188 protein-coding genes, 1 tRNA gene, 1 pseudogene and 1 riboswitch (1 of these 191 running past the window's edge) are annotated in these 191,648 nt (G+C 69.0%); of the genes and pseudogenes, 98 read left to right on the top strand and 92 right to left on the bottom strand.

The window, feature by feature from the left end:
- The 5 genes from LOK44_RS13690 to LOK44_RS13675 form a co-directional block, all read left to right on the top strand.
- On the top strand, window positions 1-220 hold a 220-nt coding region (locus tag LOK44_RS13690; RefSeq protein ID WP_237570559.1), incomplete at its 5' end, for an integrase core domain-containing protein.
- A gap of 42 nt (window positions 221-262) precedes the next feature.
- Window positions 263-991 (top strand): DUF222 domain-containing protein, encoded by a 729-nt coding sequence (locus LOK44_RS13685; protein WP_237570558.1) that lies wholly within the window; start codon window positions 263-265, stop codon window positions 989-991.
- A gap of 8 nt (window positions 992-999) precedes the next feature.
- On the top strand, window positions 1,000-1,134 hold the full coding sequence (locus LOK44_RS29750; protein WP_283817807.1) for a hypothetical protein: 135 nt from the start codon (window positions 1,000-1,002) through the stop codon (window positions 1,132-1,134).
- Window positions 1,135-1,202: 68 nt separating this feature from the next.
- Window positions 1,203-1,646, top strand: coding sequence for an HNH endonuclease signature motif containing protein (locus LOK44_RS13680; protein ID WP_237570557.1), 444 nt, complete (start codon window positions 1,203-1,205; stop codon window positions 1,644-1,646).
- 13 nt (window positions 1,647-1,659) lie between these two features.
- Window positions 1,660-2,052, top strand: a complete 393-nt coding sequence (locus tag LOK44_RS13675; RefSeq protein ID WP_237570556.1) for a YchJ family protein — start codon at window positions 1,660-1,662, stop codon at window positions 2,050-2,052.
- Here the strand turns inward: LOK44_RS13675 and LOK44_RS13670 are convergent.
- Window positions 2,049-2,531 carry a hypothetical protein gene (locus tag LOK44_RS13670; RefSeq protein ID WP_237570555.1) on the bottom strand — a complete coding sequence of 161 codons (483 nt, stop codon included), beginning with the start codon at window positions 2,529-2,531 and terminating at the stop codon, window positions 2,049-2,051. The genes LOK44_RS13675 and LOK44_RS13670 overlap by 4 nt on opposite strands.
- Before the next feature lie 52 nt (window positions 2,532-2,583).
- Entirely contained in the window at window positions 2,584-4,185 is a 1,602-nt protein-coding gene (locus LOK44_RS13665) for a purine-cytosine permease family protein (RefSeq protein WP_237570628.1), read from the bottom strand.
- Between the two features lie 108 nt (window positions 4,186-4,293).
- Between LOK44_RS13665 and LOK44_RS13660 the strand changes: the two genes are divergently transcribed.
- Window positions 4,294-4,968 carry a phosphatase PAP2 family protein gene (locus LOK44_RS13660; protein ID WP_237570554.1) on the top strand — a complete coding sequence of 225 codons (675 nt, stop codon included), beginning with the start codon at window positions 4,294-4,296 and terminating at the stop codon, window positions 4,966-4,968.
- On the opposite strand, the gene LOK44_RS13655 is transcribed toward LOK44_RS13660, so the two are convergent.
- Window positions 4,922-6,409 carry a bifunctional phosphatase PAP2/diacylglycerol kinase family protein gene (locus tag LOK44_RS13655; RefSeq protein ID WP_237570553.1) on the bottom strand — a complete coding sequence of 496 codons (1,488 nt, stop codon included), beginning with the start codon at window positions 6,407-6,409 and terminating at the stop codon, window positions 4,922-4,924. The two genes, LOK44_RS13660 and LOK44_RS13655, sit on opposite strands and share 47 nt — an antisense overlap.
- Window positions 6,410-6,467: 58 nt before the next feature.
- Here LOK44_RS13655 and LOK44_RS13650 point away from each other — a divergent pair, with 58 nt between their 5' ends.
- Genes LOK44_RS13650 through LOK44_RS13640 form a run of 3 tightly spaced genes read left to right on the top strand, consistent with a single transcriptional unit; the run spans window position 6,468 to window position 8,557 of the window.
- Window positions 6,468-7,052, top strand: a complete 585-nt coding sequence (locus tag LOK44_RS13650) for an ArsR/SmtB family transcription factor (RefSeq protein WP_237570552.1) — start codon at window positions 6,468-6,470, stop codon at window positions 7,050-7,052.
- A gap of 11 nt (window positions 7,053-7,063) precedes the next feature.
- Complete coding sequence (locus tag LOK44_RS13645) at window positions 7,064-7,870, top strand: SRPBCC family protein (protein ID WP_237570551.1); 807 nt, start codon at window positions 7,064-7,066, stop codon at window positions 7,868-7,870.
- A 33-nt stretch (window positions 7,871-7,903) separates the two neighbouring features.
- Window positions 7,904-8,557 (top strand): L,D-transpeptidase family protein, encoded by a 654-nt coding sequence (locus LOK44_RS13640; protein WP_237570627.1) that lies wholly within the window; start codon window positions 7,904-7,906, stop codon window positions 8,555-8,557.
- Window positions 8,558-8,575: 18 nt separating this feature from the next.
- Here the strand turns inward: LOK44_RS13640 and LOK44_RS13635 are convergent, their stop codons facing one another.
- Window positions 8,576-9,037, bottom strand: a complete 462-nt coding sequence (locus LOK44_RS13635; RefSeq protein WP_237570550.1) for a nuclear transport factor 2 family protein — start codon at window positions 9,035-9,037, stop codon at window positions 8,576-8,578.
- Between the two features lie 45 nt (window positions 9,038-9,082).
- Between LOK44_RS13635 and LOK44_RS13630 the strand changes: the two genes are divergently transcribed.
- Complete coding sequence (locus tag LOK44_RS13630) at window positions 9,083-9,829, top strand: DUF3159 domain-containing protein (RefSeq protein WP_308192740.1); 747 nt, start codon at window positions 9,083-9,085, stop codon at window positions 9,827-9,829.
- 91 nt (window positions 9,830-9,920) lie between these two features.
- Complete coding sequence (locus LOK44_RS13625) at window positions 9,921-11,624, top strand: Hsp70 family protein (RefSeq protein ID WP_237570549.1); 1,704 nt, start codon at window positions 9,921-9,923, stop codon at window positions 11,622-11,624.
- A 3-nt stretch (window positions 11,625-11,627) separates the two neighbouring features.
- Here the strand turns inward: LOK44_RS13625 and LOK44_RS13620 are convergent, their stop codons facing one another.
- The 9 genes from LOK44_RS13620 to LOK44_RS13580 all read right to left on the bottom strand — a co-directional run bounded on the left by LOK44_RS13620 (window position 11,628) and on the right by LOK44_RS13580 (window position 20,275).
- Window positions 11,628-12,608: an ABC transporter ATP-binding protein gene (locus LOK44_RS13620; protein WP_237570548.1), complete on the bottom strand. Its 981-nt coding sequence runs from the start codon at window positions 12,606-12,608 to the stop codon at window positions 11,628-11,630.
- A complete protein-coding gene (locus LOK44_RS13615) occupies window positions 12,605-13,606 on the bottom strand; it encodes an ABC transporter ATP-binding protein (RefSeq protein WP_237570547.1) in 1,002 nt (333 codons plus the stop codon). Before LOK44_RS13615 ends, LOK44_RS13620 begins: the two co-directional genes overlap by 4 nt.
- Window positions 13,603-14,565, bottom strand: coding sequence for an ABC transporter permease (locus LOK44_RS13610; protein ID WP_237570546.1), 963 nt, complete (start codon window positions 14,563-14,565; stop codon window positions 13,603-13,605). The genes LOK44_RS13615 and LOK44_RS13610 overlap by 4 nt, the downstream gene beginning before the upstream one ends.
- 1 nt (window position 14,566) lies before the next feature.
- On the bottom strand, window positions 14,567-15,604 hold the full coding sequence (locus LOK44_RS13605) for an ABC transporter permease (protein WP_237570545.1): 1,038 nt from the start codon (window positions 15,602-15,604) through the stop codon (window positions 14,567-14,569).
- Window positions 15,605-17,251: an ABC transporter substrate-binding protein gene (locus tag LOK44_RS13600; protein ID WP_237570544.1), complete on the bottom strand. Its 1,647-nt coding sequence runs from the start codon at window positions 17,249-17,251 to the stop codon at window positions 15,605-15,607.
- Between the two features lie 141 nt (window positions 17,252-17,392).
- Window positions 17,393-18,472: a DNA cytosine methyltransferase gene (locus LOK44_RS13595; protein ID WP_237570543.1), complete on the bottom strand. Its 1,080-nt coding sequence runs from the start codon at window positions 18,470-18,472 to the stop codon at window positions 17,393-17,395.
- A 46-nt stretch (window positions 18,473-18,518) separates the two neighbouring features.
- The gene (locus tag LOK44_RS13590; RefSeq protein ID WP_237570542.1) at window positions 18,519-19,277 is read right to left on the bottom strand and encodes a type II restriction endonuclease; all 759 of its coding nucleotides are present in this window, start codon (window positions 19,275-19,277) and stop codon (window positions 18,519-18,521) included.
- A gap of 3 nt (window positions 19,278-19,280) precedes the next feature.
- On the bottom strand, window positions 19,281-19,724 hold the full coding sequence (locus LOK44_RS13585) for a hypothetical protein (protein WP_237570541.1): 444 nt from the start codon (window positions 19,722-19,724) through the stop codon (window positions 19,281-19,283).
- Window positions 19,715-20,275, bottom strand: a complete 561-nt coding sequence (locus LOK44_RS13580; protein WP_237570540.1) for an RNA polymerase sigma factor — start codon at window positions 20,273-20,275, stop codon at window positions 19,715-19,717. Before LOK44_RS13580 ends, LOK44_RS13585 begins: the two co-directional genes overlap by 10 nt.
- Window positions 20,276-20,448: 173 nt before the next feature.
- On the opposite strand from LOK44_RS13580, the gene LOK44_RS13575 reads away from it, so the two are divergent.
- From LOK44_RS13575 to LOK44_RS13545, 7 genes are read left to right on the top strand one after another with little or no spacing between them, the layout of a single operon-like run.
- Entirely contained in the window at window positions 20,449-20,922 is a 474-nt protein-coding gene (locus tag LOK44_RS13575) for an Asp23/Gls24 family envelope stress response protein (protein ID WP_237570539.1), read from the top strand.
- A gap of 5 nt (window positions 20,923-20,927) precedes the next feature.
- Window positions 20,928-21,215 carry an Asp23/Gls24 family envelope stress response protein gene (locus tag LOK44_RS13570; protein ID WP_237570538.1) on the top strand — a complete coding sequence of 96 codons (288 nt, stop codon included), beginning with the start codon at window positions 20,928-20,930 and terminating at the stop codon, window positions 21,213-21,215.
- Window positions 21,212-21,475 carry a hypothetical protein gene (locus LOK44_RS13565; RefSeq protein WP_237570537.1) on the top strand — a complete coding sequence of 88 codons (264 nt, stop codon included), beginning with the start codon at window positions 21,212-21,214 and terminating at the stop codon, window positions 21,473-21,475. Before LOK44_RS13570 ends, LOK44_RS13565 begins: the two co-directional genes overlap by 4 nt.
- Window positions 21,472-21,651 (top strand): hypothetical protein, encoded by a 180-nt coding sequence (locus tag LOK44_RS13560; RefSeq protein WP_163919472.1) that lies wholly within the window; start codon window positions 21,472-21,474, stop codon window positions 21,649-21,651. The genes LOK44_RS13565 and LOK44_RS13560 overlap by 4 nt, the downstream gene beginning before the upstream one ends.
- Window positions 21,644-22,018, top strand: coding sequence for an Asp23/Gls24 family envelope stress response protein (locus LOK44_RS13555; protein ID WP_237570536.1), 375 nt, complete (start codon window positions 21,644-21,646; stop codon window positions 22,016-22,018). The genes LOK44_RS13560 and LOK44_RS13555 overlap by 8 nt, the downstream gene beginning before the upstream one ends.
- Window positions 22,015-22,539 carry a DUF6286 domain-containing protein gene (locus LOK44_RS13550; protein ID WP_237570535.1) on the top strand — a complete coding sequence of 175 codons (525 nt, stop codon included), beginning with the start codon at window positions 22,015-22,017 and terminating at the stop codon, window positions 22,537-22,539. The genes LOK44_RS13555 and LOK44_RS13550 overlap by 4 nt, the downstream gene beginning before the upstream one ends.
- Window positions 22,536-23,102, top strand: coding sequence for a hypothetical protein (locus LOK44_RS13545; RefSeq protein ID WP_237570534.1), 567 nt, complete (start codon window positions 22,536-22,538; stop codon window positions 23,100-23,102). The genes LOK44_RS13550 and LOK44_RS13545 overlap by 4 nt, the downstream gene beginning before the upstream one ends.
- Window positions 23,103-23,110: 8 nt before the next feature.
- On the opposite strand, the gene LOK44_RS13540 is transcribed toward LOK44_RS13545, so the two are convergent.
- Window positions 23,111-24,916 (bottom strand): diguanylate cyclase, encoded by a 1,806-nt coding sequence (locus tag LOK44_RS13540; RefSeq protein WP_237570533.1) that lies wholly within the window; start codon window positions 24,914-24,916, stop codon window positions 23,111-23,113.
- Between the two features lie 714 nt (window positions 24,917-25,630).
- On the opposite strand from LOK44_RS13540, the gene LOK44_RS13535 reads away from it, so the two are divergent.
- Both LOK44_RS13535 and LOK44_RS13530 read left to right on the top strand, forming a co-directional pair.
- Window positions 25,631-26,434: a hypothetical protein gene (locus LOK44_RS13535; protein WP_237570532.1), complete on the top strand. Its 804-nt coding sequence runs from the start codon at window positions 25,631-25,633 to the stop codon at window positions 26,432-26,434.
- Between the two features lie 143 nt (window positions 26,435-26,577).
- Window positions 26,578-27,261 (top strand): VldE C-terminal domain-containing protein, encoded by a 684-nt coding sequence (locus LOK44_RS13530; RefSeq protein WP_237570531.1) that lies wholly within the window; start codon window positions 26,578-26,580, stop codon window positions 27,259-27,261.
- A gap of 13 nt (window positions 27,262-27,274) precedes the next feature.
- Here LOK44_RS13530 and purU read toward each other — a convergent pair whose 3' ends face one another.
- Together purU and LOK44_RS13520 are read right to left on the bottom strand one after the other, a co-directional pair.
- Window positions 27,275-28,210 (bottom strand): formyltetrahydrofolate deformylase, encoded by a 936-nt coding sequence (gene purU, locus LOK44_RS13525; protein ID WP_237570530.1) that lies wholly within the window; start codon window positions 28,208-28,210, stop codon window positions 27,275-27,277.
- Window positions 28,211-28,334: 124 nt separating this feature from the next.
- The gene (locus LOK44_RS13520) at window positions 28,335-30,068 is read right to left on the bottom strand and encodes a PGRS repeat-containing protein (protein WP_283817806.1); all 1,734 of its coding nucleotides are present in this window, start codon (window positions 30,066-30,068) and stop codon (window positions 28,335-28,337) included.
- Between the two features lie 289 nt (window positions 30,069-30,357).
- Here LOK44_RS13520 and LOK44_RS13515 point away from each other — a divergent pair, with 289 nt between their 5' ends.
- Together LOK44_RS13515 and LOK44_RS13510 are read left to right on the top strand one after the other, a co-directional pair.
- Window positions 30,358-30,795, top strand: a complete 438-nt coding sequence (locus LOK44_RS13515) for a helix-turn-helix domain-containing protein (protein ID WP_237570529.1) — start codon at window positions 30,358-30,360, stop codon at window positions 30,793-30,795.
- A 685-nt stretch (window positions 30,796-31,480) separates the two neighbouring features.
- Window positions 31,481-31,849, top strand: a complete 369-nt coding sequence (locus tag LOK44_RS13510) for a hypothetical protein (RefSeq protein ID WP_237570528.1) — start codon at window positions 31,481-31,483, stop codon at window positions 31,847-31,849.
- A gap of 102 nt (window positions 31,850-31,951) precedes the next feature.
- On the opposite strand, the gene LOK44_RS13505 is transcribed toward LOK44_RS13510, so the two are convergent.
- Window positions 31,952-33,046, bottom strand: coding sequence for a zinc-dependent alcohol dehydrogenase (locus LOK44_RS13505; protein ID WP_237570527.1), 1,095 nt, complete (start codon window positions 33,044-33,046; stop codon window positions 31,952-31,954).
- Window positions 33,039-33,989: a Gfo/Idh/MocA family protein gene (locus LOK44_RS13500; RefSeq protein ID WP_237570526.1), complete on the bottom strand. Its 951-nt coding sequence runs from the start codon at window positions 33,987-33,989 to the stop codon at window positions 33,039-33,041. The genes LOK44_RS13505 and LOK44_RS13500 overlap by 8 nt, the downstream gene beginning before the upstream one ends.
- Window positions 33,990-34,120: 131 nt before the next feature.
- Here LOK44_RS13500 and LOK44_RS13495 point away from each other — a divergent pair, with 131 nt between their 5' ends.
- Window positions 34,121-35,143, top strand: coding sequence for a glucosyl-3-phosphoglycerate synthase (locus LOK44_RS13495; protein WP_237570525.1), 1,023 nt, complete (start codon window positions 34,121-34,123; stop codon window positions 35,141-35,143).
- Window positions 35,140-36,321, top strand: coding sequence for a glycosyltransferase (locus tag LOK44_RS13490; protein WP_237570524.1), 1,182 nt, complete (start codon window positions 35,140-35,142; stop codon window positions 36,319-36,321). Before LOK44_RS13495 ends, LOK44_RS13490 begins: the two co-directional genes overlap by 4 nt.
- Before the next feature lie 55 nt (window positions 36,322-36,376).
- Here LOK44_RS13490 and LOK44_RS13485 read toward each other — a convergent pair whose 3' ends face one another.
- The 3 genes from LOK44_RS13485 to LOK44_RS13475 form a co-directional block, all read right to left on the bottom strand.
- Window positions 36,377-37,747 carry a wax ester/triacylglycerol synthase domain-containing protein gene (locus LOK44_RS13485; protein ID WP_237570523.1) on the bottom strand — a complete coding sequence of 457 codons (1,371 nt, stop codon included), beginning with the start codon at window positions 37,745-37,747 and terminating at the stop codon, window positions 36,377-36,379.
- Window positions 37,744-39,642: an AMP-dependent synthetase/ligase gene (locus tag LOK44_RS13480; protein ID WP_237570521.1), complete on the bottom strand. Its 1,899-nt coding sequence runs from the start codon at window positions 39,640-39,642 to the stop codon at window positions 37,744-37,746. Before LOK44_RS13480 ends, LOK44_RS13485 begins: the two co-directional genes overlap by 4 nt.
- 449 nt (window positions 39,643-40,091) lie before the next feature.
- A tRNA-Gly gene (locus LOK44_RS13475) sits at window positions 40,092-40,165 on the bottom strand.
- 107 nt (window positions 40,166-40,272) lie between these two features.
- Between LOK44_RS13475 and LOK44_RS13470 the strand changes: the two genes are divergently transcribed.
- From LOK44_RS13470 to LOK44_RS13450, 5 genes are all read left to right on the top strand, one after another.
- On the top strand, window positions 40,273-41,040 hold the full coding sequence (locus tag LOK44_RS13470) for a DUF2127 domain-containing protein (RefSeq protein ID WP_237570519.1): 768 nt from the start codon (window positions 40,273-40,275) through the stop codon (window positions 41,038-41,040).
- Window positions 41,041-41,078: 38 nt separating this feature from the next.
- Entirely contained in the window at window positions 41,079-41,648 is a 570-nt protein-coding gene (gene dcd / locus LOK44_RS13465; RefSeq protein WP_237570517.1) for a dCTP deaminase, read from the top strand.
- A gap of 85 nt (window positions 41,649-41,733) precedes the next feature.
- Window positions 41,734-43,041, top strand: a complete 1,308-nt coding sequence (locus LOK44_RS13460) for an ammonium transporter (protein WP_237570515.1) — start codon at window positions 41,734-41,736, stop codon at window positions 43,039-43,041.
- 179 nt (window positions 43,042-43,220) lie between these two features.
- Complete coding sequence (locus LOK44_RS13455) at window positions 43,221-44,864, top strand: DUF7159 family protein (protein ID WP_237570513.1); 1,644 nt, start codon at window positions 43,221-43,223, stop codon at window positions 44,862-44,864.
- A gap of 101 nt (window positions 44,865-44,965) precedes the next feature.
- Window positions 44,966-46,309: a UDP-glucose dehydrogenase family protein gene (locus LOK44_RS13450; protein ID WP_237570512.1), complete on the top strand. Its 1,344-nt coding sequence runs from the start codon at window positions 44,966-44,968 to the stop codon at window positions 46,307-46,309.
- Here LOK44_RS13450 and LOK44_RS13445 read toward each other — a convergent pair.
- Window positions 46,306-47,412, bottom strand: a complete 1,107-nt coding sequence (locus LOK44_RS13445) for an FAD-dependent monooxygenase (RefSeq protein ID WP_237570510.1) — start codon at window positions 47,410-47,412, stop codon at window positions 46,306-46,308. The two genes, LOK44_RS13450 and LOK44_RS13445, sit on opposite strands and share 4 nt — an antisense overlap.
- 73 nt (window positions 47,413-47,485) lie before the next feature.
- Between LOK44_RS13445 and LOK44_RS13440 the strand changes: the two genes are divergently transcribed.
- The 4 genes from LOK44_RS13440 to LOK44_RS13425 are packed head-to-tail and all read left to right on the top strand — an operon-like array spanning window position 47,486 to window position 50,530.
- The gene (locus LOK44_RS13440) at window positions 47,486-48,091 is read left to right on the top strand and encodes a TetR/AcrR family transcriptional regulator (RefSeq protein ID WP_237570508.1); all 606 of its coding nucleotides are present in this window, start codon (window positions 47,486-47,488) and stop codon (window positions 48,089-48,091) included.
- Between the two features lie 16 nt (window positions 48,092-48,107).
- Complete coding sequence (locus LOK44_RS13435) at window positions 48,108-48,437, top strand: DUF1330 domain-containing protein (RefSeq protein ID WP_237570506.1); 330 nt, start codon at window positions 48,108-48,110, stop codon at window positions 48,435-48,437.
- A gap of 13 nt (window positions 48,438-48,450) precedes the next feature.
- Window positions 48,451-49,770, top strand: coding sequence for a cytochrome P450 (locus LOK44_RS13430; RefSeq protein WP_237570505.1), 1,320 nt, complete (start codon window positions 48,451-48,453; stop codon window positions 49,768-49,770).
- Between the two features lies 1 nt (window position 49,771).
- Window positions 49,772-50,530 (top strand): maleylpyruvate isomerase family mycothiol-dependent enzyme, encoded by a 759-nt coding sequence (locus LOK44_RS13425; RefSeq protein WP_237570504.1) that lies wholly within the window; start codon window positions 49,772-49,774, stop codon window positions 50,528-50,530.
- A gap of 12 nt (window positions 50,531-50,542) precedes the next feature.
- Here LOK44_RS13425 and LOK44_RS13420 read toward each other — a convergent pair whose 3' ends face one another.
- Window positions 50,543-51,763 carry a YibE/F family protein gene (locus tag LOK44_RS13420; RefSeq protein WP_237570502.1) on the bottom strand — a complete coding sequence of 407 codons (1,221 nt, stop codon included), beginning with the start codon at window positions 51,761-51,763 and terminating at the stop codon, window positions 50,543-50,545.
- Between the two features lie 43 nt (window positions 51,764-51,806).
- Entirely contained in the window at window positions 51,807-53,204 is a 1,398-nt protein-coding gene (locus LOK44_RS13415) for an HNH endonuclease signature motif containing protein (RefSeq protein ID WP_237570500.1), read from the bottom strand.
- 156 nt (window positions 53,205-53,360) lie between these two features.
- On the opposite strand from LOK44_RS13415, the gene LOK44_RS13410 reads away from it, so the two are divergent.
- Window positions 53,361-54,020 (top strand): DUF4304 domain-containing protein, encoded by a 660-nt coding sequence (locus tag LOK44_RS13410; RefSeq protein ID WP_237570499.1) that lies wholly within the window; start codon window positions 53,361-53,363, stop codon window positions 54,018-54,020.
- Here the strand turns inward: LOK44_RS13410 and LOK44_RS13405 are convergent, their stop codons facing one another.
- The 4 genes from LOK44_RS13405 to LOK44_RS13390 form a co-directional block, all read right to left on the bottom strand.
- Window positions 54,021-55,292, bottom strand: a complete 1,272-nt coding sequence (locus LOK44_RS13405; RefSeq protein ID WP_237570497.1) for a pyridoxal phosphate-dependent aminotransferase — start codon at window positions 55,290-55,292, stop codon at window positions 54,021-54,023. It lies immediately after the preceding gene.
- Window positions 55,293-55,345: 53 nt separating this feature from the next.
- Entirely contained in the window at window positions 55,346-58,537 is a 3,192-nt protein-coding gene (locus LOK44_RS13400; protein ID WP_237570495.1) for a (Fe-S)-binding protein, read from the bottom strand.
- A gap of 246 nt (window positions 58,538-58,783) precedes the next feature.
- Window positions 58,784-61,300 carry an isoniazid response ATPase/transcriptional regulator IniR gene (iniR, locus tag LOK44_RS13395; protein ID WP_237570493.1) on the bottom strand — a complete coding sequence of 839 codons (2,517 nt, stop codon included), beginning with the start codon at window positions 61,298-61,300 and terminating at the stop codon, window positions 58,784-58,786.
- Window positions 61,297-63,210 (bottom strand): Hsp70 family protein, encoded by a 1,914-nt coding sequence (locus LOK44_RS13390; RefSeq protein ID WP_237570491.1) that lies wholly within the window; start codon window positions 63,208-63,210, stop codon window positions 61,297-61,299. Before LOK44_RS13390 ends, iniR begins: the two co-directional genes overlap by 4 nt.
- Before the next feature lie 286 nt (window positions 63,211-63,496).
- Between LOK44_RS13390 and LOK44_RS13385 the strand changes: the two genes are divergently transcribed.
- The 4 genes from LOK44_RS13385 to LOK44_RS13370 all read left to right on the top strand — a co-directional run bounded on the left by LOK44_RS13385 (window position 63,497) and on the right by LOK44_RS13370 (window position 68,869).
- Window positions 63,497-64,045: an Rv0340 family IniB-related protein gene (locus tag LOK44_RS13385; RefSeq protein ID WP_237570489.1), complete on the top strand. Its 549-nt coding sequence runs from the start codon at window positions 63,497-63,499 to the stop codon at window positions 64,043-64,045.
- Between the two features lie 271 nt (window positions 64,046-64,316).
- Entirely contained in the window at window positions 64,317-65,369 is a 1,053-nt protein-coding gene (locus tag LOK44_RS13380; RefSeq protein WP_237570487.1) for an IniB N-terminal domain-containing protein, read from the top strand.
- Between the two features lie 98 nt (window positions 65,370-65,467).
- Window positions 65,468-67,327, top strand: coding sequence for a dynamin family protein (locus LOK44_RS13375; protein ID WP_237570485.1), 1,860 nt, complete (start codon window positions 65,468-65,470; stop codon window positions 67,325-67,327).
- A gap of 48 nt (window positions 67,328-67,375) precedes the next feature.
- Window positions 67,376-68,869: a dynamin family protein gene (locus LOK44_RS13370; RefSeq protein ID WP_237570483.1), complete on the top strand. Its 1,494-nt coding sequence runs from the start codon at window positions 67,376-67,378 to the stop codon at window positions 68,867-68,869.
- 6 nt (window positions 68,870-68,875) lie between these two features.
- On the opposite strand, the gene LOK44_RS13365 is transcribed toward LOK44_RS13370, so the two are convergent.
- The 8 genes from LOK44_RS13365 to LOK44_RS13330 are packed head-to-tail and all read right to left on the bottom strand — an operon-like array spanning window position 68,876 to window position 76,799.
- Window positions 68,876-69,466, bottom strand: coding sequence for a hypothetical protein (locus LOK44_RS13365; RefSeq protein WP_237570481.1), 591 nt, complete (start codon window positions 69,464-69,466; stop codon window positions 68,876-68,878).
- Between the two features lie 30 nt (window positions 69,467-69,496).
- Window positions 69,497-69,925: a hypothetical protein gene (locus LOK44_RS13360; RefSeq protein ID WP_237570479.1), complete on the bottom strand. Its 429-nt coding sequence runs from the start codon at window positions 69,923-69,925 to the stop codon at window positions 69,497-69,499.
- A 40-nt stretch (window positions 69,926-69,965) separates the two neighbouring features.
- Window positions 69,966-70,898 carry an LLM class F420-dependent oxidoreductase gene (locus LOK44_RS13355; RefSeq protein WP_237570477.1) on the bottom strand — a complete coding sequence of 311 codons (933 nt, stop codon included), beginning with the start codon at window positions 70,896-70,898 and terminating at the stop codon, window positions 69,966-69,968.
- Window positions 70,899-70,954: 56 nt separating this feature from the next.
- The gene (locus tag LOK44_RS13350; protein WP_237570475.1) at window positions 70,955-71,581 is read right to left on the bottom strand and encodes a TIGR03085 family metal-binding protein; all 627 of its coding nucleotides are present in this window, start codon (window positions 71,579-71,581) and stop codon (window positions 70,955-70,957) included.
- Entirely contained in the window at window positions 71,578-73,419 is a 1,842-nt protein-coding gene (locus LOK44_RS13345; protein WP_237570473.1) for a glycoside hydrolase family 15 protein, read from the bottom strand. The genes LOK44_RS13350 and LOK44_RS13345 overlap by 4 nt, the downstream gene beginning before the upstream one ends.
- Window positions 73,409-74,812 (bottom strand): glucose-6-phosphate dehydrogenase, encoded by a 1,404-nt coding sequence (zwf, locus tag LOK44_RS13340; protein ID WP_237570471.1) that lies wholly within the window; start codon window positions 74,810-74,812, stop codon window positions 73,409-73,411. Before zwf ends, LOK44_RS13345 begins: the two co-directional genes overlap by 11 nt.
- Window positions 74,809-76,185 (bottom strand): mycothione reductase, encoded by a 1,377-nt coding sequence (locus tag LOK44_RS13335; protein ID WP_237570469.1) that lies wholly within the window; start codon window positions 76,183-76,185, stop codon window positions 74,809-74,811. The genes zwf and LOK44_RS13335 overlap by 4 nt, the downstream gene beginning before the upstream one ends.
- 53 nt (window positions 76,186-76,238) lie before the next feature.
- Entirely contained in the window at window positions 76,239-76,799 is a 561-nt protein-coding gene (locus tag LOK44_RS13330; RefSeq protein WP_237570468.1) for a hypothetical protein, read from the bottom strand.
- 346 nt (window positions 76,800-77,145) lie between these two features.
- On the opposite strand from LOK44_RS13330, the gene dnaK reads away from it, so the two are divergent.
- The 4 genes from dnaK to LOK44_RS13310 are packed head-to-tail and all read left to right on the top strand — an operon-like array spanning window position 77,146 to window position 81,313.
- The gene (gene dnaK / locus LOK44_RS13325) at window positions 77,146-79,005 is read left to right on the top strand and encodes a molecular chaperone DnaK (RefSeq protein ID WP_163919412.1); all 1,860 of its coding nucleotides are present in this window, start codon (window positions 77,146-77,148) and stop codon (window positions 79,003-79,005) included.
- A gap of 44 nt (window positions 79,006-79,049) precedes the next feature.
- Window positions 79,050-79,676, top strand: coding sequence for a nucleotide exchange factor GrpE (gene grpE / locus LOK44_RS13320; RefSeq protein ID WP_237570467.1), 627 nt, complete (start codon window positions 79,050-79,052; stop codon window positions 79,674-79,676).
- Window positions 79,677-79,716: 40 nt separating this feature from the next.
- Window positions 79,717-80,904: a molecular chaperone DnaJ gene (gene dnaJ, locus LOK44_RS13315; RefSeq protein ID WP_237570465.1), complete on the top strand. Its 1,188-nt coding sequence runs from the start codon at window positions 79,717-79,719 to the stop codon at window positions 80,902-80,904.
- A 31-nt stretch (window positions 80,905-80,935) separates the two neighbouring features.
- Window positions 80,936-81,313, top strand: coding sequence for a heat shock protein transcriptional repressor HspR (locus tag LOK44_RS13310; protein WP_163919409.1), 378 nt, complete (start codon window positions 80,936-80,938; stop codon window positions 81,311-81,313).
- Here the strand turns inward: LOK44_RS13310 and LOK44_RS13305 are convergent.
- Genes LOK44_RS13305 through LOK44_RS13295 form a run of 3 tightly spaced genes read right to left on the bottom strand, consistent with a single transcriptional unit; the run spans window position 81,310 to window position 84,425 of the window.
- Window positions 81,310-82,212 (bottom strand): aldose 1-epimerase, encoded by a 903-nt coding sequence (locus LOK44_RS13305; protein WP_237570464.1) that lies wholly within the window; start codon window positions 82,210-82,212, stop codon window positions 81,310-81,312. The genes LOK44_RS13310 and LOK44_RS13305 overlap by 4 nt on opposite strands.
- Before the next feature lie 18 nt (window positions 82,213-82,230).
- Window positions 82,231-83,397, bottom strand: coding sequence for an FAD-binding oxidoreductase (locus LOK44_RS13300; RefSeq protein WP_237570462.1), 1,167 nt, complete (start codon window positions 83,395-83,397; stop codon window positions 82,231-82,233).
- 11 nt (window positions 83,398-83,408) lie between these two features.
- Entirely contained in the window at window positions 83,409-84,425 is a 1,017-nt protein-coding gene (locus LOK44_RS13295; protein WP_237570460.1) for an ABC transporter permease, read from the bottom strand.
- A 94-nt stretch (window positions 84,426-84,519) separates the two neighbouring features.
- Here LOK44_RS13295 and LOK44_RS13290 point away from each other — a divergent pair, with 94 nt between their 5' ends.
- Window positions 84,520-85,215 (top strand): TetR/AcrR family transcriptional regulator, encoded by a 696-nt coding sequence (locus LOK44_RS13290; RefSeq protein WP_237570458.1) that lies wholly within the window; start codon window positions 84,520-84,522, stop codon window positions 85,213-85,215.
- Here the strand turns inward: LOK44_RS13290 and LOK44_RS13285 are convergent.
- Window positions 85,147-85,794, bottom strand: a complete 648-nt coding sequence (locus LOK44_RS13285; protein WP_237570625.1) for a GAP family protein — start codon at window positions 85,792-85,794, stop codon at window positions 85,147-85,149. The two genes, LOK44_RS13290 and LOK44_RS13285, sit on opposite strands and share 69 nt — an antisense overlap.
- Before the next feature lie 66 nt (window positions 85,795-85,860).
- Here LOK44_RS13285 and LOK44_RS13280 point away from each other — a divergent pair, with 66 nt between their 5' ends.
- The 3 genes from LOK44_RS13280 (at window position 85,861) to clpB (ending at window position 90,936) form a co-directional block, all read left to right on the top strand.
- Window positions 85,861-87,267, top strand: a complete 1,407-nt coding sequence (locus LOK44_RS13280; protein WP_237570456.1) for an amidohydrolase family protein — start codon at window positions 85,861-85,863, stop codon at window positions 87,265-87,267.
- Window positions 87,264-88,208 (top strand): putative antibiotic biosynthesis monooxygenase, encoded by a 945-nt coding sequence (locus LOK44_RS13275; RefSeq protein ID WP_237570454.1) that lies wholly within the window; start codon window positions 87,264-87,266, stop codon window positions 88,206-88,208. Before LOK44_RS13280 ends, LOK44_RS13275 begins: the two co-directional genes overlap by 4 nt.
- Before the next feature lie 181 nt (window positions 88,209-88,389).
- On the top strand, window positions 88,390-90,936 hold the full coding sequence (clpB, locus tag LOK44_RS13270) for an ATP-dependent chaperone ClpB (protein WP_237570452.1): 2,547 nt from the start codon (window positions 88,390-88,392) through the stop codon (window positions 90,934-90,936).
- A 70-nt stretch (window positions 90,937-91,006) separates the two neighbouring features.
- Here clpB and LOK44_RS13265 read toward each other — a convergent pair whose 3' ends face one another.
- Window positions 91,007-91,684, bottom strand: a complete 678-nt coding sequence (locus tag LOK44_RS13265) for an SDR family NAD(P)-dependent oxidoreductase (RefSeq protein ID WP_237570451.1) — start codon at window positions 91,682-91,684, stop codon at window positions 91,007-91,009.
- Window positions 91,685-91,793: 109 nt separating this feature from the next.
- Here LOK44_RS13265 and ttfA point away from each other — a divergent pair, with 109 nt between their 5' ends.
- From ttfA to nhaA, 7 genes are read left to right on the top strand one after another with little or no spacing between them, the layout of a single operon-like run.
- Entirely contained in the window at window positions 91,794-92,609 is an 816-nt protein-coding gene (gene ttfA / locus LOK44_RS13260) for a trehalose monomycolate transport factor TtfA (protein ID WP_237570450.1), read from the top strand.
- Window positions 92,610-92,658: 49 nt separating this feature from the next.
- Complete coding sequence (locus tag LOK44_RS13255) at window positions 92,659-93,435, top strand: SDR family NAD(P)-dependent oxidoreductase (RefSeq protein ID WP_237570448.1); 777 nt, start codon at window positions 92,659-92,661, stop codon at window positions 93,433-93,435.
- A gap of 3 nt (window positions 93,436-93,438) precedes the next feature.
- On the top strand, window positions 93,439-94,338 hold the full coding sequence (locus LOK44_RS13250) for a hypothetical protein (RefSeq protein ID WP_237570446.1): 900 nt from the start codon (window positions 93,439-93,441) through the stop codon (window positions 94,336-94,338).
- Complete coding sequence (locus LOK44_RS13245; protein ID WP_237570445.1) at window positions 94,331-94,972, top strand: TrmH family RNA methyltransferase; 642 nt, start codon at window positions 94,331-94,333, stop codon at window positions 94,970-94,972. The genes LOK44_RS13250 and LOK44_RS13245 overlap by 8 nt, the downstream gene beginning before the upstream one ends.
- 14 nt (window positions 94,973-94,986) lie before the next feature.
- Window positions 94,987-96,150 (top strand): glycoside hydrolase family 76 protein, encoded by a 1,164-nt coding sequence (locus tag LOK44_RS13240; RefSeq protein ID WP_237570444.1) that lies wholly within the window; start codon window positions 94,987-94,989, stop codon window positions 96,148-96,150.
- The gene (locus tag LOK44_RS13235; RefSeq protein ID WP_237570442.1) at window positions 96,151-98,103 is read left to right on the top strand and encodes an acetoacetate--CoA ligase; all 1,953 of its coding nucleotides are present in this window, start codon (window positions 96,151-96,153) and stop codon (window positions 98,101-98,103) included.
- Complete coding sequence (gene nhaA / locus LOK44_RS13230; RefSeq protein ID WP_237570441.1) at window positions 98,100-99,959, top strand: Na+/H+ antiporter NhaA; 1,860 nt, start codon at window positions 98,100-98,102, stop codon at window positions 99,957-99,959. Before LOK44_RS13235 ends, nhaA begins: the two co-directional genes overlap by 4 nt.
- Here the strand turns inward: nhaA and LOK44_RS13225 are convergent.
- On the bottom strand, window positions 99,931-100,605 hold the full coding sequence (locus tag LOK44_RS13225; RefSeq protein WP_372481236.1) for a TetR/AcrR family transcriptional regulator: 675 nt from the start codon (window positions 100,603-100,605) through the stop codon (window positions 99,931-99,933). The two genes, nhaA and LOK44_RS13225, sit on opposite strands and share 29 nt — an antisense overlap.
- Before the next feature lie 25 nt (window positions 100,606-100,630).
- Here LOK44_RS13225 and LOK44_RS13220 point away from each other — a divergent pair, with 25 nt between their 5' ends.
- The 3 genes from LOK44_RS13220 to LOK44_RS13210 are packed head-to-tail and all read left to right on the top strand — an operon-like array spanning window position 100,631 to window position 103,705.
- On the top strand, window positions 100,631-101,653 hold the full coding sequence (locus tag LOK44_RS13220) for an aromatic ring-hydroxylating dioxygenase subunit alpha (RefSeq protein ID WP_237570439.1): 1,023 nt from the start codon (window positions 100,631-100,633) through the stop codon (window positions 101,651-101,653).
- Between the two features lie 6 nt (window positions 101,654-101,659).
- Window positions 101,660-102,742 (top strand): NAD(P)H-dependent amine dehydrogenase family protein, encoded by a 1,083-nt coding sequence (locus LOK44_RS13215; RefSeq protein WP_308192739.1) that lies wholly within the window; start codon window positions 101,660-101,662, stop codon window positions 102,740-102,742.
- Between the two features lie 42 nt (window positions 102,743-102,784).
- A complete protein-coding gene (locus LOK44_RS13210; protein ID WP_237570437.1) occupies window positions 102,785-103,705 on the top strand; it encodes an LLM class F420-dependent oxidoreductase in 921 nt (306 codons plus the stop codon).
- Here LOK44_RS13210 and LOK44_RS13205 read toward each other — a convergent pair.
- On the bottom strand, window positions 103,702-104,400 hold the full coding sequence (locus LOK44_RS13205) for a DedA family protein (protein ID WP_237570436.1): 699 nt from the start codon (window positions 104,398-104,400) through the stop codon (window positions 103,702-103,704). The genes LOK44_RS13210 and LOK44_RS13205 overlap by 4 nt on opposite strands.
- Before the next feature lie 106 nt (window positions 104,401-104,506).
- On the opposite strand from LOK44_RS13205, the gene LOK44_RS13200 reads away from it, so the two are divergent.
- On the top strand, window positions 104,507-105,031 hold the full coding sequence (locus LOK44_RS13200) for a hypothetical protein (protein WP_237570434.1): 525 nt from the start codon (window positions 104,507-104,509) through the stop codon (window positions 105,029-105,031).
- A gap of 35 nt (window positions 105,032-105,066) precedes the next feature.
- A complete protein-coding gene (locus LOK44_RS13195; RefSeq protein WP_237570433.1) occupies window positions 105,067-106,080 on the top strand; it encodes an alcohol dehydrogenase catalytic domain-containing protein in 1,014 nt (337 codons plus the stop codon).
- On the opposite strand, the gene LOK44_RS13190 is transcribed toward LOK44_RS13195, so the two are convergent.
- From LOK44_RS13190 to LOK44_RS13180, 3 genes are read right to left on the bottom strand one after another with little or no spacing between them, the layout of a single operon-like run.
- Window positions 106,070-106,387, bottom strand: coding sequence for a hypothetical protein (locus LOK44_RS13190; protein ID WP_237570431.1), 318 nt, complete (start codon window positions 106,385-106,387; stop codon window positions 106,070-106,072). The two genes, LOK44_RS13195 and LOK44_RS13190, sit on opposite strands and share 11 nt — an antisense overlap.
- Window positions 106,384-107,040: a DJ-1/PfpI family protein gene (locus LOK44_RS13185; protein WP_237570622.1), complete on the bottom strand. Its 657-nt coding sequence runs from the start codon at window positions 107,038-107,040 to the stop codon at window positions 106,384-106,386. Before LOK44_RS13185 ends, LOK44_RS13190 begins: the two co-directional genes overlap by 4 nt.
- A gap of 5 nt (window positions 107,041-107,045) precedes the next feature.
- Window positions 107,046-107,555: an HD domain-containing protein gene (locus tag LOK44_RS13180; protein WP_237570429.1), complete on the bottom strand. Its 510-nt coding sequence runs from the start codon at window positions 107,553-107,555 to the stop codon at window positions 107,046-107,048.
- Window positions 107,556-107,591: 36 nt separating this feature from the next.
- On the opposite strand from LOK44_RS13180, the gene LOK44_RS13175 reads away from it, so the two are divergent.
- Both LOK44_RS13175 and fbaA read left to right on the top strand, forming a co-directional pair.
- A complete protein-coding gene (locus LOK44_RS13175; protein ID WP_237570428.1) occupies window positions 107,592-108,029 on the top strand; it encodes an ester cyclase in 438 nt (145 codons plus the stop codon).
- A gap of 86 nt (window positions 108,030-108,115) precedes the next feature.
- Window positions 108,116-109,153, top strand: a complete 1,038-nt coding sequence (fbaA, locus tag LOK44_RS13170; RefSeq protein WP_237570427.1) for a class II fructose-bisphosphate aldolase — start codon at window positions 108,116-108,118, stop codon at window positions 109,151-109,153.
- Between the two features lie 7 nt (window positions 109,154-109,160).
- On the opposite strand, the gene LOK44_RS13165 is transcribed toward fbaA, so the two are convergent.
- Window positions 109,161-109,880 (bottom strand): Rv0361 family membrane protein, encoded by a 720-nt coding sequence (locus LOK44_RS13165; protein ID WP_237570426.1) that lies wholly within the window; start codon window positions 109,878-109,880, stop codon window positions 109,161-109,163.
- A gap of 100 nt (window positions 109,881-109,980) precedes the next feature.
- Here LOK44_RS13165 and LOK44_RS13160 point away from each other — a divergent pair, with 100 nt between their 5' ends.
- Window positions 109,981-110,397 carry a DUF3151 domain-containing protein gene (locus LOK44_RS13160; RefSeq protein ID WP_237570425.1) on the top strand — a complete coding sequence of 139 codons (417 nt, stop codon included), beginning with the start codon at window positions 109,981-109,983 and terminating at the stop codon, window positions 110,395-110,397.
- A 7-nt stretch (window positions 110,398-110,404) separates the two neighbouring features.
- Here the strand turns inward: LOK44_RS13160 and LOK44_RS13155 are convergent, their stop codons facing one another.
- From LOK44_RS13155 to LOK44_RS13145, 3 genes are read right to left on the bottom strand one after another with little or no spacing between them, the layout of a single operon-like run.
- Window positions 110,405-111,298: a cation diffusion facilitator family transporter gene (locus LOK44_RS13155; protein WP_237570423.1), complete on the bottom strand. Its 894-nt coding sequence runs from the start codon at window positions 111,296-111,298 to the stop codon at window positions 110,405-110,407.
- Window positions 111,299-111,343: 45 nt separating this feature from the next.
- A complete protein-coding gene (locus LOK44_RS13150) occupies window positions 111,344-112,123 on the bottom strand; it encodes a site-2 protease family protein (protein WP_237570421.1) in 780 nt (259 codons plus the stop codon).
- A gap of 14 nt (window positions 112,124-112,137) precedes the next feature.
- Window positions 112,138-112,788, bottom strand: coding sequence for a peptidase M50 (locus LOK44_RS13145; protein WP_237570420.1), 651 nt, complete (start codon window positions 112,786-112,788; stop codon window positions 112,138-112,140).
- Between the two features lie 76 nt (window positions 112,789-112,864).
- Here LOK44_RS13145 and LOK44_RS13140 point away from each other — a divergent pair, with 76 nt between their 5' ends.
- From LOK44_RS13140 to LOK44_RS13130, 3 genes are read left to right on the top strand one after another with little or no spacing between them, the layout of a single operon-like run.
- Window positions 112,865-114,160 carry an adenylosuccinate synthase gene (locus tag LOK44_RS13140; RefSeq protein WP_237570417.1) on the top strand — a complete coding sequence of 432 codons (1,296 nt, stop codon included), beginning with the start codon at window positions 112,865-112,867 and terminating at the stop codon, window positions 114,158-114,160.
- Window positions 114,157-114,780 carry a PaaI family thioesterase gene (locus LOK44_RS13135; RefSeq protein WP_237570415.1) on the top strand — a complete coding sequence of 208 codons (624 nt, stop codon included), beginning with the start codon at window positions 114,157-114,159 and terminating at the stop codon, window positions 114,778-114,780. The genes LOK44_RS13140 and LOK44_RS13135 overlap by 4 nt, the downstream gene beginning before the upstream one ends.
- Before the next feature lie 14 nt (window positions 114,781-114,794).
- Window positions 114,795-115,499 (top strand): hypothetical protein, encoded by a 705-nt coding sequence (locus LOK44_RS13130; RefSeq protein WP_237570413.1) that lies wholly within the window; start codon window positions 114,795-114,797, stop codon window positions 115,497-115,499.
- Here LOK44_RS13130 and LOK44_RS13125 read toward each other — a convergent pair.
- Window positions 115,462-115,650: a ferredoxin gene (locus LOK44_RS13125; RefSeq protein WP_237570411.1), complete on the bottom strand. Its 189-nt coding sequence runs from the start codon at window positions 115,648-115,650 to the stop codon at window positions 115,462-115,464. The two genes, LOK44_RS13130 and LOK44_RS13125, sit on opposite strands and share 38 nt — an antisense overlap.
- Window positions 115,647-116,852, bottom strand: coding sequence for a cytochrome P450 (locus LOK44_RS13120; protein WP_237570409.1), 1,206 nt, complete (start codon window positions 116,850-116,852; stop codon window positions 115,647-115,649). The genes LOK44_RS13125 and LOK44_RS13120 overlap by 4 nt, the downstream gene beginning before the upstream one ends.
- Before the next feature lie 77 nt (window positions 116,853-116,929).
- Here LOK44_RS13120 and LOK44_RS13115 point away from each other — a divergent pair, with 77 nt between their 5' ends.
- Window positions 116,930-117,196: a hypothetical protein gene (locus tag LOK44_RS13115; RefSeq protein WP_237570407.1), complete on the top strand. Its 267-nt coding sequence runs from the start codon at window positions 116,930-116,932 to the stop codon at window positions 117,194-117,196.
- On the opposite strand, the gene LOK44_RS13110 is transcribed toward LOK44_RS13115, so the two are convergent.
- Complete coding sequence (locus LOK44_RS13110; protein ID WP_237570397.1) at window positions 117,186-117,992, bottom strand: alpha/beta fold hydrolase; 807 nt, start codon at window positions 117,990-117,992, stop codon at window positions 117,186-117,188. The genes LOK44_RS13115 and LOK44_RS13110 overlap by 11 nt on opposite strands.
- Window positions 117,993-118,001: 9 nt before the next feature.
- A complete protein-coding gene (locus tag LOK44_RS13105) occupies window positions 118,002-120,023 on the bottom strand; it encodes an MMPL family transporter (RefSeq protein WP_372481235.1) in 2,022 nt (673 codons plus the stop codon).
- Between the two features lie 87 nt (window positions 120,024-120,110).
- Here LOK44_RS13105 and LOK44_RS13100 point away from each other — a divergent pair, with 87 nt between their 5' ends.
- Entirely contained in the window at window positions 120,111-120,641 is a 531-nt protein-coding gene (locus LOK44_RS13100; protein WP_237570395.1) for a MarR family winged helix-turn-helix transcriptional regulator, read from the top strand.
- Here the strand turns inward: LOK44_RS13100 and LOK44_RS13095 are convergent.
- Window positions 120,628-122,220 carry a Na+/H+ antiporter gene (locus LOK44_RS13095; protein ID WP_237570393.1) on the bottom strand — a complete coding sequence of 531 codons (1,593 nt, stop codon included), beginning with the start codon at window positions 122,218-122,220 and terminating at the stop codon, window positions 120,628-120,630. The two genes, LOK44_RS13100 and LOK44_RS13095, sit on opposite strands and share 14 nt — an antisense overlap.
- Window positions 122,221-122,262: 42 nt before the next feature.
- Here LOK44_RS13095 and LOK44_RS13090 point away from each other — a divergent pair, with 42 nt between their 5' ends.
- The 6 genes from LOK44_RS13090 to LOK44_RS13065 are packed head-to-tail and all read left to right on the top strand — an operon-like array spanning window position 122,263 to window position 126,213.
- Complete coding sequence (locus tag LOK44_RS13090; protein WP_237570391.1) at window positions 122,263-122,583, top strand: UBP-type zinc finger domain-containing protein; 321 nt, start codon at window positions 122,263-122,265, stop codon at window positions 122,581-122,583.
- A gap of 23 nt (window positions 122,584-122,606) precedes the next feature.
- Complete coding sequence (locus LOK44_RS13085) at window positions 122,607-123,701, top strand: ATP-grasp domain-containing protein (RefSeq protein WP_237570389.1); 1,095 nt, start codon at window positions 122,607-122,609, stop codon at window positions 123,699-123,701.
- Window positions 123,698-124,162 (top strand): Rv0361 family membrane protein, encoded by a 465-nt coding sequence (locus LOK44_RS13080; protein WP_372481234.1) that lies wholly within the window; start codon window positions 123,698-123,700, stop codon window positions 124,160-124,162. The genes LOK44_RS13085 and LOK44_RS13080 overlap by 4 nt, the downstream gene beginning before the upstream one ends.
- A 19-nt stretch (window positions 124,163-124,181) precedes the next feature.
- Complete coding sequence (locus LOK44_RS13075) at window positions 124,182-124,595, top strand: rhodanese-like domain-containing protein (protein WP_237570387.1); 414 nt, start codon at window positions 124,182-124,184, stop codon at window positions 124,593-124,595.
- Window positions 124,592-125,818, top strand: a complete 1,227-nt coding sequence (locus tag LOK44_RS13070; RefSeq protein WP_237570385.1) for an O-succinylhomoserine sulfhydrylase — start codon at window positions 124,592-124,594, stop codon at window positions 125,816-125,818. Before LOK44_RS13075 ends, LOK44_RS13070 begins: the two co-directional genes overlap by 4 nt.
- 2 nt (window positions 125,819-125,820) lie before the next feature.
- The gene (locus LOK44_RS13065) at window positions 125,821-126,213 is read left to right on the top strand and encodes a hypothetical protein (RefSeq protein ID WP_237570383.1); all 393 of its coding nucleotides are present in this window, start codon (window positions 125,821-125,823) and stop codon (window positions 126,211-126,213) included.
- On the opposite strand, the gene LOK44_RS13060 is transcribed toward LOK44_RS13065, so the two are convergent.
- Window positions 126,210-127,064, bottom strand: a complete 855-nt coding sequence (locus tag LOK44_RS13060) for an SDR family oxidoreductase (protein ID WP_237570382.1) — start codon at window positions 127,062-127,064, stop codon at window positions 126,210-126,212. The two genes, LOK44_RS13065 and LOK44_RS13060, sit on opposite strands and share 4 nt — an antisense overlap.
- A gap of 138 nt (window positions 127,065-127,202) precedes the next feature.
- Here LOK44_RS13060 and LOK44_RS13055 point away from each other — a divergent pair, with 138 nt between their 5' ends.
- The 4 genes from LOK44_RS13055 (at window position 127,203) to LOK44_RS13040 (ending at window position 130,695) form a co-directional block, all read left to right on the top strand.
- Complete coding sequence (locus LOK44_RS13055) at window positions 127,203-127,718, top strand: GNAT family N-acetyltransferase (protein ID WP_237570380.1); 516 nt, start codon at window positions 127,203-127,205, stop codon at window positions 127,716-127,718.
- Window positions 127,715-128,830 carry an LLM class flavin-dependent oxidoreductase gene (locus LOK44_RS13050; RefSeq protein ID WP_237570379.1) on the top strand — a complete coding sequence of 372 codons (1,116 nt, stop codon included), beginning with the start codon at window positions 127,715-127,717 and terminating at the stop codon, window positions 128,828-128,830. Before LOK44_RS13055 ends, LOK44_RS13050 begins: the two co-directional genes overlap by 4 nt.
- 173 nt (window positions 128,831-129,003) lie before the next feature.
- Window positions 129,004-130,383, top strand: coding sequence for an HNH endonuclease signature motif containing protein (locus LOK44_RS13045; RefSeq protein WP_237570377.1), 1,380 nt, complete (start codon window positions 129,004-129,006; stop codon window positions 130,381-130,383).
- 18 nt (window positions 130,384-130,401) lie between these two features.
- Window positions 130,402-130,695 (top strand): hypothetical protein, encoded by a 294-nt coding sequence (locus LOK44_RS13040; protein WP_308192738.1) that lies wholly within the window; start codon window positions 130,402-130,404, stop codon window positions 130,693-130,695.
- Here the strand turns inward: LOK44_RS13040 and LOK44_RS13035 are convergent.
- Window positions 130,692-131,447: a class I SAM-dependent methyltransferase gene (locus LOK44_RS13035; protein ID WP_237570376.1), complete on the bottom strand. Its 756-nt coding sequence runs from the start codon at window positions 131,445-131,447 to the stop codon at window positions 130,692-130,694. The genes LOK44_RS13040 and LOK44_RS13035 overlap by 4 nt on opposite strands.
- Window positions 131,448-131,454: 7 nt before the next feature.
- The gene (locus LOK44_RS13030) at window positions 131,455-132,186 is read right to left on the bottom strand and encodes an MBL fold metallo-hydrolase (protein ID WP_237570373.1); all 732 of its coding nucleotides are present in this window, start codon (window positions 132,184-132,186) and stop codon (window positions 131,455-131,457) included.
- 59 nt (window positions 132,187-132,245) lie between these two features.
- Here LOK44_RS13030 and fgd point away from each other — a divergent pair, with 59 nt between their 5' ends.
- Window positions 132,246-133,256: a glucose-6-phosphate dehydrogenase (coenzyme-F420) gene (gene fgd, locus LOK44_RS13025; RefSeq protein WP_237570371.1), complete on the top strand. Its 1,011-nt coding sequence runs from the start codon at window positions 132,246-132,248 to the stop codon at window positions 133,254-133,256.
- Here fgd and LOK44_RS13020 read toward each other — a convergent pair.
- Genes LOK44_RS13020 through LOK44_RS13005 form a run of 4 tightly spaced genes read right to left on the bottom strand, consistent with a single transcriptional unit; the run spans window position 133,253 to window position 139,793 of the window.
- The gene (locus tag LOK44_RS13020; protein WP_237570370.1) at window positions 133,253-134,950 is read right to left on the bottom strand and encodes an ArnT family glycosyltransferase; all 1,698 of its coding nucleotides are present in this window, start codon (window positions 134,948-134,950) and stop codon (window positions 133,253-133,255) included. The two genes, fgd and LOK44_RS13020, sit on opposite strands and share 4 nt — an antisense overlap.
- Window positions 134,951-134,954: 4 nt before the next feature.
- Window positions 134,955-136,901, bottom strand: coding sequence for a hypothetical protein (locus tag LOK44_RS13015; RefSeq protein WP_237570368.1), 1,947 nt, complete (start codon window positions 136,899-136,901; stop codon window positions 134,955-134,957).
- Window positions 136,898-138,313, bottom strand: coding sequence for a glycosyltransferase family 2 protein (locus LOK44_RS13010; RefSeq protein ID WP_372481233.1), 1,416 nt, complete (start codon window positions 138,311-138,313; stop codon window positions 136,898-136,900). The genes LOK44_RS13015 and LOK44_RS13010 overlap by 4 nt, the downstream gene beginning before the upstream one ends.
- Window positions 138,306-139,793 carry a hypothetical protein gene (locus tag LOK44_RS13005; protein WP_237570367.1) on the bottom strand — a complete coding sequence of 496 codons (1,488 nt, stop codon included), beginning with the start codon at window positions 139,791-139,793 and terminating at the stop codon, window positions 138,306-138,308. The genes LOK44_RS13010 and LOK44_RS13005 overlap by 8 nt, the downstream gene beginning before the upstream one ends.
- A 634-nt stretch (window positions 139,794-140,427) precedes the next feature.
- On the opposite strand from LOK44_RS13005, the gene pta reads away from it, so the two are divergent.
- On the top strand, window positions 140,428-142,578 hold the full coding sequence (gene pta / locus LOK44_RS13000) for a phosphate acetyltransferase (protein ID WP_237570618.1): 2,151 nt from the start codon (window positions 140,428-140,430) through the stop codon (window positions 142,576-142,578).
- Window positions 142,575-143,714 (top strand): acetate kinase, encoded by a 1,140-nt coding sequence (locus tag LOK44_RS12995; RefSeq protein ID WP_237570365.1) that lies wholly within the window; start codon window positions 142,575-142,577, stop codon window positions 143,712-143,714. Before pta ends, LOK44_RS12995 begins: the two co-directional genes overlap by 4 nt.
- Here the strand turns inward: LOK44_RS12995 and LOK44_RS12990 are convergent.
- The 4 genes from LOK44_RS12990 to glnX all read right to left on the bottom strand — a co-directional run bounded on the left by LOK44_RS12990 (window position 143,711) and on the right by glnX (window position 148,562).
- On the bottom strand, window positions 143,711-143,896 hold the full coding sequence (locus LOK44_RS12990; protein ID WP_163919356.1) for a long chain fatty acid-CoA synthetase Faa4p: 186 nt from the start codon (window positions 143,894-143,896) through the stop codon (window positions 143,711-143,713). The genes LOK44_RS12995 and LOK44_RS12990 overlap by 4 nt on opposite strands.
- 135 nt (window positions 143,897-144,031) lie before the next feature.
- Window positions 144,032-146,284 carry a serine/threonine-protein kinase PknG gene (locus tag LOK44_RS12985; RefSeq protein ID WP_237570363.1) on the bottom strand — a complete coding sequence of 751 codons (2,253 nt, stop codon included), beginning with the start codon at window positions 146,282-146,284 and terminating at the stop codon, window positions 144,032-144,034.
- Window positions 146,284-147,243, bottom strand: a complete 960-nt coding sequence (locus LOK44_RS12980; protein WP_237570361.1) for a glutamate ABC transporter substrate-binding protein — start codon at window positions 147,241-147,243, stop codon at window positions 146,284-146,286. The genes LOK44_RS12985 and LOK44_RS12980 overlap by 1 nt, the downstream gene beginning before the upstream one ends.
- Window positions 147,243-148,562 carry a protein kinase G-activating protein GlnX gene (gene glnX / locus LOK44_RS12975; protein ID WP_237570359.1) on the bottom strand — a complete coding sequence of 440 codons (1,320 nt, stop codon included), beginning with the start codon at window positions 148,560-148,562 and terminating at the stop codon, window positions 147,243-147,245. The genes LOK44_RS12980 and glnX overlap by 1 nt, the downstream gene beginning before the upstream one ends.
- Window positions 148,563-148,697: 135 nt before the next feature.
- On the opposite strand from glnX, the pseudogene LOK44_RS12970 reads away from it, so the two are divergent.
- Window positions 148,698-149,195 (top strand): annotated as a pseudogene (locus LOK44_RS12970) (NUDIX hydrolase); the annotation flags it as partial.
- On the opposite strand, the gene thiE reads toward LOK44_RS12970, so the two are convergent.
- On the bottom strand, window positions 149,185-149,877 hold the full coding sequence (thiE, locus tag LOK44_RS12965) for a thiamine phosphate synthase (protein ID WP_237570357.1): 693 nt from the start codon (window positions 149,875-149,877) through the stop codon (window positions 149,185-149,187). The pseudogene LOK44_RS12970 and the gene thiE sit on opposite strands and share 11 nt — an antisense overlap.
- 91 nt (window positions 149,878-149,968) lie before the next feature.
- Here thiE and thiO point away from each other — a divergent pair, with 91 nt between their 5' ends.
- The 8 genes from thiO to LOK44_RS12925 are packed head-to-tail and all read left to right on the top strand — an operon-like array spanning window position 149,969 to window position 157,360.
- Entirely contained in the window at window positions 149,969-151,021 is a 1,053-nt protein-coding gene (thiO, locus tag LOK44_RS12960; RefSeq protein WP_372481232.1) for a glycine oxidase ThiO, read from the top strand.
- The gene (gene thiS / locus LOK44_RS12955; protein ID WP_237570355.1) at window positions 151,018-151,215 is read left to right on the top strand and encodes a sulfur carrier protein ThiS; all 198 of its coding nucleotides are present in this window, start codon (window positions 151,018-151,020) and stop codon (window positions 151,213-151,215) included. The genes thiO and thiS overlap by 4 nt, the downstream gene beginning before the upstream one ends.
- A gap of 1 nt (window position 151,216) precedes the next feature.
- Window positions 151,217-151,978 carry a thiazole synthase gene (locus LOK44_RS12950; RefSeq protein WP_308192744.1) on the top strand — a complete coding sequence of 254 codons (762 nt, stop codon included), beginning with the start codon at window positions 151,217-151,219 and terminating at the stop codon, window positions 151,976-151,978.
- Entirely contained in the window at window positions 151,975-152,739 is a 765-nt protein-coding gene (locus LOK44_RS12945) for an SGNH/GDSL hydrolase family protein (RefSeq protein WP_308192737.1), read from the top strand. The genes LOK44_RS12950 and LOK44_RS12945 overlap by 4 nt, the downstream gene beginning before the upstream one ends.
- Before the next feature lie 13 nt (window positions 152,740-152,752).
- Window positions 152,753-153,664 carry an ABC transporter ATP-binding protein gene (locus LOK44_RS12940; RefSeq protein ID WP_237570354.1) on the top strand — a complete coding sequence of 304 codons (912 nt, stop codon included), beginning with the start codon at window positions 152,753-152,755 and terminating at the stop codon, window positions 153,662-153,664.
- Window positions 153,661-154,419, top strand: a complete 759-nt coding sequence (locus tag LOK44_RS12935) for an ABC transporter permease (RefSeq protein WP_237570353.1) — start codon at window positions 153,661-153,663, stop codon at window positions 154,417-154,419. The genes LOK44_RS12940 and LOK44_RS12935 overlap by 4 nt, the downstream gene beginning before the upstream one ends.
- Window positions 154,420-154,433: 14 nt before the next feature.
- Window positions 154,434-155,939, top strand: a complete 1,506-nt coding sequence (locus tag LOK44_RS12930) for a M28 family metallopeptidase (protein ID WP_237570352.1) — start codon at window positions 154,434-154,436, stop codon at window positions 155,937-155,939.
- The gene (locus tag LOK44_RS12925; RefSeq protein ID WP_237570351.1) at window positions 155,936-157,360 is read left to right on the top strand and encodes a M28 family peptidase; all 1,425 of its coding nucleotides are present in this window, start codon (window positions 155,936-155,938) and stop codon (window positions 157,358-157,360) included. Before LOK44_RS12930 ends, LOK44_RS12925 begins: the two co-directional genes overlap by 4 nt.
- A gap of 1 nt (window position 157,361) precedes the next feature.
- On the opposite strand, the gene ddaH is transcribed toward LOK44_RS12925, so the two are convergent.
- Window positions 157,362-158,135: a dimethylargininase gene (ddaH, locus tag LOK44_RS12920; protein WP_237570350.1), complete on the bottom strand. Its 774-nt coding sequence runs from the start codon at window positions 158,133-158,135 to the stop codon at window positions 157,362-157,364.
- Between the two features lie 107 nt (window positions 158,136-158,242).
- On the opposite strand from ddaH, the gene LOK44_RS12915 reads away from it, so the two are divergent.
- Window positions 158,243-159,511, top strand: coding sequence for an HNH endonuclease (locus LOK44_RS12915; RefSeq protein WP_249783499.1), 1,269 nt, complete (start codon window positions 158,243-158,245; stop codon window positions 159,509-159,511).
- 7 nt (window positions 159,512-159,518) lie between these two features.
- Here the strand turns inward: LOK44_RS12915 and LOK44_RS12910 are convergent, their stop codons facing one another.
- The 8 genes from LOK44_RS12910 to thiC form a co-directional block, all read right to left on the bottom strand.
- Window positions 159,519-160,850, bottom strand: a complete 1,332-nt coding sequence (locus tag LOK44_RS12910; protein WP_237570348.1) for a uracil-xanthine permease family protein — start codon at window positions 160,848-160,850, stop codon at window positions 159,519-159,521.
- A gap of 42 nt (window positions 160,851-160,892) precedes the next feature.
- Window positions 160,893-162,110, bottom strand: coding sequence for an APC family permease (locus LOK44_RS12905; protein ID WP_237570615.1), 1,218 nt, complete (start codon window positions 162,108-162,110; stop codon window positions 160,893-160,895).
- Window positions 162,111-162,164: 54 nt separating this feature from the next.
- On the bottom strand, window positions 162,165-162,431 hold the full coding sequence (locus tag LOK44_RS12900; RefSeq protein WP_237570347.1) for a DoxX-related protein: 267 nt from the start codon (window positions 162,429-162,431) through the stop codon (window positions 162,165-162,167).
- Between the two features lie 16 nt (window positions 162,432-162,447).
- Window positions 162,448-163,935: a flavin-containing monooxygenase gene (locus tag LOK44_RS12895; RefSeq protein ID WP_237570346.1), complete on the bottom strand. Its 1,488-nt coding sequence runs from the start codon at window positions 163,933-163,935 to the stop codon at window positions 162,448-162,450.
- A 28-nt stretch (window positions 163,936-163,963) separates the two neighbouring features.
- Window positions 163,964-164,623: a septum formation family protein gene (locus LOK44_RS12890; protein WP_237570345.1), complete on the bottom strand. Its 660-nt coding sequence runs from the start codon at window positions 164,621-164,623 to the stop codon at window positions 163,964-163,966.
- 19 nt (window positions 164,624-164,642) lie between these two features.
- Window positions 164,643-165,260 (bottom strand): alpha/beta hydrolase family protein, encoded by a 618-nt coding sequence (locus LOK44_RS12885; RefSeq protein ID WP_237570344.1) that lies wholly within the window; start codon window positions 165,258-165,260, stop codon window positions 164,643-164,645.
- Entirely contained in the window at window positions 165,260-166,099 is an 840-nt protein-coding gene (thiD, locus tag LOK44_RS12880; RefSeq protein WP_237570343.1) for a bifunctional hydroxymethylpyrimidine kinase/phosphomethylpyrimidine kinase, read from the bottom strand. Before thiD ends, LOK44_RS12885 begins: the two co-directional genes overlap by 1 nt.
- The gene (gene thiC / locus LOK44_RS12875; RefSeq protein ID WP_237570342.1) at window positions 166,096-167,670 is read right to left on the bottom strand and encodes a phosphomethylpyrimidine synthase ThiC; all 1,575 of its coding nucleotides are present in this window, start codon (window positions 167,668-167,670) and stop codon (window positions 166,096-166,098) included. The genes thiD and thiC overlap by 4 nt, the downstream gene beginning before the upstream one ends.
- Window positions 167,664-167,774, bottom strand: a riboswitch (TPP riboswitch). Its footprint overlaps the gene before it by 7 nt.
- A 130-nt stretch (window positions 167,775-167,904) precedes the next feature.
- Between thiC and LOK44_RS12870 the strand changes: the two genes are divergently transcribed.
- On the top strand, window positions 167,905-169,674 hold the full coding sequence (locus LOK44_RS12870) for an MFS transporter (protein ID WP_372481231.1): 1,770 nt from the start codon (window positions 167,905-167,907) through the stop codon (window positions 169,672-169,674).
- A 3-nt stretch (window positions 169,675-169,677) separates the two neighbouring features.
- Here LOK44_RS12870 and LOK44_RS12865 read toward each other — a convergent pair whose 3' ends face one another.
- Genes LOK44_RS12865 through LOK44_RS12850 form a run of 4 tightly spaced genes read right to left on the bottom strand, consistent with a single transcriptional unit; the run spans window position 169,678 to window position 172,387 of the window.
- Window positions 169,678-170,061 carry a DUF7715 family protein gene (locus LOK44_RS12865; RefSeq protein ID WP_237570341.1) on the bottom strand — a complete coding sequence of 128 codons (384 nt, stop codon included), beginning with the start codon at window positions 170,059-170,061 and terminating at the stop codon, window positions 169,678-169,680.
- 38 nt (window positions 170,062-170,099) lie between these two features.
- The gene (locus tag LOK44_RS12860; RefSeq protein ID WP_237570340.1) at window positions 170,100-170,894 is read right to left on the bottom strand and encodes an exodeoxyribonuclease III; all 795 of its coding nucleotides are present in this window, start codon (window positions 170,892-170,894) and stop codon (window positions 170,100-170,102) included.
- A 3-nt stretch (window positions 170,895-170,897) separates the two neighbouring features.
- Window positions 170,898-171,791, bottom strand: coding sequence for an N-acetylglutamate synthase, CG3035 family (locus tag LOK44_RS12855; protein WP_237570339.1), 894 nt, complete (start codon window positions 171,789-171,791; stop codon window positions 170,898-170,900).
- Between the two features lie 2 nt (window positions 171,792-171,793).
- Window positions 171,794-172,387 carry a peptide deformylase gene (locus LOK44_RS12850; RefSeq protein ID WP_237570338.1) on the bottom strand — a complete coding sequence of 198 codons (594 nt, stop codon included), beginning with the start codon at window positions 172,385-172,387 and terminating at the stop codon, window positions 171,794-171,796.
- Between the two features lie 138 nt (window positions 172,388-172,525).
- Here LOK44_RS12850 and napA point away from each other — a divergent pair, with 138 nt between their 5' ends.
- Genes napA through LOK44_RS12825 form a run of 5 tightly spaced genes read left to right on the top strand, consistent with a single transcriptional unit; the run spans window position 172,526 to window position 175,865 of the window.
- Window positions 172,526-172,834: a nucleoid-associated protein NapA gene (napA, locus tag LOK44_RS12845; protein ID WP_163919333.1), complete on the top strand. Its 309-nt coding sequence runs from the start codon at window positions 172,526-172,528 to the stop codon at window positions 172,832-172,834.
- A gap of 49 nt (window positions 172,835-172,883) precedes the next feature.
- On the top strand, window positions 172,884-173,348 hold the full coding sequence (locus tag LOK44_RS12840; protein ID WP_237570337.1) for a LytR C-terminal domain-containing protein: 465 nt from the start codon (window positions 172,884-172,886) through the stop codon (window positions 173,346-173,348).
- A gap of 9 nt (window positions 173,349-173,357) precedes the next feature.
- Window positions 173,358-174,068 carry a superoxide dismutase[Cu-Zn] gene (gene sodC, locus LOK44_RS12835; RefSeq protein WP_237570336.1) on the top strand — a complete coding sequence of 237 codons (711 nt, stop codon included), beginning with the start codon at window positions 173,358-173,360 and terminating at the stop codon, window positions 174,066-174,068.
- On the top strand, window positions 174,049-175,194 hold the full coding sequence (locus LOK44_RS12830; protein WP_237570613.1) for a glutamate--cysteine ligase: 1,146 nt from the start codon (window positions 174,049-174,051) through the stop codon (window positions 175,192-175,194). The genes sodC and LOK44_RS12830 overlap by 20 nt, the downstream gene beginning before the upstream one ends.
- 32 nt (window positions 175,195-175,226) lie before the next feature.
- The gene (locus tag LOK44_RS12825; RefSeq protein WP_237570335.1) at window positions 175,227-175,865 is read left to right on the top strand and encodes an LON peptidase substrate-binding domain-containing protein; all 639 of its coding nucleotides are present in this window, start codon (window positions 175,227-175,229) and stop codon (window positions 175,863-175,865) included.
- Window positions 175,866-175,879: 14 nt separating this feature from the next.
- Here LOK44_RS12825 and mnhG read toward each other — a convergent pair whose 3' ends face one another.
- The 7 genes from mnhG to LOK44_RS12790 form a co-directional block, all read right to left on the bottom strand.
- Window positions 175,880-176,230, bottom strand: a complete 351-nt coding sequence (mnhG, locus tag LOK44_RS12820; protein WP_237570334.1) for a monovalent cation/H(+) antiporter subunit G — start codon at window positions 176,228-176,230, stop codon at window positions 175,880-175,882.
- Entirely contained in the window at window positions 176,227-176,499 is a 273-nt protein-coding gene (locus tag LOK44_RS12815; RefSeq protein WP_237570333.1) for a monovalent cation/H+ antiporter complex subunit F, read from the bottom strand. Before LOK44_RS12815 ends, mnhG begins: the two co-directional genes overlap by 4 nt.
- Window positions 176,496-177,047: a Na+/H+ antiporter subunit E gene (locus LOK44_RS12810; protein WP_308192736.1), complete on the bottom strand. Its 552-nt coding sequence runs from the start codon at window positions 177,045-177,047 to the stop codon at window positions 176,496-176,498. Before LOK44_RS12810 ends, LOK44_RS12815 begins: the two co-directional genes overlap by 4 nt.
- A gap of 40 nt (window positions 177,048-177,087) precedes the next feature.
- A complete protein-coding gene (locus LOK44_RS12805) occupies window positions 177,088-178,683 on the bottom strand; it encodes a Na+/H+ antiporter subunit D (RefSeq protein WP_237570332.1) in 1,596 nt (531 codons plus the stop codon).
- On the bottom strand, window positions 178,680-179,144 hold the full coding sequence (locus tag LOK44_RS12800) for a Na(+)/H(+) antiporter subunit C (protein ID WP_237570331.1): 465 nt from the start codon (window positions 179,142-179,144) through the stop codon (window positions 178,680-178,682). The genes LOK44_RS12805 and LOK44_RS12800 overlap by 4 nt, the downstream gene beginning before the upstream one ends.
- A complete protein-coding gene (locus tag LOK44_RS12795; RefSeq protein WP_237570330.1) occupies window positions 179,141-182,035 on the bottom strand; it encodes a Na+/H+ antiporter subunit A in 2,895 nt (964 codons plus the stop codon). The genes LOK44_RS12800 and LOK44_RS12795 overlap by 4 nt, the downstream gene beginning before the upstream one ends.
- A gap of 123 nt (window positions 182,036-182,158) precedes the next feature.
- Entirely contained in the window at window positions 182,159-182,608 is a 450-nt protein-coding gene (locus LOK44_RS12790) for a DUF1707 domain-containing protein (protein WP_237570329.1), read from the bottom strand.
- A gap of 262 nt (window positions 182,609-182,870) precedes the next feature.
- On the opposite strand from LOK44_RS12790, the gene LOK44_RS12785 reads away from it, so the two are divergent.
- The gene (locus LOK44_RS12785; protein WP_237570328.1) at window positions 182,871-183,926 is read left to right on the top strand and encodes a class I SAM-dependent methyltransferase; all 1,056 of its coding nucleotides are present in this window, start codon (window positions 182,871-182,873) and stop codon (window positions 183,924-183,926) included.
- A gap of 7 nt (window positions 183,927-183,933) precedes the next feature.
- On the opposite strand, the gene LOK44_RS12780 is transcribed toward LOK44_RS12785, so the two are convergent.
- The 5 genes from LOK44_RS12780 to LOK44_RS12760 form a co-directional block, all read right to left on the bottom strand.
- Window positions 183,934-186,153, bottom strand: a complete 2,220-nt coding sequence (locus LOK44_RS12780; protein WP_237570327.1) for an AAA family ATPase — start codon at window positions 186,151-186,153, stop codon at window positions 183,934-183,936.
- Entirely contained in the window at window positions 186,150-187,004 is an 855-nt protein-coding gene (locus LOK44_RS12775) for a CDP-alcohol phosphatidyltransferase family protein (protein ID WP_237570611.1), read from the bottom strand. Before LOK44_RS12775 ends, LOK44_RS12780 begins: the two co-directional genes overlap by 4 nt.
- Window positions 187,005-187,033: 29 nt before the next feature.
- Window positions 187,034-187,750, bottom strand: a complete 717-nt coding sequence (locus LOK44_RS12770; protein WP_237570326.1) for a phosphatidylserine decarboxylase — start codon at window positions 187,748-187,750, stop codon at window positions 187,034-187,036.
- Between the two features lie 63 nt (window positions 187,751-187,813).
- Window positions 187,814-189,007 carry a molybdopterin molybdotransferase MoeA gene (moeA, locus tag LOK44_RS12765; RefSeq protein WP_237570325.1) on the bottom strand — a complete coding sequence of 398 codons (1,194 nt, stop codon included), beginning with the start codon at window positions 189,005-189,007 and terminating at the stop codon, window positions 187,814-187,816.
- Between the two features lie 2 nt (window positions 189,008-189,009).
- Window positions 189,010-189,933 (bottom strand): SDR family NAD(P)-dependent oxidoreductase, encoded by a 924-nt coding sequence (locus LOK44_RS12760; protein ID WP_237570324.1) that lies wholly within the window; start codon window positions 189,931-189,933, stop codon window positions 189,010-189,012.
- Here LOK44_RS12760 and LOK44_RS12755 point away from each other — a divergent pair.
- Together LOK44_RS12755 and LOK44_RS12750 are read left to right on the top strand one after the other, a co-directional pair.
- Window positions 189,932-190,441 (top strand): PH domain-containing protein, encoded by a 510-nt coding sequence (locus tag LOK44_RS12755; protein ID WP_237570323.1) that lies wholly within the window; start codon window positions 189,932-189,934, stop codon window positions 190,439-190,441. The genes LOK44_RS12760 and LOK44_RS12755 overlap by 2 nt on opposite strands.
- Window positions 190,438-191,648 carry the 5' portion of a PH domain-containing protein gene (locus tag LOK44_RS12750; protein ID WP_372481230.1) on the top strand. It continues 226 nt past the right edge of the window, so 1,211 of the gene's 1,437 nt are visible here — the first part of the coding sequence; its start codon is at window positions 190,438-190,440; its stop codon lies beyond the right edge, outside the window. Before LOK44_RS12755 ends, LOK44_RS12750 begins: the two co-directional genes overlap by 4 nt.

Genomic DNA, 191,648 nt, shown 5'->3' with positions numbered 1-191,648 from the left:
ATCACCGCAGACCAACGGCGTCATCGAGCGATTCTTCGAGACGCTGAAATACGAGCACCTCTTCCGCGGCTACATCGGCGACGGTGATGCCCTCGACATGGAAGCCCACCGCTTTCGCGTCATCTACAACACCATCCGACCACACCAAGCCATCCAGGACCGCACCCCACAACAGGCCTACCTGAACCCCATTAACCTGGAAATCCTGCCAACTCCTTGACTCAAGACAGAGGGCCTCGACGACGGGGCGTTGCTGGCGGTGATGGGTGAATCGCTGCACGCCGAACGCGCCGCTGTCGCCCGCCGCTTGGTCGCGGCCGGGGTGTTCGCCGCCCGCCACGAAGCCGGGCCCGGCTCCGAGACCGAGCGGTGGTGCGTCGAGGACTTCGATGCCGCCGCCGCCGAAGTCGGCGCCGAACTCGGCGTCAGCCGCTTCCGCGCCGGAGCCGACATGTCCCGCGGCCTCACCCTGGTCCAGCGGCTACCCCGGCTGGCCCGACGGTTCCTGGCCGGCGAGGTGGATCTGCGGGTCATCGCCACCATCGACACCCGCACCACCCTGGTCCAAGACCCGGGTGTCCTCGCCGAGCTGGACGCCAGGCTGGCCGAGGCCGCACCCCGCTGGAACGCCCTCTCGCGGGAGAAGCTCACCGAAATCGTCGACTGGCTGGTCGTCGAACTGGACCCCGAGGCCAAACGGGTGGCCCGCGACCGCCACGACGACCGCCACGTCGAGATCACCCCGGGCGAGCACGGGCTCAGCGAAATCCACGGCCGCCTCAGCGCCGTCGACGGGGCCGCGTTGGACAAGCGCCTCGACGCGATCGCCGCCACGGTATGCCGGGACGACCCCCGCACCACGGCACAGCGCCGCGTCGACGGCCTCGTGGCGCTGTCCGAACGCCGCGAGACCCTGGACTGCCGGTGCGGGCAAAACGAGTGCCCGGCCAGCGGCAACCGCGCCACGCTCCCGTCGCGCCGACGCAGGTGATCGTCCACGTGCTCGCCGAACAGGCCACCATCGAGGGCACCAGCGACACCCCGACCTACCTGCCCGGGCACGGCCCCGTCCCCGCCGCCACGGTCCGCGAACTCGTCGAGACCGGCCGCGCCACGACCCGGCCCGGCCCCTGACCGTCCCCACCGCCGACACCCCGCCTGAGAACGGCTACCGGCCCTCCCGCGCGCTGAGCGCGTTCCTGATGTTCCGCGACCTCACCTGCCGCTTCCCCGGCTGCAGCCATCCCGCCGAGAAGTGCGACTACGACCACACCGTTCCCTGGCCCCAGGGCCGCACCCAGGCGTCCGACCTGAAGGCGTACTGCCGCCACCATCACCTGCTCAAGACATTCTGGGGCGGACCCCGCGGATGGAACGACGTCCAACACCCGGACGGGACAATCGAATTCACCTCACCCAGCGGCCGCCGCTACACCACCACCCCACTCGGTGCGTCGTTCTTCCCCCGACTGGCCACTCCCACCGGCGATCACCAACCCCGAGGCGCACCCCCACCCGACAGCCCCGCCAAGACATGGGCGATGCCACGACGACGACGCAGCCGTGCCGCCGACAAGGCCGCACGCATCGCCCACGAACGCGCGATCAACCGCGCGCGTACCGACGCTGACCCACCACCGTTCTGATAGGGATGTGAGCATGGCCTCCGCGAGTGACTGCCCGTGCGGCAGCGGTGTCGACTACGCCGCGTGCTGCGAGCCGCTGCACGACGGTGAGCGCGAGGCGGCGACGGCCGAACAGTTGATGCGATCGCGGTACTCGGCGTACGCCCGCGGGCTGCCGGACTATCTGTTCCGCACGTGGCACCCGCGTACCCGCCCGGCCGACGTCGCGATCGAACGGGAGATCGAATGGACGGGCCTCGACGTCGTCGACACCGCTGCCGGCGGCGCCGAGGACGACCGGGGCGAGGTCGAGTTCACCGCCCACTACCGAGAGGCCGGCGGGCACCACGCCATGCGCGAGCGCAGTCGGTTCGAGCGGCGGGCAGGGCGTTGGTTCTACACCGACGGCGACACCGACGGCGGCTAGGCCCGCGGCACCCCGCACGCCGTGTAGACGAACTTGGGCGGCACGTCGTACCCGAGCGTCCGCTGCGGCACCCGCGCGAGCACGTCCTCGGACAGGGCTGACTTGAAGTGCAGTGACATCGACCCGGCGAACGACGAGTCCACCACCGAGATGTCCGGTACGTCGAGCGTCAGCCCCGACGCGTCGAGCGTCGCGGTGACCATGGACCCCGAGTCGTCGCTCCACGCATGGTCGATGGCTCGGCCGGCCTTCTTGGGCACCGTGGACAGCGTGCCCAGCAGCCGCCGGTTGGTCAGCACCAGCGCGCCGACGTAGCTGCGGATGTTGCCCTTCGCCGTCTTCCCGGGCACCTTGCCTGAGAACTTGAACGTCACGGGGACGAACTCGGCCAGGTGGATCACGCCCTCGGCCTCGACCTGCTCCCGGATGTCGTCGGGAAGCTTGCCGATGCCCAGCATCTTTCGCAGCAGGACAGCCATACGGCGACAGTAATCCTCGACCGCGCCCGGTGTCCGGATTCCCAACCGGCGACTACGTCTGCGCGGGCAGCACCTTGTCGCCGGACTTGTCCGTCGACAGGCACAGCGAGCAGATGTAGCCCTCAGGCCCAGCCGACTTCAGCATGTCCGGCCGTTCGTAATCGTGATGGCACACATGGCATTTCAGGTGATCATCGGCAGGGTTGCCGAACTCGTCGAGCATCGGGAGGTCGATGCCGTCGTCGGTGCGGCGCAGGTAATACCTGCCCTTGGTCGCAACGGCGATGATGGGCGGCAGCACCACTCCTAGGACGATCGCGACCAGCGGTGAGTATGGCCTGATCGCCTCACCGAGGCCGCCGAAGAACGCGAGGATCGATACGCCGGCGGCAGCCAGCATCGACACGAACCCAACCGGGTTGAAGTCGTAGAGCATGCCGCGGCGGAACTCCGGCTGCATCGGCGACAACTTCAACAGGTACTTGTTGAACACGATGTCGGAGGCGACCACGACCACCCAGGCGATGCCGCAGTTGGCGTAGAAACCCAGAATGGTGTTGAGGAAGTCGAACATGTTGGCTTCCATCAGAACCAGGGCGATCAAGAGGTTGAAACCGAGGAACACCAGCCGGCCCGGGTAGGTCTTGGTGATGCGTGTGAACGAGTTGGTCCACGCCAGCGAACCCGAGTAGGCGTTCGTCACGTTGATCTTCACCTGGCTGATGACCACCAGGACGACGGCGAGCGTCATGGCCAGCCACGGGGGCAGGAAGTTCTGGTAGATCTCCAGGAACTGGTGCACCGGCTGGTTGGCGATGCCCGCGCCGTCGGCAACGTTGGCGATGAGGTAGACGGCGAGGAACAGTCCCACGATCTGCTTGATGGCGCCGAAGATGACCCAGCCGGGCCCCGCCAAGAACAGCCACGTCCACCAGCTGCGGCTGTTCTCGGGCGTACGGGGAGGCATGAAGCGCAGGTAGTCGTTCTGTTCGGCGATCTGCGCGATCAGCGACAGACACACGCCCGCGGCCAGCAGCGTCGAGCCGAGGTCGAATCCCTGCACGCCGTTCTCACCCTGGTAGGCGAAGAACGAGCCGACCGACTCCGGATGACTGACGACGAGGTATACGAACGGCGCGACCATCAGGACCAGCCACAGCGGAGTGGTCCACACCTGAAGCGTGGAAAGCACTTTCATGCCGTAGATCACCAGCGGGAAGATGATGATCGTCGAGACCGCATACCCGACCCACAGCGGTATCCCGAGCCCCAACTCCAGGCCCTGGGCCATGATCGAGCCCTCGAGGGCGAAGAAGATGAACGTGAACGTCGCGAAGATGACGTTGGTGACCACCGACCCGTAGTAGCCGAAACCGCTACCGCGGGTGACCAGGTCGAGGTCGATGTTGTAGCGCGCGGAGTAGTAGGCCACCGGGAATCCGGTCAGCATCACCACGACGGCGAAGATGAGGATGCCCCACAGCGCGTTCGTGGTGCCGTAGGCGATGCCGATGTTGGCGCCGATCGCGAAGTCGGCGAGGTAGGCGATGCCCCCGAGCGCCGAGATGCCGACCACCCGCGTCGACCACTTGCGGTAGCTGCGCGGGGCGAACCGCAGCGTGTAGTCCTCCAAGGTCTCCTTGGTGGCGGTCATGGTGTCGACTTCGACTGGCTTCTCGACTGCGGCCCCCGGTGCGGCGTCCTGCGCCTCCTGCGTCATGGTGGCAAACTAGGTTCAGGTTGTTTCCGTAGTGTGTCGGTGGTGTTCCCACCGCGAGCCAAATGGGCCGTTGCGTCTGCCGTGCTGGCCGCGGCGATCTACGTCGCGATGTGGATCGGGTCCATGTCGTCGTGGGCATGGATGGTCGGCGTCGACTCCTCGACACTGGCTACCGCGTACCGCTTGGCGGCAGAGCACCCGGCGTGGGTCGGGACGTGGGACGCCATTTGCACCCTGTTCTCTCCGTTCGTGTTTCGCGTGGTGGCGGTCGGCATGATCGTGCACGCATTCATTCGGAGGAAGCCGGGCACCGCGGTGTTCCTACTGCTGGCCGTCGAACTGTCCGGCCCGCTCACCGTGCTGGCGAAGTGGGTGGGCGACCGGCCCCGTCCCGACACCGCGATGGTGTCTGCGTCGTCGACGTCGTTCCCGTCCGGCCACGCCGTCGGCGTCATGGCGAGCGTGCTGGCGTTAGCCGTCGTGCTCGCGCCCTACGTCCGCGCTGATCTGCGTCGCGTACTCGCCGTCGCGGGCGCGCTGGTCGTCGTCGCCGTGGGCGTGGGCAGGGTCGCGCTCAACGTGCACCACGCGTCCGACGTGGTAGCCGGCTGGGCGCTCGGCTACCTGTGGGTCCTGGTGTGCCTGCCCGTGATGCGGGCGATCGATCGGACTAGGGCAGTGGCCGGAACACCGGCAGCCCCCGATACCGAACGCTGAACGTCGCTTCCTCCAGCACCATCTCGACCTCGCCGTCGTGTGCGAGTGGGGTGGGTCCGTCCATCGCCTTGAACCGGAATTCGGGTACGCGCATCTCGTGGTAGAGCGGGCTCCTGGTCAGCCTGCCGAGCGCCAGCGCCGTGACGATGCGGAGCCGCGCGAACGGTCGGCCGGTCTCGAGCATGCGGACGTCGATGAGCCCATCGTCGAGGCGGCCTCGTCGCGACGGCGCGAACCCCGACGGCAGGTACACCGAGTTGCCGAGGAAGAAGAGCGACGTCTGCAACACCTGGTTGTCGAACGAAATGCGGACCGGCGCCTCGCGGCGCAGGGTGTGGAACAGCGCGTACGCCCCGGCCAACGGCTTGCCGATCTTGTGCTCGAGCTTCTCGCGGGTGCGCACGAACGCCGGGTAGGCGCCGATGCTCGCCGTGTTGATGACGGTGCCCGTCTCGTTGACGCGCAGCACGTCGACGCACGTGACGGTGCCTTCGCGGATGGCCTCCACGGTCCGCTCCACGGTCTCGCAGCCGATGTCCTTGGCGAAGTGATTGAACGTGCCGCCCGGGAACACCGCCAGCGGCATCCCGGTCTCCACCGCGATCCCGGCTGCGCACGACACCGTGCCGTCGCCGCCGCCGACTGCGAGCACCTCGCCGCGTTCGGCGGCGTCGCGCATGACGGCGGGCACGTCGTCGTCCTCGGTGAGCTCGACGATCTCCGTGCGCGGAAGCGCTTGCCGCACTTCGTCGATGACGCGCGCGCCGGTACCACTGCCCGACGCCGGGTTGATGACGAGGACCACGCCGGCACCGTCCGGTCGCGCAGGAGTGTCCACGCGCAGCGGCGCGGCGGTGGCAGGCATCCTGACTTCGACCACCGGCGGCACGATCTTGCCGCCGACCACCGCGATCGCGGCGCCCAATCCCAGGCCGGCGAGTACGTCCCCCGGGTAGTGCGCTCCGGTGGCCACCCTCGACATGCCGACCAGGCCCGCCAGGAGCGACAGGCCCAGGCCTACCGACGGGCTCTCCAGACCGACGCCGACCGCGAACGCAGCAGCGCTGGCCGAGTGGCCGGACGGCAGCGAATTGGACGTCGGCGTCCGCACTGAACGGCGGATCAGCGGCACGGCCAGCACGTTCGGCCGAGCCCGCTTCCAGATCCGCTTCGCACCCTGGTTGGTGATCAGGCTGGTGAACGCGAGGGTGGCGACGCCGCGGGCGGCGCCGCGGCGCACCGCAGGCTTCCCGGTCGCGGTGAGGACCGCCGCGATCGCGAACCACAGCTTCGAGTGGTCTGCCGCGGCGGTCAGCTTGGGCATCACCGCGTCCAGCAGTGGGCTTGGCGACTCCGCGATCGCCTCGTAGACCTCGCGGTCGAGGGTGCCGAGCCCTCTGCCGATTTGCCGAATGCCGCGGTGCCGCTGCCACAGGTCCATGGCCCCAACGTAGCCGCCACCATTGACAAGTAATCCTGTCAAAGGACACGATCGAGCGGTGCTCGACGTCGAGGTGATCTCCGATCCGGCTGCAGCCATCACTGCGCTGGACCCCGTGCGCACCCGACTGCTCGCCGAACTGGGCGAACCCGCCTCGGCGGCCACGCTGGCAACCCGCACCGGCATCACGCGGCAGAAGGTGAACTACCACCTGCGTGCGCTCGAGCACCGCGGCCTCGTCGTCGCGGCGGGGGAGCGCAAGTGGGGTGGTCTCACCGAGCGGCTGATGGTGGCGTCGGCGTCGTCGTACGTCGTGTCGCCCCAGGCGCTGGGGCCGGTCGGCGCCGATCCCGCACGATCGGGCGACCGGCTGTCGGCGAGCTACCTCGTCGCACTCGCCGCCCGTTCCATCCGCGAGGTGGGCGAACTGTGGCGGCGCTCCCGCGACGCCGACAAACGACTGGCGACGCTGTCGATCGACACCGCCGTCCGCTTCGCATCGCCGGCGGAGCGCGCCCGGTTCGCCAGCGACCTGACCGACGCCGTCACCGGCCTGGTGGCGCGATATCACAACGAGACCGCACCCCGCGGCCGCACCCACCGCCTGGTGGTGGCTGCCTACCCCGCACCCGCCACCGACTGAAGGGACACGACATGCCCGTGCGTAGAGACGATTCCGGCCGCCGCTGGGTCGAGATGGAATTCCTGGTTCCCGGCACCCCGGAGGACGTGTGGAACGCGATCGCCACCGGACCGGGGATGAGCGCCTGGTTCACCCGCGCCGAGGTCGACGAATTCGTCGGTGGCGAGGTCACCTTCCACTTCGGCGGCGACGCCACCTCGCGGGGGCCCGTCACCGTCTGGGAGCCGCCGGTGCGATTCGGCTACGAGGAGGTGGGGTGGAGCGGCGAGGCGCCACCCGTCGCCACCGAGGTGGTCGTGACCGGTCACAAGGGTGGCCAATGCGTCGTCCGCATGGTGCACAGCCTCTTCACCGATCGCGACGATTGGGACGACGAACTCGAGAGCTTCGAGGGCGGTTGGCCGGTCTTCTTCGCCGTTCTGCGGCTTTACCTGCGGCACTTTGTCGGCCAGCCCGCGGCTGCGGTCTCGGTGATGATCCCGTCCGAGGTCGACGGAACCCTGGCGTGGAGCGCGATCACCGAGGCGCTGAACCTTGCGGGCGCCAACGTCGGCGATCGCCGATCGGCCCCGGCCGGGGCGCCCGAGTTGAGCGGGGTGGTCGAACTGCTGCATCAGGATCGCGACAACCGCTACGTCATGCTGCGCCTCGACGAGCCCGCCGACGGCGTCGCCGTGATCGGTGCGCACTGCGCTCCCGGTGTCGCGATGGTCACCGCGAGCCTGTTCTTCTACGGGTCGGGGGCGACCGACCTCGCCGCCGAGCAGGAGGCGGCGTGGGCTCGGTGGATGCCGGATCGTGTCCGTTCGTCGACTTGATCCGTGACCGGACCGCTGCACACGATGGAGGGCATGCGCCGACTGCTGACCTCGTTGTGCGTCGCGGTCATCGCGCTGGTGGCGGCGCCGCAGGCCCGTGCCGAACTCGTACCGTGGTTCGCCAACCAGGTGGGTAACGCCACGCAGGTGGTTTCCGTTGTCGGCGTGGGTGGTTCGGACGCCAAGGTGGACGTGTACGAGCGGACGTCGTCGGGCTGGCGCGCGGTGGGGGCGGGCATCCCGGCCAAGATCGGCTCGAAGGGCATGTCACCCGAGCACTACGACGGGTCGATGCTGACGCCGATGGGCGTCTACACCCTGGACTTCGCCTTTGGCACGCAACCGAATCCAGGTGGTGGCCTGCAGTACGTGCAGGTGGGTCCGAACCACTGGTGGGACGGCGACATGAAGAGCCCGACCTACAACACGATGCAGGTGTGCGAGAAGGCCAAGTGCCCCTTCAGCACAGCGCTGAGCGACGGGACGGAGAACCTCGACATCCCGCAATACGCTCACGCCGTCGTGATGGGCGTCAACAAGGAACGCGTGCCCGGCAAGGGCGGCGCGTTCTTCCTGCACACCACCGACGGTGGACCCACCGCGGGCTGCGTCGCCATCGACGACGACATGCTCGTGAAGGTCATGCAGTGGCTGCGGCCCGGAGCGCTGATCGCGGTCTCGAAGTAGTCGCCGTATGCGCGTCTGCTACAGCGCGGCGATGGCGCGCCCCGCCTTCACCTTGAAGTCCAATTCCTTGGTGGACAGCGACGCGTCGTAGGTGCGGTCGTAGCCGGTGGCGCTGATCTTCCAGCCGTCGGTCGTCCGGCGGTACCGGTCGTGGTAGAAACCCGCACCGATCAACATGAAGTCGAACGCCGGAACGATGACCTTGTCCTGCAGGTACCAGATCCCGGTCGCCTCGTCGCCGTCGACGACGATCTCCGGATGCGTGACCCGGTGCTCGGTGATGACCTCGGCGGGCATCGAGGTGACCATGAACTCGACGAGCGAGGCGCGGTCGGTGAAGTGGTGCTCCTCGCCGAGTGACTCGCCGTAGTCGCCGACCACGTCCTCGGTGAGCGTGTCGGCGAAGTCGTCCCAGTGCTTGGTGTCGAGCGCGCGCAGGTACCGGTACTTCACTTGCTGGATCTCGTCGATGTCACCCATGGCGACATCGAAACACACCGGCGGGCGCGCGCATATGATTCCGGCGTGGGATTTATTGACGGATACGTGAAATCGCCGTTCGCCGGCATCGCCCCGTGGATACTCCTGTCCGTCCTGTCGGGTCCGGGACGGTTCGAGGAGGCCGCCTCGGCGGCGCTGGGCCTGTCGCTGCTGACGCTGTGGGTCGGATGGCGACGCGCGATCCCCGTGCACCTCCTCGAGGTGTTCGGCGTCGCGTTCTTCGTCGTGATGGCAGGACTGGGCCTGGTGGCCTCCGACGGGATGATCCGATGGCTCGAGTCCTGGGCCGGTGAGGTGAGCAACGTCGCGCTGGCCGCGTTCGCGATCGTCACGCTGCTGATCAAACGGCCGTTCACCGTGGCCTACGCCAAGGACACCACGCCCGAGGAGTATTGGGGCACAGCGCAGTTCTCCAAGGTGAACTATGCGATCTCCGCGGTGTGGGCGGCGGCGTTCACCTTCTCGGCGATCGTCGGTGCGATCGGCGGCATCGTGGCCCACGGATCCGCCGACTTCTGGACGGGCTGGATCCTGCCCATCGGCGCGATGCTCTTCGCGGTCGAGTTCACCGAGTTCTACCCCGACTACGCGGGCGCCGACGAGCCCGAATCGCCACGTCGGCTGCTCGACTGGCTGCCGCCGTTCGTCCTGGTGGTCGGCATCGTGGGCTGGGTGTCGGAGTCGACGTCCGCCGCGATCGGGATCACGTTGATCGTCGTCGGGATGGCCGGATCGGCGTTGACGAGGAAGACGCGGCGGGTCAAAACCTAGTCCTCAGAACACCGTTCGGTCGCCACGCATCACCGAGGGGCGGAGTGTCCCGGCAGTAGCGCCTGCCCGCGGCGGTTATGGTGGCTTGATCATGAGCGAGCCGTTGGGGTTGTCGATCGGCACCACCAGCATGGTCGCGGCTCGGGTGGGCACCACACCCGTCACCCGTCGGTCGGTGCTGACGGTGTCCGGCCAGTCGCTCGGCGGATTCGTCGAGCGCGCCGGAGACCCCGTACCGCTGGTCGCTGCCGACGGGTCGAGGCACCTGGCGGACGACCTGATCGCCGCGGTGCTCGACGAGATGGCCCGCGGTACCGCGCCGGTCGCGATCGCGGTGCCCGCGCACTGGAACGGCGCGACGCTGCGCGCGTTGCGCTCCGCGATGCGCGGCAGACCCAACCTGGCTCCAGGCGGCGTGCCCGCGCGCCTGGTGTCCGATGCCGTCACCACACTGACCGCACTGCACGCGAACCCCGGTCTGCCGACCAGCGGCGTCGTTGCCCTGATGGATTTCGGCGGCGGGGGGACCACCGTCACCCTGGCCGACGCCGCCTCTTCTTTCGAGGCCATCGAGACGCGACGGATTGCGGACTTCTCCGGCGATCAGATCGACCAGGCGCTGATGACCGACGTCCTGGACCGGATCGCCGACGCCGGCGGGGTCGACCCGGCGGGAACCGCAGCCGTCGGCTCCCTCGCCCTGCTACGCGACGAGTGCCGCCGCGCCAAGGAACGACTCTCCGAGCAGGCATCGACCGAAGTGGGCGTCCAACTGCCCGGCCACCACTCGATCGCGACGGTCACCCGCGGTGACCTCCAAGCGCTGCTGGACGGTCCGATCACCGCGGTGCTCACCGAACTCGACGATCTGTTGTCTCGCAACAGAGTTCACTGGTCCGACGTGACGGCGGTCGCGATGGCCGGCGGTGGTGCGCGGATACCGCTGATCGGTGAGCGTCTCGTCGCACACACCCGGTCCCCCGTGGTCACCACGCCGCAGCCGGCACTCGACGCTGCAGTGGGCGCCGCGGTGTTCGCCGCCCACGCTGCCGACTCCGATGCCCAGACCGGTGTTGCGCATGCGGCTGTCGTCACCGAGGCGATCAGCCAGGCGGCACCCGGGACGGCGACCTTCAGAGCACTGGCGTGGTCGCAGGACCAGGACACCGAGGACCCGGTGCCCTACACCGGCCCCGACACCTACGTCCGCGAGGAGCCCCATGGGACGCCTACCGACGCGGTGCCGCAGCACGAAGAACCGCGCGCCTGGCAACGGGTGCCGCAATTGGCGTTCGGCGTCGCTGCCGCCGTGGCCCTGATCGCGGTTGGAGGCGTCGCCATCGCGCTGACCAGCGCCACCGACGAGTCGCGACCCAGCCCGAGTACCGCGCCGGTGACCGCGACGTCCACGGCGCCGCCGATCACCTCGCAGCCCCCTCCGCAGTCCGACCTGCCCCCGCCCGCAGCCGAACCGCCTCCTGGGCCCCCGGTTACCGAGGTACCTCCACCGCCGCCGGAGACCGTCACCGTGGAGCGGCCAGTCACCACCACGCCACCCACCACGACTACCACCACGACGACGACCACCACCACGACGACCACGACGCCGTCGACGACCACCACGACGACCACGACGCCGTCGACCACCACCACCACGACCACGACGACAACCACGCCCCCGATGACGACGAGCTACATCACGGTGCCGTTCGTGCCGGTGCCCATCCCGGTTCAGGTGCCGAACACGCCCGTGCCGCCGCCGGTCTACCAGCAGCCGCCGCTCTTCCCCTACTGACGCTCACAGCAGCGGGTGATGGCACGCCGCAACGTGATTCGGCGCGAGTTCGGCCAACGGGGGGTCGTCCACCCGGCAATCGTCACCGACGCGCGGACAACGGGTGTGGAAGCGACAGCCCGGAGGTGGGTCGATCGGGCTCGGCGGATCACCCTCGAGCACCAGACGCTCCCGTGCCGCGTTCGCTCTCGGGTCGGGCACCGGGACCGCCGACAGCAACGCGTGCGAGTAGGGATGCAGCGGGTGCTCGTAGAGTTCGGCGGCCGTGGCACTCTCGACGATCCGGCCCAGGTACATGACCGCCACGTGGTGCGACACGTGCCGCACCACGCCGAGGTCGTGGGCCACGAACAGGTAGGCCAGGCCCAGTTCGTCCTGCAGGTCCTTGAGCAGGTTGACGATCTGCGCCTGCACCGACACGTCGAGCGCGGAGACCGGTTCGTCGGCGATGATCAGGCTGGGTTCCAGCGCCAGGGCACGGGCTATGCCGATGCGTTGTCGCTGCCCACCGGAGAACTCGTGCGGGAAGCGCTCGGCGTGCTCGGGCCGCAACCCCACCCGGTCGAGCAGGTTGCGCACCCGCCCCTCGACGTCTCGACCCGAGGCGAGTCCGTGCATCTCCATCGGATCGCCGATGATCTGACCCACGCGCTTGCGCGGATTCAGCGAGGCGTAGGGGTCTTGGAAGATCATCTGCATCCGCCGGCGGAACGGTCGCATCTGCCGCCGGTTGCGCCCGACGAGTTCTTCGCCCTCGAACCGCACCGACCCCGAGGTCGGATCGACCAGCTGCAGGATCGTCCGGCACAGCGTCGACTTGCCGCAGCCCGATTCTCCTACGAGGCCGAGGGTTTCGCCCCTGCGCAGCGACAGGCTCGCGCCGTCGACCGCCCGCACCTTGGCGACCTCACGTTCGACCACGAGGCCGGATCGGATCGGGAAGTGCTTGACCAGGTCGGTGACCTCCAGCAGCGGCTCGCTCACGTGCTCACCACCCGTTGCAGGCCGATGCGGCCGTCGACGTCACGCAGCAGGCGCTTCTGATCGAGATCCAGCCAGCAGCGATCGCGGTCCAGCTCCGGCGGGATCGTGCACGCATCGAACTCGTGCGGGCAGCGCGGCGCGAACCGGCAACCCGTCGGTGGGTGCAGCAGCGACGGCGGTTGCCCTGGGATCTGTGGCAGGCGAGGGGGATTCGGCTGATCGAGCCGCGCCAGCGAGCCCAGCAGACCCCACGTGTACGGGTGGCGCGGATCGTAGAACAGGTCGTCGAGCCCAGCGTTCTCCACGATCTGCCCGGCGTACATCACCGCCACGCGGTGGGCGATCTCCGCGACCACGCCGAGATCGTGGGTGATCAAGACGACCGCAAGCCCCCGCTCCCGGTTGAGGTCCTCGAGCAATCGCAGGATCTGCGCCTGAACCGTCACGTCGAGCGCGGTGGTCGGCTCGTCGGCGATCAGGACGTCGGGATCCAGGGACAGTGCCATCGCGATCATCACGCGCTGGCGCATGCCTCCGGAGAAGGAGTGCGGGTAGTCGCGCACGCGTCGCTCGGGATTCGGGATGCCCACCGTGCGTAGCAGTTCCACCGCGCGGTCGCGGGCTTCGCGCTTCGACACGTCGCGGTGCGCGCGAATCATCTCCACCAGTTGGTCGCCCACCCGGTAGACCGGGTTCAGCGACGTCATCGGGTCCTGGAAGATCATCGAGATCCGCTCGCCGCGGACTGCCCGCAGGCGCTCGTCGTCCAGATCGGTCAGTTCGAGACCGTCGAAGCGGACCGAACCGGTGATCGTCGCGTTGGGGGCGCGCGTCAGCCCGATCAGGGTCTGCGCGGTGACGCTCTTGCCGGAGCCGGATTCGCCCACTATGGCGAGGATCTCGCCCTCGTCGAGCGCGAACGACACCCCGTCGACGGCTTGCACCACGCCGCCGTCGGTGGCGAAGCCGACCCGCAGGTCGTCGACTTCGAGGATCACGAAGGTGCCGCCTCTCCCAGTCGGATGCGTGGATCGAGGAACGCGTACGCCAGATCCACGAGGGTGTTGAACAGCACGATGAAGAAGGCACCGAAGATGGTGACGCCCATCAGCGGCGGCAGGTCGAGACTCCCGATGGCCTGCCCGGCGTATAGCCCGACCCCGTTGAGGTTGAACACGGTCTCGGTGAGGATGGCCCCGCCGCCGACGACGGCGCCGAAGTCGAGGCCGAACAGCGTCACGACCGGGATCATCGAGTTCCGCAGCACGTGGCGCATCCTGACCTGACGCTCGCTGATGCCCTTGGCGCGCGCAGTACGCACGTAGTCCTCGTTCATCACGTCGAGCATGTTGGAGCGCAGCACGCGGCTGTAGAAGCCGACGTAGAGCACCGCCAGGGTGAGCCACGGCAGGATCAGGTGGTACGCCCAGTCCACCGGGTCCCTGCCCAGTGGAACGTAGCTGCTGGTGGGGAACAGTTGGGCCTTGAAGCTGAGGTAGTACAGCAGGATCGCCGCGAGCCAGAACACCGGGACGGAGATGCCGACCAGCGACAGGATCGTCAACGCGCGGTCGGTGAACTTGCCCGCGTGCACGGCGCTGAGATAGCCGAACACCAGTGCCAGCGCCATCCAGATCACCGCGGCCCCAATGCACAGCGACAGCGTGGCCGGCAAACCCTTCCAGATCTGCTCGACGACGTTCTGCGAGCTGGCGTACGACGTCAGTTCCCCGGTGAAGATCTGCCGCATCATCGTCACATACTGCTCGGGCAGCGGCTTGTCGAGGCCGAGATCCGCCGTGACGCGCGCGATCAGCTCCGGGTTGGCGTTCTTGCCCGCGATGCGTGCAGCTGGGTCGGAGTTCGGGATCACGTTGAAGATCAGGAACACGATGATGGAGATCGCGAACAGGACCGCGAGCATGCCGAGTAGCCGCCGTGCGACGAAGCGCCCCATGTCAGTGCTCCAGCCTGATCTTGGCGCGCGGATCCAGCGCGTCGCGCAACCCGTCGCCGAACACGTTGAGCGCCAACACCGTCAGCACGATCATCACGCCCGGCACGATCGTCAGGTGCGGCGCGGTGTAGATCGTCTGGTACCCGTCGGCGATCATCGTGCCCCACGACGCGTTCGGCGCGCGCACACCGGCGCCGAGGAACGACAGCGACGACTCGAGCAGCATGTTGTTGGCGATGTTGAGCGTGAAGAAGACGATGATCGTCGACATCACGTTGGGTAGCAGCTCGGCGACCATGATGCGCAACGGCCCGGAACCCTGCGCCACCGCGGCCTCGACGAACTCCTTCTCGCGCAGGGCCAGGATCTCGCCGCGGATGGGTCGCGCCATGTACGGCACGTACACCAGGCCGATGATGAAGATGGGGATCCACAACGAATCGCCGGCGACGACCAGTCCGCCGATCTTCAAGCCCCCCAGTGCGAGTGCGGTGCCGAGCGCGATGCCGAGCAGCAGGACCGGAAAGGCCCACACCACGTCCATGATTCGCGACAGGATCGCGTCGATCCAGCCGCGGTAGTACCCGCACGCCAGCCCGACGAGCACGGCAAGGGCCGTGGTCACCACCGCGGCGGCGACGCCGATGAAGATCGACGTACGGCCGCCGTAGAGCAGCCGCACCATCACGTCGCGCCCGTTCTGGTCCGCGCCGAGGAGGTAGCGGCCGTGCAAGCCGGGGCCCAGCGGCGTGCCGTCCGGTGACACGACGTAGGTCTCCTGCCCGTCGATCAACACCTTGTCGGTGATGTGGTTCTGGTTTGGGCCGGTGTGCGCGACGTGCTCGGCCCACAGCGGCGCGGCCAGGCACAGCAGCACGATCAGCACGAACAGCGCACCGAACACCAATGCCATCTTGTTGCCGCGCAACCGAAGCCATGCCAGATACCAGGGGCTGCGGCCACGAATCGACTCACTGGGGACGCCGACGGGTACCGGAATCTCGCCCGGTGCCTCGACGTCCCCGATGGGGGCGCCCATCTACTTCAGAGCCAGGGCCGAGTAGTCCTGATTGAACAGCAGATGGTTGTAGGCCTTCTCGAAGTCGATGCGCTCCGAGGTGAACGTCGCGAACTGCTCGTTGCCGTAGGGTGCCCACGCGGCCTGCTCCATGAACGACTTGTCGAGCGCCGCGTACTGCTGCTCGACGCCGCCGTCGGAGAGCTGCTTGGCGAGGAGTTCGTCCATCTTCGCGTCGAGGCCGGGGATGCTCACGCGGGAGAAGTTGTTGCCGTTCGTTGGCAGGATGCTCGCGCCGTTGAGCAGCGGCCGGAAGAAGTCGTCCGGGTGCGGGAAGTCCTGGAACCAGTTGGCGAACCCGGTGTCGAGGTCGGGGGTGGCCTGGTTGCCGATGGTGGTGAAGTAGACGTCACCTGCGATGACCTTGAGCGTGGCGTTGAACCCCAGCTGGATCAGCAGGTCGTGGTAGTACTCGCCGATGCGCTTGCGGTCCGGCTCGTCGTTGGTCCAGACGGTGATGTCCTTGTCGGCCGGGTTTGCTTCCGCCAGAAGCGCTTTGGCCTTGTTCATGTCCGGACCGGGGTACAGCTCGTACTCCTCGTACCCGGGCATGCCCGGCGGCAGGATCTGCTGCGTCGGGTGCATCCGTCCACCGAAGACGCGGTTGAGCGCCTCGGGGTCGATGGCGTAGTTGATGGCCTGGCGCACCCGCACGTCGTTGAACGGCGCCGTCTGGTTGTTCATCCAGAAGTAGTAGGTGTTGATCGACTCCTCGAGGCGGAACCGTTCCCCGAAGCGCGTCTTGACCTCCTGGAGCCGGTCGGCGTCCGGCGGGTCGACCATGAAGTCGATGGTGTTCTGCTCGACGCCCGTGACCTGGGCCGAGTTGCTCTTGTTCTGCGTGATCGTGATCTTGTCGACGGCGGCGTCGGCGACTTCGGTTGCGCCGGCGTCCTTTACGGTCTGGAAGTTGGGGTTGCGCTCCATCGTCATCGTCTGCGGCGCCTCGACGCTGGAGATCATGAACGGTCCGCTGGACGGCGGCGGATCGTTGGTCGCGTCCTTGTCCAGTGGAGTGCTTGGCGGAACGGGCGCCGAGAACGGCAGGCCGAGGACGTTCTCGAAGGTGCCGTTGGGCTCGGTCAGGGTGATCTTGATGTCGCCGGTGCCGTCGTTCGTGATGATCCCGGCGATCCGATCGGCCTTGCCCTCGGCGTAATCGCTTGCGCCGACGATCGGTTCGAAGAACACCGAGCCACCGGAGTCCGCCTTGAACAGGCGCTGAACCGCGTAGGCGAAGTCGGAGGCCTTGATCGGGGTGCCGTCGGAGTACAACATGTTCTGCCGGAGCTTCAGCTCGTAGGTCTTGCCGTCGGCGGATACCTTGGGCATCTCCGATGCCAGGCCGGGCACCACCTCGGTGCCTGCCTCTCCCTTGGCGTGCTTGTACGTCAACAGCGGAACGTAGGTGTTGTACAACACCTCCCAGCCCTCGACCGTGTATGACAGCTGCGGATCGATGTAGTCGGGGAACGACGTCATGGTGACGTTGATGTCCCCACCGGTGCCCCCACTGCCCGACGAACTCTCGTCGCCACCGCATGCACCGAGCCCCATGGTCAGGGCCGTCACGCAGACGGCGGTGGAAAGCTTGCGCACTGTGCTCATCGAGTCTCCTCCGGTGGACCGGGGCTGTCCGGTCGGTGTCCTAAAGCTGTACGCCTGTCGACGTGTCCGTAGAGCATCTTCACCGAAAATCCCCGAATGGCAACTCGAACATTCAGGAATGTGACAATTTCGCCGGAAGTATTACGGACGTAGCGAACGTTTGACCGAAAGGAACACTTGGCGGGCGAGCAGGGGCGGTACCGAGTTCCCCAGCTGCGCCTGCACACTGGCCCTGCTCCCGACGAGTTCGAACTCGTCGGGGAACGTGAACAGCCGCTTCACCTCCGCGGCACGCAGTCTCCGGTTGGTCCAGTGGAACGGCCCGACGTTCGGTCCGGGCTGGGCCTGAATGGTCGGTGACGGTTTGGCCGGGTCCAACTTCAGCAAAAAGGACCAGTAGCGGCTGCGCCATTCGAACTTGGGTGCCGGATGTCCGCGTTCTGCCGTGTAGTGCAGGTAATTCCCACCCGGCGGGATCTCATCGAGCAGGGGTGCGTACTGGCCGCGGAGCACTTCCTCGGGTTCGGGGTCGCAGATCAGGCCCGCGAGCGCCTCGCCCGACGTGACGAACGGACGCTCGCCGTTGCCGGTGTCGCGCCGCTCCCAGCGGCCGCCGTGCGTCGGTACCGGAAGCGCGGGCGTCGGCCTGCCCTTCGGGGCGCCGACGATGAACAGTCGCGGACGGGCCTGTGGCACACCGAAGTTGGCGGCGTGCAGGACGTCGAGGTGGTAGGCGTAGCCGGCTTCGTCTATCTCCCGGAGCAGCCGCTGCAGCGCAGGCCGGCTCGCGCGGTTGTCGTAGGTGAGTGCGTAGACGTTCTCCAGCACGAAGGTGCGCGGCCTGGCCTCGCGCAGCACCCGGGTGTACTCCTGCAGCAGCGATGCGTCGGGATCGAGCCCCGAACGCTTCCACTCCAGCCAGAAACCGCTCTTGGAGAAGGGGGTGCACGGCGGCCCGCCGAGCAGCAGATCGGGGCGCTGCCCCTTGCGCAGTCCTGCCGCGCGCAGGATCTCGGCGGTGCTGGTCTCGAGGATGTCCTTCTGGATCACCGGCGACGCCAGTCCCGAGAAGTTCTTCTCCATCGTCAGCGCCGCGTCGCGGTTGCGTTCGACCGCGGCCCGCACGTCGAAACCGGCGGCTTCGGCACCGTGGTCGAGACCGCCCGCACCGGAGAACAGCGAGATCGCCGTCGCCCTCCTGGTGCTCGCCGTGCTGGCCATGGCAAGAGCATCCCATGACCCACCGACGAATCCCGGGTAGCCGGGCCTACCTGTCGAGTTCCTTGGCCAGCAACAGTTCCACCGCGCGTGCCGTCTTGAACGGGAACTTGCGCCAGAACGCGTAGAACTCCGATTCGGTGGCGAACTCGCCGCGACCCGCCCGCAGATCCTCGATCTTGTCGACCGCGCCGATGTACTCGCGGGTGGTCGACGACCGGTGCCTGCTCGCGATCCGCCACGGCTGCTGCACGATCAGCTCGAGGTCCGCGACCCGGCCCGGCCCCGTCTCGTCGAGCGTGTAGATGCCAAGCACGTCGAGGTGGGACGCGTAGTCCGCGAAGGGCCGCATGACGCCGGGGAACGAGATCCGGGGATGCCGGAAGTACGTGTTGCCCGTATAGAGCGTGATGCGGCTCTGCGTACGCCCCAGCGGATTGCCCCGCGCCCCGACCGCCCGCCTGGCGACCTTGATGTCGACGGCATGGAAGCCGCCGCCGAATGCGTCACCACTGAACTCGACGTCCGGGTACCCCCGCTCGGTGCCGCGTGCCGCCGTCGCACCGGGAACGTCCTCGGCCCGATCCATCAGGAAGCTGACGATGCCCACCTCGAGCACGTTGGCCAGTGCTGCCGGTTCCTTCGGCAGCGGCAGAATGTGCCCGCCGGCGGTCAACTGCTGTTCGAGGTCCTCCGGGCCGTGCGCGATCAGCGGCCAGGCGTGATCACCCCGGCTGCGGAACACACCGCCCAGCCCCCAGCCGTAATCGGCGCACTGCTCGCGCAGCCATTCCTCCACCGGCACCACGGGTCAGCGGTGCACGTCGGTGACGGTCGCCTCGATGCTCGCGGTGGTGGGGCCGACGACGTCGGCGACGACCTGGGCGCAGATCCGCTCGACGCGCGCCACGACGTCGCGCAGGTCGACGCCGTAGCGGCCGGACAGCGCCACGGTGACCGAGACGAGTTCCCCGTCACGGACGTCGGCGGTGACGTCGAGCAGCAAGCTGTCCGGGTCGGGCCGGATCGCGCGTGACAGCGCCGTGCGCAGCGCGAGGTCGCTGACCGCCAGCGTGCCGAGCTGCGATCGACCGGTCGGATCGGTCACCGTGATGGGCCAGCCTCCGCGCGGGGTGTCGCGGACCGCGCGAATGATGCGGTCCTCCATGGCATCCCAGCCGTGATCGGGCACCGCGCGTAGCGCGCGACCGGCATGCGCGAACGTACCCATCGAGTCGTAGTCACCTATCGCCATCGTTGAAGCCTCTGCTGGAGGGTGGCGCGTGCGCGGTGGTGCTGACCGCGCGCGCTGTCGGGGCTCAAGTCGAGGATGGTCCCGATCTGAGGGAACGTCAATTCCTCCACTTCCCTCAACAACCAGGCCGAGCGCTGCCGGGGCGGCAGTTCACCCAGCGCCGCCTCCAGCGCGTCGAGGAACTCTTCGTTCGACACGGTGGCGAAGGGATCCGACGTCGGCGACGGGTCGACGGGTTCGATCAGGCGGTCGTCGATGGGGATGGCTCGCTTGACTCGGTGCGAGTCGACTACCTTGCGGGCGCAGATCGTGAACAGCCACGTGCGGACGGTGGATTCGCCCCGGAACGTGCCGATCTGGCGCCACGCCGCGATGAACGTCTCCTGCAAGATGTCGTACACCGCATCGGCGTCGCGCGTCATCCGACGCGCGTAGCGGTGCAGTGCAGGCCCGTGCAGGCGGATCAGTTCCTCGAAGGCCGCCCGGTCACCGGCAACGGCCGCTGCCGCCAGCGCTCGCTCCTGCCCACCGTCGATCGTGGTGTCGAGCATGGTTGCCGGTTCCCTCCCAATGCATGCGCAGTTGCGTCTCTGACGAGCGCACCTCGATCATTCGGAGCCGACGGCGCTCGGGTTGCTGTGGTGAGGACCACACCGACGGGGTATTCGGTTTACCACTTACGCCCCGTCTTACCAGGCGTACCCATCGAAAGGACACCGAACAGATGACCAGCGCCAAGGAATCCACCACCACATCCGAGGGCACCTCGGCCGTCGCCAAGGGCGGCACCGGAACGATCACCTCGAGTCAGGGCAAGACCGTGATCGCCGACGTCGTCGTGTCGAAGATCGCCGGCCTGGCCGCACGCGAGGTCAACGGCGTGTACGCCCTCGGCGGCGGGGCCAGCCGCGCCGTCGGCGCACTGCGCGAGCGCATCCCCGGCGCATCCGTCAACCACTCGCAGGGCGTATCCGTCGAGGTCGGCGAGACCCAGGCCGCCGTCGACATCGACATCGTCGTCGAGTACGGCGTCTCGATCTCCGACCTCGCATCGGGCATCCGCCGCAACGTCATCGCCGCCATCGAGCGCATGACCGGCCTCCAGGTCGTCGAGGTCGACATCACGGTGCACGACATCCACGTCGCTGACGGCTCCGCCGAGGAGAGCCCGGCCGGCGGGTTGACGCGCGTCGAGTGACCGACATGTCCGAAACGGAACTCGCCGATTCGATCGCCGCCGCGATACTCGCCGTGCCCGGTGTGGCCGCACTGCATCCCGGAATGTTCGGCGAGGTCGGCACCTACCTGCCGGGCCGCCGCGTGACCGGGGTGCGCATCGCCGACGACACGGTCGACGTGCACGTCACGGTGCACGAGGGCGTCGACGTCCGCAGGACCGCAGCCGCGGTCCGGGATGCCGTGTCCCTCGTGGCGCCGGGCCCGACCGTGGACGTCACGGTCGAGGACATCGCACCCGCCGTCCGCCCATGACGTCGGAGCGGCGGCGGGCCGCGATCCGCCGCCACCATCCCGACGTCGGCGGCGATCCGGAACTCCTGATCGCCGCACTCGAGGGCGCCCCGTTCAACGAGGCCAATGCCCGCGTAGTCATCGTCGCGACCACGCGGGGTCGGCTCGCCCGCACCCGTCGCCGCGCCACGCGGTGGTGGAACCGCCGCAGGAACTCCGGCCGCTTCGCGCGCCCATTCGACCAACCACGAACGTTCGATCACCAACGGAGGAAACAATGACCACCGCAACTGCCGGCCTGCTCGCCGGTCTACTGCTTGGAGTGGCGGCGGCTGCAGGCGGCTTCACCGGCTTCCTGCTCGCCCTCGTGCTGGGAGCCATCGGCTACGCCGTCGGCGGACACCGCGACGGCGAATTCGACGTCGTCGCACTGCTGCGGGGGCGGGGTCGTGGCTGACACCGTCGCAGCCGCCGATGCCGGCGAGCGCGGCAGCCTCACCGTGCGCGACCGGGCCGTCGAGCGGCTCGTGATCGCGGCGGCACTGGACTGCGACGGCGTCGACCGTCGCAGCACCGGAGTCGACCGGATCACCGGCCGCGAACTCCCCAGGGCCGACGTGGTGGTGTCGGGCGACCACGTCCGTGCGGCCGTCGCGGTCGCCGTCGAATGGCGCCGCCCGCTCGCCCAGACCTCGAGCGCCGTGGCGCAGAGCGTGACCCACGCGCTCGCCACGATGAGCGGCCTCGTCGTCGACGGGGTCGACGTGCACGTGGCCACCGTCCTTCCGCCCGGTGCCGGTACGCCGAAGCGGAGGGTGTCATGACGACCGCGACCGCTCCGAGGCAAGCGGCGGGGGCGAGCTACCTCGCGGCCCTGATGGCGCTGCTGCTCGTCGGCCTTGGCGCCGTCGGCGTTCGCGACGCGCTCCTCGGCGCAGGCGTAATCGACGGCTCGGCCTGGATTCCTGCCGTCCTGCGGCTCTTCGACGGCCTCGTCGCCGGCTCGTGGCTGCTGCCGGTCGGCGTGGTCGCGCTGGTCCTCGGCCTGTTCTGCGTGGTCCTCGCGCTCAAGCCGCGGCGCAGGCGCACTGTCGACGTCGACGCCGACTCAGCGGTGTACCTCGACGTTCGGGAGGTGGCCCGAATCGCCTCTGCTGCAGCTGAAACCGTATCCGGCGTGCTGAAGGCCAACAGTTCCGCCACGCGCCGACGGGTCACCGTCCGCTGCCTCGTCACGGGCCCGGTGTCGCGCGAGGCCATCGAGCAGGCGATCGGCAGCGAACTGGCCGCGCTCACCCATCCCGTACGCATCCGCGTCAAGACCCGAACGGAGGCGACCACGTGACTCGCCGAGCCGAATTCGTCGACCGACTGACCGTGCTGCTGCTCGGCCTCGGCCTGGTGGCCGTTGGCCTGGCCGCCGTGTCGTGGCGGACCAGGTCCGACGGTGCGATCGAGACCCTCTCCATGGCACCGTCCCTCGACGCCGCCGCACAGCCGTGGTGGACGTGGGCCTGTGGAGTCGCAGGCGTCGTGCTGATCCTCGTGGGTCTGCGCTGGCTCGCCGCCCACCGGCGCGCCGCCAAGCCGCCCCCGGTCCGGCTCCAGGCACCCGGCGCCCCGGACAACGCGATCCTCACCGCCGACGTCGCGGGTGTGGTCGACGCCGCCACCCAGGCTCTGCGCGACGAACCCGCGGTGCTCAAGGCCAACGCCAGGGCCACCAGGGAGCGCGGTACGCCGACGGTGACGTTGGACGTGACGGTCGCTGCGCGACAGGGACTCAGCAGTGGTGTGCGAGCCGCCGACGACGTCGCCTGTGCGCTGAGGGAGATGCTTGGCGACGCGGTGGCCGTGCGCACCCGACTGCGGGTCGACGCCAAGCGGACGCACGCCGCGGTGCGCTGATCGCAGGGTCAGCGTTGGGAGAAGACGCTGACCTTGCGGCCGGTCGCCTTCGCGGCGTACATGGCCGCGTCGGCGTCCCGCAGCAGCGTCGCCGCGTCGCGCGAGTCGTCGCGGTGGGTGTCGATGACGCCGATGCTTGCCCCGAGGTGCAGTGTGCCCCCAGGAATTTCGATCGGCTCGGTCAGCACGTCGCGGATGCGGCCGACGAATCGCTCGAGCGCTCCGTCCTCCAGTTCCCCGATCAGCAGTGCGACGAACTCGTCACCCGCCAACCGTCCGACGATGTCGTTCCTGCGGACTGCCGAACACAGCCGGTTGGCCGTGGCCTGGAGCACCGTGTCGCCGACGTCGTGCCCCAGCGTGTCGTTGACGGTCTTGAGGTCGTCGAGATCGATGAACAGCACGGCCCGCAGGAGTCCGGCTCTACGGTGCAGCGCGTCGATGGTCTCCATGATGTGAGCGCGGTTGGGCAGGCCGGTCAGACCGTCGTGCGCGGCTTGGAAGGCCAGGTGCTCGGTGGCCGCCCGCTGCGAGGTCACGTCGGTGAACGACACGAGCACCGGCGACCGGTCCGGCGAGTCGGGATGGAGCAACTGACAGTTCGCCGACAGCCAGACGCGCCGCCCGTCCGGCCTGTCGATGCCCATGATGCGCCCGATCGTCGGCAGCCCGGTGGTGAACGCACGCGCGATCGGCCGCTCCCCAGGCCGCAGCAGCGCGCCGTCCGCGTCGTAGAGGGGAAGGTCATGCACGCTGAAGTCCTCTGGCTGGCCGTCGAGACCGAGGATGCGGCGTGCGGCCGGGTTGATGGTGAGCATCCAGCCGTTCTCGTCGATGACGAAGATGCCCTCGGGTAGCGCGTTGATGACGGTGCGCAGATTGCGCGACGCGCGGCGCAGCGCCGTCTCGTCGGAGCAGATCAGGACGAAGCCGTCGTCGTACTCGGTCGCCGACACCCGCATGGTGCGCACGGTGCCGTCCATCGCGTAGTGCGAGGCGTGGGTCACCCCGCCGTCGCGTACGACGGAGGCCGGGTCGATGGCCGCTCCGACGGCGATCTCCAGGGGGAGGGCGAGCGCACGGTGGGCCGGTCGCAGATAGACCCGTTCGGCCGCGGGGTTCCAGCTCGTGACCATGCCGGCGCGGGTCACGGCGATGATGGCGTCGCCGGCGTTCTCCACCAGCGCCGCCTGTTGGGCGAGTGCGTCCTGGGTGGCGCGGACGTCGGTCAGGTCCCGCAGGATCAGCTGGTAGGCGGTCGCCCCCTTCCACGTCGTCATCACCGACAGCACCTCGACGTGGATCTCGGCGCCGTCGACGCAGACCATCGTGGCCCGCAACGGCAGGGACGCGTCGCCGGGGCGGCGCAGCGCGGCCGTTCGGCCTACGACCTGAGGTACCGACCTGGCGTGTACGAACCGGGACACCGCGTGGCCGAGCAGTTCGCGCGCACTTCGCGCGCCGAGTCGCCGCACCGCGACGGCGTTGAAGAAGACGAATCGGCCGTCCTGGTGGATGCAGATGGCATCGGGACTGTGGTCGATGATCTGCGCAAAGGCATCGCTGCCGGCGTCCGGACCACGGGGTTCGTGGGTGGCGGGCCGGTGAGTGGGGGTTGCGGTCGGCGGGTCGATGCGGAGGTTCGGGGGAGTGTGCGCCCGGCCGTTCGAGCGACCGTCGGCGGCGGGATGCGGACGACCGTTCTGGCCGGGCTCGCGATGACCGTTGTGGGTCGGCGCCTTGACGAACGCGTCGATGGCGACCGGACCCGTACCCGGATCCTCGTCCCCGACGAACGGCTCGCGATGCCTCATTGGGTGCCCCCGCACACCGAAATCGCCATGACAGTTTCCCCGACGTCCGACGGCTCGGCTCCCAGCCACCTTCGTTGCTTTGCTATCGAACTTCGCTTGGTGGATGTGAAAGTTTGCTCAACGTCTGAACCGGTGCGGCTGGAGATCCCGACCCTACCCGATTGGCCTCCGCTTTCCCGAACTTGGGAGTCGACACGCTCCGTTAGCCGGTTATTGGCGTCGCCGTCGTTTCTTCGCTGAACCCCCACGACCCGTGCCGATAGCCCTTGCCGTCTCGCATGTTCGGCGTGTCGCGGCCGGTGTCGGGGTGGCCAGCAACGGGGTTGCTCACCATCCGATCGGTGGGCGCGCGACGGGCGATGGTGCGAGCCCGCACTGCTCCGGCGTTGCTCGCCGCGGAACCGCCGCATTCAGCCGGCTGATCTTGATCTGCCGAAGTCGTTCGGCGACAACTCCTTTCGTTCCGGCCGCCCCGGGGCCGTGATGGCGGGACCTGGGAGCCGGTTGCGTAGCCCGTCATCGGAGCCTGCGGTTTCGGGCGTCGTTGGGTCGTCGCCGGGCGATGCCTGCATAGCAACTTACGTTGCTAAACAATAACTATGCAACTGAAGTACCAGCTAAAGCCATAAAAATACAAAAGGTATGGTATTGCTATATCGACCATACGGATCGCGTTGCATCGTCCGGTGCACGCCACCAGAGAGGGATGACTCTGTGAAGCTTCGCGAGGCGACGGTGTTCGACGGATTCACTCGGGCTGCATGCTGGGATCCGGTGGCGGAGTGCACGATGGTGATGGCGACGCCCGAGGCGGAACCCGAGCTCTTCGCGGACTATCACCGCGGTGCGGTCGCGAGCTACGAACGTTTCGGGGTCAGCGATGCCTTGGACTCCGACCGGGCGCAGTGCGCCGATGACACCGGATTGTTCTGGGCCCTGACCGACGTCGACGGCCGCGTCGTAGGCGGGGTGCGGGCGAAGGGTCCGCTGCGTTCCGCGGACGACTCACATGCCGTGGTGGAGTGGGCAGGCCAGGCCGGCGAGTCCGAGGTGCGTGAGATGATCAACGAGCGCGTGCCCAACGGCATCCTCGAGATGAAGGCCGCCTGGCTTGCCAAGGACCCGACCGGAGGGCGGCACCGGGCGAAGATGATCGCCCGCAGTGGCTTCCACGCGATGGCGATCTTCGACGTCGACTTCTGCATGGCAACGACGGCAGCGCACATCCTCGAGCAGTGGCGGTCGTCGGGCGGAGTGGTCGCCGCGATCCCGGCGACTCCCTATCCCAACGAGCGGTACCAGACCCAGATGATGTGGTGGGACCGCCGCACGTTCGCGGCGCACGGCGAGTCCGATCAAATCGAGGCCATCATCCGGGAGATGACGCAGGTGCGCCGCTCGCTGCAGCCCGGTCGCGCCGGTCTGGTCGGGGCCGCGACGCCGCACCGCTCGGCGCACGAGCGCTCGTGGCCGCAGCGCGGCAACCTTCAGACGATGGGTGATCTCGCCACCGCCTAGTGATCGTGACCTGCTCGAATGTTGACCAGACGGTTGCGGCATCAAAAGGCGCGCAGCTATAGTCACGGTTCTGTAACAGCGAGCGAACGGTCCGGTATCGGGATTTGCCAGTCGAACCCCGATTCAAACGTAGGGTGCTGCCAGTGGGACGACATGCGTTAGCCAGTAAGCGGCGGACGTCATCGGTTCTCGCCGCCACGGTGATCGGCCCCATCGCGGTACTCCTCGCCTCCGCGGGAGACGTACAGCCGCAGACGGCCATGGTCAAGGCTGCGCCGGCGCCCGTGACACCCGTGGCCGCCGCCGCACCGTGCTGCCTCGAGGTCGTCTCGGCCCCGGACGAGTTCGTTCCTGCACCGGTCGTCGCTCCGCAGGAGGGCGCGCAGGCAGGTCCCGCGCAGTTGGTGTCGTCGTCGCGGTGGCGTACGGCCGCCAAGCCTCCCGAACTCCTGCCCGCCGGGCTTGCCCCGGAGAGCGGCCTGCAGATCAAGACCATCCTGGTCGCCAGGGCCATCAGCAAGGCGTTCCCCGAAATCACCAGCATCGGTGGACATCGATCCGATCCGCTGCCGTGGCACCCGAACGGCCTCGCGATCGACGTGATGATCCCGAACCCGGGTTCGACATCCGGCATCGCGCTCGGCAATGAGATCGTGGCGTTCGTGCTGAAGAACGCCAAGCGCTTCGGTATGCAGGACGCGATCTGGCGCGGGGTGTACTACACGCCCGGCGGCCCGTCCGGAGGCGGCGCAGGGCACTTCGACCACGTGCACATCACGACCACCGGCGGGGGATACCCGACCGGTGAGGAGCTGTACTACCGCTGAGCCGGCCTCGGGACTAGAAGACGATGGTCTGATTCCCGTAGCGGATGATGCGGTCCTCGCAGTGCCACAGAGCGGCCCTCGACAGCACGGCACGTTCGACGTCGGCACCCAGGCGGACGAGGTCGTCGACGCCGTGGCGGTGATCCACCCGCACGACGTCCTGCTCGATGATCGGGCCCTCGTCGAGGTGCTCGGTGACGTAATGTGCCGTGGCGCCAACGAGTTTCACGCCACGTTCCCGCGCTCGACGATAGGGTGCAGCGCCCACGAACGACGGTAGGAATGAGTGGTGAATGTTGATCATCGGGCACCCCACCTCGGTCAGGAATGCGGGCGTGACGATCTGCATGTAGCGCGCCAGCACGACCAGATCCACGTTGCCCCGGAGCAGGTCGAGTTGGCGCCGCTCGGCCTGGTCGCGGACCGCCTCGTTCGCCGGTACGTGCATGAACGGCACACCGAACGGTCGCACCTGATCGGCCAGGTCGGGATGGTTGGAGATCACCATCGACACCGACATGTCGAGTTCGCCTCGTCGGTTGCGCCACAACAGATCGAGGAGGCAGTGGTCGGTCCGCGACGCCATGATCGCCACCCGCTTGGGCTTGGCCGCCTCGGTGAACGCGAAGTCCATGCCGAAGCGCCGAGCCAATTGGTGTTCGAAGTCGCGTTCCAGCGCGTCGCGCGCCGCGGACAACCCGGGAAGGTGAAATATGGTGCGCTGCATGAACGTTCCGCCGGAGTGCTCGGTCGAGTGCTGGTCCAGTGACACGATGTTCGCTCCGGCCTTGGCCAGGAAGTCGGTGACTGCGGCCACCAGGCCGGGTTGGTCGTTGCAGTGCAGCAGCAAACGGCCCACGTCCCGAATTCGTCGAGTCTCCCGGCCGGGGTCGGGATAGTGCCCGCCGTCCTGCTCCGCCGATACGTTCGCGTCTGCTCGATCCGTCATGACCACACCCCTGTCGATTGACTTCCTCGTGACGTAACACCAGGGGCGCCGGCATGGCCGACGCCCCTGGTGTGTTGGCAGTACTGACCGGTCAGAGTCGTTGGCTACCCGTTATGCGGAGCCTCTAGGAGGAGGCTCCATCGGCGCCGTCGGCACCGTCGCTACCACCGGCGCCGGCAGTGCCGGACCCGCCGGTCGCTCCGGTTGCTCCGGTCGAGCCGGCGGTGCCGGTCGCTCCGGTTGCCCCAGCCGCTCCGGTCCCACCCGTGGCGCCGGTGGTACCGGACCCGCCGGTGTGCCCGAAGAGGCCGCTGCCACCCGCAGTGCCGGTTGCGCCGCCGGTCCCGCCGGTGCCGCCGGTCCCGCCTGCAGCACCGGTGCCCCCGGTCCCGCCGGAACCACCGGTTCCACCCGTTCCGCCAGCGCCTGCCGGGCCACCCGATGCGCCCGAACCGCCCTCGCCGCCGGTTCCGCCGACGCCGAGGACGCCGCCTCCGGTGCCTGCGCCGCCCGCGCCGCCGACCCCGCCGTTGCCGCCGGCAGCGCCGTTACCACCAGTGCCGCCAGTGCTGCCAGCGCCGCCGTCGCCGCCGGCACCGCCCGCTTGTCCGGTGCCACCCGCGCCGCCGGTTCCGCCGGTGCCGCCGCTACCGGCCGCACCACCGCCACCGAACAGCCCGCCGCTACCGCCGTTGCCGCCTGCGCCTGCCGCGGTGCCTGCGGTTCCCGCGGTACCAACGACGGTTCCGTTACTGCCTGCACCGCCCGCGCCGCCTGCGTTCCCGGTGCCGCCAGCTTGGCCGGCCGCTCCGATTCCACCGTCGCCGCCGACGCCGCCTGCCCCGCCGATGGCCGCCCCGTTGGTGTTCACCGCGGCGCCTCCGGCACCGCCTGCACCACCGTCGGTAGCACCGGTTCCGCCGTTGCCGCCGTCGCCGCCATCACCACCGACGGAAGTGCCACCCGCAGTACTCGATGCGCCACCGGCGCCACCTGCTGCGCCGTTGCCGCCCGGAGTGCCGCTGCCGCCAAGGCCGCCGTCACCACCGGTACCCGCAGCACCGGCGGTTCCGCCGGCACCGCCTGCGCCGGCGGGATCACCCGGGTTGCCGGGTGCTCCTGCACCGCCGGTGCCTGCCACTCCGGCTGCGCCCGCGACTCCTGCAACGCCGCTACCTGCTGGATTGATGCCGTTGGCGCCCGTCGTGCCCGTGCCCGTGCCGTTCGCGCCGGTCGTGCCGTTCGCGGCTGCGGCGCCTGCCGAGGTGCCGGGCGTGCCGGGCGTGCCTGCACCACCGAGGCCGCCGTCACCGCCGTGTCCGAATAGTGCGAGTAGTCCGGCATTTCCGCCATTGCCGCCGGTAGCACCGAGTCCGCCGACGCCGCCGTTGCCGCCGTTGCCGAAGAACAGTCCGCCCCGGCCGCCGTTGCCGCCTGCCACACCGGGAGCCGCGGAGGCGCCGAGGCCGCCGTAGCCGAGGAACAAGCCGGCGTTGCCGCCGTTGGCACCGGTGCCGGCTGCGCCGTCGACGCCGTTGCTGACGAAGATGTTCAAGATGGGGATGATCCCTGCGATGCCGATGAGGCCGTAGAAGGGATCATTCGAGTAGAAGGTGTGGAAGGGCTCGACCGGCCCGAAGGTGATGGTCGATGCCGCCGCCAACGCGTTCGGAACGAAGGAGAGGCTGGCGCCCAGCGTTTGCGTCCCGCACTCGGTGGGCGCGAGGACGCACTGCGACGACTCCGGTGCCAGCGGCGCGAACTGCGTGGGTGCCGCCTGGGCGGTGCCGGTCGACAACGCACTCAGTGCGCCGGCGCCTGCAATCGCGATGCCCGCGGCGTAGAGGGAATTCTTCATGTCAAGCTCCTATTCGGGCTCGTCAGAGCCAGTAACGCAATGTTGTCGAGTGACAGGTCATGCACGCCGGTGGCTGTCGCGAATTGGTCGCGAGGCCGAGCCTCCCTCTGTTCCAGTCCTGCGTGTATGCGCTTGAGAGTACACCCATGCATGCTTGCATGCATTGTGAAATGCGTGTAACCATTGGGCATCGCGGAAGTGGTACGGATAGGGGGCGGCGGTCATGTCAGACGAATTGACGGGCGAGAAGTCGCCGGAACCCGACGCTTCCGTGCCATACGCTGAGTCGGTGGCACCGGGCGCAGCACCACAGGCGGGAGCAGCGTGGTGGCGTTATGTGGTCACGGTGACGGGCGACGTGCCGCAGAAGGAGATCGCCAACGCGACGGGCATCGACCAGTCGAGCATTTCCAGGTGGCAGCGGGGGACCAGTAGTCCGCGTGCCGAGGCGGTAGTCGCACTCGCGCGGGCGTACGGGCGGTCTCCGGTCGAGGCCCTGGTGGCGGCCGGTTATCTGACGAGTAGCGAAGTAGGCGTCGTGGAACTCACGACACTCACGGGTGACTTGACCGGAGTGTCGGTCGACTCCCTGCTGAACGAACTACGGCGTCGGGTGCTCTCTGCCAATCCCCAGGAGGCGGAGGGCTGGCCGGTTGGCTGGTCCGCCGACAACCCGGCCATTCGCGGGCCGCAGGACGTCCAGGAGAGCGGCGACCTCATTGGTTGACAGGTCGTCGGGGCGGACCCGCGACATGACCTGCTGCAGTTCGTCGCGCAAACTGGACGAGCGATGGTCCAGCTCCGTCGGCAGGTAATCCACGCCGGCATCGACGTCTTGACTGGCCTGCGTCGGCACCGTGTCCGCCATACCATTTCCCCGATTTCTGGCGAACGAAGTGTTCGACCCCCGCGTTTCCTGGACGTCGGGTCAGCGAACTGATTCGGCGCGTTGTCCTCATCCTGCGCTCTCGCCTGACGCTTGCGCAAGCATTCCTCGGTGCGGGCGAACCTGTGCAGGCATGGCGAATTATGAAATGCGTGTTCTAGTGGCCAAACGAGTCGATTGGCAATCTTCTGACAAAATAATTAGCAAACAAAATAACTTCATGTTTTACCGTTCCACCAGTTGATCAACACAGCAAACTGCAATCTGGCGTCTTCCTTCGGCTCGCTTAGCGCGATGGCTACACCGCCGTAAACCATCGGGGCTGCCCCGTGACTAAGCGCATTAGCCCGCGACGGACTTGATCCGATGCTCAGGGGTGAGTCACGTTTCTGCCTGGCAGTGAGGATGGTGATGGCGCGGCAAATGCGCCCGTCTCCTCGTGAACGCGACTCGATCACCGACCGGCGGGTAGTTCAGGCCTTGTCGGCGTCATCCGCCGGGCGGGGGCGGGGGCGCCGTCACGGTCGTGGTGCTGACGGACGTGCTCGTCACCGTGCTGGTGACGGTGCTCGTCGTGGTCGACGGCTCTTGCGACGTGGTGGTCTCGGTGGTGGTCGTCGGCGTTGCCGACACGGTGCTGGTCTCGGTGACCGTCGTGGTCTCGGTGGTCGGTGCCGAACTCCGCGGGGCCGTGGTCGCCGACTGGGTGATGGGGGTCAGTGAGGTGTTGGACGTGGTGTCCGCGTCGTCGGCGTCGCTGCCGAAGACGGACCAGACGATCAGCGCCAGCAGCAGCATGGTCAGCGCGCCGGCCGCGAACATCGTGGCAGGAGTCCGGTACCAGGGCGTGGGCTCCTCGGGTGGCGGATTGCGAGGTGGCCGCTGGCCGCCGTAGCCGCCGCCATCGCCCGGAGGGCCATAGTTGGAGCCAGGTGGGCCGTAGTTCGACATGTTTGCTGATGCTAGTCGGGTGCCTGACACCGCCACCGAAGTTCGCTCAGGTGAACACGAGTTGGAGCCCGTCGTGCCGGCTACTGGCGAGTCGAACCAGGCACTGCGGCGCGTCGGACAGGGGCGCGTAGTCGGTGATGACGTGCCTGGTGATGTCGTCACCGTAGGCGGTTAGCAGCGCCAACGTCTCGGCGCTGAGGCGTTCGCGGTCCCACAGATGGCTGGTTCCGCGCGGCGCCCGTCCGATCTGTGCGCAGCGCAGACTCAGTCCGTTGTGGTGGAACTCTTCTCCCAGTCGGACGTCCTCGGATCCTCCCGGATAGAACGCCAGGTCGATGACCGTCCCCTGGGGGCGCAGCATGCGAAGCGCCAGAGCCAATGCGCTTGCCTGACCGCGACATTGGAACACAACGTCGGCTCCACGGTCCCCGGTCCCGTGACGCCACCGGCTCTTCAGCACGACGGCCGGGTCGACGTCGTCGGGGGCGACCACCTCCAGGCCGAGTTCGGTCGCGACTCGGCGGCGTGCCGGGGTGGGCTCCACCACCACTACTGATGCGGCGCCGTGCAATCGGGCGAACAGCCCTGTCAGCAGACCCACGACCCCGCCCCCGGTGATGGCGATCCGGCGACCGCGCACGCCGTCGGAGAGACTGCGAACATCGGTGCCGTGGACGTCGGCAGCAGCGTGGAGCAGTCCGTTGGCGCAGATCGGTCCCATGTGTGCGGCGAAGATGCCGAGCACCGGATTGAGCGAACCGGGCAGTTTGACGAACCGGTCGGCCAGCGCATCTGCGCGGTACGCGCTGCGGTGCCCGTAGGTCATGGCGACGAGATCACCCTGCTGCACAGCAGGTATCGCACTATTCGTCACGCGACCGACCTGCATGTAACCGAACTTCTCGATCGGATAGCCCACGTCTGGGGCGCCCGGCATGAACAAGCCGAGCTCGGGATCCCACCTGCGATGGAGGGCGGGGTTCGTGCCCTTCACCCAGCTGAGGTCCGTGCCGGTCGACAGGCCACTGAACACGGTCTCGACGTCGAATTGGCCGTCGCGAACGGGCGGTGGCGATGATTCGTCTCGCAGCGTGACGACGCCGCGACGCTCGACGACGACGGTGAAGGCTCGGTCAGTCATCGAGCCGCACCGGGCGGTCGTGGGCAGCGGATTCCGCTATGGCGCAGGCGAGTCGGTGAGTCCGCAGCGCTTCGTCGTAGTCCACCAGAACCCCATCGCGAGCCGTCTCGTTGCCGACCACGGCGTCGATGAACGCGCGATCGGCGGCCAGCTTGGCGTCGTCGGGCTGCAGACCGTGCTCGACGGGTCCCTGCGCCGTCGTCGCGATGACGCGGTCTTCGTGAATCGCGACCGACAGCCCGTCGGCGTGGAGTTCGAGTCCCGCCCTGTGCTTCCACTCCAAGCAGCATGCGGCAGAGACGGTTCCCACCGCCCCGGATCGAAGCTTCAGGATTGCGACGGTTGCTCCGTCGACGTCGGCGCCAGAAGTGCCCGGTGGCGTGGGGTTGGCGTAGGCGTCCACTTCGACGACCTCGCCGCACAGCATCCGAAGCAGGTCGAGTACGTGCACCGCCTGTTCGACGATCTGGCCTCCCGACAGCTCCCGCCTACTCCACCATGGCACTGGGGGCACGCGGTCGAGCCACGACCCCACCACCAGGCGAACGGGTCGCCCATCGAGCAGCTCTCGAGCGTGCTCGACGGCTGGTGAGTAGCGCCAGTGGTGACCGACCGACGTCACGACACCAGCCGTGCGCGCCGCGGCGGCTATTCGCTCGGCGGTCGGCAGGTCGGCCGCCAGCGGCTTCTCGACGAACATGGCGGTGCCTGCGCCCAGCACCTGCTCCTCGATGGGGCCATGGACATGCGGGGGAACGCAGACGTACACCGCATCCGGAGATGTGTCCAGGAGTGCGTCCAGATCCGACACCGCGGCGGCGCCCGTCATCTCGGCAAACGACTGCGCGGTCGCCGCAACGGGGTCCGTCACGGCGACGATCCGTACGTTCTGGAGTTGGGCGAGTTGACGCGCGTGGCGGGCGGCAACCCCACCGGCTCCCACGAACCCGACTGTGCATCGATCCAATGTTCACTCTCCCGGTTCGGCGATGTGCACCGGATACCCAGACCGGGTGTCGACACTCCACCCCTAAGGGTGGATTCGACGCTGGCGTCAATGGCTATCCGAGTGACATGCGCGATATGGATGGACACGCTCCGGCCGGGGTTGACCCCGAGACGTGGGACTGGCTGTCACGGCGCTCCAGTCGCGGGTCGTCGTGGACGCTGCAGCGGGTCGTGCATGCCAAGGGTGCGCGGCGGATCAGCGTCGTGCTGCCGGCTCGTGACGAGGACCAGACCGTCGGGGGCATCGTCACGCAGATCCGGCGTCGTCTCGTCGAGGAGGTCTGCCTGGTCGACGAACTCATCGTCATCGACTCCAGATCGTCTGACGCGACGGCCGCAGTAGCGGCGTCAGCCGGGGCCACGGTGTATCACCAGGACGAGATACTGCCCCAACACCCCCGGATGGACGGCAAGGGCGACGCGTTGTGGAAGGGCCTGGCAGCGAGCACCGGTGACATCGTGCTCTTCGTCGATTCGGACCTACGCGACTTCACCACGGACTTCGTCGTTGGACTGCTCGGCCCGCTGCTCTGCGAACCGGGCGTGATGTTCGTGAAGGCGCACTACCTCCGCCCGCTCGTGACCGATCAGGTCTCCGTTCCCGGCGGAGGCGGTCGGGTGAGCGAGCTGGTCGCGCGACCGCTGCTCAACATGTTCTGGCCCCGGTTGGCCGGCTTCGTGCAGCCGCTGGCAGGCGAGTACGGGGGGTATCGACACGTGTTGGAACGGATTCCGTTCGTCACCGGCTACGGCGTCGAGTTCGGCATGCTGGTCGATCTGCTCGATCTCGTCGGGCTGGACGCGCTTGCACAGGTCGATCTGGGTACCCGGACCCATAGCCACCAGGACATTGAAGCCTTGGGGCGCATGGCCGCTCAGATTCTGCACACCGCCAACACGCGTCTCGAGCGCGAGCGCCGCGGTGTCGACGAACGGCCGGTGTCGACGTGGCTCACGCAGTTTCGCCACGACACGACGACACCCGTGCGCCACCAACTGGTGGTCTCCGACGTCGCCGTGCAGGAGAGGCCACCCCTTGCCGACGTCCGCGACGTCCTGGCCACCGTGCCGTTGGTGGCTCAGCCATGACTCCGACGGTGCTGATCAATGCCGGACCGTGGCTGACGGTTCCACCGGTCGGCTACGGCGGCATCGAGAACGTCCTCGCAACGCTGATCCCGCAGCTGCGCCGACGTGGAGTGCGGGTCGTCCTCGCGACCGTCGGTCAGAGCACCCTCGACGTCGACGAACGGATCACCGCGTTCGACGAGCCGCAGTTCGCCCACATCGCCGAGCCGTACAACGACGTCGTCGGCGTCGCAGCCGCGCACCTGCAGCGCGTCGTCGCCGAATTGCGAAGCCGTTCGGACATAGACCTGGTCCACGACCACATGGAGGTGATGGGTCCGAGCGTGCTCACCGCCATGGGTGCCGATCGACCGCGGGTGCTGCACACCCTGCACTGGGACCTGACCAAGCACCGTGCCTTGTATGGCGGTTTCGGCCCCCACGCGCACTTCTACGTGAACGGTGTCTCCGCCTCGCAGCTGCGGTTCGCGCCGGAGGCGCTTCGTCGGCACAGTGTCGGACACGTCCATCTGGCCACGCCGCTGGCACAGGACGCCACCCGTCGGGCGACCCCGGCCAAGGGCAACCATTTGGTCCTCGTCGCTCGGATCAACCGGAGGAAGGGTCAGCACGTCGCCGCGCGCCTGGCGCAGCGGTGTGGCTGGGAGCTGGTGCTCGCCGGGCCGATCGGCCCCTTCGCCGGGCCGGAGGAACTCGCCGCCGAACGCAACGCGGATCGCTACGCCGACGTCCGGTACTGGCGCGAGGAGGTCGCTCCATTCGTCGACGGTGACCGGGTGCGGTGGATCGGGAACGTGGAGGGTGTGGAGCGCGACCACCTCGTCGCGACCGCCCGCGCGACGCTGTTTCCGGTCTGCTGGGACGAGCCGGGCGGTACGGCAGTCACCGAGTCACTGGCGCTCGGCACACCGGTGGTCGGCTACCGCCGTGGCTGCCTACCAGAACTCGTCGAACGCGGCACCGGATTCCTCGCCGAGTATGGAGACGAAGCCGCGTTGACGGAGTTGGTCAGCTGCGTCGACGATCTCGATCCCGCCCAGTGCCGCGCAACCGCGGAACGACGGTTCGCTCCGGATGTCATGGCCGCGGCGTATCTCGAGCTGTACGAGCGGTGTATCACCGGCGCGACGGCAGGGCCGCGCCCGAAGGCGTACGCGTGTGGGTGGGTGGCGGGCTGATCTGGGTTCCGTGAAGTCGGTGACGGGAAAGATCGGTCCTCGGCGTGATTCGCGGTCACACCTGCGCCGCACCGGAGTCCAGAACCTCGGCGACAGCAGCGGCGAGGCAGTCGAGGAAGACCTCGAAGTCGGGGATTGCGCCCGTATCCCCGTCTATTCCCAACGTGCACACGTCCACATAGGTGAGCAGTGTGACGTTGACCGCCGCACCGATCGTCGGCCCGAAAGCGTATTGAGCCGTCACACGGGCACCGCCGAGGGATACCGGGACCGGAAGGCCGGGGACGTCGCTGCAGAGGAAGTCGACGTTGCGCAGGATCGAACCGATGTACCACCGCGGCACCAAGTTCAACGCCCCGGCGATCAGCTGGGTGTACGGCAGGGATCTCTCACCGCGTACGATGTCGGTTCTCTCGTGAATCTGTCTGATCCGCTCCGCCGGATCAACGGTACCGACCGGGATATCGAAGCGCATCAACGTGATTCGGTTCCCGCCCAGCTCGTTGTCTTCCTTGCGCAAGCTGATCGGCATGGTCATGTGCAAATTGCCCACCGATACGCCGTGGTGTTCGTGGTAACGCCGAAGGCCTCCGGCCACCACCGCGACGAACGCGTCGTTCAACGCGCCGCCGCCATGGTGCGCCGCGGCGCGAAGCTGCTCGAGTGGAATTTCGAGAACGCCTAACCGACGGATCAGGCTGCGCTCGGCCATCAGCGTCGAACCGGTGCGAGTCACCGGACGCACGGTGCGGTAGACCGATGCGGCCGTCTTGGCGGCCGATGACACGGTATCGACCGGCCGCAGAACCCCGTCAGCGAACAACTTGGGTACGAACTTCAGGGCGCCCGTCACCGCGCCGCTCACCACACTGGCGTCATATCGGGCGGTGTCACTGTAACCGCGCAGCCATCGGGGCAACGGGCTCCCGCGCGCGGGCTCAGACTCGTGGCGATCGGGTAGATCCGCCAGTCCGAACAGAATCATCCCTATCCGGATACCGCCGATACCATCGGTCAGCGCATGGTGGAACTTGAGCACTACTGCGGCGCAATCGTCATGGAGACCATCGATCAACGTCGCCGTCCAGAGCGGGCGGGCCCGGTCGAAGTCCTCCATCGCTGCGAGTCGCGCAAACTCGAGCACCGTGTCGGGCGTGCCGGGCGGCGGTGCGCTCATTCTGCGGATGTGAAAGTCGAGATCGAAATCGGCGGCGTCCTCCCACCTCGGCGGTGCCGGCGGCGGAGAACCAACGACCTTCTGTCGAACCATCGGCACGGCGCGCGAGATGATGTCGAACCGTTCGCGCACCTGTTCCCAGTCCGGCGAGCGATCGAGAAGTATCACCGTGACCACCGTGGAGCGCAACCGGGGATCGCTTTCCATGCCCCAAGTGAAGGCGTCGCTGTTGCTGAGGAACTTGGTCATCGCGCATCCGTGTAGAGACGCTCGACGGCATCGGCGGAGTTCTTGAGTATCACGTTGCGCTTGGCCTTCAGGCTCGGTGTGAAATCGCCTGATGCAATCGACAATTCGCGGTCCAGGACGGCGAACTTCCTGATTCGCTCCCAGCGGTTCAATTGCTCGTTGAGCATGTCGACATAGCTGCCGATCAACTTCCGCGTCGAGACGTGCCGGGCGATCTCGGCGAATGACTTGCCTGCCAGCCCATTGTCGCCTGCCCATCCCATGACGGCATCGGCATCCAGACCGACCAGTGCGACGCAGTAGGGACGGCCCGCGCCGACCACGATCATCTCACTGGCATACGGGCAGATCGCCTTGAAGGCTGCCGAGATCGCCGACGGTGCCACGTATTTTCCTTGCGACGTCTTGAACAAGTCCTTCTTGCGGTCGGTGATGCGCAGGAACCCGTCGTCGTCGATCGATCCGATGTCACCCGTGTGGAGCCAGCCATCCCGATCGAGCGCCTCGGCGGTGGCTTCGGGGAGGTCGTGATAACCGGTCATGACACCCGGGCTCCTCACGAGGATCTCGCCGTCTTCAGCTATCTCGACCTCGGTGCCGAGGAAGGGCAGACCGACCGTTCCGAATCGATACGCATTGGGACGGTTGATGAATGACGCCGCCGCTGTCTCGGTGAGGCCGTAGCCCTCGAGCATCGGAATGCCGATGGCGTCGAACCATCGCGCGATCTCGTGGTTGAGTGGCGCAGCAGCCGAGACGAAGAACCGCATTCGACCGCCGAAGCGCTTTCTGATCTTCGAGAGCACCAGCAGGTCGGCAATCCCCAGCTGAAGCGACAGCGATCGTGAGGGACGTTGGCCGGCTTCCCTCTTTTTCGACGCCGTGATCCCTACGCCGATCGCCCAGCCGAAGACCCGCCTCTTGAGGGCACCTTCCTCGGCCATCGCGGCGTGGACTCGGGCGTGCGCCTTCTCGAAGATGCGGGGCGCGGCTGCCATGAACGTCGGATGGACGGCCGCCAAGTTCTCGACGATGCGGTCGACCCGACCGTCTATCACCGTCGTATAGCCGACGAACAGCGGCAAGGCGAGCATCACCTTGCCGAAGGCATGGGCCAACGGCAGCCACAGATAGTTCAGGTCGTCGCTGTCGAGAATGTGCACCGCGTCGATGGCTGCGGCCGTGTAGGTCCAGGCCCGGTGCGGGAGCCGCACACCCTTCGGCCGGCCAGTGGTACCGGAGGTATAGATGATGCTGGCCAGGCTGTCCGGGCGAATCGCCGCGACGCGCCTCTCGATGACGTCGGGAGACTCGCGGAGAAGCTGCTCGCCGAGGATCTCGAGTTGGCCCAGAGTGATCACGAAGTCGCCGTCACCCACTCCGTCGATGATCACGACGTGTTCCACCTCGGGTAGGTCGGCACGGTGCGCAAGCACCTTGTCCACCTGTCCCTGATCTTCGGCCACGACGATACGGCTGCCCGAGTTCGCGATGATGAACGCGATGTCTCTGGCATTCGTCGTCGGGTACACGGTGGTGGTGGCAGCCCCGGCGCACAGCACCGAGAAGTCGATCAGAACCCACTCATAGCGCGTCGAAGAGGCCAGCGCGACACGCTCCTCGGGCTCGATGCCCAGCGCGACCAACCCTGCCGCCAAGCGAACGACGCGGTCGCCGACCTGCTGCCACGTGACGCTTTCCCAGCCGCGGGCGCTGGGGAACCGAAACGCCTCTGTGCTCGGTGTCGCGGCAATGCGGTCCAGGAACAAGCGTGCGACCGACGGCACCCGTTCGGCGACCCAGAGGAGGTCATGGGCACGTCCGTCGTGCACGGTGGCTCGTGTCTCGCGTGCCCCCAGCGTGACTCCCGTGGCCCGATCGGTGTCGTGCTCCATGTCGGCCTCCTCCGTGGGTTTCGTCGCATCGCTTCACGGTGACGATCGAACCTCCATCGTGGGAGCCTTCCCCGAGGATTTGAAACGGCCACTCGGTACCTTCCTCAAGGGCCGAAGGACCCCGTCAATCGTGCGGCGACGGAAACGACTCCGTCGGACGGACAACGCAGCAGCGCACCTACGCCATCACTCAGCGGATCGACGAGCGGTTGAACTGGTACTGCGCCGCGGCGAGGTCGTCGGCCAGTTCGATCGCCGCATCGACGATCCTGGTCCGAAGCGGCCGAAGTAAGGCCAGTCGAGGACGGCACTCGGTGTCGAAATGGCCGCCGTCGCTTCAACGAACCCACGCACGTCCTGCGCGAGCACACGCGAAATTGGGCTTCAGGTCGGTACCGGAACGCGCCGCCCATGGCATAGCGCCACCGGCTGAAAACCCCTGGTAGATGTGGAGCCGATGACGGGAATCGAACCCGCGTATTCAGCTTGGGAAGCTGATGTTCTGCCATTGAACTACATCGGCGTAGGACGGCGGTGACGCTCCATCCTGCGACAGAGCATACAGTCGCGCAGTCCCGGCACTCGTCCAAGGCTCTTCGATGATCGGTGCCCGAAACGGGAGGTGCGACCATGTCGAAGCCGCGGGGCACCCGACGGTGGGAACTGCTCGCCTGCGCGTTCGCCGGCCACGTCACCTTCGCCCCGGACGACGACGCACTCGCGCAGCGGTTGCGCGGCACGACGGGGGTCGGCGAGGCGTGGCGCTGCCTGCGCTGCGGTGACTTCGCGCTCGGACCCGCGCTGAGTTCCGGCCACTCGGACGACGCACCCCTGATCCTGCGGGGCAAGGCACTGCGGCAGGTGTTCGTCGTGCGCGCGCTGGCCGTGGAACGCCTACTTCGGGCGGTCATCCTCGCGTTCGCGGCCCTAGGGGTGTGGAAGTTTCGCGGTGAACAACTCTCGCTGCAGGCGATCTTCGACCGGGACCTGCCCCTGCTGCGGGCGTCCGGTTTCCGCGTCGACCAGATGACGCTCGTCCACGAAGTGGAGAAGGCGCTGGCGGCGAAACCGTCGACGCTGGCCATCCTCGTCGTCGCGCTGAGCGCCTACGCGGTCCTCGAACTCGTCGAAGCCGTCGGGCTGTGGCTGCTGCAGCGGTGGGGCGAGTACTTCGCCGTCGTCGCCACGTCGGTGTTCCTGCCGCTGGAGGTCTACGACCTGTCCAACGGCATCACGGTCACGCGCGTCCTGACGTTCGCGATCAACGTCGCCGCCGTCGCCTACCTCCTCGTGTCGAAGCGGCTGTTCGGTCTGCGCGGGGGACGCGCCGCCTACGACGAGGAACGGCGCGGTGAGCAACTCCTGGACCTCGAACGCGCGGCGGCCCAGCCCGCGTGACGGCCGCGGGTCGCACCGACCCGGTTAGGCTTCGTCGCGTGCTGCTCTCCGATCGCGACATCCGTGCCGAGATCACCGCCGGCCGGCTGGGCCTCGACCCATTCGACGACGGCATGATCCAGCCCTCCAGCGTCGACGTCCGGTTGGACAACCTGTTCCGCGTCTTCAACAACACGCGCTACACCCACATCGACCCGGCGCTGCGCCAAGACGACCTCACCACGCTCGTCGAGCCGAAGGAGGAGGAGCCGTTCGTGCTGCACCCGGGCGAGTTCGTCCTCGGGTCGACGCTCGAACGGTGCACGCTGCCCGACGACCTCGCCGGGCGCCTCGAGGGCAAGTCGTCGCTGGGGCGCCTCGGCCTGCTCACGCACTCCACGGCCGGGTTCATCGACCCCGGCTTCAGCGGCCACATCACCCTCGAGCTGTCGAACGTCGCCAACCTGCCGATCACCCTGTGGCCTGGCATGAAGATCGGTCAGCTGTGCCTGCTGCGCCTGTCCAGCCCCGCCGAGCATCCGTACGGCAGCTCGAAGGTCGGGTCGAAGTACCAGGGCCAGCGCGGCCCGACGCCGTCGAAGTCCTACCAGAACTTCATCAAGCACTGAACCCGCGCGCCGAGCGTGGGCCTCGTGCACGCCAATCGGCCCTTTTGCGTACGTAGCCCCCACACTCGGCGTGTTTAATCGCCGAATGCAAGAACTCGATCCCGCCGCGACGGCATGGTTGCTGGTCGCCACCGCCATGGTCCTGTTGATGACGCCGGGCCTGGCGATCTTCTACGGCGGCATGGTGCGCACCACCGGCGTGCTCAACATGATCATGATGAGCTTCATCTCGATCCCGCTGGTGACGGTTGCGTGGCTGCTGTTCGGCTACACCCTGGCCTTCACCGGCGACGGAGCCGGCGGATTGATCGGCACGCTCGAGCACATGGGCTTGGCGGGGATCGCCCCCGACGACCTGCACGGCAGCGTGCCCGAACTGCTCTTCGCCACGTTCCAGCTCACCTTCGCGATCATCACCGCGGCGCTCATCTCCGGTGCCATCGCCGACCGCGCGAAGTTCGCGGCGTGGGTGCTGTTCGTCCCGATCTGGACCATCGCCGTCTACGCCGTCGTCGCGCACTGGGTGTGGTCGCCGGGAGGGTGGCTGTTCAAGCTCGGCGCACTCGACTACGCGGGCGGGCTGGTCGTCGAAATCGTCTCCGGCGCATCGGCTCTGGCGCTCGCACTGGTCCTCGGGCCGCGCATCGGGTTCAAGAAGGACGCCATGCGACCGCACAACCTGCCGTTCGTGCTGCTGGGCGTCGGGTTGCTGTGGTTCGGCTGGTTCGGCTTCAACGCGGGCTCGGCGCTCGCCGCCAACGGCACCGCGTCGGCGATCTTCCTCAACACGCTCGTCGCCGGATGCCTCGGCATGCTCGGCTGGCTGGGCGTCGAGCAGGTCCGCGACGGGCGGCCGACGACGTTCGGCGCCGCGTCGGGCGTGGTGGCCGGGCTGGTCGCGATCACCCCGTCCTGCGGCACGGTCAACACCCTCGGCGCCGTCGTCGTCGGCCTCCTCGCGGGCATCGTCTGCTCCTTCGCGATCGGGCTGAAGTTCCGCTTCGGCTACGACGATTCGCTCGACGTCGTCGGCGTGCACTTCGTCGGTGGCGTGGTCGGCGTGCTGCTGATCGGCTTCCTCGCCACGTCGGTGATGACCGGCGGACCCGAGGGCCTGCTCTACGGCGGAGGCGTGACCCAGCTCGGCAAGCAGGCGCTGGCAGCAGTGGTGGTCGCGGCGTACGCGTTCGGCGTCTCCTACGGCCTCGCGAAGCTGATCGACCGTCTCATCGGCTTCCGTGTCAGCGCCGACGACGAGACCACCGGCGTCGACTTCACTCAGCACGCGGAGACGGCCTACGCCGAAGGCGTGCACGGCCATTTGCCGTCGCGCCGACCCGGCACGCTGGGTGACCTCGGCGCACCCCGGCGGGAAGCCGCCGACGAGAACTGAGGTGCCGCGCAACGCCCCATCCGAGTAGCCTCGAATGCGGGTCGTCGACGGGTGCGCAGCTAACGGTGTCGTGTGTAACGACGCTGCTGGTGGCGACGATGAAACATCTAGTCGGCGGCTCGCCGGTGAGGGGTCGTCAGGGCGACTCACGTAGCGCAGCAAACACTTTGGAGGAGTCAGTGGACATCGTACTTGGTGTGTCGTTGACACCTAAGACGGTCCGCATGGTGCTGGTCGAAGGCGAAAAGGGCGACGGTGCCATCGTCGACCACGACACGTTCGACGTGTCGGGTGGCGAGGGCTCAGCAACCGCGAACGTGACCGATGAATTGGTCTCCGCGGTGCTCGGAACCCAGGAGAGCGCGACCGAGGGCGGCCATGTACTGAAGGCGATCGGCGTCACCTGGAGTGACCGCACCGAGGCCGCCGCGCTGCGCGACGGGCTGACCGCGCGCGGCATCACCGACGTGATGCTGGTGTCCGAGCTGCACGCCGCGGGCGCGCTCGCGCAAGCCGCCGGTCGCGCGGTCGGGTACGAAAGCACCGGTCTGCTGTTCATCGACCGCGACACCGCGACGCTGTCGGTGGTGCGCAGCGACGACGGCTCGATCGTCAAGGTCGTTAGCCGCAGCCTGCACAGCACCGACGCCCTCGCGGTGCTCGCCGACATGGTCGCCGCCGTGGAACGTCAGGACACGTCGCCGCAGGGCATGTTCGTCGTCGGCGCCGGCGTCGACATCGCGTCGGTCAAGGCGCACCTGACCGACCTCGTCTCCATCCCGGTCAACGCGCCCGAGGAATCGGGTCTGGCCCTCGCTCGCGGCGCCGCACTCGCGGCCGCCAACGCGCCCGCCTTCGACGCCACCACCGCGGGTCTGGCCTACGCGCTGGACCCCGACGGCGCCACCGCCGGAAACGAGTCCGTCGGGCTCGCGAACGCCAGCACGCAGATGGCGCCCGTCGGCGGGGTTGCCGCGGTCGCCGCCGCGAGCCCGTATCAGGCCTACTCCGATGTCGACCCCGCGTACGACGACCTCGAGGTCGACGACCCGCGCGTCGAGGAGGGCCGCAAGCCGTTCCTGCTCGTCGGTAGTGCGCTCACGTCGATCTTCGTGCTCGGCGTCGTCGCCCTGGTGATCTCGCTGGCCGTCAGCATCAGGCCGACCGCCGATCAGCGCCCCAGCCCGGGCCAGGCAGCGATCATCCCGAGCGTCGTGCCGCCCGCCGCGCCGCCCGCGCCGGAGGCAGCCAAGCCGGCCGCACCCGCGCCGCCCCCGGCCGAGACCATCAAGGCGCCGGTCCCCGTGGTGCAGCAGGCACCGGCCGCGCCCCCGCGCACGGTGTTCGTCGAACCGCCGCAGGCCCCGGCACCCGCGCCTGCCGCGCCGCCGCCCGCACCCGCAGCACCCCCGCCCGCGCCGCCCGTCGTCGCGCCGGTGGTCCCGCCGGTCGCGGTGCCGCCCGTCTGGCAGCCGCCGGTGTGGCAGCCGCCCGTGCAGCAGCGCCCGATCTGGCAGCCGCCGTGGCAGCAGCAGTGGCCCCAGCGCGACTACGACGAGTATCAGCCGCAGCGCCCGCCGTGGCAGCCCCCGTGGCAGCCGCCGCAGCAGACCCAGGATCCCGAGCCGCCGGTGTGGCAGCCGCCCTGGCAGCCGCAGCGCCCGTCGCGAGACGAGCCGGAGTTCGAATGGCCGTCACAGGACAACGGCAACGGCAACGGCAATCGAAATGGCAACGGCAACGGGTCGGGCCGCGGCTCGTCGGAGGGCTCCGGCGGATCGCAGGCGCCCGGGGCGAACTGCTTCCTGATCTTCTGCTCGTAGGCCGCTGCACCCGGGAGTCCGCGTCCATTCGTCACCGAACGTTGGTCTGCCGATCAGTGTCGCGTAGCGACTAGCTCACGGCACTGGCATATCCAAGGTGCATGCGATGCACAGTGTTCGGCACGGGGTACCTCGGCGCGACGCACGCCGCCGGCATGGCCGAACTCGGCCACGAGGTGATCGGCGTCGACGTCGACCCCGGCAAGATCGCAAAGCTCGCGTCGGGCGACATCCCGTTCTACGAGCCCGGGCTGCGCAAGATGCTGCGGGAGAACCTCGAGGCCGGCCGGCTGCAGTTCACCACTGACTACGACGCCGCCGTCGAGTTCGCCGACGTGCACTTCCTCGGCGTCGGCACGCCGCAGAAGAAGGGTGAGTACGGCGCCGACCTGCGGCACGTCAACGCGGTCATCGACACGCTGGTGCCGCGACTGCGCCGCTCGGCAGTGATCGTCGGAAAGTCGACCGTGCCGGTCGGGACGGCCGCCGATCTTGCGGCGCGTGCCCGCGCCATCGCGCCCGAGGGCGTCGACGTCGAGATCGCGTGGAATCCGGAGTTCCTCCGCGAGGGCTACGCCGTGCACGACACACTGCACCCCGACCGCATCGTCCTTGGCGTACAATCTGATTCGCACCGCGCCGAGGCAGCGATGCGCGAGTTGTACGCGCCCATCCTGGCCGGCGAGGTGCCGTTCCTGGTCACCGACCTGCAGACCGCGGAACTGGTGAAGGTCTCGGCCAATGCGTTCCTCGCCACCAAGATCTCGTTCATCAACGCGATCTCCGAGGTGTGCGAGGCCGTGGACGCCGACGTCACGCTGCTGGCCGATGCGCTGGGGTACGACCCCCGCATCGGGCGCCGATTTCTCAACGCCGGACTGGGATTTGGCGGGGGCTGCCTACCGAAGGACATTCGGGCGTTCATGGCCCGGGCCGGCGAACTGGGCGCCAACCACGCACTGACCTTCCTGCGCGAGGTGGACAGCATCAACATGCGCCGCCGCACCCGCATGGTCGAACTCGCCACCAAGGCATGCGGGGGATCGCTGCTCGGCGCCAACGTCGCCGTGCTGGGCGCGGCGTTCAAGCCCGAGTCCGACGACGTCCGCGACTCGCCCGCCCTCAACGTGGCAGGTCTGCTGCAGCTCAACGGCGCGACCGTCAACGTCTACGACCCGAAGGCAATGGAGAATTCGCAGCGGGTGTTCCCGACGCTGAACTACTCGACCTCGGTGGTCGAGGCGTGCGAGCGTGCCGACGCGGTCCTGGTCCTCACGGAGTGGCAGGAGTTCGTCGACCTCGATCCGCACGAGCTGGCGGCCACGGTGCGGGCCAAGGTGGTCGTCGACGGCCGCAACTGCCTGGACGTCGCGACGTGGCAGGCCGCGGGTTGGCGGGTGCACGCGCTCGGGCGGCGGATCGCCGAGGCCGCGGCGCAGTCTTAGCGGGACGCCGTTCGGAGGTGCTCATTGCGCGCGTCGATGGCGTCGCGCGTCGCCGGCGCGAGGAGGTCGCCGCCGGGTGCGGCCGTGGCTTGCGCCCGCAGCACGTGTGGCCGTTGCAACCGTTCGTACTGGGCGAAGGCACGATCGACGTCGTCGGGGTGATCGCCCAGCGCCTCGGTCAGGTACCAGGCCCCGGTCAGCGCCAGACTCGTGCCCCGTCCCGAGAGCGGGGAGGCGCAGTACGCGGAGTCGCCGACGAGGACGACCCTGCCGCGGTGCCACGTGTCCATGTCGATCTGGCTGACCGAGTCGAAGTACAGTTCGGGATCGGCGATCGCAGCCTCGAGCAGCTCGTCGATCCGCCATTTGCGTTGTCCGGCAAAGGCATCGGTCAGGAGCATCTTCTGCGCGTCGAGGTCGCGGTAGTCGTAGTCGATCCATGGCGATCGAAAGAGGAAGACCGCCAACGCCTTGTCCTGGTATCCGGTGATTCCGGCCATCAGGCCCGGGGAGTTGAACATCGAGTTGCGGCCGTCCTTGCGCGCACTAGCGGACAGTGCGGAGATTGCGGTGTAGAACCCGAGGGGTCGGAGGAACCGGTGTTCCGGGCCGAAGACGAGGCGGCGGGTGGCGGAGTGCATCCCATCGGCGCCGACCACCAGGTCGAAGCGATCGCTCGCCCCGGACGAGAAGCGCACGTCGACGCCGGCACCGTCGTCGTGCAGTGCGCTGATCGACTCGCCGAAGATCAGCGGCGTCGTCGTGGGCAGTGCCGCGCGCAGGATGGTGACGAGGTCCTCGCGGGGAATCTCGACGTCGTCGGCGGTGTCGTTGACCTCGTCGGGCTGCAACACGGCGACCACGCGGTCGGACGCGTCGACGAACTCGATGCGTTCGCTCATGCCGATTCGGTGCGCCCGGATCGGGTCCAGCACGCCCATCTTCGCGGCCACGTCGATCGATTCACCGCGGATGTCGATGGGAGATCCGTTGATGCGCAGGTGGTCCGACCGCTCGACGAGGGTCACGTCGTGCCCTCCGGCGACGAGGTCGATGCCGGCGCACAACCCGGCCACTCCACCCCCTGATACGAGAATGCGCACGAGACTCCTCCTTGGCAGGCGATATAAGATACGTTCTGTACCCAATGACTAGATCTACCACATAGGAGACGGTTTGTCCCTTACGGAGCCGAAGGAGCCTCAGCGCCGGCGCGGCAAGGCATTGGAAGAGGCACTCCTGGATGCGGCGTGGGTCGAGGTCAACGACGTGGGATACGACGCCTTCACCATCGACGCCGTTGCGGCGCGAGCGGGCACGAGCCGTGCGGTGCTCTACCGCCGCTGGCCCAACAAGCAGGAACTCATGCGTGCCGCAATCGAACACATGGTGGCCACGGACCCCGTTCCCGAACCCGACACGGGCACCCTGCGGGGCGACGTCCTCGCGATACTGCGCGGGGCCAATCAGCGGCGCGTGCACCTGGCGATTCAGTTCGTCGGTCACCTCGGCCCGTACTACCGGGCAACCGGGTCGAGCCTGGGTGACGTCGCCATGGCCACGCAGGTAGAAGGTGAATCGCTGCTGGAGCGTGCGCTCGCCAAGGCCGTCGCGCGCGGTGAGACCGGCGAAGGCCAGGTCTCACCCCGCATCGCGCGCCTGCCCGGCGACCTGTTCCGCTACGAAGTCCTGTTCACCCTGCAACCGGTGAGCGACGACACGATCGTCGAGATCGTCGACACGATCTTCCTGCCGCTCGTCATGCGTGGGGCTGGAGGCTAGGTCGTACCGTGGCCGTGTGACGGTATATGCGCTGAATCTGTTCGACGTCGCCGACCGAGACGAGTACACGGCGTACTCCAAGCGTTCGGTTGCCGAGGTCGCCCGCCACGGCGGTCGCGTGGTGGCCCTCGGCAAGTTCCGCGAGTCGATCCTCGACGACGGCGTGGCGCCCAGGCAGGTGATGATCCTGGTCGAGTGGGACGACAAGGACGCCTTCGACGGCTACCGGAACGACCCCACGCTCGCCGATCTGCACGCACACCGCGAGAACGGTTCCTCGTCCTACGTGTGGCACCTGTTCGACCGGTTGGACGATCTCCGCCCGGTACTTAAGCTCGATACATGACGGGGCTCGAAACATGACGGCGAGGCAGCGGCTGCACTGGTTCGCCCTGCACGGGGTGATCCGCGGATTGGCGTCATTCGGGGCACGTCGCGGGGAACCGCAGGGCAGGCTCATCGCCGATCCGACCGTGCGCGCCGACCCCGGCGGGTTCGCCGACGAGCTGCGCGCACGCGGCCGGCTCGTCCGCGGCCGCGCCGCCTGGCTGACGCCCGACCACGCACTGGCTCACCAGCTGCTGCGGTCCGACGACTTCGCCGTCACGGCGATCGGCAAGACCCTGCCCGGCCCACTCGGCTGGGTCGAGCAGAAGACCATGGTCAAGGGCAGGCTGCATCCGCTGCTGCCACCGTCGATGCTGTCCGTCGAGCCGCCCGAGCACACCCGCTACCGCAAGACGGTGTCGTCGGTGTTCACCACCAGAGCGGTTGCAGCACTTCGTGATCGGGTGCAGCAGGCGGCGACGGCACTGATGGACGACATCGATGCCGATGGCGGGGGCACCGTCGACATCGTCGAACGCTACTGCTCACAGCTCCCGGTGACGGTCATCGGCGACATCATCGGAGTGCCCGACCACGACCGGCCGCGCATCCTGGAGTACGGCGAACTCGCGGCTCCCAGCCTCGACATCGGGCTGTCGTGGGAGCAGTACCAGCGCGTCGAAGCGGGACTCGACGGCTTCAACACCTGGCTCACCGAGCACATCGGGCGGTTGCGCGCGAATCCCGGCGACGACCTGATGAGCCAGCTGATCGACGCCAGCGACGACGGCGCGCGGCTCGACGACGAGGAGCTGCTGGCGACGGCAGGTCTGGTGCTTGCCGCCGGATTCGAGACGACGGTCAACCTGCTGGGCAACGGCATCCGGATCCTGCTCGAGCATCCCGACCAGCTCCGGCTGCTGCTGGCCGAACCCGATCGCTGGCCGATGGCGGTCGAGGAGATCCTGCGACTCGAGTCCCCGGTACAGCTCAGCGCACGCCTGGCCAAGACGGACACCGAGGTCGCGGGCCGCACGGTGAAGGAAGGCGAACTCGTCATCCTCTACCTCGCGGGCGCGAACCGGGACCCCGAGGTGTTCAGCGATCCGCACCGCTTCGACATCACCCGCGACAACGCGGGCAAGCACCTGTCGTTCTCCGGAGGCAGGCACTTCTGCCTCGGCGCGGCGCTGGCCCGAGCCGAGGGCGAAGTGGGGCTGCGCACGTTCTTCGAGCGCTACCCCGAGGCCTCGCTGGCGGGCGCGGGCAGTCGTCGCGATACCCGCGTGCTTCGGGGTTGGGCGACGTTGCCGATCAGCCTTGGGCAGGCGCGTGCGGCGGTACGTTCCTAGGGTGGACTTTCGAGCAGCCCTGATCGAGGAGACCCAGACCTTCGGCGACGTGATGCGCAATGCTCCCGACTCCTGGGACGACGTGTCCGTGCCGACCTGCCCCGGCTGGAGTCTCACCCAGCTGTTGAAACACGTCGGCCGCGGCAACCGATGGTGCGCGCAGATCATCGACGAGCGGCGCAAGGAGCCGCTGGACCCGCGCGAGGTTCGAGACGGCAAGCCGCCCGAGGATCACGACGGCGCCATCGACTGGCTCAACGCAGGCGCCCAGAAGGTGCTCGACGCCGTCGACCACGTCGGTGGCGGTGCCAAGGTGTGGACGTTCGTCGGGTCGAAGCCGGCCGGGTGGTGGGTCCGGCGGCGGGTGCACGAGGTCACGGTGCATCGCGCCGACGCGGAACTCGCTCTGGGACAGGAGTTTCGGCTGTCGCCCGAATTGGCCGCCGACGGCGTGTCCGAGTGGATCGACTTGCTCACGTCCCGCGCCGACCGGCACGCACCGCCGCTGCGGCGGGGTACGACGCTGCACCTGCACGCCACCGACGACGGTCTCGGCCCGACCGGTGAGTGGACCATCGTGCACGACGAGGACGGCGTCAACTGGTCGCACGATCACGCCAAGGGCGAAGCCGCCGTGCGCGGCAGGGCGGTCGACCTACTGCTCGGCATCACCAGACGGCGCGACCTGACCGACGGCGGGCTCGAGGTGTTCGGGGACCAGGCCGTATGGGACGAGTGGTTGGACCGCACACCGTTCTAGGCGGCGAAGACGTCAGACGCGTTGTGGCGTCGCGAGGATCGCGGCGATGCCCGTGGTCAGCGGCACCGACAGCGCCAGCGCGATGCCACCTACCGCCGACCGCGCGATCTCGATGGCCACGCTTTCGCTGGTCAGCACGTCGCCCAGCGACCGGTTCGCCACGCTGAAGAGCAGCAGCAGCGGCAGCGCGCTACCCGCGTACGCCAGGACCAGCGTGTAGACCGTGCTGGCGATGTGATCGCGACCGACGCGCATGGCGCCGGTGAAGATCGTGCGGCGGTTGGCGCCCGTCTCGGCGAGTTCGAAGGCCGTCGACGCCTGGGTGACCGTCACGTCGTTCAGCACGCCGAGCGAGCCGATGATGAACCCGGCCAACAGCAGTCCGGTGATCGAGACGCCGCCCAGGTAGGCGGCCACCTCGTTGTTCTGGTCCTCCGAGAGCCCGGTGAGGTGTGCGAGTTCGATTGCGCCCCATGACAGGACTCCCGCGAGGAGCAGCGAGGCGAGGGTGCCGAGCAGCGCGGCGCTGGTGCGCAGGCTCACGCCGTGCGCAAGATAGATGACGGCGTACAGGATGACCGACGATGCGACCAGCGACACCGGTACCGCGGGCGCCCCGTCGCGCAACGCGGGCAGCAGGAAGATCACCAGCACGGCGAAGGCCACGACGATGCCCACCATCGCCCGCAGTCCCCGCCAGCGGGCGACGGCCACGACCACCACCGCGAACACCGCGGCCAGCGCGACGAGCGCCCACGACCGTTCGAAGTCGTAGAACGAATAGGTGGTCGCGCCGTTCTGGTCGACCTGCCTGCTGAGCCTCAGGTCGTCGCCCACAAGGAGCTGGGGCTGCCCCGGCCCGCCGCTGAACTCGAGCACGGTGTTGGCGCCCTTGTTGGGCCCGGAGTCGATCTCGACGAGCGATTGGACGCACTGCCCGCCGCCTGGTGGGGCCATCGTCGGGTCGGACGTCAGCACGGCGCCCGCCGACGGGCTACCGCAGTCCGCCATCCCACTCGAGAGCACGTGGCCCGCCTCGGTGGTGACGGCGCCGCCCGCCGCGTTCTGGAAGGGCAGGGGGATGTCGACCTTCTGCTGGCTGGGCCACAGCAGGGCCGCGCCAACGATGGTGGTCAGTCCGATCGCGATCAGCAGGCCGACGACGATCCTGGCCGCCAGGGGCCCCAGCGGAGCCGGCCCGGATGGAAGCGAGTGCGAGTGCGAATGGGCCACCCGGTCAGGGTAGAGGTGGCGGTTGGGCGCGAAGCGGCGACCGTCACCGGTCGTCGGGCCTTGGGTCGAGGTCCGAATCGCGGTGGAGGGGGTTGACCTCGGGCGGGGCGCCACCGACGGACCAGGCCAAACGTCCGTCGTCGGTCACGGTGGTGGTGGCATGGCCGCGGGTGACCAAAGCGTGGTCACGGGGGCAGGCGAAGTAAAGGCAATCGGCGTCGGTGCGACCGTCGGGGTACCAGTCCGGTGCGTGGTGGACTTCGCAGTGGTATCCGGCGGCGGTGCAGCCGGGCCGGGTGCACCCCTGATCTCGGGCGTGACAAACGATGCGCTGGTCGACGGTGGCGATGCGGGTGCTGCGCGCCAGATATAGCGGCCGGTCGGAGTGACCGTCGAACACGCAGAGGTAGTGAATGCTGTTGGCAGCCATGCGGATGAGGTCGCGCATCGGCAGCATCGAACCGCCGCCGGTGCGGGCAGGCCGTGGCATCGGGACGTCGGGGTCGGTCATGGCACGAGCTGCTTGCTCGAGGTCGGCGACCGTGGTGGTCGCGATGACGGTGACCGGGATGCCGCGGTGGGTGCCAAGTGCGCCGGATTCCAGGCCGGCGCGCAATCCCAGTTTCAGCGCGTCATGCATTCGTTGAGAGTCGGAGCGGCCGTCGGTGGCGGCGTCGACGACGGTGGCGTCGGTGCCGGGCACATGGTGGCCGGGGCGGACCGCAGCCCCCGTTGCTTCGAGCAGGGCACGGGTTTCGGGGTCGACGTTTCCGCTGAGCCTGCTCATACCGTCGGTGCCCTGTCGTCCGAGCTTCAGACTGCGGCGTCTAGCGCGGTCCTCTTCGTTGAAGATGCCGTCGGGATTGATGGTGTCGGCGATGCGCTTGCCGACCTCCGCGACGAAGGCCGAGTCTTGTTGGCGGGCGTGCTCGACGAGGGTGCTTTCGACGGCGGCCATCTTGGCCGCGGCGATCTGGGGTAGTGCGTCGATGGCGTCGCACACCTTGGCGATGTGGTCCTCGCCGACGGCGCCGGCTTCGACGGCCTCGGCCAGTGCGGGCAGCGCTGCGGGAATGGTGCCGCCCGTGAGTGACCGACGCGGGGTTATGCGGGCGGCCACCTTGAACCGGCGAGAGACTTCCTTGGGTACGAGGCGCAGTCGACGGGCGAGTGTGTCGCGGAGTCGCACGCCGGGGCTGCCGGGAAGACGGTCGTCGCCGTCGGGTGGGTCGGCCATTTCGGCGAACATGCGGTAGGACAGGCCGCGGTTGAGCCGGTTTTGGTATTCGAGGCGTTCGGTGATCTCTACGCGAAAGGCGTTGCCCACCATGTCCGTCGACGTCTCCCGCAGCCGCTCCATCGCCGCGTCGATCGCGTCGAGGTCCGCCCGAACCCGATCGCGCGCCGCGTCGGCGAACAAGAACGGGCGAGCTGCGGTCATGCCCTCACTTTACTCGAACGCACGTTCGAACATGGGGCCGATCGCGAATCCTGTGGATGAATCGGTGACTGTGGATGAATCGGCGCCATGTCGCCTGCGCAACATAGCCTTTGGGATAGGCCGCGAGATTCGTGGGCCGCTGGAAAGGAGTCGCGTGTGCGCGATCTCGACGATGAGAACACACCGCTGAGGCCGCAATTCGACCTCCTGCTCTCGGAAGGAGTCGGCCCGTTCCTCGGCTCGATGGGCTTCACCCAGCACGGGACGAAGTTCGTCAGATACCGGGGGACCATCTACGACGTAATCGGGTTCCAGAACGACTGGCACAACGACGTGTACTCGTGGCACGGGTTCTTCGTCAACGTCGGCGTTGGCTCCCGCGAGGTCGACGAGGTGTGGCCAGGCCCGTGCCCGCAGCCCCCGATCGGCTTCCTGTTCGACCGCCGCTGGGAGTCGGTGGTGCCAGACCTTCCCTATGAACCCCGATTCAACCGCAACACCGACATGAAGGAGTTCGCAGCTGCACTTCGAGAGGGCCTCGAAATGGTGGTCGCCGTCATCGAGGGTTTTGATTGCACGGCAACGCTCGTGGAGTATGCGACGACGAACAACCTCCTCATCGCCTACGAGAGGACGTGCTGTTATCTCGCTGCCATCGAGGACGTCGATGCACTGGCCGGCTACGTCGGTGTGCTCCGAGACCACTTTGGCCACCAGGAACGCTGGGCGATCTTCAATCGCGAAATCAGCCGGGTGTCTGGATCGTGCACGCGGACGTTGGTCGAAAGGGGTGTCCTGGACCCGGTGACCCGTTGACTACTGGCGGTAGGACGCCAGGAAGTTGCCGAGCCGCTCGATCGCGTTGGCGAGATCGCGTGCCCACGGCAGCGTCACGATGCGCAGGTGGTCGGGGGCGGGCCAGTTGAACCCGGTGCCCTGCACGACCAGGATCTTCTCCTGCAGCAGCAGGTCGAGGACCAGCTGCTCGTCGTCGTGGATGTCGTGCACTTCGGGGTCGAGGCGAGGGAACGCGTACAGCGCGCCCCCGGGCTTCACGCAGGACACCCCGGGGATCTCGTTGAGCTTGTTCCAGGCGACGTCGCGCTGCTCGAGCAGCCGGCCGCCGGGCAGCACCAGGTCGTCGATGCTCTGATGGCCGCCGAGCGCCACCTGAATGGCGTACTGCGCGGGCACGTTCGGGCACAGCCGCATGTTCGACAGGAGGTTGATGCCCTCGAGGAAGCTCGACGCGTGCTCCTTGGGCCCGGTGATCACCAGCCACCCGGACCGGTAGCCGGCCACCCGGTAGGCCTTCGACAGTCCGTTGAACGTCAGCGTCAGCAGGTCGGGGGCGAGCGTGGCCAGGCTGATGTGCTTGGCGTCCTCGTAGAGGATCTTGTCGTAGATCTCGTCGGCGAGCAGCAGGAGCTGGTGCTTGCGCGCGAGTTCCACCATCTGCTCGAGGACTTCGCGGCCGTACACCGCACCCGTCGGGTTGTTCGGGTTGATCACGACGAGCGCCTTGGTGCGTTCGGTGATCTTCGACTCGAGGTCGGCGATGTCGGGCTCCCAGCCCTGGGTCTCGTCGCACAGGTAGTGCACCGGGGTACCGCCGGCCAATGAGGTGGACGCCGTCCACAGCGGATAGTCGGGTGCGGGGATCAGCACCTGGTCGCCGTTGTCGAGCAGCGCCTGCAACGTCATCGTGATGAGTTCGGAGACGCCATTGCCGAGGAACACGTCGTCGATGTCGAAACGCGGGAACCCGTCGACCAATTCGTAGCGGGTGAACACCGCGCGGCGGGCGCTGACGATGCCCTTCGAGTCCGAGTAGCCCTGCGCGTTCGGCAGCGCCTGGATCATGTCGCGCATGATCACGTCCGGCGCCTCGAAGCCGAACGGCGCCGGGTTGCCGATGTTCAGCTTGAGGATCCGGTGCCCTTCGGCCTCCAGCCGCGCGGCGTGATCGTGTACCGGACCACGAATCTCGTACAGGACATCCTGCAGCTTGGACGACTGCGTGAACGTGCGCTGCCGTGGCTGGTTACCCGTGTGCCACGGAAGCTGTTGAATACCCACGTCCCTCATCGTCTCATCGCCGTCTAGTGCTTTTGGGCCGTCTAGTGCTTTTGGGCGTGCGACTACTTCTTGCCGGGGCGACGCACGCCAGGAGCCAGCCCGAGGCCCTTCACCGGGACCGACGGCGTGGCCGGTTCCGGCTGCGACTCTTCGGCTTTCGGCTCGGGTGCGGCAGGCTCGGGTGCCTCGGCAGGCGCGGGAGCCGACGCAGCGGGCGCGGCAGCCTTCTTCTGGCCCGGCTTCTTGATGCCGCCGGCCAGGCCGAGTCCGCCCTTGGCGGCTGCCGGCTTCGGCTCCGCAGGTGCCTCCGGCGCCGCCGCGGCGGGTGCCTCAGGCGCCTCGGCGGGTGCAGCGGGAGCTGTGCTGGCAGCGGGTGCCGGGGCGGCCGGGGCGGCCTTCTTTGCACCGGGCTTCTTGATCCCACCGGCCAGACCCAGTCCGCCCTTGGCGGCCGGGGGCTTCGGCTCGGCGGTCGACTCTGCCTCGGCGGGCGCCGACGCGGAAGCAGGTGCCTCCGCGGGAGCGGACGTCGCCGCTGCGGGGGCCGCCTTCTTGGCACCGGGCTTCTTGATGCCACCGGCCAGGCCGAGTCCGCCCTTGGCGGGCGCGGGAGTCTCGGCAGCCGGAGCCTCGGCGGGAGCCGATGCAGCAGCCGACGCGGGAGCCGCCTTCTTGGCACCGGGCTTCTTGATGCCACCGGCCAGGCCGAGTCCGCCCTTCGCGGGCGCGGCCGTCTCGGCAGGAGCAGCAGCGGGAGCAGACGCCTTGGCGCCGGGCTTCTTGACGCCACAGGCAAGGCCGAGGCCGCCCTTGGCGGGTGCGGCTGCGGTATCGGCCGACGTCCCCACTTCGGACTTGGACACCGGCGTGGCCTCTGCGGCAGGCACGTCACCGGGCTCGTCCTCGATCTCGGACGCCTTGATCTCGGCGGGCACGGAAGCAGCGGCCTTCGCGTTGCGCTCGTCGGCGCGCTCGGCGTACCACTTGGCCGCAGCGCCCTTCTCGGGCAGCGTGACCGTGTCCTTGTCGAGTGCGGCGAGCAGCAGCTGCGCCACGTCGAGCACCTCGACCTCTTGCTTGCCGATGGCCTCGGCGCGGTCGCCAACGCCGTCGGTCATCATGACGCGGCAGAAGGGGCAGCCCGTCGCGATCTTGGAGGCATCGGTGTTGAGGGCCTCCTCCACGCGTTCGTGGTTGACGCGCTTGCCGATGTGCTCTTCCATCCACATCCGCGCGCCGCCCGCGCCGCAGCACAGGCCGCGGTCGGCGTGGCGGGGCATCTCGGTGAGCGTGGCGCCGGAGGCGCCGATCAGCTCACGCGGAGCCTCGTACTCCTTGTTGTGGCGGCCCAGGTAGCACGGGTCGTGGTAGGTCACGTCCTGGCTGACCGGGCTGACGGGCACCAGCTTCTTGTCGCGAACCAGCCGGTTCAGCAGCTGGGTGTGGTGCAGCACGGTGTAATTGGTACCGAGCTGCTGGTACTCGCGACCGATGGTGTTGAAGCAGTGCGGGCAGGTGACGACGATCTTGCGGTCGACGGTCTCGACGCCCTCGAACAGTTCGTCGATGGTCGCGACGTTCTGCTGCGCGAGCTGCTGGAACAGGAACTCGTTGCCGGACCGGCGCGCGGAGTCGCCGTTGCAGGACTCGGCGGAGCCCAGCACCAGGAACTTCACGTCGGCGGCGGCGAGCAGCTCGGCCACGGCCTTGGTGGTCTTCTTGGCGCGGTCCTCGAAGGCGCCTGCGCAGCCGACGTAGAAGAGGTACTCGAAGCCGTCGAACGAGTCGACGTCCTCGCCGTAGACCGGGACGTCGAAGTCGACCTCGTTGATCCAGGCGGTCCGCTCGCGGGCGCTCTGGCCCCACGGGTTGCCCTTGGTCTCGAGATTCTTGAACAGGCCGCTGAGTTCGGCGGGGAACTCCGAGGCGACCATCACCTGGTAGCGACGCATGTCGACGATGTGGTCGATGTGCTCGATGTCTACGGGGCACTGCTCGACGCAGGCGCCGCAGGTGGTGCAGGACCACAGCACGTCGGGGTCGATGACGCCGCCCTCTTCGAGGGTGCCGACCAGCGGGCGGGTCGCTTGCTCTGGGCCGGAGCCCAGGATGCGTTCGAAGCCGGATTCCGGAACGTGGGCGTGCTCCGCGTGCTTTTCCTGATCGTGCTTCTTCTCGCCCTTGACGTCCTCGCCGAGCCCACCGGAGGGAGTGTTCTCCAGCGGGCTCTCCTGGTCGCCGAGGATGTACGGCGCCTTGGCGAACAGGTGGTCGCGCAGGTTCATGATGACGAGCTTGGGCGACAACGGCTTTCCGGTGTTCCACGCCGGGCACTGCGACTGGCAGCGGCCGCACTCGGTACACGTGGTGAAGTCCAGATAGGCCTTCCAGGTGAAGTCCTCTATCTTTCCTCGACCGAACTGCGCGTCCTCGTCGGGATCCTCGAAGTCGATGTACTTGCCGCCGGACTCCATCGGCAGCAGCGGGCCCAAGCCGTTGGGCAGGCGCTTGAACGTGACGTTGATCGGTGCCAGGCCGATGTGAAGGTGCTTGGAGTGCAGCACGATCAGCAGGAAGACCAGCATGACGCCGATGTGCAGCAGCAGCGCGCCGCGCTCGACGTACTCGTTGGTGTGCTCGCCGAGCGGCGACAGCAGCCAGCCCATGGCGTGGGAGAAGAAGGCGCCCTTGCCGTAGGGCAGGTTGCCGGTGGCGACGGCGGCGCCACGGAAGATCGCGTACGTCCAGACGACGTTGAAGATCATGAAGAGGATCAGCCACGCGCCGCCGGTGTGCGAACCGTAGAACCGCGAATCCCGGCCGTACTCCTTGGGTTCGGACCTCAGGCGGATGATGGCGAAGGTCGCGATGCCGAGGAAGACGGCGACGGCGAAGAAGTCCTGCAGGAAGCCGAGGATCTCCCAGTGCCCGACGATCGGGATGGCGAACTTCGGGTAGAAGAGGACGCCGTAGGCCTCGAGGTAGACGGTGGCGAGGACGAAGAAGCCCCACATCGTGAAGAAGTGGGCGATGCCGGGGATCGACCAGCGCAGCAGTCGGGTCTGTGCGAAGACCTCCTTGAACTGCGTGGTGATGCGCGTCTTCAGGTCGTCCTTGCGGCCGCCCTCGTCGAGCGTCGGCTGGCCGGACCTGATCAGCTTCGTCAGCCACAGCACGCGCTTGACGGCGAGACCCGCCACGACGAGCGTCATGATGACGCCGATGATCATCGTGACGAGGGTGAGCGTGTCCACCGATTGCCTCCCGAGATGAAGCTACCTGCCAGTAACTTATTGTGCATTACTGACGGGTAACTTAGGGCTAATGCCTGCTCATAGTTACATCCTGGGAACATTCGACGCTATGAAGGCTGACCTAACTAACTAGGTTCAGACACTGTTCGGGGCAGTGATTGCCGTCCGGTTGCTGGTAGTCGGGCCGAGCGACACGCGCCTGCCACCGGAAAAGTGGTCATCGTCACAGGTGGGAGATGAGTGAAATCAGCTGGGAGTCGCCAGGATCGCTCGCAACATCGACATCAGCTCCGACCGCGATTCGGCGCCCAACCTGCGCCGGATGCGCGCGACGTGGTGCTCGACGGTCTTCGCCGAGATCAGCAGCTGACTGCCGATGTCGCGGTAGGGCATCCCCTGCAAGACCAGTTCGGCGACCTCGCGCTCGCGATCGGACAGCCTGGTCCAGTTGGGCATCGACGAGTCCGAGGCAGGAGCGGAACCGGCTGGTGCCGTCGCCGACGCAGGGACCGGCGCGGCGGGCGGGGCCGGCTCCGCGCTCGCGGTACTGATCACCTTCAGGTCGCGCGCCAACTGGAGCATCGCCGCCGAGATCCGGCCGTCGGGCGTCTGCAGCGCGGCCTGGCTGGCAAGGCGGGTGGCGTCCCACCCCAGTCCGAACTGAGCCAGTGACCTCGCCGCCGCGGTGACCTCGTCGACCTCCACGTGGTTGGCCAGCACCCGCAGCCAGGTGCGGCCTGCGTGGGCGAGCGACCGGGCGAACGTGCTGTGCGCGGCCGCGGCGGTCAGCGCCTGTCCGTGCGGGGCAACGGCGTCCGGCGAGTTCGCGAGGATGCCCGCGTGCACGCCTGCCCAGTGCAGGGGGAGCGACCATGCGGTCGGGTTGCCGAGCCGGCCGAGCAGGTCGAAGGCCTCGTCGACGGTGTGGGTGAGCCGCTCGACCTGGTGCAGTCGCGCCGCGGCGATCCACAGTTCGCTCAGCGGTAGCAGGGAGTACAGGTCCATCGAGTACTCGGTGAGCACCTCCATGGCGGCGTACCAGTGCTTCTGGACGGCACCGCTGTCACCGTTGCGGCGCGCGATCGCGGTCTGCAGCGCCGACGCCCACAGCGCGTCGCGGCGATGCAGCGGCGCATTGGTGGCAGTCACGGCGGCCACGTCGGCGCCCGCGGCGGCCAGCTGACCGTCGAGCATCCGGATCCAGCCCAGCAGCAGCCGGTGCCGGTGGGCGAAGAACGCGGTCGCCTCGTCCCCGGGGACGGCCAGTGCCCGTCCGACGACGCTGCGGGCGCGCACCGGGTCGCCGGCGTGCAGTGCGGTCAGCGCGACCACGGCCGTCGCGCTGTCCGGAGTCACGCTCGGCGCCGACGGCCTGGCCGAAATCGCCTGTGAGAGGCGGGCCATCGCGGCCGGGTAGGGCGAGTCGAGCGACGCGATCAACCCCTCGGCCAGGTGGCGGGCCGCGCGCGCATCGGAGGTGGGTGGTCCCTGCGCTTCGGCTGCCAGCGCCGCGCGGGCGGCCTGCGGATCGCCGACACCGATGGCCACGACGGCGTTCGCCGAGGCGATCACGGCGTCGGGGTGCGGGCCCAGCCACGCGAACAACTCGGCGGCCTGCGCGGCGCTGCCGTCGTGCACCGCCACGCTGGCCGCAATGCGCACCGCGGCGGCCTTCTCGCCCGCCACATCGGATGTCAGCAGTTCGTCGGCGATCCGGCCCGCCGTGGCGCAGTCGCCGCTGGCCGCCAGTGCATCGGCCAACCGGGAGTCGCGCGCGCCGGGGTCGACCTCGGCGGCCGCCCGGTACAGCCGCGCGGTGCGTGCCGGGTGGGCGCGGTTGCGATCGGCCAGTGCGGTCAGCGCGTCGGCCAGCAGTGGATCGCGCAGGCCGTGATCGGCCATCCGGAGCGCGAGGTCGACGGTCAGTGTCGACGAGTCGAGTTGCGTCCGAAGCAATCTCGTCTCGATCTCGTGGTGCCGGGTGGCGCCGACGATCTGGGCGAGGCACCGGTGCAGGGTGCGCAGGAAGGTCGGGTTGTGCGACGGTGCGATCAGGCCGGTGGCACGCGCCCGGTCGACCAGTCGGTGCACCGGCGCGCTCTCGAGGTCGAGGGCGCCTGCCACGTCGTCCGGGCCCAGTTCCGGGGTCAGCGAGCAGATCAGCAGCGTGTCCACGACCGCCTCGTCGGCGCGGCGCAGCCGCTCGATCAGGGCCGCCCGCGTGGCCTGGGAGATCGCGGCTCCCGGTGACTCGGCCTCCGGTGCCGCGGCAGCGGTGACGGCTGCTCGCACCAGGAACGGCACGCCCGCGGTCGCCGTCGCCACCGACCGCACCATCTCCAGCGGCGGTGCCGAGCCGATGACTTCACTTGCCAGACGGGCGATCTCGGGTGGGGTCAGCGGAGACAGGGTCACCACCGGCGACTGCCTCGCCGCGGCGGCCGACAGCGCCGTGAGGCCGGGGTGCTGGGACTGCGGTTCGGCGGCGACGATGACGGTCGTGGCAGGGTCGGCCATCAGGTCGGCCAGGTGCTGCAGTTCGGCGTCGTCGAGTAGGTGCGCGTCGTCGACGACGACGGCGGCTCCCGGCGGGTCGCCGTCGCGTGGCGCGCGGGCGACGACGGCGATGCCCGCTGCACGCAGGGCGGCCCGAACACCGTTGAGCACCAACGACTTACCCGACCCGATCCCACCCGACACCAACGCCTTCGTGGGCTCGGTGGGTGACGCCGTCAGCGTCGCGACGACGTCCTGTGCGGTCATGGGAGCAGCGGCAGCACGGGGACTTCGGCGACCGGCGGCGGCGCAGGTGCCACCTCCGGAACGGGCTCGACGACCGGGACGGTCGGCTGCGCGTCGGGGGTGTCCGGGACGACGGGGACCGTCGTGGTGGGCGGTGGCGCGACCGTGGTCGTGGGCGGCGGGACGGTAGTGGTCGGCGGCGGTGTGGTCGTCGTCGGAACCGTGGTGGTCGTGGTGGTGGTCGGCGTCGTGGTCGTCGTGGTGGTGGTGGTCGTCGTCGTGGTGGTCGTGGTGGTGGTCGGCGACGTCGTGGTGGTCGTTGTGGTCGGCGCCGACGTCGGATTCGTGGTCGCAGGACCGGTCGGGGGCGGCGTCGTCAACGGACGGTTGCGGTAGGTCTCGGCCTCCGAGGACGGCACGACGGTGGTGGTCACCAGGCCGTCGTCACCGGTGCTCGTGATCGTGACGTTCTCGGTCACCGGCGTCGAGTCGGTCGACGTGCTGGTCAGCGTGACGGCCAAGCCTCCAACGGCCAGCAGCGCGGCTGCCGCGGCAGCCCCGAACAGCAGCGGGGGCCGCTTGTACCAGGGCAGCGGTCCCGGTTCGTCGTCGTCGTAGGGCTCGTCGCGTGCCGCGAAGTCGACCGGCGGTCGGGCGTCGGTCGCGCTGCCGTAGTCGTACTCGCCACCGGCGTAGGGCAGCGGGTCGTCGGCTTCGACGCCCTGGGACCAGGCCAGCGAGTCGGCGGCCGACGTGTCGGCGGCGCTCGGCGCGGCCTGGGTCGGGAAGGCGGCACCCGCAGCGGCGCCGGCCGCCACACCCGCCGCCCCGGCACCCGCAACCCAGCCCATGGTCGGTGCGAGACCGGTCGCGTCGTCGGCCACGGGCGCCAGCCCGGTAGCGTCGTCGCCCAGCCCGCCAGCAGACAGCACGGCCGCGCCTGCGGCGCCGACCACCTGCGGCTGCGGCGTGGTCACGACGGGCGCGCGCAGCCGTTCCGACAGCCGCTGGGTCACCAGCGGGATCGAGGCGCCGCCGCCGACGGTGGCGACCGCCGTGATGGCCGCCATCGGAATCCTGAACTGCTGCAACGACTGTTCGATCGCACCCATCAAACCGTCGAGTGGTTGGTCGATGAGCCGTTCGAGTTCTGGCCGGGTGACCCGTACGTCGGAGGAGAAGCCGGGCAAGGCGACCGGGATGACGGCCGCCGTGTCGGCGGACAACCTCTCCTTGGCCTGCCTGCAGTCGTCGCGCAGCTTGGTCAGGGAGCCGACCGCCGCGGTTCCCGCGGGATCCGGATTGCTCGCGTCGGCGACACCGGAGATCACGTGGTTGAGCAGTGACTGGTCGACCAGATCGCCGGAGAAGTCGGGGTAGCGGATGGTGTCGCCGATGACGGCCATGTCGGCGCGCGCATCGGCCAACGTCACGCTCGTGCCGTTCGCGCCGAAGTCGCACAGCACGACGACGCCGTCGGTCGGCAGGCCTGGCGCGACGCGGAGCGCGGACAGCGCTGCCGCCGAGTCGGGGACGAGCGTGGGCGGCATCCCGCCGGGGGAGAGGTTCGGCTTGCTGCGCAACGCGTTTCGCAAGGCGCCGACGACGCCCGCGCTCCAGTGCGCGGGGACCGCGATCGTGACGGGCGCGCCGCCGCCGACGGCACGGGCCATCGCGTCCAACGCCTCGACGAGCACGACCTCGCCGCGGTGCGACGAGCCGTCGGAGGCGACCATCGGCACCGGGTCGCCGACCCGCTCGACGAAGCCGGTGAGGACGAGGTCGGGCTGAGTCGGACCGAACTGGTCGCCGACCTCGGGTGCGCGATCGTTGAACAGAGCCAGCGCAGCGCGCCGCACCACGGGGGGACGCCCGATGGCGGCCGCGACCAGGTTCGTGGTCCCGACGGACAGTCCGAGTGAGTCGCTCATGTAGGAAGACCTCTGAGTCAGATCGAGGGAGCAGTGTCGACGGTTCCTCGCGCAGCGCTCTTGGGACGCAGGGCAGCGCAGAAGACCAGCACTCACCATAGCGGCCGGTATGGGGCTGTGTGGGCGATCCCCCTAAGGGTTCGAGAACCCCTAACGCCGAACCCCCTAACGGCGTCCGCCCGGGGTTGGGTTCGACACCGATTCGGCGAGGCTGCCTGCGCCGATAGCATTTCGGGCAAGGCAGTGCGTGATCTGCCAGCTCACCGAATACGAGAGAGGGGGACCCGTGGCGAACTCGCTACTCGACTTCGTGATGTCGGTGGTGCGCGACCCCGACGTCGCGGCCCAGTATGCCGCCGACCCGGCCCAGGCCATCTCCGCGGCGAATCTGACCGACGTCACGAGTGCGGACGTCAACAGCTTGATCCCGGTGGTCACCGAGTCGCTGTCTGCGGCGCCGGTGTCCGGATTCGACGCCATCGGCGACGCGGGGAACGTGTGGTCGAGTGGCGCGGCCACCGCTGCATTCGACGCGTTCGACGATCACCTGCCGCTGCAGGGCATCGACGACTCGCCCGTGGTGCACGACCTGATCGCCCAGCCCGATGGCGCCGCACCCGGCGTGTTGGACGCGGCGTGGGACGACTGGGACGGCGGGCTGAACACCGTGGCCACGGCCAACGACCCGGGCCTGGCCTTCGATGCGCCGGTGATCGACGACGGCACGGTGGCCGAGGGCCTCGACGCCCTCGACGACTGGACGCAGCCGGCAGGCGCCGACGGCACCGTCGACACCCCCAATGCCGACCCCCAAGGGTTCGACGCGTTCAACTGAATTCACCCCTGCACACCACGACAGCGCGGCCGGAAACGGCCGCGCTGTCGTCGTATTCGGGCAGGTCATAAGGTCAATCGGGCCACCCCCCACTGATCCCCTAATCCCCTAACGTAAACCCTAGGGGCATCCCACCATGGCAGGGTGAGAGCAGGGGTTTCGGCCCCGTTCCCGGTGGCCTCGCGGGTCCATAGATTCGTAGTCAGTTCGCCGGACAGCCGGCGACAGGCTCCTCGTCCAAGTCCGAGAACCACAACCGAAAGGCAGTCCGATGACCACTCTGATCGACTACATCCTCGACCTCTTCCGTAGCCCCGACGTCGCCGCTTCCTTCGTGACGGACCCCGATGGCGCCCTGCGTGACGCCGGCTTCCCCAGCGTCAGCCCGGCCCAGCTCCAGGCCGTCGCCGCCAGCGCCGCCCCCGCCGGACTGGCCCTCGGCGGCGGTGGCGACCCGATCGTCGGTCTGCAGCGGGCGGTGTCCGATCACCACAACTTCGCCTCGCCGTTCTCCCCGCAGACGACGTTCGCGCCGCAGACCGCCACGGAGTTCGCCAGCCGGAACAACACCGACCTGGCCAGCAACAACGATCTGTTCAGCCCGGACCAGAGCGCCGGCGCCAACGCCCAGAACGGTGCCTTCAACCTGGGCTTCGGTGACATCACCTTCGGCGACAAGACCAGCAACACCGCCACCAACGGCGGCGTGGTCGTCGGCGGCGACAACGATGGCGACGTCGTGACCGGTGACGGCGCGGTCCTCGGCAACAACAACGACGTCAACAACGGTGACGTCATCGCCGGAACCGGCTCCAACGTCAACATCGGCGACGGCGACATCGAGGACAACGGCACCACCGCCACCGGCGGCAGCACCGTCATCCAAGACAACGAAGGCCCCGTGCTCAACGACGTCGACGCCAGCGGTGGCAACGGCGGAGGTGCCAGCGGTGGCGGCAGCCTGATCGGCATCGGCGGCGGCGACGCCTCCGGCGGCAACGCGGGTGGCGGCGGCATCGTGATCGTCGACAACGACACCAGCACCGTCGGCGGCGACCAGACCAACATCGGTGGCGACTCGGGTAGCGACAACACCGTCGACAACTCGGTCAACTCCCAGGTCCAGTCGTCGGTCGAGACCGAGGCGAACACGTCGGTCGAGGACAACTCCTCGAGCTTCGAGTCCAACATCGGGTCGAACAACGACACCGCGATCGCCTCGAACAACGAGACCGAGATCGAGACCGACATCGCCTCGAACAACGACGTCGACACCGATCTGGCGTCGAACAACAACACCACCACCGGTTTCGACGCATTCTGATCGAGACCGACGCATGATCCACGACTGGCGGGAACCACGAGGTTCCCGCCAGTTCGTGCGTTTACCGTTGGCCTGACGCAGGCAGGGGAAGAGACACCATGACGCAAGCGAACCCACCGGCAAGACCGGTCAAGGTCATCGTCGAGCTGATCGACCACAGCACCAAGATCGCCGCTGCCTACGACCGTGGCGATCTCGTCGAGCGCCTCGGCCGTGCGAAGGTTCGGATCTCCGACCCGCAGATCCGGGTGGTGATCGCCGGTCAGCTCAAGCAGGGCAAGAGCCAGCTGCTCAACTCGCTGCTGAACGTGCCCGTCGCCCGCGTCGGCGACGACGAGACCACCGTCCTGGCGACCGTCGTGTCGTTCGGTGAGCAGGCGACCGCGCAGATCGTCGTCTCCAACGGCGACGGCGAAGAGCCCGAGGTGATCCCGATCCCGCCGTCCCGGGTCCAGACGGACCTGCGCCGGGCACCGGAAGCCGGCGGCAGGGAGGTGCTGCGCGTCGAGGTCACCGCCCCCAGCCCACTGCTGAAGAACGGGCTGGCCTTCGTCGACACCCCGGGCGTCGGCGGTCACGGCCAGCCGCACCTGGCGTCGACGCTGGGTCTGCTGCCCGACGCCGACGCGCTCCTGATGGTCAGCGACACCAGCCAGGAGTTCATCGAGCCCGAGATGACCTTCATCCGGCAGGCGCTCGAGATCTGTCCGTTGGCAACGATTCTCGCGACCAAGACCGATCTCTACCCGCACTGGCGCGAGATCGTCGACGCCAACGTCGCACACCTGCGCCGCGCCGGCATCGACACCCCGATCGTGCCGGTCTCCGCGGTGCTGCGCAGTCATGCCATCTCGCTGAACGACAAGGAGCTCAACGAGGAGTCGAACTTCCCGGCCATCGTGAAGTTCCTCAGCGAGAAGGTGCTGTCGCGGGAGAACGACCGCGTCCGCGACCAGGTGCTGACCGAAGTGCGTTCGGCCGCCGAGCATCTGACGCTCGCCGTCAGCTCCGAGCTGGCGTCGATCAACGATCCCTCCGAGCGGGAGCGGCTCACCGCGGACCTCGAGCAGCGCAAGCGCGACGCCCAGGAGGCGATGGCGCACACCGCGCTGTGGCAGCAGGTGCTCAACGACGGCATCTCCGACCTGACCGCCGACGTCGAACACGATCTGCGCGGCCGGTTCCGGGCGATCACCCAGTACACCGAGAAGGTCATCGACGACTGCGATCCGACGCAGCACTGGGCCGAGATCGGGTCCGAACTCGAGAACGCCGTCGCCACGGCCGTCGGTGACAACTTCGTCTGGGCGTACCAACGCGCCGAGGTGCTCGCCGACGAAGTGGCCCGGGTCTTCATGCAGGCAGGCATCGACGCCATCGACATGCCGCGCATCGACGCCCGCGAGATGGGCGAGGGCTTCGGGGAGCTGAAGTCGGTCTCGCGGCTCGAAGCCAAGCCCGTACGTGCCGGCGACCGGGTGGTCTCGGGCATGCGTGGATCGTTCGGCGGCGTGATGATGTTCGGCATGCTGACGACGTTCGCCGGTCTCGGCATGTTCAACCCGCTGTCGATCGGAGCCGGCGCCCTGCTGGGCCGCAAGGCCTACAAGGACGACATGGACAACCGCATGCTGCGGGTGCGCAGCGAGGCCAAGAACAACATGCGCCGCTTCGTCGACGACGTGTCCTTCGTCGTCACCAAGGAATCCCGCGACCGGCTCAAGGGAATCCAGCGCCAGCTGCGCGACCACTACCGCGAGATCGCGAACCAGGCCAACCGCTCGCTGAGCGAATCGCTGCAGGCCACCCTCGCCGCGGCGAAGCTCGAGGAGAACGAGCGCGGCGCACGCGTGCGCGAACTCGAACGTCAGCTCAACATCCTGCGTCAGGTCACCGAACACGCGGAGAAGTTGTCGACCCGGGCGACCGGGCCGAGTCCCGCACCCGTCGGCACCTAGGCTGGTGAACCGGCAACGTCACAGGGGAGAACTTCGGGGTAGCGCGATATGAGCACGAGCGATCGGGTGCGCGCGATCTTGGCCGGGACCGTGCAGGCGTACCGATCGGACCCGGCGTACCAACACCGCCCCGACATTCACGACGAACTCGACTGGATCGGCCGACGGCTCAACCAGCCGATCCGGATCGCGCTCGCGGGCACGCTCAAGGCCGGCAAGTCCACGCTGGTGAACGCACTCGTCGGCGAGGAGATCGCGCCGACTGACGCCACCGAGGCCACGCGCATCGTCACCTGGTTCCGCAACGGCCCCACCCCGAGGGTCACGGCGAACCACCGCGGCGGGCGCCGGACGAACGTGCCGATCACCCGTGATCCCCGCGATCGCGGTCTGACGTTCGACTTCACCCGGCTCGACCCGGCCGAGGTGTTCGACCTCGACGTGGAGTGGCCTGCCGCAGAACTGATCGACGCCACCATCATCGACACCCCCGGCACGTCGTCGCTGAACCGCGACGTCTCCGAGCGGACGCTGCGCCTGCTGGTGCCCGAGGACGGCGTCCCGCGCGTCGACGCCGTCGTGTTCCTGCTACGCACCCTCAACGCCGCGGACATCGCACTGCTCAAGCAGATCGGCACGCTGGTCGGCGGCGCCTCGGGCGCCCTCGGCGTCATCGGCGTGGCGTCGCGCGCCGACGAGATCGGGGCGGGCCGCATCGACGCGATGCTCTCGGCGAAGGACGTCGCCACCCGCTTCACCGCCGAGATGGACAAGACCGGCATCTGCCAGGCCGTGGTGCCCGTGTCCGGGCTGCTGGCGCTGACCGCGCGGACACTGCGCCAGAGCGAGTTCGTGGCGCTCGAGAAACTCGCCGGGGTCGACGCGACCGAGCTGAACAAGGCGATGCTGTCGGCCGACCGCTTCGTCCGCGAGGACAGCCAGCTGCCGGTGGACGCCGCGACGCGGGCAGCGCTGCTGGAACGGTTCGGCATGTTCGGCATCCGCATCTCGATCGCCGTGCTGCGGGCGGGGATCAGTGACTCGGTGGCGCTGGCCGACGAACTGCTCGAGCGCAGCGGCCTCGTCGCGCTGCGCGACGTCATCGACCAGCAGTTCGCGCAGCGCTCGGATCTGCTCAAGGCGCACACCGCGCTGGTGTCACTGCGCCGCTTCGTCGAGGCCCACCCGATCTACGCGACGCCGTACATCGTGGCCGACATCGACCCGCTCCTGGCCGACACGCACGCCTTCGAGGAGCTTCGCCTGCTCAGCGCGCTGCGGTCGCGGCCGACGACGCTCAACGACGAGGAGATGGCCTCGCTGCGGCGCATCATCGGCGGATCGGGCACCGACCCGGCCAGCCGGCTCGGACTACAGCCCGACACGCCCTATGACGGGCCGCGCGCCGCGTTCGCCGCCGCGCAACGATGGCGGCGCCGCGCCGACCACCCGCTCAACGATCCGTTCACCACGCGGGCGTGCCGGGCCGCGGTGCGCAGCGCCGAGGCGCTGGTCGCGGAGTACGCGGCCCAGCGCCGCTGACCCGCCTCAGGGCTGGCCGGCGGGCGTCGGCTCCGACTCGGTGACCGTCTGGGTCGCCGTGCTGGTCTCGGTGACGGTGCTGGTGCTCGTACTGGTACTCGTGCTGGTGCTAGTGCTGGGCGGCGTCGTGGTCGTGGTCGTCGTCGGCGGCGCAGTGGTCGTCGTCGTGGTCGTCGGCGGTGCCGAGGTCTCAGCCGAGGTCGACGGCGACTGCGTCACGGTCTCGGTGCCGGACGGTTCCGGGGCGACGCCCGCAGACGAGGTCTCCGACGTGATCGTCGTCGTGGTGACGTCGGTGGTCGTGGAGTCGTCGTCGGCGAGGTTGATGGCCAGGTAGACGATCGCCGCGACCAGCAGCGCGGCCACGGCGCCGAGAGCGACCAGCGGGCCGGGCTTGCGGTACCACGGCGTCTCGGGCTCCGGCACGGGCTCGTACTGGGCACCGGTCTGATACTGCTCGTAGGGTCCCGTCGGCTCGCCACCCTGGTAGTTGGCGTAGGCCTGATCGCCGTAACCCTGGTTGCCGTAACTCGCGTACTGGGTCGGGTCGTCGCCTGAGGCTTGGTTCGGGTCGTCGGGAGGTCCGCTACGCGTCATGACCATCGATGGTAGGGCGCGGGGTGACCGTCACGGGCGCGGGTACAGCGTCCTGGTCTCGTTGAGGCGAGGACGTGACCGGGTAGTGGTCGGATCGTCATCATCGGTCGTACGCGGGGTTCGCGTCGTCGTGCTGGGCTCACCCGGTGACGTCTCCGTGCCCGAGGTCTCCGTACCCGACGTTGGGGGTGTCGGCGGGGCGTTCGGGTCGTTGATGTCGGTCGTCATCGGCGGGCTCGTGCTGGTCACCGTGCCGGTGGTGGTCGTCGCCGACCCCGACGAGGGGGTGCGGCTGCCCGAGGTGGTGGTGTCGGTGAAGTACTGCTGCGCGGGCCCCGGATCGTCGGAATCGCGAACCAGCGCAGAGATGAGGAAGTACACGACGGCGATGACGGCGACGGCCCCGACGCTCGCGGCGAGGAGCGTCGAGGTGCGCTCGTGCCACGCGGGTTCGGTCACGGGCACCGATAGTAGCCGCGACCTCGCCGTACGTGCCGGGTCAGATCAACTGGCCGACGACGTCGGAGGCGAAGAACTCGAGGTGGTCGAGGTCGGACATGTCGAGGGTCTGCAGATACACCCGTTGCACGCCGGCGTCGATGAACGAGCCGAGACGGTCCACGATCTCACCCGCCGTCCCCGCCAGCGGAGAGTTCTCGCGCAGCTCGTCGACCTCGCGGCCGATCGCGTCGGCGCGCCGTGCGACGTCCTGCTCGTCGCGACCCGCGCACAGCACGAACGCGGCCGAGTAGGTCAGCGAATCCTCGGCCCTGCCGGCATCGGCGACCGCCGTCGCGACGCGCTCGTACTGCGCCGTCAGCGCCTCCAGCGACGCGAACGGCATGTTGAACTCGTCGGCGTACTTTGCCGTCAGCGCAGGCGTGCGCTTGGGCCCGCCGCCACCGATGACGATCGGCGGCGCGGGTGACTGCGCGGGTTTCGGCAGCGCAGGCGACTCACTCACCTGGTAGTGGGTGCCGAAGAAGTCGTACGTCTCGCCGACCGGGGTGCTCCACATGCCGGTGAGGATGTCGAGTTGCTCGCCGAGTCGGTCGAAGCGCTCGCCGAGCGGCGGGAACGGGATCGCGTAGGCCTGGTGCTCGGCTTCGAACCACCCCGCGCCGAGGCCGAGTTCGACACGCCCACCGCTCATCTCGTCGACCTGCGCCACCGAGATCGCCAGCACGCCGGGGTGGCGGAACGTGGCCGAGGTGACCATCGTGCCGAGGCGGATCGTCGACGTCTCGCGGGCGATGCCGCCGAGCGTGACCCATGAGTCCGTCGGCCCGGGCAGGCCGTCGCCGCTCATCGCGAGGTAGTGGTCGGACCGGAAGAACGCGGAGTATCCGAGTGACTCTGCGGCCTGGGCGACGGCGAGTTGATCACCGTACGTGGCGCCCTGCTGTGGTTCTACGAATACGCGGAAGTCCATGTGCTGAGCCTATCCCCGGGTCGCTGCGCTCCTGCCCGCCGAGGCCTATCCCCGGCCTACAGCCCGCCGCGGTTCTCGCGGACCGCAGCCACCGCGTCGTCGTCGCCGGAGAACGTCAGCCGAACCTCGTCGCGGCCGGAGAGGAACAGCAGGAGCTCCAGCGGTTCACCGGTGATCACGACCGTCGGTCCCTTGCCGAGGTTGGCCAGGGTCTTGCCGTCGGTCGTGCGCAGCGTCACGTGGGCGGGCGCCTTTGCCATCAGCAGGCGCGACATCAACGAGACGTTGCGGGCCAACCCCGCCGAGACCGAGTCGTCGAGGCGGCGGGGCTCCCAGCCGGTCGCCGCGCGCCGCACGTCCTCGTGGTGGATGAACATCTCGGTCACGTTGATCAGCGGATCGAGCAGCTTGAACGGCGACAGCGTCGGCGGACCCGACCGGACGAGTTCCAGCAGCTCGTCCCAGTCGGTCTCGGCGGCGACCTGCGTCTGCACCCGCTCCGTGTACCCGGCGAACTTCGGGATCAGGATGCCGGGCGCGGCGTCCACGCGTCGCTCGCGAATCACCAGATGCGCGGCCAGATCTCGGGTGGTCCAGTCACCACAGAGGGTGGGGTGGTCCGGGCCGACGCCGCGCATGGTGTCGACGAGTGCTGCGCGTTCGAGTTGAGCGGTACTGGTCATCGAGTCGTCCCCTTGTCGAGTGCACGGTCGAGGTTGATCGCCGCGCTGATGAGTGAGAAGTGCGTGAACGCCTGTGGGAAGTTTCCAACCTGATCGCCGGTTGCGCTCACCTGTTCGGCATATAGGCCGACGTGATTGGCGTAGGTGAACATCTTCTCCAGCGCCAGTTGCGCGTCGTCGAGCCTGCCCGCCCGGGTGAGTGCCTCGACGTACCAGAACGAGCACAGCGAGAACGTGCCCTCCTCGCCGTCGAGGCCGTCGCTCTCCGGGGTGTACCGGAACACCAGGCTGTCAGTCACGAGTTCGTTCTCCACCGCCTCGAGCGTGGAGAGGAACTTCGGGTCGGCGGGGGAGAGGAACTTGACCATCGGCATGAGCAGCACCCCCGCGTCGAGTTCCGAGCCGCCCTCGACCTGCGTGAACGTCTGCAGGTCGGCGTTCCAGCACTTGGACATGATGCGCTCGTAGATCTCGTCGCGAACCCGCGACCACGCGAGGATGTCGCCAGGTAGCCCGCGCTGGCGGGCGATGCGGATGGTGCGCTCCAACGCCACCCAGCACATCAGCCGGGAGACGGTGTACGGCCGGATCTCGCCGCGCGCCTCCCACATGCTGGCGTCATCGCGGTCCCAGTTCTGCATCACCCAGTCCACGACCTCGACGACGTCGTGCCAGGCGTCGTCGCTGATGCCGGGACCGTACTTGTCGAACAGGTAGACCGAGTCGATCAGTTCGCCGTAGATGTCGAGCTGCAGCTGACCGACCGCGGCGTTGCCGACCCGTACCGGCTTCGAATCACGGTAGCCGCGTAGGTGATCGAGTTCGATCTCCGCGCCGGGAATGTTGCCGTCGATGTCGTAGAGCACGCGCAGCGGACCGAGTTCGTCCTCGTCGTTCGGCGGGCGGTGTTCCCGGCCGATCCGCTTGGAGAGCCAGCCGGTGAACGCCCGCGCCTCGCCGGTGAAGCCGAGCCGCAGCAGCGCGTACAGGACGAAGCCCGCATCCCGGACCCACACGTAGCGGTAATCCCAATTCCGCTCGCCACCAATGAGTTCCGGCAGGCTGGTCGTTGGCGCAGCGATGATCGCGCCGGTCGGTTCGTGAGTCAGCAGCTTGAGCGTGATGGCCGAGCGGTGCACCATCTCCCGCCACCGCCCGCTGTAGCGCGACTGGGACAGCCACTTTCGCCAGAACGTCGTGGTGGCGCCGAGCAGAGAGTCGGTCATGTCCATGGTGTTCGAGGATGGGTCGTCGCCGTCGCCGAGCACCTCCAGCACGAACAATGCCGTGTCGCCCCTGCTCAATTCGACGTCGGCGGTCACGCGGGTGTTGTCGTCGCCCTCGTCGATCGTCAACGCCGTCGACGAGACCAGCCCGAGGCGTACGCCGTCACCGGTGACGAGCACGCCGTCGCCGGCCTCCTCGGCGCGGCACCGCTGCCTGCCGTAGTCGGGGCGGGCGTCGAGCGTCATGTGCATCCGGATGGTGCCGCGCACGCCGCTGACCCTGCGGACCAGCCGCTGCCGGTGCTCGGGGTCGCCCTCGCCGAGCACGGGCATGAAGTCGTGGATCTCCGCGACGCCGTCGTCGGTGAGGAACCGGGTGATGAGCACCGCGGTGTCGGGGAAGTAGAACTGCTGGGTGCGGGAGACCTCGCACGTCGGCGCCAGGCTCCAGCTGCCGCCCTGATCCGGGTCGAGGATGGCGCCGAACACGCTGGCGGAGTCGAACCGCGGTGCGCAGAACCAGTCGATCGTGCCGTCGGTGCCGACGAGCGCGCAGGTCCGCAGATCGCCGATCAGGCCGTGCTGCGAGATCGCCAGCCAGTCACGAGCCATCTGGTAGCCACCACCCGGTCCCGCCGGGCATCTCCAGCGCCTCGGCGGGGCCCCACGAACCGCGTTCGTAGGGCAGCGGATTCGGCGGTGCGTCGAGTACCGGCTGGCAGACCTCCCACAGCCGGTCCACCTCGTCGGCACGCGTGAAGAGCGTTTGGTCGCCGCGCATCACGTCGAGGAGCAGTCGCTCGTAGGCCTCCAGCGGCGTGCCCTCGGTGTCCTCGTCGGCGATCGCGACGTGGAAGTCCAGCGGCATCATCTCGAGATCGGGACCGGGCCGCTTGGTCCGCAGGTGCACGCCGAACTCGGGGTCGTCGGTCAGCTCGAGCACCAGCCGGTTCGGTGCCTGTTCGCCGAACCTGCCCGCGGGGGGAGTGCGGAACGTGAGCGTGACGGTGCGGCGCGTGGCCGCGAGCGCCTTGCCGGTGCGCAGGTAGAACGGAACGCCCTGCCAGCGTTCGGTGTCCACGAACGCCTCCAGCGCGACGTACGTCTCGACCTCCGAGTCGTCGTCGACGCCCTCCTCCTCGCGGTACCCCTCGTACTGGCCGAACACGACGCGCTTGGGGTCCAGCGGTCGCATCGCGGCGAACACCTTGGACTTCTCGTTGCGCACCGAGGCCTCGTCGAGGTGCACCGGCGCCTCCATCGCGACGAACCCCAGTACCTGGCACAGGTGAGTGGAGATCATGTCGCGGAAGCACCCGGTCGACTCGTAGAAGCCGCCGCGGCCCTCGATGGTCAACTCCTCGGGCACGTCGATCTGAACGGACTCGAGATGCGAACGGTTCCAGGCGGGTTCGATGAGACCGTTGGCGAAGCGGATCGCCAGAATATTCTGCACGGCCTCCTTCCCGAGGAAGTGGTCGATGCGGTACACCTGAGACTCGTCGACGACGTCCTTGAGCGCCGCGTCGAGTTCGCGGGACGACTCGAGGTCGGTGCCGAACGGCTTCTCGACCACCACGCGGGCGTCGTCGGCGAGGTGTTCGCGGCCGAGCATGCCGATCATCGACTGCATGGCCTTCGGGGGTAGCGACAGGTAGATCAGGGTCTTGGTCTCCGACCCCAGCTCCTCGCGGGCCTGATTCACGGCACCGGCCAGGTCGGTGCCGTCGTCGGCATCGGAGGTCTGGAACGTCAACCGGCCGAGGAGGTCTGCCAGCACGGCGTCGTCGGCGTCGTCCACTGCGTCCTGCAGGACCTCGCGGATGTGGTCGCGAAACTCGTCGTCGGATCCGGGCGAGTGCCTGCCGGAACCGATGATGGCGTACTCGTCGGGCATGCGGCCTGCGGCGGCCAGCTTGTACAGGCCGGGGAACAGCTTGCGCTTCGCCAGATCGCCGGTGGCGCCGAACAGGACGAACACGTGGGGTTCGAGTTGGTTTGTCATGCGGCAGCCTCCACATCGCGCAACGCGTTTTCGACGACTTCGGTCAGGGCGGGGTGGATCCAGAACGGGCGGTGCGCCAGGTCGTCGGCACGGATGCCGAATTCCATTGCCACGGCGAAGATCTGGATCAGCGTGGCGGCCTGGGGTCCCATGACGTGCGCGCCCAGGACGAGGTGGGTTTCACGGTCGACCAGGACCTTGCAGAACCCGGTGTCGTCCTGCAGCGCCCAGCCGTAGGCGACGTCGGCGTAGGGCGTGCGACCCACCAAGTAGTCGGGATGCTGCTCGCGGCACGCCTCCTCGGTGATGCCCACCGAAGCCATCTGCGGATTCGCGAACACCGCCGACGGCACCCGCTCCCGGTCGATGGCGCGCAGCGAATCCGGATGGCGCAGGTTGTGCGAAACGACCTCCGCTTCGCGGTTCGCGACGTGCTTGAGCGGTATCGGCGTACACACGTCACCGAGCGCGAAGACGCCCTCGGCGGTCGTGCGGAGGAACTCGTCGACCACGATCCTGCCGTCATCGGAGACGTCGACGCCCGAGACGCCGAGGTTGAGGCGGTCGCTGTTCGGGGTGCGGCCGGAGGCGACGAGCAGCACGTCGGCCTCGACGGTGCTGCCGTCGTCGAGTTCGAGCACCAGGGCGCCGGGGCTGCCCGTCAGGCCGCTCAGTTCAGTGTCGAGACGAAGGTCGTAGTCCTGGCGCCGCAGTGCCGTGAACGCGTCGCGGAGTTCGCCGTCCTGCGGTCCCCCGAGCAGCCGATCGGACTTCTCCACGATCGTGACGTGGCTGCCGGCCGCAGCGAAGACGTGGGCCAGCTCCGCTGCGATGTAGCCGCCGCCGAGGATCGCGAGTCGCTTGGGCGCGGCGTCGATGCGCATGACCGTGTCGGAGGTCTCGTACGGCAGGCCGGAGTCTTCGACCACGGGCGGGATCACCGGTCGGCTGCCGTTGGCGATGACGATCTGCCCGGCGGTGATGTCCACGCTGGTGCCGTCCGGGCCGGTGACGCGCAGTTGGCGCGGGCCGGTGAACTCCGCGTGCCCCTGGTGGAACGTGACGTTGTCGGTGTCCTCGCGGCCCTTGCGCCCCTCGTCGGAGCGGGCGTCGGTGACGCCGAACACCCGGTCGCGCAGTGCCGTCCACCGCAGTCCGTAGGACTCCGCGTCGACGTTGAACCGTCCCGAGGTGGCGACGGTGTCGGTGACGTCGGCGGAGAAGACGAGCATCTTCGACGGGATGCATCCGTAGTTGAGGCAGGTGCCGCCAGCGCGACGCTCCTCGATCAGGCCGACGTCGAGGTCTGCGAACGTGTCATCGATGACGGCGTTTCCGGAACCCGTTCCGATGATGACGACATCGTGATGCACCCGGGGAAGCTTCCCGTTGGTTGGGGTCGCCTAAACCGCAGTGGACATTACGGTCAGAAGACGTCGACGTTCTCGATCGCGACGAACATGCCGCGCCCGGTTGCCTGGTTGACGAACTTGGTGCCCGCCTCGCTCGCGTCGATGGTCCAGCCGACCGCGGTGTAGGGGCGGTAGTCGAGCGTGACGGCGGGGATGTCGCCGAGGTTGCCGACGATCCACGTCTCGTCACCGTTGGCGGTGAGGCGGACGCCGTTGGCGGGTGAGCCGTCGACCTGCGGCGGGTTGGTGAACGGCGCCTCGCAGCCCACCTCGTCGATGCTGATCTGGCAGCGCGTCTTGCCCGACTTCGTCTGGATGAAGACGTAGCCGTTCGACGCGGGGAGCGCCTCGGCCGCCGTGGGGGGAGCGGCGGGGGGAGGTGGCGGCAGTGGCGGTAGCACCGGTGCGCTGGGCGTGGACCGTGTCGGCCTGGTGGTGGGGAAGGCGGGTTCGGTGGGGTTCTGCGCGCCGTTGCTGGGGTTGCCCTCGACGAGGTCGCTGCAGCCGGCCAGTGCGCCGCCGAGGACGATCGCCGTGCACGCCAGCGCCGTCGTCACCTGCTGTGTTACCCGCACGATGTCTCCCTACGCGTCGTCTGCAACGGTACCCAGGCTGTGACGGGAGTTAACCCCGTGACTCGCGTCGTTATGAAGCCGTGTCGTGGTGGCAGCGCTGCGCTCGCGAGAACTACACCAGCGTCGCGGTGGCGGGCTCGCGAGCAGCGCTGGGGTAGATCTCGCGAGAACGACAGACGGCGCCGGGAACAAATCCGGAATGACCCCCGTTGAGCCATTCGACAGCAACTTGAGTGAAACAGGCTCAACTCTCGGTTGACAAGACACCGGTGAACCGGGAAGGCTTGAGCGTGGTCCACTCAGACCCACATACGTTCCTTGATCGGAATATCTAGGAGGCACAACCATGGCTCGTGCGGTCGGCATCGACCTCGGGACCACCAACTCCGTCGTCTCGGTTCTCGAAGGCGGCGACCCCGTCGTCGTCGCGAACTCGGAGGGTTCACGCACCACCCCGTCCGTCGTCGCGTTCGCGCGCAACGGCGAGGTGCTCGTCGGACAACCCGCCAAGAACCAGGCGGTGACCAACGTCGACCGGACCATCCGTTCGGTGAAGCGCGAGATCGGCACTGACTGGTCCGTGGAGATCGACGGCAAGAAGTACACGCCGCAGGAGATCAGCGCGCGCGTGCTCATGAAGCTGAAGCGTGACGCGGAGGCCTACCTCGGTGAGGACATCACCGACGCGGTCATCACGGTTCCCGCCTACTTCAACGACGCCCAGCGTCAGGCGACCAAGGAAGCCGGCCAGATCGCCGGCCTCGAGGTCCAGCGCATCGTCAACGAGCCCACGGCCGCCGCCTTGGCGTACGGCCTGGACAAGGGCGACAAGGACCAGACCATCCTGGTCTTCGACCTCGGTGGTGGCACGTTCGACGTCTCGCTGCTCGACATCGGCGGCGGCGTCGTCGAGGTCCGCGCGACCTCGGGCGACAACCACCTCGGTGGCGACGACTGGGATCAGCGCATCGTCGACTGGCTGGTCGAGAAGTTCAAGGCCACCAGCGGCATCGACCTGACCAAGGACAAGATGGCCATGCAACGGCTCCGTGAAGCCGCCGAGAAGGCCAAGATCGAACTGAGCTCGGGTCAGAGCACGTCGATCAACCTGCCCTACATCACCGTCGACGCGGACAAGAACCCGCTGTTCCTCGACGAGCAGCTCACGCGTGCCGAGTTCCAGCGGATCACTCAGGATCTGCTGGACCGCACCCGCAAGCCGTTCCAGTCGGTCATCGCCGACGCAGGCATCTCCGTCAGCCAGATCGATCACGTGGTCCTCGTGGGTGGTTCCACCCGCATGCCCGCGGTCACCGAGCTGGTGAAGGAACTGACCGGCGGCAAGGAGCCCAACAAGGGCGTCAACCCCGACGAGGTCGTCGCCGTCGGCGCCGCACTTCAGGCGGGTGTGCTGGCCGGTGAGGTCAAGGACGTGCTGCTGCTCGACGTGACCCCCCTGAGCCTCGGCATCGAGACCAAGGGCGGCGTCATGACCAAGCTGATCGAGCGCAACACCACGATCCCGACCAAGCGGTCGGAGACCTTCACCACGGCCGACGACAATCAGCCGTCGGTGCAGATCCAGGTCTTCCAGGGTGAGCGCGAGATCGCGTCGGCCAACAAGCTGCTCGGCAGCTTCGAGCTGACCGGCATCCCGCCTGCGCCGCGCGGCGTCCCGCAGATCGAGGTCACCTTCGACATCGACGTCAACGGCATCGTGCACGTCACGGCCAAGGACAAGGGCACCGGCAAGGAGAACACGATCAAGATCCAGGAGGGCTCCGGCCTCTCCCAGGAGGACATCGATCGGATGATCAAGGACGCCGAGGCGCACGCCGAGGAGGACCGCAAGCGTCGCGAAGAGGCCGACGTCCGCAACCAGGCCGAGTCGCTGGTCTACCAGACGGAGAAGTTCGTCAAGGAGCAGCGCGAAGCCGAAGGTGGCTCGAAGGTTCCCGAGGAGACGCTGAGCAAGGTGGATTCGGCTGTCGCCGAGGCCAAGTCGGCACTCGCCGGCTCCGACATCGCGGCGATCAAGTCCGCGATGGAGAAGCTGGGCGTCGAGAGCCAGGCCCTCGGCCAGGCGATCTACGAGGCCACCCAGGCCGAGCAGGGCAGCGGTGACGGTGCCGGCTCCAGCCAGGCCGACGACAACGTCGTCGACGCCGAGGTCGTCGACGAGGATGACAACCGGGAGAACAAGTGACTCGCAGCTCCTCTGATGAAGGGCGCGATCCGCAGGACGAGCCGGTGACCATCACCGACAAGCGGCGGATCGATCCCGACACCGGCGAAGTGCGCGAAGCCGGCCCCGGCGGGCAGGAGCGCAGCGACCGGGGAGACAGCACCGGCCCGGCCCCCAGTGGGTCGGAGCCGGGGGCGGGCACCCCGGCCCCGGCCGACACCGACGAAGCCGCAGAGCTGAAGGCGATGCTGCAGCGGGTCAAGGCGGAGTACGACAACTACCGCAAGCGCGCGGACCGGGAGAAGCAGGTCGCGGCAGAACGCGGCAAGGCGACTGCCATCGTGGCGCTGCTGCCGGTGCTCGACGATCTCGACCGCGCTCGCAAGCACGGTGACCTCGAGACCAGCCCGCTGAAGTCGGTGAGCGACAAGCTCGCCGGCACGCTCGAGAGCATGGGACTGGTGGCGTTCGGCGTCGAGGGCGACCCCTTCGACCCTTCGCTGCACGAAGCGGTTCAGCACGAGGGCGACGGCTCGAATCCGGTGTTGGGCACGGTGATGCGGCAGGGCTACAAGCTCGGCGACCAGGTGCTCCGCAACGCGATGGTCGGAGTGGTCGACGGGGTCGACGGGGCCGACACTGCGGTGAAATCCGACGCAGCCGCCCAAGACGGTTCAGAATCAAGCGAATAGAGCACGAACGACATGACCAACGGTGAGGAGGTGACGCACGATGGCCCAGCGCGAGTGGGTTGAGAAGGACTTCTACAAAGTGCTCGGCGTCTCCTCCGATGCCAGCACCGAGGAGATCAAGCGGGTCGCCAAGAAGCTGCTCGCCGAGAACCATCCCGATCGCAAACCGGGCGACGCGGCCGCCGACGAGAAGTACAAGGAGGTCGGCGAAGCACGTGACGTGCTCGTCGACCCGGCCAAGCGCAAGGAGTACGACGAGACCCGTCGGCTCTTCGCGGGCGGCGGCTTCGGTCGGCGGTACGCGCCTGGTGACGGTGGATTCGGCGGTGGGTTCAGCGGATACGGCACCGACGGTGAGGTGAACCTCGGCGACCTGTTCGGCGCGGCGGGCCAAACCGGCGGCGCCAACATCGGCGATCTGTTCGGCGGGTTGTTCGGCCGGGGCGCACAGCAACCGCGACCCAGCCGGCCCCGGCGGGGCAACGACCTGGAGACCGAGACGGAACTGTCGTTCCTCGAGGCGACCAAGGGCGTGGCGATGCCGCTGCGGCTCACCAGCCCCGCGCCGTGCACCAACTGCCATGGCAGCGGCGCCCGTCCGGGGACCAGTCCGCGGGTGTGCGCGAACTGCAACGGCGCCGGTGTGATCAGCCGCAACCAGGGCGCGTTCGGGTTCTCCGAGCCGTGCACCGAGTGCCGCGGTACCGGGTCGATCATCGACGAGCCGTGCGACGAGTGCCACGGCGAGGGCAAGATCACCCGCACCCGCACCATCAACGTCCGGATCCCACCGGGCGTCGAGGACGGTCAGCGCATCCGGCTGGCCGGCCAGGGTGAGGCGGGCCTGCGTGGCGCGCCGTCGGGCGACCTGTACGTCACGGTGCACGTCCGGCCGGACAAGGTGTTCGGCCGCGACGGCGACGACCTGACCGTCAGCGTGCCCGTCAGCTTCCACGAATTGGCCCTGGGAACAACGCTTTCCGTGCCGACGCTGGAGGGCAAGGTCGGGGTCCGGGTGCCGAAGGGCACGTCGGACGGCCGCATCCTGCGAGTGCGTGGGCGTGGCGTGCCGAAACGCAACGGCGGCCACGGCGACCTCCTGGTCACCGTGAAGGTCGCCGTGCCGCCCAACCTCGAGGGCGAGGCGGCCGAGGCGCTGGAGGCGTACGCGAAGGCAGAGCGCGCCAGTGGGTTCGATCCCAGGGCGGGATGGTCGGGGAACGTCTGATGAGCGCTTGCGCGAAGAAGCGAGGGCACTGATGAGCAAGAAGGACGACGCTCGCACGTTTCTGATCTCGGTGGCCGCCGAGCTGGCCGGGATGCATGCGCAGACGCTGCGCACCTACGACCGGCTCGGCCTGGTCAGCCCGCAGCGCAGTTCCGGTGGGGGACGGCGCTATTCGCAACACGACGTCGACCTGCTCCGTGAGGTGCAGCGGCTGTCGCAAGACGAAGGCGTGAACCTCGCCGGGATCAAGCGCATCATCGAGCTGACCAATCAGGTCGAGGCGCTGCAGTCCCGATTGGCGGAGATGGCCGACGAACTCGATCGCCTGCGCATGGCGCAGCATCGTGAGGCCGCGGCCAAGAGTACGGCGCTGGTGCTGTGGCAGCCCCGCAAGGGTCCGCGCCGCTAGCGCACCGTGATCGAGAACCGCGCGGTCTCCGGCTTGCCGGGGGCCGCGTTTCGGTATCCGCCGCGGCGCAGGGCGTCGGTGGGCGCTGCCATCGGCTCGATGCCGATCAGGTCCTGGCCGGGCGGTGCGAACAATTGTGCTGCGGGATAACCGGTCTCGTAGGTCACCTCGATGCGGCGGTCGCCGCCCTCGAGGGCGAACACCGCACCGTCGGGCACCTGGTCGAAGCCGTCGTCGTACTCGACGCCCTGTAGCGGCCGGGTGCCGCCGTCCCAAGGTTCGTGCTGCCCGGTGGGGATGCCGCGGTCGTCGACTGGCAGGTGGCGTAGCGCAGGGGTGGTGAGCCGCCACTCGTCGCGTGGCACGCCGGGGATGGTCAGGTACGGGTGGTAGCCGAAGCACAGCGGCACCGCCGCGGCCGTGGTCGCGCGGACGGTGGTCTCGACGGTCAGTGTCCGGTCGGCCAGCGTCACCCGCTGGGTCAGCACGTGCGGGAACGGAAAAGCCGCGAGCAGTCGCGGCGCGCCGCCGTAGTCCAGCACGGCGGTCAGCGAGTTGTCGGTGCGCGCGGCCACCAGCCAGCCGGGGTAGGCCGCCAGCACTCCGTGCATCGGCCAGCCGTTCTCCTCGGTGCGGACCCCGCCTGCGCCGGGAGTCAACGTCACCTGCGCGCCGCCGGCTTCGTATCCGTTGCCGCTCAAACGGTTCGCCCACGGGTAGAGGATGGGGATGCCCATCGTCTTGGCGTCGCTCACGTAGGCGTCGAGTCCGCGGCGCTGGCCAAGGAACTCGGAGCCGTCCTCGCTCAGCGACGTTCCCACCATCCCGGCCTCGGGCACGAACGTGGCGGTCAGTGACGACGACGGGTCTACGAGCGTGACCGACTCGAACTCTGGCATCGTCCGATTCTCACACGCTCAGGGTGCGGGTGGATCGTGCTGGATCTGCTCGGGTCGCGCGCCCCTGGCGACGAGTGCCGCCTTCGTGGCCGCGATCATCTCGGGGCCACCGCTGACCAGGATCTGCCTGTCGCTCCAGCTGCCGTACCGGGTGACGACCTCGGGCAGCAGTCCGGTCTGGCGGACGTGCAGGCCGCGTGGCGGTTCGACCAGCGGGTAGTCGGCGGCCCACGGCGGGTTCGTCGTGAACTCCGACACCGGGGTCACCGACAGCCACGGGTTGTACGCGGCGACCTGCCACAGGGTGTTCAGGTCGTAGAGGTCGCACGGGTAGCGGCCGCCGAAGAACAGGTGCACGCGCGGATTCTCGGCGAAGCGCTGCAGGTCCATGATGATCGACCGCAGCGGGGCCAGCCCACTGCTGCCCGCCACCATCAGGACGTCGCCGGCATTGCGGTCGACGTGCAGGCCGCCGTGCGGACTCGACAGCCGCCAGCGGTCCCCGACGTGGGTCTCGCCGACGATCGCTGTGCTGACCATGCCGCCGGCGACCGACCGAATGTGGAACTCGATGGCGCCGTCGCCGTCGGAGGGAATCGACGGCGACAGGAAGCGCCACCGCCGCGGCCACTGCGGCACCTGCACCGTCACGTACTGACCGGGGTGATAGAACAGCGGCCGGTCGAGCTGCAACCGGATGATCGAGACGTCGCGCGTCGCGCGGATGTGGTCGACGACGGTGCCGTCCTCGTACGGGGATCCGCTCTCGGCGTCGGCCGCGCCCCGCATGACGCCGATGACCAGTTCGACGACGTCGACGGCTGTCGAGGCGACGGCGCCGTCCCAGCGGTCGGCGAAGTGACCGCGCAGCGCACCCAGCAGGGCACGCTGCATCGTGTCGTAGTGGGCTGCGGTGACGCCGTACTTGCGGTGGTCGCGGCCGAGTTGGGCGAGGAAGGCGACCGGTTCCTGCGCGCGCTGTTCGGCGATCTCCCCGAGCACCCAGTGCAGTGCGCGGGAGAAGACCTCGCGCTGCTGATTCATGTCGGGTGGGAACAGGTCGCGCGCCGACGCATCCGTCGCGAACCATCTGGTGTAGAAGTCGCGGATCACGCCGTCCGGGCCTGCAGACGGGTCGACCGCGGCACGCAATGTCGTCAGCGCGCCACGGTCGTCTAGTCCCACGTCGTTCGAGTCTAAGTGAGTTCCGCGGTCGCACCCGTCTGCCGCAGCGCCCCGATGATCACCAGCGTCGCGCCCAGTGCCGCCCAGCAGGTCAGTACCACGATCGCGGTCGTCGCTCCGGCGCCGGAGAAGTAGGCCGTGGACCGCAGCAGTGTGGCGGTCGCACCCTGGGGGAGCAGTTGACCGAACGCTCCCCAGCCGCTCGGCAGCATCTCCGGGGCGCTCGCCAGACCCGAGAGCGGATTGCCGACCAGGACGGCCAGCGCCGCGCCGATGCCGAGCCCGACCTTGCCGAACAGCGAGCCAAGTCCGAGCACGAGCAGCAGCGCCGCAGCGATGCCCAGTGACAGTGCTCCCGCGACACCCCAGAAGTTCTGGTCGATCGAGCCGAACACGAACCACAGCAGGGCCGCGATGCTGACGCCGGCGACGGGCGCGAACACGACGGCCGCTGCGAACCTGGTCCACGCCTCGCGCGTGAGGACCAGCAGCAGGACGATCGCGGGGACGATGCCCGCCAGCGTGATCGGCAGGGCAGTGGCGGCCAGACCCGCACCGCGCGGATCGTCGGCAGTCAATGGTGCGAGATCCTCGGTGCGCAGCGGCATCCCGGTCTTCTGGGCCATGCCGGCGCCGAGCTGTCCGAGCACGGTGGCGATGGCCGGGCTGGCGCCGGTGGCCGTCAGCAGGGTTGGCCCCTGCGGTCCCACGGCGATGCCGCCGTAGGCCTGGCGATCGAGGATCGCCTGCCGCAGCGCATCTTCGCTGGAGTACACCGTGACGGCGAACGCGCCGGGTGCGGCCTGGCCGGCCTGATCGCTGATCTGCGTCGTGACCGCCGCAGGTCCTGCGACGCCGATGGGCACGTCGCGCGGCGCGGACTCGACTGCGGGCAGGGCGAACGCGATGGCCAGGATCGCGATCGCGAGGGTGAGTGCGACGACGATGCCCGCGGCGCGTGCCGCCGCCGGGGGTTCGTGCGACTGCTGCCCGTGCTGGGTGTGCCGGGGCGGGGCTTCCACGTTCATGGCGGCTCTTTTCATCGGTTGTTGAAATCTGTGCCGTGAGCGTAAGCCTGTCCGCCGAAGTTTTCAACACCCATTGAAATGTTAGTGTCGGGGCATGGCCTCACCAGCGAAGACGAAGCGTGGAAGACGTCAGGGAGAACCCGTCTCCCGGGACGCGGTGCTGGCCGCGGCGAAGGAGCGGTTCGCCCACGACGGGTACGAGAAGACGACGCTGCGGGCCATCGCCAAGGACGCTCGCGTCGACCCGTCGATGGTGCTCTACCTGTTCGGATCCAAGGCCGACCTGTTCAAGGAGTCACTGCGCCTGATCATCGACCCGACGCTGCTGGCGTCGGCGATGGCCGGGGCCGACGGCACGATCGGCGAACGCCTCGTCAAGCAGTACCTCACGATCTGGGAGGCGCCCGAGACGGCGTCCACGATGGCGACGATGCTGCAGTCGGCCACGTCGAACTCCGATGCCAACGAGGCGTTCCGAGCCTTCATGCGCAACTACGTGCTGACCGCGGTGTCCGGTGTGATCGGAGGCGACGAGCAGGCGCGGTTACGCGCGATGCTCGCGGCCTCGAGCCTGGTCGGCACGGCGCTCATGCGCTACGTGATGAAGGTTCCGCCGCTGGCGACCCTGCCCGCCGACGACCTCGCGAGGGTGCTGTCACCGACGGTCACGCGCTACCTCGTCGCCGACGCCGACGAACTGGGCTTGCCGAGTCTCGACGAGTTAGAGGCCGTGAATGCCCTTGTACAGCACCATGACACCGATGACCACCAGGATGATCGCCACGAGTAGCGCGTGCTGACGTTCCATCCAGTCCTTGAGTCGGGACAGGGGGCCGCGGAGGCGGTCGCCGGACACGACGTAGGCGAGGATCGGCAATGCCACCGTCGAGGCAGCCACTGCCACGAAGTAGGCGACGCCGACGTAGGCGTCGTGGCGGCCAAGGCCCTGCGTGCCGATCGCCAAACCCGCTGCGGCGCACATGAACAGCACCTTCGGGTTGACGACCGTGAGTACCACCGCCGTCGCCATCGCCTTCGGCGGCGTCAGCGCCGAGAGTTTGCTCATCCACGCCGGGGCGTGTTCGGAGCGCTTGCGGACCGTCCAGCGGTAGACGCCGAACGCAATCAGCGCGGCGCCGACGACGATCCGCAGCCAGGACGCCCATCTCGGCTTCTCGTCGAGTCCGCCGAGTAGTCCCGACACCTCGACGAACACCGCCGTCAGCACCGCCAGGCCCAGCACCCACCCGGCCAGGAACCCCGCGCCGGTGGGCCGGGGCCGCGAGGTGTGCAGCACCAGCACCGCCGGGATGATCGACAGTGGCGACAACGCGACCACGAGCGCCAGCGGAATCAGTTCGGTGAGCATCGCGGTCAAGGTAGCAAGTATGTTGCTCCCAGACCGGCATTCGACCGGTCCGAAGGGGGCGCCTGCATGAACGAGGTCCACCACGGGCACGTATTCCACGTCGCAGGCCGGCCCACGGTCACGGACGCGGCAGCCGCCCTGGTGTCGATCCCCGACGGCGCCCTGGTGGTCGGCGACGACGGCCGAATTGCGTTCTGCGGGAGCAGGTCCGACCTGCCGGATGTCCACCGTTCGGTGACCGTTCACGACCACGGTCCCGGTTTCCTATTGCCAGGGTTCATCGACGCGCACGTCCACTTCCCGCAGACCTACGCGGGCGACTCCTACGGCGGCGGCCAGTTGCTCGAATGGCTCACGCGGTGCATCTTCCCGTCTGAGGCGCGATTCGCCGACCCCAGATTCGCGCGGCGGGCCGCCGTCGACTTCTGCAACCGGCGCATCGCGGCGGGCACCACCGCGGCGATGGTGTTCGGCTCGGCCTTTCCCCACGCCCAGGACGCGCTGTTCGAGGAGACGCGCCGCCGAGGACTGCGGATCGTCAGCGGCCGTGGCATCCAGACCGTCGGCCCCGACAGCGCTGCGCCACTTCTCACCTCCGAGGACGACGCGATCCGACTCGCCCGCGAGGAGATCGACACCTGGCACGGCGCCGACACCGGCGACGTGGCCACGGCGCTGCTGCACGTCGCCGTCGTGCCGAGGTTCGCGCCGTCGGTGACGACCGAGACCCTGCGACGGCTCGGCGATCTGTACGACTCGGTCCGCGACCGCGGGGTGTACGTGCACACCCACCTCAACGAGAACGCCCAGCCGGGCATCGGTGAGGTCGATTCGGTCAAGCGCCGGTACGGCGTCGACAGCTACCTCGACACCTACGACGGAAGGTTCCTGCCGGGATCGACGGTCGGCGGGCAGAGTCTGCTCGGCAGGCGCACCATCATGGCCCACGCGGTGCACTGCCAGGACGCCGAGTTGCGGCGGATGGCCGAGACGGGCACCTCGATCGCGCACTGTCCGGTGTCCCAGCTGTTCCTCGGATCGGGCACGATGCCGTGGCGCAGGACCGTCGTATCCGGTGTGAACATCGCTGCCGGAACCGATTTCGGTGGCGGGGACGAATGGCTGATTCCGCGCGTCCTTGGCGACGCGTTCAAGCAGCACATCGGCGAACCCGGTGACGACAGCGTGTCCTTGCATCCCGCCGAGATGCTCTTCACCGGCACGCTCGCGGGTGCCCGCGCACTCGACATGGAGGACCGGTTCGGGAACTTCGACGTCGGCAAGGAGGCCGACTTCGTGGTCGTCGACCCGCGGCGCAGTCCGGCCCTCGCCGACACCCTCGAGCACGGGATCCGTTCGGAGGACGAGGATCTCGCGCGCGATCAGACGTTGTTCGCACTGCTCATGGGCATCCGGGAGCCAACCATCTCGCAGGTGTACGTTCGGGGCCGCCGACTGGACGAGGCGGCGTGAGCGCGACCGCCGTCACCGTGCTGGCCCGTCCCGTCGACCCGGCGGGCCTCGACGCCTGGCTGGGCGAGCTGGCATCCAGCGCCCGATCAGCTGACGGATTCGTCGAGTTGGCGACGTCGGTATACGCCGACGAGCGACTGGATCTCGCCATCGCGGTGACCTTCCGCGACGAATCGCTGCTCAACGCGTGGCTCGACGGCCCGGCCAGGGCCGAGGCACTGAGTGCGGGGTCGGCGCGTGGATTCCACCGGGCGGCAACCGACCTCGTGCTGGTCGATGGCGAGTCCACCCCGCCGGGCGTGGCGGTGTTCCGGCACACCGTCACGGCGGGCCGGGTCGACGAATTCATCGGTGCGCAATGCGATCTCACCGCCGCCAGTTCGCGGTTCGCCGGGTACGAGGGCACGGTCGTCCTACCGCCCGGCGGATCGGGGGAGTGGACGTCGCTGATCCGGTTCCGCACCGAGCGGCTGCTCGCCGGCTGGCTGAAGTCGACCGAGCGCCAGGATGCACTGTCACCGCTGCGGTCGACGCTCGACGAGGACTTCTCGACCTTCACCCAGACCACGCCGTTCGGCACGACCGTGCGCGTCGAGGACGGCCGCACCAAACTGACGCCAGGCTGGAAGTCCGCGATGCTGGTCCTGCTGGTGCTCTACCCGACGGTGATGCTGTTGTCGCGGTTCTTCGGTCCGATCCTCGAGGGCATGGGCGCCGGGCCGTGGTTGACCATCTGGCTGAGTCAGGTGTTGAGCATCTCGCTGCTGCAGTGGGTGCTGATGCCGTTCGCCGTGCGGAGGATGCGCCGGTGGCTGGATCCGGTCGACGGCGCAGGGCTCGGCGTGACGCTGCGCGGAGTGGCGATCGTCGTCGCCGGCTACGCCGTCACGCTGGCGATCTTCGCGACCATCACCTGGCTGCAGTACTGGGACTATCACTGAGGCGTCACCTCGCGGGGTCGAAGGACCTCGAAAGGCCCGAAAAGGTCACCCGTAACCGACGCGCTGTGGACGTCGCGCCGGCGATCGCTCACAATTGATTGAACTTGAGCGGAACACACTCAACCTTGACGACGTTGAGTAAGGCGACAAGCATTTTTCCAAGCTTAGGAAGGGAGGTGTCGTGGACTCGTTCAACCCGACCACGAAGACCCAGGCGGCGCTGACCTCGGCGTTGCAGGCGGCGACCGCCGCAGGCAACCCGGAGATTCGGCCCGTCCATTTGTTGATGGCGTTGCTGACGCAGAACGACGGCATCGCCGGGCCCCTGCTCGAGGCGGTCGGAGTCGAACCCGCGACGGTCCGCGCCGAGGTGCAGCGCCTCATCGACCGGTTGCCCAGCGCGAGCGGCGCCAACTCGACGCCACAGTTGTCTCGCGAGTCGCTGGCCGCGGTTACCGCCGCGCAGCACCTCGCCACCGAGATGGACGACGAGTACGTATCGACCGAGCACCTGCTGGTCGGCCTCGCCACCGGTGACAGCGACGTCGCCAAGGTCCTCACCGGCCACGGCGCATCACCCCAGGCGCTACGCGAGGCGTTCACCAAGGTGCGCGGCAGCGCGCGCGTCACCAGCCCCGATCCCGAGGGCACCTACCAGGCGCTGGAGAAGTACTCCACCGACCTGACCGCGCGTGCCCGCGAGGGCAAGCTCGACCCGGTCATCGGGCGCGACAACGAGATTCGTCGCGTCGTCCAGGTACTGAGCCGCCGCACGAAGAACAACCCGGTGCTGATCGGCGAGCCCGGCGTCGGCAAGACGGCGATCGTCGAGGGCCTCGCCCAGCGCATCATCGCCGGCGACGTGCCGGAGAGCCTGCGCGACAAGACCGTGGTCTCGCTCGACATGGGGTCGATGGTGGCCGGCGCGAAGTACCGCGGTGAGTTCGAGGAGCGGCTCAAGGCCGTCCTCGACGACATCAAGAACTCGGCCGGTCAGGTCATCACGTTCATCGACGAGCTGCACACCATCGTGGGCGCCGGTGCGACCGGCGAGGGCGCGATGGACGCGGGCAACATGATCAAGCCCATGCTGGCGCGCGGTGAACTGAGGATGGTCGGCGCGACCACGCTCGAGGAGTACCGCAAGTACATCGAGAAGGACGCCGCCCTGGAGCGCCGCTTCCAGCAGGTGCTGGTCGGCGAACCGTCGGTCGAGGACACCGTCGGCATCCTGCGCGGGCTCAAGGACCGCTACGAGGTGCACCACGGCGTCCGGATCACCGACTCCGCGCTCGTCGCGGCCGCCACGCTGTCGGACCGCTACATCACCTCCCGCTTCCTGCCGGACAAGGCCATCGACCTCGTCGACGAGGCCGGTTCCCGGCTGCGCATGGAGATCGACTCCCGCCCCGTCGAGATCGACGAGGTCGAGCGTCTGGTCCGTCGACTCGAGATCGAGGAGATGGCACTGGCCAAGGAGGAGGACGCCGCGTCGAAGGAACGGCTGGAGAAGCTGCGCGCCGAACTCGCCGACAAGAAGGAGCAACTCTCCGAGCTGACCACCCGGTGGCAGAACGAGAAGAGCGCCATCGACGTCGTCCGCGACCTCAAGGAACAGCTCGACCAGCTGCGCGGTGAATCCGAGCGGGCCGAACGCGACGGCGATCTGGCCAAGGCCGCCGAGCTGCGGTACGGCCGGATCCCCGAGGTCGAGAAGAAGCTCGACGCCGCGCTGCCGCAGGCCCAGGCGCAGGAGAACGTCATGCTCAAGGAGGAGGTCGGCCCCGACGACATCGCCGAGGTGGTGGAGGCGTGGACCGGCATCCCGGCCGGGCGGCTCCTCGAAGGCGAGAGCGCCAAGCTGCTGCGCATGGAGGACGAGCTGGGCAAGCGCGTCATCGGCCAGCGCAAGGCCGTGGCCGCGGTCTCCGACGCGGTGCGACGGAGCCGGGCCGGCGTCGCCGACCCCAACCGTCCGACGGGCTCGTTCCTGTTCCTCGGTCCCACCGGTGTCGGCAAGACCGAGCTGGCGAAGGCGCTCGCGGACTTCCTGTTCGACGACGAGCGCGCGATGGTCCGCATCGACATGAGCGAGTACGGCGAGAAGCACTCCGTCGCACGGCTGGTCGGTGCCCCTCCCGGCTACGTCGGCTACGACCAGGGCGGCCAGCTCACCGAGCTGGTGCGCAGGCGGCCGTACTCGGTGGTGCTGTTCGACGAGGTCGAGAAGGCCCACCCGGACGTGTTCGACGTGCTTCTGCAGGTCCTCGACGAGGGCAGGCTGACCGACGGTCAGGGCCGCACGGTCGACTTCCGCAACACCATCCTCATCCTGACCTCGAACCTGGGGTCGGGCGGCAACGAGGAACAGGTGATGGCCGCGGTGCGTGGCGCGTTCAAGCCGGAGTTCATCAACCGCCTCGACGACGTGCTGATCTTCGACGGGCTCAACCCCGAGGAACTGGTCCGCATCGTCGACATCCAGCTGGATCAGCTGCAGAAGCGGCTGGCGCAGCGCCGGTTGACCCTGCAGGTGTCGCTACCCGCCAAGAAGTGGCTCGGCGAGCGCGGTTTCGACCCGCTCTACGGCGCCCGCCCGCTCCGCAGGCTGGTGCAGCAGGCCATCGGCGACCAGCTGGCCAGGATGCTGCTGGCCGGCGAGGTGCACGACGGCGACCTCGTGCCGGTCAACCTGAGCCCGGACGGTGAACACCTGATCCTGGGCTAAGTTCTCCCGCCGAGCAGACACAAAATCCCCTCATTCCGCGCGAATGAGGGGATTTTGCGTCTGCTGGCGGTTAGAACGCGGTGCTGGGCACGTCGGTCTCGTCACCGAGCAGCGCCTCGACGATGCGCGCCGCGACGGCGTCGGGATCGAGTCCCTCGGGCAGCTTCGGCGGGTCGCCGGCGATCGCCCGGCCGGCCAGCCCCGTCTCGGTGTGCGGCGGGCGGACGTCGACGACGCGGACCTTGCGTCGCCGCGCCTCGGTGCGCACGGCGGTGAGCAGCGCGGCAGCCGCGGCCTTCACCGCGGAGTAGACGGCCATGTTGGGCATGGGCTTCTCCGCCACGACCGCGCTGACGTTGAGGATCACGCCGCCCCGCTCCAGCACCGGCAGCGCCGCGCGGATGATCCGCACGGGCGCGAGGAAGTCGACGAGCACCAGGTCGTCGACGGTGTCGTCGTCGATGTCGGTCACCGCGCCGAAGGCCACGACACCGGCCGCGATCACCACGCCGTCGAGGTGCCCGTGCTGCTCGACGGCGGCGGCGACCAGCGACTGCGGCACATCCGGCGCACGCAGATCGGCCGCGATGACGTGCGCTCCGTCGATGCCCAGCCCGGTCAGCGTGTCGTCGCTGCGACCGGTCAGGGTGAGCGCGGCGCCGCTGCTCGCCAGCGACCGGGCCACCCGGGAGCCGAGCGCGCCGCTGGCCCCGACGACGAGGTAGGCCTTTCCAGACAGGTCGGTCACGACTGTCAGTATCCGTGCGCGCAGGCCCGCCGCCGCCGAAGTGGCCGTGACGGGGTTGTGACCTGTTCGAGTTCTGGCATCGGCGGCCCAAGCAAGTAGGCTGGGGGCAATGGTTCCCCTCTGGTTCACGCTGTCCGCACTCTGCTTCGTGGGTGCGGCCGTGTTGCTGTACGTCGACATCGACCGTCGGCGCGGGCTGGGCCGTCGGCGCAAGTCCTGGGCCAAGTCGCACGGCTTCGACTTCGAAGAGGAGTCCGGCGACATCGTCAAGCGCTGGAAGCGCGGCGTGATGTCCACCGTCGGCGACGTGCCCGCCAAGAACGTGGTACTCGGCCAGATCCGCGGCGAGGCCGTGTTCATCTTCGACCTCGAGGACGTGGCGACGGTCATCGCGCTGCACCGCAAGGTCGGTACGAACGTCGTCGTCGACGTCCGGCTCAAGGACATCAAGGAACCCCGCGAGAGCGACATGTGGCTGCTCGGCGCGATCGGCCCGCGGATGGTCTACTCGACCAACCTCGACGCCGCCCGCCGCGCCTGCGACCGCCGCATGGTCACGTTCGCCCACGCCGCGCCCGACTGCGCCGAGATCATGTGGAACGAGCAGAACTGGACGCTCGTCGCCATGCCGGTCGGCAGCACCCGCGCCCAGTGGGACGAGGGTCTGCTGACCGTCCGCCAGTTCAACGACCTGCTCCGCGTGCTCCCGCCGGTTCCCCAGCCGGGCCAGGGCGCCGTGGCCGGCCAGGCCCAGACCGCCCGCCGCGGCGGTGCCGCCCCCGGACGGCCGTTCGCCCCGTCGCATCCCGCCGAACTGCCGCCCGGCCGGGGCGATGCTCCCGCCGGTCGCGTCGACGTCGCCCGCTTCACCCAGCAGCGCCCGCCTGCCCGCAACGGCAGGCAGTCGGCGAACTATCACCGCTAGGTCGGATCACCGAACCTGACCTGATCGAGCACTGGGTACCGTGTCGGGCATGTCACGTCCCGTCGCACTGATCACCGGTCCCACCGCCGGGCTGGGCGCAGGCTTCGCCCGCCGGTACGCCACCGACGGTCACGACCTGGTCCTCGTCGCCCGTGACGTCGAACGCCTCGAGCGACTCGCCGCAGAACTGCGCGACGAGGCAGGCGCCCGCGTCGAGGTGCTGCCCGCCGACCTCGCCGTCGCGGACGACCGCGCCAAGGTCGCCGACCGGCTGGCCGCGGGCGTCGACGTCCTGATCAACAACGCGGGCTTCGGCACCTCCGGCGAATTCTGGACCGCCGACCTGACCGCACTGCAATCCCAGCTCGACGTCAACGTCACGGCGGTCATGCACCTGACGCACGCCGCGCTGCCGCCGATGCTTGCCAAGGGCAGCGGCACCGTCGTCAACGTCGCCAGCGTCGCCGGTCTGCTGCCAGGCCGCGGCTCGACGTACTCGGCGTCGAAGGCGTGGGTCATCTCGTTCTCCGAGGGCCTGGCCAACGGCCTCGGCGGCACCGGCGTTGGCGTGCACGCGCTGTGCCCCGGCTTCGTGCGCACCGAGTTCCACGAGCGGGCGGGCATCGACATGGCGGGCACCCCGAGCTTCCTCTGGCTCGAGGTCGACGACGTCGTGCGCGACACCCTCGCAGGCGTCGCCAAGGGTGAGGTGGTGATCGTGCCCGGTCTGCAGTACAAGGCGCTCACCACCGGCGGACGGATGATCCCGCGCAGCCTGGTGCGCTCCCTGACCAAGGTGGTGGGCCGCGGCCGTGGGCGGACCTGAGTGGTGAGGGCACTCGCACTGTCGATGGCCTGCGTGCTGGCCCTCGTGCTGTCGGGCTGCTCCGGCGATGCCGACCAACCCGCGCCCTACGGCGCGACCACCGCGGAGATCGGTGAATCGCAGGCGATCCTGGGCTGGAACCTGTCGGTGACGAACCTGCGCTTCGACGGCGACCACGTACTCGTCGACGTCGACGCCGCACCCTCGGATCCCGCCGCGCCGCGGACCAAGCCCGAGGCCATCCGGTTCGGGCTCTACGGGGCGCTGGCCCACCCGATCGAGGCCAACGCGGTTGGTGGCTGCGCCGACATCACCAACCTCGACATCCGGCCCGCGACCGCGACGCCCGACACGATCACCGGAACCGTCTGCCTCGGGCCACTGCGCGACCAGAGCCAGGTGCGCGGCGTCTACGCGTATTCGCCGCAGGACCGCATCGCGGGCACCACCGTCGCCTACCCGGCCGCGTTCCCCGTGGGTCTGACGCCGACCAACGAGAACGACACCGGCCTGCGCCTGCAGTCATCGAGCGCCGACGGCTTCCGCGCCGACGGCGCCATGATCGACCCGACTGCGCTCGGTGATCCTGCGGCGTTCCAGGGCAAGGGATACATGCTGCTTGGCCTCCAGATCGACGGTCTCGCAGCGCGATACCGCGACGAGTCGCTCGCTCGCGGCGGACCGCTGATGGTCGTCGTGGCACCGACGCTGCCCGCACCCGGGCTGTCGCACGCGTGCGACGTGTACGGGTCGTCGGTGCTGGTGCTACCCGACGCCGCGCTCGACGCCGTCGCCGTGCGTGCGTCGCTGTGCACCCAGGGCGAGATCAACGCCGCGCTGCTCTTCCCGACGGTGTCGGTGATCGGGACCCACGCCGCGCTCTGGACCCAACCACGTGACTGAACCGGGCCCGACCGAGTGGGGCGCCGCACCAGGCGTCGGGCCCTGGGTGGGTGACGTCCCCGAAGACCCGCGTTTCGATCCAAAGTTGCTGCGCGAGGGCGACACTCGTAACGTCGTCGACGCCTACCGGTATTGGACGCGCGAGGCGATCGTCGCCGACATCGACCGACGCAGGCACCCGCTGCACGTCGCCATCGAGAACTTCGGCAACGACGCGAACATCGGCGCGGTAGTGCGGACCGCCAACGCCTTCGCGGTGCACACCGTGCACATCGTCGGCCGCCGCCGGTGGAACCGGCGCGGGGCGATGGTCACCGATCGCTATCAGCGTCTCGAGCACCACGACACCACTGCCGCGCTGCTCGACTTCGCCGCCGCAGCAGGGCTGACGGTGATCGCCGTCGACAACGTGCCCGGTGCCGTGCCGCTGGAGCACACGACCTTGCCGCGGGAGTGCCTGATGGTCTTCGGGCAGGAGGGGCCGGGCATCACCGACGACACGCGGACGGGTGCGGCGAAGACGGTGTCGATCGCCCAGTTCGGCTCGACCCGCAGCATGAACGCTGCCGTCGCCGCAGGCATCGCGATGCACGCCTGGATCGCGCAACACGCCGACCTCGGCCAGGCCTGGTAGGGCAGGATCGACGTATGGATCAGCTCTGGGCCAACCGCGCCGAAAGCGCCGAAGCCGCCATCACCAAGCGCCACCTGCGCAAGCTGTGGGGGCTGCCGGGAACCCAGCTGGGCGTGGTCGCCTGGCCCGGCGAACGCAAGCACTCGAGGTTCGGCACCTGGCACTACTGGTGGCAGGCGCACCTGCTCGACTGCCTGGTCGACGCCCAGGTGCGCGACCCGCAGCCGGAGCGTCTGCAGCGCATGGAGCGCCAGATCCGCGGCCAACGGCTGCGCAACAACCTGCGCTGGACCAACGATTACTACGACGACATGGCTTGGCTCGCACTGGCTCTGGAGCGGGCAGGCAGGCTGACCGGAGTCGAGCGGCCGAAGGCACTGGCGACGCTGGCCGACCAGTTCCTGAACTCCTGGGTGCCCGAGGACGGCGGCGGCATCCCGTGGCGCAAGCAGGATCAGTTCTTCAACGCCCCCGCCAACGGCCCCGCGGGCATCTTCCTCGCCCGCTATGACGACCGGCTGCGCCGCGCCCAGCAGATGGCCGACTGGATCGACGAGACGCTGATCGACCCCGACACGCACCTGGTGTTCGACGGGATCAAGGGCGGCTCGCTGGTGCGCGCGCAGTACACGTACTGCCAGGGCGTCGTGCTGGGACTGGAGACCGAGCTGGCCGCGCGCACCGACGACGAGCACCACGCGCAGCGGGTGGGCAGGCTGGTCCGGGCGGTGCGCGACCACATGGCGCCCGACGGGGTGCTCAAGGGCGCGGGCGGCGGCGACGGTGGCCTGTTCCACGGCGTCACGGCGCGCTACCTGGCGCTGGTCGCCACGACGCTGCCCGACAACGATCCCGCCGACGCAGAGACGCGCACGATCGCGCGCGACCTGGTCCTCGCCTCGGCGCGGTCGGCGTGGGAGTACCGCCAGACCGTCGACGGGCTGCCGCTGTTCGGCGCGTTCTGGGACCGCAACGCCGAGGTGCCGACGGCGGCAGGCAAGGACGCGGAGTTCGTCGAGGGCGCCGTGAACGCGTCGGAGATCCCCGAGCGCGACCTGTCGGTGCAGCTGTCCGGCTGGATGCTGATGGAGGCTGCGCATACGCTCAGCGACGAACGCGAGCCCCACGGTCCCACTGGCCCTGACGTTCCCGATCCCGTACAGGAGGAAGAGGCGTAGATGACGCTCGCCGACGAGCTGACCGGAAGCTGGACCCCCGACGAGGACACGATCGCCCGTGCCAACCTGACCCGCTTCATGGCGTGGCTCGGGGAGACCGGTCGCGGCGAGTTCACCGACTACCAGGACCTGTGGGCGGCGTCGGTGCGCGACGTCGCCTGGTTCTGGGAGGCGGTGTGGCACTTCTACGACGTCCGCTCGACGCAGCGTCCCGATTCCGTGCTCGTCGACTCCGACATGCCTGGGGCGCAATGGTTTCCGGGCGTGACGCTGAACTACGCCACCGAGGTCTTCCGGCACGAGACCGCTGACCGGCCCGCCATGGTCGTGGCCGGCGAGGACGGTTCGACCGAATGGTCGTGGGAGCGGCTGCGCAGCGAGACGGCGTCGTTCGCGAACTACCTGCGCCGGGTCGGCGTCGTGCCGGGGGACCGCGTCGTCGGCTACCTGCCGAACGTCGGCGAGGCCGTCGTCGCGTTCCTCGGCGCCGCAACCGTCGGTGCCACCTGGGCGGTGTGCAACCAGGACGTCTCACCCGCGGGCGTCGTCGCCAGGCTGGCTCAGCTCGAACCGACCGTGCTCGTGGCCAGCGACGGGTCGGTCTACAACGGCAAGCACGTCGATCGCAGCGCCGAACTCGCGACGATCCGCTCGCAGCTGCCGACGCTGCGGGCAACGGTGCTGGTGCCGCGGTTGGGCACGACGCCGCCGGAGGACACCGTTCCATGGTCGGCGGTCCTCGAGGCCGACGCGCCACTGGAGATCACGCAGGTGCCATTCGGTCATCCGCTGTGGGTGCTGTTCTCCTCGGGCACCACCGGCACGCCGAAGGGCATCGTGCACGGGCACGGCGGCGTGGTGCTCGAACACCTCAAGTACCTGGGTCTGCACCTCGACATGACGCCGGAGGACCGCTTCTTCTGGCAGTCGTCGACCAGCTGGATGATGTGGAACCTGCTGGTGGGCGGCCTGTTGGTGGGCTCGACAATCGTGCTCTACGACGGCAGCCCGACCTTCCAGCGCACCGACTACCTGTGGCAGGTCGCCGCCGAGAGCGGTACGACCGTCCTTGGCGCGGGCGCTGGGTATTGGCTGGCGTGCGCCAAGGAGGACCTCCGGCCCGGTCAGGCGTACGACCTCACGGCACTGCGCGCGGTGGGATCCACCGGGTCGCCGTTGCCCGCGTCGGGCTACCGCTGGATCCAGGAGGGCATCGGACGCCCGGTCCCAGTGGTGTCGGCCAGTGGCGGCACCGACGTCGTCACCGCGTTCATCGGCGGGAGCCCGCTGGTACCGATCCGGGCAGGCGAACTCAACGTGCTCTGCCTCGGCGCGGCCATCGAGGCATGGGGCGACGGCGGCAAGTCGGTCACCGAGGAGGCCGGTGAACTGGTGATCACGGCTCCCATGCCGTCGATGCCGGTGTTCTTCTGGAACGACGACGACGGCGAGAAGTACCGCAAGGCCTACTTCGACAAGTACCCGGGCACTTGGTGCCACGGCGACTGGATCACGATCACCGACCGCAAGTCCGTTGTGGTGCATGGCCGTTCGGATGCCACGCTGAACCGGATGGGCGTCCGGATGGGCAGTGCCGAGATCTACAACGCCGTCGAGGGGCTCCCCGAGGTGCGCGACTGCCTGGTGGTGGGATGCGAACTCGACGACGGCGGCTACTGGATGCCGCTGTTCGTCGCGCTCGCCGACGGCGTCGAGTACGACGACGAGCTGCGGGGCAGGATCGTCACCGCGATAAAGACGGGCGCGTCACCCCGGCACGTGCCCGACGAGGTCATCGTCGTACCCGGCATCCCGCGGACGATGACGGGCAAGCGGCTCGAGATACCGATCAAGCGAATCCTGCAGGGCGCGAAGCCGTCCGACGTGCTGACCCCGAGCGCCGTGGACCGGCCCGACCTGCTGGACGTGTTCGCCGACCACGCCCGAGCGTGACCGAGCAGGCCCCATCCCGGCCCAGCCGGTTCGGACGCGACCCCACCGCGGCCCGCAGCGGCGAGAACTCCGCTGCAGCGCTGCTGCTGGTGTTCACGGTGCTCGCGGTGGTCTGGGCGAACTCGCCGTGGGCGCACACCTACGCCGGCTTCTGGGATACCCACGTCGGGCTGACGTTCGGCAGCATGCACGCCGAACTCACGGTCAAGCACCTGGTGAACGACGCCCTGATGACGTTCTTCTTCTTCATCGTCGGCCTGGAGGTCAAGAGCCAGTTCACGATCGGCGAGCTGACCGACCGGTCGCGCGCGGCAGTGCCGGTGCTCGCGGCGATCGCCGGGCTGATCCTGCCCGCCGTGGTGTTCCTGGTGCTCAACCCCAGCGGTGAGGACGCCAGGGCGTGGGGCGTGGTCATCTCGACGGACACGGCGTTCCTGGTCGGCGCGCTGGCCATCATCGGGCCGAAATACCCTGCGCGACTGCGCACCTTCCTGCTCACGCTGGCCGTGGTCGACGACGTCGGTGCGCTGATCGTGATCGCGCTGTTCTACTCGGACGAGATTCGGGTCTGGCCGCTGGTGGCCGCCGTCGTACTCCTCGGCGCCCTCACCGCGGTCCGGCTGCTGCCGCGCGGCCGCGGCCCGGCGTACTTCGTGCTGGCCGTGGGTCTGTGGCTGTCGCTGTTCGCCGGCGGCGTGCACCCGACGCTCGCCGGCGTGGCCGTGGCGCTGTTGATCCCGGTGTTCACCCCCGACCGCGGACGGGTCGAGGAAGCCGCGGAGGTCATCCGGGCGTTCCGGCAGTCGCCGAACTCGGAGTACGCCAGGGCGGCGACGCGGAGCCTGCGCGACTCGATCTCGATCAACGAGCGGTTGCAGACCGACTTCGGACCGTACGTGTCCTACCTCGTCCTGCCGCTCTTCGCGCTCGCCAATGCCGGTGTGCACTTGGACGGCAACACGATCTCCGAGGCGATGCGCTCACCCCTGACGTGGGGTGTGATCGCCGGTCTGGTGGTCGGCAAGTTCGTCGGGATCACCGCGGCGACCGCTGCCGTGCGCGCATCCGGCGTCGGAGCGCTGGCGCCTGGGCTGACGCTGCGCCGCATCGCCGGTGGTGCGGCGCTGTCCGGTATAGGGTTCACCATCTCGCTGTTCATCGTCGACATCGCGATCACCGACCCGGTGAAGCAGGATCAGGCCCGCGTCGGCGTGCTGGCCGCCTCGGTGCTGGCGTTCGCGCTCGGCTGGGTGACGTTCCGGGTCACCGATCGGCTGAGCCCGCCGGTAGCCGTGGGCGCCAAGCTCCTTCGCGACGTCGATCCCGCGCGGGACCATTTGCGCGGCAACCCGGACGCGCCGCTGACACTGGTCGAGTACGGCGACTTCGAGTGCCCGTTCTGCAGCCGCGCCACCGGATCGATCGACGAGGTGCGCGAGTACTTTGGCGACCGCCTGCGGTACGTGTGGCGCCACCTCCCGCTGGAGCGGGTGCATCCACGGTCGATGGACGCCGCCCGGGCGAGTGAGGCGGCGGCCATGCAGGGCCACTTCTTCGACATGGCCATCCGGATGTTCGAGTTCCAGGACTACCTGGAGTGGGAGCACATCTACCGCTACGCCGACGGAGTCGGTTGCGACATCGCCAGATTCGATGAGGACCTGCACGGCTCGAAGGTGCTGCACCGCGTGCTCGACGACGCGCAGGACGCCGAGTTGATGGACCTGAACTCCACGCCGACGTTCTTCGTCAACGGCAGGCGGCACAAGGGTCCGTTCGACGCGGCCAGCCTCATCCGGGCGCTTGAGGAGACGAGCCCCGAGTCGACTAGCTCCGAGAGTGCTGCAGGTAGGTGACGATCGCACCGGTCAGGCCCCGCCGGGCCAGGTCCAGGTCGTAGTACGAACCCAGTTGGCGTTCGGAGACCAGGCCGCGCATGGCGCCCGGGATGAACGACGCGACCTCGCGCACCCGTTCCGGGTCGACGTCGACGTCGGCGAACGCGGTCTGGCATGCCTCGATCCAGCTGCGGCCCCACGACTGCAGCTCGGCAGAGGTCCGTGGGTAGACCCGCTCGAGTTCCGCGCCGTCGCGGGGGAGGGCGGCCCGCAACGTCTCGATGGCGCGTGAGTCGGGTGCCGACAGCCCGTCGAACAGCACGTCGATGATCGCGGCGACGCGCTCGCTCAGCGGCGCCTCGGGCGCCGCCGTCGAGGTGAGTGCCCGGGCGAAGTGCGCGGGTTCGAGCTGGCCGCGACGTTCCGCGGTGCGCTGCAGCACTGCGGCCCAAAGCCCGTCGATGTCGCCGAACTGGTACTTCACCGCGCCCCACGTGGCGCCGGCGTCCTTGGCGATCCGGTTGGCCGACGCTGCGGCGACGTCGCCGGTGGCCAGAGCGCGCAGCGCCGCATCGAGCATCGCGTCGCGGGTCGCCTGGCCGCGGCGGTTGGTGCGGCGTGGCGCGGTCGTAGGCGTCATCGGTTCGGCCACTTGACGAATCATAGAGGGCTCTGTGATTCTTGTCGACATGGCCAAACCGCCGCTCTCGATGAAGCCGACCGGCTGGTTCCAGGTCGCGTGGTCGGATCAGGTCGAGGTCGGCGCCGTCCACGCGATGAAGTACTTCGACACCGAGATGGTGGCGTGGCGGTCGGAGTCCGGCCGGGTCACCGTCATGAACGCCTACTGCGAACACCTCGGTGCGCACCTCGGGTTCGGCGGCCACGTCGTCGGCGAGGTCATTCAGTGCCCCTTCCACGGCTGGCAGTGGAACGACGAGGGCCGCAACGTCTGCATCCCCTACGAGCCAAGGCCCAACCGCGGACGCCGGATGCGCACCTACCCGGTCGCCGAGCGCAACGAGGCCATCTACGTCTGGCACGACGTCGAGGGCCGCGAGCCGTTCTTCGACGCACCCGACGTGTTCGCCAGCTTCGCCGACGGCAGCAGTGCCGCCGACTACTACCCGCAGCAGCGCCTGTATCGCGAAGCGCTGGAGATGCATCCGCAGTACGTGCTCGAGAACGGCGTCGACTTCGCGCACTTCAAGTACGTGCACGAAACGCCGATCGTGCCGGTGTTCACGCGCCACGACTTCGCCGAACCCGTGTCTCGCGTCGACTTCACGATCACCTTCGAGGGCGACGAGGACCAGAGCATCGACGACGTGCGCAGCGGCGTCGAGGCGATCAACGGCGGGCTCGGCATCGCGGTCACCAAGAGCTGGGGGATGGTCGACAACCGCACCATCTCGGCGATCACCCCGGTCGACGACCGCACCTCCGACGTCCGGTTCATGGTGTACATCGGGCGGACGCCCGGCAAGAGCAGTCCCCGACACGAGGCGAAGGCCGTCGACTTCGGCAACGAGGTCATCCGGCAGTTCGCCCAGGACGTTCACATCTGGAGCCACCAGCGCTATTCGGATCCGCCAGCGCTCTCCACGTCGGAATACGAGGGCTTCACCGCAATTCGCAAGTGGGCCATGCAGTTCTATCCCGACGGCCGCGGCGGCAACGCCGCGGACCTAGCCACCGATCAGAAGGGCTGACCGCCAGTGACCACGAAACCAGTTCGCGTCTTCCAGGTGGCGACGGGCAACGTCGGCTCCGAGATGATCAAGCGCATCCGGCACCGCAGCGACATCGAACTCGTCGGATTGCATTGCTACACACCGGAGAAGGTCGGGCGCGACGCTGGTGAGATCGTCGGCGTCGAGCCGCTGGGCGTGCGCGCCACCGGCACCGTCGAGGAGATCATCGCCGCCAAACCCGACGTGCTGACCTTCCACGGTGTGTTCCCCGACGAGGACCTCTACGTGCAGGTGCTCGAAGCCGGGATCAACGTCGTCACCACCGCCGACTGGATCACCGGCTGGCACCGCGACGCGAATCACCCGCACCCATCGGGCAAGCCGGTCAGCCAGCTGCTGCGCGAGGCGTGCGAGAAGGGCAGGTCGACGTTCTACGGCACCGGCATGAACCCGGGCGTCAACCAAATCCTCGGCGTGGTCTGCTCGGCCGACGTCGCCGAGATCGAGAACGTCACGACCATCGAGTCCGTCGACGTGTCGTGTCACCACAGCAGGGACACGTGGATCGAGGTCGGCTACGGCCAACCCGTCGACGACCCCGAGATCCCGGGCAAGCTCGAGAAGTACACCCGAGTCTTCGCCGACAGCGTGCTGATGATGGCCGACTGCTTCGGCCTCGAACTCGACGAGGTGAAGTTCAGCTACGAACTCGGCGCGTGCACGAAGGACGTCGACCTCGGTTGGTACCAGCTGCCGAAGGGATCGCTGGGCGGCAACTACCTGAAGTACCAGGGCATGGTCGACGGCGTGCCGCGCGTCGAGACCCACCTCGAGTGGCAGATGACCCCGCACACGGACCCCAGCTGGGACATCAAGGGCTGCTACATCACGCAGATCAAGGGTGACCCGTGCATCTACAACAAGCACATGATCTTCCCGAAACCCGGTGTGGACCTGTCGGATCCGGCGAACTTCGCCTCGATCGGCATGACGGTGACCGGCCTGCCCGCCCTCAACGCGCTCGCCTCGGTGGTGGCTGCGCCACCCGGACTGCTCACCAGCGCCGACCTCCCCCTGCGCGGATTCGCGGGACGCTTCGTCACGTAGCCGCTGCCCGGCCGCCGCGGCGGGGTGCCTAGCATCGTGGGGGTGACCGACTCACCGAGCAGTTCGCTTCGTCCGCCCGTCGACTTCCCCAGCCGCATCGGCGTGTGGTGGGCCAGCGAGACCTGGGCGATGCCCGACGCCATCGAGGTGGCCCAGGAGATCGAATCGCTGGGCTTCGGTTCGTTGTTCATCCCCGAGGTCACCGGCAAGGAGTGCCTGACCCAGTCGCTGGCCTTCCTCAGTTCCACCGAGCGACTGGTGGTCGGCACCGGCATCGCCAACATCCACGTGCGCATCCCGTCGGCGGCCGAGACCGGTGCCCGCACGATCACCTCGCTGTTCCCGCGGAGGTTCATGCTCGGCCTCGGCGTCAGCCACGCCCCGCTCGTCGAGCACGGCATGGGCAAGACGTACGCCAAGCCGTTGGCCACGATGCGTGACTACCTCGAGAAGATGGCGGCGGTCCCCGAGGTGATCGAGCCCGGCTCCGGTCGACCGGTGCGGCTGCTGGCCGCGCTCGGGCCGAAGATGATCGAGTTGTCCGGCACGCACGCCGATGGCGCACACCCCTACCTGGTGCTGCCCGAGCAGACGCGCGTCACCCGCGACATCCTCGGCCCGGACAAGTGGGTCGTCTCCGAGCAGGCCGTCACCGTCGGCGGGTCGCCCGAGGAGCAGCTGCAGTGGGCGCACCAGCACCTCAACGTCTACAGCGGCCTGCCCAACTACCGAAACTCGTGGCTGCGGCAGGGCTTCGACGAGTCCGATCTGGTGCACGGCGGCTCCGACAGGCTCGCGAAGGCGATCGTCGGGATGGGCTCGGTGCCCGCCGCGGCCGCGTCGGTGAAGGCGCACCTCGACGCCGGCGCCGACCACGTGGTGCTGCAGGTCCTCGGCGACAACCCGATGATGGATCCGCGGCCCGCGCTGCGGGAGCTGGCCTCCGAGCTGGACCTGGTCTAGAAGGCCTCGCCGGGGGCGGGCTCGCCGGGCAGCGCGCCCTTGCGGCGGGCCTCGCGGCGACGCTTGAACCACTCGATGAAGATCGGGAGCACCGAGAGCAGCACGATCCCGATGAAGATCGGCTCGAGCAGCTTCTGCACGATCTCGAAGCTGCCCAGCCAGAAGCCGAGCAGCACGAGCCCGACGCCCCAGATCACCGCGCCGAGGATGTTCCAGAACGCGAACGCGCCGTAGTTCATCCGCGCGGCGCCTGCAGTGATGGGCGCCAGGGTCCGCACGATCGGGACGAATCGGGCCAGGACGATGGCGAACGGGCCGCGCTGCTCGAAGAACAGGTGCGCCTCGTCGAGGTACTTCTGCTTGAGGAAGCGGGCGTTGGGCTTGAACATCGACGTTCCGATGCTGCGGCCGATCCAATAGCCGACCTGGCCGCCCGCGATCGCGGCCAGCGGGATGAACACCAGCAACTGCCACAGCTGGAAGTTGGTGTTCGCGGCCGCGCCCTGGGCGGCGTGTCCGGCGGCCAGCATACCCGCCACGAACAGCAGCGAGTCGCCGGGCAGGATCGGGAACAGCACGCCGGATTCGACGAAGACCACGACCAGGATGCCGACCAGCGCCCACGCGCCGAAGTACCCGATGAGGTTGAGCGGATCCATGTAGTCCGGCATCAACGCCAGCGTGGTGGTGGTCATGGCAGACCAAGATACCGGCGGCTGATGAGGAGACCCGAAACGCGCAGCGCGCGACATAGGGAAACACCCGATTCAACGGGCTGGAGATGACCATAGCGTCGTCACCATGAACGCCGTCACCACCCTGCTCGTCACCGTCGCACTCATCGCGGGAGCCGGATGCGGCTCGTCGGAGTCTGCGCCGCAGTCGGGCACCGCCAGTCCGGCGCCCGCATCGGCCGACGGCGGCCAGGCCGAGGACTCCGCGGTCGACGCCTGCGGGTTGGTCTCGAACGAGGAAGTGGGGGCGCTGATCGGCGTCACCGTCGACGGGGTGCCCAGCGGTGCCGGTGGGCGGTCGGCCTGTACGTGGGAGAACCCTGACACCTACGAGTCGGTGACCGTCGACATAGGCGCGCCGGGCACCGCATCGGACGACACACTGCCGCCGTTGGGCGAGCCGGGGTTCCCGGAGGTGGAGAGCACGCCAGGACCGAACGGCACGCGGCTAGTGGCCGGCGCGGTCGAGTTCGCCGCCGGGAACCGCTACAACTCGGTCCAGGTGGCGGCACCGGTGTCCATGAGCCCCGACCAGTCCGTCGCCGCGGCCAACGACCTCGTCGCCAAGATCACGCCTCTCATCCCGTCGTGACCCCGCCACCCCCTTGTTTCTCCTAGGCTCGGTTCATGCCGACGCACAAAGCCGTTCACGTCCCCTCAGCAGGCGCAGCGCTGACGCTCGCCGACGTCGAGACCGCCTCGCCGCCGCGCGATCACGTGCGGATCGCGGTGTCGGCGTGCGGGGTGTGCGGCACCGACCACGCCTTCGTCAACGGAGGCTTCCCCGGGCTGTCGTGGCCGGTCACCCTTGGGCACGAGATCGCGGGCACGGTCGCCGAGGTTGGCGACGGCGTCGAGGACTTCGCGGTCGGCGACCGGGTCGCCGTCGGGTGGTTCGGCGGAAACTGCAACCGCTGCATGCCCTGTCGCAAGGGCAAGTTCATGCAGTGCGAGCGCATGCAGGTGCCGAGCTGGCACTACCCGGGCGGGTACGCCGAGTCGACGACCGTGCCCGCGACGGCGCTGGCCCGGATTCCAGAGGGGCTCTCGTTCGTCGAGGCCGCGCCGATGGGCTGCGCAGGCGTGACGACGTTCAACGGATTGCGGAACACCCGAGCCAAGGCCGGTGACCTGGTCGCCGTGCTCGGCGTGGGTGGGCTCGGCCATCTGGGCGTGCAGTTCGCCCGCGCGATGGGCTTCGAGACCGTCGCGATCGCGCGCGGCGAGGGCAAGGCGCAGGACGCGAAGGACCTCGGCGCACACCACTACGTCGACAGCAATGCCACCGACGTGTCGGCCGAACTGCAGAAGCTCGGCGGCGCCGCGGTGGTGCTGGCGACCGCCGCCAACTCCGAGGCGATGGCGGCGACGATCGGCGGCCTGGGGCCCGAGGGCGAACTCGTCATCATCGGCGTCACACCCGACAACCTGCCCATCAGCCCACTGGACCTGATCAACTCGGGCCTGTCGGTCACCGGCCACCCCTCGGGCACCTCGCGCGACGTCGAGGAGACCATGCACTTCGCCGTCCAGACCGGCGTGCGGGCGATGATCGAGGAGCGGCCGCTGGCCGAAGCCGCCGAGGCGTACGCGGCGATGGACTCCGGTCGGGCGCGCTACCGCATGGTGCTCACGGTCTAGTCGGGCCCCGGCGCACCCCGGCGACCACCGACCGCGGCAGGCGCCCGGCGCGGGAGTGCCCGGTGAGCCGGTCGCCGTCCACCTCCACGTCGAACTCCAGTTTCAGGCGCATGGGCTTGGTCACCGTCTGCCGCCAACGGACCCGCCCGCCCTCGACGACGACGTCGGTCAGGGGCACCGTCTCACCCTTGCCCGTCGCGGTGCCCGTCACGAGGCCGTCGCGCTCGACGAAGTCGTACACGACGTGCAGCGAACCCACGGGCGTCTTGATGGCGACGTCCCACTCGCCGACGACACCGGCCGTCACGTCGGCTTCGGTTCCCGGCCGGTGTTCGTCCACACCGTGCCGCGCCGCTCGTAGGCGAACAGTTCCTCGACGGCGATCGCGACGCGTGGGCCATAGCTGCGGTCGAGCAGGTGCAGTGCCAGGTCGAGGCCCGATGTCACGCCGCCCGAGGTGACGAGGTCGCCGTCGTCGACGACCCTGGCCCGCACCGGGATTGCGCCGGTGGCCTCCAGCACGTCGACGCCGAGGTAGTGGGTGTTGGCGTTCCTGCCCTCCAGCAGGCCGGCCATCGCCAAGGCCAGCGACCCGCCGCAGACCGTGGCGACCGTGACGTCCGGGGCCTCGAACGCACGGCGGATGAGCCGCACCGCCTCGGTCTCGCCGAAGCGGGCGAGCAGCACGGGGATGGTCTCGACGCCCTCGTCGGGATCGCCCTCGACCGGACCCGCGGCGCCGGGCACGATGACGTAGCCGGGTTTGGTCGGATCGAGGCGGGCGCCGGCCTGCAACGTCAGGCCGCGGGAGCCGCTGACCACCGCGCGGGGACCCTCCGCCGACACCAGTTCGACCTCGAGTTCGCCGCCGACGGCGTCGCTACCGGCGACGAGCACTTCGAAGGGGGCGACGACGTCCAGCGGGTCGAACCCGTCGAACAACACGATCTGCGCGTGCATCGGTGTCATCGGATGGTCGTGTTCGCCAGCGGCCGATCGCCCCAACCGTTGTCGGCCACGACGTCGAGGAAGGCGATGGAGGATCCGTTGATCGCCTCGTGCAGGTGCGCGGGGAACGAGAAGGGTGGAGCCCTGAGCGGATTGGCGCGCGTGCCAACGGCAATCGAATGGGCGATGGCGAAACCGAGATCGTGGCGTGGCCAGCTGGCGTGTACCCGGTCGGCGAAACCGGCTGCGAGTACGCCCTTCTGGAACCCGTCGGCGTAGTCGGTGAGGCCGAGGTCGTGCAGGAGGCACGCCAGGAACAGTGCCTCGTCGTCGAAGTCGGCACTGCCCCGTAGCCCCCTGGCCGCCGCGAGTTCGCGTCCGAAGAGGTAGCTGCGGACGCAGTGGTTGGTGAGGAACGCGGGTGAGACGTCGTGCGTCAATGCCATTGCCGCCGAGCAGATGTCGGAGTCGGGGAGGTCCCAGGCGGCTGCATCGGCCGCCATCGTGTCGCGGGTCTGGTTCGTCATGGAAACCAGCGTGTCGAAGACGCCACGGTCCGGACAGTGGCCATATGGCCACGGTACGTCGGGATCTGGACACTGGACGTCATGCCCCAGGAGATGTTGACCGCCGTATACCACCGCTACCTCGAGTGCCTGAACGAGCGCAGGTGGGACGACCTGGGGGAGTTCGTCGCCGACGACGTGACCCACAACGACCGGCCGCTGGGGTTGAGCGGATACCGGGCCATGCTGGAGGACGACGTGCGGACGATCCCGGATCTTCGGTTCGTCGCGGACCGCGTGGTCGCCGAGGGCGACGTCGTGGCCTGCCGGTTGCTGTTCCGGTGCAGGCCGGAACGGACCTTCCTGGGTTTCGAGCCGACGGGCGAGACGATCACGTTCGCCGAACACGCCTTCTACGAGTTCCGGGACGGGCGGATCGTCGCGGTGTCGTCGCTGCTGGACGTGCGGGCGGTCGCCGCCCAGATGGCACGCTGACGCATCCGCCTGCCGCTGCGACGAGCTTCTTGCGATACTGGCTCTGACACGTCTGAAGAGCCGGAAACGCCAGGAGGAGCAACGCCATGCCCATCGCCACGCCCGAGGTCTACGCCGAGATGCTCGGTCGAGCCAAGGAGAACTCCTACGCGTTCCCGGCCATCAACTGCGTCGGCTCGGAGTCCATCAACGCCGCCATCAAGGGCTTCGCCGACGCAGGCAGTGACGGGATCATCCAATTCTCCACCGGCGGTGCGGAATTCGGCTCGGGCCTCGGTGTCAAGGACATGGTCACCGGCGCCGTCGCGCTCGCCGAGTTCGCGCACGTCGTCGCCGCCAAGTACCCGATCTCGGTGGCACTGCACACCGACCACTGCCCGAAGGACAAGCTGGACTCCTACGTCCGGCCGCTTCTGGCCATCTCGGCCGAGCGCGTCAAGAACGGCCAGAACCCGCTGTTCCAGTCGCACATGTGGGATGGCTCGGCAGTCCCGATCGACGAGAACCTCGAGATCGCCAAGGAGCTGCTGAAGCTCGCGGCCGAGGCCAAGATCATTCTGGAGATCGAGATCGGCGTGGTCGGCGGCGAAGAGGACGGCGTCGAGGCCGAAATCAACGACAAGCTCTACACCACGCCCGAGGACTTCGAGAAGACCATCGACGCGCTGGGCCACGGCGAGCACGGCAAGTACCTGCTCGCCGCGACGTTCGGCAACGTGCACGGCGTCTACAAGCCCGGCAACGTGAAGCTGCGTCCCGAGGTGCTCGACCAGGGCCAGAAGGTCGCGACGGCCAAGCTCGGCCTGGCGCCCGGCAGCAAGCCCTTCGACTTCGTCTTCCACGGCGGCTCCGGCTCGCTGAAGTCGGAGATCGAGGACTCGCTGAACTACGGCGTCGTGAAGATGAACGTCGACACCGACACCCAGTACGCGTTCACCAAGCCCATCGCCGCGCACATGTTCTCGAACTACGACGGCGTGCTGAAGATCGACGGCGAGGTCGGCAACAAGAAGGTCTACGACCCCCGCAGCTACCTCAAGAAGGCCGAGGCCGGCATGTCCGAGCGCGTCGTCGAGGCATGCAACGACCTGCACAGCGCGGGCAAGAGCATCTCCGCAGGCTGATCACTGATTACTGCGGGGCTTGGCACACCTTCCACTGCTCGTCGCGGAACTCCAGATCGAAGCTCCGCGTCGAGCGGGTGGCCGGGTCGAACGCCATGAACGACGTCACGTTGGCCTCGGCGTGCGTCCCGTTGACGACGACCTCGTCGATGCTCGCCACCACCGGATACTGACGGGCGGCGGCCACCTTGGCGTGGATGTCCTTCCACTTGGCGTCGTCGTAGTTCACGTAGCTGACCGCGGTGTCGCCACACGTGATGCTGCGCAGCGTGGCCAGGTCGCCCTTCTGGATCGCGGTGTCGAAGTCCTGGATGGTCGAGCGGACCTGGTCCTCCTGCGACACCTTCGCCTCGTCGTCGCGGGTCAGCAGGATCGTGCCGAGGATGGCGACGGCGACGACGGCGGCGATGACGAGCAGGACGGCGATCACCCAGCCCCAGCTCCGGCGGGACTTCGGTGGCTTCGGGACGTCGGTGCGGCCAGGGATGACCTGCGGGCCTGGGGCGTTCTGCTGCGCGATCGGCTCGGTGAAGGCCGAGGCCGCCGAGAGGTCGGCCGGTGACTGCGCGGCCGAGAACACTTCGGTGGCCGGTTCGCCGAAGGTGCCGATGACCTGGGTCTCGCCGGCGTCGGACGGCGACGGCGCGGTGAAGCGGCGTTCGCCGGGATCCGTGGCGTCGTCAGCCCCCCTGCGGTCGTTCTCGTCGGGCCCCGATGGGTTCGACATGTGAGTCTCAGTCCTCCTCGCAACGGTCCAAACAGAGCTTATCCACCTGCACCGGCACACGCGTCGGACCTCGCCGGAGCCCGCACGGCACAATAGGCCCATGACGCGAATGGGTGACCTTCTGGGGCCGGAACCGGTGCGACTGCCACGGGACACCGAGGCGGAGGAAGCGCTCGACGCGGGTGAGAACCCCGCGATCGTCGCGGCAGCACACCCCGCGGCGTCGGTCGTGTGGGCGGCGCTCGCGGAGGAGGCCCTCGGCGACGATCGGGCCATCACCGCGTACGCCTATGCCAGGACGGGCTATCACCGCGGGCTGGACAAGTTGCGCCGCAACGGGTGGAAGGGCTTCGGCCCGGTGCCGTACTCGCACGAGCCGAACCGCGGTTTCCTGCGGTGCGTCGCGGCGCTGGCCCGCGCCGCCGAGTCCATCGGCGAAACCGACGAGTACCAGCGCTGCCTCGATCTGCTCGACGACTGCGATCCGGGCGCGCGGCTGCAGCTGCTGCCCCAGTAGCGCCCGCTCAGCAGCGGCTGTGTTCGTCGCAGCCACCGACGGGCGGTTCGACCTGCACGGTCGCGTGCTCGAGTCCGCGGGCGGCGAGGACCGCCCTGGTGTCCTCGAGCACCCTGGTCGTGTCGCCGCTGCAGGTCACGTGGGCCGTCGCCATGTCCCGCCCGGGCACCAGGGTCCACACGTGCAGGTCGTGGACGCCCGTGACGCCGTCGACGGCCGCCAGCGCAGTGCGGAGTTCGTCGACGTCGATGTGGCTGGGTGACGATTCGGACAGGATCCGCAGGGCGGCCCGCGCCAGCGACACCGCGCGCGGCAGCACCCACAGGGCGACGAACACTGCGACGACGACGTCGGCGTAGGGCCACGTCGTCGTGACCGTGACGATGCCCGCGATCAGGACGCCGACGCTGCCGACGGTGTCGGCGACGACCTCCATGTAGGCGCCCTTGACCGCCAGGCTGTCCTCGGACGAGGAGCGGAGCAGCAGCATCACCACGAGGTTGGCCAGCAGGCCGAGGGTCGCGACCACGATCATCGGGACGCCAGGGATGTCCGGCGCGTCGCCGAGGCGCTCGAACGCCTCGTAGAGGATGAACGCCGCAACGCCCAGGAGCAGCACCGCGTTGGCGACCGCGGTGAACACCTCCGCGCGGTGCCAGCCGTACGTGCGGGATGCCGAGGCCGGTCCGTGCTTGGCCAGCAGCACCGCGGTCAGGCCCATGAACATCGCGACGAGGTCGGTCAGCATGTGGCCGGCGTCGGCGAGCAGTGCGATCGAGTCGATGGTCAGCGCGGTGGCGAGTTCGACGACGAAGAACGTCGCCAGGATCGCCGCGCCGATGACCATCCGGCTGACGCGGACGTCGCCGCCGCCGTGACTGTGGTCGTGCCCTGCGCCCATACCCGCAATCTATGCGGAAAGTCGCATATATCGCAAGGCGTCCGTCTACATCCAGGCCGACCAGAACCGCATTAGCGAACCGCCGACTGCCGAGAGGTAGCTCGGCACGCCGGACAGTTCGTAGACCGCGTACACGACCGAGAAGAACACCTGGTTGAGCGCTGGCACGATCAGCAGCAGCAACAGGATCAGGAACCCCCAGCCCTTGACCGGGTCCAGTTTGCGCTGCGTCTCGTGGGCGAGGTGCGGCTCCAGCGCGCCGTACCCGTCGAGCCCGGGGATCGGTAGCAGGTTCAGCAGTACGGCGGTCACCTGTAGGAACCCCAGGAACGCCATGCCGGCCCAGAACACCGCATGCTCGGGGTCGTAGAGCAGCTTCGTCACCGCCAGCAGGATGACGGCGAGCACCACGTTGGCGAACGGTCCCGCGAGGCTCACCATCGTGCGCTGCCGCGGCGTCATCCACGACGTCCGTACGTACACCGCGCCGCCGGGCAGGCCGATGCCGCCGAGCGCGATGAACAGGACCGGAAGGCCCAGCGAAAGCATCGGGTTCGAGTACTTGAGGGGATTGAGCGTCAGGTATCCGCGGACCTCGACGTCGTGGTCGCCGTAGCGCCACGCGGTGTAGGCGTGGCCGAACTCGTGCAGGCACAGCGACACCAGCCAGCCGAACAGCACGAAGACGAACACGCCGACGTACGCCAGCGGCTCGCGAACGTCGCCTGCGAGCCACGCGACCACGGCGCCTGCCGCGGTGATCGCCACGATCGCCAGGAAGATCGGGCTGGGGCGCACCGACTGGCGCAGGGGACGAATGCTCACCTCAGCGAAGGTACCTATCTGATGGCAAGCCAGCCGGTCGTGTGCCTGTAGAACGTCGACCGCCGCACGGCACGCGGGGCGGGCTGGCCGTCGCGCACGACCAGCGCACCCGTCGTGCCCAGTTGCGCTGCGCGCCCTGCCACCCACCGTCGCCTGCGCAGCCGGCCGGGGTCGACCGCCGCACGGAGGCCGGGCAGCGTGCCGGTCGGCTCGACGCGCACCCCGGACACCTCGCCGTCGAACAGCACGGCGTCGTCGACGACGGCCTCGCCGTGCAGCGCGGGATCGCCGCTCCACCGCGCGCCGCCGACGATGACGTGTCCGGAGTCGTCGCGGATCAGCGGCACACGGTGGGCGGTACCGGTACGGGCCTGGCGCACAGCGCGACGCCCGGTCGGTAGGCCGTAAGCGCGGGTGGCGGGTGAGCGCCGTTGCGGCACGTACGCCACCTCGACGTCGAGCCGCTCGGTGCGCATCAGCCGGGTGAGCACCGATGCCAGGTCGGCGTCGGCACCGACCACCACGAGGCGGTCAGCCGAGACGGCGTCGACGTCCTTCGGCGCGACGACGTCGTGCACCGTGTAATCGGCCAGCCCGCGGGGGATGGGCCTGCCGCCGAACCGCAGAATCGCGAGGTCGGGGGCGGTCACTGCGGCTCCTCGCATCAGGTCGGATAAGGTAGCTCACCGGCTGCACACAGTACTGAGGCAGTACGCGGGGGAGACAGCGGGAGACAACGCCATGCCGGCAATCGTCCTCATCGGCGCCCAGTGGGGCGACGAGGGCAAGGGAAAGGCCACCGATCTACTCGGTGGTCGCGTGCAGTGGGTAGTTCGGTACCAGGGCGGCAACAATGCCGGCCATACGGTCGTGCTGCCCACCGGAGAGAACTTCGCTCTCCACCTCATACCGTCGGGGATCCTCACACCGGGGGTCACGAACGTCATCGGCAACGGTGTCGTCGTCGACCCCGGGGTGCTGCTCACCGAGCTGAAGGGCCTCGAGGATCGCAACGTCGACACCTCCCGGCTACTGATCTCGGCCGACGCGCACCTGCTGATGCCCTATCACGTGGCGATCGACAAGGTGACCGAGCGCTACCTCGGCAACAAGAAGATCGGCACCACCGGCCGTGGCATCGGGCCGTGCTACCAGGACAAGATCGCGCGCATCGGCATCCGCGTCGCGGACGTCCTGGACCCGGACTCGCTGACCCAGAAGATCGAGGCGGCGCTGGAGTTCAAGAACCAGGTGCTGGTCAAGATCTACAACCGCAAGGCGCTGGACGCCGACGAGGTGGTCGCCACGCTGCTCGAGCAGGCCGAGGGGTTCAAGCACCGCATCGCCGACGCGCGCCTGCTCCTGAACGAGGCACTCGAGGACGGCCAGACCGTGCTGCTCGAGGGCTCCCAGGGCACGCTGCTCGACGTCGACCACGGCACCTATCCGTTCGTCACGTCGTCGAATCCCACCGCCGGTGGCGCGTCCGTCGGCTCCGGCATCGGGCCCACCAAGATCACCACGGTGCTCGGCATCCTCAAGGCCTACACGACCCGCGTCGGCTCGGGCCCCTTCCCGACCGAACTGTTCGACGACAACGGGGCGTACCTGGCCAAGACCGGCGGCGAGGTCGGCGTCACGACCGGCCGGGCGCGTCGGTGCGGCTGGTTCGACGCCGTGATCGCGCGCTACGCCACGCGGGTCAACGGCATCACCGACTACTTCCTGACCAAGCTCGACGTGCTGTCCAGCCTGGAGACGGTTCCGGTGTGCGTCGGCTACACCATCGACGGCAAGCGCACCAGCGAGATGCCGATGACCCAGAGCGACATCGCCCGCGCCGAGCCGGTCTACGAGGAGCTGCCGGGTTGGTGGGAGGACATCAGCACCTGCCGCACCTTCGACGAGCTGCCTGCCAAGGCCCGCGACTACGTTCTTCGTCTCGAAGAACTCAGCGGCGCCCACGTCTCGTGCATCGGCGTGGGGCCGGGCCGTGATCAGACGATCGTGCGCCGCGACGTGCTGGCGCCACGGTGACCGACGACGACCTGGACTACGAAAAGCACGGCGGTTTCCCGGTATTCGAACCGGCCGATCCCGGTCCGGGCTTCGGCCCGTTCCTGGCGTCGATGCGGCAGCTGCAAGACCTGGCCGTGTCGGCCGACCCCGACGGCGACACCTGGGTCGAGGCGGCCGCCCGGGTCGACGCACTCGTCAAGCTGCTCGCGCCGTTCGAGGCCGCCGAGGGCGTGGGACCGGCCAACCGCGTACCCGCACTGCCCGGCGCGGGCAGCCTGCTGATGCCGCCGTATCACGTGACCCAATTCGACTCCGACGGCGTGACGCTGACGGTTCGGTTCAGCCGATTCCACGTCGGCGGCAACTCGGCGGTGCACGGTGGTGTGCTGCCACTGATGTTCGACTCGACGTTCGGCATGGTCATCCACGCCACGGGGCGGCCGATCAGCCGCACCGGTTTCCTGCACGTCGACTACCGCAAGGTGACGCCCATCGACACGCCGCTGACCGTGCGCGGCTGGGTGCGCGAGGCACAGGGCCGCAAGTGCTTCGTCAACGCCGAGATGCGCGATCCCGACGGCGCCCTGCTCGCCGAGGCCAACGGGCTGATGATTCGGCTGCTGCCCGGCCAGCCCTGAGGCACCATGACGGCATGACCGAGCACGCTGCGCCCAAGCTGACCGGGCTGAGGACACCGCGCGCGGCCGCCGCTGCCGGAGTGTTGTTCGCCGTCCTGTTCGGTACTTCGCTGACGCTGATCCGTACGGCGCTGCCCGAGGGTGCTGCTCCCGGCTCGCAGTGGCTGATCGACGGCAGCGTTCACCTCAGGGTGGCGTCGATCCTGATGCCGTTCGCGGGGATCACGTTCCTGTGGTTCATCGGCGTGGTCCGCGACGGGTTTGGACGCTTGGAGGACAAGTTCTTCTCCACCGTCTTCATCGGCAGTGGTCTGCTGTTCCTGGCGATGATGTTCGTCGTCGTGGGAGTGGGGGCCGGCCTTCAGGCGAGCAGTGCGCTGATCGTCGATCCGACGGTCAACGACGAGGTGGCGACGTTCGGCCGCGCGATGCTGCTGACCATTTCCAAGACCTACGCGCTCCGCATGGCCGCAGTGTTCATGATCTCGCTGGCAACGATCTGGTTGCGGACGGGCCTGATGCCGCGTTGGCTCGTCGGTGCCACCTATGCGCTCGCCGTCGTGTTGATGGTTGCCAGTGACATCAGCATGTGGATGACCATGGCGTTCCCCATCTGGGTGCTCGTCGTCAGCCTGCTGCTACTCAATCGCGCAGGCGTCATCGACCTGCGCCACGATGACGTCAAACCAGCCGAAGCGCCGACGCCGGACACAGCTTGACGGCCTCGCGCACCTTGGCTTCGTCCTCGGCGGTGACGTCCGACTGGAGCACCACGACGATCCCGTCGTCGTCCTGATCGAAGATCTCGCCCGCGGTCATCACGCAGTTGCCCGCGGAGATGCAGGCGTCGCGATCGGCCTCGACCCTCACCACGTCACCTGCAGCGACCGCAGTCCGTAGATGAAGTGGAACTCGCGGAACGCCACGTGGTCGAAGTCCTCGGCGAGGGCCAGGTCGGGGAACCGGCGGAACAGCGCCGGCCACGCGATGCGCATCTCCATGCGTGCCAGCGGCGCACCCAGGCAGTGGTGCACGCCGTGGCCGAACGCCAGGTGGCCGGGCGCGCCGCGGCGGATGTCGAATTCCTCTGGCGCGTCGACGAAGTCGGGATCGCGGTTGCCTGCGGGCAGGGACGCGAACACCAGCTGGCCCGCGGGGATGGGCACGCCAGCGACCTCCACGTCGGTAGTGGTGATGCGGGGGATCGAGGTGTGCACGATCGACAGCCACCGCAGCAGTTCCTCGACGGCGGGCCCGATCGCGTCGGGCTCGTCGCGCACAGCCGCCAGCTGGTCCGGATGACGCAGTAGCGCAAGGGTTCCCAGTCCCAGCATGTTCGAGGTGGTCTCGTGGCCGGCGAGCAGCAGGAGGCTCGCCACGCCTACGAGTTCGTCGTCGGTCAGTTCGTCGGCGTGTTCGCGCACCAGCATGCCGATGATGTCCTCGCCGGGCGCCAGGCGCGCACGCCGGACGAGACCGAGCATGTACTCGCGCGACTCGCGGGCCAGGTCGAGGCGTTCGGGAATGGGCAGCGCCAGGTCCAGCTGCTTGTTGGCGCGGCGTTGGAAACCCTCACGGTCGGCGTAGGGCACGCCGAGCAGTTCGCAGATCACCAGCGAGGGGATCGGCAGCGCGAACGCCTCGACGAGGTCGGCGGGTGACCCACCGGCCGCCATGGCGTCGAGATGCTCGTCGACGATCTGGGTGATCCTCGGCTCGAGGCGCTTGATCCGACGAATCGTGAACTCGGGGGTGAGCATTCGGCGTAGGCGCTGGTGTTCGGGGGGGTCCATGCCGAGCAGATTGCCTGCGCGCTGCGACTCCTGTTCGGCGGCGGGGACGTCCGGTGCGCCTGGCACGACGAAGCCCGGCGGCCGTGCGTTCGAGAAGTGCTCGTGGTCGGCGAGCATCGCCTTGACGTCGTCGTGCCGGGTGACGATGAAGACCTGCATGCCGAACGCGTTGACGACGGTGCCGACCCCTGCGTCCGCACGCAGTTCGCCCAACTCGGGTGCGGGGTCGAACGCATCGCGCCGCATGTGGACGGGGGGCCGGCTCGGTGCCTGGGTCATGCAATCGACGGTACCGACGGATTCTGAGGACGGTGGGCTCGTGCGGCGTATCGTCGAACTCGATACGAGGGGGAACCATGACGTCCAACCGTCTCGCCTGGTCGATTCGACTGTTCACGGTGATCGGTGCCATGGGGCTTGCGCTGGCACCGGCGGCCGTCGCGGACGACGACGCCGCCTACAACGGTGCCCCGACCGTGGTGTCCGGTGGACCCGTTCCCACGATGAACGGCATCCCGTGCGTCGGCGGCAAGTTGGGCCTGTGCACCGGCTTCGCTCAGAATCAGCCGTCGCGCAACCCTCCGCAGTCCTACATCGGGGGCACCCCGACGATCAGGAACTAGCCAGGAAGTCGTTGACGATCGAGTTGACCAGCCCGGGATTCTCGAGTGCCGCAAGATGGGCGACGCCGTCGAGGACCACGTATGACGATCCCGGAATCGCGTCGGCCATGGCCTTCGTCTCGGCGTTGGAGAACGTGGCGTCCTCGGCGCCTGCGACCACGAGGACCGGCGTCCGTATCGAGGCCAGCAGCTCGCGCTGATCGGGCCGGCGGGGCACCACGCTGCGCACCGCCCACGAACTCGACCGGACGTCGACGGACCGAACGGCGGCCGTGACGGCGTCGACCACACCCGGGCGGGTGGCGAAGGTGGTCGGTCCGAGGAACGCCTTGAGCACCGACCGCGTCAGCGGCGGCTTGATCCCGCCCATCAGCCGCGCCGCTCGCAGCAGCGCGCCGTACTCCACCTTCTGCCATCGGTTCGCCGCCGACGCAGTGCAGTTCATCAGCACGGCACGGCCGATGCGCGCCGGATGCCTTGCGGCGAACGTGGCGCCGATCATCCCGCCCCACGAGTTGCCGACGACGTGCGCCCGCGCCACGTCGAGTCCGTCCAGCAGGTCGGAGATGCACCAGGCGCACTCGGCGAAGGTGAAATACCCACGCAGCGGGTCACTCTCGCCGTGCCCCGGTGGGTCGACGAGCACCACGTGGTAGCGGTCGGCGAAGTGCGAGGCCTGCGCCAACCACATGTCGCCCGTCATCAGGAGGCTGGGCCAGAAGACGATCGTCTCGCCGCTACCCGAGGTACGGACGCGCACCCGGCCGAGCCGGGTGTCGACGATGCGGGAGTCCACGAGAGGACATTATCGCTCCGGCCGCAACGCCGGCCACCAGATGCGCGGACCGATCAGCGTGAACAACGCCGGGATGATCACGGTCCGCACCACGAACGTGTCGAGCAGGATGCCGAGGCCCACGATGATGCCGATTTGCGTCAAGACGATCAGCGGCAGCACCCCGAGCACGCAGAACACCGCGGCGAGAACGATTCCCGCGCTGGTGATCACGGCACCGGTCGCCGACACCGCTCGCACGATGCCCTCCTTCGTGCCGTGCTCGGGAGTCTCCTCGCGGGCGCGGGTAACCAGGAAGATCGTGTAGTCGACCCCGAGCGCCACCAGGAAGAGGAAGGCGAACAGCGGCGTCGCGTTGTCCAGGGCGGGGAAGCCGAAGGCGTGCACGCTGACCCAGCCGCCGAGACCCAGCGCGGCCAGCGCGCTCAGCACGGTGACGGCCACGAGGACCAGCGGTGCCAGTGCCGCGCGCAGCAGCACGTAGAGCACCACCAGCACCACGGCCAAGATTGCCGGGACTACGACACGAAGGTCGCGTTGCGCGGCGGACCGTGCGTCGCGTGCGGTGGCGTCGGACCCGCCGACCAGGCCGCCGGGATCCACGGCCCTGACCGACGTCCGCAGCGCGTCGACGGTCGCGAACGCGTCGTCGGAGGCCGGTGGCGCGTCGAGCACCACCGACCACTGCGTCAGTCCCGAGGGCGAGCGCCCGGTCGGGGTGGCCGACACCACGCCGGGAGTCGACGTGATGGCCTGCTCGATTGCGCCGTCGGAACCGCTCGACGCGACGATTCGGGTGGGATCGGTGAGTCCGCTCGGAAAGTGTCGAGCAAGCGTCTCGTAACCCGTCACCGACTCCGCCTGCACCCGGAACTGCTCGGTCTGCGACAGGCCGATCGGCGTGGCCAGCAGTCCGGTGCACAGCAGCGCCAGCACGGCGATCGCCGAGCCCGAGACGATCGCGGGGCGCCTCGCGACGCCGGCGGCGATTCTGTGCCAAAGCCCGGTCGTGGTCAGCGGTTCGGCGCCGACCTTCGGCACGAACGGCCAGAACAGCTTCTTGCCGAACAGTCCCAGCGCGGGCGGCAACACGACGAGCACGAACACCGCCGCGACCACCAGTCCGGCGGCGGCCTGCACGCCCAGGCTGCGGGTGCTCGGCGACGAGGCGAAGCACAGTGTCAGCAGTGCGAGCACCACGGTCGCGTTGCTCGCCACGATGGCGGGCCCGGCGCGCCGCACCGCGGTCCCCAACGCCGATCCGGCATTCTGCTCGCTGCCGAGTTCCTCGCGGTACCGCGAGATCAGCAGCAGCGCATAGTTCGTGCCCGCGCCGAACACCAGCACGCTGGTGATGCCCGACGTCGAACCGTCGGGCGTGGTGCCCACCGCCGTGGCGATGGCGGCACCGACCACCGAACCCACCCGGTCGGCGAACGCGATCACCAGCAGCGGCACCAGCCAGAGCACGGGCGAGCGGTAGGTGATGATCAGCAGCAGCGCCACCACCGCCGCAGTGACGGCGAGGAGCGTGACGTTTGCGCCGCTGAACGAGTTGGCGATGTCGGCTCCGAAGGCGGGACCGCCGGTCACCTCGGCACGCAGATCGGCGGGCAGGCCGTCGCCGGCAGCGGTCCGCACCGACGTCACCGCGTCGTCGAGCGCGAAGCCCGACAAGTCGCTCGCCAGCGGGATCGTCGCGACGGCGGCCTCGCGGTCCCGGGACACCACGACCGGGGGAGCGCCCTGGGCATCGGCCGCTGCGAGCACGCGTTCCCGCGCGGCGTCGGTGGCGGTCAGGTCGTCGGCAGTCAGCGCTGCGCCGTCGGCGCGCGTGATCACCAGGATCGCCGGCACCGCCTTGCCCTGCGGGAACTCGGCGCGGGTGGCGTCGGCACGCGCGGACTCCGCGGTGGCGGGGACGGCGACGGGTGATTGCTCGGCCGAACTCGAACTCCCGATCAACACCAGCGCCGCGATGGACGCGGCCACGACGACGAGTGCAGCGAAGCGAGAGGTTCGAGTGGACACCCTTCGAATATTTCACTTTTCTAAATAGTTGGCAAGTGTTGGCGGTCGCCTATGCTGAAACGTCAATTCCGCCGGAGGTTCGAGACGATGACCGATACGACGAGTCCCGGCTCGGATCGTGAGCAGTCGGAACGTCGCATCGAGGCCGATCTGCGCGCGTTGACGGCGGAGTCGGACTGGATGGCCCGCGCCTTCGCCGACCAGAATGATTTGTCCGCGAACGAGTTTCGCGCCTTGCTGTTCGTCATGGTGGCGGAGACCGCAGGTGCTCCGCTGACCGCAGGCGATCTTCGCCGGAGCATGGGGCTGTCCGGTGCGGCGATCACCTACCTGGTGGAGCGCATGGCCGAGACCGGACACCTGCGTCGCGAGGTCGACCCGTCCGATCGCCGCAAGGTGATCCTGCGGTACGCCGACCACGGCATGGAGGTGGCCCGCGGCTTCTTCACCCGGCTCGGAGAACACAGCCACGACGCGATGGCGGTACTCCCCGACGAAGACCTCGAAGCCGCCCACCGGGTGTTCGGAGCGCTGATCTCCGCCATGCAGGCCTATCGGGCCGAGATGCCGTCGGAGATCGGCACGTCCACCGGGACCGACGTCGTCAGTCCCGGTTGAGGGCTGCTTCCTCGAGATCGAGACCGCGCAACAGGTTTCGCAGCACCTCGTCGTCGATCGCGCCGGCGTCGCGCTGCGCGATGAACTCCTTGCGCTCGGCCTCCAGCATTTCGAGGCGCAACCGCCGGAACGTCGCCGCGGGACTCTCCTGGCCGATCTCCTCGTCGCTGCGCCCCAGCTCCTCCCACGCCGCCTGACTGCGCCGTTCGTTCCACGCCCGCAACACCTTTGGCGTGTAGTCGTGAATCGAGCCGGGCTTCTGCTCGGCGATCAGTTCGTCGAGGCGCTGCGCCGCGGCCTGGGCTGCCCGGGTCTGCGCAGCGGCGGCCTCGAGCGCGTCGCGGTGGGTGTCGTCGCCCTGCACGTCGAGCACCTTGATGATCCACGGCAGGGTCAGGCCGTGCAGCAGCAGCGTCCCGACCACCACGACGAAGGTCAGGAACACCAGTTGCGGACGGCCGGGAAACGGCTCGCCGCTCAGCGTCGTGGCCGGCACCGCGAACGCCGCCGCCAGTGACACCACCCCGCGCATGCCCGCCCACGCCACGATGAACACGTGGGTGGGCCGCGGCCGGGGCTCGGTCGCGCGGATGCGTCGCGACAGCCGACGCGGCAGGTAGGCGAACGCGAACACCCAGGCGATCCGCACGGCGATGACGGTGGCGAGCACCGACACCGACGCGACCAGCAGCGTCCTGGCGGAGATGCCTGCCAACTCCGAGACCACCGTCGGTAGCTGCAGGCCGATCAGCAGGAAGGCGAACGACTCCAGCACCAGTTGCACCGCTCGCCACACCGCGGCGTCCTGCAGGCGGGTGGCGTAGGTGGCCCGCGTCGACCGCTGGCCGAGCATGAGCGCCGCCACGACAACGGCGATGACGCCCGAACCGTGCACCTGCTCGGCGAGGAAGTAGATGAAGAACGGGGCGACCAGACCGAGGGCGCTCTCGACCAGCGGATCGTCCAGCCAGGTCCGGACGTAGTCGATGATCCAGCCGACCGAACCGCCGACCAGCACGCCGCCGGCCGCGGCCAGTGCGAAGGTGCCGAGGCCGCTGGTCCACGTCGCGGCGGTGCCGATCGCAGCGGCCAGCGCCACCTTGTAGGCGGTCAGCGCGGTGGCGTCGTTGAGCAGGCTCTCCCCACCCAGCAGGGTCATGATCTGGCGCGGCAGTCCGAGCCTGCGACCCACCGCCGCCGCCGACACCGCGTCGGGCGGCGCCACGATCGCGCCGAGCGTGAGAGCCGCGGCGATCGTCAGCTCGGGCACCGTGTGGAAGGCGACCACGCCGACGGCGAAGGTCGACGCCAGCGGCAACCCGACGGCCAGCAGACCGATCGGGCGGACGTTGCGGCGCAGCGCGACGTAGCTGCTCTCCAGCCCCGCCGACCACAGCAGCGGCGGCAGGATCACGAACAGCACCAGCTCGGGCTCGAGTTCGATCGCCCCGATCCCGGGAATCAGCCCGGCGAGCAGGCCCGCGACCACCAGCGCCAGGGGAGCCGACACGTCGTAGCGCCGAGCGACGGCCGAGAGCAGCACCGACACCACGAGCACCGCGAGCAGTGACGCACTCACGTCGACCACCTTCCCTGTCCGGACGGACCTATCCTGATCAGCATGCGGAGGAGAACGCGGCGGCGCGACACGAATTCCCCGCCGAAGACGTGCGAGCACCTCGCCGGCATCACGGACCAACCCGATCCCGAACCGCTTTCCCCGGGCCGTTGCCAGGGTTGCGAGGAACTCGGCGAGACTACCTGGGCGCACCTGCGGATGTGTCTGACCTGCGGGCACGTCGGTTGCTGCGACTCCAGCCCGTACCGTCACGCCAGCGGGCACTTCCACGAGACGGAGCACCCGGTGATGCGCTCTGCCGAGCCGGGCGAGGACTGGCGGTGGTGCTATGCCGATTCGATGGTCGACACGGCCGCGCGCTGACGGTCTGGCAGGGTGGGCAGGCGATGAGTGAAACGACCGCGAGCCGTGCGGAAACGACCGTGATGCTGCTCGGCTCCAGCGTGCCGGGCCGCGACCTGGCGCTGGCCTTCGAGCGGCTCGGTGCCGCGGTGACGGAAATGGACCTCGCCTTGATCGGCGGTGCGCAGGAGGTCGGCGCGCGGATCGCGGCCGACCGGCCCGGCTACGTCGTCGCCGACTCCGCGGACGTTCCCGTCGACGTGCTGATCGCCGCCGCCGAACTCGACGGCGTCGACGTGTTCCCGACGCCTCGCAGCGCGCGGCTGTCCCTCGACCGGGAGGGCCTGCGCAAGCTCGCCGCCGACGAACTGGGCCTGCCCACCGTGCCGTTTTGGTTCGCCGGCTCGGCCGAGGAACTCGACGCCGTCGCGCAGCACGCGGGCTTCCCGCTGGTGGTGTCACCGGTCGCCGGAGAGAGTTCGGCGGGCCGCTCGGTGCTGACCCGGCCGCAGGACGTCGAGCCCGCCTGGCAGCGGGCCACCGCGGCCAGCCCGTCACCCCCGCGGGTGATCGCTGAGACCGTCGTCGAGATCGACGACGAGGTCACGCTGCTGACCGCGCGCAGCGTCGCGGCGTCCGGGCCGACGGTGCAGTTCAGCGAACCGATCGGCCACCGCCGCACCGACGGCGGGCCACTCGAGGCGTGGCAGCCGCACGAGATGTCACCCGCGGCGCTCGATGCCGCCCGGTCCATCGCCGCACGCATCGTGAACTCACTCGGCGGTCGCGGTCTGTTCGGCGTGGACCTGCTGGTACGTGGCGACGAGGTGTACTTCTCCCACGTGCGGCCCCGGCCGGAGGCGGTCGGGATGCTCACGCTGCGCTCGCAACGCCTTTCGCAGTTCGAACTGCACGCCAGGGCGATCCTCGGGTTGCCGCTCGACACCATCATGATCTCGCCCGCCGCGGCCGAGGTGCTCGACCGGCCCGCAGGCGGGCCGCTCGACGAGGCGCTGGCGGTGCAGGAGAGCGACGTGCGCGTGCGCGGCGGCCAGACCGTGGCCGTCGCGACGGCGCCGGACGTGGTCCGGGCACGCGATCGCGCGCACCGGGTCTCCAGCGTGCTGCAGGCGCCGTGACCGATCCCGCACCGACCGCCGGAGAGCCGGAACCCGAAGAGGATCGGCCCACCATCGCGCCGTTCCTCGGCGCGCTGGCGATCTTCAGCGCCATCGTGATCGCAATACTGGTGCTCGACGGAAACTCCGATGACGGGCCGACGCCAGAGCAGGACGTGGGGCGGGCCGCGGTCGCGCAGAACGACGCGCTGCAGCGCGCCGACTTCGCCGACTACCAGCGCTACACCTGCGCCCAACTCGACGGTGCGGAGTCCGACGTCCTTGCCCGGCAACGTGATTCGGTGGCCAAGCGGGGCGAGCGGTACGTCGACGACATCACCGAGGTGCGCATCGACGGTGACCGGGCGCGTGGGTTCGTGACCTACCACTTCGACAACGCCCCGGAGGAGACCGAGCGCGTCGAGGTGACGTTCGCGCGTGAGGCCGGGGCCTGGACGGTGTGTTCGCCGGGCCCCAGCTAGATATGGGAGACTCGCGACCGTGAGCTACGCGGGAGACATCACGCCGGAAGAGGCGTGGAAAGTGCTGGTCGAGAACCCCGACGCGGTGCTCGTCGACTGCCGCACCGAGGCCGAGTGGCGCTTCGTCGGAGTGCCCGACATCTCGTCGTTGCAGCGCGAGGTCGTCTACGTCGAGTGGAACCGCACCGACGGCAGCCACAACGACGGTTTCGTCGACGATCTGGTGGCCTCCGGTGTCACCCCCGGCGAACGTCCGGTGGTCTTCCTCTGCCGCTCGGGCAACCGATCGATCGGCGCTGCCGAACAGGCGACCGAGGCGGGCATCGCACCGGCCTACAACGTGCTCGACGGGTTCGAGGGCAATCTCGACTCCGAGGGCCACCGCGGGACGACCGGGTGGAAGGCCGTTGGCCTGCCGTGGAGGCAGTCGTGAGCCCCGACGAGAAGGATCCCGTGCCGTCGGTCCGCATCCCGAAACCACTGCCCGACGGCGTCAGCCAGGCCACCATCGGCGTCCGCGGCGGACTGCTCCGGTCCAACTTCGAGGAGACCTCCGAGGCGCTGTACCTGACGTCCGGGTACGTCTACGCCTCGGCGGGTGACGCCGAGAAGGCCTTCACCGGTGAGATCGACCGCTACGTCTACTCGCGCTACGGCAACCCCACCATCTCCATGTTCGAGGAGCGGCTACGGCTGATCGAGGGCGCGCCCGCGGCGTTCGCGACGGCGACCGGCATGGCCGCGGTCTTCACGGGCCTGGGTGCGCTGCTCGGCGCGGGCGACCGGCTGGTCGCGGCGCGCAGCCTGTTCGGCTCGTGCTTCGTGGTCTGCAACGAGATCCTGCCCCGCTGGGGTATCGAGACGGTGTTCGTCGACGGCGAGGACCTCGCCCAGTGGGAGGAAGCGCTGTCGGTCCCCACCCAGGCCGTGTTCTTCGAGACGCCCTCGAACCCCATGCAGTCGCTGGTCGACATCGAGGCGGTGTGCGAGCTGGCACACGCGGCCGGCGCAAAGGTGGTGCTGGACAACGTATTCGCTACCCCGCTGCTGCAGCAGGGCATCCCGCTCGGCGCCGACGTCGTCATCTACTCGGGCACCAAGCACATCGACGGCCAGGGCCGCGTGCTCGGCGGCGCGATCCTCGGCGAGAAGGAGTTCATCGACGGGCCGGTGCAGAAGTTGATGCGCCACACGGGCCCGGCGATCAGTGCGTTCAACGCCTGGACCCTGCTCAAGGGCCTCGAGACGCTCGCCGTCCGCGTCGACTACTCCAACCGGTCCGCACAGCGGGTGGCCGAGTTCCTCGAGGGTCACTCCGGCGTCAGCTGGGTGAAGTACCCGTTCCTGCCGTCGCACCCGCAGTACGAGCTGGCCAAGCGGCAGATGAGCGGCGGCGGCACGGTGGTCACGTTCGAGCTGGAGGGCGGTAGCAAGGAACGCGCGTTCGAGGTGCTCGACAAGCTGGAGCTGATCGACATCTCGAACAACCTCGGCGACGCCAAGACGCTGATCACCCACCCCGCCACCACGACCCACCGCGCGATGGGCCCGGAGGGGCGCGCGGCGATCGGCCTCGGGGACGGCGTGGTTCGCGTGTCGATCGGCCTCGAGGGCACCGAAGACCTGATCGCGGACCTGGACCGGGCGCTCGGCTAACCGTGTCCAAGTCGAGCGCGGCGAAGAAGGCACGGCGTAAGAAGCGGGTGTCGACGCGCAACTCCCGGTGGATGCCCGCCGAGGTGCACGCCGACCTTGAGGCCGTCACCGAGTTGGATGCGCTGTTGATCGAACGCGGCTGGGAGTTCGACGAGGAGTTCTCCAACGCCGAGGTCGTGTCGTGGTTCTACCCGCCGTCGGCGGCTGAAATGGCAGACGAGACGCGCGAATCCGTTACCCGCATGTGGCTGACGAACTCCGAGGAGCAGCACGTGTTGCTCGTGGGCACGGGCCCCGACGACCACGACTACGTGTACACGCACGACGAACTCGTCGAGTCTCTCGACGAACTCGAGGCCTATCGCGCAGGGGACCCGCTGCCCGCGAGCGGCTAGTCCTTCTCGACGACGCCCAGGGACGCCTGCGCCCGGTCCTCGTAGCTCTTGCGTGCGGCCTGGTCGTACTCGAGGAACACGTTGTCGAGCCCGAGCTTCTTGTTCATCCACCGGCGACCGCGCGGGCCGAGCATGGACGCCGCGGCAGCGGTGAACCGCAGCGGGGTCGGGACCGACACCATCGTCTTCGGCTTGTCGAGGGTCTTCACGATCGCGGCGGCGATGACCTCGGGCTCGACCGGCTTGGTGCCCGCGGTCTCCTTGGTGCCCGAGACCAACTGGGTGTTGGTGAACGGCGGCATGACGACCGACACCTCGACGCCGTGCGGGGCCATCTCGTCGGCCAGCGCCACGGAGAGTCCGACGACCGCGAACTTCGCGCCGACGTAGACCACCTGGCCGGGCACCGGGATCATGCCCGACAGCGAGGCGATGTTGATGACGTGGCCGCGGCGGCGCTTCACCATCTCGGGCAGGGCCAGTTGGCAGCCGGCGAGCACGCCGTAGAAGTTGACCTCGATCGAGGAGCGGATCGACTGCTCGCTCTGCTCGAGGAACGGGCCGATGGGCATCACGCCTGCATTGTTGATCAGCACGTCGATGTGCCCTGCGCCGTCGGTGCGGGCCTTGTCGAGGAAGACCTCGAACGACTCCCGGTCGGTGACGTCGAGCGGGTAGCCCGTCACCTGTCCGTAGCGGCCGAGTTCGGTGACGGCGCTCTCGAGCACCGCAACGTCGCGGTCGCCGATGACCACGCGTGCACCGCGTGCCAGCAATGCCTTCGCGGTGGCATGGCCGATGCCGCGGGCGGCGCCGGTGATCGCGATGGTCCTACCCCTGATGTTGTCCATGCGGCAAAACTTTACACCTGTCAACTTTTGGTTCCAAGTGCGTCCGCACCGTGCAGCGCGGAGCTGAGGGGTTTTGCTCGTGGTGACGCGATGTCGCGGGTTCGGAATGCCGCGGGCGGGTTCGCGTTGGACCCTGTCATGAGGCTAGAAACGGTGGTGATGAGCAATCCGACGTTCGTGCCGGTGAGTCAGGACGACCCGCTCGCAGAGCCACTGCTGGCCGAGCTGGCCTACGAGTACGCCACCCGGTACGGCAGCACCATCGAGCGCGTCGGGGACTGGCTGCGCGGTTACCCGGCGGCCGAGTTCGCGGCGCCGGATGGCGCGATGGTGATCGGACACGTCGACGGCGTCCCCGTCACCGGCGGCGCGTTCCGCCGCTTCGACGACCGGACCGCCGAACTCAAGCGCATCTGGACCAACAGCAGGCACCGCCGTAGGGGGCACGCACGTGCGCTGCTCGCCGTGCTGGAGGCCGACATCGCCGCCCGCGGGTACCGCCGCATCTACCTCACCACCGGCGACAAGCAGCCGGAGGCCGAGGCGCTGTACCTGGCGACGGGCTACCGCAGGCTGGCCGAACCCCTGGAGGCGCAGGGCGAGGGCTATCCGGTGGCGTTCCTCAAGGACCTCCCGGGCGTGGGACGGCAATGACGGTCCCGCTGTCGATCCTCGACCTGTCGCCGATCAGCGAGGGCAGCGACGCGGCGTCGGCGCTGCGCAACACCGTCGACCTCGCCCGCCATGCCGAGAGCTGGGGCTTCAAGCGCTACTGGGTGGCCGAGCACCACTTCGTCGCAGTGGCGAGTTCGTCGCCCGCGGTGCTGATCGGCCAGATCGCCGCGGCCACCGAGCGGATCCACGTCGGGGCGGCCGCGGTGCAGCTCGGCCACACCACCGCGGTCGCGGTGGTCGAGAGCTTCGGCACCCTCGACGCCTTCCACCCCGGTCGCATCGATCTCGGCGTCGGCAGGTCCGGTCAGCGCCGCCGCGAGGCACTCGCCGCGCGCCCGCCGAAGGCGCCTGCCGGCCCGGCGCAGTGGCGCGACGTCGACGGCGTGGTGGTGCCCGCGCCGTTCGACGTGAGCGCCCAGCTGCGCAACCCGACGCTGGTCGCTCGGATGGGGGCGTTGCAGCAGCCCAGGGCCGAGTCACCGGACTTCGCCACGCAGGTCGACGACATCCTCGCGATGCTCGACGGCGGCTACCTGGCCGACGGCATCGAGAGCCACGTGGTGCCGGGGGAGCGAGCGCCGTTGCGGCCGTGGGTCTTCGGTAGCAGCAAGGGGCAGAGCGCGGAGGTGGCCGGATCGCGGGGCCTTCCGTTCGTGGCGAGCTACCACATCACGCCCGCGACGGCGCTGGACGCCGTCGGCGCCTACCGCAACGCCTTCCGGCCGTCGCCGGCGCTGTCCGAGCCCTACGTCGTCGTCTCCGCGGACGTGGTGGTGGCCGACGACCACGACACCGCAGTGCACCTGGCGTCGTCGTACGGCCGCTGGGTGTATTCGATCCGCGCGGGCAGCGGCGCGGTGCCCTACCCGAGCCCCGACCGGTGCGATCCGCTCACCCCCGAACAGGTCGAGTTCGTGAAGGACCGCACCGCAACGCAATTCGTCGGCGACCCCGACGAGGTGGCCCACCGACTGGAGGCGCTGCAGCGCGTGACCGCGGCCGACGAGCTGGTCGTCACGTCGGTCACCCATCGGCACGCCGACCGCCTCCGCTCCCACGAGCTGCTCGCCAAGCGCTGGGGCCTCCACTAGGGGTCCCCCCCTTCCGCGAGCGTGCGTGTCTGCGGGCGACACGCGGGGTAAAAACCCGAGTTCGCGCACGCTCGCGGTGGGGGCATCTGCCATCCAAAACTCCTGCGTCACAACGGCTTCACCAGCATCATTCTGGTCCGGACTTGTCGGACCCTCGCACTAGTGTTCGATGCATGGCGCCCAGTCTGGTCGACGCGGCAGCAGCATTGCGCGCCGCGGTGGCCGACCTGATCGCCGCCGACACCGACACCGCGACCGTCGCTGAGGTGGTGGCCGCCATGGACGACGTCGAATCGGTGCGCCGTCTGCTGCCGGTGGCCGAACACCGCATCCTCAACCGCCTCGCCGCAGACACCAATCCGCTGGACTACGGCGCCACCACGGTGAGCAAGCTGCTGGCGTTCCGACTGCGAATCAGCACTGGCGAAGCCAGCCGACGCCTCGCCGAGGCCAAGGACCTCGGCCCCCGCCGCACCCTGATCGGGCAACCACTCGACCCGGTGCTGGCCCAGACCGCCGCAGCCCAGATCGACGGAGCGATCAACGCCGAACACGTCAAGATCATCCGCGGCTTCTTCGCCACGCTGCCCGACCACATCGACCCCCACACCCGCCAGGCCGCCGAAGCCGACCTGGTCCGGGTCGCTCGCGAACACGGCCCCGAAGGACTCCGAAAGGCCGTGACACTACTGCTGGCCTTGTTGCATCCCGACGGGACCTTCAGCGACGAGGAACGCCACCGCCGCCGCGGCATCGTCATCGGCAAGCAGCAGGCCGACGGCATGAGCCCCGTCACCGGCTACCTCACCCCGGAAGCGCGCGGCACGTTCGAGGCCCTATTGGCGAAGATGGCGGCGCCGGGGATGTGCAACCCCGACGACGTGGCACCCGTCGTCGACGGTGACCCCGAACCCGAACGCGCCGAACGCGACACCCGCACCCCCGCCCAACGCACCCACGACGCCCTGCTGGCGATGGGCCGGATGGTGTTGTGCTCGGGCAAGCTGGGGCAGCTCAACGGCCTTCCCGTCACCGTCATCGTCTCCAACACCCTGCAGGACTTGGAATCGGCCGCCGGTCGCCCCGCGGTCACCGCGGGTGGCAGCCTGTTGCCGATGCCGGATCTGATCCGGATGGCGTCGCACGCGCATCACTACCTGGCGGTGTTCGACGGCCACACCGGCCAGGCGCTGCACCTGGGCCGGACCCGGCGGTGCGCCAACCCCGCGCAACGGATCGTGCTGCATGCCCGCGACCGTGGCTGCACCCGACCCGGCTGCACCGTCGACGGCTACCGCTCCCAAGTGCACCACGCGGTCGCGGACTGGAAGGACGACGGCCAGACCGACGTCGACGACCTGTCCTTCGCCTGCGGGCCCGACAACCGAATGATTGAGACCACCGCCTGGAGGACCCGCAAACGCACCGACGGCACGACCGAATGGATCCCACCACCGCAACTCGACACCGGCCAAGCCCGCGTCAACGACCTCCACCACCCCGAACGACTCCTACGCCAAGCCGATGAAGACGACGACGACGACCCCGTCTAGCGCCTAACCTTGGTTGGTGTGCTGACGCAACTCGCGGTGGGGTGGCTGCTCCTGCTTGCCGCCGTGCTGGCGTTCGTCGGCGGATTCGTGGTCCGCACCCTGATCGGCAGGCACCGCGAACGTTCGGGGATCCGGAAGGTCGTCGGAGCGCTGAGGGGCAACGTCGTCGGGCGGGTGTTGTTCGGCCCGGTCGCCGAGGACGCGCTCGACGACGAGGAACTCGACCAGATGATCCTCGTGCCCGCGATCACCGTGTCGTGCGGCCTGTGCCTCACGTCGATCTTCCTGCTCGGCTACGCGGTGCTCACCTAGTCGCGCAGCATGCCGACCACGGCCAGCGCGTCATTTCTCGCGTCGACCCCGGCATCGCCGATCACGTCCGCCAACCGACGCCGCAGTAGGGCCTGCGCGTCGGGTTCCAGGGTCAGCACGTTCGAGTACGTCGTGACGAGGTCCACCCAGTCCGCGGTGGCGTAGTGCAGCTCCTCGACGAACTGCCGCCGCTCGGCGGTGAAGCCCGCGCCTGCGAGTAGTGGCCCGATCCGGTCGGCATCCTCGACGCCGACGGACGGCCGCCGCCAATCGTCGAGCACGCCCGCATACGCCGCGTCGAACTCCTCGCGGCTGGGACGCACCGACGCGATGCGGTTCCACAGCATGGCGACCCGGCCACCCGGCCGCAGCAGCGTCGCGATCTTGGTCAGCGCCGAAGTCGGCTCGACCCAGTGGAACGATTGCGCGAACACCACGAGGTCGAACGTCCGCCCGGCCGCATCCCAGGACTCGAACGGCGACACCTCGACGTCGATGCCCTTGTCGGCAGCGAGCCGCGCCATCTGCGAATCCGGTTCGACGGCAAGGACTTCGGCGCCGGCTTCGAGCAGCTGACGGGATGCGATGCCCGTGCCCGCACCCACGTCGAGCACCCGCGTACCACGCCCGTCGACCAGACCGGCGATCATCGCCTCGGGGTAGCGGGGCCGATGGCTGTCGTACCGCTGCGCCGCGGCGCCGAACGACCCTGCGCGACGGGTGTCGCGGTGCAGTGGCGCCTGGTCGGTCATCGGGCGGTCAGAGCGCGGCGGCGCGCTCGGCCGCCTCCCGGATCGGCCCGCGCCACACCGGTCCGTGGCCCGGCAGCACCACGTCGGTGTCGAGCATGCCAAGCGCACCCAGGCTGCGCTCGCAACTGTCCTGATCGTGGTTGAACAGACCTGGGAGCAGTTGCGGTCCCTGAAGCTTCGAGACCGGATGCCCCGTGACGAGTGCGTCGCCGCTGACGAGGACGCCGTCCACGACGTACGAGCAGTGCCCACCGGTGTGACCGGGCGTGGGAATGGCCATCGGCTTGCCGGGCAGGGCAGCGGCCACCTCCTCGGTCAGTGCGTGAGCGGTGGGGATGCCCGCGCGTCGCAGCGCACCCTTGAACCCGATGGTCACCGACCACTTCAGGTACCGCGGCCGCCAGAGTTTCCCGATCAGATCCCCGATGGACACCTGCTCGAGGTACTCGCGGTGCGCGTGACCCACCTCGGCGGAGTGACAGAACACCGGAGTGCCATGGGTTTTCGCGAACCAGATCGCCGACCCGAAGTGGTCGACGTGCGCGTGGGTCAGCAGGAACGCATGGATGTCGTCGATCCCGTAGCCCAGCTGGCGGACCGAGTCGATGACTTCGTCGCGCTGGCCGGGGAAACCGGCATCGATGACGAGTACACCGCTGTCGTCGGTAACGAGGGTCCAATTCACCAGCTCGGTCTGCGCGAAGTGCACGGAGTCGGTGATGGCCGTGAGAGCCGCCATGCGGCGAGTGTAACGAGACGGGTGGAATATCCCGCCGACGTCAGGAGTAGAAAAGAAGCGTGGCTGAACTCAAATTGGGATACAAGGCATCAGCAGAGCAGTTCGCCCCGCGCGAACTCGTGGAACTGGCCGTGGAGGCCGAGGCGCACGGCATGGACAGCGCCACGGTCAGCGACCACTTTCAGCCCTGGCGGCACGAAGGCGGACACGCTCCGTTCTCGCTGGCCTGGATGACGGCCGTCGGCGAGCGGACCAAGCGACTGACCCTCGGCACCTCGGTGCTGACCCCGACCTTCCGCTACAACCCGGCGGTGATCGCGCAGGCGTTCGCGACCATGGGCTGCCTGTACCCGGACCGGATCTTCCTCGGCGTCGGCACCGGTGAGTCGCTCAACGAGATCGCCACCGGCTTCGAGGGCGAGTGGCCGGAGTTCAAGGAGCGCTACGCGCGGCTGCGCGAGTCGGTGCGGCTGATGCGCGAGCTGTGGCTCGGCGACCGCGTCGACTTCGAGGGCGAGTACTACAAGACCAAGGGCGCCTCGATCTACGACGTGCCCGAGGGCGGCATCCCGATCTACATCGCCGCCGGCGGCCCGCAGGTGGCCAAGTACGCCGGTCGTGCGGGCGACGGCTTCATCTGCACCTCCGGCAAGGGTGAGGAGCTGTACAAGGACAAGCTCATCCCGGCGGTCAAGGAGGGCGAGGAGGCCGCGGGCAAGGCGCCCGACGCGATCGACCGGATGATCGAGATCAAGATCTCCTACGACACCGATCCCGAGCTGGCGCTGGAGAACACCCGGTTCTGGGCTCCGCTGTCACTGACCGCGGAGCAGAAGACCAACATCCACGATCCGCTCGAGATGGAGAAGGCCGCCGACGAGCTGCCCATCGAGCAGGTGGCCAAGCGCTGGATCGTCGCCTCCGATCCCGACGAGGCCGTCGAGAAGGTCAAGGACTACGTGGACTGGGGCCTCAACCACCTCGTGTTCCACGCGCCCGGCCACGACCAGCGCCGCTTCCTCGAGCTGTTCCAGCGCGACCTGGAGCCGCGCCTGCGCAAGCTCGGCTAGCCGACGGGAGCCGTTGGGCGACCGGTGATGCGGTAGACCCGGAAGCGTTCGTCGCCGGTGGCGCCGTAGACCGAGTGCACCAGGGTGCCGAGGCCTGCCCCGTCATTCCACAGGCTGGGGTAGCGCACGTTGAGTGCGTCGGCGTCGCTGATCACGGGGTTGCTCGAGACGATGTAGCGCACGCCGAAGTCCCACGGCCGGTTCATCACCGGGTTGAAGTCGTAGTCGCTGGTGATGACGAACTGCTTCGGGTTGTTCGACGACAGCCAGATGCCCCAGGTGTTGAACGTGTCCATGAGCACCGAGCCCTCGGGCAGGTGCCTGCGGTCGAAGTAGTCGGCCAGCGAACGGTCGTTGACCATCAGCCTGCGGAACCACTGTTCGGTCGGCGGGTAGCGCTGCGGATCGGCTAGCGACTTGAGCCCGAACTGCAACTGCTGGTTGCCGATTCGTTCGTCGGACATCGCCCGCACGGTGACCGGGATGCCGATCAGCAGCGATGCGGCCAGCAGTGCGGCGCCCAAGCGGCTGACCAGGTCGCCGGCTCGCCAGTGGGCGGGTTCGTCGTCGTGCGGCGTCCAGCACGCCAGCGCGATGCAGACGACGAGCGGTATCGCCAGCAGGTAGAACCGGAACCAGCCGAACGTCGTCGACGAGTACTGGCTCCACGCCGCGAAGGCCAGCACCGGGCCCATGGTCGCGATCGGTACCAGGATGGCGACGTTGCGCCGCAACGCCGCCACGACGACCGCGCCCGCCACCGCGACGCCGAGGAACGGTTGCATGCCGAGCAGCCGGGCGCCGATGACCACCCAGTCGTCGGACGCCGCCTGGCCCAAAGGCCCACCGCGTTCGGCCGCTCCCGCCACCTGGCTGCCGTTGCCGTACTGCGACGACAGCGTCGCGAACAGTTCACCCGACACCACCCACCCGGTGACCGCCCAGATCGTGAAGGCGCACGCGAGAGGGAACATGACGATGACCACGCACAGGATCGCCGAGTCGATCCGCCTGGGCGATCGCGTACGCCGGAACGCGATCACGGCCACCAGGGCGGCGGCACCCACCGCGGCGGGCACCACCTCGTACCGGGCGAGGTAGCCGAGGCCGAGAGCGATTCCCGCCCAGGCCAGGTCGCCGACGCGGTCGTGGCGGATCCACTGCATCAGGTGGCGGACGCACCACAGCAGGAAGAACGTCTCGGCGGCTTCGCTCATACCGGACGCGCCGTAGACGACGATCATTGGCTGCAGTGCGAAGCAGGCGACTGCCAGCCAACGCCACGCAGCGCCCACGGCACGGTCGAGCGCGATCCGGCGGACCATCAGCGCCGCGCCCGCCATGAACAGCGCGCTCTGTACGACCGATGCCAGCCCGTGGGTCTTCAGCTCGGGCCACCATCGGCTGAATTGCAGCACCGGGATCTCGACCATGCTGGGCAGGGGATTCCAGACGAACCCGATCGCGGACAGGTGCGGCTGCCGGCTGAACACCACGTAGCCGGCGTTGGCCACCCGCGACGTCGCGTCGGGGTCGAACATGTTGTAGCGCAACACCAGAACGGTGCCGATCGTGAAGTACAGCGCGCTGAGACCGACGAACAGTGCCACGCCGCCACCGCGTCGCGACGACCGGGGCCCTTCGGCGACGTCACTCGTCGCCGGCGGGGTCGGCGCGACCGCGGTGACCGTCACGAGGTCACCGCCTGACACGGCGGCGACGCACCACGAGCACTGCTGCGACGCCGATCACGGCGGTCACGCCCAGCGACAGACTGAGCCAGGCCCACCACTTCCAGCCGTCGCCGGGGTACTCGTTCATCAGCCCGCCGCCCTCGCGCACGGTCAGGTTGACCGCCTGGGCCGCCGGGCCGGTCGCGACGACGTCCCCGGTCAGCGACGCCCACCGGTTGGGGAGGCCGCGGACGTAGTCGAAGCTGCGGTCCACCAGCGACCAGTCCCCGGTCCCCGAGATCGCCAGGACCGTGCGGCCGTTCTGGGTGAACGCCTGAACGACCCCGAGTGCGCCGTTGACGTCGATGTCGGTGGCGAGGCTTCCGTTCACGCCCGCGGAGGTCGACGTGCCCGGCAGCAGTGGCGGCTTCATGCCGGCCTCGGCCAGCTCGTCGCCGCCGGTGACCACGAGCAGCCCGGTGCCGGAGGCAGCCCCGTCGGCGAAGGTGGTGATCTGGGGCCGCAGCGTGATCCCGGTCTGCTGACCCATCAGGTTGATGGCCTGCCCGGCGAAGCGGATCCGGTCGGGGCTGTCGATCGCGACGCCGAAGTCGGGCGTGAACGCCATTGGCAGCACGGGGAATCCGCCCCGATTGCGGGTGCCCGGCGTCACGGTGACCGTCGATGACGGATCGAGCGCGAACGTGATGCGGTCGTTCATCGGTGCGCACTCCTGGCGGGGCACGTACCGGATCTCCAGCGCCATGCCGACGTTGGAGCTGATCGATTCGGCGGGGATGTCGCCGGTCACGTCGAGCCTGCCGGACTCGTCGAGGCGGTGGGTGGCCAACACCGTCGAGCCCGAGCGGATCAGCACCGACGCCTCGCCGCCGACGACAGGGGTGTAGGTCGCCTTGACGTGCACCTCGGCGTTGGTGATGGGCCCGACGCCGAACACGCTGGCGTCGAATCCGGCGTACATCGTGGTGGTGCCCTGGGCCGACGTCTGTCCGGTCATGCCGAGTTGCGCGAAGGTCTTGATGTTCGTGGACTGCGCGTGGGCCTGCTGCGTGTCGAGCACCGTCGCGGTGGCGGTCTGGGCGAGCGCCATGCGCCTGTCGGCGAACATGTCGACCTGACGGACCAGTTGGTCACCCGTGCCGGTGATGGCCAGGACGGCCGACGGCGTGCCGGGGTTCTCGACCACCATGCCTGCCCTGCCCCCGTCGCGGATGTCGATCACCCTGCGGGAGAACGTCACCGGCGGTGGCGGACCGTCGAACGTCGCGATGTCGATGCGGACCGGCATCGGCCGGTACAGGTGCGTGAGTTCGGCGACGAGGTCGAGGGCGGCCTGCTGTTGACTCGTCGTAGGCGTGGATCCGACCCGCACGACGACCTGGTCGAGGTAACCGGGGAGGAAGTCGGCCACCGTCACCGGATCGGGCGTGGGTCCGGAGTAGGAGGTGGCGAGCTGGTTCAGCGTCACCGCAGGCGGTTGCGAACAGCTCGTGATCGACGGATTCGAGTCGCGCAGCACGAACCTCAGGGTCGCGCGGCCCTCGGTGACCTGAGCCGCCGACAGGTCGACGCTGAACGGCACCGTGGCGAGGTCGGCGGGAACGACGACGCTGCCCAGCACGACGCCGCGGCCGTCGAGGACGTCCACGCGGCCGTTGCTGACGTTGACCACCGATCCGATCTGACCCACCAGCACGGTCGGGCCGACACCGGCGGGCACCGGAACCGACGTCTCCACCGGCTGATTCGAGCCGATGAGGTCCAGCCGGTCGGACAGGCCGAGCTGGGTCCAGGTGATCGGTGGCGTCACGCCGGGCCCTGTGGGCTCCGACGGCTCGGACACGGCGGCGGCGTACGGTTCGGCTGCTGCGACGGGCCCGTTGAAGGCCTGCGCGGCAACTGCACCGACGACGAGCGGGACCGCCAGCGCCTTGAGGAGAAGGGGTTTCATTCGATGACCTCCGTTGGTCTGGGTGAAGCGGTGGTGGGATGGTCGAGCCCGTGCACGGTCTTCTCCCAGAAGAACGGCCGGAACAGCAACTGGTAGAGCGCCTTGACCGCGGCGATCGACTGGAGGATCCAGTACAGCGGCGCCAGCAGCGCGGCCCACCACAGGTAGGGCTTGCCGAGTGCCTGGGTCACCACCAGGCCGGTGAAGATCGACAGTGGCGCCCCGATCAGGAAGAGCGCCAGGCAGACGTAGTAGGTGACCGGCGGGAACAGCGAGCCGATGAAGTCGGGCCGCCCGAGCACCCACACCAGCATGCTGAACCAGAAGACGAGGTTGAACGCGCTCGTCAGCGGGACGCCGCCAGTCATGTTGATCATCCGCAGCGTTGCCTTGACGCCGATCTCGCGGCGCAGCAGCGCCGGGTTGCGCAGGTGTACCAGCATCGTCTGCAGATAGCCCTTGTACCAACGGGATCGCTGGCGGATCCAGTTCACGACGTCGGAGTTGGCTTCTTCGAGCGTGATCGAGTCCAGGATGAGCGTGCGGTATCCGTGCCTGGCCAGTCGCACGCCGAGGTCGGCGTCCTCGGTGACGTTGAACTCGTCCCAGCCGCCGATGGCCCGCCACACCGCGGTCGGCATGTGGTTGGACGTGCCGCCCAGGGGGACCACGCACCGCGATTCCTCGACGGCGGGCAGCACGACGCCGAACCACTGGTCGTATTCGAGTGAGAACCAGCGGGTGAGCAGGTTCTGCGTCTCGTTGAAGTAGCCGAGTCGCGCTTGCAGACAACCGATTTCGGACGGGACGCGCCGAAAGCCGGCGACGGCGCGGCGCAGCTGCAGCGGGTCGGGTACGTCCTCGGCGTCGTAGATCGTGACGAATTCGCCGCGAAGGTCGGGTAGCGACATCCCGTAGTTGCACGCCTTCGGCTTGGTCTTGGGCATGCTGTGCGGGACGAGGACGATGCGGGTGGATCGAAGATCGGCGCCCAGTAGCGCTGTCTGGGTGGCGATGTCGTCCTCTTCGACCAGCAGCAGGATCTCGAGCTTGTCGACGGGGTAGTCGAGCCGACCCACGCCGTTGATGAGGTTGGTGACGATAGTCGGCTCGTCGTAGACGGGCAAAAGTACGGTGTAGACGGGCAGTTCGGCGTCGGGCAGGGCGAGCGCCTCCTCGGCGTCGACCCGGATCAGCGCCGACGATTGGAGCCCGCGCAGGAGCAGGTAGTTGCGGTCGATCGTCGAGGCGAGGTACAGCGACGCCATCAGTCCGGCGAGCAGTGGCGGGACCACGTGCGGCCAGACGACGGCGGCAAGTAGTACGCCGATCGCGACGGCGCCGAACCGGAGCAACGAGGCCGGCCCCAGGATGCTGCGCGCCGAGAGGTGTGCGGACAGTTGGTCAGTCACCGGCGGGCGCTTCCGCGGCAACGTCGGCGGGCGGCGCCAACAGGCTCATCACCTGGGTGGCACGTTGGCTGACGCGGGGATCGACGGTGCCGGCGGCGTTGGGCTGTTGGCGGGCGACCCACAGTGCCGGGCGCACGGCGGTATCGAGCAGTGACAGGGGTTGCGGTGCAGGCGGCGTCCGATCGCCGCCGATGGTCTGGCTCACCACGACCGTGACGCGTTGGCTGAGCGCTCCGGCGTGCCACGTCCACGTGACCGCGTACCAGTCGTGGCCCGCACCGTCGGTCGCGGCGTCGGCGTTGGTTTTGATCACGCGGGCGCCGAGCGGCACGGACGGGCCGGTGATGGGGCGGTAGTCCAGTGGACGGCTGGTCGGGTACCAGACCGCGTCGGCGAAGTCGTCGAGTGCCGCCGGGTCGGACGTCGTCATCACGTCCACCGCCGCTGCGGGCGCGACGGCGCTGCCGGGAAGGTCGTAGCGCACGAGGGTCGACTGCGGACCGAGGAAGTCGGTGATGAACGGGAACGACGTCGGTGTGGTCAGGTCGGCACGGTCGGCCCAGTTGGCGTCGACCGTCGGCATCACGGCGGGCCGCACGGCGACGGGCGTGGTGGCCAGCAGTGCCACCGCCGTTGCCCCGAGTATCGCCAGCGAAGTCAGCGACCTATGTGGCAGTGAACGGCGAGCGAGCGGTGCGTCGTCGGTGGGCGCCCCAACCACCCGGGCCAGGAGGACCGTTGCCGCGACGGGGACGAGCCCACCGGTCACCAGCACCGTCGGCAGCAGGCCGAGGCGGTCGCCGACCGCGACCACGATGCCTCCGGCGACCGCGAGGGAGCCGAGCGCGACGCAGGACCGGATTCCCGCCGGCGCCGACCGGCCGGCCAGGAACACCGCGAGCGCACCCATGGCCGCGGTCACCACGCCGTAGGCGATGTCCGACCCGCCCAGGCCTGCCGTTGCCAACATGAAGGGAAGTGGTGTCGCGAAGCAGATGGCGAAGACCCAGAGTGCCCACATCCGAACGGTGTGGCGCACGCCGAACATCACCGCCACCGCGCAGGCGAGCCAGACGACGATCGCGAGCAGGTGCAGTCGCCACAGGCCGGCCAACGACTCCGCTCTGCCGCTGAGCAGGTGGATGACGGTCATTCCGGTGACCCCGAGCAGGGTGGCGATGATCCAGTCGGACTCCGAGTCGCTGACCCCGCGGGGCGCCTCGCGGTACCCGGTGGCGATCATCGCCAGCAGCAGGGGGACCACGACCAGATGGGTGGCGCGGGAGCCGGCGATGGCGTCGGCGAGGACGTGCTGGTAGCTGGCGGAGTAGGCGACGGCGCTCAACGCGACGACCGCGACGACGCGCTGCCACCCGTGGAGGGCGACGTGCGTCGCGACGGTTGCCGCCGGGGTTTCGACCGTAGGAACGGTCGATGCGGGTGCGTGCCCCGAGATGACGGCGCCGTCGGCGTGTGGCATGGATACCCCCGGAATGTGGATGCGTCGTCAATCGACCTGGATGCCCACTGGTCGACCGCCGAGGCAACCCGGCAGATATTGACGCTGACAGAAAAATACTAGGACAGGTGATTTCAGCAAACTGCATGGATGTTACTGTGATCTTGCTCACAAGAGGTTTGAGTCGAGCAAGTCAGGGATGCGACGGCGTCGGTGGCCAACCGTCGGAAGCCGCGATCGCGGCCCCAGTACGGCCGCCCATGACATCCCGGCGTAGCCCGGTCGCCAATGGCCGCGTCACCGAGCCATCCCGAGGCGGGCGAGCACGGAACCAGCTAAATACTGACTCAGGCAACGAGATTCGCTGCGTCCATCACTCGAGTCGCCGCACGATGACGGCCCGCCGGCGGGCCCGTTCTACCGCCCGCGTCGAGACCCGCTCACCAATCGCCCGACCGGACCCGCGACCGTCGCACTCTGCGCCCGAATACGCCGTCGAGGGGCCCGCGGCGAAACGGTCAGAGCGCGGTTCTGCACGTGCTCGCTGTGCTCGTCGAGGTCCAGCGAAGATTTCGCACTGGTGAGGCGACGCCGAGGGGAAGGGGTGTGGCCGGAATGGACGGGATACGGAAGGCTGGTGGGCGTGGCACAGGCTATGCAGAGCGCCGGCAATCCATCCAGCACATCCATCTACGTAGCGGCCCCCGAAGGCGACACCGGCAAGTCGACCGTCGCACTGGGAATCCTGCACCGGCTCGCGGCCACCGTCGCCAAGGTCGGGGTGTTCCGCCCCATCACCCGGATTGACAGAGGGCAGGAGCGAAGCGACCGGGGAGATCGGCACCAGGAGCGCGACTACATCCTCGAGCTACTGCTCGCCCACACCACCGCTGGGCTGAGCTACGAGGAGTGCGTCGGCGTCGGCTACGCGGAGCTGCACGAGGACCCCGATACCGCACTGGGTGACATCGTCGACCGCTACCACCAGGTTGCCGAGCGGTGCGATGCAGTCCTAATCGTCGGCAGTGACTACACCGACGTGGCCTCGCCGAGTGAGCTCAGCGTCAACGCCCGCATCGCGGTGAACCTCGGCGCGCCGATCGTGCTCGCCGTGCGTGCGGCCGACCGCACCCCCGCCGACGTCGCGCACGTCGTCGAACTGTGCCTGGCCGAGATCGCCGGACAGCATGCCCACACCGCCGCCGTCGTGGCCAACCGCGCCAACCCCGACGAACTCGACGCCGTCGCAACGGCGCTGAAGGGCTTCGAGGCCGACGGCCTCAAGTGCTACGTGCTGCCGGAGGATCCGCTGCTGATCGCCCCATCGGTGCGCGAGCTGTGCGCGGCGGTCGACGGCACACTGGTCAGTGGCGACGTCGACCTGCTCAACCGCGAGGCGCTGGGCGTCCTGGTCGCAGGCATGACGGCCGAGCACGTCGTCGAGCGGCTCACCGAGGGCATGGCGGTCATAACCCCCGGTGACCGGTCCGACGTGGTGCTCGCGGTCACCAGCGCGCATGCTGCCGAGGGGTTTCCGTCCCTGTCGACCATCATCCTCAACGGGGGACTGGCGCTGCACCCCGCGATCGCCGCGCTCGTCGGGGGCCTGCGGCTACGGCTGCCGATCGTGGCGACCGATCTCGGCACCTACGACACCGCACGTGCGGTGTCCCATGCCAGAGGCCGCGTCACCGCGGACTCCCAGCGCAAGGTCGACACGGCGATCCAGCTGATGGAGACCCACGTCGACACCGCCGATCTCATCGCGCAGCTGTCGATCGTCGTGCCGTCGGTGGTGACGCCGCAGATGTTCACCTACCGACTGCTCGACCGCGCCCGCGCCGACCGCAAGCGCATCGTGCTGCCCGAGGGCGACGACGACCGCATCCTGAAGGCCGCGGGCCGGCTGCTCAAGCGCGCCGTCGCGGACCTGACGATCCTCGGGGACGAGCCGTCGGTGCGTGCCAGGGCCGCCGAACTCGGCGTCGACCTCGCGGACGCGACGGTGCTCGACCCGCGGACCAGTGAGCTGTGCGATCAGTTCGCCGAGCAGTACTCCGAACTGCGCAAGCACAAGGGCGTCACCGTCGAACAGGCGCGGGAAGTCATCCATGACGTCTCGTACTTCGGCACCATGCTGGTGCACAACGACATGGTCGACGGGATGGTGTCCGGCGCCCGGCACACCACGGCGCACACCGTGCGGCCGGCGTTCGAGATCATCAAGACGCTGCCGGACGTCTCCACGGTCTCGAGCATCTTCCTCATGTGCCTCGCCGACGAGGTGCTGGCCTATGGCGACTGCGCCATCGTGCCCGACCCGACCGCGGAGCAGCTGGCGGACATCGCGATCTCCTCGGCCCGCACGGCCGCGCAGTTCGACATCGAACCGCGCGTCGCGATGCTGTCCTACTCGACCGGGACGTCCGGAACCGGCGCCGACGTCGAGAAGGTCCGGGAGGCAACCGAACTGGTGCGCCAACGCGAACCGGATCTCCTGGTCGAAGGGCCCATCCAGTACGACGCGGCGGTCGAGCCGTCGGTGGCGGCCACCAAGATGCCGGACTCCAAGGTGGCCGGACGTGCGACCGTGCTGATCTTCCCGGACCTCAACACGGGCAACAACACCTACAAGGCCGTGCAGCGCAGCGCTGGCGCCATCGCGATCGGGCCGGTGCTGCAGGGTCTCAAGAAGCCGGTCAACGACCTGTCCCGCGGGGCGCTGGTCGAGGACATCGTCAACACCGTCGCCATCACGGCGATACAGGCCCAGGGCATCGTCCGCGAGGAGTCGACCACCGCATGACCACAGTCCTCGTCCTCAACTGCGGCTCCTCCTCGCTCAAGTACGCCGTCGTCGAACCCGACTCGGGCAGGCAGCTCGCCGACGGGATCGTCGAGCGGATCGGCGACGACGGCGGCGTGCCCGACCACGAGGCCGCGCTGCGCACCGCGTTCGACGAGCTGGCTCGGGCCGGCCACCACCTCGAGACGCTCGGGCTGCTGGCCGTCGGCCACCGGGTCGTGCACGGCGGGCCCGACCTGTACCAGCCGACCGTCGTCGACGACGGCATGATCGAGACGCTCAAGAAGCTCTCACCGCTTGCGCCGCTGCACAATCCGCCCGCCATCGTCGGCATCGAGGTGGCACGCGAACTGCTGCCCGATCTGCCGCACGTCGCGGTGTTCGACACGGCGTTCTTCCACGACCTGCCGGACTCCGCGTCGGCGTACGCGATCGACCGGGACGTTGCGGCCCAGTGGCACATCCGCCGCTACGGCTTCCACGGCACCTCGCACCAGTTCGTCAGCGAGCAGGCCGCCGCGTTCCTCGGAACGCCGTTGACGTCGCTCAACCAGATCGTGCTGCACCTCGGCAACGGCGCATCCGCCTCGGCCATCGCCGGCGGCAGGCCGATCGACACGTCGATGGGGCTCACCCCGATGGAGGGCCTGGTGATGGGGACGCGCTCCGGCGACGTCGATCCCGGTGTGCTGGTGTACCTCTGGCGTACGGCCGGGATGAGCATGGAGGACATCGAGACCATGCTCAACAAGCGCTCGGGCGTGCGGGGGCTGGGCGGCCAGATCGACTTCCGCGAACTGCACCGGATGATCGACGCCGGCGACGACGACGCACGCCGGGCCTACGACGTGTACGTCCACCGGCTGCGCAAGTACACCGGTGCGTACATGGCGCTGCTCGGCAACACCGACGTCATCACGTTCACCGCCGGGGTCGGGGAGAACGACGCGCTGGTCCGCCGGGATGCGCTGAGCGGGCTTGCGCCGCTCGGCATCGAACTCGACGAGCACCTCAACGACAGCCCCGCCCGTGGCGCCCGGCGGATCTCGTTCGAGACGTCACCGATCACGGTGCTCGTCATCCCCACCGACGAAGAACTCGCGATCGCCAGGGCGTGTGCCGAGGTGGCCGGCTAGTCGCGTACCCAGACCGCGACGAAGTTCACGGGGATGCCGGTGCGCGCGGCGATGCACTCGCGAGCGGCAGCCTCGGCATCGGCGCGGTGATCGACGTGCAGGACGGCGTCGATCTCGGGAATCTCGACGGCCCACAGGAAACCGTCGCGGGTGACGTCGACCTCGAACAGCTGACCCGCCATGGGGCGCAGTGGGCGACGGCGGAGCTGGGAACGTACTGGGCGAGTGCGGTGAGCGACGGTCGCGCGCATGAGTGCTTCCTCGATGAAGGATTGGGCCGCGCGCCAAGATACTGCGTCTACTCCGGTGTCGCCAAATCAGAAGGTGCTCATCGGCCGAACGCTGTTCGCCAGGTCCACCAGCGCGTACCGGTGTGCTTGCGAGGGAGCCAATCTGGCCAATCCACGCAACGATGCCTCGACGCCGAGTTGCAACCCATGCTCGGTGAACGGGAAGCCAAGAATGTGGTTCGTGCTGGCCTCGTTCTCGGCCAGCCAGTCCATTGCCGTACCCAGGACCAGCGCGCGAATCTGCAGTACGCGCGGCTCGGTCTCGGGCAGTGCCTCGACGCGGCGGGCGGCATCGCGGATCTGCTGCTCGGTCACCTCACTGCCCGAGCGGCCCGACAGCAGCGTCACCGCACTGGTCAGCCGGGCCGTGGTGAAGTGCCTCGACGTCGGCGGCACCTGATCCAGCGTCTTGACGGCGGCCTCGCGTTGGCCGGACGACGACTGTGCCCTCGCCAAGCCGAAACCGGCGGAGATGACGCCGTTGTCGGTGTTCCACACCGTCTTGTAGAAGCCCTGCTCGTCCGAGTCGCCCGAGAGTTCGGCCGTGGCGGCCAGCGCGAGCTTCGGCGCCAGCTCGCCGGGCAGCGTGTCGAGCACGTCGCTGAAGTGCTTGGTCGCGGCGTCGTAGTCCGCCGAGAGTAGTTGCGCCACACCGCGGAACCATGCCAGCCGCCATCGCCAGCCGACCCGCTCGGCGAGGTCGTCGAGCTTGCGGGTGGCCTTCGCGACGTCACCGAGGTCGAGGAGCGCGCGAACCTCCATCAGCGGCAACTCGACGGACTCGGACAGGTCGATGCCCTCACCCGACTCGAGCGTGCCGTGCCGCGCCGCCCGCAGCGAGTCGAGCGTCTGCACCGGCTGGCTCAGCACGGTGGCCGACAGCACCGTCGCGCCGATGTCGGCGGGATCGACCATGGGCACCGGCAGCGCCCGGACGATCTCCTGAGCCGTCAGCTTCTCCGAGTGCACCTGGCCGTCGAGGTACACGTCGGTGTGGGCGACCAGCAGGTCGATGCCGAACGTGGATCGCGACGGGCTGAACACCGTCGACAGGCCCGGCCGCGGCACGCCGGTGTCCTTGGCGACCACCTCGCGGAGCACGCCGAGCAGCTGGCCCGACATCTCCTCGGCGCTGGCGAACCGGCGCCGGGGGTCCGGGTCGGTGGCGCGGTGCAGTAGCCGGCAGAACGAGTCGTATTGCGTGAGAACGGGATCGTCGTCCGGGAGCCCGTCGACGTAGCGGCCGTTGCGGGTCTTGAGGTCGAGGGTCAGCGCGGCCAGGGTGCGGCCGACCGTGTAGACGTCGGTGGCCACCGTCGGGCCCGTCCTGACGATCTCCGGCGCCTGGTAACCCGGTGTTCCATAGAGGAATCCGTAGGAGTTGACCCGCGACACCGCGCCCAGGTCGATCAGCTTCAGCTGCGACTCGGTGAGCATGATGTTCTCGGGCTTGAGGTCGTTGTAGACCAGTCCGCTCGAGTGCAGGAACGCCAGTGCGGGCAGGATCTCCAGCATGTAGCCGATGGCTTGGGACACCGGGAGCTTCTGCCCCTTCGGGGGTTTGAGCGACCGGCCGCCGACGTACTCCATCACGATGTATCCGACCGGGTCGCCGTGCTTGTCGGCGTGCTCGACGAAGTTGAAGATCTTGACGATCGCGGGATGGGTGACCTCGGCGAGGAACTGCCGCTCTGCCATTGCGATCGCCTGCGCCTCGGCGTCGCCGGCGTGCACCAGGCCCTTGAGCACCACCGGACGATCGTTGACGTTGGTGTCGAACGCCAGGTAGATCCAGCCGAGACCGCCGTGGGCGATGCAGCCCTTGATCTCGTACTGGTCGGCCACCATGTCGCCCGGAACCAGTTGCGGCAGGAACGAATACGGGCTCCCGCAGTGCGGGCACCAGCCCTCGGACAGCGCCTCGCCGTCGGACGACGAGCGGCCCACCGGCCTGCCGCAGTTCCAGCAGAACCGCTTGTGCTCGGTGACCACCGGGTTCTTCATCAGGGCTTCGAGCGGATCGCGCTCGTGCACCCTGGGGACCTCGACGAGCCCGCCGCCGAGCCTGCGGGTGGGCGACCAGCGGCGCGTCATCGCGGTCGTCTGGTCGCGCGGCTCGGTCTCGGCGGTATCGACCGACATGCCCACCGAGTCGTCGAAGTTGGGCCGGAACACCGCCTGGGTCGCGGCGGGGCGCATCGTGGCCAGCGAGTCGTGGGCCATCGGATCCGCCGGCTGGGTACCGGGATCGGTGTCCGCGTCGTCTTCGGTCGTCGACATCAGCGCTCGTACCTGGGGGAGGGGGGCGAGGGCGTCGGACCCAGCACGGTGAGCCACTTGCGGTACAGCGTGTTCCACGTGCCGTCGCGCCGGATCCGTTCCAGCGTGCCGTTCACGAACCGGACGAGGTCGTCGTTGTCCTTGCTGATGCCGATGCCGTAGGGCTCCTCGTTCATGCTCGGCCCGATGATGTGCAGGTAGGGATCCTGCGCCACCAGGCCCGCCAGGATCGTGTCGTCGGTGCTGACCGCGTCGACCTGACGCTGCTGCAGCGCCACCAGGCAATCCGCCCACGTCACCGTCTCGACGACCATGGGCGGCGGGTTGATCTCTCGCACCCGTTCCAGCGACGTGGTGCCCTTCACCGCGCACACCCGCCTGCCCGACAGGTCGGACGCCTTGGCGATGGGGGAGTCGCGCGGCGCGAGGATGCGCTGGTTGGCCGACAGGTACTCGGTGGAGAAATTGACCAGCAGCTTGCGCTCACAGGTGATGCTCATGGTCTTCACGACGATGTCGACCTGATTGTTCTGCAGCGCCGCGACGCGGTCGGCCGACGACAGGATGCGGTACTCGACCTGCGACGGGGTGCCGAAGATGTCGCGTGCGACCTCGCCCGCGATGTCCACGTCGAAACCGGTGATCTCGCCGGTGATCGGGTCCCGGAAGCTGAACAGGTTGCTGCCGATGTCGAGGCCGACGATGAGCCTGCCCCGGTTGCGGATGTTCTGCACGGCCTCGTCGGCCTGCGACGTCGTCGGGAACGGGCGCAGGCTCGCCGTGCAGTCGTCTTCCTCCGGCGCGGGCATGCGCGCTGCCTGCGGTGGGGCCTCGACCATGCCCGACGGGGTGGGCGGGGCCAGCGTTACGCCGGGCGTGTCGATCGCCGGGGCGGTCTCGCTGCAGCCGACGAGCGTCACCGCGATGGCCAGACCAGCGAGCAGCTTCCTGACGCTCATCAGCGGTACTCGCTCAGTCGTGGCCACAACCCCAGCGACACCGCGATCGCCGCCATCACGCTCAACGCCGCCGCGCCGACCGTCGCACCCGACAGCACGCGCCGCGCGTTGACGATGTCGCTGCGCAGCTGCTCCCGGCTCTCCGCGATGCCCTTGCTCAGCGCCGCGTCGAGCTTGTCGAACGCCGGCGTGGAGTCGTCCTCGCCGGTGCCCAGCGCCACCTGCGTGGCGGCCTGGTAGTTGCCGACCGCGATGTAGGCGTTGATCCGGTCGTCGGCGGCACGCCAGCGCTGCAGCAGCTGTTCGGCGTCGACGAGGTCGGCCTTGTCGATCGCGTCGTCGCGGTTGAGGTAGGTGGACAGCTGCTGCGCCATGGCGTCGATGCGCTGGTAATAGGACTGCTTGCGCACGCCCTCGTCACCACGCCGAATCAGCGAGAGCGTCTCGTCGGCACGTGCCTGCTGCGCGGTGATGGCCATGGTCGTCACCGTCTTGAGCGACTCGGCCGCGGTGCTCTTGGCGCTGCGGCTGTCCAGGGTCGAGATGATCAGCGCGGTGCCCACCCACACGATCATGATCAGGACCGCGAGCCCGCCCGCCACGAAGCCGATGTTGACCCGCCGCCGCGTGTGCCTGGCGAGCCACCGGTTGGCGAACACGCCGAACAGGATCGTCGCGAGCACCACGAGGATCACCGGTGCGGGAATCCTGGTCGACGCCGTCGTCTCGGTGTCCACCTGCAGCGAGGTCCGCTCGTAGAGCCGTTGCGCGTCGGGCAGGATCTGCGTCTGCATCAAGCCGGAGGCCTCGGACAGATACGACGAGCCGACGGGGTAGCCCGCGCGGTTGTTCGTCCTGGCCGTCTCGACCAGACCGGTGTACACGGCCAACTGGGCGTTGATCCGGCCCAGCAGTTGGACCATGTCCTCGTCGGTCAGTCCGCTCGACGCGCGGGTGACGGCCACGGCCGCGTCGGTGATCGCCTGCTCGTAGCGCTGGCGCACGGGCCGGGGTTCGGCGCCTGCGATGAACGCGGTCGCGGCGGCGGCGTCGGCGACCGACAGCGTCGTGTACAGCTCACCGGCGGCGAAGGCCAGCGGTTCGGTGTGGTCGAGCACGGTGGTGAGCGCCTGCTGGCGGTCGTTGATCGTCGTGGACGTGGCGAAGGCGCAGGCGATGACGAGCGACGACAGCACCAGGCCGATGGTCAGGATGCGACCGGGCGTCGTCCAGAGGAACCACCAGCGCGAATGCGACGGAGTCGTCGGCGACCGCGACGCCAGAGGTTCAGTCGAAGGGTGCGCCAACTCCACAGTCACCTGTGTGCGGACCTCAACTTTCCGGCGGGCGGTTTGAGTCAACCGATTCTATAAAAGAATTCTAAGAGTTGTCGGCGCGACGCGGATGCAATCGGGCGACACCGCCCAACCTCGGGCGTTTCCTATCCTGAATGGGTGCGAGGTGACGGTGACGGCTGGGTGCTGTCGGACAACGGTGGCCATTTCTGGGGCAGACACGGCGCGGCCGGTCTGCTGCTGCGGGCTCCGCAGCCCGATGGACGAGCGGCGGTCCTGCTTCAGCACCGTGCGGTCTGGAGTCATCAGGGCGGCACATGGGGCCTGCCCGGCGGAGCCCGGGACAGCCACGAGACGCCGGAGCAGGCGGCGGTCCGGGAGGCCAACGAGGAGGCGGGTCTGCACGTCGAGCAGCTGACGGTCCGGACGTCGGTCGTCACCTCCGAGGTGCCCGGTCCGGGTGGGCCTGCGTGGACCTACACGACGGTGATCGCCGACGCGCCCGAACTGCTCGACACCACGCCCAACCGCGAGAGCGCCGAACTGCGGTGGGTGGCCGAGGACGACGTCGCCGACCTGCCGCTGCACCCCGGCTTCGCCGCGAGCTGGGACCGGCTGCGCAGCGTCACCGCGACGATCCCGCTGCTCAACGGGAACTGAGTGCTGACTTGAGGGCCGAGGCCGCGGCGGCCGGGTCCTCGGCCGCGGTGATCGCACGCACCACGACCACGCGGGTGGCTCCCGCCTCCAGCACCTCGGGCAGGCGGTCACCGTCGATGCCGCCGATCGCGAACCACGTCTTGTCGCCCGCGGTCGCCGCCGCGGTGCGGACCAGGTCGAGCCCGGGTGCGGTGCGGCCGGGCTTGGTGGGCGTCGGCCAGCACGGACCGACGCAGAAGTAGTCCACCTCGTCCTCGACGGCGGTCGCGACCTGCGCGGCGTCGTGGGTCGAGCGCCCGATCAGCGGTCCGGGGCCGATCACGTCGCGTGCCATCAGCAGTGGGAGGTCGTCCTGGCCGAGGTGCAGCACGTCGGCACCTGCGGCCCGGGCGATGTCGGCGCGGTCGTTGACGGCGAGCAGCGCGCCGTGCCGTCGGGCGGCGTCGCCGAGCACCGCGAGCGCCTCGAGTTCCGCACGCGCCTCGAGCGGGCCGAATCGCTGCTCGCCGGCAGACCCCTTGTCACGGAGCTGAATGACGTCGACGCCGCCGCGCAGCGCCGCGTCGACGAACTCGGCGAGATCGCCGCGCTCACGGCGGGCGTCGGTGCACAGGTAGAGCTGGGCGGACTGCAGTCGCTCACGGGGTCGTCGCACGCATCGAGGGTAAGCTCGAGCCATCATCACGGGAGTCCCGGGAGCGGGACTGAGAGTGGGCGCCGACGTCTCTGGTGGACGTCTCCGGCCCTGACCGTCACACCTGATCCGGGTCATGCCGGCGAAGGGAGCAGCACTCGTGTCATCCTCGGCACCGTCCTCGTCGCTGGGCACGTGCGCCGTCGTCGGCGGCGGCGTCATCGGGCTGTCGGTGGCCAGACGAGCCGCGCTGGACGGGTGGTCCGTGCGCGTCCACCGCACCGGCGAGCACGGTGCGTCGTGGGTCGGTGGCGGAATGATCGCCCCGCACAGCGAGGGCTGGCCCGGTGAGGAAGAGCTGTACCGGATCGGGCTCGAGTCGCTGCGGCTGTGGCACGAGGGCTTCCTCGACGGCCTGCCGCCGGAGGTCGTGACTGCGCGCGAGTCGCTGGTGGTCGCGGTGGACCGCGCCGACGCCCAAGATCTGCGTACCGTCTGCGAGTGGCTCGCCGCCCAGGGCCAGACCGTCACCCCGACGCGGTCGGCCAGGGACGTCGAACCGCTGCTGGCGAGCAACATCAGGCACGGGTTCGTGGCCGAGCACGAACTCGCCGTGGACAACCGCGCGCTCGTCACCGCGCTGGCGCAGGAATGCGAGCGGCTCGGCGTGACGTGGGCGCCCAGGGTCGGGTCCCTCGACGAGACTCGCGATGCGGACGTCACCGTCATCGCCAACGGCATCGATGCTCCAACGCTGTGGCCCGGCCTCGCGATCCGTCCGGTGAAGGGCGAGGTGCTGCGGCTGCGGTGGCGCAAGGGCTGCATGCCGGTGCCGACGCGCGTTATCCGCGCCAGGGTGCACGGCAGGCCGGTGTACCTCGTGCCAAGGCCGGACGGGGTCGTCGTCGGGGCGACCCAGTACGAGCACGGCCGCGATACCGCGCCCACCGTGTCGGGCGTGCGCGATCTGCTCGACGACGCCTGCGAGGTGGTGCCCGCACTCGGCGAGTACGAACTCGCAGAGGCCGCGGCGGGTCTGCGGCCCATGACACCCGACAACGTGCCCCTGGTGGGCAGACTGGACGAACGCACGCTGGTGGCCACGGGTCACGGTCGGTCGGGCTTCCTGCTCGCACCATGGACCGCCGACCGGATCGCCACCGAGCTGAGAGTGGGGGTGCCCGTATGAACGTGACCGTGAACGGCAAGGACGTTCAACTCGACGAGAACGCCACGGTGGCCACGCTGCTGGACACCCTGGGGTTCCCGGACAAGGGCATCGCGGTGGCTCTGGACTGGGCAGTGCTGCCCCGGTCGGAGTGGGACCGCGAGCTGCCCGATGGCGCAAAGGTGGAAGTGGTGACGGCGGTGCAGGGTGGTTGAGATCGACAGCGGCAAGCTGACCATCGCGGGGCGCAGCTTCGGCTCGCGCCTCATCATGGGCACCGGCGGTGCGGCCAACCTCGCCGTGCTGGAGGAGGCGCTGGTCGCGTCCGGCACCGAGTTGACCACGGTGGCGATGCGCCGCGTCGACGCAGAAAGCGGCACCGGGGTGCTCGACCTGCTGAACCGGCTCGGCATCGTGCCGCTGCCCAACACCGCGGGCTGCCGGGGTGCGGCCGAGGCCGTGCTGACGGCTCGGTTGGGGCGCGAGGCGCTCGGCACCGAGTGGGTCAAGCTCGAGGTGATCGCCGACGAGCGCACCCTGCTGCCCGATGCCATCGAATTGGTCCGCGCTGCAGAGGAACTCGTCGACGACGGGTTCGTCGTGCTGCCGTACACCAACGACGACCCGGTGCTCGCGCGGCGCCTCGAGGACGTGGGCTGCGCTGCCGTCATGCCGCTGGGTTCGCCGATCGGCACCGGGCTCGGCATCGCGAACCCGCACCACATCGAGATGATCGTCGACCGCGCTGGCGTGCCGGTGATCCTGGACGCGGGCATCGGTACGGCGAGTGACGCCGCGCTGGCGATGGAACTCGGCTGCGACGCCGTGCTGCTGGCCACCGCCGTGACCCGCGCGTCCGACCCACCGGTGATGGCGGCGGCGATGGCGGCCGCGGTCCAGGCCGGGCGCCTCGCCCGGCAGGCGGGACGCATCCCGAAGCGGTTCTGGGCGCAGGCATCCAGCCCGACCGGCCCGTGACGGGCAGGTACGTCGCGCTCGGATCGTCGATGGCCGCTGGGCCGGGCATCAAGCCGAAGGCACCCGGCGCGCCGTTCGGGTCCGGTCGCTCCGCGGCGAACTATCCGCACCTGGTGGCCCAGCGTCTCGGGCTCACGCTCGTCGACGTCACGTTCTCCGGTGCGACGACCGCGCACGTCCTGCGCGACGAGCAGCGCGGAGCGGCGCCGCAGGTCCAGGCACTCGACGGTTCCGAGGATCTGGTGACGGTGACGATCGGCGGCAACGACGTCGGCTACGTGCCGTACCTGATGGCGGCGGGCTTGCCGCGTTTCGCGTCGTCGATACCCGTGCTCGGGCGCACGGTGCGGGAGATGCTCGACCCCGCCAATCGCGATGCGGCGCTCACCGAGGTCGGCGCGTCGCTGCGCGCCGTCGGCCAGGAGGTGCGCAGGCGCGCGCCCCAGGCGCGGGTCTTCTTCGTCGACTACCTCGTGCTGCTGCCTCCGGCCGGCTCGCCCGCAGCGCCGCTGTCGCAGGCCGAGACCGATACCGGGCGGCGCATCGCCGACACGCTCGAACGGCTCACCATGACCGCGGCCGCCGAGACCGGCTGCGAGGTCATCGGTGCGGCCGAGGCCAGCCGCGGCCATCACGCGTGGTCAGCCGACCCGTGGACCACCCGGCCCGGCCTGCCGCTGCCCGGACGGCCCGCACCGTTGCACCCCAACGCGGCGGGCATGCGCGCCGTCGCGGACCTGATCGTGGCCCGGATCGGCTGAGATCATCGACACCGTGATCGAACTCGTCGGGCTGACCAAGGTGTACGGCCGGACCCGCGCCGTCGACGATCTCACCGTCTCGATCGAACCGGGCGTCGTGACCGGGTTCCTCGGGCCCAACGGGGCGGGCAAGACCACCACGATGCGGATGATCCTCGGCCTCGACCGCCCGACGTCCGGCACGGCGACCATCGGTGGCAAGCAGTACCGCCAGCTGACCGATCCGCTGCGGAAGGTCGGCGCCCTGCTCGACGCCAAGCAGGTGCACCCCGGCAGGTCGGCACGTGACCACCTGCGCTGGATCGCCGCGTCCAACCGCATCCCGGTCACCCGAGTCGACGAGGTGCTCGAGATCGTCGGGCTGGACTCGGTGGGCGACAAGCACGCGGGGGCGCTGTCGCTCGGCATGGGGCAGCGACTGGGCATCGCCGCCGCGCTGCTGGGTGATCCGCCGGTGTTGCTGTTCGACGAGCCGGTCAACGGTCTCGATCCGGAAGGCATCCGATGGGTGCGAACCCTGATGCGGGCGTTGGCCGCCGAGGGGCGCACGGTGTTCGTGTCGAGCCACCTGCTCGCCGAGATGGCCAACACCGCCGACCGGCTGGTGGTGATCGGCCGCGGGAAGCTGATCGCCTCGACGACGGTCGCCGACTTCGTCTCGGGTTCCGGCGCCGCCGCGGTGCGGGTGCGCAGTCCGCGGCTGGACGCCCTTGCCGAACTGCTGACCGCCGCGGGGATCGACGCGAGCCTGGAGCCCGACGGTCTGGCGCTCGCGGTGCGGGGTGCGGCCATCGAGGTCGTCGGAGAACTGGCCGCGCGCAACGCGATCACGCTGCACGAGCTGAGCACGCAGCGCGCCTCGCTGGAAGAGGCCTATCTGAAACTCACCGACGACGACGTCGAGTACCGGACGGTGGATCGATGACTGCCCTGGCCACGCTGAATGCCGAGCGGATCAAGCTCACCACCATCCGGTCGCCGCTGTGGTCGGCCCTGGCCGCGGCGGTGCTGAGCCTCGCGGTGGGCGTGCTGCAGGGGGCGACGGCGTACGGCGCTGCGGGTCTGGCGCCGTCGCAGGCGGCGATGGGCGTCGCCGTGTTCGGCGTGCCGCTGCTGATGGTGGTGTCGGCGATGACCGTGACCGGGGAGTACCGCACCGGAACCATCCGGACCACGTTCGCAGGCACGCCGAATCGGACGCTGGTGCTGGCGGCGAAAGCGCTTGTGGCGGCCGGGTTCTCCGCCGTCTGTACGGCGGTGCTGACGGTCGCCGCGGTGGTGTTGGCGCGGCTGGCGGCCGACCCGCTGCTCGGAGCCCAGCTCTCGCTGGCCCGGGCGCAGGTCTGGGGTCTGGTCGTCGCGCTCGCCGTGTTCGCCGGTGTCGCCGCCGTGCTGGGCGTGGCCGTCGGGGCGCTGCTGCGGCACGCGGCGGGTGCGGTGGCGGTGCTGCTGCTGTGGCCGCTGGTCGTCGAGCCGATCGTGGCCAACCTGCCGAGTCTCGGCGCGCGCGTCGGCCCGTGGCTACCGTTCAACAACGCGTTCGTCTTCACCGACGTGCAGTGGCTGTACTCCAGCTACGACATGCCGTGGGGGCCGTTCGGGTCGCTGGTGTACTTCGTCCTGGTGGTCGCCGCGGTCTTCGTCGCCGCCACCGTCGTGGTGAACAGGCGCGACGCGTGACTAACGTGGGAAGCATGCGGCGGACATCTCGAACGGCACTCCTGACCCTGACGGTGGCGACGACGGTGCTGGCGGGATGCGGGCAGTCGTCGAACCCGCAGGCGTCGTCGAGCGCCCCGCCCGCGCAGGCCGCGCCGGCCGTGGACTTCGCCGTCGAGCAGCAGAACAAGCTGACCGTCGATGCGATGATGGCGCACCTCGGCAAGCTGCAGGAGATCGCCAACGCCAACGACGGCAACCGCGCGCTCGGTACCCAGGGTTATGCCGCGAGCGTCGACTACGTGGCGGGCGTGTTGCGGGACAAGGGTTTCGACGTCACGACCGACGAGTTCGACGTGCGGTTGCCGTTCGCCGACGAACCCTCGCTGTCGGTGGGCGGGACGGGCGTGAAGGCCTCGCCGCTGAACTACACGATCGGCACCCCGCCCGCAGGCGTCAACGGCCCGCTGCTGCCCGCCCGCATCGACGAGACGCCGGGATGCGCGCCCGCCGACTACGAGGGACTGAACGTTCGGGACTCCATCGTGCTCGTGGACCGGGGTGCGTGCCCGTTCGGTGACAAGCAGAAGGTGGCCGCGGACCTCGGTGCCGTCGCGATGATCGTCGTCAACAACGTCGACGGTGACGAGAGCATCGGCGCCACGCTGGGCGCCACCACCGACGTCAAGATTCCGGTCGTCGGCGTCACGAAGGCCGAGGGCGCCCGGCTGCGCGCGAACCCCGCGAACACGACGCTCCAGATGAATGCAGGCGTCCGCATCGAGAAGACCCGCAACGTCGTGGCGCAGACCAAGACCGGTGACACCTCGAACGTCGTCATGGCGGGAGCCCACCTGGATTCGGTGCGCGAGGGACCGGGCATCAACGACAACGGCACCGGCGTGGCCGCGGTGCTCGAAACCGCCGTGCAGCTGGGTAGTTCGCCGCCTACGCGCAACGCCGTGCGGTTCGCCTTCTGGGGTGCGGAGGAAGAGGGCCTCGTCGGTTCGACGAAGTACGTCGAGGGCCTCGACGTCGAGGCGCTCAAGGACATCGCGCTGTACCTGAACTTCGACATGCTCGGCTCCCCGAATCCCGGCTACTTCACCTACGACGGTGACCAGTCGGCGCCTCCGACCCCGGCCGTGCCGCGGGTGCCGGAGGGGTCGGCGGGCATCGAGCGGACGCTGGCCGACTACCTCGACGATGCGGGAAAGCCCGCGCAGGACACCGACTTCAACGGCCGCTCGGACTACGACGCGTTCACCCAGGCGGGCATCCCCGCAGGCGGGTTGTTCGCAGGCGCCGAGGACAACAAGTCCGTCGAGCAGGCCGACCTGTGGGGTGGGCAGGGCGACAAGCCGTTCGACCCGAACTACCACAAGGCCGGTGACACCATCGAGAACATCGACCGCACGGCGCTGGAGATCCAGGGACGTGGCGTCGCGTACGCCATCGGCCTCTACGCACAGGACGAATCGGGCCGCAACGGCGTCCCGCCTCGCGAGGACCGCACGCGGCACGTGGTGAAGGAACAGTGAAGGTCGTCGCGTGCGTGGCAGTCCTGGCGCTGGTGATCGCGGGATGTACGACACAGCGCGTCGCCGAGCCGCCCGTCGACCTGGCCGGTGATCTCGCCGACGAGGTGACGATCGATGGGATGTACACCCACCTGGAGCGTCTGACCGACGTCGCGAACGCCCACGACGGCAGCAGGGCCGACGGCACCCCGGGCTACGACGCGAGCATCGACTATGTCGCAGGCGTATTGCGGGACAACGGGTTCGACGTGCAGACTCCCGAATTCGAGCGGATGGTCCTCGCGTCGCAGGGCAAGCCGACGCTGGCCGTGGGAGGCAGGAGCTACCCGGTCGACCAGGCGTCGCTGCTGACCCAGACGCCGCGTGGCGGGCTCAGTGCCCAGACGCTGCGGCCCCGCAGGTCCGCCGGATGCAATGCGGCCGACTACGGCAATGCGAACGTGCGCGGTGCGCTTGCCGTCGTCGACGACACCGGGTGCTCGGTGGTGGACAAGCAGAAGACTGCCACCGCGGCGGGTGCGGTCGGGGTCCTCGTCGTCAGCGACTCCGGACGGCCCGGTCTGTTCACTCCCGGCTACTACCAGCAGCTCAAGGCGCCGGTGGCGGTGATCGGCAGGGACGTCGACGCGCAAATTCGCCGCACGTCGGCGCCGGTCCGCCTGGTCCTCGACGCCAGAGCGGCCACGGTGACCTCGCGAAACGTGTTGGCACAGACCAAGACCGGTGACACCGGCCGTGTGATCATGGCGGGCGCGCGGCTCGACTCGGGGCCCGACAGCCCCGGCATCAACGACGACGGTTCGGGGGTCGCTGCGCTGCTGGAGACGGCAGCCCGGCTCGGCTCGTCACCCGACGTCGCGAACGCCGTGCGATTCGCGTTCTGGGGTGCGGGTGCGGCCGGGCAGGAGGGGTCGTCGAAGTACGTGGCAGGGCTCGGGGCCGACGGCGTGAAAGACGTTGCGCTGTATCTCAACGTCGAGCCGATCGGGTCGGTCAACGCGGGCTACTTCACCTACGACGGGGACCAGTCCGGCCAACCCAATCCGCAGGTGCCCGCCGCGTCGGTGCCCGGGGGATCGGCGGGGATCGAGCGCACGCTGGCCGGGTACCTGAACCTGGCGGGCAAGCGACCCGCCGATCAACCCCTGGGCCGCTCGGGCGATTACGCGCCATTCATGGCGGCGGGTGTGCCGATCGGCGGCCTGACGACGGGCACCACGGGACGCAAGACCGAGGTGCAGGCGCGGCTGTGGGGCGGTCAGGCCGGGCGGCCGTTCGACCCCAACACCCGGACCGCGCGCGACACGATCGTCAACGTCGACCGCGACACGCTCGGGATCACCGGCCCGGCCGTGGCTTTCGCGATCGGCACGTACGCCCATTCGGTCGAGGGCCCCAACGGCTTGCCGCCGCGCAGCTGAGTCAGCCGCGCAGGCGCACCGACAGGCACGTCACACAGCCCTCGAGCTTCTCGTACTCCGAGATGTCCACGGCCACCACGCGGTAACCGCGCCGATCGAACAGTTCGGCGGTGGCCGGTGCGGCCGACGACATCAGCAGGGCACCGTCGCCAAGCAGCACGACGTGGGAGCCGGGTTCCTCGGGCACCGGGAGGAAGCGATCGCCCCAGACCGTGGGGTCGTCGACGAGCGGTTCGTAGCCGATCACGGTGCCGTCGGGGAGTGCGGTGACGGCCGACTTGAGGTGCAGCACCTTCGTCAGCGGTACGGGTATGACGTGTGCGCCCAGTGGCTCGAGGTGGGCCGCGAGTTGCCGCGCGCCGTCGGCGTTCGTCCGCCCGCCCACGCCGACCCAGACTCTGCCGCCGTGCTTGAGGACGTCGCCGCCGTCGAGGGTGCCGGGTGCTTCGATGTGGGCGATCCGGTAGCCCCGAGCGCGCACGGCGTCCTCGGCCGCCGCGGTCTCGGGCTTGCGTTCGTCGGCCCCTGGCCGGCTGATGACGGCGAGGTCGCCGTAGACCACCATGGTGTCCTCGACGAACGCCGAGTCGGGGCACTCGGGTGCCGGGGCGACCTCGTGGGTGGTCCAGCCCGCGTCGTGCAATGCCTCGACGTAACCGTCCCATTGGCGTTGCGCGAGTTCGACGTCCACGTGCTCGCTGCGGTCGATGTGGGTGACGAGGCCATCGGCGAGGCGGGGCGAGGGACGACGAACGAGGGCGTGACGACCGTGCATTGGATCATGGTGCCACTTGTCGGCGGTCGTCTCAGGACTGTCACCGATGTCCTGAGACATCCCGCGATTCGTCGGACCGAGGTGGCATACTCGAACACGTGTTCGACATGCTCGACTTCGACCCTGCCACGGTGGACGAGGCCGGCCTGATCGACCGCATCACCGAGTTGGAACGGCTCAAGTCCGCCGCCGCGGCCGCACAGGCCCGGATGACCGCCGCGCTGGACGTGATGCGCCGCAGCGCCGAAGCCGACGCCGGCATCCCACTGCGCAAGCGCGGCCAGGGCCTCGCCTCCGAGGTGGGTCTGGCCAGGCGCGAGTCACCGAAGCAGGGTGGTCGCCACCTTGGGTTCGCCCGCGCCCTGGTCCACGAAATGCCCCACACCCTGGCCGCCCTGGAATCCGGGATGCTCTCGGAGTGGCGGGCGACGCTGCTCGTAAAGGAATCCGCCTGCCTCGAGGTCGAGGACCGCCGCACCCTGGATGCCGAGATGTGCGCCGACCCGGAAACGCTGGTGGGCAAGGGCGACAAGCGGATCACAGCCGACGCCATGGCGATCGCCTACCGCCTCGACCCGCACGCCGTGGTCGAACGCGCCCGCAAGGCAGAGAAGGACCGATGCGTCAGCGTCCGGCCCGCCGCCGACGCCATGGCCTGGGTGAGCATCCTGCTCCCCGTCGCCCAGGGGGTGTCGTTCTATGCCGCCCTGAAGCGGGCCGCTGACACCACGTGTGATGGGCGCAGCCGCGGCCAGGTCATGGCCGACACCGCCGTCGAACGCATCACCGGCCGCCCCGCCGACGCCCCCGTCCCGGTCACCGTCGATCTGGTGATCACCGACGAAACCCTGCTCGGCGGGGACACCGAACCCGCCCGCATCCCCGGCTACGGACCCATCCCCGCAGCCGTCGCACGCCACCTCATCTCCGACACGGTTGGTGACGACCGCTCCCGCGCCACCCTGCGCCGCCTCTACCGCCACCCCAAGACCGGAACGCTGGTGACCATGGAATCCCGCGCCCGACGATTCCCGAAGGCATTGGCCGCGTTCATCGCGCTCCGCGACGACACCTGCCGAACCCCCTACTGCAACGCCCCCATCCGTCACACCGACCACGCCCAACCCAACGCACGCGGCGGACCCACCACCGCACTCAACGGCAACGGCATGTGCGAAGCCTGCAACTACGCCAAGGAAGCACCCCGCTGGCGCGTCCGCACCCACCACGACGGCGGTTGTCATACAACCGAATTCACCACACCCACCGGCACCACCTATACCGGCAAGGCCCCACCGCTACCCGGCCGCAACAGCGAACACGTCACCAGCATCGACGTCGCACGCTTCCGAGTCGTGTTCCGCCGCGCCGCCTAGGCACGCCTCACGGCTGGAACGGGCTGGTGTCTCCGGCGGGCTCGTCCTTCGACCGGGCTTGAGTGGCCCTGTCTGCGTCCAGCTCGTCGCGATCGCGGCTACGGAAGCCGAGCAGCTTCATGCCGTGGTAGATGATCAGCGCCGCAATCGATCCCAGCGCGATGCCGGTGAACGTCAGATCACCGACGACCCAGGTGAAGTCGGCGATGCCGATGATGAGGGGAATGGCCGCGGTCATCTGATTGATCGGCAGGCTGAAGTCCACGTGGTTGGTCAGCCAAATCCGGATGCCCAGCACGCCGACCAACCCGTACAGCACGATCGTCGCGCCGCCCAGCACGCCCGGCGGGATCGCGGAGATCAGCGCGCCGATCTTCGGGCACATCGCCAGCACGATGGCCACGATCGCGGCCACCCAGTACGCGGCCGTCGAGTAGATCCGCGTCGCGGCCATCACCCCAATGTTCTCGGCATAGGTGGTGGTCGCCGATCCGCCGCCGAAGCCCGCCAGCGTTGTCGCGACACCATCGGCGGCGATCGCACGCCCCATCAGCGGATCGGTGTCGGTGTCGGTCATCTGTCCCACCGACTTCACGTGCCCGATGTTCTCGGCGATCAGTGCGATGACGGCAGGCAGGAACAGCGGCAGCACTGCCAGCGAGAAGGTGGGCGTCTGGAAGTCGGGCAGACCGACCCACGCCGCCGCCTCGATCGCTGCGCGCGCCTCCTCGTCGACGTCACCAAGCAGCCACGCCAGCACGTACCCGAGCACCACCGCCAGGAAAATCGCCAGACGGCCGATGATGCCGCGGAAGAACGCCAGCGTCGCCACCAGCAGCACCAGCGTGACGAGCCCGACCACCGGACCCTTCTCGAAGTTGCTCTTCGCCGCAGGTGCGAGGTTGAAGCCGATCAGGGCGACGACGGCACCCGTCACCACCGGCGGCAGTGCGGCATTCAGCCAGCGCGTGCCCGTCAGGTGCACGGCCACGCCGATCGCCACCAGCACCAGGCCCAGCGCCACCAATCCGCCGAGTGCCCCCGCCGCGCCGTTTGAGCCCATTGCCGCGACCACCGGCGAGATGACCGCGAAGCTCGACCCGAGATAGCTGGGCAGCCGGTTGCCGGTGATGATCAGGAAGAGGATCGTCCCGATGCCGGAGAACAGCAGCGTCGTCGCCGGCGGGAAGCCCGTCAGCACCGGCACCAGGAACGTCGCGCCGAACATCGCGACGACGTGCTGGGCGCCGATTCCGATCGTCCGCGGCCAGCTCAGCCGTTCATCGGGCGCGACCACCGCCGCGTCTCGGGCAACCGGCTTCCAGGCGAAAGTGTTCACGATCTGGAACTACACACCATGTCGCGCGCGAGCGCACGCCGATCAGCGGTTCGCGTCCGACGCGCGGCTTCGCACCAGGTAGGCCACCGCACCGAGCGCGACGACGGCCATACCGGCCAGCACCGACGTGAACGGCAGTGCGAAGGCCAGCACCAGGCACCCGATGAGCCCGATCACCGGGATCGTCTTGCGGCCCAACGTGTATGCCGACGCGTTGGCGATCGCGTAGTAGACCAGGACCGCGAAGGACGAGAACCCGATCGCGTCGCGGACGTCGGCGACCGCGGCGATCACTGCCACCACCACGCCGACCGCGATCTCGGCGCGGTACGGGCTGTCGAACCGCGGGTGCACCGCGGTCAACGCCGTGGGCAGGTGACGGTCGCGAGCCATGGCCAACGTCGTCCTCGACACGCCGAGGATCAGCGCGAGCAGTGATCCCGTCGCCGCCACGACTGCGCCCACCCGCACGACGGGGACCAGGCCTGGGTGGCCTGCCGCGGTCACGGCGTCCGCCAATGGCGCGGTCGCCGACGCCAACGTCTCACTACCCAGTTCGGAAAGCACCGCGACGGCCACGATGGCGTACACCGCCAACGCGATGCCCAGCGCGACGATGATCGCCCGCGGGATGGCGCGTTCGGGGTCGCGGACCTCCTCGCCGAGGGTCGCGATCCGCGCATAGCCGGCGAATGCGAAGAAGAGCAGGCCCGCCGACTGCAGAATCCCCGCGGCGCCGGCGTCGAAGTCGACCGCCAGGTGGTCGGCGTCGAGGCCGCTCGAGCCGACGACCGCGACGACCACGACGGCGAGGATGACCAGGACCACCGCCACGATCACCCGCGTGACCATCGCCGACTTCTGCACACCCACCACGTTCAGCACGGTCAGAGCGAGAACCGTCGCGACGGCCACCGCGTTGGCGTGCGACGGCCACGCGTAATAGCCGACGGTCAGCGCCATCGCGGCGCACGACGCTGTCTTGCCGACGACGAAGCTCCACCCGGCCGTGTAACCCCAGAACGGGCCTAGGCGCTCACGCCCGTAGACGTACGTGCCGCCTGACTCCGGGTACAGCGCCGCGAGCCGCGCCGACGACCTGGCGTTGCAGTAGGCGACCACCGCGGCGACGGCCAGGCCGACCAGCAGTGCACTACCCGCGGCGCCTGCCGCGGGTGCGAGAACCACGAAGATGCCCGCGCCGAGCATTGCGCCCAGGCCCACCGCCACCGCGTCGAAGGTGCCGAGGGTCCGCTTCATCGGTGCGTGTTCTGGCGTGATCACGCGGCGATGGTACGGGTGCTCGGTTACGAGTCAGCGATTGCGAACGACGTTCACCGCGAGGTACGCGCCGTAGCCGACCAGACCCACCAGGGCGAGCTTGCGGGTCTGCGGCACGGCCAGGCCGAGCCCGATCGCGGTCTCCAGGCTGCCGTTGATCTTGATGGCCTTGGCGGTGTCGTCCGGGAACGGGCCCTTGGTGATGGACTCGAACAACTCGGGCTTGATGAAGTGTGCGACTCCGGCGCCTGCGACGGCCAGTCCGGCGATGGTCGCAGCCTTCGAATTCTGTTCGGGCACGTGAATCCTCTTTCGTCTATGCGATGCGGTAGTCGCTGAGCGGGAACTCGGATGCTTCCCGGATCGCGGTCTCGGTGGTGGTGGGCCGCAGCAGGGTCGGCTCACCCGCGGGGTTGTAATAGTAGGACCGCGCGCTCGCGCAATTGCCGAGCGTGAACAGCGAGTCGCCGAGCAGCTCGGTCATGCGGTCGAGGTAGCGGGTGTTGGCTTCCTCGGTGACCTCGAACGTCGTTGCGCCGCGGCGCTTCACCTCCGAGAACAGGCGCTCCATCAGCCGCATCTGGTACTCCATCGTGTTGAAGAAGTTCAACCCGAGGAAGGCGTACGGACTGGCGAGGCTGAGGTAGTTGGGGAAGTACGGCATCGACACGCCCTGGTAGGCCTGGAACCGCGTCTCGCGCCACCACTTCCCGAGGTTGCGGCCGTCGCGGCCGATCACCTCGATGGCGGGGAAGTTGGCCTCCCACAGGTCGAATCCGGTGGCCAGCACCAGGGTGTCGATGACGTTCTTGGTGCCGTCCTTGCCGACGATCCCGTCGGACTGCACGTGATCGATGCCGACGTCCTGCAGGTGGACGTTGTCCCTCGTGAAGGCGCGATAGAAGCCGTTGCTGAAAGTGGGTCGTTTGCAACCGAAGTCGTAGTCGGGAGTGAGTCTGCGGCGCAGCTCCTTGTCCCTGATGACCACGAAGCGGTGCAGCTTCGACAGGTCGGCGGCCGAGATGTTGAACCGCCCCTTGAACGTCTTGAAGTGCACTACGCCGACCGACACCATCACCTCGTAGACGGAGTCGGTGAACCACCGCAGCGCCCGCTGCGTGAACGGGAACCGCTTGAACACGCGCTTCGCACGCTCGCCGAAGCGCAGGTCGATCTTCGGGACCACCCAGATCGGCGTGCGCTGGTACACGGTCAGGTCGGCGGCACGCTTGGCCAGCTCCGGGATGAGCTGCACGGCGGTGGCGCCCGTGCCGATCACCGCAATGCGGCGACCAGTGGGATCGAAGTCGTCCTCCCACTCGGTGGTGTGGATGACCTTGCCGTCGAAGTCGTGGATACCCGGGATGTCGGGCACCTTGGGCTGGGACAGGAAGCCCGTCGCGGTGAACAGGTAACGCCCGCTGACGGTCTCGCCGTCGCGCAGGGCGACGCGCCACGCCTGGGCCTCCTCGTCCCACCGCGCGCCCTCGACGCTGACGTTGAAACGCATGTGCTTGCGCACGTCGTACTTGTCGGCGACGTCGTCGGCGTACCGCTTGATCTCGGGCCCTGGCGTGAACAGGCGCGACCAGTTCGGGTTGGGCTCGAAGTAGTACGAGTACGTCGTGGTGGGGACGTCGACGGCCAGTCCGGGGTAGTGGTTGACGTACCACGTACCGCCGAGGTCGTCCTCCCGCTCGAGGATGACGAAGTCCTCGATGCCGAGGCGCTTGAGCTGGATGGCAGCGCCGATGCCCGCGAATCCGGCACCCACGATGACCGCGTCGAACAGCTTCTCAGTCATGAGGGGACGGTACCAGGGGTAACGGCTATTACTTGAGGGTGCCGCTGCGCTTGGGATCGAGGGTGGCGATGCACGTCACGGCACGATCGCCGGCCTCCCAGGTCTCCTCCGTCGGGTACAGGACGTACACGCCGACGGTGTCGTCGAGCATCGCCTCGGGCGAGTAGGTCGCCAGTTCCTCGGGGCACCTGTTCTGCCACTCGTCGATGGCCTCGGTGCCCGGGTAGTCGCCGTCGGGCATGTTGAGCACCGCGTACACCTCACCGCCGTGCGGTTGCGCGCACTCGATGGTCGGCAGCGTGAGCACGCGGGCATCGGTCGGGATGTCGGAGATGCAGTCGCCGACCTTCATGTCGGTCGCGACGGTGGTGTCCTTCAGCGCAAAGATCCCGACGATCACGACGACGATGCCGATCAACACCACCAGGCCGAGGATCGAGAGCCCGATGATGAGGCCCTTCTTCGACTTCTTCGGCGGCGGGGGATAGGGCTGTCCCTGCGGTTGGCCGTACGGCCCGCCCTGATACGGCAGCGGCGGCGGAGGCGGCGGATAGCCGCCACCGGGCGGCGGCGGGGGCGGGTAGCCACCCGGCGGCTGGTGTGGCGGCGGCGGATACCCACCCTGCCCCTGCGGTGGTGGGGGCGGCGCCCCGTGGGGCTGATTCGGGTCTCCGGACGGCCAGGTCACCCCCGGAAGATAGCAGTATTCAGGCCAGGAAACTCAGGGCTGCGTCGACGGCCAGCGCGGGCACGTCGAGCGTCTTCGACCCGAGGTCGTGCCGGGCGCCGGTGACCTCGACGACCGCCGATGGCCCAGCCAGTAGCGCCGCGGCCGACCGCAGTTCGTCGATGGTGCCGAACGGGTCGGACGTGCCGTGCGTGAACACCGTCGGCACGGTGATGTTCGGCAGATGTTCGGTGCGCGATCGTTCCGGCTTCCCCGGCGGGTGCAGGGGATAGGAGAACAGGGTGAGCACGTCGACGGCGAGACCGGCGGCGACGGCCATCGACGTCATCCGGCCCCCGTAGGAGTGTCCGCCCGCGAGCACCGGGACGTCGGCCAGCATGCCCCGCACCAGGTCGACGGCCTCGACCACGCCCGCTTGATCGGCAGCGGCGGAGCCCGAGGGCGGCCCCTTGGGTCTGCGCCGCCGGTACGGCAGGTTGAACCGGACTGCGAGGAAGCCGCGTCGCGCCCACTCGTCGCAGACCCTTACGAGCATCGGGGCGTCGCGGCTTCCGCCCGCACCGTGGGTCAGCACCACTGCGCCGGTCGGCGTCCCTGCGGGTTCGTGCGCGACGCCTGCGATGGCCTTGAGGTCCATCAGCACTGGAGCCGGAACAACGCCGACACCGGGCCATGGCCGTGGCCGAGTGGATATGCGGCACGCAGGCATTCGGTCACCCACGCCTTGGCGAACGCGACGGCGTCGGGCACCGAGTACCCGTGGGCGAGCGCGCTGGCCGCGGCCGCGGCCAGCGTGTCGCCCGCGCCGTGGTCGTGACCCGTGTCGATGCGCTCGGCGTCGAACTCGTGGAACTCGGTGCCGTCGAAGAGCAGGTCCGGGCTGTGCGACGACGATTTCAGGTGCCCGCCCTTGACGAGCGCCCACGTCGGACCCAGATCGAGCAGCGCCCGCGCCGCGTCCCGCTGGGAGGCGGTGTCGACGACGTCGATGCCCGTGATGAGCCGGACCTCGTCGAGGTTGGGCGTGATCAGCGTCGCGATCGGGAACAGTTCCGACTTCATGGCACCGAGCGCCGACGGGTGCAGCAGCGGGTCGCCGTGCATCGATGCGCACACCGGGTCGACCACCAGGGGGGCGGCGGTCCCATCGGCAACCAGCCCCCGCCAGGTCTGCGCGACCGCACTGATGATCTCCGAGGACGCCAGCATCCCGGTCTTGGCCGCCTGGACGCCGATGTCGCTCACGACGGCTTCGATCTGCCCGGTGACGATGTCGATCGGGATCTCGTGAAACCCCTTGACGCCGACGGAGTTCTGCACCGTCACCGCGACGACCGCCACGCACCCGTGTATGCCGAGCATCGCGAACGTGCGGGAGTCGGCCTGGATGCCCGCGCCGCCACCGGAATCGGTGCCGGCGATGGTCAGCACCCGCAGCGGGGTCTCGCCTGGCGGCGTCAGAGGCAGGAAGTTCACGAGGTCAAGGGTAGATAGACATGGTTGCCGTGGTCGGCGAACTCCTGTGATTTGGCCGCCATGGCGTCCCGGATGTCCTGGGTGATGCGCATGGAACAGAACTTGGGGCCGCACATCGAGCAGAAGTGCGCGGTCTTCGCGGGCGCGGCGGGCAGGGTCTCGTCGTGATACGAGCGAGCCGTGTCGGGGTCGAGCGACAGCGCGAACTGGTCGTACCAGCGGAACTCGAAGCGGGCCTTGGACAGTGCGTCGTCGCGGCGCTGAGCGTGCGGGTGCCCCTTCGCCAAATCGCCGGCGTGCGCGGCGATCTTGTAGGCGATCACCCCGACCTTCACGTCGTCGCGGTCGGGCAGGCCGAGGTGCTCCTTGGGGGTGACGTAGCACAGCATCGCGGTGCCGGCTTGGGCGATGATCGCCGCCCCGATGGCAGACGTGATGTGGTCATACGCCGGGGCGATGTCGGTCGTCAGCGGGCCGAGTGTGTAGAAGGGCGCCTCCTCGCACAGTTCCTCCTCCAGGCGCACGTTCTCCACGATCTTCTGCATCGGGACGTGCCCGGGCCCTTCGATCATCACTTGCACGCCATGGGATTTGGCGATCTTGGTCAGCTCGCCGAGGGTGCGCAACTCGGCAAACTGCGCCTCGTCGTTGGCGTCGGCGATCGAGCCCGGGCGCAACCCGTCGCCGAGGGAGAACGTCACGTCGTAGCGGGCGAAGATCTCGCACAGCTCGGCGAAGTGCGTGTAGAGGAACGACTCGGTGTGCCGGGCGAGCATCCACGCGGCCATGATCGACCCGCCACGCGACACGATGCCGGTCACCCGGTTGGCTGTCAGTGGGACGTAGCGCAGCAGCACTCCGGCGTGCACGGTCATGTAGTCCACGCCTTGCTCGCACTGCTCGATCACGGTGTCGCGGTAGATCTCCCACGACAGTCTGGTGGGATCGCCGTCGACCTTCTCCAGCGCCTGGTACATCGGCACGGTGCCCACGGGGACCGGGGAGTTGCGCAGGATCCACTCCCGGGTCTGATGGATCTCGCGGCCGGTCGACAGGTCCATGATGGTGTCGGCGCCCCAGCGGGTGGCCCACACCATCTTCTCGACCTCCTCGGCGATCGAGGACGTCACCGCCGAATTGCCGATGTTGGCGTTGACCTTGACCGCGAACGCCTTGCCGATGATCATCGGCTCGCTCTCGGGGTGGTTGTGGTTGGCCGGGATCACCGCCCGTCCGCGCGCCACCTCGTCGCGCACCAACTCCGCAGGCATGCCCTCGCGCTCGGCGATGAACGCCATCTCGGAGGTGATCTCGCCGTTGCGGGCGCGCTGCAACTGGGTGCCGCGGTCGCGGACCACCCCGGGGCGTGCGGGCAGGCCCGCGACGAGGTCGATCGCCGCGGTGTCGTCGGTGTAGGGCCCCGAGGTGTCGTACAGGTCGAGGTGCTCGCCGTTGGTGAGGTTGACCCGGCGGAACGGCACCCGCGCGCCGTCGGGCAGCTCGCGGTAGGTCTTCGAACTGCCCGTGATGGGGCCGGTGGTGACGGAGACGGAATCGGACACGGCAGTCATCTGAAGAAGCTCCCTACGCCGGCATTACCCGGTCAGGTTCATACGGTCGACGGCCCGCTAGCCGTCCTCTCAGCGCACTGGTGTGCGCTCCCGCGCGGACCTCGTCAACGTACCGCAGGGTCTGCGGGATCGACAGTGGGGATTCCCGGACGGCCGCGGGAATAGAACTTGCCCCGAGATCTTTTGCATAGCTAACATATGTTTTTCGGGCAGCGTCGCCCGCGACCGAAGCCGATGACGACTGAGACGATGATGACGACGAATCCCGAACTGGCCGCCCACCCCGACGCAGGCACCATCGCCACCGCACGCAGGCGCAGACGGATGGATCACGACCACCCGCACTACAAGTGGATCGTGTTGTCCAACACCACGTTGGGCACGCTGCTCGCGACGATCAACGCGTCGATCGTGCTCATCTCGCTCCCCGCCATCTTCCGCGGCATCGGCCTCAATCCGCTGGCGCCGGGCAACGTGAGCTACCTGCTGTGGATGCTGATGGGCTACCTCGTGGTGACCGCGGTCCTGGTGGTGCCGTTCGGCAGGCTCGGGGACATGTTCGGCCGCGTCCGGATCTACAACTACGGCTTCGTCGTGTTCACCGTCGCCGCCGTCGCGCTGTCCTTCGACCCGTTCCACCTCGGCGGCGGTGCGGTGTGGCTGATCGGCTGGCGCGTGGTGCAGGGCATCGGCGGCGCCATGCTGATGGCGTCGTCGTCGGCGATCCTCACCGACGCGTTCCCGGCCAACCAGCGCGGCATGGCGCTCGGGGTGAACATGGTGTCGGCGGTGGCCGGATCATTCCTCGGCCTGCTGATCGGCGGATTCCTGTCGGAGTGGCACTGGCAGGCGATCTTCTGGGTCGGCGTGCCCATCGGCATCGCAGGCACGATCTGGAGCATCCGGTCGCTACGTGAACTCGGCGTCAAGACGCCAGGCCGGCTGGACTGGGCGGGCACGGCGACCTTCGGCCTCGGGCTGACCATCCTGCTGATCGGCATCACGTACGGCATCCAGCCCTACGGCGACGCTCCGACCGGCTGGACCAGCCCATGGGTGCTCGGCGCCATCGGGCTGGGCCTGGCCCTGCTCGTCGCGTTCTGCTTCGTCGAACTCCGTGTCGACTCGCCAATGGTCGACCTGCGACTGTTCCGCTCGGCGTCGTTCGGGATGGGCAACCTCGCCGGCCTGATGTCCTCGGTCGGCCGTGGCGGTCTGCAGTTCATGCTGATCATCTGGCTGCAGGGCATCTGGCTTCCGTTGCACGGCTACGACTTCGAGTCCACACCGCTGTGGGCGGGCATCTACCTGCTGCCCGTCACCGTCGGCTTCCTGGTGGCCGGGCCCATCGCGGGCTCGCTGTCGGACCGCTACGGTGCGCGACCGTTCACGGTGGGCGGCATGCTGCTGATGGCGGCGTCGTTCATCGCGCTGCTGCTGATCCCGGTGAACTTCGACTACTGGGTGTTCGCGATCCTCGTCTTCCTCAACGGCCTCGGCGGCGGCATCTTCACCGCACCCAACACCGCCGCGATCATGTCGAGTGTGCCTGCGGCGCAACGCGGTGCGGCCTCCGGTGTGCGGGCGACGTTCTTCAACGCGGGCTCGTCGCTGTCGATCGGGATCTTCTTCTCGCTCATGATCGTCGGGCTGGCCAACTCGCTGCCGTCGGCGATGAGCACCGGGCTGCAGGCTCAGGGCGTGTCTGCCGCGGTCGCGCACGACGTGGCCCACCTGCCGCCGGTGGGCAGCCTGTTCGCCGCGTTCCTCGGCTACAACCCCATCGAGGAACTGCTGGCGCCCTCGGGCGCGCTGCACCAGCCCGGGGTGAACGCCGAGGTGCTTACCGGTCAGACGTTCTTCCCGCAGTTGATCACCGGGCCGTTTCACGCCGGACTGACGGTCGTGTTCGTCGCCGCCGCGGTGATGATGCTGATCGGCGCCGCCGCGTCCCTGTTCAACCCGGGCCGCTACGGCTCATCGGAACAGGGCTCATCGGAGTAGGGCTCATCGGAGTAGGGCGCCGCGGACGTAGAGGTCCTCGAACCGCCGGACGATGATGGTGCCCGCCGGGGCCATCGTGGCGATCTCGATGTTGTCGTCGGCGACCTCCTCGGCCCAGTCCCGCGGCCAGCCGCCGTCGACGAGGCTGGTCGAGAATGCCAGCACCAGGTCGTCGCGGGTCATGCCGGAGTCGACGATCATCGCCGTCGTGGTGGCCCGGTGCGATGCCGCGCCCGCGAATCCGCGACTGCACCCGCACCCGTTCTCGGGGTCGTTGCGGTCGCGGTCGCAGGGGTCCTGCAGCCAGACCAGTTCGCCTTCGACGCAGTAGTGGTAGTCGCGTGGATTGGTGCCCTGGGTCAGGCCGGTGGCCACGAGGATCTTCATGACGCAGACGGTACGAAGGCGCACCGACATCGACGCGGCTACGACAGGTCGACCAGCACCGGCGCGTGATCGCTCGGTGCAGGAGTGCCCTTCTTGCCGGGCTTGCGCTCGTCGCGGGCGATTTCTGCGTGCGTGACGCGCGCCGCGAGCGCGGGGGAGCCGAGGATGAAGTCGATGCGCATGCCCTCCCGGCGCGGGAAGCGCAATTGCGTGTAGTCCCAATAGGTGTAGGTGCCCGGGCCCGGCGTGAACGGACGCACCACGTCGGCGAAGTCGGCCTCGATGGCGCGGAACGCCGTGCGCTCCCGTTCGGTCACGTGCGTGCTGTGCTCGAACACCTTGGGGTCCCAGACGTCGTCGTCGGTCGGCGCGATGTTCCAGTCACCCACCAGGGCGACCGGCTGTTCCGGGTCGGCCGCCAGCCAGTCCCGGGCCGACTGGTGCAGTGCGGCAAGCCATTCCAGTTTGTACGCATAGTGCGGCGAGTCCACGGTGCGGCCGTTCGGCACGTAGAGGCTCCACACCCGGACGCCGCCGCACGTCGCGCCGAGGGCCCTGGCCTCCGATGCCTCGTCCCACATGGGCTGGCCATCGAAGCCGCTGGTGACGTCGGTGATCCCGACCCGCGACGCGATCGCGACGCCGTTCCACTGGTTCGTGCCGACGTGGGCCACCTCGTAACCGAGTGCGGCGAACGGCATGGTGGGGAACTGCTCGTCCTTGCACTTGGTCTCCTGCATGGCCAGTACGTCGACGTCGGCTCGTTCCAACCAGCCGGTGACCCGGTCGATGCGCGAGCGGATGGAGTTCACGTTCCAGGTGGCGATGCGCACCCGTCAAAGGCTACGGGCGTCGACGTACCGCGATCGGTGGTGGGTGCGGAACCCCATGGCCTCGTACAGATCGATCGCCGGGCCGTTGTCGACCTCGACCTGCACGTACGCCCGGGTCGCCCCGCGGTCGGCGCCCCACGCGAGCAGGGCCGAGCAGATTCCGCGGCCGTGGCCGCCCCTGCGGGCCTCCGCGGCGACGTGCACGGCCGACAGACCCACCCAGCGCGTGCCGTCCGGTGCGGTCGTCACCGCAGCGCGGGCGACGGCCGTGTCGGGGATCGTCGCGAACGCCGCCTCGCCGTCGACGACGGCGGTCAGCACGTCGTCGGGGACGCCGCGCGGATCGACCGCGCGCCACGGTTCGTCCGGTCCACCCGAGAGCGTGACGTCGGACGGTGGGCCGGCCGTGTCGACCTCACCGACCATGACCAGGTTCTCGCCGTCGACCGCGATGCCGTCCGGCAGGCGCAGCAGCCGATCGGGCGCCGCGACCAGTGGTGGCACGCCACGCTCGGCGTACCAGTCGACGATCGCGGGCAGCGTGGCCGGGCCCGCCCAACCCTCGAGTGGCACGGCCGAATTGGCGCGCCGGGTGTGTCCGCGCCCGAACCGCAGCAGCCAGCCGTCGATCCACCGCTGCTCGGCCCCCGGCCACCCCAGGGCGGCGGCGTGTTCGAGGTTGCGGATCTGCGACGTCCGCACCGGCATCTCGGGGATCAGCCGCACCGCCTGCACGTCTCGTGCATCGACGGTCACCAGCTCGCCGCGGCGGGTGCGGATGACGATCGTCGGGCCGGACCGTTCGACGTGGCCGATGACGTCGGTGTACGGCCGCTCGGCGGGCTCGGGCAGCCGGTAGCGCAGGCTCACCCTGGCGCCCTCGGGCGGCAGCAGCACGCTCAGTGACCGAACGGGTCGGGGTCCTCGCCGGGCATCCACGTCAATCCGGGCACGCCCCAGCCGTGCGACTTGACGCTGCGCTTGGCGGCGCGTGCGTGCCTGCCGACCAGCCGGTCGAGATAGGTGAAGCCGTCGAGGTGTCCGGTCTCGTGCTGGAGCATCCTGGCGAACAGTCCGTTGCCCTCGAGCGTGATGGGCGTGCCGTCGGCATCGAGGCCGGTGACCCTCGCCCACTCGGCGCGCCCGGTCGGGAACGACTCGCCGGGAACCGAGAGGCAGCCCTCGTCGTCGTCGTCGGGGTCCGGCATGGTCTCGGGAACCTCGGAGGTCTCCAGTACCGGGTTCACCACCACCCCGCGGCGGCGGGTCGTGCGGCCTCGCTCGTCGGCGCAGTCGTAGACGAACACCCGCTGCGCCACGCCGATTTGATTGGCGGCCAAGCCCACTCCGTGCGCGGCGTCCATCGTGTCGTACAGATCGGCGATGAGATCGGCCAAACCGGGCGGAAGGTTTCCGTCGTCATCGACGGGGACGGGACTGGTCGCAGTGTGCAGGACGGGATCACCCACGATGCGAATCGGAACGACGGCCACGCACATGAGATTAGTGAGCCAGCTTCGGTGAGCCGACTCGCGGGTCACATCACGGCTCAACCCCGCTGACCGTGATTGAATATCGCCGTTACCAACGGATTGTCGTCGATATCTTCGGAAGGGCCCTGGAAAAAGACTATGGACGGCGCCATCGCACGGACTGACAAGTCCGGAGACGACTCTGCGCTCACCGATGGGCTGACCCGACGCGAGCACGACATCCTCGCCTTCGAACGGCAGTGGTGGAAGTACGCAGGGTCCAAAGAGGACGCCATCAAGGAGTTGTTCTCGATGTCGGCCACCCGCTACTACCAGGTGCTGAACGCCCTGGTGGACCGCCCCGAGGCGCTGGCAGCCGACCCCATGCTGGTCAAGCGGCTCCGCCGGTTGCGGGCCAGCAGGCAGAAGGCGCGAGCGGCTCGCAAGCTCGGCTTCGACGTCACCTGACCGTCGAGGCATCGGCTGCCGGGAACGGCGGGGTAATACAGTGGGTGCGATGAATCAGCGAGAATCCTCCGGGTTGCCCCTGCGCGCGATCGTCATGGTGCTGCTCTTCCTGGGCGTCGTATTCCTGCTGGTCGGCTTCCAGTCGATGGGCTCCGATTCGGACTCCGACAGCGACTCCTCGACGGTCGTCAGCACGGTCACCGCCAGCCCGACCAGCTCAGCAGCCGACGAGGCGCCGCCGGCGAAGGCCGACGTGCGCGTGTTCAACGTCTCCGAGGTCGCCGGCGCGGCCGAGGGCGTGGCCACCCGCCTGCGCGACGCCGAGTGGAACGTCACCGAGACCGGGAACCTGAACATCCCGGACGTCCCCGAGACCACCGTCTACTTCGGCGAGGCCCGCGGTGAGGAAGAAGCCGCCCGCGAAGTGGGCAGGCTCATCGAAGCGCCCGTCGCGCCGCGCACTCCCGAACTGGCAGAGCAACCGCCCGGCGTGGTCGTGCTGGTCACCGGTTAGGCTTTTGGCATGCCGATTCCAGCCTCGCTTCGATTCCTGGGCGCCGCGGCGCTCATCGTCCCGGTCGCGGCCGCATGCTCGCCCAACGAGCCCATTGCCACCCAGCCCGGCACCACCCCGCCGGTGTGGACGGGCTCACCGGCGCCATCGGCCGGCGGCGAAGGCGGCGAGGGTGGCGGCGAAGCCGAGGCGTCCGGCGGCGGGGAGACCCTCACCGCCGACCTCAAGTCACCCGACGGCACCACCGTCGCGAGGGCCGAGTTCGTGTTCGAGGACGGCCACGCCACGGTCACGGTCCAGACCACGTCGCCCGGTCAGCTGACCCCCGGCTTCCACGGCATGCACATCCACTCCGTCGGCAAGTGCGAGGCCAGCTCGGTCGCGCCGACCGGCGGCGCGCCCGGCGACTTCAACTCCGCCGGCGGCCACTTCCAGGCGGGCGGGAACAGCGGTCACCCCGCCAGCGGCGACCTCACCTCGCTGCAGGTGCGCGAGGACGGTTCGGCGATGGTCGTAACGACGACCGACGCGTTCACCGCCGCCGACCTGCAGGCCGGCCAGAAGACGGCCATCATCATCCACGAGAAGGCCGACAACTTCACGAACATCCCGCCCGAGCGCTACACCCAGGTGAACGGCACCCCTGGACCGGACGAGACGACGATGGCCACCGGTGACGCAGGCAAGCGCGTGGCGTGCGGTGTCATCTCCGGCCAGTAAGGCTCCGGTCAGACCGCAGCGCATCGACTTCAAGGGGTCGGCGCGGCCGACGATCGGCGTCGAATGGGAGTTCGCGCTCGTCGACCCCGAGACCCGTGAGCTGAGCAACGAAGCCGCCGCCGTCATCGCGGAGATCGGCGAAAGCCCGCGCGTCCACAAGGAACTGCTGCGCAACACCGTCGAGGTCGTCACCGGCATCTGCGACAACTCGGCCGAGGCGATGGACGATCTGCGGGCCACGCTCGCGCCGGCCCGCAAGATCGTGCGCGACCGCGGCATGGAGCTGTTCTGCGCGGGCACGCACCCATTCGCCGAGTGGTCGGCCGAGCAGCTGACCGACGCGCCGCGCTACGCCGAGCTGATCAAGCGCACCCAGTGGTGGGGCAGGCAAATGCTCATCTGGGGCGTGCACGTGCACGTCGGAATCTCCTCGGCGCACAAGGTGATGCCGATCATCACCTCGCTGCTCAACCAGTACCCGCACCTGCTGGCGCTGTCGTCGTCGTCGCCGTACTGGGCGGGCGGCGACACCGGCTACGCAAGCAACCGGGCGATGATGTTCCAGCAGCTGCCGACGGCCGGTCTGCCGTTCCACTTCCAGGAGTGGTCGCAGTTCGAGCAGTTCGTCCATGATCAGAAGAAGACCGGCATCATCGACCACATGAACGAGATCCGTTGGGACATACGGCCTTCGCCTCATCTGGGCACGGTCGAGGTCCGGATCTTCGACGGGGTCTCGAACATCGCCGAACTCGGCGCGCTGGTCGCTCTGACGCACTGCCTCATCGTCGACCTCGACCGCAGGCTCGAAGCCGGTGAGCACCTCCCCACGATGCCGCCGTGGCACGTGCAGGAGAACAAGTGGCGCGCGGCCCGGTACGGCCTCGACGCGGTGATCATCCTCGACGAAGACAGCAACGAGCGTCTGGTCACCGAGGACCTCGACGACATCCTGAACCGGCTCGAGCCGGTGGCGAAGTCGTTGGGCTGCGCCGACGAACTCGCCGCCGTGTCGAACATCTACGCCACCGGGGCGTCCTACCAGCGGCAGCGCCGGGTCGCCGAGGAGCACGACGGCGACCTGCGGGCCGTGGTGGACGCGCTCGTCGCGGAGCTGGAGCTATAGCGATGGTCGGCGGGCAAGACGCTGCGAGAGTCATGCCGATGTTCCCGCTCGAATCCGTGCGGCTGCCCGGCGAGGACCTGCCGCTGCGGATCTTCGAACCGCGTTACGCCGCGCTGGTGCGCGACTGCCTCGCCGGCGAGCGCGAATTCGGCGTCGTCCTGATCGAGGCCGGCCGCGAGGTCGGGGGCGGTGACCGTCGCCTCGACGTCGGCACGCTGGCGCACGTGGTCGAGGCCGACGATCAGGGCGAGGGCCGCTACCGGATCCTGTGCGAGATGCGCGGGCGCATCCGGGTCGAACGCTGGCACGACGACGAACCGTATCCGCGGGCGTCGGTCGAGCCATGGCCCGACGAACCGGGCAGGGCCGTCAGCGGTGCCGAGATCGAGGACGTCGAGAACCGCGTCATGGCGGTCTTCGAGCGGTTGGCCGACTCCCAAGACAAGGTCCTGCCGCCCAAGCGCGAGCTGCTCGGCGAGCCCGAACCCGGTGACGACGCCGGAAGACGACTGTATGCGTTGGCCGCTCGCGTCCCGATGGGCCAGGCCGACCGGTACTCGGTCCTCGCCGCTCCGTCGGCCGCCGATCGGCTCGCGGCATTGAGCGAAGCCGTCGAGACCCTCACCGCGATGATCGAATTCGAACTCGACGCCCCGACCGCCGAGGACTGATCAGGCCGGCTCGGTCAGGCTTCGTCGCGGTGCGCGTCGTCGCGTTGCGCCATCTCGTCACGACGCAGCAGGTCGTCGCGGAAGGCCTGCTCGCGATACGCCAGCTGGCCGACGCGGTTGGCGATCACCGGTGCCGTGATGAGCGTGAACAAGCCCGCGAGGATCAACATGCCGACGTCGGGGTGTCCGCGTAGCCGGATCGCCGCGCCGGTCAGCACCAGGAGCAGCCCGAGGACCTGCGGCTTGGTCGCGGCGTGCATGCGCGTGATCGTGTCGGGGAAGCGGACCACCCCGATCGCCGCCGTCAACGCGAATACCGACCCGCTCAGCACGAATGCCCCGGCCAAGACGTCGAGTACGTTCACTGACTTCCCCCGTCGCGGTCCCGCACCCGGAAACGAGCGACGCTGACCGACCCGACGAAGCTGATTAGCGCGAGCGCGGTCAGGCTGTAGGTGACCGTCGTGTCGAGGCTGTACGCCGCCCACGTGCCGATGCCGCACATCATCACCGCGACGAAGGCATCGAGGGCGACCAGGCGGTCCAGCGTGCCGGGCCCGGCCAGCAGCCGATACATGGTGATGGCGGAGGCCGTGATCAGCAGTACGGCCGCGATGATCCACACGGTGTTCACTGGACCTCCCTCTCCGGTGCCGGCCGCCAGTGCGGGTCGCGCTCGAACGTCGCGATCAACAGTCGTTCGACCTCCGCGGCCTCGTGATTGAACCGGTTCACCGCGCGCTCGGTACTCACGTCTAGCACGTGGATGTAGAGCAAGCGCCGGGTCTGGTCGATCTCCAGGACGATGCCACCGGGAATGAGGTTCATGATGTTGGCCGCCAGCGCCAGCACGAAGTCCGACTTCAGTGCGAAGTGGACCCGCAGCACGGCCGACTGCGGCGGCGGCCCTGGCTTGATCGCCAGCCACGCCAGCTGCAGCGACGACATCAGCAGGTAGTACGCCACCCGAAACACCAGGCGCGCCAGCGAAAGTGGATGCAGCCTGCCCTCGATGGGCACGGACGGAAGCGGCAGCAGCACGGTGATCCCCAGCGCAACCACCAACCCGCTCAGGACGTTCGCCGCCGAGAGGTTGCCCCACAGCAGCACCCACACCAGCATCAGCCAGCACAGCACCCACGCACGCAGCAGAATCTTCCGCTTGCTCCAGTCTCGTTTCACGGCACTACGCTCCGCTCTCTGTTCTTCGCGCAAGCGCTCATCACCGACCGAGGACTGTCGAGACGTACTGCCCGCGATCGAGGATCTCTGTCGACGAACGCTCGGCGTAGGAGAAGATCGGACCGGCGAAGACCGTCAGCGCCAAACCCACCCCGATCAACGCGGCAGTGGGTAGGACCATGCCGACGGGCATCCGTCCCACGTCGTCGCGATCGGCGAATTCGACGTCCTCGGAGTCGTCGAGGAGCGCCGAGGGTGCGGCTGCCGACATCGCGCCCTCCGGGGCGTCGGCGCGCGCCCGCCAAAACGCCTTCGTCCAGACCCGGGCCATCGCATACAACGTCAGCAGGCTGGTGAGGACGCCACCGCCGACCAACATCCAGGCCAGCACCGACGCCTCCTGCACGCCCGCCTCCAAGAGGGCCACCTTGCCGATGAACCCCGAGAACGGCGGGATGCCACCGAGGTTGAGGGCGGGGACCAAGAACACGAAGGCCAGCAGCGGGCTGGCTGCGGCCAGCCCGCCGAGGCGCTGGAAGGTCGACGCCCCGGCTTGGCGCTCGATCAGACCGACGACAAGGAACAGCGTGGTCTGCACGACGATGTGGTGGGCCACGTAGTAGATGGCGCCCGACATGCCGAGTTCACTGGACAGGGCGATGCCGAACACCATGTATCCGATGTGGCTCACCAGCGTGAAGGACAGCAGGCGCTTGATGTCGCTCTGCGCGAGAGCGCCGAGGATGCCGACGAGCATCGTCAGGAGCGCCGCCACCAGGAGTACGCGGTCCAGCGCGCCGCCGGGAAACAGCAGCGAATGGGTCCGGATGATGGCGTACACGCCCACTTTGGTGAGCAGGCCCGCGAACACCGCGGTGACCGGTGCAGGTGCGGTGGGATAGGAATCCGGCAACCACGCAGACAGCGGGAACACCGCGGCCTTGATGCCGAACGCCACCAGCAGGACTGCGTACATCGCGCTGCGGGTGCCTTCTGGGACGTCATCGAGGCGCACGGCGAGTTCGGCGAGGTTCAGAGTGCCGGTCGCGGCGTAGACCAGCGCGAGGCCGATCAAGAAGATCAGCGACGACACCATCGACACCATCACGTAGGCAATGCCCGCTCGGACGCGCTCGGTGCTGGAACCGATGGTGAGCAGCACGAAGCTGGCCGCGAGCAGCACCTCGAAACCGACGAACAGGTTGAACAGATCGCCTGCCAGGAACGCGGTGAAGACGCCGGCCGACAGCACCATGTAGGTCGGCACGAAGATCGACACGGGTTGCCGTTCGTCCCCGTCGCGGATGCCCTGACCGATCGCGTAGAACACGACTGCGAGCAGGACGATCGCCGACACCAGCAGCATGAGTGCGGACAGCCGGTCGACCACCAGCGTGATGCCCAGCGGGCCCATGCCCGTCTCCGTCTGACCCCACCCGCCCACGTGGACGGCGATCGTCCCCAACTCGTCGGCGAGACGTACCAGCGCTGCACAGACGATCACGACGGCGATCAGTGCGGTCACGGCGATCACGCGTTGCAGGCGCGGGCGGCGCCCTGCGAGCAGCGTGGTCGCCGCCGCGAGCATCGGGATCAGTACCGGCAGGGGAGTCAGGACTGCGGCAAGGCCGGTCATCGCGACCCCTCGTGTCCGGGCAGCGCGTCGAGTTCGTCGGGTGCGTCGGTGTCGCGGGACGGCACGTGCTCGGGCCGGTCTTCGTCGAGCGCGAGTTCGGAACCTCGGGAGACGCGGGTGTCCTCTGGGTCGTTGGCGACGACCTCGTCGCGTGACAGCCGATACGAGCGGTAGGTCAGCGCCAGCACGAAGGCCGCGATGCCCATGGTGATGACGATGGCGGTCAGGATCATGCCCTGCGCCAGCGGATCAGCCGTCATGGTCTCGCCGTTGCTGGTGCGTCCGCGAACCGGTGGATTGCCCGATGGACCTCCGACGGTGAGCAGCAGCAGGTTCACCGCGTTGCTGACGAGCAGGAGTCCCAGCAGCATGCGAGTGAGGTTGCGCTCCAGGAGTAGATACACCCCTGCGCTGGTGAGCCCGCCTATCAGAATCAATGGGATGAGGTAGGTGACGTTCATCGGCTGGCCCCTCGCGGTTGCCGGTCGCGCTCGACCTGCTGGCTCATCTCCTCGTCGACGCGCGCGCCGAGGCTGCGAAGCACGTCGAGTACCAGGCCCACGACGATCAGATAGACCCCTAGGTCGAAGACGAGTGCGGTGACGAACTTGACCGATCCCAGTACGGGGAGGTCGAACTCGATGACCGCGGAGGACAGTACGGGCGCACCCAGCAGGAGCGAGGCCACGGCGGTGCCCGCAGCCAGGGCGAGGCCCGCGCCGAGCACCTTTCCGGCGTCGAGGGGAAGGGCTTCGCCCAACTCGTATCGCCCGCCAGCGAGGTAGCGCAGTACGAGCGCCAGACCGGCGGTCAGGCCGCCCGCGAAACCGCCGCCGGGTGTGTTGTGTCCGGCGAAGAAGAAGTACAGCGACAGCACCATGATGAGCGGGAAGATGATCCGCGTCGCCACCTCCAGCACCAGCGACCGGTAGCGGGGGTCGCGCATCTCGCTTCCGCGCAGCCAGGTGATCTCGCCGATGGCGGGGCTGGTGGACAGCGCGGGGATGCGGCCGATGTCGGGCTGGCCCGCGTCGGCCACCCGCGGCGCCGTTCCGAACCGCCTGTGCCGGAACACGAGTGACGCAACGCCGGTGGCCGCCACGACGAGCACCGACACCTCGCCCATCGTGTCCCAGGCTCTGATGTCGACCAGCAGCACGTTGACCGTGTTGGCGCCCTGACCGCGGTAGTACGCCGCGTCGGGGAGCAGTTCGGCGATCGGCCTGGTGGAGCGCGCCGCCATCGCGAACACCGCCAGCGTGGTGACGGCGGCCCCGACGCCGAGCGCGAGTGCTGCCCGCGGCAGTCGATGCCGGGTGATGGTCGAGCGCTCCGCCTCGGCGGGCAGAGTCCGCAGGACGAGCACGAACATCACCAGCGTGAGTGTTTCGACGAGGAACTGCGTCAACGCCAGGTCGGGTGCGCCGTGCAGCGCGAAGACAACGCCGCACCCGTAACCGGTGACCCCGACGACCAGGACCGCGGCGAGCCGGTTGCGCATGACCGTCGCGCCCAGCGCCGCCGCCAGGATGATCAGGCCGACGACCACCTGCAGCGGCGAATCCCACAGCGCCAGTTCGGGACGGTTGCGTGAGCCGAGCACCAGCACCGACACCGGTAGCAGTCCCAGCGTCAGCAGGATGACGGTCTGCGTGGCGGGGATCGAACCGCGCTGCGTCACGGAGGTGACCCGTACCGCAAGGGTGTCGGTGCCGCGGATCACGGCGTCGTAGATGCGGTCCGCGTTGCCCAGCGGTAGGTAGCGGAAACGCACGCGTCGCAACCGTCCGCGTGCGAAGAACGCCACGATGCCGGACGCCAGCACCAGGATCGAAAGCAACAGTGGCAGGTTGACGCCGTGCCAGAGCGCGAGGTGGTAGCCGTCGTCGCCATAGGGCACGGTGTCCGCGTAATCGGCCAGGACGTGGTCGAGTCCGGTGGGCCATACGCCGAACACGAGGCCCGCGGCGGCCAGCACCCCCGGGGGGATCAGAAAGGCAGCCGGCGGGCGGTGCATCTCGGCGACGCGGGTGCTGGGCTCGGTCCTGCCCTTGCGGGCGAACGCGCCGTACACGAAGCGCAGGCTGTAGATGGTGGTGAAGACCGACCCCACCACGATGCCCGCCAGCACCCAGGGCGCGGCCGATCCCAGCGACGTGCTGTGCAGGATCGTCTCGAGGTCCGCCTCCTTGGCGATGAAGCCGAAGAAGGGTGGCAGGGCGGCCATGCTGGCGGCGCCGCCGATGCCGATGATCAGCAGTGGACGGTGCCGGTCGCCGAGCCAGCCGAGCCGGCGGATGTCCCGGGTGCCGGTGGCGTGGTCGATGATGCCGACCACCATGAAGAGGGCCGCCTTGAACATCGCGTGCGCGCACAGCATCGCCATCCCGGCGAGCATGACGTCGCGCCCGCCCGTGCCGACCATGACGGTGATCAGCCCGAGCTGGCTGACGGTGCCGAACGCGAGGATCAGCTTGAGGTCGTACTCGCGGACGGCGCGCCAGCCGGCCAGCAGCATGGTGGCCAGCCCGAGGACCACGATGGTCGGTCGCCAGCCGGGCGAGTCGGCGAAACCCGGTGTCATGCGGGCGATCAGGTAGACACCCGCCTTCACCATCGCGGCCGCGTGCAGGTAGGCGCTGACCGGTGTGGGTGCCGCCATCGCGCCGGGCAACCAGAAGTGCAGCGGCACGATCGCCGACTTCGACAGCGCGCCGACGAGGACGAGGAGGACTCCGACGGTGACGGCGGTACCGGTCGGCGGCGCGGCGATCAGCTCGGAGAGCAGGTAGGTCCCCGCGGCCTCGCCGAGCACGATGACGCCGACGAGCATCGCCAACCCGCCTGCCGTGGTGACCAGCAGGGCTTGAACTGCGGCGCGCCTACTCGTCGCGCGTTCGGCGTAGTGGCCGACCAGCAGGAACGACAGCACCGTGGTCAGTTCCCAGAACAGGTACAGCAGCAGCATGTTGTCGCTGACGACGAGGCCGAACATGGCGCCGGAGAACGCGACGAGTTCGGCGGCGAAGCTGGGCAGGCGGTTCTCGGTGTGCCCGTCGTGGTGGTGGAAGTACTCGGCGCAGTAGAAGAGGACCAGCGCGCCGATCGCCAGCACCAGCACGCTCATGACCGCGGCGAGCGCGTCGAAGCGGAGCGTGATGTCCATCGACAGCTCGGGCACCCACTCGACGTGGACGGTCTGCTCGCCGGTACCCGGCCAGTTCGTGGCGACCCAGATCAGCGAGCCCAGCGGCACGAGCGCCAGGGGATAGAACGCCCGCCGGCCCCATCGGCGCACCAGCACCGGCGCCACGACGGCAGCGGCCGCGTGGGCGAAGAGGATGGCGAGCATGGCACTCCGTCGATCGGGGTGTCAGCCGTCGATGCTGTGTGGCTGGACTTGTCGTCGTCCAGTTTACGGATGGGATCCGATGCCGCGCTCTGCCGTGACGTGTGGCACGGCCCTGTCGGGATGCTATGGAGTCCGACGGCAGCGGGATGGGTGGACAGCCAACCTGGTCGGGATCGCGTGTCCGACGACGCCGATCCCGGCGCCGAGGATCGGCCAGATCGGCCAGAAGTACCACGTGCCGCCGGACAGGGCGACGGCCAGCCACACCGTCAGGACGATGACGACCATCAGGGCGTAGGCAGCCAGGTGCAGGTGGAGCGAGAGCCGCGCGGCCGCGTGTCGGGCGATGCGGCGTGCCGGGTCGTCGAGACGCATCCGGTGCACCGGCAGATCGGCGAGCAGTGCGTCGAGATCGGCTCGGGACTGGGCCGCGAACGCGGATCCGACCCGGCGTTCGTATTCGGTCATGTCGAGATAGCCCTGCGCGAGGGCTTGGCCGAGGCGGGTGGCGGTGGCCTCCCGGTCGCGATCCCCGACGCGGACGGCCGACGTGTTCGTCACGGGAGCGGTCATGTCTGCTCTCCTTATCTTGACGGTGGCTAGACTGACGGTTCGACTGTGACATGTCAGTAATGGAATGTCAACGGTTCGTTCCCGCGTCACCCACGCCTACGACTGGTCCGAACTGCTCAGGGCTGACGTCCCTCGAGTTGGTGAGAGTAGCTAATGAACGCTCATCGTCGGAATATGTACTGATTGGGCCAAGTTTCTCCGCGCCGCGTGCTTAGCCAGGATCATGGAACGTCCACAATCCGACGAGCGGAAGAGCGTCATCATGGACGTCGACGAAGGCAAGTTGAACGAATTCCTCGGCAAGGCGGTCGGGGACCTGGGGGCCGCGATGAGCGCCACGCTCGTGCTGGTCGGCGACCGCCTCGGGCTCTACCGCGAACTGGCGAAGGGCGCGATGTCCGCGGACGAACTTGCCAAACGCACCGGCACCGACGCCAGGTACGTCCGCGAATGGCTCGGAAACCAGGGCGCGGGTGGCTACGTCGAGTTCGACCCGTCCTCCGGTGAGTGGTCGCTGACTCCCGAACAGGCGGCGTGCCTCGCCGACCCGAACGGTCCCGTCGACCTCCCCGGCGCCTACAACCTGGTGGAGGCAACGTTCCACGCCCTGGGGCACACGCTCGAGAACTTCGCCTCGGGGCAGGGCATGGAATGGGGCGAGCACCACGCGTGCCTGTTCGAGGGCACCGAGCGCTTCTTCCGCGCCAGCTACAACGCCAACCTGATCGACTCGTGGTTGCCGACACTCGACGGGGTGGTCGACAAGCTGACCAGTGGCGCGAAGGTCGCCGACGTCGGGTGTGGCCACGGCGCCAGCACGATCCTGATGGCCAAGACGTACCCCGAGAGCCAGTTCGTCGGTTACGACTACCACGGTGAGTCGATCGACGTGGCCCGCGAGAAGGCGGCAGCGGCGGGGGTTGGCGGCAACACGCGGTTCGAGGTCGCCGACGCAGTTGGCTACGAGGACGAGGACTTCGACCTGATCGCGTTCTTCGACTGCTTGCACGACATGGCGGATCCGGTCACGGCGGCCCGGCATGCGCGCGAGGCGCTGAACGGCGACGGCACCGCGATGATCGTGGAACCGTTCGCCAACGACAGCCTGCAGGACAACCTGACCCCGGTCGGCCGGGTGATGTACGGGGCGTCGACGCAGATCTGCGTGCCGGTGTCGTTGGCGCGCAACGGCCCGGCGCTCGGTGCGCAGGCGGGCGAGGCCCGACTACGCGAGGTAGTGGTCGACGGTGCCGGGTTCGCCCGTTTCCGGCGCGCCACCGAGACGCCGTTCAACCTCGTGCTCGAGGCCCGCCCCTAGCCGAGGGTCAGCGGCGTTCGGAGAACGCCTGCAGCGACGCCACCTGGGCGGGGTCCAGGGACGGCCGCACGGTCGCGCGGGCCTTGTCGACGTCGGCGACAGTGACGTCGGCAGCGTCGATCGAGCGTCGCATCGCCGTCAGCGCCGATTCACGCAGCAGCGCAACGCAATCCGCCGCGCTGTAGCCCTCCAGTTCGTCGGCGACGGCATCCAGGTCGACGTCCGGGTGCAGTGGTATGGACTTGCCCGCGGTGCGCAGGATGTCGCGCCGCGCGTCGGCGTCCGGCGGCGGCACGAACACCAGCTTCTCCAGCCGGCCCGGGCGCAGCAGCGCGGGGTCGATCAGGTCGGGGCGGTTGGTGGCGCCCAGCACCACCACGTCGCGCAGCGGGTCGATGCCGTCGAGCTCGGTCAGCAGTGCGGCCACCACGCGGTCGGTCACACCGGAGTCCGAACTCTGCCCGCGCCGCGGAGCCAGCGCGTCGACTTCGTCGAGAAAGATCAGCGACGGCGCGGAATCCCGTGCCCGACGGAACAACTCGCGGACGGACTTCTCCGACGAGCCCACCCACTTGTCCATCAGCTCGGCGCCCTTGACCGCGTGCACCGACAGCCGGCCGGTGCTGGCCAGTGCCCGCACGACGAACGTCTTGCCGCATCCGGGCGGACCGTAGAGCAGCACGCCGCGGGGCGGGTCGACGCCGAGGCGGGTGAACGTGTCGGGATGCTGCAGCGGCCACAGCACCGCTTCGGTCAGCGCCTGCTTGGTCTCGACCATGTCGCCGACGTCGTCGAGCGTCACCGACCCGACCGCGATCTCCTCGGTGGCCGAGCGGGACAGCGGCCGGATCACCGACAGTGCGCCCGTCACGTCGTCCTGCGTCAGCGCGGGTGGCTCGCCGTCGGCGCTGGCGCGGCCCGCGGCCCGCAACGCGGCCTCGCGGACCAGGGCGGCCAGGTCGGCGACCACGAAACCCGGTGTGCGATCGCCGATCTCGTCGAGGTCGAGTTCCTGGGACGGCACGCCCCGCAGGAGCACCTCCAGCAGGGCCTTGCGGGTGGCGCCGTCTGGCAGGCTCAGACCCAGCTCGCGGTCGCAGAGGTCGGGCGCGCGCAGTCGTGCGTCGACGGCGTCGGGCATCGCCGACGTCCCGACGAACGCGACGCCGCGGGTGGCGACGGCGTTGCGCAGCTCGCCGAGGATCGGTGTGGCGACCGGTTCAGCAGTGGCAGGCAGGAGCGCGTCGACGTCGGTGATGAGCAGGACTCCGCCACCCTCGCGCACCCGGGCGGCCGCGTCGGCCACGGCCGTCAGCCGGTCCTCGGCGCGCAGCGCCCCGACGTCGGGCCCGTCGAGTTCGACGAGTCGGCGGCCGTCGCACACGGTGCGCACCAGGGTGGCCTTGCCAACGCCCGCAGGCCCGGACACCAGCACGCCGAGATTGGGCTTCGCGCCCAGCGTTTCGAGCAGCTTGGGTTCGTCGAGGGCCAGCTTGAGCCACTCGCCGAGCCGGGCCGCCTGAACGTGGGCGCCCTTCAGGTCGTCGAACGCGACGACGGGTGCAGGGGTGCTCGCGACGGGCAGCCGCACGGTCGAGGCGGTGGCGGCCCCGGCGTCGGACGCGGCGACGACGTCACCCCACGACACCGACGTGTTCGGTTGCACGCTCACCGGTCCCGGCGGGTCGACGGCGACGACGGTGAGTAGCTCCGACGTCCACGTGATGCCGACCGACGACGCCAGCGCCGACGTCGCGGCGGAGGTGGACGTGCCCGGCCCGAGGTCGCGGGGGAGCAGTGACACGGTGTCGCCGACCGTCATGACCTTGCCGAGCAGGGCCAGGCGCAGCGTCGCCGACGACACGGCGTTGCTCGCCAGGCGGGATCCGGTCAACGCCACCGACCTCGCGCCGTAGACCGTCACCGGTGACACGATCACCGACGCGCTCTCGCGCAGGCCGGCGTTCGACATCGTCACGTCGTCGAGCAGTGCCGTGCCGGGCGGGGTGCCCGACGCGGCGATGCCGACGACGGCGGCGGTCGTGCGCGATCCGGTCAGCGAGACGGCGTCCCATTCCCGGATCCCGAGTGCGGCGAGCACTTCCGGATGCAGCCGGACCACGCCCCTGCGCGAATCCAGGGCCGAGGTGTTGAGCCGCGCGGTGAGCCGCAGATGGGTCAGCGGCGTCTCGTCCGAATCCTCGACGACACCGTCGGTGTACGTCATCGTCGCGGGTTGCGGGGGTCTTGGTTGTGGGAATCAGCGCCGGGCTTGCGTAACCCGAGTCGCGACATCGAGCGTCGGTTCGGCTCGGCGCGGCGGATGGCCCGCCGAGCCGCGCGGCGCTGCTGGGGCTTCGCATCCCATGCCTCCGGGCGGGCCGCCACCCAGCGCTGGCTGCGGATGGTGAACGGGATGATGCACACGTAGCCGGCGATGATCAGCAGCACCAGCACGTAGGGGAACAGCAGCAGTCCGGCGGCGGCGATCGCGACGAGGATCAGCAGGATCGGCGCCGCGTTCGTCGGCACCGAGATCGCCTTCAGGGCAAGGGTTGGCACCCGGCTGACCAGCAGGGCCGAGTTCGCCGCCAGCCAGAGGCACACGAACCAGTGCGAGGTCCACCAGCCCTCGCCGAACTGCAACTGCGCGGCCAGCGGGCCGATCACGCCGACCGCGCCGCACGGTGCGGGCATGCCGGTGAAGAACTCGCGGGTATAGGCCGGGCGGGTGTCGTCGTCGAGCAGCGCGTTGAACCGGGCCAGCCGGAGCACGATGCACACTGCGTACAGCAGGACGAAGATCCAGCCCACCGGTGTGTCTGGCAGGAGGGTCACGTAGACGACCAGCGCCGGTGCGACGCCGAAGTTGACGGCGTCGGCCAGCGAGTCGATCTCGGCGCCCATCCGGGACTGCGCGTCCAGGGCGCGGGCGATGCCGCCGTCGATCCCATCGAGCACGGCGGCAGCGCCGATGAGCGCCAGCGCGATGTGCGGCCGGTCGTCGAGTGCGAACTTGATCGACGTCAGCCCGGCGCAGATGGCCAGCACGGTGGTCGCGCTGGGGAGGATGCGCATTGCCTTGGGGCGGCCACCGTGGGGTTTGGTCACGCCAGCTCCGCGAGCGGGGTCTCGCCACCGATGGCGCGTTGCCCGAGTTCGACGATGACCTTCGCGTCGGCGGGGAAGTACGTGTCGAGGCGGGAGCCGAACCGGATCAGGCCGTAGGTCTCGCCGAGTTCGAGCGTGGCTCCGGCGTGCGTGGAGCAGACGATGCGGCGGGCGATCAGCCCGGCGATCTGCACGGCCACCACGTCGACGCCGTTCGGCGTGCGGAGCCACACGCTGTTGCGTTCGTTGTCGGCGCTCGCGGTGTCCTTGTCGGCGGACTGGAACTGGCCGGGGCGGTGCTTGACCGTCACGACGTCGCCAGCCACCGGCGCCCGCTGCACGTGGGCGTCGAAGATCGACAGGAAGATGCTGACCCGCTTCATCGGCGCGTCCGGCAGGTTGAGTTCGGCGGGCGGCGTGGCCTCGTCGATCAGCGTCACCAGACCGTCCGCGGGCGCGACGACCAGGTTCGGCCTGGTCGGCGGCACTCGCGGCGGGTGCCGGAAGAAGCCGGCGCATGCGCCCGCAGCGGTCAATCCGACATTGCGGACCAAGCGGTGTTTGCGTCCGACGGCGGCAAGCCCGAGCCCACCCGCGATGAACGGGAGGCCGGCCGGGTGCACCGGCGGGACGGTCGACCGGACGAGGTCGACGAAGCGGGACAGCTCGGAAATATGGTCTTCGACCGCAGGCGGTCGCGCGGGTCTGGCCATGGGGTTCCGATTCTAACGACTACCGGGCGATGGCCGGGTGCGCCGGGAGGGCCCGACGGGGATTCAGGTCAGATCCCAGACCCGCACCGTTGACCCTTCGGCCACCTCCGTGACGTCCTCGTCTATCTCCAGCAGACAGTTCGCCGACGCCAGCCAGCGCAGGTGATGCGACGCGGGCGGGCCGTAACTGGTGACGGTGTCGCCGTCGAGCACGCCGCGCCGGAACTGCCGCCGACCGTTCGGCGAGGTCAGCGATTCGCCGAGGGTCACCTCGCGGCGAGTGCGCTCGGGCTGCGGCACGCCCATCGCAGCGCGCAGCGGGCCGCGCAGGAAGACCTCGAACGAGACGAGCGCGCTGACGGGGTTGCCGGGCAGCGTGATGATCGGCGTGCCCGTTCCGGCGACCCGCCCCGCGCCCTGGGGCATGCCCGGCTGCATCGCCACCTTCACGAATTCGACTTCGCCACCGAGCGAGTCCTTGACCACCTCGTAGGCGCCTGCGCTGACGCCCCCGGTGGTGATGACCAGATCGGCGTCGCGCGCGTGCTCGAGCAGGGTGCCGCGGAACGTCGCGACGTCGTCGGCCGTCATCGCCACGGTGGTGACCTCGGCGCCCGCATCGCGCACGGCGGCGGCGAGCATCACGGCGTTCGACTCGTAGATCTGGCCGGGCAGCAGGGGCGTTCCGGGGGCGACGAGTTCGGACCCGGTCGACATGACCAGGACCCGCTGCCGGGGGATCACGCTGACGTCGGCCAGCCCCAGTGCGGCGACGAGGCCGAGCGCGGCGGGGGTCAGGACCTGTCCGGCGCGCAGCACGGTCGTGCCCTCGGTGACGTCCTCGCCCGCTTGCCGCAGATGCTGGCCGGGCCGGCTCGCGCGGCGGATGGTGACCGTCTCGGTGCCGCCGTCGGTGACCTCGACCGGGACGATGGCGGTCGCGCCCGAGGGCAGGGGCGCACCGGTCATGATGCGGTGCGCAGTCCCGGGCGCCAGGGTGAGCGGGTCGGTCCGCCCGGCCGGAATGTCCTCGGCAACGGGCAGGGTCAGCGGCGAGTCCTCGGTGGCGCTTGCGACGTCCTCGGCGATCACGGCGTATCCGTCCATCGCGGAGTTGTCGAAGCCCGGCAGGGACAAGGGAGCCACGACGTCGGCCGCGAGCACCAAGCCCAGAGCGTCGGGCACCGGTGTCGTCACGGCGCCGCGCGCGGTGATCAGCCCGGCGACGACCCGCTGATGTTCTTCGACGGATCGCACGGCTACACCGGGAACGTGACGCCGGTGAGTTCCTCGGACACCGTCCACAGTCGCTGCTGGACCGCTTCGTCGAGCGATTGCGCGCTCGACGACACCAGCACGGGGTGGCCGCGCAGCTCGCGGAACCCGTCGGGGCCGTAGTACTGCCCGCCCTTCACCTGAGGGTCGGTCGCGGCGCGCAACGTCGCCAGCGCGCCCATCGCGGGGCTGTTGGTGATCAACCCGGCCGCCCGCATCACGATCGGCAGGCTGCCACCCGGTATGTGCCGCATCAATTCGGTGTTGGAGACGCCGGGGTGCGCGGCGACGGCGATCGTCTTCGCGCCCTCGGCGGCGAGACGGCGCTGCAGGTCGAAGGAGAACATCAGGTTCGCGAGCTTCGACTGGCCGTAGGCGGCGACCCGGCTGTAGCCGCGTTCCCACTGCAGGTCGTCGAAGCGGATGCCCGCGCGGATGTTGTGCGCCATGCTCGCGACCACGACGACGCGCGACCCCTCGACGGGTAGCAGGTGGTCGAGCAGCAACCCCGTCAGCGCGAAGTGCGCGAGGTGGTTGGTGCCGAACTGCAACTCGAAGCCGTCCTCGGTGTGGCCCTTCGGCGGGTACATCAGCCCGGCGTTGTTGATCAGCAGATCGATGCGCGGGTGGGTGGCCTTGAGTTCCTCGGCGGCCTCGCGCACCGACTGCAGTGAGCCGAGGTCGAGCCGCTGCAGCGTGACCTCGGCGCCGGGGGCGGTGCGGCGGATCTGCGCAGCCGCCTCCTTGCCCTTGTCGAGGTTGCGCACCGCGAGCACGACGTGTGCACCCCGTTCGGCCAGCACGCGCGCGGTGTGGAAGCCGAGACCCGTGTTGGAACCGGTGACGATGGCGAGCCGCCCGCTCTGATCGGCGACGTCTGCCTCGGTCCACTTCGTGTTGGCGCTCATGATCACGACCATACTCAGGAGGGTGCCCACCCTGATCGACCCCGCGAACCCGCCCAGCCGCAAGGCGCCCGTGGTGTGGGCCGTTTCCGCGGCCATCCCGTGGGCGGTGCTGGCGGTGGCGCAGGTCGCGTGGTTCGTGCTCGACGGGCGGTACGGCTGGCTGCACGGGCTGGCCGCCGCGTCGACCGTGGTGGGTGCGGCGCTGTTCGTCGGCGTGGTGCCCGTCTGGCGATACCGGGTGCACCGCTGGGAGATTGGCGCCAACGCGGTGTACACCCGGACCGGGTGGCTGGTGCAGGAGCGTCGCATCGCGCCGATCTCGCGCGTGCAGACCGTCGACACCGAGCGGGGCCCGCTCGACCGGCTGTTCGGGCTCGCGACCGTCACGGTGACGACCGCGTCGTCGGCGGGTGCGGTCCGCATCGTGGCCCTGGACGCCGACGTCGCCGACCGCGTCGTCGCGCAGCTGACCGACGTCGCGTCGATCGGTGAGCAGGACGCCACGTGAGCGCACCGGTCGAGCAGTGGCGGCGGCTGAGCCCGCGCATGCTGCTGGTTCATCCGATCCACGAAGTGCTGCGCCAGCTCCCGCTGCTGATCGGGTCGGCGGTACTCGGTACGGCGACCGGCAATCCGCTGTGGTCGGCGGCGGCGCTGGGTCTGCTGGTCGCGTTCGGCATCGCCCGTTGGTTCACGACGAGCTACCGCATCGATGGTGAGCAGATCCAGCGTCGGGAGGGCGTGCTGGCACGCCGGGTGCTGTCGGTGCCGCGCAACAGGATTCGATCGGTGTCGACCGACGCCCGGCTGCTGCACCGGCTGCTCGGACTGACCGTGGTCAAGGTCGGCACCGGGCAGGAGGGCCGCGGTGACGCCGACTTCGCGCTCGATGCGGTGCGCGTGGAGGAGGTCGCGGGACTGCGTGCGGTGCTGCTCACCGAGTCGCCGGACGTCGAAGATCGAGCGCCGCAGGCCAGCGTGCTCGCCCGATGGGAATTCTCCTGGCTGCGGTACAGCCCGCTGAGCTTCACCGGCTTGGCGATGATCGCTGCCGCCGTGGCCGTGGTGTACCAGACGGGTGTCGTTGCGACGCTGGGGGATTCACCGCTGGTTCGCCAGGGTCTGGACGCCGCCGAACGGGCCGGGGCGGTGGTCGCCGTCGTCGGGCTGGTCGGCTTCGTGTTGGTCGCCTCGCTCGTGCTGTCGGTGCTGCGGAGCCTCGTCACGTTCGGCAACCTGGTGCTGTCTCGCAGCGAGGGCGTGCTGAACCTCGAGCACGGTCTGCTGCGACTGCGTCAGCACACCTACGACACCCGGCGGCTGCGTGGCGGGACGCTGCGCGAACCGCTGCTGGTGCGCGCGTTCGGCGGCGCCCGGCTGGACGCGGTGATGACCGGCGTCGGCGGGGCCGGTGAGGCGTCGCTGCTGCTGCCGCCGTGCCCACGCGCGACCGCCGTGGCCGTGCTGACGGAGTTGACGGCGCCCGGGGTGGCCGACGGGCCGTTGCGCGGACATGGTCCTGCGGCGACGCGCAGGCGGTGGACGCGTGCCCTGCTGGTTCCCGCGGTGGCCGCGGTGGCGCTGGTCGTGGCGGGCACGTCGGCCTGGACGTGGCTGGGGTGGTCGGTCGTCACGGTGGCCGCGGCCTTCTTGGCGTTCGACCGGTCCCGTGCGCTCGGTCACAGCGTCGACGACAGGTGGCTGATCGCGCGGTC

Origin of the sequence: Mycolicibacterium lacusdiani, from assembly GCF_021916785.1 — a bacterium.
Lineage (GTDB): Bacteria > Actinomycetota > Actinomycetes > Mycobacteriales > Mycobacteriaceae > Mycobacterium > Mycobacterium lacusdiani.
The sequence above is the reverse complement of the archived record's forward strand: the minus strand, read 5'-3'. Positions and strand labels throughout refer to the sequence as shown.

Excerpts from the sequence above, each read along its gene's own strand:
- LOK44_RS13685 (WP_237570558.1), top strand. The coding sequence starts at position 263 with ATGGGTGAATCGCTGCACGCCGAACGCGCCGCTGTCGCCCGCCGCTTG.
- LOK44_RS13680 (WP_237570557.1), top strand. The coding sequence starts at position 1,203 with ATGTTCCGCGACCTCACCTGCCGCTTCCCCGGCTGCAGCCATCCCGCC.
- LOK44_RS13675 (WP_237570556.1), top strand. The coding sequence starts at position 1,660 with ATGGCCTCCGCGAGTGACTGCCCGTGCGGCAGCGGTGTCGACTACGCC.
- LOK44_RS13670 (WP_237570555.1), bottom strand. The coding sequence starts at position 2,531 with ATGGCTGTCCTGCTGCGAAAGATGCTGGGCATCGGCAAGCTTCCCGAC.
- LOK44_RS13665 (WP_237570628.1), bottom strand. The coding sequence starts at position 4,185 with ATGACCGCCACCAAGGAGACCTTGGAGGACTACACGCTGCGGTTCGCC.
- LOK44_RS13655 (WP_237570553.1), bottom strand. The coding sequence starts at position 6,409 with ATGGACCTGTGGCAGCGGCACCGCGGCATTCGGCAAATCGGCAGAGGG.
- LOK44_RS13645 (WP_237570551.1), top strand. The coding sequence starts at position 7,064 with ATGCCCGTGCGTAGAGACGATTCCGGCCGCCGCTGGGTCGAGATGGAA.
- LOK44_RS13640 (WP_237570627.1), top strand. The coding sequence starts at position 7,904 with ATGCGCCGACTGCTGACCTCGTTGTGCGTCGCGGTCATCGCGCTGGTG.
- LOK44_RS13635 (WP_237570550.1), bottom strand. The coding sequence starts at position 9,037 with ATGGGTGACATCGACGAGATCCAGCAAGTGAAGTACCGGTACCTGCGC.
- LOK44_RS13625 (WP_237570549.1), top strand. The coding sequence starts at position 9,921 with ATGAGCGAGCCGTTGGGGTTGTCGATCGGCACCACCAGCATGGTCGCG.
- LOK44_RS13610 (WP_237570546.1), bottom strand. The coding sequence starts at position 14,565 with ATGGGGCGCTTCGTCGCACGGCGGCTACTCGGCATGCTCGCGGTCCTG.
- LOK44_RS13605 (WP_237570545.1), bottom strand. The coding sequence starts at position 15,604 with ATGGGCGCCCCCATCGGGGACGTCGAGGCACCGGGCGAGATTCCGGTA.
- LOK44_RS13600 (WP_237570544.1), bottom strand. The coding sequence starts at position 17,251 with ATGAGCACAGTGCGCAAGCTTTCCACCGCCGTCTGCGTGACGGCCCTG.
- LOK44_RS13595 (WP_237570543.1), bottom strand. The coding sequence starts at position 18,472 with ATGGCCAGCACGGCGAGCACCAGGAGGGCGACGGCGATCTCGCTGTTC.
- LOK44_RS13585 (WP_237570541.1), bottom strand. The coding sequence starts at position 19,724 with ATGGCGATAGGTGACTACGACTCGATGGGTACGTTCGCGCATGCCGGT.
- LOK44_RS13580 (WP_237570540.1), bottom strand. The coding sequence starts at position 20,275 with ATGCTCGACACCACGATCGACGGTGGGCAGGAGCGAGCGCTGGCGGCA.
- LOK44_RS13575 (WP_237570539.1), top strand. The coding sequence starts at position 20,449 with ATGACCAGCGCCAAGGAATCCACCACCACATCCGAGGGCACCTCGGCC.
- LOK44_RS13570 (WP_237570538.1), top strand. The coding sequence starts at position 20,928 with ATGTCCGAAACGGAACTCGCCGATTCGATCGCCGCCGCGATACTCGCC.
- LOK44_RS13565 (WP_237570537.1), top strand. The coding sequence starts at position 21,212 with ATGACGTCGGAGCGGCGGCGGGCCGCGATCCGCCGCCACCATCCCGAC.
- LOK44_RS13560 (WP_163919472.1), top strand. The coding sequence starts at position 21,472 with ATGACCACCGCAACTGCCGGCCTGCTCGCCGGTCTACTGCTTGGAGTG.
- LOK44_RS13550 (WP_237570535.1), top strand. The coding sequence starts at position 22,015 with ATGACGACCGCGACCGCTCCGAGGCAAGCGGCGGGGGCGAGCTACCTC.
- LOK44_RS13540 (WP_237570533.1), bottom strand. The coding sequence starts at position 24,916 with ATGAGGCATCGCGAGCCGTTCGTCGGGGACGAGGATCCGGGTACGGGT.
- purU (WP_237570530.1), bottom strand. The coding sequence starts at position 28,210 with ATGACGGATCGAGCAGACGCGAACGTATCGGCGGAGCAGGACGGCGGG.
- LOK44_RS13520 (WP_283817806.1), bottom strand. The coding sequence starts at position 30,068 with ATGAAGAATTCCCTCTACGCCGCGGGCATCGCGATTGCAGGCGCCGGC.
- LOK44_RS13505 (WP_237570527.1), bottom strand. The coding sequence starts at position 33,046 with ATGACTGACCGAGCCTTCACCGTCGTCGTCGAGCGTCGCGGCGTCGTC.
- LOK44_RS13495 (WP_237570525.1), top strand. The coding sequence starts at position 34,121 with ATGCGCGATATGGATGGACACGCTCCGGCCGGGGTTGACCCCGAGACG.
- LOK44_RS13490 (WP_237570524.1), top strand. The coding sequence starts at position 35,140 with ATGACTCCGACGGTGCTGATCAATGCCGGACCGTGGCTGACGGTTCCA.
- LOK44_RS13485 (WP_237570523.1), bottom strand. The coding sequence starts at position 37,747 with ATGACCAAGTTCCTCAGCAACAGCGACGCCTTCACTTGGGGCATGGAA.
- LOK44_RS13480 (WP_237570521.1), bottom strand. The coding sequence starts at position 39,642 with ATGGAGCACGACACCGATCGGGCCACGGGAGTCACGCTGGGGGCACGC.
- LOK44_RS13470 (WP_237570519.1), top strand. The coding sequence starts at position 40,273 with ATGTCGAAGCCGCGGGGCACCCGACGGTGGGAACTGCTCGCCTGCGCG.
- LOK44_RS13460 (WP_237570515.1), top strand. The coding sequence starts at position 41,734 with ATGCAAGAACTCGATCCCGCCGCGACGGCATGGTTGCTGGTCGCCACC.
- LOK44_RS13450 (WP_237570512.1), top strand. The coding sequence starts at position 44,966 with ATGCGATGCACAGTGTTCGGCACGGGGTACCTCGGCGCGACGCACGCC.
- LOK44_RS13430 (WP_237570505.1), top strand. The coding sequence starts at position 48,451 with ATGACGGCGAGGCAGCGGCTGCACTGGTTCGCCCTGCACGGGGTGATC.
- LOK44_RS13415 (WP_237570500.1), bottom strand. The coding sequence starts at position 53,204 with ATGACCGCAGCTCGCCCGTTCTTGTTCGCCGACGCGGCGCGCGATCGG.
- LOK44_RS13405 (WP_237570497.1), bottom strand. The coding sequence starts at position 55,292 with ATGAGGGACGTGGGTATTCAACAGCTTCCGTGGCACACGGGTAACCAG.
- iniR (WP_237570493.1), bottom strand. The coding sequence starts at position 61,300 with ATGACCGCACAGGACGTCGTCGCGACGCTGACGGCGTCACCCACCGAG.
- LOK44_RS13390 (WP_237570491.1), bottom strand. The coding sequence starts at position 63,210 with ATGAGCGACTCACTCGGACTGTCCGTCGGGACCACGAACCTGGTCGCG.
- LOK44_RS13380 (WP_237570487.1), top strand. The coding sequence starts at position 64,317 with ATGACCACTCTGATCGACTACATCCTCGACCTCTTCCGTAGCCCCGAC.
- LOK44_RS13375 (WP_237570485.1), top strand. The coding sequence starts at position 65,468 with ATGACGCAAGCGAACCCACCGGCAAGACCGGTCAAGGTCATCGTCGAG.
- LOK44_RS13370 (WP_237570483.1), top strand. The coding sequence starts at position 67,376 with ATGAGCACGAGCGATCGGGTGCGCGCGATCTTGGCCGGGACCGTGCAG.
- LOK44_RS13365 (WP_237570481.1), bottom strand. The coding sequence starts at position 69,466 with ATGACGCGTAGCGGACCTCCCGACGACCCGAACCAAGCCTCAGGCGAC.
- LOK44_RS13355 (WP_237570477.1), bottom strand. The coding sequence starts at position 70,898 with ATGGACTTCCGCGTATTCGTAGAACCACAGCAGGGCGCCACGTACGGT.
- LOK44_RS13350 (WP_237570475.1), bottom strand. The coding sequence starts at position 71,581 with ATGACCAGTACCGCTCAACTCGAACGCGCAGCACTCGTCGACACCATG.
- LOK44_RS13345 (WP_237570473.1), bottom strand. The coding sequence starts at position 73,419 with ATGGCTCGTGACTGGCTGGCGATCTCGCAGCACGGCCTGATCGGCGAT.
- zwf (WP_237570471.1), bottom strand. The coding sequence starts at position 74,812 with ATGACAAACCAACTCGAACCCCACGTGTTCGTCCTGTTCGGCGCCACC.
- dnaK (WP_163919412.1), top strand. The coding sequence starts at position 77,146 with ATGGCTCGTGCGGTCGGCATCGACCTCGGGACCACCAACTCCGTCGTC.
- dnaJ (WP_237570465.1), top strand. The coding sequence starts at position 79,717 with ATGGCCCAGCGCGAGTGGGTTGAGAAGGACTTCTACAAAGTGCTCGGC.
- LOK44_RS13310 (WP_163919409.1), top strand. The coding sequence starts at position 80,936 with ATGAGCAAGAAGGACGACGCTCGCACGTTTCTGATCTCGGTGGCCGCC.
- LOK44_RS13305 (WP_237570464.1), bottom strand. The coding sequence starts at position 82,212 with ATGCCAGAGTTCGAGTCGGTCACGCTCGTAGACCCGTCGTCGTCACTG.
- LOK44_RS13295 (WP_237570460.1), bottom strand. The coding sequence starts at position 84,425 with ATGAACGTGGAAGCCCCGCCCCGGCACACCCAGCACGGGCAGCAGTCG.
- LOK44_RS13290 (WP_237570458.1), top strand. The coding sequence starts at position 84,520 with ATGGCCTCACCAGCGAAGACGAAGCGTGGAAGACGTCAGGGAGAACCC.
- LOK44_RS13285 (WP_237570625.1), bottom strand. The coding sequence starts at position 85,794 with ATGCTCACCGAACTGATTCCGCTGGCGCTCGTGGTCGCGTTGTCGCCA.
- LOK44_RS13280 (WP_237570456.1), top strand. The coding sequence starts at position 85,861 with ATGAACGAGGTCCACCACGGGCACGTATTCCACGTCGCAGGCCGGCCC.
- ttfA (WP_237570450.1), top strand. The coding sequence starts at position 91,794 with ATGGTTCCCCTCTGGTTCACGCTGTCCGCACTCTGCTTCGTGGGTGCG.
- LOK44_RS13255 (WP_237570448.1), top strand. The coding sequence starts at position 92,659 with ATGTCACGTCCCGTCGCACTGATCACCGGTCCCACCGCCGGGCTGGGC.
- LOK44_RS13240 (WP_237570444.1), top strand. The coding sequence starts at position 94,987 with ATGGATCAGCTCTGGGCCAACCGCGCCGAAAGCGCCGAAGCCGCCATC.
- LOK44_RS13235 (WP_237570442.1), top strand. The coding sequence starts at position 96,151 with ATGACGCTCGCCGACGAGCTGACCGGAAGCTGGACCCCCGACGAGGAC.
- LOK44_RS13225 (WP_372481236.1), bottom strand. The coding sequence starts at position 100,605 with ATGATTCGTCAAGTGGCCGAACCGATGACGCCTACGACCGCGCCACGC.
- LOK44_RS13220 (WP_237570439.1), top strand. The coding sequence starts at position 100,631 with ATGGCCAAACCGCCGCTCTCGATGAAGCCGACCGGCTGGTTCCAGGTC.
- LOK44_RS13205 (WP_237570436.1), bottom strand. The coding sequence starts at position 104,400 with ATGACCACCACCACGCTGGCGTTGATGCCGGACTACATGGATCCGCTC.
- LOK44_RS13200 (WP_237570434.1), top strand. The coding sequence starts at position 104,507 with ATGAACGCCGTCACCACCCTGCTCGTCACCGTCGCACTCATCGCGGGA.
- LOK44_RS13195 (WP_237570433.1), top strand. The coding sequence starts at position 105,067 with ATGCCGACGCACAAAGCCGTTCACGTCCCCTCAGCAGGCGCAGCGCTG.
- LOK44_RS13185 (WP_237570622.1), bottom strand. The coding sequence starts at position 107,040 with ATGCACGCGCAGATCGTGTTGTTCGACGGGTTCGACCCGCTGGACGTC.
- LOK44_RS13180 (WP_237570429.1), bottom strand. The coding sequence starts at position 107,555 with ATGACGAACCAGACCCGCGACACGATGGCGGCCGATGCAGCCGCCTGG.
- fbaA (WP_237570427.1), top strand. The coding sequence starts at position 108,116 with ATGCCCATCGCCACGCCCGAGGTCTACGCCGAGATGCTCGGTCGAGCC.
- LOK44_RS13165 (WP_237570426.1), bottom strand. The coding sequence starts at position 109,880 with ATGTCGAACCCATCGGGGCCCGACGAGAACGACCGCAGGGGGGCTGAC.
- LOK44_RS13160 (WP_237570425.1), top strand. The coding sequence starts at position 109,981 with ATGACGCGAATGGGTGACCTTCTGGGGCCGGAACCGGTGCGACTGCCA.
- LOK44_RS13155 (WP_237570423.1), bottom strand. The coding sequence starts at position 111,298 with ATGGGCGCAGGGCACGACCACAGTCACGGCGGCGGCGACGTCCGCGTC.
- LOK44_RS13145 (WP_237570420.1), bottom strand. The coding sequence starts at position 112,788 with ATGCGAGGAGCCGCAGTGACCGCCCCCGACCTCGCGATTCTGCGGTTC.
- LOK44_RS13140 (WP_237570417.1), top strand. The coding sequence starts at position 112,865 with ATGCCGGCAATCGTCCTCATCGGCGCCCAGTGGGGCGACGAGGGCAAG.
- LOK44_RS13130 (WP_237570413.1), top strand. The coding sequence starts at position 114,795 with ATGACCGAGCACGCTGCGCCCAAGCTGACCGGGCTGAGGACACCGCGC.
- LOK44_RS13120 (WP_237570409.1), bottom strand. The coding sequence starts at position 116,852 with ATGACCCAGGCACCGAGCCGGCCCCCCGTCCACATGCGGCGCGATGCG.
- LOK44_RS13115 (WP_237570407.1), top strand. The coding sequence starts at position 116,930 with ATGACGTCCAACCGTCTCGCCTGGTCGATTCGACTGTTCACGGTGATC.
- LOK44_RS13100 (WP_237570395.1), top strand. The coding sequence starts at position 120,111 with ATGACCGATACGACGAGTCCCGGCTCGGATCGTGAGCAGTCGGAACGT.
- LOK44_RS13090 (WP_237570391.1), top strand. The coding sequence starts at position 122,263 with ATGCGGAGGAGAACGCGGCGGCGCGACACGAATTCCCCGCCGAAGACG.
- LOK44_RS13085 (WP_237570389.1), top strand. The coding sequence starts at position 122,607 with ATGAGTGAAACGACCGCGAGCCGTGCGGAAACGACCGTGATGCTGCTC.
- LOK44_RS13060 (WP_237570382.1), bottom strand. The coding sequence starts at position 127,064 with ATGGACAACATCAGGGGTAGGACCATCGCGATCACCGGCGCCGCCCGC.
- LOK44_RS13055 (WP_237570380.1), top strand. The coding sequence starts at position 127,203 with ATGAGGCTAGAAACGGTGGTGATGAGCAATCCGACGTTCGTGCCGGTG.
- LOK44_RS13050 (WP_237570379.1), top strand. The coding sequence starts at position 127,715 with ATGACGGTCCCGCTGTCGATCCTCGACCTGTCGCCGATCAGCGAGGGC.
- LOK44_RS13045 (WP_237570377.1), top strand. The coding sequence starts at position 129,004 with ATGGCGCCCAGTCTGGTCGACGCGGCAGCAGCATTGCGCGCCGCGGTG.
- LOK44_RS13035 (WP_237570376.1), bottom strand. The coding sequence starts at position 131,447 with ATGACCGACCAGGCGCCACTGCACCGCGACACCCGTCGCGCAGGGTCG.
- LOK44_RS13030 (WP_237570373.1), bottom strand. The coding sequence starts at position 132,186 with ATGGCGGCTCTCACGGCCATCACCGACTCCGTGCACTTCGCGCAGACC.
- LOK44_RS13015 (WP_237570368.1), bottom strand. The coding sequence starts at position 136,901 with ATGAAACCCCTTCTCCTCAAGGCGCTGGCGGTCCCGCTCGTCGTCGGT.
- LOK44_RS13005 (WP_237570367.1), bottom strand. The coding sequence starts at position 139,793 with ATGCCACACGCCGACGGCGCCGTCATCTCGGGGCACGCACCCGCATCG.
- pta (WP_237570618.1), top strand. The coding sequence starts at position 140,428 with ATGCAGAGCGCCGGCAATCCATCCAGCACATCCATCTACGTAGCGGCC.
- LOK44_RS12995 (WP_237570365.1), top strand. The coding sequence starts at position 142,575 with ATGACCACAGTCCTCGTCCTCAACTGCGGCTCCTCCTCGCTCAAGTAC.
- LOK44_RS12990 (WP_163919356.1), bottom strand. The coding sequence starts at position 143,896 with ATGGCGGGTCAGCTGTTCGAGGTCGACGTCACCCGCGACGGTTTCCTG.
- LOK44_RS12985 (WP_237570363.1), bottom strand. The coding sequence starts at position 146,284 with ATGTCGACGACCGAAGACGACGCGGACACCGATCCCGGTACCCAGCCG.
- LOK44_RS12980 (WP_237570361.1), bottom strand. The coding sequence starts at position 147,243 with ATGAGCGTCAGGAAGCTGCTCGCTGGTCTGGCCATCGCGGTGACGCTC.
- thiE (WP_237570357.1), bottom strand. The coding sequence starts at position 149,877 with ATGGCTCGAGCTTACCCTCGATGCGTGCGACGACCCCGTGAGCGACTG.
- thiO (WP_372481232.1), top strand. The coding sequence starts at position 149,969 with ATGCCGGCGAAGGGAGCAGCACTCGTGTCATCCTCGGCACCGTCCTCG.
- thiS (WP_237570355.1), top strand. The coding sequence starts at position 151,018 with ATGAACGTGACCGTGAACGGCAAGGACGTTCAACTCGACGAGAACGCC.
- LOK44_RS12935 (WP_237570353.1), top strand. The coding sequence starts at position 153,661 with ATGACTGCCCTGGCCACGCTGAATGCCGAGCGGATCAAGCTCACCACC.
- LOK44_RS12930 (WP_237570352.1), top strand. The coding sequence starts at position 154,434 with ATGCGGCGGACATCTCGAACGGCACTCCTGACCCTGACGGTGGCGACG.
- ddaH (WP_237570350.1), bottom strand. The coding sequence starts at position 158,135 with ATGCACGGTCGTCACGCCCTCGTTCGTCGTCCCTCGCCCCGCCTCGCC.
- LOK44_RS12915 (WP_249783499.1), top strand. The coding sequence starts at position 158,243 with ATGCTCGACTTCGACCCTGCCACGGTGGACGAGGCCGGCCTGATCGAC.
- LOK44_RS12905 (WP_237570615.1), bottom strand. The coding sequence starts at position 162,110 with ATGAAGCGGACCCTCGGCACCTTCGACGCGGTGGCGGTGGGCCTGGGC.
- LOK44_RS12895 (WP_237570346.1), bottom strand. The coding sequence starts at position 163,935 with ATGACTGAGAAGCTGTTCGACGCGGTCATCGTGGGTGCCGGATTCGCG.
- LOK44_RS12885 (WP_237570344.1), bottom strand. The coding sequence starts at position 165,260 with ATGGACCTCAAGGCCATCGCAGGCGTCGCGCACGAACCCGCAGGGACG.
- thiC (WP_237570342.1), bottom strand. The coding sequence starts at position 167,670 with ATGACTGCCGTGTCCGATTCCGTCTCCGTCACCACCGGCCCCATCACG.
- LOK44_RS12870 (WP_372481231.1), top strand. The coding sequence starts at position 167,905 with ATGACGACTGAGACGATGATGACGACGAATCCCGAACTGGCCGCCCAC.
- LOK44_RS12865 (WP_237570341.1), bottom strand. The coding sequence starts at position 170,061 with ATGAAGATCCTCGTGGCCACCGGCCTGACCCAGGGCACCAATCCACGC.
- napA (WP_163919333.1), top strand. The coding sequence starts at position 172,526 with ATGGACGGCGCCATCGCACGGACTGACAAGTCCGGAGACGACTCTGCG.
- LOK44_RS12840 (WP_237570337.1), top strand. The coding sequence starts at position 172,884 with ATGAATCAGCGAGAATCCTCCGGGTTGCCCCTGCGCGCGATCGTCATG.
- sodC (WP_237570336.1), top strand. The coding sequence starts at position 173,358 with ATGCCGATTCCAGCCTCGCTTCGATTCCTGGGCGCCGCGGCGCTCATC.
- LOK44_RS12825 (WP_237570335.1), top strand. The coding sequence starts at position 175,227 with ATGCCGATGTTCCCGCTCGAATCCGTGCGGCTGCCCGGCGAGGACCTG.
- LOK44_RS12805 (WP_237570332.1), bottom strand. The coding sequence starts at position 178,683 with ATGACCGGCCTTGCCGCAGTCCTGACTCCCCTGCCGGTACTGATCCCG.
- LOK44_RS12800 (WP_237570331.1), bottom strand. The coding sequence starts at position 179,144 with ATGAACGTCACCTACCTCATCCCATTGATTCTGATAGGCGGGCTCACC.
- LOK44_RS12795 (WP_237570330.1), bottom strand. The coding sequence starts at position 182,035 with ATGCTCGCCATCCTCTTCGCCCACGCGGCCGCTGCCGTCGTGGCGCCG.
- LOK44_RS12790 (WP_237570329.1), bottom strand. The coding sequence starts at position 182,608 with ATGACCGCTCCCGTGACGAACACGTCGGCCGTCCGCGTCGGGGATCGC.
- LOK44_RS12785 (WP_237570328.1), top strand. The coding sequence starts at position 182,871 with ATGGACGTCGACGAAGGCAAGTTGAACGAATTCCTCGGCAAGGCGGTC.
- LOK44_RS12780 (WP_237570327.1), bottom strand. The coding sequence starts at position 186,153 with ATGACGTACACCGACGGTGTCGTCGAGGATTCGGACGAGACGCCGCTG.
- LOK44_RS12775 (WP_237570611.1), bottom strand. The coding sequence starts at position 187,004 with ATGCGCATCCTCCCCAGCGCGACCACCGTGCTGGCCATCTGCGCCGGG.
- LOK44_RS12770 (WP_237570326.1), bottom strand. The coding sequence starts at position 187,750 with ATGGCCAGACCCGCGCGACCGCCTGCGGTCGAAGACCATATTTCCGAG.
- LOK44_RS12755 (WP_237570323.1), top strand. The coding sequence starts at position 189,932 with ATGATCACGACCATACTCAGGAGGGTGCCCACCCTGATCGACCCCGCG.
- LOK44_RS12760 (WP_237570324.1), bottom strand. The coding sequence starts at position 189,933 with ATGAGCGCCAACACGAAGTGGACCGAGGCAGACGTCGCCGATCAGAGC.